Here is a 230,686-nt window from a genome sequence, read left to right as displayed (position 1 = left end):
ATATTCAAAAATCATAATGACCGCAATTGCGATTAAGATGAGCCCTAAAATTTCGTACATGAGTGGATGCATTTCTTTTTTGACAGAAGTTGGTTTTGCTTTTGTTGTTTTTCTTCTTTTACTACTTGCCATCTTTTTCACCTTCTTTTGCAATCCATTCTATATATGTAGCGAATAATATCATGTAGAACCCGATTATTTCAAAAAAAGGATTTTCCACCGTTTTTAATCGGCTAGAAAATCCTTTCTTCTTCGCTACTTTTCCTTACCTTGCTCTAAAATACAACTCTCACTATAGGGCAAGTCCATTTTTTAAAGGTTGCTTGCTTAAGCAATATCGCATTTCCATATAGGACATTCCGCAAACCTTTTGAAAATTCAATAGGCAACGCTACGTAAATGTCACGTTATTAGCAACGTGCGTAAAATAGTCGGTTAAAATTTTAATATTCCATAATGATTGGGATAATCATTGGGCGGCGCTTCGTTTTTTGGAATAAATAAGTATTCAATGTATCTCGTATCTCTTGTTTAATGTTTGTCCATTCAAATGTATCTTTTCCAACGTATTTTTCAATGACGTTTTTCGCAATTTCAGATGCTTCCACCATCAGTTGCTCTGATTCACGTACATAGACAAAACCACGCGATAGGATTTCGGGACCTGATGCGATTTTCTTTTGTGCTCGGTTTAATGTGACAACAACAATGAATATACCATCCTGGGATAATAATTTACGATCACGTAAAACAATGTTTCCAACATCGCCTACACCAATACCGTCAATTAATACATTGCCAGCTTGTACTCGACCGCTCATACGCATTTTACCGTTTTTATATTCTACTATATCACCTTTATCGGCGATGAAAATTTGTGATTTTTGCATACCCAACTGTTGAGCTAGCTTAGAGTGAGCAATAAGCATACGATATTCACCTTGAACAGGGATAAAGTATTTCGGCTGCATTAAATTCAGCATTAGCTTTAAATCTTCTTGGCTGCCGTGCCCTGAAACATGGACATTTTTGCTCGATGTCAAAATTTCAGCTCCTGCTTTTGCAATAGAGTTCATCGTGTTAGCCATTTGTACTTCCATACCTGGAGACGGAGTAAACGTAATGAGTACTGTATCATTTTGTTTAATTTTAATATCTCGGTGATGCTTACGAACGATTTTTTCCAGCGCGTCTAACGGTTCGCCTCTATTACCTGTTGCGATAATAATAATTTCTTCTTCTTGATATTTTTGCATCTCAGAGATAGGAATAATAGTATCTTCTTCAACCGTTAAATAACCTAACTGTACACCTAAATCAACAGCTTTTTCTAGAGGTTTCCCTACAATCGCCACTTTACGGAATGATTTTTGAGCTTGCGTTAATACTTGTTGAATACGAATGAAGTTAGATGCGTATACAGCTACTAAAATACGACCTGGTGCTGAATGGAAAGTTTTTGATAGTTGTTCCTCAATCACAATTTCAGATGTCGTATAGCCTGGTCGCTCTGCTTCACAAGACTCAGAAAGTAAAATAAATACGCCTTCTTCACCTAATTGCGCCATTTTTGCTAAATCTGGCTTGAACTTACCTGTCGCAGATTGATCGAATTTAAACTCCCCTGTATGAACAATCGCCCCTTCAGAAGTATGGAACACAACCCCTAATGAATCGGGAATACTATGTGTTGTATGGAAGAATGTCACATACGTAGAGTTGAAATTCATACGGCTTCGATTTGTTACTTCAAAGAATTTCACCTGATGTGGTGCAGGTAATTCCTTTAAATGTTCTTTTGCGAGCGCAATAGTTAATTTTGATCCGTACACTGGTGCCTTCACTTTTTGTAAAATATAAGCGATTGAACCAATAGCATCTTCGTGACCATGTGTTAAGAAAATCCCCTTAACACGCTCTTTGTTTTCTTCTAAATACGTAATATCAGGAATTACGATGTCAATGCCCAGCATCTCGTCTTCTGGGAACATTAAACCGCTATCTACTACAAATAGCTCTTCGTCAATTTCTACTACACACATTGCTTTTCCGATTTCGCCCACGCCACCTAGTGGAATGATGCGAATTAGTTCATTTTTCTTTTTTGTCAATTTGTTTCCTCCTAAAAAATATCCCGAACAGCAACCACTTATTTTCATTATACGGTTTGCAAAGCTTTTGCACAAATTAAAAATATAGGTAATGCGATTATTTTAACCCCTATGGCGTAAAAATCCACTCCGCTTTCCGTGGGCACAGTGTAAGCCGCAACCCTCGCGTGCGCGCGGTTTGTTGCGTCTTACGTTCTGGGCTGGTCCCGCAGGAGTCTTCGTGGAATTTCACTTAGCTTATCATTAAATTGTTTGAGTGCCTGACACCTCAGCAAATCGCAGAGAAATTGTTTGAGTGCCTGGCACCTCAGCAAATCGCAGAGAAATTGTTTGAGTGCCTGGCACCGCAATGATAAAAAAACTATAGACAAACTCGTATAGCTGAGTTTGTCTATAGTATCATCTATCACTATCTAAAGCTTTTCGCTTTTTCTTGGTATGTTTCCCATACTAAATCAAAGTTTGCTTTCTCTTCATCCGTCATTTCTACCATTGGTAGACGAACATTTAATGTATCAAAGCCTAATTTAGTCATGGCGTATTTTACTGGTGAAGGATTCGGTTGCGCAAACAATGCACGTACTAATGGTAATAATGCTCTGTGAATTTTCGCAGCTTGCTTGTGATTTCCTTCTTCAAACATTCGGATCATTAACTGCATATCATTTCCAACGACATGCGACGCAACTGAAATTACTCCCGCGCCCCCTATTGCAAGCAGCGGTAATGTTAATCCGTCATCTCCACTATATACAAAGAAATTATCAACAGCTTCAACGTTTTCAATAATATCGCCCATTTGATCTAAATTCCCGCTCGCCTCTTTAATCCAAGAGATATTAGGAATTTTACTTAAATCAACAGACGTCTCATATGCAACGTTCACACCTGTACGTCCCGGTACATTATAAAGCATTACAGGCAGCCTAGTTTCTTTTGCAATAGTTTCAAAGTGCGCGTAAATACCTCGTTGGTTTGGCTTATTATAATAAGGTGCTACTAACATAATACCATCTGCACCATTTTCTTCAGCCTTATGCGTCATCGCGATAGAATAAGCCGTTTCATTATCCCCTGTACCCGCAATAACTGGTACACGGCCTGCGACTTTCTCTACTGTAAATCTTACTACTTCAATTTTTTCTTCTGTGGTCATAGTTGGGTTTTCAGAGGTTGTGCCACATGCAACAATGCAATCCGTGCCATTATCTATTAAGTAATTAATAATACGTTCTAATTCCGGATAATTAATCGTACCATCTTCCTTAAACGGCGTTATCATTGCCGTTCCAATTCGACCTAAATTCATCCTTACACCCCTCTTATAGTAAGTTATCCTCAAGCATTGCTTCTGCAATTTGGATAGAGTTCAATGCAGCGCCTTTTAATAAATTATCTGATACGATCCAGAGATGGAATCCCTTTTTATTATCTAAGTCTTGACGGATACGTCCTACAAAAGTAGCATCTTCCCCTTCTGCGTAAATTGGCATTGGGTAAGTTTGTGTTGCGATATCATCTTGTAATACAATTCCAGGTGCATGACGTAAAACTTCGAAAATACCTTCAACTGTCGTATCTTTTTCTACTTCTATATAAACAGATTCAGAATGTCCTGAAACGACAGGTACACGTACGCAAGTAGCAGCTACTTTTAGCTCTGGTGCATGCATAATTTTCTTCGTTTCATTAATCATTTTCATTTCTTCGTATGTAAAGCCATTGTCTGTAAATTTATCGATTTGTGGAATGACATTACGAGCAATTGGGAAATGACGTTTGTCGCCACCACTTGGTAAAATATTCGCTTCTACATCTTTACCTGCATCCCAGTTTGCGCTTTGTGCTTTTAATTCTTCAATTGCTGAAATACCTGCACCAGAAACTGCTTGGTATGTTGATACTAATACCTTTGTTAAGCCAAATGTCGCACGGATTGGTTCAAGTGCTGCAACCATTTGAATTGTAGAGCAGTTTGGATTTGCGATAATCCCCTTATGTTTAGCAAGATCGCCGCGATTTACTTCAGGTACAACTAGCGGTACCTCTGGATCCATACGGAAATGGCTCGTATTGTCAATAACTACCGCCCCGCGTTTTGCCGCTTCAGGCGCAAGCACTGCCGATACAGAACCACCCGCAGAGAATAAAGCGACATTGACGCCGTCAAAAGCTTCTGGTGTCGCTTCTTCAATTGTATATGTCTTACCATTAAATTCGATTGGTTTTCCTGCAGAACGTGCAGAAGCTAAAAATTTAATATGCCCGATTGGAAATTTTCGTTTAATTAGCTGCTCCATCATTTTTGAACCTACTGCTCCTGTTGCCCCTACAACTGCAACTGTTAACTGCTTAGTCATCTGTCATCTCTCCTTGAATACAAGTTCCATAATGTGTGCTATTGTATCACAAAAATACTGAAAATTGTGTGCAATTAATGATTTATTTGAAATATTGTATCAACAGTGGTTGTAATTGCGTTTTCTGCGTAATTGCTGCATCAACCGTCTCGACCATTTGATTAAAATCAGCAATTAATGAATTCGGTTTTCCATGGGGTGAATCTTGACCGAATGGAATAAAGTAGATGTTTTTGGAATTGAGCAGTTTCATAATATTCATGCCGTTCAGGCCAAGTGCATCATTTGTGGAAATGCCTAGCACGACAGGCGAGCCGTTTCGCAATGTTGCCTTTGCCGCCATCAGCACAGGGCTATCTGTCGCTGCATTGGCAAATTTACTAATACTATTACCGGTCATTGGAGCTATAACCATTGCATCCAATGGATTGGAAGGTCCAAATGGTTCTGCTTCTTTTATAGAAGAAATCACTTTTTGTCCTGTCAATTCCTCTATTTTTGCAATCCATTCTTCTCCTGTACCGAAACGTGTAGCGGCATGTAATACAGAGTGGGTAATAATCGGGATAACTGTAGCCCCTGCATTGATAAAGTTTTGAATTTTGGGTACAACATCCTCATACGTGCAATGTGAAGCCGTAATGCCTAAACCAATTCGTTTACCCGTCAGCAATTTTCTTCCTCCTCTATTGCCTTGCACAAAATTTCTGCCGCATCATGTGCAAAGTATTTCCCAGGTAATGATGGCAATAGTACATATGTCTGTAACTGGTCAGCATCAATATCTAAACAGCCTGGCTCTGAAGCTAAATCATATAGCACAGCAGGCACATGGTCCTGAAACGATTCTGTAATCCATTTGGCAGGAATCGTATTGATGAAAATTCCATCATGTATCGACCATTTTCGATCATCTAAATCAGACGCTTTATAGCCATATGCTTTCGCTTCACTCACTTGTACCACTGAACGCGCAACAATATGCACGTTAGCACCCATCTTTACGAGTAAAGAAGCGAGCATTTTGGCGATGCGTCCAAAGCCTGCGATTGTAAAGTTTTGTCCGTAAATACATTTCTGCTCGAGTCCGTAGAACGTGGCGATAAATCCCTCCGCTGTCAACCTCGCATTTTGCCAAATAAAAGACTCTTGCTGTAAATAGCAATTAGTTTCATTTTTTTCAAGCAACTGCTTCCAATGCATTGTCAATCGCCCAGTATAAAACTTAACTTGTGATATGCCATATAATTGTTCTACTTCTATCTTCAATGGAAGTATAGGTAGAATAATTTTATTGGGCTGGAACTCTAAAACAAGTTTATTTAACTCCTCATTCCAAACTGAAGTTCTTTTATAGAATACTGTACGTGAAGGGCTTCGCAGCATCGTTGCTAATTCTTTTAACCTTGAGTCCTCGCCGATCACCAGCCATTTTTCGTTTTCCAAAAGCTCACCTCACTGTAAAAATTCGGACTGTACCGTCGTTGTTTTGTTAAATAAAATACGATCTTCTCCAATTAAGATAATTTCATGCCATGGAATCATTTCACTAACTTTCACTTTCTTCTTTTGGAATGGTAATTTTTCTTTAATAATCTCAAATCCATGTATCTTTCCTGTCTGCACATCTAATAGGCATTCTGTGTGTGCCAGTATGCCAAAATGTACACCACCTTCAACCTGAATTAACTCTTTATCCACCATTTCAGATAATAGCATGCCTCATCTCCCTCCTTGAGCCGTTAACCCAATATATGCCGAGTTTTTGCAAATCGTGCCCCATATTGAAAGTACTTCAATGTTGCAACTTTAGGCTGAACTGTATATAGTGTATATATACAGTTTTTTTAAAAATGCGAGGTGAAAATTTGTGCATATCCATTTAAGCAATGCGAGTGAAAAACCAATTTACGAGCAAATTACTGTACAGCTAAAAGAGGCAATTTTAGCAAATAAAATACAGGCTGGCGATGTACTCCCCTCTATTCGTGCACTCGCAAAGGATCTCAAAATTAGCGTAATGACAACAAAACGAGCTTATGCAGATTTAGAGCGAGATGGCTTTATTGAAACCGTAGCTGGCAAGGGTAGCTTTGTCACTGAACGCAACCAAGACTTTCTCCGTGAGGAATTATTGCGTCAAGTAGAAGAGCATCTGCAAAAAGCCGTAAGGACAGCCAAAACTGCAGGTCTTTCAAAAGAGGAATTAGGAGACTTACTTTCGTTAATTGTAGAGGAGGACAACTAAATGAATTCCATAGAAATTCATGATTTACACAAAATCTTTGAAGGCTTTTCATTAAAAGATATTAGTTTTTCAGTACCACAAGGAACTGTTATGGGCTTTGTTGGTGAGAACGGTGCAGGCAAATCAACTACTATTAAATGCATGCTCAATTTATTGAAAAAAGAATATGGCGAAATTTCGCTATTCGGCAAAGACATTGTCGAACATGAGCTTGCGATAAAAAACGACATCGGTGTCGTTTTCGACGAGCTGCATGTACCTGAAACGCTTAATGCGACGCAACTCGACAAATTTATGAAAAAGGTATTTAAAACATGGGATTCTACCTATTATTTTGAGCGATTGGCACAATTTAAAGTACCTGAGCGAAAAAAGGTAAAAGAATTATCTCGAGGAATGAGGATGAAGCTATCAATTGCATTAGCGTTGTCACATCATCCAAAATTATTGATTTTAGATGAACCGACAAGTGGACTAGATCCAATTATACGTGATGAAATTCTCGACTTGTTTTTAGATTTTATGCAGGACGAGACACATAGCATTTTATTTTCATCACATATAACGAGTGATTTAGAAAAGATAGCTGACTATATTACATTTATTCATAATGGTGAAATTTTATTTAGTGAAAGCAAGGATGTCTTACTGTATGACTACGGTATTTTCAAAGGGAACAAAGAGGAAGTAAGCGATTTACCAGAGCAAGCCATTATCCGCAAACGTAATGGCGCTTTCGGGCTTGAAGTACTTGTTCTAAAAAACGAAATAAGTGAAGCATTTACCGTTGAAAGGCCTACTATTGAAGATATCATGCTATTTTACGTGAAAGGTAGTGTTCAATTATGACTGCTCTTCTAGTAAAAGATTTAATGACCATTCAACGGCAATTAAAGATACAAGTCCTTTTTCTTTTACCGATTCTTTTTATATCCATTGTGTTTGGGCAAGGATATTTTATTTTTCCCTTTATTTTATTTCTCCTAATTATTCAAGCAGTCACTGCTCTTACTTATGATGAACTATGTGATTTTGATAAATATGCCAATACTTTACCCATTTCAAAGAGCGAAATTGTCCTTAGTAAATACATGCTCAGCCTTTTTCTAATGTTTATCGCATTGATTATTGCGTTACCTATTGTTTTTATAATTAATCACTTCACCAACAATTGGGAAACAGCTAATTATTTCCTTACATTTAACCTTATTATTGCGGCAGCATTATGTATGCTTGCTTTATTATTACCAATCTATATAAAATTCGGCTCTATAAAAGGAAGATTTGTCCTTATTTTCCTATGCTTTATTCCAGGCTTGATTATCGGTATGTTAGATGAGTACTTTGCGAATATTTTGCTAGTTGTTTCTAAACTACAACATTTGAGCTATCTCGCACCTTTTATCGGACTTTTTATTTTATGGTTATCTTCTCTTATTTCAACAGCAATCTATAAACGTAAGGAATTTTAGGAGGGAGGTTGCATGCACTATGAAAGCTTTATTATGGCATAGATTGTCCATGCAAAAATGGTATATACTTTTGTTGCTTATAATTAGTTTGTCCATAACTTTCATAAACTTACATTTTTTCAGTGACTCTTCTATCGTCATATTTGCGTTAATTTTTTCTGTGACGATAGTCGAAAGCATGTATACGCAAGATCATAAAGCGAAGTGGGAACTGTTTGTTAATAGTCTTCCTTTAACGAAAAAGATGCAGTTACAAGCGGATTATCTTTATTGTTACGGCTTAATTGCACTACTGTTTATCACATCTGCTCCTATTTATTTTTCACCGTTTTACGAACATAGCGATAGCTTCGAGCATTTTGCTATTTATTTCGCAAATATTAGCTGTGCTATTTTGCTTGTTTGTACGCAATTTTATACACATCATATAGAGGCGACTAAAGGGATGCGGTCCTTTAGAATGATAGTTTATGTATTACTTATTTTTTCCGTTAATTTTCCAATCCATTATTATTTATCAATGGTAGCTATCAATTTGTCAGTCATTTTAATACCAACAGTAATTAGCATAATCATCAGTATTTTCGTTTTTCGAAAATGCCATGTGCTGTATAGAGCTAAAGAAATCTATTAATGCTAACAACAATCCGACTGACCAATAATATTCATAAATAGGACAAGCCCCATCGTGAAATAAACCACGGTGGGGCTTGCTTTGTAATTACAAGGTGAAGGCTAATTTCCGTTGCGGGTTGCTCGCTTTCCGCGGGGCGTTGCTTAAGCGTCCAGTCGGAGCGAAAATCAAACGCTCACGTTTATGCTATTTTTTATCAATTACTACATGTTTTAAAGTGTCAGTCGTTACATCAATATCAAACGCTTTACCGAAACCGACAACGTAACGACCTTCTAAAGGTGTTAGCTCAAATAGTGAAAAATCAAGTGTGCGCAATAATTGCATCATTTTCGCATTATGCACTTCATCGAATAATGCAAACACTTCCTCATAGCCTTCATTACCTAATAAAGTAGGTGTACATTGCCAACGTGCACGCTCTGTCGCAAACGGGTTAGCTGTTACTGCCTCGTCTGCTACACATATTAAATCTACAAATTGAGACTGCTCCATTAGTTTAAAATGCTCAGCAATCCGACTAATATAAACATAAAATTTCCCGTTTAGTCGCACAAATGGTGTAGTACTGCTGAACGGCTTACCTTCTGCATCTACAAGACTAAGAACACAACTTTTTTTACCTTGTATAAACGCTTCATAATCCTGTTTAATTTGGTCCATGTTAATTTCTTTTTGCATCCTAATTCCTCCTATGCCTTCACAGTACTTTTTAATTGAATTCGGGGAGCGGAATCCCATGATACATATTGAATTTCCGCTTCCATCCGATAAATTTGCTGAATCATTTCTTCTGTCATCACATCTTCAGGTGTACCAATTTGTGCTCGGTATCCATCCTTTACAACGACAATTTGGTCGCTATAACTAGATGCTTGATTTAGATCATGGAGTACCATGACAACCGTCATCCCCATTTCACGATTAAGCTCTCGTACTAATTCCAGTACTTCATGTTGATGGGCAATATCTAAATAAGTCGTAGGCTCATCCAATAATAAAATTTGTGGTCGTTGTGTCAATGCCATCGCAATCCATGCGCGTTGCGATTCTCCACCAGATAACGCCGCAATTGGTTGATCTCGATAGTGCATTAATTGCGTTTTCTCTAATGCCCAATCAATGATTTCTTCATCTTCAGCATTTAAACGTTCAAACCATTTTTTATGTGGATAGCGACCATAAGCGACTAAATTTCGAACTGAAATATCTGCTGGCGCTTGATTTCGCTGACTAAGTATGCACATTTTCTGTGCAATTTCTTTAGACGAAAGTCGACGTATATTTTCGCCGTTGAAGGTAATTGTCCCACCACTGTAAGGCTGCATACGTGCAATGGCCTTTAGTATCGTAGACTTTCCAGAGCCATTCGGCCCGATAATGGATAGTACCTCTCCTTTGTTGACATCAAATGAAAAATTATGGACAACTTCTTTTTGCTCATAACGGACAGATAGCTGTTCAATTTTTAACAATTAAAACGCCTTCTTTCGCATTAAATATAAGAAATAGGGTCCACCAATAACAGCCATAATAATCCCTGCTGGAATATCTAGTGGTGCAAATAATGTCCGACCACCTGTATCTGCAATAAGTAATACTATAGCGCCCATCGCCATACTCATCGGTAGCATGTACTTATAGTCTGAGCCTACAAGCATGCGCGCCATATGTGGAACGATTAAGCCGACAAAACCGATCATACCAATTGCCGCTACTGAGATAGCTGCTAAAAATACAGCTAAAATAGATAACATAATACGAATACGTGTTACATTTTCGCCGAGGTTCACTGCAACTTGGTCTCCTAAGCGGATAATATTCGCCTTTCGGATAGCAAAGATTGATATAATCCATCCGATAATGGCGTAAGGATAAATCATATGTAGCGAAGCATTTCCCTTCGCGGCAAGGCTACCATTTAGCCATTGCACAGCAGATGGAAGACGATCACTATACATGATGGATAGGAAACCAATTATTCCGCCACCTAGTGCATTGACAGCAACACCTGATAAAATAATTGTTATTGGTGAAATACCTGAACGACGCCAAGCTAATGCGTAGACAATTGTTGCTGCAAGTAAGCCCCCAACAAATGCTGCAATCGGAATGTAATTTGTGAATTCCGGATTGGCTAACATAATAAGTAACACAAAGGCAGCAGCACCACTTGTGACACCTGTCAATCCTGGGTCAGCTAATGGATTCCCCATCACCGCCTGCAATAGCGCACCTGAAATTGCAATATTTGCACCAATAATTAATGCTAGTAATACACGCGGCAGTCGAATATCCCAAATTATCGTTGTATACACACCTTCATTTGTCCGGCCATTTAATATCGTTGATAGTATTTCTGGAATTGTAATATGGACACTTCCAAGTCCAATGGCAACAATCGCTGCTATTAATGTCAGCACAAAGGTAACGATTACGATTATGCGACTTCTCGTTGTACTAATCATAGTTAAACCTCATTCTTACTTGTAGAAATAATTTGCAATTGTTGTAAGTGCTGTTTCTACATTGGCAATGGAAGTCACACCAAATGTACTATAATCAAGCATATATATTTTGTCATTTTTATAAGCTGACAATTGTGTCCACGCACTATTTTTTTCAATTTCTTGCTTAAATTTATCTTCATTCGCGCCATGATCACCTGATGCTAATACGAAAATCATATCCGGATCAGCTACTACAATATTTTCTAAGTTCATTGGTGAATATGTTGAGTCTGCTTTTAACACGGATTGTGCAATATTATCTGCACCTAAACGTTCAACTAAACTACCTAAATATGATTTTTCGTTCATAACCATGAATGAATCAGATGTACCAATCACTAGCATGACAGATGGAAGTTCCTTGCCTTTCCCCTGTGTTTCTAGTTCATTTTCCTTCGCTACAATACTTTGTAGCACTTCATTCATTTGATCTTCTTTTCCAAAGTATGTACCAAGTACTTTGAAACTTAATTTTAAATCGTCATATGACTCTGTCGGTAAATATGCTGTTGGAATATTCATTCCTGTTAGTGCTTGATCCAACGAGCTTTGAAGAGCTGATGCCCCAATAATTAAACCTGTTTGTAAACTTGAAATGACTTCTAAATCCGGTGCCATCGGTGAGCCAATTTTCGTAATTGCCTCAAAATCTTTAGGAAGTGGATTTGTCGATGTTGGAACTCCCACGGGTGTAATGCCTAATAGGTTAAGCATCTCTGTTAACGGGACTGATGTAGTGACGATCTTATCAGGCACCTCTGCCGGGAAACTTGCTAAAGCTTTTTGAAATGCTTCTTCATCTACGCCGTCTTCAAATGCTTCTGCGGATGCATCTTCTTTTACATCTGTTGCTACTTCTTGTTGTACTGGTTTATCTGCTTCTTTTTCTACACTTTTTTCTTCTTGCTTCGCACATCCCGCTAATGCACATACTATTACTAAAAGACTAACCCAAACCCACTTTTTCATATTTTCTATCTCCCTACTAATTGATAATGATATTCAATGTCATTTATAATATCAGACTTCATTGATAATAGCAACGTCTAATTGATAATATATTTTCCAATTGGAAAATATGCATAGCTTATAGGGCATCCTTCAGTAATAGCATGTGAACCACCAACAACTAAATGAAAAAGCGAGGTATTTACGATTGAATCGTTGAATACCTCGCTAGAGACTGTCGACAAAGTTAAATTAAGATGATTCGCTCCGAGTAGACGCATTTCCGCAGGAGTCTGGCTAGCATAAAAATTGTTTAGGTGCCTGACACTCAGGATAATATCGGCCCGAAAAATCCACTTCGCTTTCCGCGGGCACCTTGTAAGCCGCAACCTTCGCTTTCGTGCGGATTGTTGCGGCTTACATTGCATGCGTACCCACAGAATCTACGTGGATTTTTCCTTTAGTAAGTTATAAAAATTGTTTCGGTGCCTGGCACTTATTGATTACTTATTGATTGGAGTGGGCGACACGACACTCCTGTAGAACCAGCACGAGTGGAAATCAACTACAGTAGTTTAATTCTATAACTTTGTCTACACACTAAAGCGAGGCATCCAACGATCGAATCGTTGGATGCCTCGCAATAATATATGAATTTTTTGTGACCTCGTTTTAGGGTTTTTTAAGCTTCAGGTCCGATAATTGAAATCGCCGGCTCTGCTTTTAATATTTTAGCAATGAGTCGATCAACTGATTCCATTGTTACAGCATCAATGGACGCTAATACTTCATCTACTGAACGATGTCTTCGATGAACTAATTCACTTGTACCATTACGATTCATACGTGCACCCGTACCTTCAAGACCAAGCACAAAGCTTCCTTTTAGCTGTTCCTTAGCATTATCTAGCTCTTCCTCAGTAACGCCTCCCGCTACAATATCAAGCAATGTAGCATCAATTGTATGTTGCAATTGCGAAAGCTGCTGGCGACTTGCACTACCGTAAATCGTAAATGCCCCAACATCTGCATAGCATGATTGATAGGAAAAAATTGAATATGCTAAACCGCGCTCTTCTCGTACCTCTTGGAATAGACGGGAGCTCATGTTTCCACCAATAATATTATTTAAAGCAATAAAGCTATACATATCTGGATCTTTGACACCGATTGCTGGATAAGAAAGTGCTAAATGCGCCTGTTCCGTATCACGCGTTTTCGTAATTTCTCCTGGATGGAACTGTGGATTTGTCAGGACCGGTACAACAGCAAGTGGTGAAGCCTCGTAATGTCCGAACAAGTTTTCAATCGTTGTTAATAGTGATGAAGAAATATTCCCTGCCACAGAAATCACAATAGATTCTGGTCCATAATGTTTAGCCATATATTGTCGAATCACATCTGCAGTAAATGTTTTTAATGTAGCAGCAGTCCCTAAAATTGGACGTCCTAGAGCATCATTTGGATACATTACTTCCCAAAGCTTTTCATGAACATCGTCATCAGGAGCATCTTCACTCATTAATATTTCCTCAAGTACTACTTGACGTTCCTTCTCTAATTCTTCTTCCGAAAATGTCGAATTAAAGAACATATCTGCAAGGATTGTTAAGGCAAGCTCCGCATGATGATCCAAAACTTTCGCATAATAGCATGTGTTTTCCTTTGAAGTAAAGGCATTTAGTTCTCCACCAATACGGTCGAACTCCTCTGCTATTTGGCGAGCAGTTCTCGTTTTTGTCCCTTTAAAAAGCATATGTTCGATAAAGTGCGTAATTCCATTTTCCTCTGGAAGTTCATAGCGAGAACCAGCATTGACAAATATGCCAAGAGCAACGGATCTTACATGATCAATTTGCTCGGACACAATACGCACACCGTTTTGACATGTATGTACTTGTACCAAATAATTTCCTCCTTTTACAACCGTTTTATTTGAAAAAGGCTGCGCATCATACGCAGCCTTTTTTTATAAAATTATTTACCTTGTTCTGCGCGTTCTTTTTCCTCTTGAATAACTACTTTACGAGATAAGTTTACACGACCTTGTTTGTCGATTTCAATAACTTTCACAAGTAATTGATCGCCTAGTTTTAACACATCTTCTACTTGCTTTGTACGTTCTTCTTGAATTTCAGAAATGTGTAATAAGCCATCTTTGCCTGGGAAGATTTCACAGAAAGCACCGAATTTTTCGATACGTTTTACTGTTGATAAGTAGTATTCGCCGACTTTTGCTTCACGTACGATATCTTCAATAATTTGTTTTGCACGTGCGTTCATTTCTTCATCTGCTGAAGAGATGTAAATTGTACCATCTTGCTCTGTATCAATTTTTACGCCTGTTTCTTCAATAATTTTGTTGATTTGTTTACCACCTGGTCCAATTACATCGCGGATTTTATCTGGATTGATACGCACGATAACAATTTTCGGTGCATAAGTAGATAATTTCTCACGTGGCTGTGCAAGTGTTGCAAGCATTGATTCTAAAATATGCATACGACCGATTTTTGCTTGTGTTAATGCTTCTTCTAAAATATTGCGTGATAAACCGTCAATTTTAATATCCATTTGAAGCGCTGTTACACCTTTAGCTGTACCAGCTACTTTAAAGTCCATATCTCCAAGATGATCTTCCATACCTTGGATATCCGTTAAAATTGAGTAATGCTCACCTTTTTTAATAAGTCCCATCGCAATACCAGCAACAGGTGCTTTTAACGGAACACCAGCATCCATCATAGCTAAAGTAGAAGCACAGATTGAAGCTTGTGATGTTGAGCCGTTTGATTCAAGTACTTCTGATACACAACGGATTGTGTATGGGAATACAGATTCATCAGGAATTACTGCTTCGAGTGCACGCTCACCTAAAGCACCGTGACCGATTTCACGACGACCTGGACCACGAATTGGACCAGTTTCCCCTACAGAGAATTGAGGGAAATTGTAGTGATGCATAAAGCGTTTAGATTCTTCTACACCTAAGCCATCGATAATTTGTACATCGCCAAGTGCACCTAAAGTACAAATTGAAAGAGCTTGAGTTTGTCCACGTGTAAATAATGCCGAACCGTGCGTACGTTGTAATAGCCCTGTTTCTGAAGAAAGTGGGCGAATTTCATCAAGTTTACGACCATCTGGACGGATTTTATCTTCTGTAATTTGGCGACGAACTTCGTCTTTCACCATTTTATCTAAAATTGTATGAACTTGTTTCATTGTTATGTCATCAGCTTCTTGTTCTTCATAAGAAGCGACAATACGGTCCTTCACAGCTTTAATAGCTTCATCACGTGCATGTTTTTCAGCAGTTTGAATCGCATCATGCATTTCCGTTTCACATGCTGCTTTAATATCAGCTTGAATAGCTTCATCAATTTCAAACAATGTTACAGGTAATTTTTCTTTCCCTACTTCAGCAATAATTTGCTCTTGGAAAGCAATAATTTTTTTAATTTCTTCATGACCGAACATAATTGCTTCTAGCATTATCTCTTCAGGTACTTCTAAAGCGCCTGCTTCAACCATGTTAATAGCATCTTTGTTACCAGCTACAGATAAGTGAACAGTTGAGATGTTGGATTGCTCCACTGTTGGGTTCACGATGAATTCACCGTCAATATAACCAACCTGCACACCAGCAATCGGACCGTCGAATGGAATATCAGAAATTGCTAATGCTAATGATGAACCTACCATTGCTGCCATTTCAGACGTGCAATCAGGATCATTAGACATAACCATTGAAATTACTTGTACTTCATTACGGAAACCATCTGGGAACATTGGACGAATTGGACGGTCAATTAAGCGGCTTGCTAAAATCGCTTTTTCAGATGGACGCCCTTCACGTTTAATAAAGCCGCCAGGAATTTTACCCGCTGCATATAAACGTTCTTCGTAGTTTACTGTTAATGGGAAGAAATCTAGTGGTTTTGGTGATTTTGACATTGTTGCTGTTGCAAGTACAGAAGTATCACCATAGCGTACTAATGCTGCTCCATTTGCTTGTTTTGCTAACTGTCCTACTTCAATTACAAGTGGACGGCCAGCCCATTCGTAGGAATAGACTTTCTTTTCGTTCATTCAATGAACCCCTCTCTATTATAAAAACACTTACTCGTCTGTATGTACTAATAGTAAGTGTACCAAAAATGCTTGTTCTATGCTAAATATTTCATGAAATAATCATACATTTAAATTCAGTTATTGCCAATTTATTTAGGATTTATTTCTTAATTTGGTTTTAATGGCGATTTTGCTTGCTTTTGTGCTTATATTTTGATGTAATTTGGCTATTTTTTGCTATTCATGTTTATAGTAGCCTACATATAAAGATTATGTCTTTTAATTTGCACTTAGTCATTCGCTTTCCATTTGCAAGTATCAATCTCTTGGTAAATACTTAAGAATAGCTAGAAAGTTTTAAAAACATAAAGAAAAAGCGGGAATAATCCCGCTTTTCGATTGTCAATTAGCGACGTAAGCCTAAACGATTGATTAGTTCACGGTAACGTTGAACGTCAGTTTCACGAAGATATTTAAGTAAGTGACGACGACGACCTACCATTTTTAGAAGACCACGCTCAGAGTGGAAATCTTTTTTGTGTGTACGTAAGTGAGTGTTTAAAGCGTTGATTTCAGCTGTTAAAACTGCAACTTGTACTTCTGGAGAACCAGTGTCACTTTCGTGAGTACGGTACTCAGCGATAATTTCGTTTTTACGTTCTTTTGTAATAGCCATTTGTATTGACCTCCTAAATAATTGTTTAATCCCCATTAGCACAGTAAACGTTGGAGTCATCGGTATACCGAGCTAAGGTTAAGCACTTTATGCACTTATGAATGTTACCATAAAATAAAGGGGCAAGCAAGTAATAACGTTGTTCTGCCAACAGTCTAAGCATTACCGACCTCAAGCAAATAGTGCTGAGTAAGCTGAACAGTGCTGTAAAAGATAGTGATTCTATCCTATTTTAATACCATTTTACTCTGCATGCATTTTGACAAATTCTATTTAATTACGTTAAAAAAGTGAATAGCCTCTTGCTTATCTTTTTCTATTTGTGTTTTTAACGCTTCGATTCCGTCGAATTTACGCTCGCTTCGAATACGTTTATACCAAGCAACATGCACTTCCTCACCATAGATGTTTTTCTCGAAGTTTAAAATATGAACCTCGATAGACAGTTGCTTGTCATTGGGATCTTTAAATGTTGGTTTATAGCCTACATTACATACACCATCATACCAATTATTTTGCACAAGTAGACGAACAGCATACACACCACTTGCTGGAATGTATGTACCCTCTAATGCTTGAACATTGGCAGTAGGGAAGCCTATCGTACGTCCGCGTTTATCGCCGTGCACGACAATACCTTTTATGTCAAAAGGTCGCCCTAGAAGCATTCTTGCTGCCTCCATATCTCCCTCCTGCAATAACTTACGAATACGCGTTGAGCTAATTTTCTCAAGCGCATCGGTTTTTTTATCGACAACTGTTACACCATACTCCCCATTACTTAACGCACGCATATCTTCCATTGTGCCTTTACCAAATGCACCAAACGAAAAATCAAAGCCTGCTGTAACATGTTGAATGTTTAATCCTCGAATAAATGTATCAATAAAAGCAGCAGGTGACAGCTTTGCAAAGTCCGATGTAAAATGTACAACAAATACAGTATCTACACCTTGTTCTTCAAACAACTGCAATTTCTGCTGTAATAATGTAATATAGAATACTTTTTCATTTCGTCCGCCTAGCACTAAAGATGGATGCGGATCAAATGTCATTACGGCTGTTGAGATTTGTCGCTTGTCCGCCTCTTGCTTAGCAGCATCAATAACCGCCTGATGTCCAATATGTACACCATCAAAAAAGCCAATTGCCAATGAGTAAGGCTGTATGCTTTCTCGTTGCTGTAATTGGTGTGGGTATTTTAAATGAATAACCTCCATACAAAAATCCTCCTACTCTATCGTCGGAAACATTTTATGTGGTTTCATGTAACCTTCCTTAGTCGGATGGGCTTGATAAACCGCAAATGCTTTTCCTTTGATTCCAAACACAATTTTATCATGCACCTTTAATAATGCATCTGCTGGAAGCACTTGTCCATTGAAAATTTCTTTTTCATTAGCGGAAGTTATTTCAATATATGGATAGTCTGATAGTGCGTATTCTACAGGAAGTATGCATGTATTGACTTGTTCATTTTCCATTAATTCTGCAACTTGTGCCAATGTAAAGCAATTGTCTTGCGTAAATGTACCCGATGCTGTTCGCACAAGCTCATGCATATGTGCAGGATATCCAAGTGCTTCGCCAATTTGAACAGCAAGTGTACGAATATACGTACCTTTGCTACATGAAATCCTTACAGGGAATGTAATTTCATGCCCTTCGTATATTTCCTTCTCATCAAGTAGCTCTAATGCATAAATTGTAACCTGTCTTGTTGGTCTTTCAACCGTCTCACCTTTACGAGCATATTCATATAAACGTTTGCCATTTACTTTTACAGCTGAAAACATCGGTGGGGTTTGATTTATAATACCAGTTAAGGAAGCTAATACATCAAGCAGCTCCTCACGTGTAAACGTCTTATTTGTGTTATCTTCTGCAACTGTTTCTCCTTCGGCATCTTCAGTTGTCGTTGTGCGTCCAATTGAAATCACTGCCTCATAAGTCTTACCTGCATCTGTTAAATATTCTGCAATGCGGGTTGCCTGTCCGATACAAATTGGAAGAACACCTTCCACTCCTGGATCTAATGTGCCCGTATGGCCTACTTTTTTTGTACGCAATATTTTTCGTAATTTAAAGACGCAATCATGACTTGTCATGCCACGTTCTTTCCACAGCGGTAAAATACCATTCATAAAAATCCCCCTTTAACAAAATTGCATAAAAAAAGTCTGCCTGCATGAAGATGCATGTGGCAGACTTTTACTGTTGTGCTTATTCTTTGTGTAAACCACGTAGTAATGAATCAATACGGTTCCCATATTCAATCGATGAATCGAATTCAAAGATTAACTCTGGTGTTCGACGTAAACGGATACGAGAACCGATTTCTGAACGGATAAAGCCAGCAGCTTTAACTAAAGCTTTTAGCGTTTCTTCACGTTCACGTTCATTGCCTAAAGATGTAATATAAATTGTTGCTTGTTGTAAATCACCTGTTACATCTACACCAGTAACAGTTACGAAGCCAACACGCGGATCTTTAATTTTACGGCCAATAATATCACCAAGCTCTTTTTTCATTTGCTCAGCAACACGGTTTGAGCGTAGAGACATAATTAGTCACCTCAATTTCGATGTTCAAATATTTGCGCTACAGGCGAATGATGACGGTGCATGTTCATACGCCTCATCAGGCTTCCTGCAACTATCGCAAATATCCTTACTACTTATAAATAGTCTCGCCACACATTAAGCTGTTCCCATGACGGATTTGACTCTAAATAATGAAGAGCATGATTGATTTCACGCTCCGCTGCTTCTTTCGAGGAAGAAACAGCAACAAGCGCTAATTTCGTACGTTGCCATACATTTTGATGGTCGATTTCCGCAATGGATACATTAAACTTCTGTTTTGTGCGAGTAATCATACGCTGTAAAACAGCGCGCTTTTCCTTTAACGAATGGGCAGTTTGAACGATAAATTCTACCTCAACGTATACAATCATTATGCACGTTTAATTTCTTCCATAATGTAGGCTTCAATGATGTCGCCTTCTTTAATGTCATTGAAGTTTGTAATCGTTATACCACATTCGTATCCTCTTGCAACTTCTTTTACTTCGTCTTTGAAACGTTTTAATGTATCTAATTCGCCTTCGAAAATCACGACGTTGTCACGGATGACACGTACGCCTGAGTCACGTGTTACTTTACCTTCTGTAACGTAAGAACCAGCAATTGTACCTACTTTTGATACTTTAATTGTTTGACGAACTTCCGCTTGACCAATAATTTTTTCTTCAAATTCTGGGTCTAGCATACCTTTCATCGCTTGCTCGATTTCTTCGATTACTTTATAAATAACACGGTGTAGACGAATATCTACGCCTTCTTCTTCCGCTGCACGTTTTGCATTAGTATCAGGTCGTACGTTGAAACCGATAACGATTGCATTCGATGCTGCTGCAAGAGAAATATCTGATTCTGTAATTGCGCCAGCGCCTGTGTGGATAATTTTCACATTTACGCCTTCGACATCAATTTTCATTAGTGAAGCAGCCATAGCTTCTACAGTACCTTGAACGTCAGCTTTAACGATTAAGTTTAACTCTTTCATTTCGCCTTGGCTCATTTGTTCGAATAAATTATCAAGCGTTACACGTTGTTTTTCAGAACGTTGTGCTTGAATAGCTGTCATTGCACGAGTTTCCCCAACTTGACGAGCTGTTTTTTCGTCTTCGAATACAACGAAGCGGTCACCAGCTTGTGGCACATCGTTTAATCCAGTTATTTCTACTGGCGTTGATGGGCCAGCTTCTTTCACTCGACGACCTTTATCGTTGACCATAGCACGTACGCGGCCGTAAGCGTGACCAACTACGATAGGATCACCGACTTTTAATGTACCGTCTTGTACTAGTAGTGTTGCAACAGAACCACGACCTTTATCAAGTTGTGCTTCAATTACAGTACCAAGTGCTAAACGATCTGGATTTGCTTTTAACTCTCCAACTTCGGCAACAAGTAAGACCATTTCTAACAATGTGTCAATTCCTTCACCTTTTAATGCTGAAATAGGGACGAAAATCGTTTCGCCACCCCAAGCTTCAGGTACAAGACCATGCTCAGTTAATTCTTGCATCACACGATCAGGGTTTGCTGATGGTTTATCCATTTTGTTGACAGCAACAATAATTGGCACTTCTGCAGCTTTAGCATGGTTAATCGCTTCAACTGTTTGAGGCATTACACCATCGTCTGCCGCTACTACTAAAATTGTTAAGTCTGTTACTTTCGCACCGCGCGCACGCATTGTTGTGAATGCCGCGTGTCCAGGTGTATCAAGGAACGTAATCTTTTTGTCGCCTTCAGTTACTTGGTATGCTCCGATATGTTGTGTAATACCACCAGCTTCTCCAGCCGTTACTTTTGTATGACGGATTGAGTCTAGTAACGTTGTTTTACCATGGTCAACGTGACCCATAATTGTTACTACAGGAGGTCGTTCTGATAATTCAGCATCATTAACTTCCTCTGTTTGTTCGAAGTGCGTTTCTAAATCCGTAATATCAACGCGGATTTCTTCTTCAACTTCTACACCGTAGTCTGCACAAATTAACTCGATTGCATCCTTATCTAATTCTTGGTTAATTGTAGCCATAACACCAAGCATAAATAATTTTTTAATGATTTCAGATGGCTCACGGTATAATTTTTTAGCTAATTCAGCTACAGAAAGTGATTCAACAAATGTAATTTTTTCTGGTAATTCTTTTTGTTTCATTGGTATTGATGGTTGATGCGTTTTTGGATGACGGCGTTTACCGCCGTGAATTCCTGGTTTTGGACGTTGGTTGTATCCACCGCCGCCTCTACGATTATTATTATTATTGTTATTATTATTATTTTGTGTCATATTTCGATTTTGATTACCTTTAGTATTCTTAGATTTTTCGTTAGACGAATTTGAGTTTTGTTGCGTTTGTTGATTGTAATTATTCGCTTTCGGCTTAGAAGTAGCAGACTGCTGCTTTTGTCCATCTTGCTTTTTCACCGATTGCTGTGGTTTTTGTTGTCCATTCGCTTGAGATCGTTGTGTTACATTTTGAGTAGGCTGTTTTGCGTCTCTTTTATCTGTTGGTGCTTTAAATGATTGGTTTAACTTTACCACTGTATCTTTCTCCAACATTGACATATGGTTTGTTACACTCACATTTAATTTACTTAGCGCTTCAATAACCTCTTTACTCGATTTATTCACTTGTTTGGCATATTCATGAACTCTGATTTTGGTCATCTGCTCACCCCCGATTATTTTTCGTTGAGTAGACTAGACAATTTACTTGCAAAACCTTTATCGGTAATAGCTAAAGCCACTCGGGCCTCCTTACCTGTAGCATGTCCTAGATCATAACGATCGCCAATTACATGATACTCAACGTTGTAATAAGTGCATTTATCTTGAATTTTTTTATTAGAGTTTTTAGAAGCATCGTTTGCTAGCAATACAAGCTTAGCATTACCATTCCGGACTTCCTTTACTACTAACTCTTCACCTGAAATAACTTTTCGGGCTCTAGCCGCTATACCAAGCAAATTAAACACTGCTTGATTGGTCATAAAATAGCCTCCCTACGAATGAGCAATAGTAGCTCTTCATATATCTCTTCAGGAATTTTCGCTTCAAGTTGGTGCCCTAATACATTTTTCTTACGCGCGATGTCAACCGCCTGTTCAGACTTTGAAACATAGGCGCCACGTCCAGGTTTTTTCCCTGAAACATCAACGCTTACCTCGCCCTCTTTTGAGCGAACAACACGAATCATTGCTTTTTTTGGTAGCATTTCTCCAGTAGCTACACATTTTCGAAGTGGTACTTTTTTATTAATCACCATAAGAATCACCTTTCCTCTCTGAAGCTTCGTAAGAGGTGGACTAGCCATAACCAATACGGCAAGGTGGAATTTTGTGATTTGAACATTGTGGAGTACAATCACACCTCTCAAAATTCAAGACCTTTGCCACAGTTTCTGGCTTTATTCAGTCGGCCTGGGAACGCCCACTGAATAAAGCCAGGTGACCAGTCACACGGGCTTTCTTACTTATTCTTCGTCGTCTTGATATAAGTCAACTGCAGCTGCTTCGAAGTCGCTATCTTCAGCAGGTACGAAAGTGCTTGTTGCAGATGGATAAATACCTAACTCACGTGCATCTGTTTCACTTTTAATATCAATTTTCCAGCCAGTTAATTTCGCAGCTAAACGAGCATTTTGACCACGTTTACCTATTGCTAAAGATAATTGGTAATCTGGAACTACAACAGTTGTTGATTTTTCTTCTTCATTTACTTGCACATCTAATACTTTTGATGGGCTTAGTGCATTTGCTACGAATACAACAGGGTCTTCTGACCATTCAACGATATCAATTTTCTCACCGTTTAATTCATTAACAATTGTTTGTACACGAGCACCTTTTGCACCTACACATGAGCCAACAGGATCAACTTCTTCATTATGTGCATGGACAGAAATTTTAGAACGGTCCCCTGCTTCACGAGCAATTGATTTGATTTCTACAATGCCCTCATAAATTTCAGGCACTTCCATTTCAAACAAACGACGTAATAAGCCTGGGTGTGTGCGTGATACGATTACTTGTGGACCACGTGTCGTACGTTCAACTTTTGTAATATAGACTTTAATACGATCATGTGGATTGTATGTTTCGCCTTGGATTTGTTCGTTTTGTGGTAATGCAGCTTCTACTTTCCCAAGACCTACGTAAATGTTACGTGCATCTAAACGCTCAACAACACCCGTTACAATATCATCTTCTCGATCTACGTATTGCTCATAAATTAAACCGCGTTCTGCTTCACGTACACGTTGTGTAACGACTTGCTTCGCTGTTTGGGCAGCAATACGTCCAAAATTACGAGGTGTTACTTCTTGCTCAACAATATCTTCTAGTTGATAAGCAGGATTGATAGCCTTTGCATCTTCTATTGCAATTTGTAAACGGTCATCGTCAACTTCTTCAACAACATCTTTACGTGAAAACACACGAATTGAGCCTTTGTCTAAATTTAAGTCTACACGAACATTCTGAGCTTGGTTAAAGTTGCGCTTGTAAGCTGTTACTAATGCAGCCTCAATCGCTTCGATTAACACATCTCTTGAAATTCCTTTTTGTTCTTCCAGCGCCGTTAGCGCATCTAACAAATCACTACTCATTTTATTTTCACTCCTAAATATGCATTATGCTGAAAAATCGATGGCAAGACGTGCCAAGGCGATTTTTTCTTGTTCAATTGTTACTGTAATTTTTCGGGTTTTAACGGATACTTCCATCACTAATGTATGTTCATCATAAGATGTTAAGTAGCCTTGGAATTCCTTCAAGTCCTTAATAGGCTCATAAGTCTTCACATAGATAAACTTGCCAACGGCTTTTTTAAAATCAGTATCTTTTTTTAATGGACGTTCTGCACCTGGTGAAGATACCTCTAAATAATAATTTTGTGTAATAGGATCTTTTTCATCCAACAGTAAACATAGTCGTTCACTAACTTGAGCACATTGGCCAATGTCAATCCCACCCTCGGGTGTATCTACATAAACACGTAAAAACCAGTTACGTCCTTCTTTCACAAACTCAACATCCACCAACTCAAGATTTAACTCTTCGACAATCGGTGTAGCAAGTTCTTCAATTAAAGATGGTACTTTGCTCATTGTTTCCTCCTGCATTTTTCAATTTCAGGCGTAATAAAACAGAAATTCCACCAGTGATGTTGGTGAAATTTGACGGTCTTACCTGCTGTTAGTCTAAAAAATTTGCTTTGCTTCGGTATAACAACAGAAAAGAGCGGGAATGCCCCACTCTTTTGCTGGAAAACTATCAACAAATTATTACCATAAGAATAGCACAATTTACGCTACAATGCAAACGACCTTATTTTAGGCTAGAAAAGCGATAACTGATTCGCATCAGGCATGCCTTCCAAACAACCTAATTGATCCATGTACTCAATTAATGTTTTTGACACACGACCTCGTTGCTGTAAATCTTCTTTCGATAAAAATTCGCCATTCTCACGTGCAGCTACGATTGTTTTGGCAACGTTCGTTCCGAGCCCTGGAATTGCATCAAAAGGTGGGATTAAGGAATTACCATCAATAATGAACTCGCTAGCTTGTGAACGATATAAATCAACTTTTTGGAAGTTCATACCACGCTCACACATTTCAAGTGCAAGTTCCATAACAGTCAGTAAGTTTTTCTCTTTTGTAGAAGCATCTAGTCCCTTGATATTGATTTCATCTATTTTTGCACGAATCATTTGAGAACCTTGCGTCATCGAAATTAAATCAAAATCATCTGCTCTTACTGTGAAGTAGGCAGCGTAGTATAAGATTGGAAAATGCACTTTAAACCAAGCGATACGTACTGCCATTAAAACGTAGGCAGCAGCATGGGCTTTAGGGAACATATATTTTATCTTTTTACATGATTCGATATACCAGCCAGGTACTTTATTTGCTAGCATTTCTGCTTCAAATTCTTCGGATAAACCTTTCCCTTTACGAACAGACTCCATAATTTTAAAGGCTAAAGACGGTTCAAGTCCTTGGTAAATTAAATACACCATAATGTCATCACGACAGCCGATTACTTCTTTTAATACGCATGTACCATTTTGGATAAGTTCCTGCGCATTACCTAGCCATACATCCGTTCCATGTGAAAGTCCTGAAATTTGGACAAGCTCTGAGAATGTAGATGGTTTTGTATCTTCTAGCATTTGACGGACAAATCGTGTACCAAATTCCGGAATACCTAATGTTCCCGTCTTACAACCAATTTGCTTCTCTGTCACTCCTAGAGATTCAGGCGAACTAAAAATTTTCATAACGAACGGATCATCTGTTGGTATTGTTTTCGGATCAATTCCAGATAAGTCCTGTAACATCCGAATTACGGTCGGATCATCGTGCCCAAGAATATCGAGCTTCAAAATATTGTCATGAATAGAGTGGAAATCAAAGTGTGTTGTTTTCCATTCTGAATCCTGTGCATCCGCTGGGAACTGCACTGGTGAGAAATCATAAATATCCATATAATCCGGTACAACAATAATCCCACCTGGATGTTGACCTGTTGTCCGTTTAACGCCTGTACAGCCCTGTACTAAACGGTCTACTTCAGCGCCGCGGAAATGAAGATTGTTGTCGCTCGCATAACCTTTAACGTAGCCATATGCTGTTTTTTCCGCAACAGTACCTATTGTTCCAGCTCGGAATACATAATCTTCACCAAACAGTACTTTTGTATAGTTGTGGGCCTGCGGTTGATATTCACCCGAGAAGTTCAAATCGATATCAGGTACTTTATCCCCTTTAAAGCCAAGGAACGTTTCAAACGGAATATCTTGCCCATCTTTTTTATAGGGTGTGCCACACTCAGTACAATCTTTGTTTGGTAAGTCATAGCCTGAGCTAACCGAACCGTCATTGAAAAACTCGGAATGCTTACAATTTGGACAAATATAATGAGGTGGTAATGGGTTTACCTCCGTAATTTCCATAAAGGTTGCAACTAATGAAGAACCTACCGAACCACGAGAACCTACTAAATAACCGTCAGCAAGTGATTTTTTCACGAGCTTTGCGGAAATTAAGTAGATAACACCAAATCCATGGCCTAAAATCGACTTTAATTCTTTTTCAATACGCGCTTTTACGATTTCAGGTAATTCTTCACCATATATACGATGTGCCATTTCATACGTTAAATTTGTTACTTCATCATCGGAGCCTTCAATTTTTGGCGTATATAAATCGTCCTTAATTGGCTTCACATCGCCAATCATATCAGCGATTTTTTGAGTATTTGTGACAACTATTTCTTTTGCAAGATCAGGTCCTAAAAAGTCAAAGTCCTTAAGCATCTCATCAGTTGTTCTAAAATGTACTTCTGGAAGCTTGGATTTATTTAAAATATTGGCGCCTCCTTGGGAACCAATCAATATTTGTCTAAACATTCCATCGTTTGGATCTAAATAATGAACATTCCCAGTAGCAACTACAGGCTTATTCATCTTTTTCCCGAGCTTTACAAGCTTGCGTATAATATCTTCAATTGTCCATTCATCACGGACGACATTACGTTCAATTAAAGGTGCATAAACAGCCTTTGGTTGCACTTCGATATAATCGTAAAATCTCGCAACTTGTTCCGCTTCTTCTGGGGATTTATTCATCATTGTTTCAAACACTTCACCGTTACTACAGCCTGAGCCAATTAATAGCCCGTCTCTATACTGTTCCAGTGTAGAGCGTGTTACACGAGGGACACGGTAGAACGTTTTTGTGTGAGAATGGGATACGATTTTAAATAAATTTTTCAAACCATCATTATTGACTGCTAAAATCGTACAATGCATTGGTCGCGCTTTTTTATATGCATCTCCACCACCAACATGCTTATTGAAATCATCGTGATATTTAATGCCAAGTTCATCGGCTTCTTTTAACAGATGCAACAATAAATAGCCTGTTGCTTCCGTATCATAAATCGCACGGTGATGCTGCGTTAATTCAATACCGAATTTTTTACAAAGTGTATTTAAACGATGATTTTTCATTGTCGGATGGAGCAAACGCGCAAGTTCTAATGTATCGATAACTGGATGAATCGTTTCTTCAAGTCCGTATTTTTTATAGCCAGTATATAAGAAGCCCATATCGAAAGATGCATTGTGTGCCACTACGATAGCGTCCTCTATAAAGGCATGGAACTCATGGATAACTTGTTCCACTTCAGGCGCATTGCGTACCATATCATCAGTAATGCCAGTCAGTTCGATAGTCGTTGCTGATAGAGCATGATGTGGATTCGCAAAACTTTCGTATTTATCAATGACATGTCCACCTTTAATTTTTACTGCTGCAAGCTCAATAATTGTATCGTAGGCAGTAGAAAGACCTGTCGTTTCGACGTCAAAGACAACATATGTTGCTTCGTCTAATGCACGATGCTCAGAAGCATAAGCGATTGGTACACCGTCATCCACTAAATTTGCTTCCAAACCGTAAATAACTTTAATGCCATGTTTTTTCCCTGCTCCATATGCATCAGGGAAAGATTGCACAACAGCATGGTCTGTTATCGCAATGGCTGGATGGCCCCATTTAGCAGCCTGTGCCACTAATCTATCTACTGGCGTTACTGCATCCATTTGACTCATCGGTGTATGCAAATGTAACTCTACTCGCTTTTCACCCTCTGGTGCCTTATCCTGACGTGTTTCTTTTTTAATTTCATTGATATCATTTGCCATCACAATTAAATCACGAATAAAAGTATCGGTTTGAACTGAGCCACGTACTTTTACCCACATACCTTTTTTCAAATGTTGCATCAGTTCTGCATCATCATTATCACGGGAGAACATTTTGACAACGATTGAATCTGTATAGTCGGTAATTTTAATTTGTAGAAGTGAGCGTCCACTCTTTAACTCTCTGATTTCTGTATCAAAAACAAAGCCTTCAATAATGACGCGTCGTTCTTCTTCTACTATGCGCTTAATTTCCATAATTTCATCGTCTTTAATTTGCATGCCAAGCTGGAATGGACGATCGCCAAGCGCTGCCAATGCTGGATTATCCTTTTTATCCTGCTCACGTTTTTGGAAGTCTTGCATCGCTTGCTGTGCCATCGCTGCTTCCTCTAATCGTTTTTGCTCGATAAAGGCTTGCTGCGCATCACGCATCTCATCTGTTTCCTCTTGGAGCATAAAATCAAACGCAATGTGCGGAAAACCAAATTGACTGTAACTCATTGCAAGCTTTTCGGCATATTTTGTTTTCAGCATCATTAGTTCCATGTCCTGCATGCAGGACACCGTAATTTTTTGCCCATTCCACATCGGGATTTGCGATACAAGGCAGTTTTTTAACGGTGGCGCCATATCGTCGATTTGCTCAATAATTGTTAACCAATACGTTTGTATAAGTTCTTCCGTCACATCTTTTTCAACTGTTTCAAAGGTTGTTTCAATTTGCGCAATAGCAGCGAATTTTTCAGCTAGATGTGTACGAAATAGTTGATATAACGGAAATGGAAGTATGCCACGTAATTTAATATTAAAATGCCAGAGTCTATTCTTTTTATGCACCGTTAGACGTGATAACTCGCCTTCTTCAAAAAAAGACATGTATACATCATCTGTTAACTCTAGTTGTTGCAAGAGCATTCGAAATCTCTGTCTTGCTTCTTGTTGCTGTTCCAATCGGTCGACACCTACTTTCATTTAAAGAGAAGGAGGCAGTCTTTATAGCCTCTTGTTCTATTTTTATCTAGCGAATACTATTCAAATTTGAAGCAAAAAAATTCGCTCCCTTTCCACGGGCAAATCCGCAAACCTCACATTGTTTTGTACTGTGAGATTTGCTTGGCTTCCCGTAGGAGTGTCGCGAATTCGTTTGCTTAATCCTCATTCTTCATTAAAAGATGCTATTCGTATGAGCATCTATATCTATTGAGCTTAATCTTCCCAAAGGATATTAATTTTTACGGAAAAATTCATTTAAGCGATCAATGACCTCTTCTTTTTTCCATTCAAAAGTTTCGCCTGTTTGACGGAATTTCACTTCGACAACACCTTCAGTTGCCTTTTTACCAACTGTTACACGCACAGGTAAGCCTATTAAATCTGCATCTGCAAACTTCACGCCTGCACGTTCAGCACGATCATCTAAAAGTACATCATAGCGATATGATTTTAATAAGCCATATAACTCATTTGCTAACGAAACTTGTGTTTCATCTTTCGTATTAACAGGCACTACATGAATATCATATGGAGCTAACTGTGTAGGCCAAGTGAAACCATTTTCATCTTGGAAATGTTCAGCTACAGCAGCTAAAATACGTGATACGCCAATACCATAGCACCCCATAATAAATGGCTGTGCCTTTCCTTGCTCATCTAAAAATGTACCATTCATTTTTTCAGAATACGTTGTACCTAATTTGAAAATATGGCCAACCTCAATACCTTCTGCAAATTTAATGATACCTTGTCCATCAGGCGATGGGTCTCCTTCTTGGATGAAGCGGATATCTAAGTATTCATTGATTGCGAAATCTCGCTCAGGGTTGACATTAACAAGGTGGAAGCCGTCCTCATTTGCACCAGCTACACCGTTACGAATTGATTTAATGGCATGATCAGCAACAACTTTTACGTCTACTGGTAATTTTACAGGTCCGATTGAACCAACTCCACAGCCTAATAACTGACGAATCGCCGCTTCATCTGCAAGTTCTACAGAACCCGCATTTAGCGCATTTTTTAATTTAATATCATTTATATCGTGATCTCCACGAGCAAGAACAACAACTAACTCATCATCTATATTAAATACTAATGACTTGATGACATTAGACGGTGCTACTTGTAAAAATGCAGATACTTCTTCAATTGTTTTTTGATCTGGCGTTGCTACTTTTTCAAAATCCTTTAATTCGTCTTTGGCTGGTTGATACTCTACAGTCACTTCTGCCATCTCGATATTTGCTGCATAGTCTGAAGTATCAGAGTATGCAATTGTATCTTCCCCAATTTCAGAAAGCACCATAAATTCATGCGTCCCTTTACCACCAATTGAGCCCGCATCTGCAATAACTGCACGATAGTTTAAGCCTAGACGTGAGAAAATATTAGAGTAAGCACGATACATATCTTCATATGTTTCATCTAAGCTTTCACGTGAAGCGTGGAAAGAATATGCATCCTTCATAATAAACTCTCTTCCTCGTAATAAGCCGAAACGAGGACGTTTTTCATCACGGAACTTTGTTTGAATTTGATAGAGTGTTAATGGCAATTTTTTATATGATTTAATTTCATCACGCACTAAAGTAGTAATCACTTCTTCATGTGTTGGTCCTAAGGCAAAGTCACGATTATGACGATCTTTTAATCGCATAAGTTCTGGACCGTATTTTTCCCAACGGCCTGATTCTTGCCACAGCTCAGCAGATTGCAATGCAGGCATTAATAATTCGATTGAGTTGATAGCTTCCATCTCTTCACGAATAATATTTTCAATTTTCGTTAACACACGTTTTGCAAGCGGTAAATACGAATATACCCCACTTGTATTTTGACGAATAAACCCTGCACGTAATAATTGCTTATGTGATTTTACATCTGCATCAGCAGGTACTTCACGTAGCGTTGGGATAAATGTTTTACTTTGCTTCATTCAGTGTTCCACCTTTTTAATAAATAAATTTATACTCTAATTAGCATAAACAAATTTAGCTTTGAACGCAATGTTTCAAAATAATTGCGCTCAAAGCTATTTTACAATTTAATTTTACTTTGGCATAACCTTATCTAAAGTTTACTTTGTATAAGCTTCAGACATTGGAAACGCGAAAGCATACTGTCTTTTAATTTGCTAGAAGAAGAATCGTTGTATATCGTTCCAAGTAACAACGACCATTAATATCATAAGCAACACGATACCTACGAAGTGAACCATACCTTCTTTTTGACGATCAATCGGTTTACCTCTTACAGCTTCAAAGCCAAAGAACAGTAATCGTCCGCCATCTAACGCTGGAAGTGGCAATAGGTTCATAATACCAAGGTTGATACTTAGCATAGCCGCAAAATTCATTAATGCGAAAATTCCCCATGCTGCTACTTCCTCCGTTGTTTTATAAATACCTACAGGTCCTGATAGCGCATCAATTGTAAACTTCCCTGTAATAAGCATTCCTAATAATTCAAAGATACGAACCGTCATATTATATGTTTCCTGCGCTCCGTAAACTACAGCCTTTATAGGATTAAAAACACGAGGACTTTCATACTTGACACCTATTTGACCTAAGGTTTCGCCATTACTTTCAACGGCCTTTACTGTCATATTAAGGTTTTCTACTTGTCCACCACGCTCAACAGTTACATTAATATTTTGATCAGGTCGATTTTGTACAATGGCAGCTAAATCTTGCCACTTTTCAACAGCTTGTCCATCGATAGATGTAACCTTATCCCCTGCAAGCATACCTGCCTGAGCTGCTGGATCGTTTGCAACTACTTCAGTAATAATAGGCTCATATGTTGGTACACCATTTAACAAGCCGATTAACATATAGATGAAAAAGGCTAAAATAAAGTTAAATAATGGTCCGGCAAAAATTGTCATTGCACGTTGACCAACCGTTTTTGCGTTAAATTGACGATCATATGGTGCAATAACTGTTTCTCTACCATTTTCTACAACAACACAATCTCTTGCAACACTATAACGAACTAATTTTTCTTCGTCATCATAGCCTTCAATAAATAACTCTCGTTCTAAGTCAGCACGTTCCACTTCTAAAAATAATAAATCTGGTAATTGCTTATTATTTTGATTAAAAATGATTTTTTTTACGATATTATCTTCATTGACAATTATCCCTACACGGTAACCTGGCTGTAATTCAACACCATCCATGTCCTCCCCTGCCATGCGGACATATCCACCGATTGGCAATAAACGGACTGTATAAATTGTTTCACCATGCATCTTACCATAGATTTTCGGACCCATACCGATTGCGAATTCACGAACCATAATTCCTGCACGTTTCGCAAAAAGGAAGTGACCAAGTTCATGGAAGAACACGAGCAAGCCAAATATTAAAATAAACGCAACGGCTGTTTGCATAATACCCCACCTCTTTAAAAGCGAATAGTTAACGATAGCTTCCTGTCGTTATTTTACCATGTCTAACACTATTTTTCTTGTTTCGCTGTCCACATGTAAAATTGTTTGTAAATCTGGTACTAAAATATTATTGTGTCCCTGCATTACACGTTCAATTGTTTCATCAATTTCAAGGAAAGTTATTTTCCCTTGTAAAAATGCTGCAACTGCTGCTTCATTTGCCGCATTCATTGCAGTTAAAATTGTACCACCTGTACGCCCTGCCTCAAATGCTAATCGCAATGCTGGATAGCGTTCAAAATCCATCTCTTTAAAATGTAGTTGACCAATTTGCGCTAAATTAAGTCGTTGACCATTATGAAGCGGTATACGGTCTGGATAACTTAAAGCGTACTGGATAGGGACACGCATATCCGGAGTACCAAGCTGAGCAATAACACTAGTATCATGATACTCAACTAGAGAGTGAATAATACTTTCTCTGTGTAAAAGAACATCAATTTTATCATAAGGCATATCAAATAAGACATGTGCTTCTATGACTTCAAGCCCTTTATTCATCATAGTAGCGGAATCTATTGTAATTTTTGCGCCCATCGACCAGTTTGGATGATTAAGTGCATCTGCAACCGTAACATGTTTTAACTCTTCCCGTGTTTTGTCGCGGAAACTACCACCAGAAGCTGTAATAATTAAACGCTCAATATTTTTAGGATTTTCACCATTCATTGATTGGAAGATAGCAGAATGCTCACTATCAACCGGTAATATTGGAGCATTGTATTTTTTCGCTTCCGCCATCACTAAATGCCCAGCTGTTACAAGCGTTTCCTTATTGGCAATGGCAATTGTTTTGCCCATGCGAATTGCAGCTAGTGTGGATTCAAGACCAACGCTACCAAGCACTGCATTTACAAGTACTGTCGAATCAGGATGTGTAGCAACCTCTACAAGTCCCTTTGCACCAAATGTAAAGTGTACTTGCGGGTAGTCTTTTGCAAGCATACGTGCATCTTCCTCAAGCTGAACAGATACAAGTTCAGGCTGTAAGGTTTCAATCATTTCACGTGTTTTCTCTATGTTTTTTCCTGAAGAAAACGCTACAAGATGAAATGCATCACGTTGTTCTTTTAAAATATCATAGGTTTGCCAACCGATAGAACCAGTTGCACCCAATAAACTAATTTTTTTCACGACAAAACGTCCCCTTTTTCTATCTAAGCGAATCAATGTCATCATTCGCATATTCATCAATCGCATTGAAATCATTTGCATGAAATTAACTCAACCAAATAAACATTTCGTATTCAACTACTTAAAGTTAATTTTTTGCTTATTTAGCTACCGAAGAGATGTAAAAAATGGAGTAAAGGCACTACGAATAATAAACTATCAAAGCGGTCTAAAATCCCGCCATGCCCTGGTAAAATATTGCCCGAATCTTTCACGTCAAAATGTCGCTTTATCGCTGACTCCACTAAATCACCCATCTGTCCAATGATGGAAGCAAAAATCGTAATAAATATTAGTGAAACATAACCATTCGCAAATGGATAAATTGCTTGCATAGCGATAGCAAAAATGACTGCAATCACAATCCCACCAATAAAGCCCTCAATCGTTTTCTTCGGTGAAATTTCTGGCCAAAGCTTATTTTTACCTAATTTTCTACCTACAAAATATGCGCCGGAATCTGTTGTCCACACAACAAGTAAACAATATACAACAAACTCAAGACCGTAGCTTCTAGTTTCAATTAAATAATGGAAGCCTAAACCAACATAAAACGCACCAAGCAAAATAAAGCCAATTTCGTCAAATGTAATTTTATTTTTCACTAGGACAACATATATAAGCAAGAGCATTACGAGTCCATAAATAACCATTAATACAGATGAGTAGCCAATTGCATGTACTACCTCATTTGCCCAATTTTTTGGTATTACGAGCATAATAAGGGTTAGTAAGCCAACCAACCCTGGTACTGAAAAAATCGAAATACTTTTCATCTTTAGTATTTCATAAAAGCCTACAACAGCCATTGCAAGCACAAGTAGTGTAAATGGCACTTTTCCGTAAATAACAAACGGAATAAACAGTGCCGCTGCAATGATTGCTGTAATAATTCGCTGTTTCAAGATGTTTCTTCTCCCTTCAACCCACCGTAACGGCGATTACGTTTTTGATAGTTTTCCACCGCTTCCAGAAAGTTTTCCTCGCTAAAATCTGGCCATAATGTATCTGTAAACCAAAATTCCGTATAGGCGAGTTGCCATAACATAAAGTTACTTAATCGTACTTCACCACTTGTACGAATGAGTAAGTCAGGCTCTGGTAGATGAGCTGTCATTAAATGAGATGTCATACATTCCTCATTTAAGTCTTGTATTGTTAATTGACCGTCCTGAACTTTTTGAAGCATCGCTTTCATGGCGCTAACCATTTCTGAACGACTGCCATAATTCAAAGCAAAATTTAAAATTAACCCTGTATTATGCTTCGTCTCCTCCATTGCATCATACAATGCTTTTTGTGTATGTGCTGGCAAGAGCGTCGGATCACCAATCATTTCAACACGCACATTGCGCTCCATCATTTCCGGTAAAAAAGAACCCAAAAATTCAACAGGTAAACGCATAAGAAAATCGACTTCTGGTTTTGGTCGTTTCCAATTTTCGGTAGAGAACGCATACACTGTTAATACTTTTATTCCAAGATCAGATGCAAATCTAGTTACCTTCCGTACCGTCTTCATACCTTCATGGTGCCCAGCAACACGTGGCATGGCACGTTTTTTAGCCCAACGTCCATTTCCGTCCATAATAATCGCTACATGGGCAGGAATCGGCTCGCTTTTCGAAAGGGCAACACGTTCCTCCAATGATAGTATATCCATATTTACTTGTTTACCTAATAGCTTCTTAAACATGCTAACTCCCCCACTACAACTAATCGGACGTATACTAACCTATCATAACAAACAAAAGTGCCTTTTGTCTTTTTTTTCCCTCTAATTGACTATGTATGAACTACCTTATTTTAGAACAACATATATCTCAAAGAAAATCTTGTCTTTCTACATTCAGCAGCTACTAGTAAGTCTGAACAAAACCGTAACTAGTTTACTAGTTTTACTTCAGTAAACCTTACAGCTCATACATTACATGTGAGAATTATAGCATCGATAAGAATGAATACTTTTCAATAAAAGAGAAAAGACGTCCTGTTATATATAGGACGCCTTCATCTCATCAAAAAGTTCCATCTTAGAAATATAAAGCGCCTGCTTATACTTCTAGAATTTCTTTTTCTTTGTCTTTCGCTACTTGATCTACTTTCACGATGAACTCATCTGTTAATTTTTGGATATCATCACCATATCCACGTAAATCGTCTTCTGTGATTTCGCCAGCTTTTTCAAGTTTTTTAAGATCATCATTAGCATCGCGACGAACGTTACGTACGGCGATTTTTGCATCTTCAGCTTCTTTTTTCACTTGTTTTACAAGATCTTTACGACGTTCTTCAGTTAATGCAGGAATCATTAAACGAATAACAGAACCATCATTAGTCGGTGTAATACCAATATCTGATTTCATAATTGCTTTTTCGATTTCACCTAAAATTGTTTTATCGTAAGGTGTAATAACTAGTAAACGAGCTTCAGGTACAGCAACACCCGCAAGTTGATTAATCGGTGTTGGTGCTCCATAATACTCTACAGAAATACGATCTAGTAGAGATGCGTTTGCACGACCTGCTCGGATTGATGCTAATTCACGTGAAAAAGCAGCAATTGTTTTATTCATTTTTTCTTTAGCTTGTTCTAAGACTTGTTTAGTCATTATGCATTCCTCCTAACAACTGTTCCAATTTTCTCGCCCAGTACGGCACGTTTAATATTACCCTGCTCCGTAATTGAGAAGACAATTAACGGAATATCGTTATCCATACATAGTGTCGAAGCTGTTGAATCCATTACTTGTAACCCTTGCTGAATAACGTCTAAGTATGTGAGTGTATCATATTTGATGGCAGTAGTATCGACTTTAGGATCTGCAGAATAGACACCATCTACATTATTTTTCGCCATTAAAATAGCATCTGCGTCAATTTCAGCTGCTCTTAATGCAGCTGTTGTATCTGTAGAGAAGAACGGGTTACCTGTACCTGCAGCAAAAATAACTACACGTTTTTTCTCTAAATGACGAACTGCTTTACGACGAATATATGGCTCTGCTACTTGTGTCATCACAATAGAAGATTGCACGCGTGTTTCGATACCTAATTTTTCAAGAGCATCTTGTAATGCTAATGAGTTCATAACCGTTGCTAGCATCCCCATATAGTCAGCTGCCGCACGATCCATTCCCATTTCACTACCAATTTTCCCACGCCATATATTACCGCCACCTACAACAACAGCAACTTCTACATCAAGATCTACTACTTCTTTTACTTCTTCTGCAACAGACTTGATAATTTTTGGTGATAATCCGAAGCCAGCCTCTCCTGCTAACGCTTCACCACTTAGTTTAATAACTACTCGTTTATATTGTGGCACACTCATTGTAAACCTCCGTCAGACATTTATTTAAAACATTTCTATTCCTTTTCCATTATAGTATATCTAACAATAATTGCTAGTTGTGAAAAATGGTAATAGAAAATTCTATCGTTTTTTTCGCTCTTTTCGGAAAAATAGGGAACACGTTATGTTGTGTTCCCCATTTTTGTCTAGAAAATCTAGTTATTATTTGATTAGGATCAAATGTAAGCCAATCCATCAAGTGAACTAGTCTACGAATTAGTTACCTTTAACTTGGTTCATTACTTCTTCTGCGAAGTTATCTTCACGTTTTTCGATACCTTCACCAACAGCATAACGTACGAAGCCAGTTACAGTACCACCAGTTGTAGCAACGAAGTCACGAACTTTTTGGTCTGAGTTTTTAACGAATGATTGGTCAAGTAAGCAAACGTCTTCGAAGTATTTACCAAGACGACCTTCAACCATTTTTGCAACGATGTTTTCTGGTTTACCTTCGTTAAGTGCTTGTTCAGTTAACACTTTACGTTCGCGGTCAACTTCTTCTGCAGAAACTTCTTCACGAGAAACGTAAGTTGGGTTAATAGCTGCGATATGCATAGCAATATCTTTTGCAGCTGAAGCATCTGTAGAACCTTCTAAAGATACTAATACACCAATACGTCCACCCATGTGTAGGTAAGAACCAAATGAATCTGCATCAGTTTTAGTTTTCACTTCGAAACGACGAAGAGTAATTTTTTCACCGATAGTAGCAACTGCTGTTGAAATTTGGTCAGAGATTTTTACACCTTCTGCATTTTCAAGCTCTAATGCTGCTTCTACTGATGCTGGTTTAGCAGCAAGTAATTGCTCAGCTAAAGAAGAAACTAACACTTGGAATTTATCGTTTTTCGCAACGAAGTCAGTTTCAGCGTTTACTTCAAGGATAATTGCTTCGTTACCTTTTTCTAGAATATAAGTAGTACCTTCTGCAGCGATACGGTCAGCTTTTTTAGCAGCTGAAGAAAGACCCTTTTCACGTAGGAAATCGATTGCAGCTTCTAGGTCACCATCAGTTTGTACTAACGCTTTTTTACAATCCATCATACCAGCGCCAGTTTTTTCGCGTAATTCTTTTACTAATTGTGCAGTAATGTTTGCCATTTAGTGTTGCCTCCTCAAATTGGTTAAACTATTTTAGTGATAGGTTCTAAAAAAGGTGATAAGGGTTCTGAGCCACTTATCACCTTTTTGTAAACGTGAATTACTCAGCAGCAGCTTCTGTAGCTGGAGCTTCTTCTTCACCTTGTTTTGACTCGATTAAAGCGTCAGCCATTTTAGCAGTTAAAAGTTTAACAGCGCGAATAGCATCGTCATTAGCAGGGATAACATAGTCGATTTCATCTGGATCACAGTTAGTATCAACAATACCTACTAGAGGGATGTTTAATTTACGAGCTTCTGCAACAGCGATACGTTCTTTACGTGGGTCAACCACGAACATAACGTCTGGAAGATCGTGCATATCACGGATACCGCCTAAGAATTTAACTAGACGTTCGTGTTCTTTTTTAAGTTGGATTACTTCTTTTTTAGGAAGAACTTCGAAAGTTCCTTCTTCTTCCATTTTTTCGATAGCTTTCATACGTGCAACACGTTTTTGGATTGTACCGAAGTTAGTAAGAGTACCACCTAACCAACGTTGGTTGATGTAGTAGTTGCCTGAACGTTCAGCTTCGTCTTTGATCGCTTCTTGTGCTTGTTTTTTCGTACCAACGAAAAGAACTTTACCACCGTCTTGACCAACTTGACGCATGAAGTCATAAGCTTCCTCTAATTTTTTAACAGTTTTTTGTAAGTCGATGATGTAGATCCCGTTACGTTCAACGAAGATAAATTTCTTCATTTTTGGGTTCCAACGACGAGTTTGGTGACCGAAATGTACACCAGCTTCAAGTAATTGTTTCATAGAAATTACTGACATGTGAATTTCCTCCTAGAATGTTTGGTTTTTTTCCTCCGCATTTATCGTTTGCAACAAGCTACCCTAATCTTAGAGCACCACTTACTGCATCAAAATGCGTGTGTAGTAATAACACCATTTGCAACTATATCACAGCTTCATAGCATTCGCAACTGTTTTAGCTATGAAATTTCAATAAAAGCTCGATTTCTGTCTTCCCTTTTTGAAGTTGTTTCGCAATTTCTTCCGCTGTTTTTCCTTGCTTTGCCATTTGAACAATTTGTTGTTCCAATGTTAACGGTTTTTGTTCTTCCTTTTGTACCGCAACGGGCTTCGAGGCAGTAGCTTGCATGGGTGACGCTGCTACTTGTTGTTGACGTGAGTAAGCGTTTGCCACAATATTTTTCGGCATTAAAATACGTGGCTCGCTATCTCGGCTCACATCCTTTTGCTCACTTTCAGCCTGTGACAAAGGCTGTCCCTGATCTTTTTGCACATTAATCGGCTTTGGATGTTGTCCTGTGCCAGTTGTCTTTTCAGGCTTTGGTACGACTTGTAACGCCTGAATAAGACGATTATTTTCATCCTTCATTTCAGCTAAATACAGACTGATGGAGTCATCCATTTCCCGCATTAAACGTTCCTGCTTTTTTTCTAAATCTTTGAATTTCGCTAATTTCGTATTTAATATAATAATGAAATAAAATGAAAGTAGCTGTAATACAAAGAGAACGGCTATTAGTATGGTTGTCATAGTAAACTCCTATCCACTAAAGTCTACGAAATTACCTTTGAAAGGATGCTGAGCCTGTTTTTCTGGTTTTTCGTTATGCTGTTTTTTCTTTTTAAGCGTGCCTTTTATATATTCGCCACCCGCTTCTTCCTCTTCACTAATCTCAGCCATACCTTCTGAAGTATTCACAGCTTTTTGCTTGCGCTCTATTTCCTTTTTTAGCGCTTCATTTGCGTGTGCTTGTTGAGCTAAAGTTTGTTGTTGTGCCTGATCTGCCATTTTACCTGCTTCAAACGTTTTTGGAAGAGCTATTTGTAATTCGACACCTTTTAAACTCATAATATTTCCTCCCTCAACAATACTTTCTAGAATACTTACGCATTAATAATTTCACTAGATAATAGCTTACGTAACTTAAATAATGCCTTTGAGTGAATTTGTGAAATTCGCGATGTTGATAATTCGAGCATTTCTCCAATTTCAGTTAAGGTCAATTCCTCTGTATAAAATAAACTCAGCACGAGCTGTTCTTTATCGTTTAGCTTTTGTATATTTACTGCTAAATCATCAAGTAATTCTGATTTTATTACGACCTGCTCAGGGGTCTTTGTCGTATCGTCACGGATTACAAACGACTTTCCCTCAGCCTCCTCCTGATCTTGTTGCTCATTAATAGATAGTACATTAGAGAAGAAGTGCTCCTGTACAGTTTGGTAAATATCCTCTACAGGTAACTCCATCTGTTCTGCAAGCTCCTCAGGTGTCACATGACGCATAAACTGTTGTTCTAATTGTTCAATTTTGGCATCCAACTTTTTCGCCTTTTCTCGCGCAGAGCGTGGTAACCAATCTTCTTTACGCAAACCATCAATTATTGCGCCCCTCACTCTAAAAGAAGCATATGTATCAAATTTTAAGTCTCGATTTATATCAAATTTATTTAATGCATCAAATAGACCTAACATGCCTAAGCTTGTTAAATCGTCCCGAGATACACTCTTAGGTACACCTGCACCGATTCGCTGTACATGGTAAGTCACAAGAGATGTATATTTTTTTATTAGTAAATCACCCGCATCTGGATCACGTTCATTAATCCATCGATTCCACAGCTTTTGTTCATCGTTTAGAATTGGTTGTGTCATAAAATCCACCTCTCTTTTAAAAGCTCTTTGCACCTGTTAGCCTGGACTATTGTTGCCTCTTGATTACTCCAAGGCTTATTTGTAGCAGTCGCTGTAGTTAACTTTTTTTAAAAAAACTGAATGTATATAAAAGAATCATACTTATCACATTTTGAGTATCCTGATTCCAATGACTGACAAACTTAGATACAAACCTATACCATTCTTTCCTTTTATTATAACAAGATTCGACTATAATTTCATATGATTCTCTAACACTATTCTATTACTAACAGCTTTTACATTTTGGGCATAAGAAAACTGCCTCCTAATCATTAGACGATAGCTAACATTAGAGGCAGTTCAAAGTGTTGTGGCTTTATGCATTTACTTGTTGTTCATCTTCACGATTCATCATCGTTCGGACAACTTGTGCAATATCTTCCGTGCTTTCATCTTGAAACTCAACCGTCGAGCTTGTAGAAGACGTTTCTTCACTTTCCTCGTCAATGTGAGTAGAACTGTTTTCTTCAAAACCGCTATCAGCTAGTGATTGATCAGCATTTGGCGTAAATAGCACATACGCAATTATAAACCTAACAATGTACATAACAAAAAATACGATAATTGCTACTACAAATGAACCTATGATGATACGTAATGGCGTTAATGGCTGTTGCAGCGTCATAAAGAAATAAATAGAAAAGGCAATTAACGCCCCCCACAGGTTATAAAAAATAGAACCAAACATTATATTTCACTCACTCCTTGGTTTACCGTTCGAATATGTAATATCGACGTAGCAGGATTAAATTCAATAGTTCGACCGCTATTACCGCCTGTATTTTCGGCAATTAAAGGAATTCCATGACGCTTTAATTCAAACTTTACAGCCTCTACATTTCGAGGGCCGATGCGCATTGAATCTTTGTCTGATGTAAATTGAAACATCTGCGCACCCCCAGCAATTTTAGCCTTAAGTTTAAATTTTTGAACACCCTCTAGTTTTAATAAATCTATCATAGCTGAAATGCCTGTATCCGCAAATTTCGCTACATTTATTGACTCTGATCTACCAAGACTAGAGTCAGGTAGCATCACATGAATTAAACCAGCTATTTTCTTTGACTCATCGTATAAAATAACGCCTACACAAGAACCAAGCCCTGAGGTTCTAATCGTGTTTGGCAATTTCGCTACATCCATTTGAGCAATTCCAACTTTTATAACTTGACCATTCGTGTTCGTGTTTAGCATAGGCTATGAAACTCCTAATGCTTTAAAAATAGCATCAAAAGAATCAGGATCAGGTAGTAAGAAGAAATGTCCCCTTACTGTTTCATGATCCTCCACACCGTCTTCAAAAATGGATGTATTTATTACGATAACATTATCACTGATATGTGATAATTCAATTAAGCCAATACTGATAATAGCCCCAAACATATCTACACTTAGACCTGGCACAGTGGGATAAATTTTTAAATTTGTAAAGTCTGATAACGCTGATAAATAAGAACCAGATAAAATATTCCCCATTTCCTGCATAGCAGATAAACCTAATTCAGAAACAGGTGGTTTCTTAAAGTCGAATGATTCATCCTGTATTAGACGACGGATAAAGCGATTAGCTTGTTCGATAGGAAGAATGAAGAACATGCTCCCTTCAGCATCACCTTCGATGCGTAAAAAAATCCCAACAACGACGTTTTCAGAGCCACCAGCCAGTTCCATCATGTCATTAAATGACACCATTTCAACTTTCGGTACACGCATATCGATTTTTTTACCAAGCAAATTGGAAAGTGCCGTCGCAGCATGTGCGGCACCAATATTTCCAATTTCCTTTAATACGTCTAAATGTAGTGATGTAATCTTTTGATTAAATGTCATAATCGTATCCCTACTTTAGTGGATTTAATACTTTCTCTAAATGCAATAAAATTAATAATCGTTTATCGATTTTCGCTACGCCAGAAATAAACTCTTCTTCAAGAGAACCTACTACTTCTGGTTGTGGTTCGATTGAGCTCGCTGGAATATCCAACACATCATTAGCTGAATCTACAACAAAGCCTACTTCCATGTCTTCTAATGAAATAATAATAATACGAGTAGTTTCTTCATGTTCAGAAATTGGTAACTCAAAACGCTCCCGTAAATCAATAATCGGTGTTACGACTCCTCGTAAATTAATAACGCCTTTTACATATTTCTCTGTTTTAGGTACCCGTGTAATATGCATGAGTTTCTCGATACCTTGAACATGTGATACTGGAATGGCATATTCCTTATCTGCTAATTGGAAAACAATCACTTTTATATTTTCTTGTTCAACTGCATTTGTCATGGTTAACACCTCTCTTATTCATTCACCTTATTTAATAAGTGCATTGCAATCTACAATTAAGGCTACTTTACCGTTTCCTAAAATTGTTGCACCTGAAATTGCAAAGATATTCGTTAAGTAGTTTCCTAAAGATTTCAGTACAATTTCTTGTTGGCCAATGAATGAATCTACAACTAAACCAGCAAGTTTCTCGCCTTTACGAACAATTACTACTGAATGGAATTCATCATCTTGTAGCTCTTTACGAGGAACCTCAAAGATTTCCTCTAAGAATACAAGTGGAACCACTTTGCCACGGAAGTCGATTACCTTCTGGTTATGAGCATTCATAATATCTGATGAACGGATAATCGAAGTTTCAATAATTGATGAAAGTGGTATCGCATAAATTTCTTTTTCTATTTCCACAAGCATTACCGAAATAATCGATAATGTTAGCGGCAATTGAATAGAGAAAATAGAGCCTACATCTTGTGTAGATTCAATCGAAATGTTTCCACCTAAAGATTCAATCGTTGTTTTTACAACGTCCAATCCTACACCACGACCAGATACATCAGAAATAACATCTGCTGTTGAGAAACCAGAGGCTAAAATTAGCTCATTGATTTGATTATCTGTCATTGCAAGTGATTGTTCATGCGTAACGATTCCTTTTGAAATCGCTTTTGACAGCACTTTATCACGATTAATGCCCGCACCGTCATCTTCAATTTCGATAAAGACATAGTTACCGCTATGATAAGCACGTAATACTACTGTGCCTTCCTCTGGTTTCCCCTTCGCACGGCGTGCAGTAGGGTTTTCAATACCATGATCGACAGAGTTACGGATTAAGTGAACAAGTGGATCTCCGATTTCGTCGATTACTGTGCGATCAAGCTCTGTTTCCGCACCAATAATTTCAAGGTTAATTTTCTTATTAAGGTCACGAGATAGCTGACGAATCATTTTAGGGAAGCGATTGAATACCGTTTCAACAGGTACCATGCGCATAGTTAAAATGATTGTTTGTAAGTCACCCATTACTCGACTCATTCGTTCTACGGTTTCGTTCAGCTCACCGTGATTTACTTCTGTCGAAATTGATTGTAGGCGTCCACGATCAATTACGAGCTCTTCAAATAAATTCATTAAAATATCTAGACGTTCGATATTCACACGGATTGTTTTGTTTCCTACAGGCGCATGACTTTTATCAGCTTTTGCAGGCGCCGTAGATTTTGCTGGTGCAGGTTTAGCCGTTGTTGTATCTGTTGTTTCTACCGCTTCAACTGTCGCAGTTGCAGTAGCTGCAGCTTCCTGGCTTGCCTCGTATTGTTGTTTTTCACTGAATTGTTTTTGATTAATTGAAGCAACTTTTACTTCCTCAACCTCAGAAACCTTCATTAACTTCTTCTTCATATCTTCCGCTGATTCTTTCGTTACGAATGCTACATAAAATTGCTGATCGAATTGTTCATCTTCAAGCTTCTCAACAGATGGTGTCGATTTAATAACATCTCCATCCTTTTCAAGAATCTCAAACACCATGAATACACGCGCAGCTTTTAATAGACAATCTTCACGAAGAGTTACTGAAATTTCAAATGCATTAAATCCTTGTTCAGCAGATTGTGTAATAACCGTTTGCTCAAAGCTGTCGTATTCTAACACACTAGATACTTGTGGTTTTTCTTCAGTTGCTACAGTTGCTACAACTTCACGAGCGGCTTCCTCCCCAGATTCAATACGCTTTAATTGTGCTACTGTGGAGGACACATCACGTTTACCATCTCCACCATTCGCAATATCCATCACCATTTCTTCTAAATGGTCCACAGATTCAAATACGATATCTAAAATTTCTGGTGAAACATGAATTTTTTCATTTCGAATTGCATCTAGCACATTTTCCATTTTATGTGTTAAATCTGCTAAGTCTTCGAAGCCCATAGTCGCTGACATACCTTTTAATGTATGCGCTGAACGGAAAATTTCTCCAACGATTGCCAAATCATCAGGGTTTTTTTCTAGTTCTAATAAATGCTCACTACATGCTTGTAAATGCTCTTTACTTTCTTCGATAAACATCTCTAAATATTGATTGACTTCCATTAAGAGGACACCCCTTTTAAGGCAAATATTTCATAATTGTTTGTGCAATATCATCTACATCAGCGACTTCATCGACAAGCTGCGTTTCCACCGCAGCTTTCGGCATACCATACACTATGCAAGTTTCAGCTGACTCTGCAATAGCAATCACATTGCCGGTATTTTTTAATGCTTTTAGACCGTTTGAACCATCATAGCCCATACCCGTCATAATGACTGCTACCTTATCAAAATCTTTAAATTGACTTACATCTTCAAACATCACATCTACAGATGGGCGATGGCCAGAACGTGGTGGTTCTTGATTATCTAGAACGATGCCATATGAGATACCTACTTTTCTTAACCTTAAATGGTATCCTCCAGGTGCGATATATGCCACGCCATTTTGTAAAATATCGCCTTGCTCTGCTTCCTTCACTGTTATCTCGCTCAATTGGTCGAGGCGAGAAGCTAATGATTTTGTAAACCCAGCCGGCATATGTTGGACAATTAGAATCGGCGCTTGAATTGATTTCGGAATTTTTGTAATAACTTCCTGTAGCGCACGTGGTCCACCCGTAGATGTACCAATTAACACTATTTTTCTGCTTACTTTACTCCATTCACTATGTGGCTTCGTAACATTTGCTACTGTCGAAGTCCCATTCAATGATGGTGATACTTTTCGTTCATTCGTTATTTCTTTTCTTATAGTAGACGGTGATACAATTGGTTCTTGTTGTCTTTTGCTACTCGAATGTTTTTTTAGTTTTGTAATAGGTACCAACGAGGCTTGTTCCACTTTATGGACAAGTTCAGATTGGATTTTATGTAAATCAAGTGAAATTGTTCCGCTAGGTTTCGCAACAAAATCAACTGCTCCATACTCGATTGCAGTTAGTGCATTTTCAGCACCTCTTTGGGTTGTACTTGAAAGCATGACGACAGGCACTGGACAAATTGTCATAATTTCATTTAATGCATCGAGTCCATTCATCTCAGGCATTTCAATATCCATTGTCACGACTGTTGGTTTTAATGTTTGGATTTTTTTTATCGCATCTTTTCCGTTTCGTGCTGTTCCAACTACTTCAACCTTCGAGCTACCAACAAAAAAGTCACTAATTAGCTTTCTCATAAAAGCAGAATCATCGACAACTAAAAGCTTGCTTTTATGTAAAAAGTCCAATTAATCACGCCCTTTCGAAAAAATATTTCTAAGTTTAGATAAGAATTTACTTGCTGACTGTTCATGTGCATGCACTTCCTCCATACGTTGTTCCATAAACCGAGCCACTATCAGTTGAAGTGTCTTAGAAATAAGTGCTTCTGGATATGCGATTGAAAAAGGCACTTGCTCGCGCACAGCTTTACGCACAACAGGATCCTCAGGTAATGAGCCCAATACTGTAACCTCTTTGTCTAGAAAACGTTTCATCGTAAGTTTTAAACGTTCAATCGTCTCGACCCCTTCTTCTTTAGAAAAAGCACGATTACAAAGTATATAGAATTGCTTATCCATATCTCGTACGTGAATATATTTCATCATCGAATAGGCGTCTGTAATAGAGGGTGGCTCAGCTGTTGTAATTACAATAATTTCATCGATGGATGTTAGTAATTCTAATGACCAATTAGTCGCACCCGCTCCCATATCAAATAAAATATAGTCGAAGTTTTTTTGGAGTTGTTCAAATGCATGAATTAATCTTTCAAACATCGCCTCTGACCACTCCAGTACGCTCGACATGCCAGAGCCTCCTGAAATACATTGTAAACCATGTGGACCCTCAAAAATTACCTCATCTAGTAATTTGTTTCCTTCTAAGTAATCTTTCAAACTATAAGAAACATTTTTTCCAATTAAAATATTAATATTTCCCATACCAATATCCATATCTACAATTGCTACTTTTTTGTCCTTACTCGCTAAATTAATTGCAAAGTTCATTGAAAAGTTACTTTTACCAACTCCACCCTTACCGCTCACTACAGCAATGGTTTTGCCTAATTCACCTTGCCGCTTAAGCATTTTCAAGCGTAATGTTTCTGCTTGATCCCTCATTTTTCTTCACCTTGGAAAAACAAATTAAGCACTGCTTCTAAATCAGCTTCTTCAATATCTTCTGGTACTTCTTGACCATTCGTATAGTAAGCAAGTCCTTTATTATATTTAATCATTAAATTAATCATTGTGCCAATAGAATTTGTTTCATCGATCTTTGTAAAAATGATTTTTTCGATTGGTACGCCGTTAAATTGGTCAATAATTTTGGTCATATCCTTTTCTTTCGCTGTCATAGCAAGCACTAGGAAGGATTCAGCCTGATCATCAAACTTAATAAGACGCTGTAAATCATCTACATATTTTACTTCTTTATAATTACGTCCAGCTGTATCAATAAAGACTAAATCTAAATGGGACAATCGTTGCACAGCTTGTTCAAAATCTGTCGAGTTATAGGCAATTTCGACAGGTGCTTGCAAAAGTCCAGCATACGTTTTTAACTGCTCAATGGCAGCGATTCTGTAAGTATCTGTTGTAATAAAGCCTATTTTTTTCTTTTTCTCTAAAACCGCTCTTGCTGCCATTTTAGCAATTGTCGTTGTCTTGCCGACACCAGTAGGACCAAGAACATTAATAAATTTACGTTCATACGATAGACCACCCATCGGTAATCCCTCTAGTTGTTTCCGTAACAAGTTTTTTGTAATTAACTTGCATTGTGAAAAATTAATATCTGAAGCTTCTTTAAAATGCGTAAAAAGCTCATCACCAATCGTTGTGATGAGCTCCTCATTTAGCTCTTGCTGTCTTAAGTATTCAATGAAGGGTAAGAGTTCATCCGGATATTGAGCTTGGCTAGCCTTCTTGTGCATAGATTGCATTAGCGATTTTAAATCTGCAATTTCCTTTCGCAGTTCTTCAGACATACCTGTCTCATCTTGGGAAGATGGTTCATACTTAGGCTGAGCATGCTGAATTTTAGCTTGCACAGCATTTGTAATCTCTTGTAAACTAGCATTTTCTTTTTTAGCAGGTATTGAAGGCACATTAGCAGGTGCGGGAGCCGTATAACTCGGCTCCATTGAGTCGATTCCTGCAACAACCTCAAAATTTTTCTTTTTTACAAGCCCAAAAAGTTTCTTTGTTACTACTACTTTTGAATTCAAAATGACAGCGTCCTCGCCTAAATCAGCACGTACTAGCTTCATTGCCTCTGGTATGGAAGATGCATAATATTTTTTCATTTTCACTCAACATTCACCACCCCAACACTTTGAATTTCAATAGAAGCATCTAGTTCATTATAAGATAGTACCGGAATCTGCGGGAAATACCGTTCTGTCAGCTGACGTAAATACATACGAACTGCTGGAGAGCATAGTATAATAGCAGATTGTTCCATAAAGGACACGCGTTCTACCTCTGATGCAATGGTCTCTAAAACCGTTTGAGAATCTTGTGGATCCATCGCTAAATAATTACCGTGATCCGTTTGCTGAATGCTATCAGCAATCATTTTCTCTACTTTACCCGATACAGTAATGACTTTCAATGACGAGCTGCCACCTACATATTGTGATGTAATTTGACGAGCCAATGATTGACGAACATACTCTGTTAATATATCGGTATCACTTGTTAATTTTGCATAGTCAGCCAATGTTTCAAAAATAATTGGTAAATTACGTACTGAAACATTTTCTCGAAGAAGCTTGCCCAATACTTTTTGGATTTCGCCTGTAGACAATGGAGCAGGAGTCAACTCTTCGACTAATATTGGATGTGTTTCTCGTAAATGATCGATTAATTGTTTCGTTTCTTGACGTCCTAAAAGCTCATGCGCATTCGCTCGAATAATTTCGGTTAAATGAGTTGATACAACACTCGGTGGATCAACAACTGTATAGCCAGACATTTCAGCGTCCTCTTTTACTTGCTCAGTAATCCATTTTGCAGGTAGACCAAATGATGGTTCTACGGTATCAATACCCTCTATTGAATTATCATCTCCAGGGCTCATTGCTAAATAATGATCAAGTAAAAGCTCTCCTCGAGCCATTTCATTACCTTTAATTTTAATTCGGTATTCATTTGGTTGTAATTGAATATTATCGCGAATACGAACAACCGGAATGACAATCCCTAGTTCCAATGCTAGCTGACGACGGATCATAATGACACGATCCAATAAGTCTCCACCTTGAGCAGCATCCACTAAAGGAATTAAGCCGTAGCCAAATTCAAATTCAATTGGGTCCACATTTAATAAATTCACAACATTTTCAGGGCTCTTCATGCCGTCTGTTGCCACTTCTTCCTCAATTTCAAGTAACTCTTCCTCATCCTCTGGCTTTTTACGATCCATCATGTATGCACCTACAATTAGTGAAACACCGATCGGTAACGTTACCCAGTTAGGAATTGGCGTGAATAAACCTAGTAAAACAATAGTACCTCCAGCAACATATAGAAGCTTTGCTTGAGCAAATAATTGTCCTGTAATATCTTCTCCTAGACTTCCTTTAGAGGATGCGCGCGTTACAACAATCCCTGTTGCTGTTGAAATAAGAAGTGCAGGGATTTGCGACACAATACCATCACCAACTGTTAGCTTTGAGAAATGGGTTGCTGCTTCCGCAAATGGTAAGCCCATTTGTACAACACCAATGATAATACCAAATAATAAGTTGATGATAACCATCACCATTGAGGCGATTGCATCCCCTTTTACGAATTTCGTAGCACCATCCATCGCTCCGTAGAAATCCGCTTCACCCGCAACTTTATCACGTCGTTCACGTGCTTCTCGTTCAGAAATAACACCTGCATTTAAATCCGCATCAATACTCATTTGTTTACCCGGCATCGCATCCAGAGTGAATCGAGCAGCTACCTCTGCAACACGTTCCGCCCCTTTTGTAATAACGATAAACTGAATTAATACAAGAATTAAAAACACGACTAAACCTACGAGAATATTCCCGCCAACTACGAAATCCCCGAAGGTTTCAACAACTGAACCAGCGTCTCCAGTCGCTAATATTGCACGCGTTGTGGAAACACTCAATCCAAGTCGAAACAGGGTCAACAGTAAAATAACGGAAGGGAATATAGAGAAATCTAACGCTTCCTTCATACTCATTGCTGTTAAAAGTACTATTAATCCTAACGTAATATTAATGACGATTAAGAAACTTAGCATCCACGGAGGAAGAGGGATGATGAGCATCGCAACGATTAAAATAACCGCACCTAAAACCCCTATATCGCGAACCTTCATTTGTGTCCCTCCTACAAAAAAGCTTTAAATTTTCCGCTTAATACGATATACATAAGCGAGTACTTCTGCTATTGCTTTGAAAAACTCTTCTGGTACTTGATCGCCTATTTCTACCTGATCATACATGGCGCGTGCTAATGGTCTATTTTCTACCATTATGACATCATGTTCTTTAGCAATCAGTTTAATTTTTTGAGCCACAAAGTCTGTTCCCTTTGCCACTATACGTGGGGCATCCATATTCTCCTCATCATACTTCAGAGCAATCGCATAGTGAGTTGGGTTGGTGATAACCACATCTGCGTTTGGAACCTCTGACATCATTCGACGCATCGCCATTTCGCGTTGACGTTGTTTGATTTTTGATTTAATGAGTGGATCACCCTCACTATTTTTATATTCATCTTTTATATCTTGCTTAGACATTTTAAGATTTTTTTCATACTCATGTTTTTGATACATCCAATCCAATAAGGATACACATAGTAACACAAGAGAAGCCGCGATACCCATAATGCCAACTAGCTTGCCAACGGTAATAAGGGTCATCCACGGACTTTTAAAAGAAAGAGCTAATACTTCATGTAAATTTGCCCATACGATAATTGTTGTTACCCCACCGATAAAGGTGATTTTTAATACTGATTTTAAAAGCTCAACAATGGCTTTTACTGAAAAAATTTTCTTTAATCCTTTAATAGGATCCATCTTTTTTAAATCGAATTTCATTGGCTCTAATGTGAATAAAAAACCAAATTGTAGAAAATTACCCGCTAATGCTCCTACTAAAGCAATCGCCATTATCGGTACGATAACATAAGCCATTTCTACTAATGTTTCGGTAAATAGATGCATTACACTATCTATCGTAAGTGTTTCTACACGTATGTTATGGATAAATGTTTGCCTAAAAAAAGATAAAAGCTCGTCTCGCAATGATCCTGCGAAGAAAAAAAGAAAGATAAACACCATGAGCATAACAATCGCACTAGATATGTCCTGACTCTTGACGACCTGCCCTTTTTTTCTAGCATCTTGTCGTTTTTTAGGTGTCGCTTTTTCCGTTTTTTCACCTGCAAAAAACTGTAAATCTAAGTCCAGTAGTAGCAACATGTTATCCACCACCTAAAATTGCCATTAAATCGCGCATACCGTAAATCATAATTGTAATCAACTTTTGTATGACTTGTACCATAACCGCCATCATCGTGAATAGCACTAAAAAACTGACACCAATCTTAATGGGAAAACCAACAACAAAGATATTTAATTGCGGGACAGTTTTCGCCGTGATTCCTAGCGCTAAATCAACTAAAAACAACGTTGCTACAACAGGTGCTGCCATTTGAAAAGCTATGGCGAAGACTGCAGTAAATGTTGTCATAACAAACTGGATATAGTCATCTTTCGCGAAATCTGGAAATCCCTGGTCTATAGGTAAAAACTGATAACTATAGTAAATTCCATCTAGAATCATATGATGCCCATCTATTGCTAATAGAAATAGTAATGCCAATGTATTAAAAAATTGACCAATTAGTGGACTTTGTGCCCCAGTTTGTGGATCAATAATATTGGCGATGGCAAATCCCATTTGGAAATCAATAAAGCTTCCGGCAATTTGAATCGCCGACATGATGATATAGCCTACTAGACCTAGTAACAATCCAATAAGGGCTTCTTTCATCACTAAAAGTATGTAATCACCATTAAAAAGAAATGGCTCTACGTCGATTGTATAATACATCATCCAAGCTAAAACGAATGCGAGGGCAATACGTACTTGCTGCGGAATCGTTTTATATGAAAAGAAAGGTACTGTAACAAAAAAAGCCGTTACACGCACAAGCACTAATAAGAATACCGTTATTTGGGGGACTAGTTCATTCATGTACTCACCCTATATAACGCGTTAAATTCTCAAAAATATCTCTCGCATAGCTTGTTACTTGAGATAACATCCATGGACCAAAGAAAACGATGCCCACTAATACTGCGACGATTTTTGGAACGAATGCTAATGTTTGCTCTTGAATTGATGTTGTTGCTTGAAATATACTTACCGCTAAACCTGAGATTAAAGCAATTAATAATAGCGGTCCGCTTGTTAGAAGGATAATCATAATGGCACGCTCTGCAATTGAAATAACCATTTCACCTGTCATACTGTATCATCCCCTAAAAACTTTGTAGTAATGATTTCATTACGAGGTACCAGCCATCGACAAGTACAAATAATAAAATCTTAAACGGTAATGAGATCATAACCGGTGGTAACATCATCATCCCCATCGACATTAATGTACTTGCTACAATCATATCGATTACTAGGAATGGGATAAAAATCATAAAACCAATTTGGAATGCTGTTTTAATTTCGCTTAATGCGAAGGCAGGTACAAGCATAGTTAGAGGAATTTCCTCCACCGATGCTGGTTTTTCTGCTTGATTGTATTGTAAAAACAAATCTAGATCTTTTTGCCTCGTTTGTTTACTCATAAATTCTTTAAAAGGCACACTAGCTTTCTCGTATGCTTCTTCTAGCCCTATTTCTTCAGCAAATAATGGCTGTAATGCTTCTTTATTGACCTCTTGAAAAGTAGGAGCCATGATAAAAAATGTTAAAAACAAGGCAAGACCAACAATAACCTGATTTGGTGGCATTTGTTGTGTTGCTAAAGCTGTACGTACAAACGACAGCACAATGACAATTCGCGCAAAGGACGTCATCAAAATTAAAATACTCGGTGCAAGTGACAATACAGTTAATAATAATAGGAGCTTAACAGAGGTTGAGACATTTGTCGGATCGCTGTTGGAAAAATAATTGACTATATCATTCATTTATCATCATTCTCCTTCTGCTTCCATCTCTCTAGTTCTTCACTACGCTCCTGTTTAATTTCGGAAATCTTCTTTTCAAAAAGTTCACCAAACGAATCTTGCTTTTGAAGTGTTGATGAATTTTGGTTATTTTTTCTCTTAAGCTTTGAAAATACTTCTGCTATATAAGGTGATGTTGCCGCATATTCCTGTTTTTCGTTATATATTGAAAGCAGTGCTTCAACTTCCTGCGGATCGGTAATCTCACGTAAAAGTTGGACATCATCACCGACACCAACTAAATAAAGTGATTTTCCTATTTGCAAAAGTTGAACAGACTTTTGTGCACCTAACGATAAACCGCCTAAATTTTGTACCATTTGATTTCGTTGAAAAGTTAAATTTCTTTTATTCAGAAACTTCATCAACCCATAAAATAAAGCTACAACAAAAATAAGCGCCAAAACCATTTTTATGTATTCCCATGCAGAAACATCTCCAGCTGCTGAAACAACCGTATCTTCCTTCGCAGCTGGATCTGTATTATCCTTACATTCCTCTGGTTTTTTCATACAATACTCAATACTATTTGTATCAGAGTCAGCATAAACAGAAACTGTTGGTGGGTACACAAATAGGAAGGTTAAAAGAAATGCGAAAATCATCGTTATACGAAATGATTTTAACATTTGCATGAAATCATCCTAGTGCTTTTTGAATCGCTTCAATTACACGATCTGCTTGGAAAGGCTTAACAATGAAGTCTTTCGCACCAGCTTGAATTGCATCGATCACCATCGCTTGTTGTCCCATTGCTGAACACATGATTACTGTTGCACTTGGATCAGTACCTTTAATAGCTTTAAGAGCTGCAATACCATCCATTTCAGGCATTGTAATATCCATTGTTACTAAATCTGGCTTTAACTCGTTGTATTTTTCAACAGCCTGTAGACCATCGGCAGCTTCCCCTACAACTTCAAATCCGTTTTTCGACAAAATATCCTTGATCATCATGCGCATAAATGCAGCATCGTCTACAATCAAAATTCTTTTAGACATGGTTAACTCCTCCAATTGAAACTATCTTAAATTATTTAAACGCTCTGCTTGACTTAAAACATCTGTAATGCGTACGCCGAAGTTTTCATCAATAACAACAACTTCACCCTTTGCAATTAAACGACTATTTACTAGAATATCAACCGGTTCCCCTGCTAATTTATCTAATTCAATAATCGATCCACTAGCTAGTTCTAAAATCTCTTTAACAGAACGTTTCGTACGTCCTAACTCTACAGTAACTTGCAATGGAATATCAAGTAGCATATTTAAATTTCTAGCCTCAGATTGAGAGATTACATTTGGATCAAAGCTAGCAAACTGTGCCTGTTGAACATTTACAGGTTGTACTGGTCTTTGTTGCGTATGAATTTGTTGCTGCTCTTGATACATTGGTTGCTGCTCTTGATACATCGGCTGTTGCACTGGCGCTGCTGGTTGTTGATATACAGGTTGCTGTGCTGGTGGCGGTGTATGTTGAACAGGTGGTGGTGCGATAGGCGCTTCTGGAGCAATTGTTGCTGCAACTGGCTCTTCAATCGCCTCTGTTTCTCCTAATAATGACTTTACAATGTTTTGACTAAACTTAAGCGGTAATAATTGCATTAAGTTTGAATCGATTAAATTACCAATTCGAAGTCGGAATGAAACTTTTACAAGTAAATCATCTTCAGGAATATTATCTCGACCTTCATTTTGAGAAATATTCATTAAGTCGATTGTCGGTGGCGAAATATCTACTTTTTTGTTGAATACCGTCGACATTGATGTAGCAGCTGAACCCATCATTTGATTCATTGCTTCTTGCACTGCGCTTAGCTGAATTTCACCTAAGTCAGGTTTAGGATTTAAGCCGTCCCCACCTAACATTAAATCTGCAATAATAGCAGCATCTGATTGTTTAATAACAAGTAAATTCATACCTGTTAAACCGATTGTATATTCAACTTGTACCGCTACATACGGATGAGGAAATTCCTCTTCTAATTTATTGCGGTTAATCATTGAAATACTAGGTGTAGTAATATCTACTTTTTGACCTAATAACGCTGAAAGAGCAGTAGCTGAACTACCAAAAGATATATTTCCTACTTCACCTAGTGCATCTTGAGCAAACGAATCAAGGTAATCCTCTACTCGTATTTCATTTGTTTCTTCTTTTGTAGAAGCTTCGCTGTCGTTTATTCTATCCTCCAACGTTTCGCCCCTTAATAACGCTTCAATTTCTTCTTGGGAGAGCATTTCATCACTCATCTTCGTCTCCTCCTTTCAAAGGGTCGATAATCTGGATTGCTAATTTTTTACCCTGTTTTCCGGGTTGTACTGTGAACTTAGGCAATGTACCTACCTTCAGCAGTAGTGGATCATCAATTTTTTGTTCTAATTGAATAACATCACCGATTTGCATCATCAGGAAGTCTTCAATGGTAATGTCCGTAATACCTAACTCTACAGAAAGAGGTAATCTAGCTTGTTTTACACGTGTTTCAAGCATTTTTGTTTGCTCAGGTGACATCTCTTTTGTATTTGTTTGCATCCAATAACGTACAGATAGATTCGGTACGATTGGCTCCAATACAACATGCGGGATACAAATATTAATCATACCGCTTGTCTCACCAATAATTGTATTCAATGAAATGACGACTACCGTTTCATTTGGTGAAATCATTTGTAAAAATTGAGGGTTTACCTCAAGTTCTACTAGAATCGGGTCGATTTCAGCAACATTTTCCCATGCTTCGCGCAAATTGTCGAATGAACGTTCGAAGAGATTTGTCATAATTTTTGTTTCAATTTCAGTTAAGTTATCAACATTACTATGACTCGCTCCACTACCACCCATTAAACGATCCAACATCGAATAGGCAATGTTTGGGTTTATTTCCATCAATATATTACCATCAAGTGGTGGTACTTCAAACACATTAATGAGCGTCATATTCGGAATTGATCGAACAAACTCTTCAAAGGGTATTTGGTCTACTGATGCTACTGTAATTTGCACGTAGCTTCTTAACTGTGCAGAAAAGAAGGTAGTTAGTAATCGTGCAAAATTCTCATGTATTCGGGTCAAACTTCGGATTTGATCTTTAGAGAAGCGCAACGCTCGTTTAAAGTCATAAACTTTAACCTTTCGTCCCTCGTCCTCTTTTTTCATGTCATCCGCTGACATTTCTCCAGTCGAGATTGCGGAAAGTAGCGCATCTATCTCCGATTGGGATAACACATCTCCTGCCATTTGCCCACCTCCATTTCAAGCAGTTTCTAATTTTTATTGAAAGATGTAGGAGGTAATATATACTTGTTGAATTTCTCCCTCTTGCATCAATTCATTTAACTGTGTTTTTAATGCCTTTTCAAACATTATTTTTCCTGCCTTGCCATCCAAATCTTTTTGCTCCATTTCTGAAAGCTCTTGAATAATTAAATTATTCGTTTGGAAATCACGCTTCTTTAACTCTTCAGCAGCGTCCTTGCTAGAAGTTTGGATTTTCAGCGTCATGCGCACTACCCTTTTATCAGCAAGGTTTGTCATAATTTCAGGAACATCAACAGATGCTTCTACAATATCGTCTATTGATGGTTCAAGAGATGCTGCAGGCTTATTGAATTGAGTAAATAATACAAACGCAATAACTCCAATAAGTATAATTGCCACTAGTACGATGATGATCATCGTTAACACTTTATTATTCTTCATCTTCTTCACCTCGTAGATGCGGGTTTGATAGTACTTGTATATTGTTATAAAAGGCTGTTACCTTTTGTCGCACCTCATCTTCACTCTGTAACACAATAATTTTTGTTCCAGTTGTTAAAGTAATAGTCGTATCTGGAAAAGATTCGACTGTTTCTATGTATAAAGCATTCAGTGTAAATGCTTTGCCATTTAGTCGTGTTAGTTCAATCATTGAAATAGGGCCGGTCTAGCACGAGAGCCGGCCCGACCCTCCCTCATATTGAAAATTATGTTTTAAAACTTAAACGCATCTACAAATAACCCTTTACGGATTCGCTAAAATTACACTAGCATACATTTAGTAGTTGAATATTTTAACGCAAAAAAACTTATAGATTATTGCGTTCAAGACTAGAAATAACTAATTACTATCGTTTTAAGTTTACTAATTCTTGTAGAACTTCATCTGACGTAGTGATAATACGCGTATTCGCTTGGAATCCACGCTGTGCTACAATCATCTCAGTAAATTCTTCTGAAAGATCGACATTGGACATTTCAAGCGCCCCTGCCGTAATTGAACCCATACCAGCAACTGTTGCTACTTGGCCATAAGCTTCACCTGAGTTAGCTGTTGCTTGGAAATAGTTACTTCCTACTTTTTCAAGACCTCCAGCATTTGGGAATTTAACCATAACAATTTGACCCGCATATTGTCTATATCCATTTGCATCCACATATTCAACCGTTCCGTCTTGACCGATACTTATAGATTTTGCTGTTGTTGGGATTTTAATTGGGTTATTATCTTCAAAAGTAAATGTATCATTTTCCCCTAATAAATCCTCAGTTTCACCGTTTAGCGGGCTTGCTTCTTTATCTGCCTCGGCATTACTTTCAGTAGAGTCAGTTTCATACAATGTATCATTTGCATGACCAACTAAATATTTCCCTTCAGCATTGACTAAATAACCTGCGTTATCCATGTAGAAATTACCTGCACGTGTATAAACAACATTTGTATAGCCTTCTGCAGCGCCATCAGTATTTGATACAGAGTCAGCTACCATAAAGAAGCCTTCACCTTGTACTGCAAGGTCCAATGGTCGATCTGTCGTTTGACGTGAGCCAGAACCGTGAACCGTATCAATTGCCGCAAGTGTTGAACCAAGACCTACTTGTAATGGGTTTGTACCACCACGAGTAGTAGTTGCAGCTGAAGCACCTGCGCTTGTTTGAGATAGGATGTCTTTGAAAATAACGCGTCCTTTTTTAAATCCATACGTGTTAACATTGGCAATATTATTCCCGATAACATCTAGCTTTGTTTGGAAGTTTTTAAGACCTGAAATACCTGAATACATAGAACGTAACATAAGTTGTCGTTCTCCCTTCATTTTTTGAATTGTGTGCCTCTATCAGTCAGCAACACATAGGCTTCCTTACATTAAGAAGGTCCAGCCTTAAAGCACGATTGTGCCATCAATATTAGTAAACAGTTGTTGCTTTGCTTCCGTGCGATCCATTGCTGTAATGACAGTAGCATTTTTAGCACTGACAATTAGAGCCGCTTGATCCATCAAGACTAATGGTTGTTTGACACCTTTTGAATGTGCCTCAAATACCTTGTCAGATACAACCCGCCATTCCTGTTCAGTAATCGCAATATTACGCTCTTTGATGCGTTCATTTGCATGCTTACTTACTTTTAGCTCCTGTTGATTCGTCGCCTCATGTAAATGAGCACTAAACGATTGCTGTGTATTGATAGGTGTAGGTTGCGTTTGGCGAATAGTTGGATACAATGGGACACGATGAATTGAAAATTTATCCATCTCTCTCCACCACCTTTATTCGCTAATTACTGTAAATTCTTTCCCTGCTAGTTTTTTACCATTATCTAATTCGTAATAAATAACGCCATCTTTGTTTGATACAGAGACGATTCGCCCTTGCACATCTTGCTCTCCGTCATTGTAAGTGACATTTTTACCGATTAGCTTACTCGCTTGTACAAGTGGTGATTCTGTTGATGTGTTGCTTTCACCTGTACTTGTTTCTTTATTACCTAAAATCGCTGAAATGTTTCCAGGATAGATTTCCTTACCATCAGCTAAAATGAATACTGCTTCTCCATCAACAAATTTTAATGATTGGATAACACCCGTACCTTCATTTATAACCGGCTTATTATCTTTATCTACTTCTTCTGTAAGTTCATGCCATTTTACTTCTTTTCCTACAAATGATGTATAGTTCATAAGCTGTGTTTGTTGTTGCGACATCAGTAATGACTCCATTGCCTTTGTCATATTTTGCATTTGCTCTAAAGATGAGAACTGCGCCATTTGTGCAATGAAATCACGGTCATCCATAGGGTTTGTTGGATCCTGATGTTGTAATTGTGTAATCAATAGTTTTAAAAATGCATCTTTACCAAGTTCACTATTACCAGTTTGTTTTGTTGGTGCAGTATAGTTGGAATAGTAAAGGTCATTTGTAATTTTATCTGCCACGTTTACACCTCCTCATTTTCTAAATAATCATTAAAGGACATACCATCTTCGCTGTCCTCTTTTTGCTGCTCTTGCTCTTCTTGCTGTTGTTGCCTAAAGAAATTATTAAAGAAGTTTTGATCACGCTGTTGTCTATCAGCATCCTGCAACGATTGCGCAATATCTAGTCGATCCACTTGGATGTTTTGCTGGACAAAGGCTTGCTTTAATTGATGCGCTTGACTGTCAAGAAGCTCACGCCCATGTGCAGTTGAAGCAAGTAAACGAGCTGTTAAAACACCGTCATTTTGTACAAGTTCGATTCGAATGGTACCTAAATTTTCAGGATACAATTTTAACGTTAAACGCGTAATCCCTTGTGCACTCGAAATTTGAGCCTTATTGATGATTGCCTGCATTTCTTTCAGTAAAGCTTCCGACTGCGCTGGTTTAGCTGCTGGTAAAGTAACTTGGAATGTATCAGCTTTTGTTTGTACTGTATTAGCCGTCACCATTTCATTAGCACTTGTATCAGATTGTTTTGTCACTTGCACCTGTTGAACAACTTGCTGGAAACCTTGCAACGGTAATGTAACGGTTGTTTTTGTTGTAACTTGCTGCGCAATTTGAATAGTTTCAACTTTTGTTTGTAACGCTGTTAAAAAATTATTAACGTCTGATAGTACATTTTCTTGAGACATCGTCAAATCCGATTTTTGGCCAACTAACTGTGCTAGTTTTAATACTTGAAGTAGCTTCGTAGCATCTTCTGAAGGAACTTGCCCTTCACCTTGCAACGCAGATACTAACTGGTTCTGTAACAATGGTGCTTGAGCGTCTACTAAAGCTAAAAGCTCCCATACATCGCTCGCTTGCTGATCTTCATCTAATAATTGTTGAACCAATTTTTGTATTTGCTCTTTATCAACATTCAATGCAGCCATTAAATTATCTAAATTTAACATTTCATCCATAGCTACTGCCTTGCCATCTTCCCCAATTTGAAGCATTAACAAGCCTTCATCATGTGGAATTTCTAATAAATCTAGTAATTCTTCAACAGATTGACTATTTAATAAATTATTTAGCTCAGCTAGCTTATCGTCACCTTGTGTATTATTACTTTGAGATGTTTTATTTTGTTGATTTGTTGAAGCAATAGCTTGTCCAAATACAGAACCAAATTTAGATATTTTATCTTTTGCTGCTCCAGCATTTGTTTTCATCTCAGAACTGTCAGTTGACACAGCTTTCGAAGTAGCAGTACTTGGCTTCGTAGTGTTTGGAGCACTCATGTTCATCATTGCAATATTCATGTTTTCACCTCCTTTTCAAAAATATTTTTTATTGTTTAGCCATCATTTCTGTATACTTTGCAGCATCTTGCGGATCCATTTTTTCTAGAATCGCTGCTAACTTATCCGGTTTTAAGCTAGATAAAATACGAAGTGCCTGTGCATCACTCATTTTTATAAGAACAGGCGCTGCCGCTTTAGGAGACATCTTATCAAAAGTAGACAAAATATCATTAAAGTCACGTTTCACATCATCTTGCTCTCTTTTTAATTTTTCAATTTCAAAGAGTAATCGCTCCTGCTCTGTCAGTAACTTTTCTTTTTCATTTGTCGTTGTATCTAATTTACTTTGCAATTGTGCAATTTCTGCTTCTTTTTCTTGTATTTCTGCCTGTAAGCCTACAACCTTGGAGTCATCTATAACAAGGGCATCTTTTGCTTGTTGCTCTTCCGATTCAACAAAAGGTAAGTTACTTACTGCCTTTTTTCCTAAATCAAAGACGTTCGTATCCATTAACGTTGCCACCACCAGTAACACCGCTACCACGAACATAACAGGTATTAATATCCATATGAAAAACTTTTGGAAACCTCCTGATTTACGTGTTGGCTGTTGTACTTCTAATTCAGTTTTAATACGGCTATCTCTTTTCGCCATGAAATCACCTGATTTCTTTCTTGAAATACGTAAGTGAAGATATTTCATCTAAAAATATGCTCTCAATGCGATCTTGTTCTTGCTGAAAAGACTTAAAATCTTTTTCGCGCATTTTTTCAAATTTACGTACTTCCAAGTTTTTTTCTAATAGTTTTTCTTCGTGCCAATTCATTTTTGAACGTGCCTGCACAACCTTTTGCTGTACATCCGCTATTGTCTTTTCAAGGCTATCAATAAAACGAGCATAGTGATGAATTTCCTCTATTGATGACCCTACAACTAAACGTTTCTGCTGAAATTCTATTAAGTCCTCTTTCTTTTTCAGCAAGTCATAGAGCTTTGTTGCAACTTCTTCAAAAGAACGAACAGATTCCTTGTAGGCAATTTCAGTCTCGTTTTTTTCTTGCTCTCGAATGGTTAACACTTTTTCAAAACGATACATATAACTGACCATCCTACCTGCCACCACCGTTCGATAATGTAATTAACTCATTCTTACTTTCCTCAAGTGTCACCTTATCTAAATATCCTTGCTTTAAATAAGCTGTAATGAGCGGTTCATAATAAATTGCTTCATCAATTTCTTTAGAAGTCCCACGTTTATATGCACCGATATTTATTAAATCCTCTGATTTGTCATACGTATAATAGAGTTCCCGTAAACGCTCTGCCGCCTTTTTATGCTCCGGCTCTGCCACATGATTCATCAAACGACTGACACTTTTTAGTACATTAATAGCTGGATATTGACCTTTATTTGCAAGGTTTCGATCAAGGACAATATGACCATCTAAAATACCACGAACAGTATCAGCAATTGGCTCGTTCATATCGTCGCCATCTACTAATACCGTATAAAAGGCTGTAATAGAGCCTTTTTCATTTGTTCCCGTCCGTTCTAATAACTTTGGTAAAATCGCAAATACAGAAGGTGTATAACCCTTCTGAGCAGGTGGTTCTCCGGTCGCAAGTCCGATTTCACGTTGAGCCATTGCAACCCTCGTTACGGAGTCCATCATTAACATTACATTTAAGCCACGATTTCTAAAGTATTCTGCAATCGCTGTTGCTGTAAATGCTCCTTTAATACGCATAAGTGCAGGTTGATCTGAGGTAGCTGCAACCACAATAGAACGGCTTAAACCTTCAGGTCCTAGATCTCGTTCAATAAATTCACGTACCTCACGACCACGCTCCCCAACCAATGCAATGACATTTAAGTCAGCTTGCGTATTACGCGCAATCATACCTAGTAGTGTACTTTTACCGACACCAGAGCCGGCGAAAATACCTACACGTTGTCCATTACCGACAGTTAGCATACCATCAATCGCTTTTACACCAACCTCAAGTCTTTCATTTATCGGTGGACGTGTCAGTGGATTAGGCGGATCTTGCTCAGTAGGTACTGACATTAAACCTTTCGGTAACAATGTACCATCTATCGGATTCCCCATTGAGTCTAGTACTTTACCAATTAGCTCTGGTCCAACTTTGATTTCAAGAGGTGCTCCTGTTCCTTCTACTAAGCAACCAATTGATATTTCACGGAGCGAGGTGAAGGGCATTAAGACTACAATTTCATCCTTAAACCCAACGACCTCTGCTAAAATGATTTGATGTCCGTTTTTCGACGTTTCAACATGAATTTTACATACATCACCGATGGAACTATCAGGACCTTGCGACTCAATCATTAAGCCGACAACTCTCGTTACTCTACCAAACTTTTTAAAAGTCGGTATATTAGGAATTTGTTCGATTAATTGAGCCGTTTTCATCTAGATCATTCCTTACTTTCTAATATTTCATGTAGCTTTAATCTTAATTCATTTAATTGCTCGTCAATACTAACAACAATTCGACCGTGGTTTGTTTCTATATAACAATCTGTTTCGTTTTCGAAATCTTCATCTACAAAAATCATAAATGGTACATCTGTTGGGAACATTTCTGCCAATTCATCGCGATTCGATGTAATTAAACCATAATATCTAGGAGAAACGTAGATTTTTATTTCTTTCATCTCTCTCGCTTCTTTAAGCCCTCTTTGAACTATTGATAGAAACAGTTCATCGTTTTGCTCTAACGAAGTCCCAATAATACGTTGTGCAGCAGTTAAGCCTAGTTCCAAAATAATCGCTTCTTGGTCATCGATATATTTTTTTGCATTTTCCCCCGCTTGTGCAATGATCTCATTCGCTGTTTGTAGGGAATGTGCCATTGCTTCAGTGGCTCTATTTGTACCATCCTCATAACCTTGACCATATCCTTCATCATACGCTTCTTGTACGCGATTAGGGCGTTCTTCTTCCCAGCTTTGTTTCATATGCTCAATTTCTTGGAAGTGCATTTGCTTCTCTTGTTCAAAAGCTTCTCGTTCTACTTGAATCTTGGCTCTAGCCTCTTCAAGTAATCGATCTCGTTCTGCAAATACATCTTCCATTGTCATATGATTATAGGATGTTTCATCTGTCTCCATTTCGGGTAATTCAAACATATCACGAATTTGTATCTTCTTTACATTATCGCCATTGGACTGTGTATATACAGAACGGATGATTCTAGACAATGACGTCATCTCCTCCACCACGAGCAATAATAATCTCACCAGCATCTTCTAAGCGGCGAATAACAGCGACAATACGTGATTGAGCTTCTTCTACGTCACGCAAACGAACAGGTCCCATAATTTCCATTTCTTCTTTGAAAGTATCGGCCATACGTTGAGACATATTTCGGAAGATAATATCTTTTACTTCTTCGCTTGAAACTTTCATCGAAAGAAGTAAATCTTCGTTCTCGCAATCACGAATAACACGCTGAATTGAACGATTGTCGAGCGTCACGATATCTTCGAATACAAACATGCGTTTCTTGATTTCTTCTGCAAGCTCTGGATCTTGAATTTCGAGTGCATCGAGAATCGTTTTTTCTGTTTGTCTGTCAACACCATTTAATACTTCAACGACTGCATCAATACCACCAGTTTCTGTGTAATCTTGCGTAACAGTTGATGATAGTTTACGTTCCAATACAGATTCAATTTCACTAATTACTTCTGGTGAAGTTGATTCCATCATTGCAATACGTTTAGCAATATCTGCTTGTACTTCTTGCGGTAATGAAGATAATATAACACCCGCTTGCCCTGCTTCTAAATAAGATAGAATAAGGGCAATTGTTTGTGGATGTTCATTTTGAATAAAGTTAAATATTTGAGCAGGATCTGCTCTACGTGCAAAGTCGAACGGTCTCACTTGTAAAGAGGACGTCAAACGATTAATAATCGTTTGTGCTTGCTCCACACCTAATGCTTTTTCTAATACCGTCTTCGCGTAACCAATACCACCTTGTGTAATATAATCTTGCGCGAGGGCTATATTGTGAAATTCTTCAATAATTTCTTCTTTGACATTTGCTTCTACTTTTTTAACACTTGATATTTCTAACGTTAAACGTTCGATTTCTTCCTCAGTTAAATGTTTATAGACAGAAGCTGAAACCTCAGGCCCTAGTGAAATTAACAAGAGTGCGGCCTTTTGTTTTCCGGTTAATTCCTTATCTTTCTTGGACACAGCAGAACCTCCTAGTTAGTCTTCCGCAATCCAACTACGCAGTAACTTTGCAAAATCATCAGGCTTATCTTTCGCCATCTTCTCAAGTTGCTTACGACGCATTGTAGCTTCCGTTTCAATTTCTTCATTAATATCATCGATTATCAATTCTTCTTGTTCTTCTAGGATACTAAGCTCTTCTTCTTCTTTCGCACGTTTACGTGAACGGATGATGAAGAATGCAAGTAATAGAATAACAGCCAGTAAAATGCCTCCAACTACCCAAACCCACCATGGAATAACAGGTGTCTCAGGAGCAGCATCTGCCACTTTACCATTTAAAGGTTGGACTGAAACAGCCACTTTTTCATCAATTTGATCTTGTGTGAGTTCCGCAGCTACATCTTTTGAGATAGTTGTACGAACAATAGTACTTAAAATTTTCTCAATATCTTGTCGAACGCCATCTGGTAGAGATGCTGCGTCAGTAGCTGTTGGTGGCTCAACAATTACTTGGATACCGATATCTTGAACTTTATAAGGTGCCTCTTGAATATCTTTACGAATACGGTTGACGTCATTATTGATTGTTTCTTCCGTACGTTCGTAATCTCCATCTCCCGATGTACCTTCATTGTAAGTAGTAAAATTATCTGTTGTTGTTTCAGCTTCAGGTGTACCTGTTGCTGGGTTGCCAGTACCAGAATATTGTTCTGTAATACGTTGGGCGCTAATCGCAATACCTTCCATATTCTCTTCATCAACTGGCGTCACTAAATTTTCTTCACGATTTTCCTTTTTAAAGTCAATATCTGTCGTAACAGAAACAATGACTTTATCTTGTCCCATCAAAGTACCTAGCATATTTTGCACTTGACGTTGCAAGTCACGTTCTACCAATTTCTTCATTTGCAATTGGCCTTCAGCTGTTGTTGTAGAAGTGCCATCTGTCGTTGTAGCATTCAAATCAAAGTACTCTGAATATTGGTTAGAGATAACAATATTATCCGTATTTAAGTTCGGGATACTTTTTGCTACTAAGTTGTACATAGTGGCAATTTGTTGCTCTGTAAATTTATAGCCAGGATCTGTGTTCAATACAATGGAAGCAGTTGCATCTTCTTTTACATCTTTTATGAAGACTCCTTCTTCAGGAAGTGTAATCATAACTTTTGCATCTTTAACGCCTTCTAGATTTTTTATTAGCTTAGCAATTTCTGTTTCAGTCGCAGCTTTTTTCAATAAATTAAATTCATTGTCTGTCATACCGAAACCAGAGCTATTAGCAAATGAGTAATCGATCGTTCCAGTTTGAGGATAACCATCGGATGCTAGTTGCACCAATAATGAATCAACTTGTTCTTCGGGTACTAAGATGGACGTTCCCCCTGGAGCGATTTCATATTTTACGCCTTGAGAATCCAAAGCCTCTTTTACTTGGCCGATTTCTCTTGTCGATAAATCTTTATAAAGCGGAACATATGTAGTTTTTGTTGCAAAAAATGTAATGATAGCTGCAAGTAATATTACACCAACTAAAGAACTAATCATTACTATTTTTTGTGTTTTACTCCGACTTGTCCAAAATTGGCTGGTGTCGTTTTTTATTTTCGTCAATCGTTCATTCATTATGAATCCTCCGGTTATAGTGAATAACCTAGCAATCAATAATTCGCGATAATAGTGGAATCCCATGAAAACTAATACTCTAAAAATTTTATTTCCACGGGAAGCCTAACGAAATGAATTGGCGTCTTACTTCACCAATTCATTCTAATTAGACACTCATTCGCATTATTTCTTGGTAAGCTTCAATCACCTTATTGCGAACTTCAATTGTTGCGTTTAATGTAATGCTCGCCTTTTGAGATGCAATCATTACTTCGTGCAACTCCACATCTTCACCAGTAATTAGCTTTTGTGTAAGATTATCAGAAGTGATTTGCTGATCATTCACTTTCGCTATTGCCTCTTTTAACGAATTCGCAAAGCTTTGCTGAGCTTCGTAAGGTGTTGTATTTAATTTGTTTGTTTGATTTACAACCTGGGTAGGTGTCATTAGTGAAACGGACGAAATTGCCATTATGTATCCATCCTTTCTTTTTTATTATTTACCGATTTCTAACGCTTTTGTTAGCATAGACTTATTTGCATTTAAAACAGTTATGTTCGCCTCATATGAACGAGTAGCAGACATTAAATCTACCATTTCTTTTAATGGGTCAACATTTGGCATGCTGACATAGCCATCTGCATCTGCATCAGGATGTGTTGGATCATACACTAATTTGAAAGGTGTTTCAGTATCTTCTTTAATTTGCGTGACTTTCACACCATTCCCAACACCGCTTTTTGCATTTTTACCAATTGCCACATTTAAAAAATTCGAAAATCGCCCTTCTTGCGCAGAAAAAGTAACAGACTTCCGTCGGTATGGCTCCCACTCCCCATTTACTTGTTTAGCGCGTGTAGTGTCTACGTTTGCCATATTCGAAGAAATAACATCCATTCGCAAACGCTGTGCCGTTAATGCAGAGGCAGTAGTATTCATTCCATGAAAAATAGACATTTATTACTTACCTCCTTTAATAACAGTATTTAGCGTATTTAACTTTCCATTTACACGGTCAATCAGAGCATTGTAGTAGATTTGATTTTCCGCTAATTTCGTTTGTTCGGCATCCATGTCGACAGCATTACCGTTATTTCGATATCGTAAGTTAGTAACATTATTGACACCTGGTGTCGATTGTTTAATTTCAAAATCATAATGTCTACTATCTGTTCGATATGCTGATATAGAAATTTGCTTCTCATTCTCCAACATATTTTTAAAACTTACATTTTTCGCCTTATAATTTGGTGTATCGACATTCGCAATGTTATTTGCGATTGTTTTATGATTCAAAGTTGCATAGGAAAGTCCGTTTTCCAGGCTACTAATAGTTCCTCCAAATAAGTTCAAAACCATTCACCTCATTTAATTTCAATCTATGTACTTCTTAATTTATCCAATAATACAATTGTAATTAAGATGATACGTAGTGTCTATTGTCTTTTGTCATTTTTTAATAGTATATACGCCCTATTTTTTGAGTTTGGTAACCAGGACAAATATGCCCCATACCTACTGGCTCTAGGCCTCAGAGTGCGTCGACTTTTTTCTAGTTATTTTACACTATTTCGACAGTGTTTACTGTATTAGTATCATTTATATCCCTTTTTATTACTAGAGAGGGTTGGATTTAAATACCAAAAAGGGATTTTTCGGTAAAAAAAAGTCCCTTTTTACTATTTTAGTCGTGACAATATAAAAAAACTCCTTCTAATTCAGTTGAGAACGTCTATACGTTTCGACAAAAAGGACTAAAGGTCAGGATATGTCCATCTATGGCAGTGATTTTCACTCCAAGTGGACGCTTTTAGGCAGGTTTAGTTTCAATCTTTTCACAACAAATGCGATTTATCGTTTGTCCCCATTTCTTAAAGTTAAAAGACTACAAGAAATAAGAAGTTCTTTTTAAAGATTAATTATGTATCATTTTTGTTACAAAGCAAGCCCTACCACCTAGTATTTTGCAGAAACAATATATCGGATATTCACAAAAATGACACATGTGCCAGTTATGAACAACCGACGCTCGCTCACACAAAGCAGAGTGGTAGGGCTTGTTATATTAACTATTTGTATAGCTTACGCAAACAGAAAAAGCTCCCTCAACTAGGGAGCTTTTGTTATTATTTCATTTTAATTTCAGCTAGTGCGTTTAAGAATTTATCGTTTAATACTTTAATGTAAGTTCCCTTCATACCTAGAGAACGTGATTCAATTACACCTGCAGATTCAAGTTTACGTAATGCATTTACAATCACTGAACGTGTAATTCCTACGCGGTCTGCAATTTTCGAAGCAACTAATAAACCTTCGTTACCATCTAGTTCTTCAAAGATATGTTCAATCGCTTCTAATTCACTATATGAAAGTGAGTTAATTGCCATTTGTACAACAGCTTTGCTACGTGCTTCTTCTTCAATTTCTTCAGATTTCTCACGTAAAATTTCCATACCAACTACTGTAGCACCGTACTCAGCTAAAATTAAATCATCATCTTCAAATTGAGCTGATAAACGAGCTAAAATTAATGTGCCTAAACGTTCACCGCCACCAACGATTGGTACGATAGTTGTTAGAGCGCTTTGGAACAAATCTTTATTTTCAACTGGGAACGCAGTATGTTCATTGTTAATATCTAAATTTGAAGACGTTTCAGAAATTGTAAACAAGCTATGTGTATATTCTTCTGGGAATTGACGCTCTTCGAACATTTTTTTCATACGCTCGTTTTCAATTTGTTGGTGAATTGAAATACCTAAAAGCTTCCCTTTACGGCTTACAATATATACGTTGCTATCAATAATGTCCCCTAAAGTGTCAGCCATCTCTTTAAAGTTTACTGGTTTACCCGCAGATGCCTGGAGCATTGAGTTAATTTTTCTTGTTTTTTCTAATAAATTCATTATATGTTCCTCCTATAAATTATCCATACCGTATTTAGTTAATATTCTAAAGTTTTTCGCAATTGAATGGTACTATCAAGCCTCGCCTACAATATAAACTGTGACAAATCTTTGTTTTTTACAATACCAGCCAATTTTTGGTCAACATAAGCAGCTGTAATATCAATTTGAGCTGGAGCAATTTCAGACGCTTCAAACGATAATTCTTCTAGCAAGCGTTCTAAAATTGTGTGTAATCGACGTGCCCCGATATTATCTGTTTCTTGGTTGACCTCTGTTGCGATTTCTGCAATTCGTTCAATTGCATCTTCTGCAAAATTGATTGCTACACCTTCTGTTTCTAATAACGCTTTATATTGCAAAATAAGCGATTGATCTGGTTCTTTTAAAATACGAACAAAATCTTGCTTCGTTAATTTTTCAAGTTCTACACGAATTGGGAATCGTCCTTGTAATTCTGGAATCAAATCGGACGGTTTAGACATGTGGAAAGCTCCTGCAGCAACAAAAAGCATATAGTCTGTTTTAACAGCACCATATTTCGTAGTGACAGTTGAACCTTCAACGATTGGTAAAATATCGCGCTGGACACCCTCACGTGAAACACTAGCAGAAGAGTTCGTATCTTTGCTTGCGATTTTATCAATTTCATCAATGAAAATAATCCCAGATTGTTCTGCTCTAGTAATAGCTTCTTGTGACACCTCATCTGCGTCAATTAGCTTATTTGCTTCCTCAATTATTAAAATACGACGTGCATCTTTTACTTGCACACGGCGCTTTTTCTGTTTTTTAGGCATTAAGCTCGATAACATATCTTGCATACCGCTATTGGCAGACATATCCATCCCTGTACCTTGTAATGCATCAAAAATCGAAGGACTTTGTTCAGTAACTTCAACAGTAACCCATTCATTTTCTAATTTGCCATTGCGTAAATCAATAGCGATTTGCGCACGTTTTGAGCGTACTTCCGTTTCCTCAGAAGATGTATCATCATGTGTTTGTTGTTCTTTGCCACCAAATAACATTTCAAACGGATTTTGCATAGCTTGTTTTTTACGTAAAGAAGGGACAAGTAATTTTACAATGGCTTCATTTGCCAACTCTTCCGCTTGCTCCTTCACAGACTCCATCATTTCTTCCTTCACGAGACGATGAGAAGCCTCCACAACATCGCGGACCATTGACTCTACATCACGTCCAACATAGCCCACTTCGGTAAATTTCGTTGCTTCAACCTTTACGAACGGCGCATTCGTTAGTTTTGCAATTCTCCTTGCAATTTCAGTTTTCCCAACTCCCGTTGGTCCAATCATTAAAATATTTTTAGGAATAACTTCAGCCTTCATATCATCCGCTAGTAGAGAACGACGATAGCGATTTCGTAGTGCAATAGCTACCGCTCTTTTCGCCTCATTTTGCCCTACGATAAAACGATCCAAATGCTCAGTAATTTGTCTTGGGGTTAAGTTTTGTGGTGTCATTAGTTAAGTGCCTCCACGATAATATTATGGTTTGTAAATACACAAATTTCAGCGGCAGTTTCTAATGCTGCCTCAGCAATCTCACGAGCAGTCATTGACTCACCTGCATATTTTTTTAGAGCACGACCTGCTGATAATGCATAATTCCCACCAGAACCAATCGCTAATATACCGTCATCAGGTTCTATAACTTCTCCCGTACCAGATACAAGGAGTAGTGTACTTTTATCCATCACAAGTAACATCGCCTCTAATTGACGTAGCATTTTATCACCACGCCATTGTTTTGCTACTTCTACAGCAGCTCGCTGTAAATTCCCATTATATTCGTTTAATTTCGCTTCAAACATTTCGAAAAGTGTAAAAGCATCGGCTACAGAGCCCGCAAAGCCAGCTAGCACCTGCCCATTAAACAGACGTCTGACCTTCCTTGCAGTGCCTTTCATGACAACCGCATTCCCAAGTGTCACTTGACCATCGCCAGCCATAGCGCACCCGCCATTATGATGTACCGCAAATATCGTAGTCGCATGGATTTGTCCCATTTGCCTTCCTCCTTAGCCTCTATTATGCCCTTGGATGGGCATTCATATATGTTTGACGAAGATGCTCATTTGTTACATGCGTATAAACCTGTGTTGAAGTTAAATGCGCGTGGCCCAGTAACTCCTGTACAGTCCGTAAATCTGCGCCATGATTCAGTAAGTGTGTAGCAAAAGTATGGCGAAGCATATGTGGGTATATTTTCGTATGGAGTGAGGTCTTATCAATCATTTCATTTAAAATATGACGTACCCCACGTGGCGTAAGTTCCCCTCCGCGCATATTGACAAATAGTTGCTGATGATTTGTTTGTTTCATCAAACGTGGACGAGCCTGCTCTATGTAGTGCTGTATAGCCACACTCGCAAATTGACCAAATGGTATAATGCGTTCTTTTCTTCCTTTACCCATTACTCGAACAATAGAATAACGGAAATCGATATCCGCTACCATAATGGATGTAAGCTCACTCACCCGAATGCCCGTTGCATATAATAACTCTAAAATAGCCATATTACGCAACGATTTCAAATCATCTCCTACATTCGCATCAAAAAGCTTCATCAATTCTTCTTCATAGAAAAAACTTGGTAAACGTGATTCTTTTTTCGGATGATATAGCGATCGAAAAGCACTATCATCCATGCCGTGCTGTTTATTTAGAAAGCGAAAAAAGGAGCGGATTGATGAAATTTTTCTTGATACAGAAGTTCTTGCTTTCTTTTCATCATACAACTTCGTTACATATAGTCGTGCATGTATATACTCAACACTGGCTAAATCATTAACGCCTTCTGCCTGTAAAAACGCTAAAAAATCTAGTAGGTCTGATTCATATTCTCGCACAGTATGAACAGAGAAGTTTTTTTCTACCTGGATGTAAAGCATAAACTGTTCAAGTGCTTCTTGGGACGAAACTAACATGAAAGATTCACCACCAATGAATTATTCGTAACCTTCTCTCATTACTATTACCAACAAATTCAAATGGTAAAACAAACGTTGCCATTTAAATAAATTTGTCGTTTAAGTAATCCTTAAAAAACATACATATTGACACTATACCTATCTTCGTAATATAGCAAGTGAAAATGGTTATATTATGAGAAAATCACTATACAAAATAATAAAATACGTGTAATTAAGCATTTTGTCTACATAAAAGAAAAAGCCTCTAAGAGTATATCAACTTTTAGAGGCTTTTGGCAATTAAATTGTTTGTGAATTCACAAAATTTCGAATTGTGCTCATTGCGCGATTCGCATGCATTTCCGCGCGCTCCGGTTTTGAACGACGTCCTGGTGGTAATTCAGGGAATATACCAAAGTTAACATTCATCGGTTGGAAATTTTTCGATTGTGCTTCTGTTATATAACGCGCCATACTACCTAATGCAGTTTCGAATGGGAAAATAATTGGCTCTTGTCCTAATGCCAAACGCGCCGCATTGATGCCAGCAATTAACCCACTACCTGCAGATTCAACATAACCTTCTACACCTGTCATTTGACCAGCAAAGAAAACATTTTTTTGTTCACGTAACTGATATGTTTTCTCTAGCACTTTCGGTGAATTAATGAAAGTATTTCGATGCATTACGCCATATCGTACGATTTCAACATTTTCTAGGCCTGGTATTAGTTGCAGCACTTCTTTTTGTGGTCCCCACTTTAAATGTGTTTGGAAGCCGACAATATTATAAAGTGTACCTGCAGCGTCATCTTGGCGCAGTTGTACAACAGCATATGGTCGTTTACCTGTTTTCGGATCTTCAAGTCCTACTGGCTTCATCGGTCCAAACAACATCGTTTTTTCACCGCGCGCTGCCATTACTTCAATCGGCATACAGCCTTCGAAATAAATTTCTTTTTCAAATTCTTTTAATGGGACAACTTCTGCCTCGATTAACGCTTGGCGGAAACGATCAAATTCTTCCTTTGTCATAGGACAGTTTAGATAAGCCGCTTCACCTTTGTCATAACGAGATTTTAAATAAACTTTATCCATATCGATACTATCTTTTTCAATAATCGGTGCTGCTGCATCATAGAAATACAGATAGTCTAGACCCGTTAAACCTTGAATTTTTTCAGCTAATGCTTTTGAAGTTAGTGGACCAGTTGCAATAACCGTAATACCTTCTGGAATTTCAGTTACTTCTTCATGAATTACTTCCACTAACGGATGATTTTTCACCGCTTCTGTTACATAGCCTGCAAACTCATGGCGATCTACTGCAAGTGCCCCACCTGCTGGTACAGAGCATGCATCGGCCGCTTTTAGAATAACAGAATCTAATAAACGCATTTCTTCTTTAATAACACCAACAGCATTTGTTAGCGTATTTGCACGTAGCGAGTTTGAGCAAACAAGCTCTGCAAATTTATCAGTATGGTGGGCAGGTGTTTGCTTTACTGGACGCATTTCATAAAGTTTAACTTTTACACCACGCTTAGCAATTTGCCAAGCCGCCTCACTACCTGCAAGGCCTGCTCCAATTACATTTACAACTTGTTCAGTCATTTTCTTACCATCTTCCTATCATTGAGTTGGTGTCTCTTCATAGTCACATTTCGTACACTGAATTTGCACACCTTTTTTTAATTTTTTCTCTACTAATAATGCACTACATTTCGGACACGGTCTACTAATTGGCTTGTCCCAAGAAACAAATTCGCACTCTGGATATTGATTGCATCCATAAAATAAGCGCTTTGTTTTACTTTTGCGTTCCACAATTTCGCCAGTTTCGCAAGAAGGACATTTAACCCCAATTGGCTTCATAATGGCTTTTGTGTTACGGCAATCTGGGAAGTTCGAGCAAGCCATAAATTTCCCATAGCGACCTAACTTGAATACCATTGGTGAACCACACTTCTCGCAATCCTCACCAGCTGGTTCATCTTTAATGACTACTTTCTCCATTTCAGCATCTGCATGCTTTACATGAACCTCAAAGTCTTTATAAAAATCATCGATTACTTCAACCCACTTACGGCTACCTTCTTCAACATCATCGAGATCTTGTTCCATTTTTGCTGTAAATTCGATATTTATTATATCAGGGAAAAATTCCAGCATTTGTTGGTGGACGATTTCACCAAGCTCTGTCGGCATAAATCTCTTTGTATCTAGCACAACATAGCCACGGCGTTGAATTGTATCAAGGGTCGGTGCATATGTCGATGGTCGCCCTATTCCTAACTCTTCCATCGTTTTCACAAGACGAGCCTCAGAATAACGTGGCGGTGGTTGCGTAAAGTGTTGCTTCGGCTCGATTTCAAGTGATTTCACCTGATCGCCAATTTCCATTTCAGGTAGAAGTTTCGTCGTTTCTTCTGTTTGATCATCCGTACCTTCTATATATAGTTTCATAAATCCAGCAAATTTGACTTGTGAGCCGTTTGCTCGGAATAAAACATCACCGTGTTGAAGGTCTACAGCAACTGTATCTAATACAGCAGGCGACATTTGGCTTGCAATAAAGCGCTCCCAAATCAAACGGTATAAGCGTAGTTGATCGCGACTAAGTACTGTTTTTAACTCATCTGGTGTTCTCATCGTACTTGTCGGACGAATTGCTTCATGGGCATCTTGTGCATTCGACGCCTTTTTAACCTGCTTCGTTTCTGTCGAGATATATTCTTTTCCGTACTTTGTCTCAATATAAGAAACCGCTTCCGTCTTGGCAGTTTCAGATATACGTGTTGAATCTGTACGCATATACGTGATTAAACCGACTGTACCTTCTTTTTTACCAATATCAATACCTTCATACAATTGCTGTGCAAGCATCATCGTTTTCTTCGCACGGAAATTTAGCTTCCGCGCTGCTTCTTGTTGTAAAGAAGATGTAGTAAAAGCAGGTGCGGCATTTCGTTTACGTTCTTTTTTCGTCACATTTACGACTTCAAATGCTGTACCTTTAACATTTTTTAAAATGGACTTTACTTGCTCTTCATTCGATAATTTTATTTTATCTTTGCCGTTACCATAGTACAGTGCATCGAATGTCTTTTTACCTTTTTCAAAGGAGCCTTCAATCGTCCAATACTCTTCCGGCTGGAAGTTTTTTATTTCGTTTTCACGATCAATAATCATACGTAGTGCTACGGATTGCACACGCCCTGCTGATAAGCCCTTTTTAACCTTTTTCCAAAGAATCGGGCTTATATTATAGCCTACAAGTCGATCTAGCATACGACGTGTTTGCTGTGCATCCACTAAGTCCATATTTATGGCACGAGGATTTTTAAAGGAATCTAAAATTGCATCCTTTGTAATTTCATTGAAAACAACTCGACAGTCTGAGTTAATATCAATATTTAATGCAGTCGCAAGGTGCCAAGCAATCGCTTCTCCCTCGCGGTCTGGATCGGCCGCTAGATAGACTTTCTTCACTTTTTTAGCCGCAGACTTAAGTTCCTGTAAAACAGGCCCTTTACCGCGAATTGTAATATATTTAGGTTCGTAATTATTTTCAGTATCCACGCCCATCTGGCTACGTGGTAAGTCACGCACATGCCCAACCGATGCTTTTACTTTGTATTTTTTTCCTAAATAACGTTCAATTGTTTTTGCTTTTGCTGGTGATTCTACAATCACTAAATAATCCGCCATCTATGTCTCCCCCTTAGCGAGGTCTATTGCTAATTTTTTAAGTTACCTGTTGCAAAATGTATAACAGATTTTAAGATAATGCAACTTTTTTTCAATTTTTGCTAGAAAAGAGCGAAAGTGTTTCAACGATTTGGTGACCATCGCATACGGGAATTGCTCCTTCTAATAGTAATTTATTTGTCCCTTTTGACTGCTCTGCATTAATCGGTCCAGGTACAACAAATACATCTTTTCCTTGCTCTAATGCACATTCTGTAGTAATTAACGTCCCGCTCTTTAGTGCCGCTTCCGTTACAACTAAAGCTTGAGACAAACCACTTATTAATCGGTTACGCATAGGAAATTGCCATTTTGCCGGTTTAATATAAGGTGGGTACTCTGTAATAAGTAAATGACTCTCAGCCATTTTACAAGCGAGCGCTCGGTTTTCTTTTGGGTATAGAAAATTAAAACCATGTCCAAGCACTGCGATTGTGCGGCCTCCAAACTTAATTGTTGCCTCATGCGCCATTGTATCTGCACCTCGCGCAAGCCCACTCACGACCGTGTATTCGTGTTCAATGAGCGGTGGGATGATTAAGTCTATTGCAACTCTAGTATATGCTGTAGCCTTTCTAGAGCCTATAATAGCTATCCGTTTATCTCTTTCCAGCAGGTCGCGCTGACCTTTCACATACAATACAGTAGGTGGACTAGGTATTTCAAATAATTGCGCCGGGAAATATGGGTGATTAAAAGGTATGGGGAAAATATTTGCTTGTGCGTAAACCTCTTGAACTGGCAAGTTCATAACGCGCTGGAAATTTTGAGAAATTTGCATAGCTTTTTGCCTCGTTATTTGCAATGTGCTTGCAATCTCATTAGGGTGTGCTTCTTCAAAATAACTTAATACATCCACCGGGGACAATAACTGTTGAAGTTTTTGGAGTGGTAATGGATATACATAATGCATAGCTAGCAGTCTCTGAGTATCTACTGAGAAAATCATTTAAAACCTCCTTTATAATAGAAGAAATTAAATGACCGCAATTTTCATTTCATCACAAAAAAGTAGAAAACTATGTGTATACACTCAAAGGCACACTAGAGAGTACGCCCCTGTCTTGCCGCTTCACCTACTCGACTTTTATCATCGAGTTTCTAGTGTTGAACATTCTAAAAGGGAAGAAATAATTCAAACACTACCATTTAGACAGAGAAAAAGAGAAAAGATGTAGCCGCAATGTGCTACATCTTCCATTTTAATGGGTTTTACATTTTTCGTATAGCCCTTTTTCTTTAATTACTTTAATTAGTGTTTCACCGATAACAGATGGTGTTTCAGCTACTTCAATACCCGCTTCGTTCATAGCCTTAATTTTTTCAGCAGCTGTTCCTTTACCACCAGAAATAATGGCACCTGCGTGTCCCATACGTTTTCCCGGAGGTGCAGTTTGTCCACCGATAAAGCCAACGACTGGTTTTGTCATATTTGCTTTAATCCACTCTGCTGCTTCTTCTTCAGCAGTACCACCAATTTCCCCAATCATTACAACTGCATATGTGTCAGGGTCATTGTTGAATGCTTCAAGTGCGTCGATAAAGTTTGTCCCATTTACAGGGTCTCCTCCGATACCTACAGCAGTTGTTTGACCGATACCAGCTTGTGTCAATTGGTGAACTGCTTCATACGTTAATGTTCCAGAACGAGAAATAACCCCAACGTGACCTTTTGTATGAATATAACCAGGCATAATACCAATCTTACATTCATCTGCTGTAATAACGCCTGGACAGTTCGGACCAACTAGGCGTGTTTTTTTGCCTTCCATAAAGCGTTTAACCTTTACCATATCAAGGACAGGAATATGCTCTGTAATACAAATTGTTAATTCTAGTTCAGCATCAACAGCTTCTAATATTGCATCTGCTGCAAAAGGTGCAGGTACATAAATAACTGATGTCGTCGCACCTGTTGCTGCTACTGCTTCAGCTACAGTATTGAATACAGGTACGCCTTCAATTTCAAGACCTCCCTTTCCAGGTGTTACGCCTGCTACGATTTTTGTACCATAATCAAGCATTTGCTTCGTATGAAATAGCGCTGTTTCGCCTGTAATCCCTTGTACAATTACCTTTGTATCTTTATTAATAAATACAGCCATTGTTCTCCCTGCCTTCCTTAGCCTACTAGTTCCACAATTTTTTGTGCACCGTCAGCCATTGAATCTGCTGCTACGATGTTTAAACCAGATGCATTTAAAATTTCTTTACCAAGCTCTACGTTTGTACCTTCTAAGCGTACTACTAACGGTACAGATAAACCGATTTCTTTGGCTGCAGTTACTACACCATCAGCGATAATGTTACATTTCATAATTCCACCGAAAATATTAACGAAAATACCTTTTACATGTGGATCTGAAAGGATAATTTTGAATGCTTCTGTTACTTTTTCAGCTGTTGCGCCGCCCCCAACATCAAGGAAGTTAGCGGGACTGCCGCCGTAGTAACTAATTGTATCCATTGTTGCCATCGCTAGACCTGCACCATTTACCATACAGCCAATGTTGCCATCTAGAGAAATATAGCTAAGGTCATATTTTGACGCTTCGATTTCTTTTGGATCTTCTTCATCAAAATCGCGTAATTCGACAATATCTTTATGACGATACAATGCATTTGCGTCAAAATTGAATTTAGCATCTAGTGCTACAACGTCCCCTTGTCCAGTAACAACAAGTGGATTAATTTCTACGATAGAAGCATCTTTGTCGATAAATGCTTGATATAAACCTAACATTAATTTAACAGCTTTACCTACTAGGTTTGCTGGAATATTCATATTAAACGCCATACGACGTGCTTGGAAGCTTGTAAGTCCGATTACTGGATCAACAACTTCTTTGAAGATTTTTTCAGGATTTGTTTCTGCTACTTCCTCAATATCCATGCCGCCTTCTTCTGATCCCATTACAGTTACACGAGATGTAGCGCGGTCTAATACTAAACTTAAATAATACTCTTTTTGAATATCGGAGCCCTCTTCAATATACAAGCGCTTTACTTCTTTTCCTTCTGGACCTGTTTGATGAGTTACTAAAATTTTACCTAATAACTCTTTTGCGTACGTACGCACCTCATCAAGGTTTTTTGCGATTTTGACACCACCAGCTTTACCGCGTCCACCTGCATGAATTTGCGCCTTGACTACAGTAACATTTGAGCCAAGTTCCTTCGCTACCTTCACTGCTTCATCAGGGGAAAAAGCAACTTTTCCATTAGGTACTGCAACACCATATTTTCTCAGAATTTCTTTCCCTTGATATTCATGGATATTCATAATACATCCTCCCATCAAACATTTGCATAAAATTGTTTTACTAACATAATCTATTCTAACGAAACATTCTGATAAAGTCTACACTTTGTCTTTCGTTCAAAAATTCTCTAAAATTATGACGTTTTCTTCTACTTTGTGTACTAAAACAGAGAATTCTAAAAATCAGAATACTTTATTTTTTCTATATTTTTGCTATGTTCTTGGTCTAAATGATATATAAATGCAAATACTTCTGCCACAGCTTGATATAATTCTTCAGGTATTGACTCATTTAAATCTAATTGTCCAAGTAATTGGACAAGGTTCGGATCCTCATAAATAGGCACATCATGCTCATTTGCACGTGCCAATATATTTTCTGCTACCTTCCCTTTACCTTTTGCGACGACAGAGGGGCTATCAAATTGTCCTAGCTTATAAGTAAGGGCAATTGCTTCTTTACGCGTCTTTTTTTCTTCACTCATATACGGAAATCCACCCCGCTATTTTCCTCCTGCTGTTGTACTACAGGGGGTGTTTTTTCTAATTGGGCTTTTTCAAATTGTTTAATAAAGACACCCGAAAGCTGATAATTTTTTTTTGCTAGACCTATTTTTAATGCTTCCTTTAGTGAATCTGCCAGCGGAATAATATTGGATTGCTCATTAAATACAGTGACAGTTACGACACGATTTTGAACTTGCATATCAATAACGGTTTCCTTCATTGATTCCATCTGTAAATAAAATAATATCCGCGCATAGTTAGCATCAATTTTTCCATCATCCTTCATACGCCCATTCCACTGTAGTGTAGCGTCCATTTTCTTACCGAAAAACTCGAGTGGTACTTGCATCACAAGTTGGTGTTGATGACCATTTTCTCCTGACACGAGTTGCATGCCATTCATACGTGTCATTAACATTTCTGCCGCTTCCTTTAGCTGCGGTGTAATCTGCGCTTCTTGAAGCAACGTATGGAGCTGGGGCTTTAATTGGTGTGCAATCGTTTGTAAATCGGCTGATTTACTACTAAGGGCGGCTTCATAGCTAATACCTAGACTTTTTAATACCGTTTTAAGCGCATGTTCCATTGCCTTACTATCCATTGAATTTCGTACATGTGCATCAGCTTCTGTCAGCATTTGCTGAATCCCTGGCTGTGGTGCTTCAATACTAGTCTTCACCAGATTTCGCATTAGTGCTTCATTTTGTGCTGGCAAAGTTGTTTGTTGCTTAAACAACGATAATAAATGTTCTTTTACAGAAAGCCCATTAGCATCTTGCGTAAATAATCGCTCAGGTGTATTTTGAGCAAAAGCCTTGATTAGTTGCTCCTGCATTTGCTTTGCAAAAATCTCTAATGTTTGTTTATTAGTTGGTAATTGGTTAAATCTATCAATCATTTGGTTAAGTTGTAGCTTTTGCTCATTTGTCAATAAACTTTGACTTGCTGTCCAAGATTTTAGCTGGTCAATAAGCTGAGCTTTATTTTCTGGTTTTGTCGCTAAAATAGTTTGGATTACTTGGCCAGCCTGCTGAAGTTGACCTTGTTGCACAGACTTTGCATCATTTAAAGAAGCCCAATTTTGTAAAGTTGCCTGTTGCGGCAAAACGCCTGCTTCCTTTAACAAATTTAAAGCTTGTAATCGCTCGCTCACAGATGTAGGACTATTGGTTAAAAGTTGAATAGCTTTTGCGAGCACTAATGCCCCCGTTTCTGCTTCGAATGGCTTTGCAATCGCTGTTACTTGTTGCATTAAATTTTGCTTCATATTTTCTTGCAGTACGGTATCCTTTGCTAATAGCTGTGTAAAGGTATCCATAATAGCCGTCATACCGGATGTTTTTTGCCCACTAACAAGCGCTTGGAATACATCTTGAAGCATCGGCATTTTCAGTTCGACCATTTTTTGTAGAGCTTGCAAGGCATCCATCTTTGTCACACCTTCGGGTAATGCCTTCATCCACATCTCCGCCTGGAGAAGCTGCTCCTTAGAAATCGGTATTTGTGCCTTTATAAAATGCGCTAACACCTGCTGCATTTCCGTCGATTTTGGCAAATTCATCGAATCTAATAGCTGATTTATTTGCTGGCTCGAGGAAACCCCTTGTCCCATTGGTCCTGTAACGACCTTTAACTCAGTTTGCGGACTTGTTCCTGTTACTTGAAAGAAATGTGCATCCCCTGCTTTAAGCGGTACTTCAAGTTTAGCAATGAGTTTTTGATTACCCACCTGAATTTCTGCCGTTTGATCAGGATATAGTTGTTTAATCGTGCCATGAAATACTTGTCCTTGCTTCAATGCAAGCGGTTGATTGGCTTGCATTAGAGCAGTTGGTTGCGTTTGTATCGGATTAAACGATGTAGCTGTCATCTAAATACTCCTTTCTTACATGGATTTTATAGGTTCAAATGACTTTCGATGATGTATTGTAGGTCCGTATGTTTCAAGTGCCTCTAAATGTTGTTTCGTACCGTAACCAGCATGCTGCGCAAAGCCATACATAGGGAAATCTTTATCCAATTGTTCCATATAATCATCCCTAGCAGTTTTTGCTAAAATAGAAGCTGCCGCAATTGCTAAGCTTTTAGCATCTCCTTTAATAATAGATTCCTGAGGAATAGCTATTGGTAGTGTCATTGCATCAACTAATACGAAATCAGGCTTAATAGACAATGATTCCACACTTGTTTTCATCGATTGCTTTGTCGCTTCGTAAATGTTCAATTCATCAATATTTTTTGCTGATTGAAAATGAATAAAATAACTAATAGCATGCTCTTTTACCAATGTTGCAAAGGCGTTACGCTTTTCCTTTGTTAATTGCTTCGAATCATTTAATCCAACAAGAGCTTCACAGTTTTTTGGCAAAATAACAGCCGCCGTTACAACTGGTCCAGCTAACGGGCCACGTCCAGCTTCATCCACACCTGCAATCAATGCGTCTTTCCCACCATAGAGATGATCGAAGTCAATTTTTGCTTGATGTTCGTCAATTAGTTGTTGTTTTCTGTCCTGGCGTTTATTCCAACTAAGCCACGCTTTCTGCACACCTGCACGTTCATCGACTGCAACTGCTGTCATCCATTCTTGCCAATCCTCAGCCATTTTTAATGCTGCTGTAATTTCTTTAATCGTTTTCATCATTTTACTCCCTTTTTCTCACTCTATATCATTTATCGGCAACAACTACTATTCCTAAAAGAAAAACTGCCATGCTCACGTTTTATTGCGTGAGCATGGCAGTTTTTTCGCACATTATTGCTGTGTAGCTTCTTTTTCAAGCTGTTCATCAACAAAGTCAAATGTAAGCTTTCCTAAAAGTAACCCGCGAATATCTCGAACGATAAGCTGTGCTACTTGATCATAATCGATTTCTCCACCTGCGCCAAAAACACGACGAAGCTTGCCAATATGGTCAAAAGTTTCTACTAAATCCTCATGCATAAATTTGAAACCATATCGTTCCTCCATGCGAGTTGGATAATGCGTCGATAAAAATCGCAACCCGTAAACAGCTAAATCTTCCATATTTGTAATGGTGTCTTTAATAGCGCCTGTTAATGCCAACTTATAGCCGACTTCTTGATCTTCAAACTTTGGCCATAAAATTCCTGGTGTATCAAGCAATTCAAGCTCCTTGCCGACCTTGATCCACTGTTGAGCCTTCGTCACACCTGGCATATTGCCTGTTTTTGCAATATTTTTCTTTGCTAATCGATTAATAAGTGTTGATTTCCCAACGTTCGGAATACCAACTATCATTGCACGAATTGCTCTCGGCTTCATTCCTCGAGACTTCATTCGATCAAATTTTTCTTTTAAAATTTCCTGAGCTGCCTTTGTAACGAGTTGCAACCCTTTTCCTTCAAGAGAATTGATCGCCACCGCTTTATGACCATGCTGTGCAAAGTACTCTACCCATTTGCGTGTTTCATGTTCATCTGCCATATCTGATTTATTTAAAATAAGAAGACGTGGCTTTTGATTAATAACCTCATCAATCATTGGATTTCTAGAAGATAGCGGCAAACGTGCATCAATTAATTCAAAAATAATATCTACTAGCTTCAATTTTTCCGTTACTTCACGGCGGGCCTTCGCCATATGCCCTGGAAACCATTGTATAGTCATTTCTATACCTCCTAAATAAGAAAAGCGCATTCGCCCAATTTACACGTAATAACCGTGCAGTGCAAATGCCTTAAAATCGAATAAGAAAACTTATGCTCTTAGACGTTAAGAAAGGGAGGGTTCGCCTCCCTTTCAAACATTACTTCACAATTTTAATATCGCTATACGGCCAGAAAATAAGGCTCGTATTGCCTATGATTTCTTTTTGATCGACGATTCCAATATGACGGCTATCCTTACTATAACGACGATTATCTCCCATGACAAAAACATAGCCCTCTGGAATTACATCATTAAGTGATACATCAATGTCATTTAACGTAAAATCTTCCGTTAATGTACCCTCTGTAATTTTAGCTTTGTAGGCATCTAGATAAGGCTCGTCTATCGGTTCACCGTTAATGTATAGCTGATCGTCTTTATATGCTAACGTTTCACCTGGTAACCCAATTACACGTTTAATGTAGTTTTTTTGTTCTGGTGCATGGAACACAACAATATCAAAGCGCTTTGGTTCGCCAATTTTATAACCGATTTTATTAACAATCATTCGGTCGCCATCTTCAAGGGTTGGCATCATGGACTCACCATCAACTGCAATTGGTGTAAATAAAAAATAACGAATAACTGCTGCAATCGCAAATGCAATTAAAAGCGCCTTTGTCCATTCCCATAATTCATTCTTTTCTTTCACTTGTTTTTCCATTATGAATTGCCCCCTTGTCTATCCTCATCCTCATTTTAGATGATTATTATTTAAGATGACAAGCAAAAAGAAAAGGAGCTTGCAATACAAGCCCCTCACTTTTAAGTCATAATTATCGAATTTCTTTAATACGAGCAGCTTTACCACGTAGGTTACGTAGGTAGTAAAGTTTAGCACGACGTACTTTACCACGACGTACAACTTCTAAGTTAGCGATTTTTGGTGTGTGTACAGGGAATGTACGCTCAACACCAACACCGTAAGAAATTTTACGAACTGTGAAAGTTTCGCTAATACCGCCACCACGACGTTTGATAACTACACCTTCGTATACTTGGACACGTTCACGTGTACCCTCTACTACTTTCACGTGTACCTTAACAGTATCACCAGGACGGAAAGCAGGTAGATCAGTACGAAGCTGAGCTTTAGTAATTTCTGTAATAATGTTTGACATTGTTTTCTCTCCTTAGACAGATGCTCTTGCACGCAATCTATGCCACAGCGGAACACCGTAATTCAGCACTTCACATAGAAGCACAGAATAGATGTTATCACATATACTGCATGCAAGCAAGTATCTTTATAGTTCTTTTTTAAGTTTTTCTAAATACAATTTTTGCTTGTCTGTTAATGGATATTGCTCGAGTAGATCTGGGCGACGCTCGAATGTTCGTTTTAACGATTGTTCTTCGCGCCATTGCTCGATTTTCGCATGATTGCCTGATAATAATACTTCGGGTACTTGCATGCCTCGAAATTCAGCAGGTCGCGTATAATGTGGGTGTTCTAGCAGCCCCGTTGAAAAGGAATCTTGAATATGGGAATCTTCTTGTCCTAAAACACCAGGTAAAAGCCGTACTACACTATCAATAACCGTCATTGCACCTAACTCTCCACCTGTTAACACAAAATCTCCAATTGAAATTTCGTCGGTTACTAGGTGTTGACGAATGCGTTCATCATAGCCTTCATAGTGGCCACATAAAAACACTAATTCGCTTTCTTGCGCTAGCTCCTCAGCTTTTTTTTGGGTGAATCGTTCACCTTGCGGACACATTAAAATGATGCGTGGCTTTCTACCTGCTGTAATTGCCTCTACAGCGCTAAACATCGGTTCTGGCTTCAATACCATCCCTGCACCGCCACCATACGGATAATCATCTACTTGTTTATGCTTGTTGCCTGAAAATGCACGAATATCGGAAACTTCTAGCTTTACAGCACCTTTTTCCTGCGCCTTTTTTAGTATCGATGCTCCAAACACGCCCGAGAACATATCAGGAAACAGGCTTAACACGTGAATATTCATCATAGCAAGCCTTCCATCACATGAATGACAATTTTCTTTTCTTCCACATCAATATTTTTTACGATGTCTTCAATATATGGAATGTAGTGTTCTTTTTTTGCACCTTTCACTACCCATACATCATTGGCACCTGTTTGCAGAATATCTTTCACTTCACCAATTGTTTCGCCTTCTTCAGATACAACTGTACAGCCAATAATTTCATGGAAGAAAAATTCATTTTCTTGTAATAAATCATCGGTCATTTGATCTTTCGTGATTTTCAGCATTCCTTCTTTGAACGGTTCGACAAGGTTGATATTATCCATGCCTTCAAATGTTAATAAAATAAAGTTTTTATGGCGGCGTACCGATTGAATTGTTACCCACGTTGGCTTTTTATCGTCTTTTTTAAACGCTGCAATCTTATTTCCCACCGCAAAGCGCTCTTCTTCAAAATCTGTAGTCGATAATATACGTACTTCACCACGGATACCGTGCGTGTTGACAATACGACCTACATTAAACCATTCCATCCATTTCACCTCTATAACGTTATATATCCGTACTATATAAAAAAAGGAAGGAACCAGCAAGCTCCCCCCTCTTCTATCCAGATTTTACGCTACACATTTACTGTCCCGTCGAATTCTAGCAACGTATGTAAGCATACTTGTTAGAATTCTTCAGTGCAAAATGGCGACAGGTTGCATAGTTGCTACATTGTTACCTTCTCGCGTGTAAACGAGCGTGAAAATCTTTTTATCAATCCAATATATCGACGTAAGTCTTTTTTTGATGGTGACTACCTGCCGCTGAATAAACAATTGTACGAATCGCTTTCGCCACTCGCCCTTGTTTGCCTATGACTTTCCCTCGATCCTCTGGATGAACAAAAAGTTTATAAACAATTCGATTTGCATTTTCGTCCGTCTCAATACGAACTTCTTCTGGATAATCGACTAACGGTAAAACGATTGCTTCAATCAGCTGCTTCAAAGACGTCTCCCCCGATTATTTACTGAATTTTTGGTTATGGAATTTTTCCATGATACCTTGTTCTGAGAACAAGTTACGTACTGTATCTGATGGTTTTGCACCGTCAGCTAACCATTTAAGAGCTTTCTCTTCATCAATGTTTACTGTAGCTGGTTGAGTTAGTGGGTTGTAAGTACCAACTGTTTCGATTGAACGACCGTCACGTGGTGAACGAGCGTCTGCAACTACGATACGATAGAAAGGAGATTTTTTAGCTCCCATACGTTTTAAGCGAATTTTAACTGCCATTTTAATAGCACCTCCGAATAAGTTTCACACAAGATAGTATATTATCAATGTTTATGTTGTTTGTAAAGTGTTTTTTCTTAACACCTATAAAATATTATTTAAACAATGAATCAAAGCCTGGTAATTTCATCTTTTTCTTGCCTTTACCTGTAGCCATACCTGTCATTTGTTTCATCATTTTTTTCATTTCGTCAAATTGTTTTAACAAACGATTTACCTCTTGAATAGACGTACCTGAACCTTTTGCAATACGTTTTTTACGGTTGCCGTTAATAATTTCAGGATTTGTCTTTTCAGCCTTTGTCATAGAGTAAATAATGGCTTCTACACGGCCCATTTGCTTATCATCCACTTTGACATTATCTAACCCTTTAATTTTGCCTGCGCCTGGTAGCATTTTCAATATTTCATCGAGAGGGCCCATTTTCTTCACTTGTTGTAATTGCTCAACAAAATCATCGAGTGTAAAGCTTTGCGTTTTGAACTTTTCTTCAAGTTCTTTCGCTTTTGCTTCATCGACGTTTGCCTGCGCCTTCTCAATTAGTGATAAAACGTCACCCATACCTAAAATACGAGATGCCATACGCTCTGGATGGAACGGTTCAAGCGCGTCCATTTTTTCACCCATACCGACAAATTTAATCGGCTTCTGTGTCACAGAACGGATAGATAATGCCGCACCACCACGTGTATCCCCATCAAGCTTAGTCAATACAACACCTGTAATGCCGACAGCCTCATTAAAGCTCTCCGCAACGTTTACAGCGTCCTGACCTGTCATAGCATCTACTACTAGGAATACTTCATCCGGCTCTTTAAGCGCACGAATATCCTTTAATTCTTGCATTAAATCCTCATCGATATGCAAGCGACCCGCAGTATCAATAATTACTACATCATGATGCTCTTCTTTTGCTAATTCAATTGCCTGGCGAGCGATTTCAACTGGTGATACATCTGTGCCTAAAGCAAAAACAGGTAAAGATAATTGCTTTCCTAATGTTTGTAATTGCTGAACCGCAGCAGGGCGATAAACGTCAGCAGCAACTAATAATGGTTTACGATTATATTTTTTACGTAAAACATTTGCTAATTTCCCAGTAGTTGTTGTTTTACCCGCACCTTGCAAACCGACCATCATAATGACAGTTGGTGGCTTCGTATTAAATTTAATCGGGCTTTGTTCGCCGCCCATCAGCTCCGTTAATTCGTCTTGAACGATTTTAATTACTTGTTGACCCGGTGTTAAGCTTTGCATAACATCTACACCAACAGCACGTTCACTTACCTTTTTAACGAATTCTTTGACTACTTTTAAGTTAACATCCGCCTCGATTAAAGCAAATCGGACTTCACGCATCATTTCTTTTACGTCTTGTTCCGATACTTTTCCTTTACCTTTAATCTTTTGGATCGTTCCTTGGAGTCGTTCCGCTAATCCTTCAAAAGCCACTGCTTTCGCCTCCTAATCCCATTCTTTCAACTGCTCAATAAGCGCCAACTGCTCCTCAACCGCCATACTTTTTTCCGTAATCCCAGCTGTAAGTCGCGCAAGCATTTGCGTGCGTTGTTGAAATTTTTCCAGTAAACATAGTTTTTCTTCATATTCTTCAAGCATCGCTTCAGTTCGACGAATATTATCATAAACAGCTTGACGTGAAATCCCATATGATTCAGCGATTTCTCCAAGTGAGTTATCATCTAAATAATAGAGTTCCATATAACTTCTTTGCTTATCTGTTAATAATGCTTGATAAAAGTCGAAGAGAAAGTTCATGCGTGTTGTTTTTTCAAGTAGCATCGAGTTTCTCCCCCCGTTGTTTGTCATTTGTATCATAACGAAAAGCGCCCGTCTGTGTCAAGGTAATCTCCTTGTCTAAAAGCCTTCAATTAGCTGATTTAAGTAATCTTCCATCATTAGCTAGTATTTCTCTTTTAAACAACGCATTTCACCTTTTTACACAGTCGAGCACTCGTTCTATCCACTACAAAATAACTATCGTTACTCTTCGCTATTTTGTAGCTCTTTATCTAAACCTTCTGCAAACAAGCCATATACATAACGTTCTGCATCAAATGGCTGTAAATCGTCCATCTTTTCACCAAGACCAACGAATTTCACAGGAATGTGCAATTTATTTCGAATGGCTAGCACAATACCACCCTTTGCAGTACCATCAAGTTTCGTCAAGACAATACCTGTTACGTTTGTTACTTCTTTAAACGTTTGAGCCTGCACAAGCGCATTTTGACCAGTAGTCGCATCTAGTGCTAACAATACCTCATGAGGTGCATTTGGTATTTCCCGCGAAATAACACGATGTACTTTTTCAAGCTCATTCATTAAGTTCACTTTGTTTTGTAAGCGACCAGCAGTATCACAAATCAATACGTCCGCTTTACGGTTTTTGGCGGCACGTATCGCATCATACATGACCGCTGCTGGATCCGAGCCTTCCGACTGCTTAATAACTTCACAACCTACACGGTCTCCCCAAACTTGTAATTGATCAATCGCACCTGCACGGAACGTATCCCCAGCTGCTAATACAACCGTTTTACCTTCCGATTTTAAACGACGTGCCAATTTGCCAATTGTTGTTGTTTTCCCAACACCGTTTACGCCAACAAATAAAATAACAGTTAGCTCACCATTAGGTTGCATGTTTAGGTCAATTAAATCTTCTTCACCTTGCTCATAAATTTCTACAAGTTTTTCAGAAATAATTGCTTGGATACCGTTAGTATCTTTAATATTTTTACGCTGAACCTCGTAGCGTAGTTTATCCATAAGCTCCATCACTGTTTCAAAGCCAACGTCTGCTTGTAATAATAAATCTTCTAGTTCTTCAAAGAAATCTTCGTCTACTTTGCGGTAACGTGCAACTAAATCATTGACCTTTGAAGTAAATGAATTTCGTGTTTTTTCAAGACCAGCTTTAAACTTTTGTGTAATGGACCAAGCAGAAGGTTTTTTTTCTGGTGCCTCTTGCTCTACAACGGCCATTTCCAATACTTCTTCTGGTTTTTCTTCCTCGGCTATATCGGAAGTCTCTATAACAGTAATGTCCTCACTTGGTGATTCCTCTACCTTTTCTTCTACTTCTACTTCTACTTCTACGTTAGTTGTTTCAAGCAGGGCAGGCTCCGCTGTGTCTTCAAGCTGTAAATCGGCTGACTGTTCGTCACCTATAGTTTCTACTTTTTCTTCTTCTGTTGGATTTCCAATCAACTTATCTTTTAAACGTTTAAAAAAACTCATGCTTGTTCGCTCCTTTGCTCCGCAAGTACGGGTTCATCTTCTAATTTTACTGATACAAGTTTTGATACACCTGATTCCTGCATCGTAATACCATACAGTACGTCAGCTCCCTCCATTGTACCTTTACGATGTGTAATGACAATAAATTGGGTATTGCGACTAAACTTCTTCAAGTATTCGCTATATCGAACAACATTTGCCTCATCTAATGCCGCTTCTACTTCATCGAGAATACAGAACGGCACAGGTCTAATATTTAAAATGGAGAATAGTAAAGCAATCGCAGTAAGTGCACGTTCCCCACCAGAAAGCAAACTTAAATTTTGCAGCTTTTTACCAGGTGGTTGTGCAACAATTTCAATGCCTGTTTCAAGCATATTGTCTGGATCTAGTAATACTAAATCCGCTTGACCCCCACCAAATAATTCGCGGAATACATGTTTGAATTGCTCACGAATGGCAAAAAACGTCTCACTAAAGCGCAGTGTCATTTCTTCATCCATTTCTTTAATCGCTTCGTGTAAAGTATCTTGCGCTGCAAGTAAATCCTCACGCTGCTCTGTTAAAAAAGAATGACGCTCTTGGACACGCTCAAATTCATCAATTGCACTTAAATTCACAGGACCTAATTCTTCAATGGATTTTTTCAATAGCTTGACACGACGTCGCATATGCTCTTCATCTTCAATTGATAAGGATACTTCCATTGCTTCTTCAAACGTTAGTTGATAGTTTTCTTCGAGCTGATTATTATAATTATTCATCTCAAATTCTACGCGGCTTCGCTTTAATTCATTCGCACGTATTGCTTCAATGAAGCCTTTATGTATACGTTGCAATTCCTTTAGCTGCTCTTCTAACGTTGTTAGCTCTAGTTGTTGGGCTGCTTTTTTATCTTTTTTCTGTGAAATTGTAACTTGTAACGTTTCTCTTCTAGCTTTCCAAGTAGTAACTTGCTCCTCAACTTCTTCATCACTCAACAGTTTTGTCGATTCATCAGATTGAAGCCATATTATTTCCTGAGAAATATTGTCGACTTTTTGTCGAGCTTTGTTTAATTGTAGAGCAAGTTCTGCCGTTGCAATTTGTACTTGTGACATTTGCTCCTGCATAACCGCTAATTGTGAACGTTTTTCAGCAGTCTGCTCACGAAGAACATCCTTTTCCGTTTCACTTTGTAATTTAACTTTACCTAGCTGCTCTACCGTTTCATTAATCGCTACTAATTCTATTGCAAGAGCTGCTAAACGCGTCGTTGCTGCTTCCTTTTGAGCAAGCAGTGCTTCTTCACGTGTCTTCACATCCTGCGTTTCATTGGAAGCATATGACACTCGTGCTGACAAGCTTTTTTCAACAACTTCTAATTCCCGAATACGACTTGCCTGTTGCATCTCTTCTTTTCGTAGCTGATCGCCTTCTAGTTTTAATTGTTCCACTGCGTCACGCAATGATGACAATGTTTCCTTTTCTGTTGCTACAGACTGTTCTGCACTATAAATGGTTGTTTCTAGCGCTTCTAGTTTGGCAATTAGACCATCTAGCTCGGCTTTTCTCGTAAATAGTGAAGACTGTTGTTTTGCAGCACCACCCGTTAAAGAACCCCCAGCATTGACAATATCTCCTTCGAGCGTTACTACACGATAGCGGAAACCACATAAGCGCGCAATTTGGCTAGCACCTTCTAAATTCGCTGCCACGATTACATTGCCAAGTAAATTTTCTACAATGGAGCGATTATCTTCATCGAACGTCACAAGTGCATCTGCCATTTGTACGAATGCTGGATGCTCAGTAGCAAGCTGTATCGATGATAAATTAATTTTGCGTGATTTCATGACCGTTTTCGGTAAAAATGTCGCTCGACCTGCTCTTTTTTGTTTTAACCACTTGATTGCCTGTTGAGCATTCTGTTCATTCGACGTCACAATATGCTGTGATGCAGCACCTAAAGCTGTTTCAATCGCTTGTGAATATTTACCGTTAACCTGAATTAATTCTGCAACAGCGCCTTCAATGCCGAATAATTCACCTTTGTCACGGGCCAATAATACTTCCTTAACTCCGTGGAAGAAGCCTGAGAAGTCTGCTTCTAATTCTGCTAACGTGTCTTTTCTAGCTTTTAATTGTTGCTGATGTTGATAAGCCTTGTATAGCATTTCCTGCTTATCGTTAAAGGAACTATTCACTTTTTTAAATTGAATTTGCAATGCTTCATATTGCTCTAGCTTTTGTTGCAGTTCAGTCGTTGTTGCAGTATATGTGCCAACAAGCGACTCTTTCTCAGTCACAACTTCATTAAGCTCTTGCCCAATTTCATCCGTTTGGTCGGTCATTCGCGCAGCCATCGCTTTTTGTTGCGATAGTTGTTGATCGATATTTTTCAATTCATTTTTTACTGTTGCTTCTTCATTTAACGAATCGATATAACGGTTTTTATGCTCTTCAATTTCTTGTTCGATCTCTATAACAGAACGATTTAATGATTGCTCTAATTGCTTAATAATTTGCTTTAAAGTTAAAACTTCTTGTTGCTTTTCAGTAAACAACTGTTTTTTCTCAAGCTCTTGTGCCGTTAGGTCCTCTACTTCATTTTTCGCTTCTTGTAATGATGCATTTAACTGTTGTAATTGGTTCGTTGCATTTTGACGCTTTTCAGCCATTAAAGCTTTACGGCCATCCCAACGCTCCATTTCCATTGTTGCATCAACAAGCTCCGATTGAGCAGCATCCAGTTCTACATCAAGCTCTTTTAAATGTTTACGAATTGCTGTAGATTGTGTTTCTAAAGCTTGAATATTACTAGCATGTTTTTGCTCTGTTTCAGATAGTTGCGTATATTCTTCTTTCAATGCATGCAAAGATTGTGCACAATTTTTTAAATCGTGCACAAGAATCGCAATATCAAAATCCTTAAGCTCCGTGGACATTTGCACATAATCTCTTGCGCTAGAAGCTTGTATTTGCAAAGGCTCCAAACGGCTATCTAACTCATGCAGAATATCTAAAACACGGTATAAGTTTTCATCTGTTTCTACAAGTTTATGCTCAGCTTTTTTCTTTCGAAGCTTGTATTTTAATACACCAGCCGCCTCTTCAAATATTGAGCGGCGGTCGTCAGGGCGGCTATTTAAAATTTCATCGACACGGCCTTGCGAAATAATTGAAAAAGCCTCTTTCCCAAGTCCTGAGTCCATAAACAAGTCCGTAATATCCTTCAGGCGACACTGCTGGTTATTTAATAAATATTCACTATCACCTGAACGGTATACGCGTCTTGTTACGCTTACCTCTGTATACGAAAAAGCAAGCTGCTCATCAGTATTATCTAAAATTAATGTTACCTCTGCAAAGTTTAGTGGCTTTCGAGAGTCACTCCCAGCAAAAATAACATCTTCCATTTTTGCCCCACGCAACGACTTTGCCGATTGTTCCCCGAGTACCCAACGAATAGCATCAGTTACATTACTTTTCCCACTGCCATTTGGTCCAACAACAGCTGTAACTCCTGGTACAAAATCAATACCAATGCGCTCCGCAAAAGATTTAAAGCCAATCACTTCGAGTCGTTTTAGGAACATCTATTAAGCCTCCTCTTTAGCAGAATGCTCACGCATCATACGCATAGCGCATTGTGCTGCTTGTTGTTCAGCTTCTTTTTTCGATTTTCCTCTACCGATTCCAAGCTCTTGTCCATTTAATAGCACGCTCGATACAAAGGTACGGTTATGCGCTGGGCCCTTTTCATCGATAATCTCATAATGAAGAAGACCGTTGTTTGTTTGCTGTACCATTTCTTGTAACTGGCTTTTAAAATCCATCACATGCGAAAAAGCACCGACTTCTACTTTTGGGAACACGATTCGTTCTAAAAACGTCACGACCGTTTGCAAATCCTGATCTAAATAAAGAGCACCCACAAATGATTCAAATACATCTGCAAGTAGCGCTGGGCGTTCCCGTCCTCCTGTTAATTCCTCACCTTTTCCAAGCAATACAAAGCGACCAAAGCCTAATTCATTTGCAAAAATAACAAGTGATGGCTCACAAACAATTGATGCGCGCAGTTTTGTTAATTCGCCCTCGCTCATATGCGGGTATTTCTCAAAAAGGTATTTAGAAACAGATAGTTCAAGTACTGCGTCGCCTAAAAATTCGAGACGCTCATTATCCGTAAACAATTTACGGCGATGCTCATTCACATAAGATGAATGCGTGAATGCTTGATACAATAAATTTTTATTAATAAATGTGATATTTAATTCATGCTGTAACAGCTCGAATTGATTGCGTACCTTTTCAGGAAGTACGCCTGATTTCTGCATAGTTCCTTTTCTTCTCATAGCCATTGAACAATCTGCCTTCCTAATAGTTTCTACCGTCTTAGTGTACCTTTTTCAAGGCATTTATGCAAAAGTATTTCGGCTGAAATACAATGTTTTGGAAGTTTTAACGTAATTTTTTAACAAAAATAAAAAAAGGCACGCAAATCGTTCGAAAAACGAACCATTTCGTACCTTTAAAATACATCAAAGCATAAAATGCTTTTGCGATTATGCTTTGATGTAAGTATTACAATGAAATCAGATTTTTAATATGCAACCTCAAAAGGCTGCGGTCGAAATCTGTAACATCTGCCAGAGGCGATTAGTTAATTTTACCTTCGATGTATGAAATAGCAGAACCTACTGTTGAGATTTTTTCAGCATCTTCATCAGAAATTTCCATATCGAATTCGTCTTCAAGCTCCATAACAAGCTCAACAACGTCTAATGAGTCAGCACCTAAATCATCACGGAAAGAAGCTTCTAATGTTACTTCACTTTCTTCAACACCTAAACGGTCCACGATTACTTTTGTTACGCGTTCTAATACTGTAGTCAAAACTTTCACCTCCCCTCAAATGATTATACAAAAAATTTATATTTATGCTATAGCATAATATTACATCACCATGCCGCCGTCAATATGTAGCGTTTGGCCTGTCATATAGTTAGCATCATCTGAAGCTAAAAACACAACAGCTTTCGCAATATCCTCAGGCTGCCCTAGTTTAGCAAGTGGAATTTGTGTTAGCATACCTTGTTTTAAATCTTGTGGAAGCTGTTCAGTCATCTCTGTTTCAATAAAGCCTGGTGCAATCGCATTAACTAAAATATTTCGTGATGCAAGTTCCTTGGCAGTTGTTTTTGTTAAGCCAATTACACCCGCTTTTGCCGCTACATAGTTAGCTTGCCCAGCATTGCCTGCTACACCAACGATAGAAGAAATATTGATAATACGTCCTGCACGTTGCTTCATCATTTGACGAGTTACAGCTTTTGTACAAAGGAATACACCTTTTAAGTTTGTATTGAGAACATCGTCCCATTCGTCTTCCTTCATTCGCATTAATAAATTATCGCGTGTAATACCTGCATTATTAACTAAAATATCAAGTGAACCAAATGTTTTGACTGCTGCACCCATCAAAGCAGATACTTCTTCTGTTTTTGAAACACTCGCCTGTACAGCAAGCGCTTCGCCACCGTTTGCTTGTATTGCTGCAACAACCTCTTCGGCTTTAGCTTGTGAGCCACTATAGTTTACGATAACCTTTGCACCTTCATCCGCAAGCTTTAACGCAATCGCACGTCCGATTCCTCGTGAAGCACCTGTTACAACTGCAACTTTACCTTCTAATTTACGCATTGATTGACCACTCCTTCGACGCTTCTAATACTGCTTCTAATGAAGCTTCATCATAAACACAATACGTTGCCACTGAACGATCTATTTTCTTTACTAAGCCACTTAATACTTTACCAGGTCCACACTCGATGAAAACATCCACGCCTTGCGCAATCATTTCACGAACTGATGCTTCCCATTGTACAGCGCTATAAACCTGTTCTACTAATTCTTGTTGAATAGCTGGCACATCTAGCAATTCTTTTGCTTTAACGTTGCCGATAACCGGAATTTGCGGTGCTGATAATGTAATATCTGCTAATGTTGCCTGTAATTTGCTCGATGAAGGGCGCATTAATTCTGAATGGAAAGGTCCACTCACTACTAATGGAATGGCACGTTTAGCACCCGCTTCTTTTGCAGCGACAGAGGCTTTTTCAACGCCTTCTTTTGTACCAGAAATTACAATTTGCCCCGGACAGTTAACGTTTGCCACTTGTACTACATCGCCATCAGCTGTTACTTTTTCAGTCACTTCACGCAATGCATCAAGCTCCATTCCAAGAATAGCAGCCATTGCACCTTGCCCTGCTGGCACTGCTTCGTTCATAAATAAACCACGTTTATGCACTATAGCGACAGCATCTTCAAACGATAACACGCCTGCGATAACTAATGCACCATATTCTCCAAGTGAGTGACCAGCTGCATAATTCGGTGTAATGCCTGCAGCACGTAATTTCTCAGCGACCATAACGCCTGTCGTTAATAACGCTGGCTGTGCATGATATGTTAGCGTTAACTCTTCAGCAGGTCCCTCTAGCATTAATTTAGACAAGTCAAATCCAAGTGTCTTGTCCGCATTTTCGTAAAAGGCTTTACTTTCTTGCGAGTTGCTTACAAATTCTTGGCCCATACCAACCGCTTGAGAGCCTTGGCCTGGAAATATAAATGCGATTTTCGTCATTTCTTATTAATCCCCTTTGTTAGTCAATTTCTAAGTGACGTACTGTATCTGTTATCGTTGAAATAACTGTATGCTCTACCATCGTATTTGCCTGACGTATTGCACTGAAGATTGCTTTTGCATTCGATGATCCATGTGCTTTAATAACAGGCGCTTGTAAACCAAACAAACCTGCACCGCCATACTCTGTGTAGTCCATTTTATTTTTTAAGTCACGTAAATTACTTTTCATAAGTACTGCTGAAATTTTTGTTTTTGTAGAAGACATAAAGGCCTCTTTTAACATTGTAAACAATGCCCCCGCTGTTCCTTCTATCGACTTCAGCACCATATTGCCTGTAAATCCATCTGTTACAACAACATCAGCAACACCATCGAGTAAATCACGCGCCTCGACATTGCCGACAAAATTCAAGTCCGCTTCTTTTAGTAATTCAAAAGCTGCCTTTGTTAAGTCATTTCCTTTTTTATCTTCTGTTCCGATATTTAACAGTCCAATACGTGGCTTTTGTAGACCGCCTACTTTTTTAGCGTAAATATCACCCATAATCGCATATTGCAGTAAATGCTCTGGTCGTGCGTCAGCATTTGCCCCTAGGTCTAGCATTAAAAAGCCTTTACCATCAAGCGTCGGCAATGTCGTTGCTAAAGCTGGTCGTGCAATTCCTTCTATACGGCCTACCTTAAACAAACCACCTGCCATTAATGCGCCTGTATTGCCGGCTGAAAGACATGCATCAGCTGTTCCTTCTTCCACCGCATCCATCATTTTTGCCATTGATGAATCCTTTTTACGTCGTACAGCACGTGCAGGATCATCTGTCCCTTCGACCACTTCTTCACAGTGGATAACCGTTAAGCGATCGTGCATTTTTAAAAATGGGTCAAGCTTTTCTTGCTGTCCATATAATTGAATTTCCAAGTTCGGAATTTGTTCTAATGCTAATAATGCACCTTCCACTACTGATTTCGGTGCATTGTCGCCACCCATTCCATCAAGTGCTAATTTCATTATTATTCACCTTTACCTTTCGTGCGGTACATATCAAATTCACCAACAAAAACAGTTTCACCGTTCACAGTAGATATAATCTCTACTTTCGTACGATGGCGTTCATCATCTCTTCCAACAACGACCGCCTTAGTTATAACACGATTTCCGGCTCTTACAGGTTTCACAAATGTAATATTGGAGTGCACTGTTAAGGCCAGCTCATCATCAATAACCGCTACAGCTAATGAGTTTGCCTGTGCAAATAAATGATGTCCACGCGCGATGCCATTGCGCTGAAAAACATGCTCTTCTTTTACATCAAATATAGATAATGCTCGATTATCTAGTTCTATATCAATAATTTCACCGATTACTTCATCAATCGGTAAGGATTTCACTTCATTTTCATATGTTTTCGAAGCCACATCTTTAATTCGTTCACGCAATTCTGGAATTGCTAATTCCATACGATCTAAACGAATTGTTTGAACACTTACCTGAAACTCCGATGCTAGTTGTTCATCTGTGACGAATGGATTTTCCGCAATCGTTTCAGATAATAATCGCTGTCGCTCTTTTTTCGTTCGTCTCAACGTCATTCGCCACCTTTTGAGTTGTTATTAGCACTTGGTACTAATATCAGTATATAGAGTATAAAAAAAGAATGCAAGACTTGTTTTCAAAAACAAGCACTCGCATTCCTTGTAGTACAACATTAAATTTCACTAATCAAATCGATCACCTTGTAGAACACCAGACTTTTCAAGCATCTCACGTAAATATTGATACGTTTCATCATGCCAAAATGCCTCTGTTTCAATCATTTCAGTAGCATCTTTTCGCGCTGTCTCAAGCGTTCTATAGTCATGTACTAAATCTGCAACTTTAAAGTCAGGTAAGCCACTTTGCTTACGTCCAAAGAAATCACCTGGTCCACGAAGCTCCAAATCTTTTTCTGCAAGTCGGAAACCATCATTTGTTTCAGTCATAGATTGCATTCGCTCTTTACCTTCATCAGATTTTGGATCAGCGATTAATACACAGTAGGATTGATGTTCACCCCGCCCTACACGACCGCGAAGCTGATGTAGCTGCGCTAAACCAAAACGTTCTGCATCGTATACAACCATAAACGTTGCATTTGGCACATTTACTCCGACTTCAACAACTGTCGTAGATACTAATACTTGTATATCACCTTCACTAAAATCACGCATCACAGCATCTTTTTCATCCGCTGGTAGGCGGCCATGCATTAAGCCAACTTTATAGCGACCATTAAAATACGAGGCGAGCTGCTCATAAATTTCCACTGCATTTTGGACATCCAATTTATCGGATTCTTCAATTAACGGACAAATAGCATATGCCTGTCTACCTGCTTGAAGCTCTAGCTCTAATTTGGAAAGTACAGAACCAAGCTGTTCTTTTTTCATCCAATGAGTTTCAATTTCTTTGCGCCCCGCTGGCATTTCATCAATCAATGAAACGTCCATTTCGCCAAAGGCTGTAATCGAAAGTGTTCGCGGAATAGGCGTTGCGGTCATAAAGAGCACATCAGGATTTTCCCCTTTATCACGTAAAATCCTCCGTTGTTCTACGCCAAAACGATGCTGTTCGTCTGTTATCACAAACCCTAGTCTATTAAATATTACATCTGGCTGTATGAGTGCATGCGTTCCTATCACAATATCTATTTCCCCATCCGCAAGTGCAGCTAATAATAGACGTCGCTCCTTTGTTTTCGTTGAGCCCGATAATAACGCTACACGTACACCAAATGGCTCAAACCATTCTAATAAGTTTTCAGCATGTTGCTCAGCTAAAATTTCAGTTGGTGCCATTAGCGCTCCTTGAAATCCGGCCGTCACAGCGGCATATAAACAAATTGCGGCAACTACTGTTTTCCCTGAACCAACATCCCCTTGTAGTAAACGATTCATACGATGTGGTTCTTTTAAATCCTTGCAAATTTCATTGACTACTCGCTTTTGTGCTCCTGTTAATTCGTAAGGTAAAGAAGCGATAAATGCACGTACCTTTTGCAAGTCAAATTGTATAATTGTCCCACGTTCATTATCCTTACGAATTTTTCGCAACGCTTGAATCCGAAGCTGAAAGTTTAATAATTCCTCATAAGCAAATCGCCTTCTTGCTTGTTTAGCGTGTTCAGCATCTAGTGGAAAATGAATACCTTCAAGGCCATCACGAATCGAGACAAGCTTGTAGGCATCCTGCAAATGTTGTGGAATCGCATCTGGTAGCTCTCCACCAAAATCATCTAACACTTGCCGCATATATTTGCGAAAACGTTTTTGCGGTATCAAACCTTTGAGACTATAAACAGGTTCAAAGTCTACTTGGTCTATTTTCGGGCCAAATGAGACTGTTGTTCCGTTAATCACTTGTCTGCCTCTATCCCATTTCCCCGTAACAGTCACAATAGTACCTGGTACAAGCTTTTGCTTTAAATAGTTTTGATTGAAAAATACTACCTTTACTAAATGACGGCCAGCGAGCACTGTCACCTGCAAGCGAGATTTATTGCGCCCTAAAAACAAAACAGTCGGCTCACGCTCTACTTTACATTCAACAGTAACACGTTCATTATGAGGTGTTTGTGCCAAGTCCTTTAAGCGAAAATCCTCATGTCGATGCGGAAATGTCCACAAAAAATCATTTATCGTTTCAATACCTAATGTTTCTAAGTGTGCTGCGGTTTCTTTCCCAACTCCTTTTAATTCGGAGACAGGACTGGTTAATTCAGTCACCTTTCACTTCAGCCCCTTTGAATAACGCCAATTCGAATACTGTATTTGTCGCTGTGTACAAATTTAAACTTTTGTTAATAAAAGGAGCCTACCTCCCTTCTATTTAAATCCTTGTTCTCTTTCATAGATTGTTAGCATTTTATATTGCCTATATACAGCACTTCTCTTGTCAACTTTATCATAAAAAATTTATTTCGTGTCATCACAGTAACTATGAAATGTCGACGCACACTCATTGTGTTGAAAATTCCGCTAAATTTCATCTATTGCAAAAGAAAGAAAATCTATGTTCTTCTTAATAATGCATAGCAAAAAAGTGTTAGATTGATTGTAGTCAATCTAACACTTTTTCTTTTTTGCCCAGCCACTTATTCATGCTTTACTCTACTGTCATACCTGCTTTTAGTATACTTTGTAAATCACCATTATTAAGAATAGCATTGCTGATTGCTTTTCCTGTTGGCGTCGCAGCTAAGCCACCACGTGCTGTTTCTTTCAAGTTCGGGCTCATCGACTGACCAATGCGATACATCGCACCAATGACTTCATCGCACGGAATACGACTCGTTACACCTGCTAGCGCCATATCTGCTGCAACAAGAGAATTCGCTGCCCCCATTGCATTACGCTTAACACAAGGCACCTCAACTAATCCAGCTACTGGATCACAAACAAGGCCAAGCATATTTTTTAATGTAATAGCGAATGCTTCTGAACATTGCTGTGGCGTTCCACCTGCCATCTCCACGATTGCTGCCGCAGCCATCCCAGCAGCTGAACCGACTTCAGCCTGACAGCCGCCAGCAGCACCTGAAATGGAAGCATTATTTGCTACAACAAAGCCAAATGCACCTGAAGTAAATAAATAGCGAAGCATCTGTTCACGCGTTGGATTTAGCTTATTTTTCACGGCAAATAAAGTACCTGGCACAACTCCCGCTGAACCCGCTGTAGGCGTTGCACAAATTGTACCCATTGCAGCGTTCACTTCATTCGTCGCAACCGCTTTACTAACAGCGTCTAATAATAAATCGCCTGATAGCGATTTTCCTTGTGCAATATAATTTTGAAGTAGAACGGCGTCTCCACCCGTTAAGCCTGTTACAGACTGTACTCCTTGTAAGCCTCGTTCTACCGCTTCTTCCATCACTGTTAAGTTTTGGTCCATCTGTTGCATAATTTCTTCTCGCGTGCGTCCGCTTATTAACATTTCCTGCTCAATCATTAGTTCAGAAATTAGCTTTTCTTCCTGTTCTGCACGTTCTACAAGTTCACGTACATTATGAAATAACACTTCCATAGAGACACCCCCTAGTTATTAATTCTCGACACTTTCGTAATATGTGGTATTAATGAAATTTGTTGAAGTACTTTTTCCTCAATATTTTGATCAATCTCAATGACCATTAGCGCCGTTAAACCACGTTCAATACGTGAAACTTCCATATGCCCAATATTGACATTGTGCATCGCTAAGCAATTCGCGACATTTGCAATACAGCCAGCACGATCATCGTGAACAACAAGAATGGCTGGCATCCCACCTGTTAAACGAAGTTTGAAGCCATTGACCTCGCTCACTTCAATTTTTCCGCCTCCAATTGAAATGCCGACAATAGACATTTCTCCTTCATCATCACCGAACACTAGTCTAGCTGTGTTCGGATGCTCTGTATTCGCAGTTTCCGGAATAAACTCATATTCTAATCCGGCCTTTTCCGCATGTTCAAAAGCCGTTTTAATACGTTCATCAAATGTATCAAAATCTAATAAACCACCAATTATTGCTACATCTGTCCCATGCCCTCTATACGTTTCAGCAAATGATCCATAGAGATGAATTTTCACCCATTTCGGTTGTCTGCCAAATAAATCTCTTGCTACACGTCCAATACGCGCTGCACCTGCTGTATGAGAAGAAGATGGACCAATCATAACGGGTCCAATAATATCAAAAACTGATGTAAACTTCATACAAGCACCCCTCTATTCTATTCGTATAATAATTTTACATTTAGTTATATCATGCTTGATAGTTACTATAAAAGTAAAGCACTACATTTTTCAACTTTCAGAAAATTAACACGACTATAATTTATAGCGTATTTATATTATTTCTTTTTTGTCCACTCTATAAATACACTCTTTCCAACAAGTTGATATCCCAGTATTTTCAAAATATATGTCCTCTGTAGAAATACATAAAACTATCTATTTTGTTCATTTCGCGTTATTCCCTACATGTTGTATTCCTTTTACCATAAACAAAAGCAGTACACAACTTGTGCACTGCTTCGCCTACTCGTTTACTCAGTAACCATATATTATTCTACCGAAATAATATATGGATATAATCCTTGTTTACCGTTAAATAACTCCACTTCTACATCTGGGTAGTTCTCTTCGATAAATTGGATTAATTCACAGGCATTTTCTTCAGAAGTATCTTCTCCATAAATAACCGTAACGATTTCAGTATTCGCATCTACTAAATCTGTAATTACTTTCTCAGCAGCATCTTTTAATGCTGGTGTAGACAGTACAATTTTTCCTTCAGCAAGTGCCATAAAATCGTCTTTATGAATTTCTACGCCATCAATAGACGTATCACGCACCGCATAAGTTACTTGACCTGTTTTTACATGTGCAAATGCTTCTGTCATCGTTGCTTGGTTCGTCTTAACCGTCGCTTCTGGATTGAATGACAGAATGGCAGCCATCCCTTGAGGAATAGTTTTTGTCGCTACAACTGCCGCTTCAATATCCAATAGCTCTACAGCTTGTTCAGCTGCCATTACTATATTTTTGTTGTTTGGTAAAATGAGCACTTTTTCTGCGCCAATTTCCTGAACAGCTTTAACAATGTCTTCAGTTGAAGGATTCATCGTTTGTCCGCCTTCAATCACATAAGAAGCACCGATTGAACGTAATAAGCCAGCTACACCTTCTCCCATCGCAATCGTTACAATGGCATAAGGGTGCTTTTCCGCTTTTTTCGCTGGAGTTGATGCTTTGTGATCTTCACCAACAATAGCCGAATGTTGCTCACGCATATTATCAACTTTTATTTTTATAAGGCTACCGTATTTTTGACCCATCGCTAAAACTGCGCCCGGTTGCTCTGAATGAATATGCACTTTAGCAATTTCTTCATCAGAAATAACAAGTAAAGAATCACCTAATGGATTTAATTCATTGCGGAATTGCTCCTCGCTAAATGGCTCTTTTCCTTCTTCCAAACGAACCATAATTTCAGTACAATAACCAAATTCAATATCCGCAGTATTCATAAAATCTTGTGCTCTGTGATGTTCTGCATTAATTAAATCGTCTAATGTTGCATCATTTTTTTTCGGTAAAGGCTCACCCTTTAAAGAAGCTAAAAAACCTTCATAGACAAATAGCAATCCTTGACCGCCACTATCCACAACGCCTACTTCTTTTAAGACAGGTAAAAGGTCAGGTGTACGCTGTAGCGAAGCCTTTGCTTCTTCAGTAAATGCTTCCATCACAGCGATGATATCGTTTTCACTTTCAGCAACTTCAACGCCTTTTTTTGCCGCTTCACGCGCAACCGTTAAGATTGTTCCTTCAACTGGCTTCATCACCGCTTTATAAGCTGTATCTACACCAGCTTGGAATGCACCAGCGAAAGCTTTTGCATCAATCGTTGTATCTTTTTCTACAAATTTTCCAAAACCACGGAAAAGTTGTGATAAGATAACACCGGAATTCCCACGAGCGCCCATTAGTAATCCTTTTGATAAAGCTTGCGCCGTTTTCCCAATATGTTCTGATGCTTGTAATTCTGTTTCTTTGGCACCAGATGTCATCGATAAGTTCATGTTTGTCCCTGTATCCCCATCTGGTACTGGAAATACATTTAAAGAATCTACATAATTTGCATTTTGATATAGGTGATGGGCACCCATTTGTACCATTTCAGCAAATTTTAATCCGTCTAAAGACCGCATTCGATTTTGTTCCTCCTCTTACTCATTCGCTACACGAACGCCCTGCACAAAGATATTGACAGATTTTACGCTCATACCTAATGTTTTATCTACTGTATATTTCACTTTCGATTGTACTTGATAAGCAACTTCCGAAATTTTAGTCCCGTAACTAACAATAATATACATATCAATATGTAAATCTTCTTCTTGTTGTCGAATTACAACACCTTTTGCAAAGTTCTCTTTACGTAAAATATCAGTTAGACCATCACGAATCTGATGTTTTGATGCCATGCCAACAATACCGTAGCATTCTATAGCAGCGCCACCAGCAATCTGTGCAAGTACATCAGTTGAAATATCAATTTGGCCGAATTCGTTATTTAATTCAATTGACATAGAAATGCCCCCTTGGCTCTTTTTGACTAAATTATATTGTACCACTTTGGGTATACATTAAGCAACCTAAGTTCCCTTGAAAGCGCCTAGTGTCAACGTTTTTAGCGTTTCATTCCAATCTTCACAGTCTACGCTATTTATTGCGAACAAATCTTTATCGAACTAGTAATAGCTTTGCCTGAAGTTATACTGACAAAACCTATTTTCATTTTTATAAATCAAACTTCCTTTCCGCACATAAAAAAGCTGATGTTTTAAACATCAGCTTCAGGCTTTAATTGTTTAAGTGCCTGGCACTCCACATAGGTACCTAGCATATTATCGGCTCCTAAATCGTAAAAACCTACATCGCTTTCCGCGGGCACGACGTAAGCCGCAACCCTCGCTACGCGCGGTTTGTTGCGACTTACATTGCGTGGTTTCCCACAGGCGTCCACGTGGATTTTTATTTGGTTAGACATAAAATACATGATTAGCATGAAAATTGTTTGAGTGCCTGGCACCTCACCACATATTTCACTTTGTTCTGCGTAAGGTGAGCGATTTGTAAAATATACTTATTCTATAAAATTATCAATATAAGCTTTTAATAAGTGTTTCAATCATAACAGGCATTTCTTTAAATGCGCTATCAACATGTAACCGTTCCGTCTTTTGATGTGCGTCTTTGCCGAAAGGGCCAACATTTAGCACTGGGCCTTTCAAATCAGCCATCGCTTCAAATGGAATACTATACGTATCACCATAAACAGGCGTGTTTCGCTCGAATGCAGTCCAGCCATTTGAGTCATCTGTATAATTGACATAACTTAAATCACAAATGCCATTGAAATAGTGAATTTGCTCAACTTCAATATCAAAGGTTTTAGCTGTTTTCTTCATTAATTCAATTGATTGCTTCACTAACGGATGCTCTGATGAATTAATTGCAGGATAATATGGTGGTGCATACAACAGCACTGTTGCTGGTGTTAGCTCCTGACAACGAATCATTAATTGATCTACAATACGAATCGATTTCTCACGGTCATCCCACGATGTATTTTCTAGAACTTGTTTTTTAATGTGCTTCACTTCTTCAGCGCCAAGTTTATTAATAGCATGCTCTAAAACTGTTTCGTAACGAAGTACTCTTACTTCACCAACACCTTGTACTTTTTCACGCTCACAAATTTTATTGTATTGCGTGTTACAAGCAGCCATCGCCTCCAAAGCGACTTGTTCAAAGATTTCCATCACCTCTGTTGCTGTCCGCTTCAACAAAAATACATTGTAGAGCGCTGCTGCACGATATGGCGTTTGTGTCGAATACTCCATTTTTAAATCTTTTAATTGTAAGGATACTGGCAATGGTGTACTTTCGCCTAAATCCGTTTCACTGAACACAGGATTCCACTCCATATGCTGCGTCATATAAGACGCAATATAGTTTGCTGTCATGCCTTTTAACGGTTCACCTACATGTGTCTCTTTCCCATAAAATAAAGCAGCAGGCATAATTTTTCCTATCGTGCCTGAATAAATATATTCATTTATATCAGAAGGTCCTTGCGAGAACGAAGGCTCACTATTTAAAAATAACTTATATGTTAAACCATATTGTTCACGAAGTCTTACTAGCTCAACTACTGCTGCACGCATACCAGCCGAGTTTACTTCTTCATCTGGTACTGCTGTTAAAATAAGATTGATTGGCCATTGTTCGATACTAGCTTTCTCAATCAATTGCATATGCAAAGCAAGCCCCATTTTCATATCCATCGTTCCACGACCAAACAAATAATTGCCTGATTCTAAATCAATTCTTGCGGCTTCTGGTAAATCTTTTTTATATTTTGGCTCCATCAGCTTGCTCGTTAATTCTTCTGGACGACAAGCAAATGGCTCAAGCTCTCCATATTCCTCCGTATGAACGGTATCAAAGTGACTAATCAGCACTACTGTTTCCGTTGCCGTTGGATGCTTGTACAACGCTGTTAGCGCATGGCGGCCTAGTCCTGCGTCATGTAATTCTATATAGTTAGGGTTGTCTTGAAAATAAGTAAGCGTTTGCAGTGTATCTCTTAATTTATAGGCAAATTCATTTTCACCTGGTGTTAATGTTCTGCTTTCCCAACTTACTATTTCACATAATAATGCCCGAAGGTTTTCCGATGTATTCCATAAATATTTGCTCATCTTTAAAATCTCCTTTATTCGATAAATGCTTTTCCTATATCAGGAGCATTTCATTATGAATTTATTTTCGCTGTCTCATCAATATCTGAAGAAACTGTACTTACTTTACTCAATTTCAGCTTATAAAATAGCATACAAGCAATAAAGAACCCTATACCGTATAATAAGCCGATTCGTTGTGTTGGATCAAATGCTAAAAATACGAGAATGACTATACAAAAAACAATACAAAATAGTGGTATTAAAGGATATAGTGGTGTTTTAAATTTCAAATCTGCCACATTGCCTCCCCCTTTAACATAACGGTAACGGAACATTAATTGGGACATTGCAATACCCATCCAAGAAATTGTCACCGCAATTCCCGCAATGGACATAAGCAATACAAATACCGCGTCGGCTTCCATCACACTTGTTAGCAAAGATAAAAGTGAAAATAACATAGTGAAAATAAGCGCATTTAATGGCACTTTATTTTTTGTTAAACGTCCAAAGTACTTTGGAGCCATTCCCTCTTTTGACATCGACCATAGTAATCGTGTTGAAGCATAAAGACATGAGTTACCTACAGATAATATCGCTGTCAAAATAACAAAATTCATAATGCCGGCTGCATAAGGTACACCAGCAATTTTCATCAATGTTACGAAAGGACTTTCAAGAAGCCCAAGCTCAGATGATGGGAAAATCGCAGACAATACAATAATTGAAGCTATATAAAATACAATAATTCTAAAAAGGATTGTACGTATTGCCCTTGGAATGTTCTTTTCTGGATTTTCTGTTTCACCAGCAGCAATACCTACTAGCTCGGAGCCTTGATAAGAGAATATAACATTCATCATTGTTACAAAAATAATTGTAATACCCGCAGGGAATAATCCTGTCGGTGCTAAATTTGTTAAATGTGGTGCTGGACGATCTGCCAGAGGAATCCAGCCAAATATTGCAGCCGCACCAATAATAATAAAGGCAATAACGGCAACTACCTTAATGCTTGCAAACCAGAACTCTGCCTCTGCAAAACCTTTCGTTGTTAAGGCATTTAATGTAAACAAAAGCACCATGAAGACCGCACACCAAATCCAAATAGGTACATTCGGGAACCAATGTTGCATTAATATCCCCGCTGCGGTAAACTCCACCCCTGCGGTGGCGGCAGATCCGACAAAGTACATCCATCCTAAAGAAAAACCTGCTGATGGGCTTATAAAACGTGTTGCATATGTTTGGAAAGAGCCTGTTACTGGCATGTACACTGCCAATTCTCCAAGACAGTTCATAACCATATATAAAATAAAGCCTCCAAACAAATAGCCAATTAATGCTCCACCAGGGCCTGCTTGATTGATTGTATAACCTACATTTAAAAATAGCCCTGTCCCAATCACTCCACCAAGTGATAGCATCAATAAATGTCGACTCTTCATAGAGCGTTTCAATACATTATTATGCTGTTGTTCCCCTTTGCTCAAAGTGTTTCCCCATTTCCATATGTTGTCAAATTATTAAATATTCAGTTATTTAGAGGACTAAAACACCCAATCAATTTTTCCCCTACAAATTGATTGGGCCTATATACATTTAATTAAAAACGAAGGGATAAGCAGCTTAAGCCGCCGTCATGTTTTCTAAACTCAGACATTTCAAGTTCAATCGTTTTATAGCCTAAGTCATTTAATTTACGATTTGTGTCAGGGTAGCCAGCTGGAATAATGACATAGTCATTTACTTGAATGCAGTTCGCTGAATACTCATCTTCTTGTGGAATAACAATTTTTTCATATGATGCAAAAGCAGGGTGATCGATAAACTCTCCAGCAACGACCATACGATTTTGTCCAACGTAAGCAATTCCCGTTTTTAAATGGAAGAATTCTTTTAATGGAATAATCGTAGCTTCATAGCCCTCTTTTTCAACAATTTCTTTAAATTGACGTGCTCCTTCTTCGTTTGTACGATCAGAAATACCTACATAAAATTTCTTTTCTGCTTGTAAAACATCACCACCATCAAGTGTACCTGGTGCTTCGATGTAATATAGTTTGTCATAGAATTTTTTAACTGCTGGTTCGATATCTTCAATTTCGCGATTACGTGCTTCCGCTCCTGGATTTGATATAATAGCAAACTCAGAAGTTAGTACTGCTGTATCTTCTACAAAAGTAGCATCAGGGAAAGCTTCATCTGCCGCTAGTTGTGTAACCTCTACGCCACATTTTCTTAAAGCTTCTATATACTGTACGTGCTGCTCAAATAACTTTTCTAAAATAGGTTTTCCTAGATCACTCGTTGTTAAACCGTTTACAAAGCTGTTACCTGGATTTTTCACGATGACATTTTTAAACATTTTTATTCGTCTCCTTTTTTATCCTCTGATTACTGGACAAGTTAGACATGTTGGTCCACCTGTTCCTTTTACTGTGATTTCTTCACCTTTATATTCATAAACTGTAGCGCCTGCATCCAATAACTGCTGTTTTGTAGATGGGTTACCTTCAGGAATAACACATACTCTCGGTGCAAGTGCCAAGACATTACAGCCTAGCGTGTCATATTCATTTTTAGGTACTTCAACTAACTGAATCCCTCGTTCAATAAGAAGCTGACGGAAAAATACGGGCATTAAACGAGAATGTACTACTGCCAAATCCTTGTCCACCATACTAATAAAGGACATTAGATGTAAGCATTCCGCTTCACCTAAATCATGAGGAAGCTGTACAACGATAAATTCATCGACAACATCCGCCGTCATTTCCTTAATTTGACGAATGGCTTCATCATTTGTGCGATATCCTCGGCCAACAGCAAGTGTACGGTCATCAAGCCAAACAATATCCCCACCATCTGAAACAGCATCGCCAGACAATTCCCCCATGATAGAAATGCCTTTGCTTTGTAAAAATTCTTTGTATACAGTTGCTTCAGCTTGTCTCAACTTCTTTCCAGATTTCAAAATGATCGCACCATGTGGCGTGAATTTAACAGGATCATGCGCATAAAGGGAATCTAACCCTACATCATCTGAAGCTGGTAAATAATCAATTTGTTCAACATACTTCTCTAGAATTGCTATAAATTCAGCATATTCTGTAAGAGCCTCATTATAGTTAGGTTCCGATAAATAGTTGAAAGTTTTCCATTCATCCGTAAGATGCTCTTGGCTTTTAAAAGCTTCTTTTGGATGTTTGACAATTACGTGTTTTAAAGGTGCATACATGGATGAACAATAATGCATACCTTTCACCCCTTTTCCGTGTAGTGGAAAACGTTTCCGTTAAGAGGAAAGTTTATATAAAAAATATATGCGTTTTATGTTATACTGTCAATATATTTAGAAAAATTTTAATATTAAACAATTTTAAAAATGCTTACTCATTCGGAATGAACTAGACGTAAACAGAGAATAAAAATACAATATGATTAGAGGAGGTGGGACAAAATGCAGTTATTAGAAAGAGCAATGACAATTGCTAAAGTGTTAGCTTCAGAAGCAGCAGAAGGCAGTTTGTCTATTTCAGAGCTATCCACCAAATGCGATTTACCACTAAGTACATTACATAGAATTTTAAAAGCGATGATTGCACAAGGAATGATTGAACAAGACGAGCAAACGAAACACTACCGCCTTGGAACGATATGGATGGAATTAGGCTTACAAGTGTATGATACGATGGATTATATTAGCAAAATTAGACCTGAATTAGAGCGCCTAGCAAGAGAAGTTGAGGAAAGTGTTTATTTAAGCAAGCCAGCGGGGTTAGATACTATTATTATCGAAAGGATTGATAGTGCAGCCAATCCGATTCGAATTTATGATCAACTCGGTATTCGCATCCCAATGCATATAGGCGCAGCCAATAAAGCATTGCTAGCCTCAATACCTACTGTACAAGCTAAGGAAATTATAAATCAACTAGTCCCTATCGAAGAAATGGCTGATTTAGAAGAACAATTAGATCAAATACGGTCACAAGGCTATGCTATAAGCCACGGTGAACGAACGGCTGGTACTTCCTCAGTCGCTGTAGCTGTTTTTAATGGGTTCGGAGAAATTATAGGTGCTGTTAGTATAGGCTTTGTTAGCTTTAACGTCAGCGACGAACATATCAACTTCCTAATAGAAAGCCTAAAAGAAACAGGAAAACGTGTTTCAACGAAGCTTGGCTACCGTGGGAAGTAATTTATTAAATATACACTGTACAATGAATCTAGTGACCATTGTACAGTGTTTTTTTCATAGCAGATTTTTGTCTGTAAAGGTTTTTTTCTTGAAAGGTTATGTGAAAACTGTTGCACTGAATGACTTCGTATGTTAAATTATTATGGTATGTGAAATACCGAACTGAAATAATAATCTTTCAGCATCAACTGTAAGGAGGGAATACAACATGCCAAAACAATGTGTAATCACTGGACGTAAAGCTCGTACTGGTAACAACCGTTCCCACGCTATGAACGCTAGTAAACGTACTTGGGGCGCTAACCTTCAAAAAGTTCGTATCCTAGTTAACGGTACACCAAAACGTGTATGGGTTTCTACTCGTGCTTTAAAATCAGGTAAAATCGAGCGCGTTTAATAGCCGCTTCTAAAAAATCGATTTCGCATATAGCGTAAATCGATTTTTTTCTTTCATTATTTAAGGCAGACTACCAACCGCCTTTATATAACTATGAAAAAAATCCGACTGGCATCAGTCGGATTTTTTAGCTTCTTTCTTATCTTTTTTAAATAGGTTAATACACGTACGCGTAATGCTACTAACAACTTTCGGCAATTGGAACGTATATACTTTCAGGACTCTCTCCCCCTTACGCTAATCTATGCTTCTTATCATTAAACATATGCCTTGCGTAAAGGATATAGACCCTAAAGTGCCTATTATTTCATTACTTGTAAATCGACTTGAACCTAATGAAATTTCTTCATTCGTCGTTTCATATTTAACATGTCTTAATGTAACCCCTAGAATGGGTTGCTCATGCGCAAAAAAAGACAAATAGCGATAGCGATCATCCGCTTGAATTGTGTGAGTGCCTGGCACCAAAAACTGCAACATATTAGCATGATTAATAATTTTCAACACAAGTTGGGGATGTTCTATTTGTAAACGATATATGGAACGAACAGCTGCCTCATAGTGATCTAAACGACCACCTGTAACACCTGTTAACACAATATCGCTAGGGGCATAGGATAATGCCTTTAATAGCGCTAAATCCGTATCCGTTTCATTCTTTTCTTCTCGGAAACGCTGAGCATCATTTGCATGCTCCATAACATATTGATATTCCTCTTGTGATAATGAGTCAAAATCACCAACAATGGCATGTGGTTTAATTCCTTGCTCAATTAAATACAACGATCCCCGGTCAGCACCGATAAATATGACATCATTTCGCTTATTATACGGCTCAAAGGAACAAAGCTCCTCTTTCGGACCGCCCGCACAAACGACAACAGTGGTCATCCTTTAATCGCAGCCTCACCAGCAGCTAAAATCTCTTGCAGTGCCGCTGTGCGGTCTTCTTTGCTGTATATCGCTGAGCCTGCCACAAAAATTGTTGCTCCTGCTTTTGCACAAGGAACAATCGTTTCCGCATTAATACCACCATCGATTTCAATCACAACGTCTAGGTTACGCTCTTTAATAATTGTTGATAACGCTTCAATTTTTGGCACAACAGAATGAATGAACTTTTGACCACCGAATCCAGGATTCACTGTCATAAATAACACCATATCAATATCCTCTAAAATGTGTTGTATAGATTCAATTGGTGTATGTGGATTTAAAACCACACCTGGCTTTACTCCATAAGAACGAATCAATTGAATTGTACGATGTAAATGGCGACAAGCTTCTACATGCACTGTAATATAGTCTGCTCCCGCTTTAGCAAATTGTTCAATATATTGATCTGGGTTTTCAATCATTAGATGAACATCTAACGGTAAATCAGTTAAAGGACGAATGGCATCCAACACAATTGAGCCAAATGAAATATTCGGTACAAAATGACCGTCCATCACGTCGATATGAATAAGCTTTGCACCTGCTCGTTCTACGTCTTTAACTTCTTCTCCTAGTTTTGCAAAGTTTGCTGCTAAAATTGATGGTGCTATTTGTATCATGATTAATACCTCGGCTTTCGATCCATAATTTCTTGCATAAATTGTTCGTAATGCTTGTAGCGGTACTCCCGAATTTCTCCAGCTTCGACTGCTGCCTTAACCGCGCATTTAGGTTCCTTCAAATGCAAGCACGCTCTGAATTTACAATCCTCGGCAATTCGTGTTATCTCTGGGAAACATGCACCTAGCTCTTCCTTTTCAATTTCATCAAAATCAAATGAGCTAAATCCTGGCGTATCTGCTAATAAACCGTCACAAACTTCTATTAACTCAACATGACGAGTCGTATGTTTGCCCCGTCCTAAGCTTTGCGAAATAATGCCTGTTTTTAAATTTAAATCAGGGATTAACGTGTTAAGTAATGTCGATTTGCCAACACCAGATTGTCCAGCAAGCACCGAAGTTTTTCCCTTTAAAATTGGCTGAAGTCGGTCAACTAATTCTTTTTCATCCTTATAGGTTTGAAGCACTGTATATCCCATGTTTTCATAATCTTCTATATAGTTCTGTAATTCCTCACGCTCATCGTCTTTTAATAAATCCATCTTTGTAAGGCAGATGATTGGATGTACATGAAATGACTCTAAAACGACTAGAAAACGATCCAGTAAAATTGTATTAAAGTTTGGCTCTTTTACAGAAAACACTAAAATGCCTTGATCGATATTGGCAATCGGTGGACGTACAAGTTCATTTTGACGATCAAGTATTTTTTGAATTGTACCATCTGAGCCTTCTGTTTCAAGTGTATACTCAACAAAGTCACCGACTAGCGGGGATTCTCCGCGATTGCGAAATACCCCACGTCCTCGACATTGTATGAGCTCTTCGCCATTATAAACATAATAATAGCCACTTAATGCTTTACGAATTTGGCCTTGCGCCATCCAATTCCCCCTTATTTAACGTCATCATAATTAAAGCTTTCTGACTCAATAATTTCTGAGTCACGGATTATTTTATAAGCCGCTTCTTCACCTTCTACGATGACGAGCTGTATTTTGTATTGTCGGTCACTAGTAATAGTAAATTCATCGAAGGTTTTTACCATTGTATGGGTTTTATCTTGAATTTCAATACGAATAACTTGTTCAGCGCCTTCTTCAGTCGGCTCATATGGAATTAAAACATTTTTAATAAATGTTTTCACAGGTTTCTCAGCCGGTCCTTTACTTAAAACAACAGCAATTGTATCGCCTTCCATTAAACTAGTACCCGGTTTCGGCGTTTGTGAAATAACACTGCCCGCTGCGACGCTATCATTGTAATCTTCTCGAACGGTACGCCATTTCAACCCTACTCGATTTACGTAATCATCCATTTGAGCTTTCGTGTAATTTGCAACACTATCTACTGTAATCATTTTTACGCCTTGGCTTATCGTAAATGTAATCGTTGCATCTTTAGCGATTATCTCAGCACCCTCTGCCGGATCTTGTTCAATAATTTGCCCTTCAGGCTGTTTGGAATGCACATAATTTTTTTGGATTAAAAGTTTATCTTTTAACAAAGACTCAACTTGACTAATTTGCTGCCCCGTGTAGTCTTCGATTTTAATCGTTTCTACACCTAAACTGACAATTAATTCTACTTCAGTTCCCTTTACTCGCTTTGCACCTTCTGCAGGATCTGTTTCAATGACTTTGTCTTTTTCAACTTCCTCAGAATTACGCTCTTGTTTTTGTTCTGCTACAACAAAGCCTTCATCTTGTAATTTTTTTGTAGCTTCTTCCACCGTTAAATTAGCAACACTTGGCACCTCAATTTTTTTCGGGCTAAATAAATCTGTTGCAAATAAAAAGAATAGGAACATAGCAATAACGACTACTAATAGGCCCGTCACATATATTGGCCACTTTTTCTTTTGTTTAACAGGCGCCACTTTTTCAACAGGTTTCTTAGTCTTTGCTTCAACTTTCGATTGGGTGATAGGTTCCATTGCCCTTGTTTGCGTTAAATCCTCACCTTTGCGTATTGGCTGTTCCTTTATGATTGGAATGGCTCTTGTAGCGTCATTATCGATAGGAATCGTAAACTTCGGTTCATTAATACGTGTTGATGATAATACCGTATCTAAGTCCTCCTGCATTTCTTCTACGGTCGCATAACGATGGGAAGCATCTTTGGCAGTAGCCTTTAACACCACATTTTCTAGACTTTGCGGAATTGTACCATCAAATGCTCGAACCGATGGTGTCTCTGATTGCAAATGTTTAAGTGCAATGGAAACAGCAGATTCACCCGAAAACGGCAATTCCCCTGTTAGTAATTCATACAACACTATGCCAAGCGCATAAATATCTGATTTATTTGTTGCTGTTCCACCACGCGCTTGTTCTGGTGATAAATAATGCACAGTTCCTAGCACAGAATTTGTTTGGGTAAATGATGTCGCACTCAGCGTCATAGCTATTCCAAAGTCCGTAATTTTCACATTACCATCCGCATCCATTAAAATATTTTGCGGCTTAATATCACGGTGAATAATATGATTTTCATGGGCATTGGCAATCGCTGACGTTAACTGCTTCATAATATGCACACTTCTAGCAGGAGAAATTGGTGCAAATTCCTGTATGTACTGCTTTAACGTCTTTCCTTGAACATATTCCATCACTATATAATGCAGATCTCCATCATCACCTACATCATAAATACTTACAATATTCGGATGTGTAAGGCTTGTAACTGAAAGTGCCTCACGTTGAAAACGTCGATGTAATTCATCCTCATTGGTAAAATCATAGCGTAATATTTTTATCGCTACATCCCTATTTAATATCATATCATGCGCCAAGTATACATTGGACATGCCTCCGCCACCAATGAGATCTAAAATTTTATAGCGGTCACTAATTCGTTTTCCTACAAGCATACTTACACCTCCTCATCTTGCCTTGTGAGTAACACGAGGGAGATATTATCTTCTCCCCCGCTTGCATTGGCTAATTCCACAAGTTTTCGTCCTTTTTCTTCAATTAAATCTGGATAGGTAATGATAGATGCCATTTCATACACTGACAGTTTATTGCTTAAACCGTCAGAGCAAATTAGTAAATACGAGTCTGGCGCTAGCTCTACTTCATAAAAGTCTGGCTCAATAGTTTCCTCTGTTCCAACAGCTTTTAAAATGAAATTTTTCTTCGGATGCGACAACGCTTCCTCTTCGCTAATTTCACCATTTTCAAGTAGAACATTAACGTAAGAATGATCTCTTGTTATTTGTTGTGCGCCATCATCAAAGAAATAATACACGCGACTATCACCAACATGCGCAATGAAGCAATAATTTCCTTCAATTAACACGGCAATAAACGTCGTACCCATTCCTTTACAGTCTTCGTGTGATAAAGAATAGTCGAATATATTTTTATTCAATTGCTTAACTGATTGTAGTAACCATTCTTTTTTTGATGTCATAGTTGCAAAATGATGTGTCTCTGCTTGTAAAAAAACGGTCTCCATTTGTTTCATTGCCATATCACTCGCCACATCGCCAGCATTATGTCCACCCATGCCATCCGCTACAAGTGCTAGTGCAAGCCCATCTGGTCGTTTAAAAAATGCAGCTCGATCTTCATTAATTGCTCGTTTTAAACCAATATCACTTTCGACTGTGTATTCCATCACTGGTCACCTCGTTTCTTCAGATCTCTCTTTCGCACGTAATTGTCCGCATGCCGCATCGATATCAGACCCTTGCTCTCTGCGGATTGTTACGTTTATACCATTTTTCTTTAATGTTTTTTCAAAAGCAAAAATTTTACTACGAGATGTACGGATATAATCACGTTCTGGTACGTAGTTTACAGGAATTAAGTTTACGTGGCATTTAATTCCTTTTATTAATGCAGAAAGTTCTTCTGCAACTTCAACTGAATCATTTTCACCTGACATTAAACCATACTCAAAACTTACACGTCGGCCCGTTTTTTTCGTATAGTAACGAACAGCTTCCATTAATTCATCCAATTTGTACGCACGAGCAATAGGCATAAGTTTTTGACGTGCCTCCTGGTTTGGTGCGTGCAATGATACAGCAAAGTTAATTTGAAGCTGTTCATCAGCGAATTCGTAAATTTTAGGTACAATACCAGATGTTGATACAGTAATGTGACGTGCCCCAATATTTAAACCTTTTTCATGATTAATGACTTTTAAGAAGCTCATCATGGCCTCATAGTTATCGAAAGGCTCACCTATGCCCATAATAACGATATGTGACACACGTTCATTTACCTCATCTAAAGCTTGCTGTACTTTTACAACTTGCTCTACGATTTCACCTGCTAATAAATGGCGCTTCAAGCCACCTAAAGTTGATGCACAAAACGTACAACCAATTCGACAGCCTACTTGCGTAGTTACACATACTGAGTTGCCGTATTCATGGCGCATTAAAACTGTTTCAATAGAATATCCATCTTGTAGCTGAAATAAAAATTTAATCGTACCATCTTTTGATTCCTGTTTAATGATCGTTGACAATGTTGTTAAAGCAAAGCTTGCCTCTAACTTGTCACGTAATGTTTTGGATAGGTTAGACATTTCTTCAAATGTTTTAACACGCTTATTGTATAACCAGTCAAAAATTTGTGCAGCTCGGAATGGTTTTTCCCCATTTTCTTTTAGCCATTCTTCTAATTGATGTGGTTGTAATGAATAAATTGATTCTTTTAAATTTGGCTTTTCTTTTTTCGCTCGTCGAACTGGCTTTTCTTCAGCTTCCTCGACTAAGTCGTTAATACGTTCATTAAATTGCTCTTGCTCCACCATTAGTTGGATTCTCCTTTTTTACGAAAGGCTGCGACGAAGAAACCATCACTGCCGAAGTCTTGTGGGAAGACTTGAAGCATGCCATTTGCTTGCTTTTCCGCTAATTTTGTTGGTAAAGATTCTAGTTGTATAGCTTCCATTTCTGGATGCTCTCTTAAAAAGGCATCAACAGTGCCTTCGTTTTCTTGTTTATCGACTGTACATGTACTGTACACAAGCTTGCCTTCTTTTTTTAGTACTTTAGTTGCTGCATCGAGTAGTGCCAACTGGATTTTTTGAAGGTTTTCTAAATCTTCTTCACGCTTCGTATATTTAATATCCGGCTTACGGCGCATAACACCTAAACCACTACATGGAGCATCGACTAACACTGCGTCGAACGATTCTGGTTGTAAAAAATCTGGAGCCTTACGTCCATCAATTGGAGCTGTTTCTACAATATTAAGTCCTAGACGTTCTGTATTATGGTCGATTAAATCTAATTTATGTGGGTGCAAATCCGTTGCCAAAATGGAACCTTGATTGTCCATTTTTTCAGCCAAATGTGTCGTTTTACCACCTGGTGCTGCACACATATCTAAGACGCGCATTCCTGGAGAAGGATTCAATACATTTGCAGGAATCATTGAGCTTTCATCCTGAATAGTGATAAGTCCTTCCTGAAATGCTTTTGTACGAGCGGGTTGGCCATTTGTCACATGTAGACATTCCGGCATTAGACCACTTAGCTGTGCAGTTAAGCCTTCAGCTTGTAAGCTTTCAATTGCTTGTTCTGTAGTCGCCACCGTCGTATTGACACGAACTGTTTGCACGGGCGGTACGTTATTTTCATGAAGCATTGCTGTAGCAATTTCTACGCCATAATTGTTTACAAAGCGTTCTACCAACCATTGTGGATGACTTGTTTCAATAGCAAGACGTTCTATAGGATTTTTTATATCCTCTATAGATTGTACACCTTGACGCAATATAGAACGTAAAATACCATTGACCGTAGATGCAATTCCTTGGTGTCCACGGCGTTTTGCAATTTCTACCGCTTCGTTCACTGCTGCGTGAGGCGGAATACGCGTTAAATAATGCATTTGATATAGCGACAAACGCAATAGCCAGCGCACCCAATGATCTAGTTTACCACGAACAAATGGCTCTAAATAATAGTCGAGGGTCATTTTATATTGAAGCGTACCATACGTAATTTCTGTTAAAAGTGCACGATCCTTTGATTCAATTTTATGGCGTTTAATCGTTTCGTGTAAAAGTAAATTACTATACGCTTGGTTTTTATCTACTGCTAATAGGATAGAAAGTGCGGCATCCCGTACATTGCCATCCCAAATTACTACGCTTTTTTTACTCATTTAAACTGGTCCCCGATCTGTAATTTTGAACCTGTACCTCGCAAATAATCCTCTGCCGTCATACGTTTTTTACCAGCTGGCTGAATGTCATATAATGCAAGTGCTGTTCCATTTCCAGCCGCAACCTCAAAATGGTCCTTAGCAATTGCTACGACTGTACCAGGTGTAGCATTATGTTTTGCTTGTCCTACCTGCGCCCACCAAATTTTAAAGTTTCCTTCTTCAAAAGTTGTATAAGCTACTGGCCAAGGATGAAGTCCTCGCACTTGATTGTATAAAGTCGTTGCATCCTTTGTCCATTCAATTCGCTCTTGTTCACGAGATATATTGCTCGCAAATGTCACTTGCGTTTCATCTTGTACTGTACGGCTATTTGTTCTATTTATAATAGAAGGAAGTGTTTCTTTTAATAGGTCACAGCCTACAACACTTAGTTTATCAAATAGGCCACCTGTATGGTCATCTTCTTCGATAGCTATTGCCTTTTGAGATATGATGTCGCCTGCATCTAACTTTTCCGCCATATACATAATTGTTACACCCGTCTCTTTTTCACCATCAATAATTGCTTGGTGAATAGGAGCTCCTCCGCGGTATTTCGGTAAAAGTGATGCATGCACATTAATACAACCTAGTGGTGGCGCATCGAGCAATTCTTTCGGTAAAATTTGTCCAAATGCAGCTGTAATGACGATATCTGGCTGTAAATCAAGTATTTGCTGTAATTCTTCAGAGCCACGTAGCTTTTCAGGTTGAATAACAGGTAAGCCTAATTCCAATGCCGCTGCCTTTACAGGTGGCGGTGTTAGCACTCGCTTACGTCCTACTGGTCGATCTGGTTGTGTCACAACTGCTTTAATATCATAGCCCTCTTTGTGTAGCATACGCAAAATTGGCGCTGAGAAATCAGGTGTTCCCATAAAAATAATCGACGTCATGTTATTCCTCCTCTTCTGCGTATAATTCTTCTAGCTCTTCTTCTGTAAGAATACGTTTAATTTTAGAATCAAACAATATACCATCTAAATGATCAATTTCATGTAAAATTGCTCGCGCTTCAAAGCCTCCTGCCTCAAGCTCATAAACACGCCCTTCACGGTCACACGCTTCAATTTTTACATAGTCTGGACGTTCAACTTCTCCATAAAGACCAGGAAAACTTAAGCAACCTTCGATATCAACTTCTGCACCGTCTGTTTTAATAACAGTAGGATTAATCATTTCTAAAATATCTCTTTCCTCGCCAAGCTCGACAATTGCCACACGTAAACCTACATCTATTTGTGGTGCTGCAATACCAACACCATCATACTCCACCATCGTGTCATATAAATCATCTAGTAAAGTAATAATATCTTCATTAATTTCTGTTACTTCAGCACAAGGTGTTGATAAAATTTTTGCTGGATGTTCGATCACTTTTTTAATCGCCATTTCTCGTTCCTCATTTCTAATATTTAAGACTTCTCCGCCTTTATTTTTATGTCAGGCAAATAGCTAATAAACTGAACTTGTATCTTATAGCATCTCTATATAGTAGACGGGTCTAAATCTACCGTCATTAATATGCCCTGTTTTATCCATTCTGCTCGATACATTGCAAGCAATCGTTGCAATACAGGTATCAGATTTGGTTCAATTTTATATTTTATCAAACATTGATAGCGATATCTATTTTGGAGACGGCTAATACTTGCAACTGTTGGACCTATAATAGACACTTGATTTGATAAATTTCCTCGAAGCCAATCCGCAGCTCGCCCGGCATACTCCGCCGCCATCATCACATCTTCATGTGATACTTGTATAAGCGCAACGAAATAGTAAGGTGGATAGCCTGAACGACGGCGTAAAAACATTTCTCGTTCATAAAACGGCTCGTAATCTTGTACTTTAGCTAACTCAATTGCATAATGCTCTGGAGTATAAGTTTGAATGACGACCTCACCTGGTTTATCATGCCGTCCTGCCCTACCACTTACCTGTGTGAGTAACTGGAAAGTCCGCTCCGCTGCACGGTAATCTGGTAAATGCAATGATGTATCGGCACTAAGCACACCAACAAGTGTAATATTAGGAAAATCAAGTCCCTTTGCAATCATTTGCGTACCGAGTAAAATATCGGCTTGCCCCTCACCAAATGCTTGCAAAATCTCTTCATGCGCCCCTTTGTGCTTTGTTGTGTCAACATCCATTCTTAGCACCCTAGCCTCTGGGAATAGCTTATAAATTTCTTCTTCCACTTTTTGCGTTCCTGTACCAAAATACCGTATATGCTCACTTTGACATTGTGGACAAATTTGTGGCACATGTTCTTCATAACCGCAGTAATGACACTTAAGTTTTTCAGTTGTGCGGTGATAGGTTAGCGAAATATCACAGTTCGGACATTGTACGACAGTACCACAATCACGACATAGCACAAATGACGAATACCCTCTTCGGTTTAAAAATAATACCATCTGTTCTTGTCGTTCAAGTCGAGTACGTATCCCTTCAATAAGCAGTTCAGAAAACATAGAGCGGTTTCCTTTTTGGAGTTCCTCTCGCATATCTGCAACAAATACAGTTGGCATCGCCTGATGCAGTGCACGTTGTTTTAAAGTAAGTAGTGTATAAACACCTTTTTTTGCACGTGCAAACGACTCAAGGGCAGGTGTCGCACTACCTAAAATGACAGGACATTGGTAATATTGGCTACGCCAAATTGCCACATCTCTCGCATGATAGCGTGGGGAATCCTCCTGCTTGTAAGTAGATTCATGCTCCTCATCTAAAATAATGAGCCCTAAATTTGTAAAAGGTGCGAAAATTGCTGAACGAGCACCAACTACTACCCTTACTTTACCCTGTTGAATTTTCCGCCATTCATCATACTTCTCACCTACAGATAACCCGCTATGCATGACCGCAACCATTTCACCAAAGCGACTTCGGAAACGTTCTGTCATTTGTGGTGTTAAAGATATTTCAGGCACTAGCATAATCGCTTCCTTACCCTCATTTAAAACCTTTTGAATCGCCTGTAAGTAGACTTCCGTTTTACCACTACCTGTTACACCTTGTAATAAAAAGGTTGAAGCGGAATGTGTATCAAGCGAGTGTGCAATTGCGTTTAATGCAACTGCCTGCTCGTCCGTTAATTGTAAAGATTGCGTACGCGTAACTTCGTTTGTAAAAGGATCTCGATACACTTCTTCTTGTATAAAACGTGCAGCTCCTTTATCAATGACCGCTTGTAATACAGCAGCAGATACATCTGTTTCATCATAAATTTGCTGGGGCGTAAAAATTTCTCCAAGATGCGTAGTCATCCATTCAATTAAAGACCGTTGCTTCGCAGCTCTCGATGCCTCTAACATTGCATTTCTTAGCGCTTGTTCATCTTCTGCTATCTTGACCATACGTACTTCTTTAACATTACCTTGTTGCTTCACAACATTTTCTATCTTTACATTTTTATCTGCAATCAGTTGTTTTAATAACGGCAATAAGCCTACACGTTCAAATTCCTTAAAGTTTGCCTTTTGACGTTTTCCAAAAATCTGCTGAACTTCAATTGGCAATGTATCTTGCTCTACTTGTAATTTAACAATTTTTTCATACTTTGCCCGAAGTGCTGAAGGTAGCATTACTTGCAAAGCATCAATTTCATAACAAATCGTTTCGTTTTTTAACCACTTTGCCATCAACAGCATTTCTTCTGTGAAAACGGGCTCTATATCTAAAATTTGTGCAATTGGCTTTATTTTGTTTTCAGGGACATCTGTGTCACTTTTTAAACCTACAACAAATCCTAGTACATTTCTTGGTCCAAAAGGTACTTTCACACGACAACCTTTTTCTATAACAGCTACCCATTCTGTAGGAACAGCATAGTCAAATGTGCGATCTACATGGTATGTCGAAACATCCACTATAATCTCAGCATATAAACTCATTGCGCCTCACCTTGTAAAACATACTGCCATAAAGCTTTCGCAAACTGTGTCACGTCCGAGACATCCAATACTTCACCATTTACTTTCGCTGTATGACTAAAATCAATCCACTCGTCAGATAAAACTTGTAACATCGGTTCACCATAAACCTTTTGTCCAAATGTCACTGCAGTCGTACCTTCGACAGACAGAATAGGAGCTCTTTCAATAGTTGGTATATGGGCCGCGTGAAGTAAAAAGGCCTGTGGATATTGTATTTTTAAGCGCTCAACTTCTGCAATAAGATCATCGGCATTTGAAGCTTCTCCACCAATTAGAATCGCATGTGCTCCGAGTGCTTGTGCTTCGTTCACTAACGCCTGTCCAATGCGACCATTCGCCTTTGAACTAATTACATGTTGATCATCCAAAGGGACATACCATGCACCCGCTGTCACAAGCACCTTTTTACCTGCTAATGGCTTAACCTTTGATGAAAAATAATCTTGCACAAGAGCTGTAATTTTTTCTGGTTCCTCTAACCGACCTTTGCCAACATAGCCACACGCTAAAAAGCCTTCTGACGGTTCAATAAATTGATAGCCATCTGCCGCTAGCTGTGCCAAGTTGCGCTTTACGGCTGGATGATCATACATATGAACATTCATTGCTGGCGCAAGCCAGACGGGAGCAGTTGTGGCAAGTAAAGTCGTCGTGACCATATCATCAGCTATACCGTTGGCAAGTTTACCAATGACATTTGCAGTTGCTGGTGCAACTAATATTAAATCTGCCCAATCTGCTAAATCTATATGGGCAATCACATTTGAATCCTTTTCATCAAATGTATCGAAATAGACATCATTTTTTGACATGACTTGAAAGCTTAACGGATTGACAAACTGTCGAGCCGATGCTGTCATAATGACCTTTACGTTGGCACCTGCCTGAGATAGCTTACTCACTAGTGCTACAGCTTTATAAACAGCAATACCACCTGATACACAAAGTAAAATATTTTTGTTCATCTACAATGTCGTCCTTTCAAACGATAAGCTCCCAAAGGACAATTCCTCGGGAGCTCTCGGCATTCTTGTATAATCAAAAAATCACTGCAGATTTTAACATTAACTTGGCAAAAGCTTTGTTACATCAATGTTAGATTTCGTCTTCGTACACAGCTGACTCATCTTGAGATACTTTTGTAAGTACACCTGCTGCTACCTCTTCAAGTGCTTTTCCTACATATTTATAGGAAACGTATTTGTGCAAGCGCTCAGTACCTTCAATTTCTTGCATTTGACGAGCACGTTTTGACGCTAAGCTTACTAAAGAATATTTTGAATCGATTTCTTTTTTTAAGGCATCTACTGATGGATATAACATTGGTTTATTCTCCTCTCAACATTGACAAATATCTTTTTTCAACACGTTCTCTTCGACAATGCTCGGCTTTAATAATCGCATTTATACGATCGCAGGCATTTGTCACTTCATCATTTTCAACTACATAATCATATAAGCTCATCATTTCAAGCTCTTCACTTGCAGTTGCGATGCGCTTCGCAATAACATCCGCTGTCTCTGTCCCACGCCCAACTAAACGATCTTTTAATTCCGTTAAACTTGGAGGGGCTAAGAAAATAAATAAGGCATCCGGTGCTTTTTTACGAATTTGCGCTGCTCCTTGTACTTCAATCTCCAAAAACACATCACGACCAGCATCAAGTGTTTCATTTACATACGTTAACGGAGTGCCGTAGTAATTCCCTACAAATTCAGCGTGTTCTAATAAGCCACCTTGTTCAATTAACATTTCAAACTCTTCACGCGACTTAAAAAAATAGTCTACACCATCTACTTCACCTTCGCGAGGATTTCGTGTTGTCATTGAGATGGAATACTCATAATTCGTATTCGGTTGAGAAAATAATTCTTTTCGCACTGTCCCTTTTCCTACACCAGATGGGCCAGACAGAACAATTAATAATCCACGTTCTTTTATCATTTATTCTCTATATCTCCCTTAATTTATAACAGATGCAAGCATGTTATTCGATATTTTGAACTTGCTCTCGCATCTTTTCTAAAATTGTTTTCGCCTGAACTACTGCAACGGCTGCTTCTGTCGATTGATTTTTTGAACCTATTGTATTAATTTCGCGATGAATCTCCTGCATTAAAAAGTCTAATTTACGGCCGATTGAAACTGTTTCTAGTAACGTTTCTTCCAGTTGGTTAAAATGACTATCTAAACGATCTAACTCTTCTGTTATGTCCACTCGTTCAGCAAATATCGCTACTTCTGCGAGCAAACGATCTTCTAAGAGCGCTCCATCTGCTATTTCAGCAATTCGTTCTAATAATCGCGTACGATATTTCTCAACAGCAAGTGATGAATACGAGCGAATTTGATTCACTTGTTCCATTAACTGTTCCTTATATTGTACAACAACATCTTGCAATTCTTGCCCTTCACGCTCACGCATTTGGATCAACTGTCCAGTAGCTTCTGTCACCGCATTCTCCACTGCCCCCAATAAATCCTCTGGCGTTAGTTGCGGTTTTTTCTGTACTAACGCTTGCTCTAGCGCTAATAGCTCCTGCATTGTCCATTTTTCTTCTAGTGGTACTTTACTTGCTAATTGCTCTTTTGCCTTACGATACGCTTCAATTAATGACCAATTAATTTCAATAGATTGCTCGACGTTTTCTAAATCCTTCACATCTACCATCACATCAATTTTTCCACGTGATAAAGCTTGTGAAATCAATTTCTTAGCAAAAATTTCTGCTTCAAGCCATTCTTTCGGGAACTTTGCATGAATTTCTAAAAAACGATGGTTGACCGAGCGTATTTCTACGGTTAACTGAAAGTCTCTTGTTGTTGTGACACCTCTGCCAAAACCAGTCATACTACGCACCAAGGTTCGTCACACCTTTCTTTGCATACTGGGATTATTATAACATAAGCTCTGTCATTTATGACGTCTCTCCACAAAAAATTCGCTAGTGCAAAAATTAATTCTACCACATCTGAAGCTATATTTTAATATTCACCTAAAAAATGCTATGATAAACATACAAAAAATGCATTCATGCGAGAGATGACTGTTTGAATACTATTTATAATAGGAAGAATTCCATCCTATATGTTCATATACACAGATAAATCAGGCGCAAAAATTACTAATATATACGAATACACAATGATGCTATGTATCGTTGGAAAGAGGAATTAAAATGGCATTCGATGGCTTATTTACTTATTCAATGACAACAGACCTGCAACAATTAGTAACAGGTCGTATTACGAAAATACATCAACCTAATACTCAGGAAGTTGTTTTACAAGTTCGTGCAAATGGTGGCAACCACAAACTATTGTTTTCTATCCACCCTTCCTATGCACGTGTACATCTTACTGAGCAAACAATAGAAAATCCCGCGGAACCTCCTATGTTCTGTATGTTATTACGTAAACATTTAGAAGGTGGTTTTATTTCTTCTATTAAACAGCACGACCTAGATCGCATTATTATAGTAGAAATCCATAGTAAAAATGAAATTGGCGATCCGATTGTACGGGAATTACACGCAGAAATTATGGGTCGCCATAGTAACCTGCTATTAATTGATAAGGAACAAAATAAAATTATCGATAGTTTAAAGCATTTATCACCATCGATGAATAGTTTCCGTACAATATTACCAGGACAGCCCTATATTGCACCACCTGCACAAAATAAATGGCAACCCCTATCGGTCTCAGATGAGCAGTTAACAGCATTTTTCACTGAGCCGAAAACAGCAAAAGAAGTTGTTTCGCAATTTGTCGGCTTTTCTCCATTACATGCCGAGGAGTTATTGTTCCGCTTAACAACTGCGGCTAATAAAGTAGCATGTTTCAGAGACTTTATGGCAGCTTTTCGTAATGGCGGCACAGAACCGATGTATGTATTCGCCAATAATAAAACCTATTTTTCTCCTATCGCTTTAACCCATTTACAAGGAGAAAAAACCGTTTATCCAAATGTACATGAACTGCTTGACCGCGTATTTTTTGCGCGTGCTGAGCGAGATCGTGTGAAACAACAAGCTGGAGATTTAGAACGTTGGCTACAAAACGAAATCGATAAGTTGTCATTAAAAATAAAAAAACTGACGAAAGACTATGAACGTGCTTCCAAACTAGATCAATTCCAATTATTTGGGGAACTGCTTATGGCCAATATATACGCTTTCGAAAAAGGTGTAAAGGAAGTAACTGTAACTAACTATTATAGTGAGTCCACTGAAGAAATTACGATTCCTGTAAGCGAGCGTAAAACACCCATTGAAAATGCGCAAAGTTATTACACAAAGTACACAAAGGCTAAAAATGCCCTTATTATGGTACAAGAGCAACTTGAAAAAACAAAAGAAGAAATAACTTATTTTGAGATGCTAGCTCAACAGGTTCAACAGGCATCTCCAGGGGACATAGAAGAAATACGTGAAGAATTAGCGGAACAGGGCTATTTAAAACTACGTCACGCTAAGAAAAAGAAAAAACAACTAAAACCTGAACCAGAACATTATATATCATCTACAGGGACAGCTATTTCTGTAGGCAAAAACAATAAACAAAATGATATGCTAACATTTAAAATTGCTAAGCGTACAGATATATGGCTACATACAAAGGACATACCGGGTTCACATGTAGTCATTCATGCTACTGAGCCAGATGATACGACATTGCGAGAAGCTGCTACACTTGCCGCTTATTTCTCAAAAGCGCGTGACTCTTCCTCTGTTCCGGTAGATTATACAGAAATACGTCAAGTTAAAAAACCAAATGGTGCTAAACCTGGATTTGTTATCTATTTCGAACAAAAAACATTGTTTATCGATCCAGATGAAACTGTCATTTTACAGTTAAAAAAGCAGTCTTAAAGATAGGAATACGATGCAAATTGCATCGTATTTTTCTTTCACAAAGTTCGTTCTCCGCAATGTGGACTATATATAGATAATAATCAATGACTTTTGTAATTTTTACAGACTATGTTCCCTATTACGATATTTTAAGATTTCCACAATGAATATTCTGAACTGTTTCTACCTTCTGTTATTGACTTCTAGCCTCCACGATGTCTTAATTTAACTATAAAAAATTTTTTCTCATTTCAGAAAGGGCGTATTCACTATGTCTGTTGGCAAAAAGTTAAGCTTCGGTTTTTTCTCGATAATCTTTACCTTATTCATTTCTTTGCTTATTTTGTTTATACAATTTTCTAAAATTGAAAGTAAAGTTGAAGATGCATTAGAAAATCGCGTCTCCTTAGTTGAACTATCGGATAATATTAAAATTGAATTAGCGACGCAAGGTCTATTTATTCGCGCAATGTTTATTGAAGATACTCCATATAATAAGGAGAGTTTTGAAAAATATTCATTAATGCTTGATAAGCATGTGGACGAAATTACAGAAAAAGCAGATTCACCGGAAATGATTGAATATACTAAAGAGCTTAATACATATAACAATGCTTTTAACAAAGCAGCTGATACTGTTTTAGCTTTACATGATGAAGGTAATATAGAAGAAGCTTTACAAAAAGTAAATGGTGAAGCCCAACAAGCTAACATAGGGTTATCAGAAGTCTCTGAAAAAATTATAGACTATCAAAAGAATCAACTAGAAATTATTACGAAGGAATCTAAACAGGCAGTAAAAAACTCTCAAATCATTTCTGTTATAGCGCTTATTATTGGTGTAACACTCGGCTTATTCCTTATGTTCTATGTACAACGTAAAATTACTCGCCCTTTAAAATCAGTTGTAGCTGCTGCTAACAATATTGCAAATGGTGAATTATATCATCAAGATATTGCAAACCAATCTAAAGATGAAATTGGCCAGCTAGCAGTTTCCTTTAACACGATGAAAAGTAACGTCCGTAGTTTAATGACACATATACAAGAAAACTCCGAACATTTAACAGGCGCAGCCGAAGAGTTAACTGCCTCTACCGAAGAAGTTTCTGCTACAACAGACGAGGTAACGTCACGTATTAATGACACCGCTGCGGCAGCCGTAGGCGCAACAGTCGCTGCAAAGGAGAGTGCTGCGGCTATGGATGAAACTGCAACAGGCGTACAACGTATTGCAGAAGCAACACAACAGCTTCACCATAGTGCTATTGCTACATCTGAAACAGCCAACACTGGTAACAGCATTATTGAAGAAGCACAGCAACAAATGAATGTCATCAATGATTCAACTCAACTGATTAACACACTCGTTCAAAAACTTAGTAAACAATCAGTAGAAATTAGCAATATTACAGAAGTTATAACAACAATTACAGATCAAACAAATTTACTTGCACTTAATGCCGCAATCGAAGCAGCACGTGCAGGTGAACACGGTAAAGGCTTCGCTGTAGTAGCAGATGAGGTCCGCAAGCTAGCGGAAGAATCAAAACAATCTGCCAATCAAATTGTTGCTTTAACGCAAGACATACAACAAGATACAAAAAATGTAGAAAAGGCAGTATTTGATGGCCTTCATTCTGTAACAGACGGTGTTAAAATGATAGGAAATGCAGGTATGGCTTTTGAATCTATCGTTAAAGCAATTAATACAATGTCAGATCAAATTGAAGATATTTCTGCAACTTCTGAAGAAATATCCGCCAGTGCTGAGCAAGTAGCAGCATCGGTTGCCGAAATTGCTTATGGAGCTTCAGCAAGTGCTGACAATACGAAAATTATCGCCGAGGCAATGAAAGAACAAGCCGCAACTATCCAACAAGTAAACTTAGTAGCAACAGATTTAAGTGAAAAGTCTTTAGATTTACAAAATCAGATACATCAATTTAAGTTATAAACCTCAAAAAACACTCTAGGTAAACGACACATCGCGTTTTCCTAGAGTGTTTTTCTATGCAATACATTTATCAAAAATCGGATGAATTGTCGAACTTCAGATAAAATTTTAATAACAAATCATTTTTATACAAAATACATATCGCCATGTAGATATATGCCGAAAAAGAGAAAAACAAACTTCGAATTTTTATATGAAAGTTAATAAATAATGCTTTTTCATATGTTCAACAGCTTTCCGAAGCGTCATTGTATTATTTTAAAAAAATATTTGACTACGATTTTGTGCTTAAATGGTTCTATTCTATCTAGTAAATCGCATGCTATTTCATACAAATTTCTCTCCTTTTCCCTTTTTTTCTCTCTTAAAGCTAAATACTAGATAAATACAAAACAAAATTTTTATATATCATTTATAGATAGTATTATTCATATTTTTAGATTAGAAATTACAAGAAATTACCTTATTAAAAATCATATTCACTTAGTTTTACGATGATTTTCTACAAAACTATGTAAATTTCTTAAGGTATAACAACCGTGACTTTTGAATCATTTTTTATTGTGTCATAATATTATCAAAAAAATAGGAATTTTCGGTATAGTAAATCATTTTTTTGATTTTGTTTTATTTTTGATATTTTTAGCTGTTTTAAATCAAATTCTCATTATTTAAACACTTTTGTACACTAAAGTGATAGACCGAAGAAAATTATTATTCTTGTAAATGTCAGATAATACTATATAAATTTGAATCTTTTTTATTTTGTGCACAATGACTTTTTTGGTATATTAAATAGGAGCTTCACAAAAGGCTTAAAAATTGTATAAGGGGGATTCACATGAATAAGAACAAAAAGTTTTTATTACTAACAGTCCTTGCAGTATTTTCACTAGTACTTGCTGCATGTGGCTTCGGTGGAGATTCGTCTGATAAAGCAAAAGACGATAAAAAAGATTCTGGTTCATCAGAAACAGCTTCTTCAAAAGAGCTGAACTTAGTTATACCTTCTGAACCACCATCTTTACATCCACAACTTGCAACAGATTCTACATCTAGCGCAATCTTAATTAACGTATTTGAAGGTCTAACTCGTTTAGACGCTGATGGACAACCACAAGCAGCTATGGCTGAGAAATGGGATGTAAGTGAAGATGGTTTAACTTACACGTTCCACTTACGTGATGCAAAATGGACAAACGGAGATCCAGTAGTAGCTGGCGACTTCGAATATGCTTGGAAATGGGCTTTAAATCCAGACAACTTATCTGAATACGCTTCTGTATTCTACCCAATCAAAGGTGCTGAAGCATACAACAATGCACAAGGTACAGTTGATGAAGTAGGTGTTAAAGCTGAAGATGAAAAAACTTTAGTTGTTACTTTAACAAACCCAACTGCTTATTTCTTAGAGTTAACTGCATTCAAAACTTACCTTCCAATCAACCAAAAAGTTGTTGACGGTAAAGATGATTGGTACGCTGAAGCAGGCGAAAACTTCGTAACTAACGGACCATTCACATTAGACACTTGGAAACATAGTGATTCTATCGTTCTTAAGAAAAACGACGGTTACTGGGATGCTTCAAATGTAGCTCTTGAAACAGTAAACATCGGTATGGTTGAAAACGAAGCAACAGCTGTAACAATGTTCAAAAACGGTGAAATCGATTACTTAGGTTCTCCATATCAAACAGTAGCACTTGATGCTATTGATGGATTCAAAGCTGATGGTACTTTAAAAATTTCTGACTATGCAGCGATCTACTGGTACAAATTCAATGTAACAGATGAAATCACTGGAAACGCTAACATCCGTAAAGCGTTAACATTAGCAATCGACCGTCAAGGTTTAATTGACAACGTTACTAAAGGTGAACAAAAACCTGCATTAGGTATGGTTCCATCTGCAATCAGTGGTTTTGAAGATGACCGCGGTTACTACAAAGATAACGATATCGAAGGTGCTAAAGCAGCACTTGAAGCTGGTATGAAAGAACTTGGTATTAAAGATCCAAAAGATATTAAAGTAAATGTTTCATTCAATACAAGTGAAGCACACGCTTCTATTGCTCAATTCATCCAAGAAGGCTGGGCAAAAAATCTTGGTATTACTGTAAGTCTTGATAACTCTGAATGGCAAGTTTACTTAGAGAAACTTAACGTTCTTGACTATCAAGTTGGTCGTATGGGCTGGATTGCAGACTACAACGATCCTTACACATTCTTAGAAATGTATGATACTGCTAAAAACGGTAACAACGATACTGGTTGGGAAAATCCGAAATACAAAGAATTGTTAAAACAATCAATTGCAGAAGTAGATACAGCTAAACGTCTAGAGCAATTAAAAGAAGCTGAAGCTATCGCAGTTTCAGAATTCCCAGTTGCTCCAATCTACTACTACACTAACCTTTCAGTAGAACAAAAATACGTTAAAAACATGGCACCAGACAGAATTGGTAACATCCAACTTAAAAACGTTGATTTAGACGCTAAATAATCTAAATAATATTTTTTAAGCTCTACAGCGAAGAGCTGCCTCGTGGCCACTTCGGCGCGAGTCAGCTCTTTTTAAAATACGAAGGCATTTATTTGTCAGAAAATTGACAAATAGAAGGAGGAGTTTTATGTGATTAAATATATTTTGAAAAGGCTGATGTATATACTTCTCGCGCTTTTCGTCATCGTAACGGCTACGTTTTTCTTAATGCGTCTTGCTCCAGGTAGTCCTTTTGCAAGTGAACGTAATTTCCCTCCTCAAATCGAGGAAAAGTTAAACGAAACGTATGGATTAAATAACCCTTGGTATATTCAATATAAAGATTATTTAATCGATACGGCCTCTTTTAATTTCGGTGAGTCTATGAAGTATAAAGCGCGTTCTACAAATGATATGATTAATGAGAGCTTCCCAGTTTCGTTAACACTTGGGATTGAAGCTATGCTATTGGCGGTCGGATTCGGTGTATTAATAGGCGTAGTTTCAGCGCTTTATCACAATAAGTGGCCGGATTATTTGGCAACGTCCTTTGCGGTGCTCGGTATTTCAGTACCATCATTTATTTTGGCAGGCTTAATGCAGTATTTCTTAGCCTATAAATTAGGCTGGTTCCCTGTTAGTGGATGGAAAGGCTTTGGTTATAGTATCTTACCTGCCTTTGCTATCGCACTCTCACATATGGGCTATATTGCTAAACTAACTCGTTCAAGTATGCTTGAACAAAACAGCAGTGATTATGTAAAAATGGCACGTGCTAAAGGAATTGGGAAATGGACAGTCGTTTTCCGTCACACTTTACGTAACGCCCTAATGCCAGTTATCACTTACCTTGGTCCATTAACAGCTGGTGTTGTAACAGGTAGTTTCATCGTTGAAAATATATTCGCAATCCCTGGTCTTGGTAAACACTTTGTACAATCTATTACAAACCGTGATTACACAGTTATTATGGGAACGACAGTGTTCTATTCAATCATCCTTTTATTTGCGGTATTAATTGTCGATATTCTATATAGCTTTATTGATCCGCGAATTAAGTTGAAGGGAGCGAAAAAGTAATGACGCAACAACCGATTAACAAAGATATGTTTAAAATTGTCGGTGGAAATCATGAAGCGACTGATAAATTAGCTGATAAATCGGTTTCCTTCTGGAAGGAAGTATTTATTCGCTTCTCACATAATAAAATGGCGATTTTTGGTTTAATTACTTTGATAATAATTATTCTGATGGCGATTTTTGCACCAATGCTTTCACAATATAAATATAGCGATCAACTTGGTGTGTTTAATTCCCCACCATCTGCAGATTTCTGGTTTGGGACAGATGATTTAGGCCGTGATATTTTCGTTCGTATTTGGGCAGGAGCTCGTATTTCCTTATTTATTGGGATTACAGCAGCGGTTATTGACTTAATTATCGGTGTTCTTTGGGGAAGTATTTCAGGTTTAGCTGGTGGCCGCGTTGATAATATTATGATGCGTATTGCCGACGTATTAACAGCTGTTCCTTACCTTTTAGTTGTAATCGTATTATTAGTAGTGTTACAACCAGGTTTATTCCCTATGATTATTGCCCTTTCGATTACAGGCTGGATTAACATGGCTCGTATCGTTCGTGGTGAAGTATTATCTATTAAAAATCAAGAATATGTACTTGCTGCTCGTACGTTAGGTGCAAACACAATGCATTTAATATTAAAACATTTAATTCCAAATGCTCTTGGTGCTATTTTAGTTACTATGACACTAACAATTCCATCTGCTATTTTCACAGAGTCTTTCTTAAGTTACCTTGGACTTGGTGTTCCTGCTCCTCACGCTTCATGGGGTACAATGGCATCTGACGGAAATAAAGCGATTGCAAATGCTCCTTGGCGTTTAATTTTCCCAGCAGTATTTATTTCGCTAACAATCTTTGCATTTAACGCTGTTGGTGATGGCTTACGTGATGCACTAGATCCAAAACTACGTAAATAGGAGGTGGCCGAAATGAGTAAAACAATTTTAGAAGTAAAAGATTTAAAAATTAACTTTAAAACATATGCAGGGCTTGTCCATGCTGTTCGTGGTGTAAACTTTGATTTAAAAGAAGGTGAAACACTAGCGATCGTTGGTGAGTCTGGTTCTGGTAAGAGTGTTACGAGTAACGCCTTAATGAAATTAATTCCACAGCCACCTGGTATTTATGAGTCAGGACAAATTTTATTTAACGGCCGTGATTTAATTCCACTTAGTGATAAAGAAATGTCGAAAATACGCGGAAATGAAATTGCTATGATCTTCCAAGATCCGATGACAAGTTTGAATCCAACTATGAAGGTCGGACGTCAAATAACTGAAGTAATTTTACAACATAAGAAAGTTTCCAAGGCTGATGCTAAAAAACGCGCAATCGAACTTTTAACGCAAGTAGGTATTCCATTCCCTGAAAAACGTTACAATCAATATCCACATGAATTTTCAGGCGGGATGCGTCAACGTGTTGTTATCGCTATTGCACTTGCTGCTGATCCTAAGTTGTTAATTGCCGATGAGCCAACAACAGCATTGGACGTAACGATTCAAGCGCAAATTTTAGAATTAATGAAAGAAATCCAAAAAAGTTCTAAAACTTCTATCATTTTCATTACGCATGACTTAGGCGTTGTAGCGAACGTGGCAGACCGCGTAGCAGTTATGTATGCTGGTCAAATCGTCGAGTATGGTACAGTAAATGATATTTTCTATAATCCAAAACACCCTTATACATGGGGATTACTTGGTTCTATGCCTGATTTAGATAGTAATGAGGACGAGCTATTGCGCACGATTCCTGGTTCACCACCAGATCTTACTAACCCTCCAAAAGGAGATGCATTTGCTGCTCGTAATGAATTTGCAATGGCGATTGACTATGAGCAAGAGCCACCAATGTTCCAAGTAAGCGAAACACATTTTGCAAAAACTTGGTTGTTACATCCTGATGCGCCAAAAATTCCACTTCCAGATGCGGTTGCTAAACGTATTGAGGGCTTTTTAGCGAAGGAGGCAGAATTTAATGACTAAAACAGGTGCAAAAAAAATTCTTGAAATTAAAAACTTAAAGCAACACTTTGGTTCACCAAGCAACCCTATTAAAGCTGTTGATGGTATTAGCTTTGATGTTTATGAAGGTGAAACACTTGGGCTTGTTGGAGAATCAGGCTGTGGTAAATCGACGACTGGTCGCTCAATCATCCGCCTATATGATATTACAGGTGGCGAAATTATTTTCGATGGTCAAAACGTCCATGGTAAAAAATCAAAAAGTGATTTAAAGACTTTTAATCGTCAAATGCAAATGATTTTCCAAGATCCATATGCATCGTTAAACCCTCGTATGACAGCTGGGGAAATCATTGCAGAAGCGTTCGATATTCATGGTTTATATAAGGATAAGAAAGAACGTCGTGAAAAAATTAACCAATTGCTTGAAGCTGTAGGTTTAAACAAAGAGCACGCCAATCGTTACGCACATGAATTCTCAGGTGGTCAACGTCAACGTATCGGTATCGCTCGTGCCCTTAGCTTAGATCCAAAGTTCATCATTGCCGATGAACCAATCTCTGCACTTGATGTATCGATTCAAGCGCAAGTTGTTAACTTATTAAAACAACTACAAAAAGAACGTGGCTTAACATACCTTTTCATTGCCCATGACCTTTCAATGGTTAAATACATCAGTGATCGTATCGCTGTTATGTACCGTGGTAAAATCATGGAAATTGGTAAAGCCGATGATATTTATAATAATCCTGTTCATCCTTATACAAAATCATTATTATCAGCAATTCCGCTTCCAGACCCAATGTCAGAAAAGCGTCGTCAACGTATTCCTTACACACATACAGAAGTTGACGAAAGCGCAACATACCATGAAGTTGGCGAACAACATTATGTATATGGTACTGCTGACCTTGTGAAAACATGGGTTGCCACTAAATAATATATGATCCATCCATTGAAATTATGCAATGGATGGATCTTTTTTTGATGATTCTATTATCCGTTTATTCTATTTCTTAAATTGTAATAAATACTATATTTTCCATTATACACTTATTTTATCGGCGCATCAGCTATTAGTTCAAGATCTTGTATCTCTGTACCCGTTTCACGATCGATATTATAGCTTTTTATGCGCTTATTGATTGCTATCATTGACGTACGGAAATACATTGGGATTATCATTGCCTTGTCACTCATATACTCTTGCCATGAACGGAATGCCTGTGCTCGATATGTTGCATCCAATGCCGCTTGTGAGTCAATATCATTTAATAGCTTTGTTAAGTCATCAGAAACGTAGCGACTAAAGTTAAATGCGGCACCTTTGCTGTACAACCCTGCTGGTGATGGGTTCGTGCCAGTACTCCAAGCAGCCATATACATATCAATTTCAGGATCATCTGCTTGTACTTTGTCGTAGAAGTTGTTGAATTCAATTAAACGCCCTGTCGTTAATTGCACATCTAAGCCAACATCTTTCCAGTTTTGACGATAGTACTCGACGATCGCTTCATCCGTATCAGAACCTGACATTGCCGCTAAATGAATGGTAAACTTATTGCCCTCTTTATCTTCGCGAATACCATCACCATCTATATCTTTATAGCCCGCTGCATCTAATAACTCTTTCGCTTTTTTAGTATCATAATGATAGCCCTCAAGCGTTCCATCATAGTATGTTTTAAATGCTGGTGGAATTAATGAATTCGCACGCACTCGCAGACCTTGATAAAATCTATCTGTTACGGTTTCGATATCCATTGCATAGGCGATCGCATGCCGTAATTGGAGATCATTCATTTTGGCGTTTTCGTCATAAATATTTTCACTTTTTTCTTGATCGTATTTCCCTAATTTAAAGCCGAGATAGCTGTATGATAATTCAGGACGCCCTAATATCGAAATATTCGATAAACTTTTTATAGTATCATATTGAGTAGCAGGGACTGAAGCGATATCAAATTGCCCTGCTTTCAATGCTTCACCCACAGTTGAAGTCGAAACGACTTGTACAATAAGCTTTTCAATTTTTGGTTTTCCTTTAAAATAGTGTTCATTTGCTACAAACTGCACGGACTCTCCATTCACAATATGATCAAATTTAAATGGCCCAAGCGTAATTGGATTTTTTCTTACAGCATCAGATGAAATCAAATCTTTTACGGCAATGGATGCAAGTTGATGTTTCGGCGCTGCATAGCCCCATAAACCATCACCACCTGAATAAATAGCAGGTGACACTTTCTTTAACGAAATTTCAATCGTTTTATCATTAATCTTTTTAATACCCGAAATCGTAAGAGCTTTGCCATCATGGTATTCTTCTGCGCCTACAATGTTTTTGAAGTTGTCATCATAGCGTACGCCTTCATAATCGGGATGACCGATTATTTCGTATGGATAGATTAAATCCTCTGCCGTTAATGGCGTTCCATCCGACCATTTCACCTCACTTTGAATAGTAATCGTCGCCTTTTTATTTTCAGTATCGACTGCTAATTTGGCTATTCCTTCATCCGTTATTAGAAAGTCTCCATCGACCTCAAATAAACCATTTGAAGCATAGCCTGTAATAGAGCTATCTGTGGTGTCTGCAGAAAGCTCAGCTAAGAAAATGCCTTTGAATGGTGAATCTGAAACAAGCCCTACATGTAATGTGCCTCCTTGAATGGCTTCACCCTCATTTATTACTTCAGTCGGTAGTAAACTTGTATCTACTTTGTTATCTTCTGTTTGTGCTGGCTTATCGTTGCTGCCTTCAGACTCTTTTGCCTGCTCCTTATCGGTGCGATTGCAGGCAGCTAATAGCAATAGGAATGCTAACATTACGGATAGTATTGACCACGCTTTTTTCATCGACATCCCCTCCCTTTTTCTCCCAGTGAATCTCACTTCTCTTTCATTAGATACATAATAGACATTGGTCTTATTTAATTGCTGTGTCTGCTATAAATTCAACATTTTGTAGCTCTGTAACATTTCCGTATTTAATAGTGTAGGTTTTTATGCGTTTATTGACAGGAATAATTTCAGTACGGAAATACATTGGTATAATCGTTGCCTTTTCATGCATATATTCTTGCCATGCACGGAAAGCCTGTGCACGATATTCTGCATCTAGCGCTTCCTCAGAATCAATATTATTCAATAATTTTGTCAGCTCTTCCGAAACATAGCGACTGAAGTTAAATGCTGCGCCTTTACTATATAATCCTGCTGGCGATGGGTTTGTTCCGGTTCCCCAAGCCCCCATATACATATCAATTTCAGGATCATCTGCTTCTACTTTATCGTAGAAGTTGTTGAATTCAAGAAGACGCCCTGTCGTTAATTGCACATCTAAACCAACATCTTTCCAATTTTGACGATAGTACTCAACGATCGCTTCATCCGTATCAGAGCCCGCTATCGCCGCTAAACGAATAGCCAACTTATTGCCATTTTTATCTTCACGAATACCATCACCATCTGTATCTTTATAGCCTGCTGCATCTAGTATTTCTTTTGCTTTTTCAGGATTGTAGTGATACCCCTCTAGCGTTTCATCGTAGTAGGATTTAAAAGCTGGCGGGATGAGGGAATTGGCACGCACACGTAACCCTTGATAAAATTTATCTGTTACAGTTTCAATATCCATTGCATAGGCAATGGCTTTACGCAAATCAATATCATTCATTTTTGCCTTTTCATCATAAATATTTTCGCCTTTTTCTTTGTCATATTTCCCTAACTTAAAGCCGAGATAGCTGTATGATAATTCAGGACGCCCTACTATCGAAATATTCGATAAATTTTTTATACTATCATATTGATTGGCTCTGAATTCTGATGTTATATCAAATTTCCCTGTTTTCAACGCTTCCCCAACGGAAGTTGCTGGTACAACTTGCACAACCACTTTATCAATTTTTGGTTTGCCTTTATAGTAGTGTTCATTTGCTACAAACTGTACAGACTCACCATTGACTATATTGTCAAATTTAAATGGCCCAAGTGTAATTGGATTTTTGCGAACGGCATCAGAAGAGATTAAATCTTTTACGGCAATGGACGCAAGTTGATGTTTCGGCGCTGCATAGCCCCATAAACCATCACCACCTGAATAAATTGCAGGTGATATTTTCTTAAATGTAATTTCAATTGTTTTATCATCTATTTTTTTAATACCAGAAATCGTTTCTGCTTTGCCATCATGGTATTCTTCTGCCCCTACAATATTTTTGAAGTCATCATCGTAGCGTACACCTTCATAATCGGGATGAGCGATTATTTCATAAGGATAGATTAAATCCTCCGCCGTTAATGGCATTCCATCCGACCACTTCACATCCCCTTGAATCGTAATAATTACTTTTTTATTGTCTGCATTGACGTCTAACTTGGCGATGCCTTTATCAGTTATTAAAAAATCTTCGTCTACTACAAATAAATTATTTGTTGCGTAGCCCATAATTTCTGCGTCATAGACATCTGCATAAAGCTCCCAGGAGAAAACTCCTTTGAATGGCGAATCTGTCACAAGCCCTACATGTAATGTGCCCCCTTGAATAGTATCCCCTTCGTTTGTTACTTCAGATGGGAGAGTACTAGTGTCTACTTTGTTATCTTCCGTTTGTGCTGGCTTATCATTGCTGTCTTCAGCTTCGTTAACTTGCTTTTTATCGTTGCGATTGCAGGCAGCTAATAGCAATAAGATTGCCAACGTAACGATAGTCATCAACCACTTTTTCCTCATTGTTATAACCTCCTCTATTATCCTAATCTTTGTTTTGCATCAGCGGCGCGACGAAGTGCTTGTCCTATATAATTAATACCGAGCATCAATAATAAAATTAATAAAGATGCAGGTAACCAAACCCACCATTTGTCTGCTAGGACGAGTGGATTTCTAGCATAGCTTACTAAAGTTCCTAAACTTGGTGTCGAAGGGGGTAGCCCAAATCCTAAAAATGATAGCCCGGTTTCAATCCCAATATTGCCCGCAAGACTTAATGTAAACTCTACTATTAAAATTGAACTTAAATTTGGTAATAGCCCCTTAAACATAATGGCTATATCACTCGTCCCCATTGTTTTAGATGCACTCACATAATCCCGTCGTCCTTCTGATAATGCTTTACTTCGAATCAACCGTGCAATTCCTATCCATTGAAATACACTAATAATAATAACAAGCTCAAGAACGCCATATTCAGGGATGATAGAAACAAGGACAATAAAAATCATAAATGTTGGTAATGTAATAATAAAATCAATTATTCGCATCATTACATTATCTACAATGCCACTGTAATATCCCATAATAATTCCCATAGCTATGCCAATAATATTGGCAATCACCGTCACCCATATAGCAATTAAAAGCGAATTTTTTGCCCCAATAATTAGCTGACCAAGCACATCACGCCCTGCTTCATCCGCTCCAAGTATGTAGCCATTAACACCAGGTTCTGTATAGCGCTCAATCAGATTGATTTTCAGCACTTCTTCTTGATCGAGCAGCCATGCTGCAATAAAAATAGATAACATGATAATCGTGACCCCAATAATGGAAAACATCGCTACTTTATCTTTCTTAAACTCTCGTAAAACGACTTGCATACCTGTCGGTGGAGAGCTTTCCATCAGTACTGTTTCATTGTTTTGTTGTGTCATTTCAATTCACCTCTTCTTCAACATTATGTTTAGTAGTTAGTCTATACGGATACGCGGATCAACAATGCTCATAATAATGTCCGACAGCAGACTACCTAATAATGCTAAGAAACCATAGAGCATGATAAGAGCAGTAATGACACTATAGTCGCGACTCGTTATTGAACTAATAAATAATTCCCCCATACCTGGGTAGCCATAAATAGTTTCTATGAAAATCGAGCCACCTAATAAACCTGTTATTGTAAACCCTAAAAACGCTGCAATAGGAAGTACTGAATTGCGGAAAATATGTCGCGCATATATTCTACGTATTGGAATACCTTTACTTCGAGCTGTTTTTACATAATCTTGTGTTTTAGCATCAATAATTTCCGAGCGTAAATATTGGATAATCCCTGTAGTACCTAATATAGCTGCCGTCATAGCAGGTAATAGCAAGTGATAAAATTTATTCCAAAAATAGGCCATCGTTCCTGATTCCAGTCCAACATCTACGGTTCCACTCGTTGGGAACCACATAAGGCGATAACCAAAAAAGAATAAAAAAACGAGAGATAATACAAAAGTGGGAATTGCGAAGCTAATAAAACTGTATAGGATAATCGATTTGTCTAAAAAGGTATCTTGCTTACGCCCTGCAAGCATTCCCAATGGTATGGCGAGCAAGTAGACAAGAATAACACTAAGTAATGAAAGCCAAAATGTATTGAGTGCACGCTCACCAATAAGAGTGGACACCGCAATTTTATATGTATAGCTTTGTCCAAAATCACCTTGAAAGGCATTTGTAATCCAGCGATAATATTGAACATACCAAGGATCATAGAAGCCTGCTTGTATTCGTAGCTCCTCAATCCTTGAAGGATCTGTCTCTGGTGTAATTAACCCTGTAAAAGGGTCACCTGGCATTTGCTTTGCCAATATAAAAATAATTAAACTCAATATAAACATTTGGGGAATCATTACAATAATGCGTCTAATAACAGTTTTCCACATTTTATAATCCCTCCTGCTCAATTTCAGACATCGCTATATAATGGGTCTCTGAAATGGATTTTAAAGGGTATACTTTACCTTTCTCATCATAATAGTGATGATGATCTTTGCGATATTTCTCTTCGACCTTTTGCCGAGCTGCTTTGCGCTCCATCCTCGTTTCAGGCTCAATATGTGGGATAGCTGACAATAGGCGATTTGTGTAAATATGCTGTGGATTTATGTAAATATCCTGACGGGTACCCGTTTCAACAAAGCGCCCCTTGTACATGATTGCAATATAATCACACATATGTTTTACGACCCCGAGGTCATGAGATATAAATAAGTAACTCAACCCATATTCTTGCTGAATATCTTTCATAAAATTTAGTACTTGTGCTTGAACCGATAAATCAAGTGAGGATACAGGCTCGTCAGCAATAATCAATTTTGGATTACAAGCAACTGCCCGCGCGATACCAAGACGTTGCTTTTGTCCTCCTGAAAATTCATGGGGATACTTTAACAAGACGTCCTCTGACATACCAACAATGGCAAGTAACGCTTTAATACGCTTGCGTTCCTCCTGATCACTGAGCTTCAAAAAATTGCGCATTGGCTCTGCTAAAATATCCAGTACACGCTTTCTTGGATTCATACTCGAGTGTGCGTCTTGGAAAATCATTTGAATATCTCTGTTATACGAAGAATTACGCTTACGTCGTTTATTAGTAACATCCTGCCCTTCATAAATGATTTGACCAGACGTTACCTTTTCGAGGCCAATGATTGCTTTACCTGTTGTTGATTTACCAGAACCCGATTCACCGACTAAACCATATGTTTTTCCTTTTTCAAACGCCATCGTAACGCCATCAACCGCGTACACTTTATCAATTACGGTATTAAAAAAGCCACCTCGTATTGAATAATGGACGTTTAAATCTTTAATTAGCATAAATGTCATACTGTCCACCTCCTAGTTCCCTTTCAAAGCAAAAGTGTTTCCAGCAGGTGCAGCGAACAAAATGACCAGGTGCAATTTCATGTAATTGTGGGTCACTTTCATGTGCTGTTACATCAATCCACGGTATACGTGCAGAGAAACGACAGCCTTCACGTGGCAAATTCATGAGCGAAGGCACCATACCACGTATTACCTCTAACCGCTCGTTTTCCTCATGTGTTTGCGGAATTGAATTAAGTAAGGAACGTGTATATGGATGTTTGGCATTATTAAATAGTTCTTGAACGGGCGCCTCTTCAATAACTTGTCCTGCATACATAACGGCTACACGGTCTGCAATTTCTGCAACAACACCTAAGTCATGGGTAATTAAAATAATACCCGCTTGTGTTTCATCCTGAAGCAACTTTAAAAGGTCTAAAATCTGTGCTTGAATGGTTACATCTAATGCTGTAGTGGGTTCATCTGCAATAATGATGGCAGGTTTGCTTGATAGCGCAATCGCAATCATGACGCGTTGGCGCATACCACCTGATAATTGATGTGGGAATTGTCTCGCAACCCGTTTAGGATGAGCAATCCCTACTTGCTCAAGCAATTCTAAGACACGCTCTTCTCGTTGCTGTTTTGTGAGTGTCGTGTGGTAAATGAGGCCTTCGGCAATTTGTTCATGAATGCGCATTAACGGATTTAATGCTGAGAGAGGATCTTGAAATATAAAGCCAATATCATTGCCTCTTAATTTGTTGAATTGCTCTTCACTTAAATTTGCTAAATTTTGATGATTGTAAATTATTTCTCCAGTCACTTTTGTATTCCGATTATTATGTAAGCCAACAATTGTTGTGGCTAACGTACTCTTCCCACAGCCAGACTCTCCAACTATAGCTAAAATCTCATTTTTTCTTAGTGAAAGCGAGACATCTTCTATTGCTGCATAATATGTGTCTTTAATACGAAAACTCGTTGTTAAATTGTTAATTGTTAATAAGTCATTTGTACACAAACAATCTCCCTCCAACATTCAGTTTTCTGACAAATACATTTATCTTTATTTTAAAATTATAATTACCCTGAATTAACGCCTCCCTATTCTATTATTTTTGTTAAAGACAAGCACATTCAGCTTGTTAATTGCAAGTAACACAACCTGTCTTTATATAGATAGAATTATCTGATAATTAATTATAATGCTATTCTATCTAGTATTTATATGCAAAATCAAGCGTTTTTTTAAAATTATTATCATAAAAACAAATAATATCACCTACTATTTATCTAGATGAATTTCATTTTCCATCTTTCAATTTTTATGATTTGTTATATAAATAAAACAAATGAGTAAACATTCATAAAATTTTCTAGAATAATAAATTAATGTGGCGTGCAACTTTATAAATCAACTTTTTTCAATAATTAATAAAAAAATAAGCTAATAAATAAATTTTATTCGAATGCTTTTATTCAAGTACGTATTGTTTTTAAGCACCTTGTTTTATTAATTCCTTATTACATTAAAAAAATTTTGTTTTTACCATAAATTTATAATTATTTTTTATTTTCCACACAATAATTGATTTTTAATTTAGCAACCTTTTACATAAAAATAGTTAGTTTCTACGCTTCATATCCAGTTTCCATGTACAATTTTGATATTCCTTTCTACATATTGCTGGTAGAGCAGGATTAGGTCCTTGCTTCGAGGGATTCTCTCCTTGCTCCGCGGATTCACTACCTTGCGCGGGATTACTCACTCGCTCCGCGGAATTACACCCTCGCTCCGCGGAATCACTACCTTGCTCCGCGGAATCACTACCTTGCGCGGGATTACTCACTCGCTCCGCGGAATTACTCACTTGCTCCGCGGATTCACTACCTTGCGCGGGATTACACCCTCGCTCCGCGGAATTACTACCTTGCTTCGCGGAATCACACCCTCGCTCCGCGGAATTACACCCTTGCTTCGCGGAATCACACCCTCGTTCCGCGGAATTACACCCTCGCTCCGCGGAATTACTACCTCGTTCCGCGGAATTCTCTCCTCGTTCCGCGGAATCACACCATCGTTCCGCGGAATCACTACCTTGCGCGGGATTACACCCTTGCTTCGCGGAATCACACCCTCGCTCCGCGGAATTACACCCTTGCTCCGCGGAATCACTCCTCGCTCGACATCAATAGCAAATGGCACCTATCAAAGTAAAGTTTACTTTGATAGGTGCCATTTATTTACCAACATTATCTTCTTGATTTTGGATTCATTGCATCTTTTAGTCCTTCACCGATAAAATTAATCGATAAAATTACTAATGTAATTGCTGTTGCTGGTGGAATCCATATCCAAATTTTATCTCTTAACACATCTGAGTTTCTAGCCTCTGCTAGCATATTTCCCCAGCTTGGCGTATCTGCTGGCACACCGAAGTTTAAGAAGCTTAACGCCGACTCTATTACAATTGTTACCGCCATTAATAATGTAGCTTGTACAATGATTGTAGAAGCGACGTTCGGTAATAAATGTTTCATAATGATTTTCGATGATTTACAGCCGATTGACTGTGCAGCTAAAATGTACTCATTTTCTTTTTCTGCAAGAATGCGACTTCGTACAACGCGGGCAACACTACCCCAGCTTAATACGGAAATGACAATGATTAACGTCCATAAGCCCGATACTTTACCAACTAGAATCGTATTTAGCACGATAACAAATACTAATAATGGGAACATTAGTACAAAGTCAGTGAAACGCATTAAAATTTGATCGATCTTGCCACCAAAATATCCTGAAATAGACCCTATAGTTGTCCCAATTAAAACTATGAAAAACATACATCCTATACCAACCGTTAAAGAAGATTTACCAGCATAAAGCATTCGTGTAAATACATCACGGCCATTTGTATCGGTTCCAAGCCAATTCTCACTTGAAGGTGGTTGGCTAATTTTCATAAAGTCTACACGCACTATATCTTTTGTCGTAATATATGGCGCTAAAAACGATAGAATAATAACGATTAGTAAAAAAATAAGGCTTATCATAGCTAATTTATTTTTAACGAACTTTCTTCTCGCTATCACCCATGGAGAGGGGCTTTTATTCAGTGTTTTTGATGCAGACGCTTCTTGTTTTGTTATAATCTCCACATATTTCCCCTCCCTAATCTAGTCTAATTCGCGGATCTACTATACCATACAATAAATCGGCTACTAAATTCCCAAAAAGTGTTAAGAACGAAAGTAACATAGTTATCGACATCATGACCGCATAATCTCTTCTACCAACGGAATCTAAGAACAGTGCGCCTATTCCGGGATAAGTAAAGATGGTTTCTGTTATTACTGCACCACTAATTAATGTAGCGATGTCAAAACCAAGAAAAGTAATAATCGGAATAATCGAATTTCTTAAAATATGCTTGTTGTAAATTTTTGATTCCTTTGTTCCTTTTGCTCTCGCTGTACGGACGAAATCTTTTCTGCTGTTTTCAATAATATCGTTTCGTAAAAATTGCGTATAGGAAGCCGTTCCCATTAATCCTAATACAAGTGAAGGCAATAACACATGATGAACCCTACTTAGGTAGTAAGCAAACGTTCCTTCTTGAAGCCCTACGCCAACTGAGCCATTGAATGGGAACCACCCTAGTTGGAAAGAGAACACATAGATGGCTACAATACCAGCGACAAATGATGGAATCGCTAAAGCCAAATAATTGTACGAAGCTATTAAATTATCGCCTAATGTATATGGTTTTCTCCCTGCATACATGCCCATGAAAAAAGCAAAAATATACGTCAAAATTAAAGAAGTTACTGCTAAAAATAATGTATTCGGAATTCGTTGTGCAATTACTTCTACTGCAGGTTTTTTATAAACCGTTGATTTGCCAAAATCCCCTTGTACAAAATTAGACATCCATCTTCCATATTGCACGATAATTGGATCATTATAGCCTAACTTCTCTCTCATTTCCTCGATGTATTGTGGGTTTGTATTTGATGGATCAATTTCTCCCGCAAATGGATCTCCTGGCATCATTTTTGCTAAGAAGAACACAACTAACGAAATAAGGAGTAACAATGGAATCATGCCGAGTAATCTTCGAAGTGTGTATTGAAGCATGTGACGTCCCCTTATCAATTATAATTTACTACTATCAGGCTCCTATAAGAGCCCGATAATAGTAGGTTTCTCAGCCTTTTTTAGGCATTAACTTACTCGACAATATGCCATTTATAAACGTCTGTTTGGAAACCAACAGCGTTAATATGAACACCTTGTAGTCGGTTGTTAATACCATATAGATCTAGGTTTTCCCATAAAGGAAGTGCTGGTAATTGTTCGTTGAAGTATTTTTGCCAATCAACATAAACTTTTTTACGGTAGTCTTTATCAAATGCAGCTTCGCTTAACGCTTCTTTTAATAATTTGTCGTTTTCTTCATCTACATAACGACCGTAGTTCCATTCTGCATCATTTGCCCATAGGCCAGATGGATCTGGATCAGAACCCATACTCCAAGAACCGAAGAATGCCTCTAATGCAGCGTCATCATTATCTTTCATCTCATTGTACAAGTTAAACTCTACTAAACTACCTGTTGCTAGTTCAGTTTTCACACCAATATCATTCCAAGATTGGATGATTGCTTGTGAACGACCTTCAAATGCCGCTGGTCCTGCATAGTGTCCAAATGAAATTTTAAATGGTTGGCCTTGTGGATCTTCAACAAATCCATCGCCATCTTTATCAACATAGCCTGCTGTTTTTAACAGTTCTTTCGCTTTATCTACATTAAAGTCATATGCATTTAAATCTGAAGCATCTGCAGCAGTCCAGAAAGTAACTGGAATAACTGTATTTGCAACTTCAGCTTTTCCTTCTAAGAAAGCATCGATCATTGCTGGACGGTTAAGAGCATATAATAGTGCCTGACGTAATTCTTTTGAATTGAATTTATCAAAATCTGCTACATTTTTAAGTGTAGCTTTATCACGATGACCAAAACGAAGTCCGATATAAGAATAGCCTACACCAGTCGTTTCTTCGATACGTACATTGCTTAATGCTGAAAGCTCTTTCACAGATTGTGGTCTAATATCCATGATGTCGATTTCTCCGTTTTGGAACGCACCCGCAGCTAATGATGGGTCAATTACTTTTACAATAACACCATCAAGCGCTGGTTTCCCTTTCCAGTAATCATCAAAACGCTCTAATTCAGAATATTCGCCGTCAACAACTTTTTTCACCTTAAACGGTCCATTGCCTACAGGCGTTTCACGCACTTGCTTCGATTCACTTAAATCTTTTACTGCAATGCCTTCATAATGTTTCTTCGGCATTGGGTATTGCCAAATACTTTCTAGATTATTAATTTTTACTTCTTTAAATGTAACTTTAATTGTGTAAGGGTCAACAACTTCAATTCCTGAAATTTTATCTGCTTTACCTGCTTTTTTATCTTCTGCCCCTTTTACACCTTCAACATAATTGAAACGAGGACCATCATAATCAGGATCTGCTAAAGTTTCTAATGCAAATACCCAGTCTTCACCTGTTAATTCCTCACCATTATGCCATTTCACACCTTTTTCAAAGTTGAATGTATACGTTAATTTATCTTCACTAATATCCCATTTTGCAAGATTTGGTATATATTCTAACTCATCATTTACATCATAAACGCCATCCATTAAGAAGTTTTGAATATATGCATCCACAATACTTCCTGCAAAGGCAGGGTCAAATACGCCCTCTGGCGCTTGGTCAGTACCGAATGTTGCAACGCCACCTGCTTTAGCATCAGTCGTTGTAGCTACTGGAGTTTCCTTATCCTTTTCTGCATCTTTGTCCGTTGTCGATGAATCATTATTACATGCTGCTAGGAACAGTGCCATGACGAGCATTAGTAAAAGTGACCATAATGTTTTAGTCTTTTTCATTTTTTTCCCCCCGTTAATTTTTTATTTTGAAAAGCATTTTTTCCTTTTTTTTCTTGCCATTTTTAATATAAGTGGCAAGCAACTTTATGATCTGGCTTCACCTCCTTTAATACTGGTTTAGTTAAGGAACATTCCATCATAGCCTTCGGGCATCTTGGATGGAATGGGCATCCTTGCGGAGGATTAGCAGGGCTCGGTACATCACCCTGTAAAACAATACGATTGCTTTTTTTACGAGGATCTGGCACAGGTATTGCTGAAATGAGTGCTTGTGTATATGGATGCAATGGTTCATCATATATGCTTACCTTGTTTGCAATTTCAACAATATTGCCTAAATACATAACGCCGATGCGATCACTCATATGTTTTACAACGCTTAAGTCATGCGCAATGAATAAAAAGGTTAAATCAAACTCATCCTGTAACTCTTTTAGTAGATTTAAAACTTGAGATTGTACGGAAACATCTAAGGCAGAAACTGGTTCATCGGCAATAATGAGCTTTGGTTTAAGCGCTAGTGCTCTTGCAATACCAATTCGTTGACGTTGACCACCTGAAAATTCATGTGCATATTTGTAATATGCGTCCTTAGGCAACCCTACTTTTCTTAATAATTCAATGACTTCATCTTTTAAAGAATTCAGCGTTTTGTTATGGAAATTCATAATAGGCTCAGCTACGATACTGCCTACCATCTGCATTGGATTTAATGATGCATAAGGATCTTGGAATACCATTTGGATATCTTTTCTTATTTCTCTTAATGATTTGCCTTGTATTTTCGTAATATCCTGTCCATCAAACACGATTTGTCCTTCTGTAGAATCTAACAATCTAATAATTGTACGGCCGGTTGTTGATTTTCCGCATCCTGACTCACCAACTAAGCCCAATGTTTCACCATTTTTGATAGAAAATGAAATATTATCTACAGCTTTCACATGTCCGACTGTTTTTTTAAGAAATCCACCTTTAATAGGGTAATAGGTTTTTAAGTTATTCACTTCGAGCAAAGTTTCTTTATGTTGTTTGATTGTCGTATCAGTCATGTTGTTACCTCACACTTTCTCTAGGATAGAACCTTCATATAGTAAGCACGAAACCTCATGGCCATCGCCGATTTGGACAAGCTGAGGCGTTACCGTAATACACTCTGGTTTCACCGACGGACATCTATCTGCAAATCGACAGCCGACTGTCGGCATATTTTTTAAAGATGGCACAATGCCTTGAATTGTCGTTAGCTCACTAACTTCGATATCAATGCGTGGAATGGATGCCATTAATAGCTTCGTATACGGATGCTTTGGATTATAGAATAGATTGTCCACATTTGTGCGCTCTACAATTTTCCCAGCATACATAATGATGACTTCATCACACATTTCTGCCACTACACCTAAATCATGCGTAATCAATATAATGGACATATCATTTTCCGCTTGAATTTTTCTCAGCAATTCAAGTATTTGTGCTTGTACAGTTACATCTAGTGCAGTAGTAGGTTCATCAGCAATTAAAAGCTTCGGATGACAGGCGATGGCAATAGCAATCATGACCCTTTGTCGCATCCCCCCAGATAGTTGATGTGGGTATTCGTCGACAATTTTATCCGGTCTTGGTATGCCTACACTCTTCAATAATTCAATTGATTGCTGTCTTGCGTCTGTTTTCGAGATTGGTAGATGGTTTAATAAAATCTCTTCAATTTGATTACCAATTGTAAATACTGGGTTTAAAGATGTCATAGGCTCTTGAAAGATCATACTAATATCTTTTCCTCGTATTTTATTCATCTCATCACTTTTGTAACCTTCAATATTTTTTCCTTGGAACTTTATTTCTCCACCAGTAACTTTGCCAATCCCTTGAGGAAGTAGCTGCATGATTGACAGTGACATAACACTTTTCCCACAACCAGACTCCCCTACAATACCTACAATTTGGCCGGGCTTAACGGAAAATGAAACGTTATCCACCGCGTGATATATATCTCCGTCTATATCAAAACCAGTTTTAAGGTTTTTCACTTCAAGCATTAAATTCATTGCAATCATCACACCTTTTTGTATTTTTTCTAAATAGAAATATGTAGTAAAAACTTACGATGACAATCTTTTCTGATTCAATATTCAGAAAAAAGGATATAAAATTGATTAAACTTATTTTAATATCATTTCTACTCAAATATTTATTAGTTTTTATATAGTTCAATTTAAAAACATATTAATAAAATTTTTACAGTAGAAATAAAAAAATCATCTAACTATATACTTATGGAATTATCTGAAAATTATTCATATTGCTATTTTATATAGAAATAACGCATTTAATCAAGAGTTTTTTTACAACTCTCATAATGTTATATACATAAAAAACCATACAACTATTACAAAAAATTATATAATTTTTCTATTCTTTTTAAACAGATATTTGCTTCCCTTCTTATTTTTTCTATTATCCATCAATTATTTATTATTTAAATATACTAATATTCTACACTGTATTTCATGTTCTTCTCTCTTAATTCATTCTTTTATTTGGTAAACTTGAAGATTATAGGAACAATTCGATATTTCTGTTTATTTTAAATATTCAACAATTATATTTATATAATTTTTCGGTTTAAAGTATTAACATCAAAAAGCACTTTTTGCTACAGTAAAAAACTATTTTTTTATAAATTTTTCTAAACGTACATCTTCATAAAAAAAAACGATCATTGGCTAATTTAACCATGATCGTTTTTTATTAATTTTTCTTATTTCTTACCCCTATAGTGCTCCAGCTTTAAGTTTTGCATGCCAGTCTTTTAAGAATGGAATATCTTCTTCTTTAATAGCACCTGATTCGTTTGCAGCTTCAATTAAATAATCAAAGTTTGTTAAAGATACATATTGAATGCCAGCTTCTTCAAATGCTTGCTCAGCACGTGGTAAATTATATGTGTAGACACAAACAACACCTAGTACCTCACACCCCGCTGCACGTAAAGCTTCTACTGCTGTAATCGAAGAACCACCTGTTGACACAATATCTTCTACTACAACGACTTTTTGCCCCGCTGCGTATTTTCCTTCAATTTGATTTCCACGACCATGCTCTTTTGCTTTTGAACGTACGTACACCATTGGTAAGTCTAAAATATCGCTTACCCATGCAGCATGTGGAATACCTGCTGTAGCAGTACCAGCTACAATTTCTGTACCTTCAAAATTTTCTTTAATAATTTTTGCTAAGCCGTTTGCCAATTGCTTACGGATAACTGGATCTGAAATAGTTAAACGTGTATCACAGTAAATCGGTGATTGAATGCCCGATGCCCATGTGAAAAGATCTGTTGGGTTTAATTCGACTGCGCCAACTTTAAGCATAGCGTGTGCGATTTCGTTTTGTAATGTCATTTTGTTGCCTCCCATAATTCACTTACGATTTTATATGCTGCTACTGGATCTTGGGCACCTGTTACGGCACGCCCTACTACGATTAATGAAGACCCATCACGTTTTGCGCCATCTGGCGTAGCGATGCGTTTTTGATCGTGTGCATCACCACCAGCTAAACGAATACCTGGTGTGACACGTAAGAAGTTCTCACCGCACACTTCAGCGATTGCCTGTGCTTCATGAACTGAGCAGACAACACCATTCAAGCCTGCTTGTTTAGTTAAGCTAGCATAATGTAATACAGATTCTTGTAATGTTAATGCGATTTTTTGCTCTGCTTGCATTTGCGCTTCAGTAGTAGATGTTAGTTGTGTCACAGCAATCAATGCTGCACGCTCTCGACCCGCTGGTGTACCCGCTTCTAGGCCTTCAAGTGCAGCTTCCATCATTGGACGCCCGCCTGCTGCATGTACATTGACTAAATCTACTCCTAATTTAGCTAAGCCCTTCATCGCTGAGCCAACAGTATTTGGAATATCATGTAGCTTTAAATCTAGGAAAATATCATGTCCTAAATCCTTCACTTTACGTACAATATCAGGACCTTCCTGCATATAAAGCTCCATACCAATCTTTACGAAAAGAGGCTCTTGAAAATGTGCTAAAAACTTGAAAACTTCCGCTTCACCAGGGAAATCAAGTGCTAATATTGGTTTTGTATTCATTAACGATGGCTCCTTCCGATTATGTCCGTAATATGCTCTACGCCTAATGCGTCAAGCTTTGCTGGCAACTCCTCAATGATGTTCGGACAAACGAAATGGTCTACAAAATTGGCTGTCCCAACTGCGACTGCTGATGCACCTGCTGACATAAAGTCAATGACATCTTGCGCTTCGCTCACTCCGCCCATTCCAATAATCGGAATATTGACCGCTTTATATACCTCATATACCATACGAATGGCAACTGGTTTTACTGCAGGGCCTGACAAGCCCCCTGTACCATTAGCAATTACTGGTTTACCTGTACGTTCATGCAAACGCATGCCAATTAATGTGTTAATCATCGTAATTCCATCTGCTCCACCAGCTTCAACTGCTTGAGCGATTTCTACGATATTCGTAACATTTGGTGATAATTTCACGTAAACAGGGACTTCAGAAACAGCTTTTACTGCTGCAACGAGCTCTCGTGCTGTTGCTGGGTCTGTACCGAATTGAATGCCTCCACATTTTACGTTCGGGCAAGAAATATTCAGTTCTAGCGCTTTTACATTTGGTGCTGCAGAGATGCGACGTGCAACTTCTACGTAATCTGCAGTTTCAGTACCAGCTACATTAGCGATAATTGGCACATCATAGCCTTCTAAAAACTTTAATTCTTCATTCATTACTTTTTCAATACCAGGATTTTGTAAGCCAATGGCATTTAGCATCCCTGCTGCTGTTTCCGCTACACGTGGTGTTGGATTGCCAGGTCTTGTTTCCACTGTTGTTGCTTTAATCATAATAGCGCCAAGCTTCGATAAATCGTACAGCTGAGCATATTCACGGCCAAAGCCAAAGCAACCTGAAGCTGGCATAATTGGATTTTTTAATTCTAAGCCAGGTATTTGGATATTTAAACGACTCATAATGCCACCGTACCTTTCGGAAATACTGGACCGTCAGAGCATACTTTGACATAGTCTTTTTCAATTTGATCGGTTGTCTTGCACACACATGCAAAGCAAGCGCCAATGCCACAACCCATGCGCTCTTCAAACGATAAATAGCCTTCTTTTTCTGGGTAGAAGCCTTCTAACGCTTTTAGCATCGGTAGAGGTCCACAAGAATAGAACACATCAAACTCCGGCGCACACGTTTCTAACACGTTTGTTACAAAGCCCTTCGTTCCTTTCGATCCATCTACAGTTACGTAATGTGTTTCACCAAGTGCACTAAACTCATCCTCATAGAAGCAAACATCTTCTGTTTGGAAGCCTAATACATGGATTGTTTTCACACCACGAGCATTAAGCTGTTTTGATAGTTCATGTAAAGGTGGTACACCGATGCCGCCACCAACTAACAATGCCGTCCCACCCGTCTTTACTGCATCGACTGGGAAGCCATTACCAATTGGGCCAAGGACATTGACTAACTGTCCTTCACGATTTGTCGCTAACACTTGCGTTCCTCGACCTTCCGCACGATAAATCATTGTAAATTCACTATTGTCTTTATCTATGTTTGCAATACTAATAGGTCGACGTAAAAGCGGCTCCAATGAATCTGACACCTTTACATGGACAAACTGGCCAGGAGTCATATCCTGAACCAGTTCACCATGTAGTGTCAATTCGAAAATGTTTGTCGCAATTTGCTTTTGAGAGACGACCGTCATTTTCTCTTGACGAATCATATTAATGTACTACCTCCGCTTTCGGCATTTGTTCTGCTGTAAATGTCATTGATTCAATTACACGAAGCATTGCTTCTGCTGTATCTAATGATGTTAAGCAAGGTACGCCATTTTCTACAGACTCACGACGAATTCGGAATCCATCACGCGCTGGTTGCTTACCTTTTGTTAATGTGTTGACTACTAACTGAGCTTCACCATTTTGAATTAAGTCTAGTAACGTTTGTCCTTTTGCACCGATTTTCCCTACTACATCTGTACGAACGCCAGCTGCTTCAAATGCTTGTGCTGTCCCTTCTGTCGCTACAATGCGGTAGCCAACTGTTGAAAAGCGTTTTGCAAGTGCAATTGCTTCTTCTTTATCCTTATCAGATACAGTGAATAATACTGTGCCTTCTGTACGAATTTCCATACCAGCTGCAACTAAGCCTTTGTATAGGGCTTTTTCTAATGTGGCATCCTTACCCATTACTTCCCCTGTTGATTTCATTTCAGGTCCTAATGTGATGTCCACACGGCGTAATTTTGCGAATGAGAATACGGGTACTTTAACAAACACACCTTTTTGCTCTGCAGCTAAGCCAGTTGGATATCCTTGCTCTACGATTGATTTACCAAGAATCGCTTTCGTTGCAATGTTTGCCATTGGTATGTTCGTAATTTTACTTAAGAACGGTACTGTACGAGATGAGCGGGGGTTAACCTCAATCACATACACTTCACCTTGCGAAATTACATATTGGATATTCATTAAGCCGATGATGCCAAGTCCTTTTGCTAGACGAGTCGTGTAATCGACTAAAGTATCTTTTTGCGTTTGTGTTAATTTTTGTGGTGGGTATACAGAAATCGAGTCACCAGAGTGTACCCCTGCACGTTCGATATGTTCCATAATACCTGGGATTAAAACATTTTCACCGTCACAAATCGCATCTACCTCAATTTCTTGACCCGTTAAGTAACGGTCTACTAAAACTGGGTGATCAGGTGAAGCCTCAACAGCGTTCTCCATGTAATGTTGTAATTCTTCCTCGTTATAAACAATTTCCATCGCTCGTCCACCAAGAACATATGAAGGGCGTACTAGCACTGGGAAGCCTAGACGTTTACCAATCACAAGTGCTTCTTCTGTTGATACCGCAGTTTCACCTGGAGGCTGTGGAATGTCTAATGCATGTAAAGCTTGTTCAAATTTATCACGGTTTTCAGCACGATCGATGTCTTCTAGCGATGTACCTAAAATTTTCACACCATTTACAGCTAATTTATCAGCTAGGTTAATAGCTGTTTGACCACCGAATTGAACAACTACGCCAATTGGTTGTTCTAAATCGATAATGTGCATTACGTCTTCGATCGTTAATGGCTCGAAGTATAACTTATCTGAAATCGAGAAATCTGTTGATACTGTTTCTGGGTTTGAGTTAATAATGATTGCTTCATAGCCTGCTTCTTGGATAGCCCAAACTGAGTGAACTGTAGCGTAATCGAACTCTACCCCTTGACCGATACGGATTGGACCTGAGCCTAATACGATAACAGATGGTTTTTCAGACTTGATTGACTCATTTTCTTCCTCATAAGTGCCGTAGAAATAAGGTGTTTCTGATTCGAACTCTGCCGCACATGTGTCCACCATTTTATAGACAGGGATAATGCCGTTTTCTTTACGGTATGCATAGATTGCTTCTTGCGTTGTATCCCAAAGCTCAGCAATTTTTTTATCCGCAAAGCCTAGACGTTTTGCAGTACGTAATACTTCTTTATCGTTTTTATGGTCAGCAAGTGTTTGCTCCATATCTACAATGTTTTTGAATTTATTTAAGAAGAATAAGTCGATTGCAGACCATTCATGAATTTGTTCAATTGTTACACCGCGACGCAATGCTTCTCCGATGAAGAATAAGCGTTCATCGCCCGCTTTACGGATGCGTTTTTCAATCCAAGAATCAGAGTTATCTTCAGCATGTTTCAGCTCTAGATGAACTTGACCTGTTTCAAGAGAACGTACAGCTTTTAGCATTGCTTCCTCGAACGTACGACCAAGCGCCATTACTTCCCCTGTTGCCTTCATTTGTGTGCCTAGGTTACGTTTTGCAGATTCGAACTTATCGAATGGCCAGCGTGGAATTTTTGCTACGATATAGTCTAGTGCTGGTTCGAAGCAAGCATACGTTGAACCTGTCACTGGATTTTTAATTTCATCTAACGTTAAGCCTACTGCAATTTTTGCTGCCAGCTTCGCGATTGGGTAGCCCGTTGCTTTTGACGCTAATGCAGATGAGCGTGATACACGTGGGTTTACTTCGATTACATAGTAGTTGAAGCTATATGGATCAAGGGCTAACTGTACGTTACAGCCACCTTCAATTTTTAGTGCGCGAATAATATCTAATGAGATATTACGTAACATTTGATTTTCGCGGTCAGAAAGTGTTTGTGTTGGTGCTACTACGATTGAGTCACCTGTATGAATCCCTACTGGGTCAACATTTTCCATGTTACAAACAACGATCGCATTGTCAGCTGCATCACGCATTACTTCATATTCAATCTCTTTCAAACCAGCGATTGATTTTTCAAGTAAACATTGTGTAACTGGCGAATATTTTAAACCTGATGTGACGATTTCTTCTAGGTCTTGGTCGTTATAGCAAATACCGCCGCCTGTACCTCCAAGTGTGAATGCAGGACGAACGATTACTGGATAACCGATTTTTGCGACAAAGTTTTTCGCTTCATCTAAGTTATGAATAATGTCTGATTCCGGTACTGGTGCACCTAGTTCGTACATTAAGTTACGGAATAAATCACGGTCTTCTGCTTTATGGATAGCATCTAGTTTCGTACCAAGAATTTCGATATTTAGTTCATTTAAAATACCTGAGTTGTCTAACTCAATGGCCATATTTAAACCTGTTTGACCACCTAGTGTTGGTAGGATTGCATCTGGACGTTCTTTACGTAAAATGCGTGATACAAATTCTAGTGTGATTGGCTCAATGTAAACTTTGTCTGCAATTTCAGTATCTGTCATAATTGTTGCAGGGTTTGAGTTTATTAAAATAACGCGGTAGCCTTCTTCTTTTAATGAAAGACAAGCTTGTGTTCCTGCATAGTCAAATTCTGCTGCTTGTCCGATGACGATTGGGCCAGACCCGATTACTAAAATAGTTTCTATATCTGTACGTTTAGGCATGTTGTTTCCCCTTCCCTGCTTCTGCTTCCATCATTTCAATGAATTCATCAAATAAGTGGTTTGAATCCTCTGGTCCTGGTGATGCTTCTGGGTGATATTGTACTGTGAAAATCGGATATTTCTTATGACGTACACCTTCACAAGTACCATCATTTAATGCGACATGTGTTAATTCTAAATCTGTATCTTTTAAAGACTCAATATCGATTGCATAGCCATGATTTTGAGATGTTAAGTCTGTACGACCTGTGCGTAAATCTTTAACCGGGTGGTTACCTCCGCGGTGACCGAATGGTAATTTAAATGACTTCGCGCCACTCGCTAATGAGAAGATTTGGTGGCCTAAGCAAATACCGAACATTGGCACTTTTCCGATTAAATTGCGTACCGTTTCGATACCTTCTGCAACGTCTTCAGGATTCCCTGGACCGTTTGACAGCATAATGCCATCAGGATGCCATGCTAAAATTTCTGCTGCTGGTGTATTGTAAGGTACAACTAGTACATCACAATCACGTTTATTTAATTCACGGAGAATACCATGCTTCATACCGTAGTCAATTAATACTACTCGTTTGCCACGGCCTGGTGATGGATAAGCAGCCTTTGGCGTTACTTCGCGAACATGATGCGTAATTGCTGGTGTAGCCTGTAGTTTTGCGACGATTTCTTCTACATTCACTTCTTCGTCAGCCGCTGTTAAAATTGCTTTAACAGATCCTTTGCTACGAATAATGCGTGTTAATTTTCGAGTATCAATCCCTTCAATCCCTGGGATATCCTTTGATGTTAAATATTCATCAACTGTTAAATCACATCTGAAGTTTGACGGTGTTTTTGCTAGTTCGCGGACTACAAATCCACGAATTGCAGGTGTGATTGATTCGAAATCATCACGGTTAATACCGTAGTTACCGATAAGTGGGTATGTTAACGTTACGATTTGTCCGTAGAATGAAGGGTCTGAAATCGTTTCTTGATATCCTGTCATCCCTGTTGTGAATACGACCTCGCCTTGTGAAGCTCGCTCGCTACCGAACGCTGTGCCTGTAAATACTGTGCCATCTTCTAAAATAAGTAAACGTTTTTTCATTACTCTGCCTCCTGGTATACGATATTACCTTCAAAAATTGTTACTACTGGCCAACCTTTTGCAATCCAACCATTGAAAGGTGTATTGCGACCTTTTGATACAAAACCTTCTGCATCAATTGTTTGTTCTTTCTTTACATCAATTAAAACCATGTCAGCTGATGCACCTACTTGTAACGTTCCATATGGTAAGTCGAAAATTTGTGCTGCTTTCACAGTCATCCAATCAATCAATTGCTTTAAAGTCCATTTCCCTGTTTCAACAAACTGTGTATACAACAGTGGGAATGCTGTTTCAAAGCCGACGATGCCGAACGGTGCGCCAACCATACCACAACATTTTTCTTCTATTGTATGTGGCGCATGATCTGTTGCGATGCAGTCGATTGTGCCATCAAGTAGTGCTGCGTGTAGAGAATCTTTATCGTCTGCACCGCGTAATGGTGGGTTCATTTTCCAGTTAGCATCATCGGATGGAATATCCATCTCTTCAAGTAATAAATGGTGTGGACAAACTTCTGCAGTGACCCGAATACCTGCTGCTTTTGCGTCACGTACTGCACGCACCGATTCTTTTGTTGATACGTGGCACACATGGTAGCGTGCGCCCGCAGCTTCTGCGAGAAGAACATCGCGCGCAATTTGAACAGATTCACAAATAGAAGGAATACCCGGTAGTCCTAATTCTTTATTGCGCTTGCCTTCATGCATGACACCATCATAAATTAATGAATTATCTTCACAGTGTGCTACAACAACCATGTTATGCTTTGCCGCATCCTGCATTTGTTCATACATCGTGGAGGCTAATTGAATTCCTACACCATCGTCTGAGAATGCTACAGCACCATGTGCTTTTAACTCCGCGATATCCGTACGAACTTCACCTGAAATGTCTTGCGTTAATGAACCATATGGCAATACACGAATCACTGCGCTTTCTTGAATAAGGCCGTTAATTAGTTGCATGTTTTCTACAGTGTCAGGCACTGGTTTCGTATTCGGCATTGCACAAATCGTTGTAAAACCACCTTTCGCTGCAGATGCAGAGCCTGTGGCAATTGTTTCTTTATGTTCAAAACCTGGCTCTCGTAAATGTGTGTGCACATCTACAAAGCCTGGAGCAACAACTAAACCGTTTCCTTCGATAATTTCCGCACCAGCTACATTGACCTCTTGTCCAATGGCAGTAATTTTGCCATCTACCATGGCGATATTCACTGTATGCAGTTCACCTTGTTCATTTAACATTTGTACATTTTGAAGTACTTTTGTCATGTTATTCTCTCCCTTGTAAAATCGTTTCAATAATTGCCATGCGTGTATACACACCATTGCGAACTTGCTCAAAAATTCGAGAACGTTCGCTTTCGACTAGCTCTGATGCAATTTCTACATCACGGTTAACTGGCGCTGGATGCATAATAATTGCTTTTTCCTTCATTTTCTTCTCACGTTCCACTGTCAATCCGTACTCTTCATGATAGCTTTCTTTTGAGAAGCTTCTATTTACCTTATGACGTTCATGTTGTACACGAAGTAACATAATGACATCGCTTATTTCGATTAAATCTTCCCAAGAATGATGTGCTTTAAAATCCCCTGCCCATTCTTCTGGGCAAAGAAAATGTACATTTGCTCCTAGTCGTTGTAACGCCGAAGCATTTGATTTTGCAACACGACTATGAGATATATCCCCAGCGATTGTGATATTTAACCCTTCAAAAGAACCAAACTCTTTTTTTATCGTGTACAGATCCAGCAATGATTGTGATGGATGTTGACCAGCGCCATCTCCTGCGTTTATAACCGCAACATTAATGCCTTCTAGTAGCTCGTTATAATATTCATCTTCTTGTGCTCGGATAACGACCGCATCTATGCCTATCATCTCTAATGTTTTGACTGTATCGTACATTGTTTCACCCTTTGTCACACTTGAAAAGCTTGCGTCAAACGGGATTACAGTGCAGCCAACTTTCCGCTCTGCCATCTCAAAACTTGTTTTCGTTCGAGTACTCGGTTCAAAAAATAAGTTTGCAACGTTGTAAGCACGAGATAACGATGATGTTTCGCCATTTTCAAAAGCCTGCGCACGATGTAAAATGCTGCTAATTTCTTCGGTTGTTAAATGTTCCATTGATAATAAGTTCTTCATCATGTACCTCCATTAGATTGTGTGTCATGAACGTCTATGTATGACGTTCTTCATTATTTAAGTGTCTAAATAATGTAAAAGCCCCGCTGATGTCATCAGCGAGGCATAAGGAGGCGTAACAAACTATAGTAAGCCGGATGCTTACTTATTGCTTGTCCACAACTTCCCTTTTTTTGCCTCTCTGGACAATTCATTAAAAGGTACTACTATGAATTATTATTTTGATTGTAAGGTACTGGTATATCGGCTTCTTTTTTACCTGGTAAAACCGCATTTAGCACAACTCCGATAATCGCTGCTAACGCCATACCTTCTAAACTTAGTGATTCTGTGACGATAAATTTCGCACCGCCGATACCTATTACTAGAATAACAGAGGCAATCACTAGATTGCGGCTGTTACCAAAGTCGATATGATTATCTACTAGCATACGGAGACCGCTTGAAGCGATGATACCGAACAGTAGAATGGAAACTCCGCCAAGAACAGCTGTTGGAATTGTTGCGATTACTGCCATTGCTTTCCCGAAGAATGACAGGAAAATCGCCACTACTGCCGCTCCTGCTATTACATACACACTGTAAACTCGTGTGATAGCAAGAACACCGATATTTTCACCGTACGTTGTTTTTGGTGGACCACCAATGAATGCACTAACTAATGTCCCAAAGCCATCACCTAGTAATGAACGATGTAAGCCTGGTTCTTTAATATAATCTCGATTCACTACTTTTCCAAGCACGAGCTGGTGACCGATATGCTCTGAAATTGTCACAATGACAATCGGTACCATCGCTAGTAAAATCGTAGATGTAATTGTAAAGTCATAATCTACACCAGGAATGATGAAATGTGGTATTGCAAACATCTTTGCTTCTTTAATCGGTTCGAAGTTGACGATACCGATAAAAATCGAGTAAACATAGCCAACGATTAGGCCGATTAAAATCGGCATCGTACTTAAAATCCCCTTAAAGAAGATTGTAAAAATAATTGCCGTAAATAGTGTGACAAGTGCTGCTGAGAAATGCAGTAAGTTATATTCCCCATCAACATTCATTGCCATGCCTACTGCTGTTCCTGATAAGCCAAGGCCGATGACCATAATAACCGGCCCTACTACGATTGGCGGAAGGATTTTCATAATCCATTTATAGCCGCTCTTCCAAATGATGAGTGACACAATGCCGTAGGTTACACCGACGGCCATTGCCCCTATCATGGCGTTACCTGGGTTGACACTTAAGCCATTGTCATCTAAACCGCCTGCGGCAAGTAAAATCGGTGCGATAAAGGCAAACGATGAACCTAAATATGCTGGTACTTGAAACTTCGTTATTAATAGGAAGAACAATGTTGCAATTCCGCTTGTTAGAAGGGCGATTGCAGGGCTAAGGCCTACAAGCTGTGGTACTAAAATCGTTGACCCAAACATGGCAAACATATGTTGGAAACTTAATGTCACCAATTGGACTGGGGTCGGTTTGTCATTTACATCTAATACTGCCTTTGACATAACATTTCCTCACTTTATAGTTAGTCTTCTTTATAAATAATGACGCAATCTTCACCATCGACTTCAGTTAAATTGACAACGATGCGCTCTGTGCCCGATGTCGGTACATTTTTTCCAACGTAGTCAGCTCGAATTGGTAGCTCTCGGTGCCCTCGATCTATCAACACTGCCAGTTGAATTTGTGCTGGTCTTCCTAAATCCATTATGGCATCTAATGCAGCACGGACTGTACGACCTGTATATAGTACATCATCGACTAGAATAATTTTTTGATTGGCAACAACATAATTGATATCCACTTGCTCGACATGTGCCTGCTCATTTTCATGCTTTGTCGATAAATCATCTCGGTAAAGAGTAATGTCTAGCTCCCCTGTACGAATAGCTTTTCCTTCTATTTTTTCGATACGCTCCGCTAAGCGTCTCGCTAGAAAGGCACCGCGCGTTTTTATACCGACTAAAATACATTCATCAATGCCTTTATTACGTTCAATAATTTCATGTGCAATACGTGTTAATGCTCTTGTCATCGATGGCCCATCTAATAGCTCATTTTTTGACATCTTTTGTCCTCCTCTCTTGAATCTAATTTCAGTGTTGTCCATTATGCGCAACTTTTATTAGAGTATTACTCTGGAAAGCTGTAGCACAATCGAATTTACGTGATGCTTCCTAAGTCGTAAAGCATCATTACAACGGCATAAAAAAACCTCTCGAGGCGAATAGCCTGAGAGGGTTGAGTACGTGTTTAAATAGCATGTCGGAAAAATTTGCAGCGCAAAATTTCACAACACGTTCACATGTACCTTCTCAGCCTCTCTGGACTGCCATTAAAGGTGAATATTAAGTTAAAGTCGTTCATTCACTTTCGTTAGTATAGACCTTCTTTAAATATTCGTCAATCCTTATTTCGTAATTCATCTAATAATTCTACATAATCAACAGGAAGTGGTGCTTCAAACTCCATATATTCGCCTGTTGTAGGATGATTGAATCCTAAAACTCCTGCATGTAATACTTGTCCACCAAAATCAATTGTCTTTCTCGGTCCATATTTTGGATCACCAACAAGAGGGAATCCTATATAATTCATATGCACGCGAATTTGGTGTGTACGTCCCGTTTCAAGACGACACTCTACTAGTGTGTATTCACCGAAGCGTTCAATCACTTGGAAGTGTGTTACCGCATGTTTCCCTTTATCAACAACTGCTTGTTTTTGACGATCCTTTTGGTCACGACCAATCGGTGCGTCAATTGTCCCTTTATCATGTGCGATATGTCCATGAACAAGAGCTGTATATTTACGCGTTACTGTTTTATTAACAAGTTGATCGACTAATGATTCGTGTGCAACATCATTTTTCGCTACCATTAGTAAACCTGATGTATCTTTATCGATACGGTGTACAATACCTGGGCGTAAAATACCATTAATGCCCGATAAATCTTTACAGTGATACATTAAACCATTTACAAGTGTACCTGCCATATGACCAGGTGCTGGATGGACAACCATCCCCTTTGGTTTGTTGACAACGAGCACATCCGCGTCCTCATAAACAATGTCAAGTGCTAGGTTTTCAGCAATTACATCTAATGGCTCTGCTTCTGGCACGATGATTTCTACAACATCGCCTGCTTTCACCTTATATTTCGCTTTAACTGTCTCACCATTTACTTTGACAATTCCTTCTGTAATCCAATTGCTAATTTGTGTACGAGACCACTCAGTCTGTATACTTGAAATCGCTTTGTCAATGCGCTCTCCTTGCTGTTGTTCTTCGATTGTATAAGATACTTGCGTCATTGTTTCACCTGTTTCTTTTCTTTTTTATCTTCGGCGATTAAACCAATCATTAATACGACAACGGCAATTGTTAATGCTGCATCCGCAATATTAAAAATCGGGAAATCGTAATTCATAATAGGGATTAATACGTCGACAAAATCTACTACTTCTCCTCTAAATAAACGGTCAATAAAGTTACCAATGGCACCGCCCAATAAAAGCATTAAACCCACTTGAAAAAGAGGCTTGCCCTTTGCTTCTTTGTGATAAAAGTAAATGATGGCACAAATAACGCCTATTGTTACAATAGAAAATAACCACATTTGCCCCTCAAGCATTCCCCATGCTGCACCTCTATTACGATGAGATAAAATGCCAAACCATGGATCCCATACGGAAATACGCTCACCAAACTCCATATTTTTCACAATTAGCCATTTTGTCCATTGATCTAAAATAATCACAAAAGCGGCCAATCCATAATATTTATACACAGCTATTCCTCCGTTCACTCAACATCTAACCTATTCTACCATAAGAGCTTATATAGCAATAACTAATATAACATGAAAATATGACGGAAACACAAGGCTGCAGTCCAAAAGTAGAAATCGACGCTCTTCGCCATTCTACTGTGAATGCAAAAATGCTGTTCCCTAAAAAGCACCATGTCCGGTATAGCTGAGAATTTAAATTAATGAGTATTACTAAACAAAAACTGCGTTTGATTTTCGCTACGAGTGACGCGTTCCACGGGCTTGGCTTCAATCTCCTCATCACTTCATTCCTGGGGGGCTTTCAGCTCAAGCTCATCCCGTTGGAGTCGCCATTCTCCGCGAAAATCAAACGTTTCTATTAACTCAACTCTAAAGCAGTATTACTCTACTATTGCGAGGCCTTTATATTGAAAAGGGAGACGAAATATTTTATTTGTCGTCTATACTAGTTGATTGACGTGGAAGGAGCGACACTCCTGCTGGAACAGCACGAGCTGAAAATCCATTTTTTCGGCTTTTGCCGCAAAAAATAGTTGAAGCCGTGCCTGCGGAAAGGGAGCGCCTGGAACGGAAATCACCGGTTGCCTATGATTGGCCAAAAATAAAATAGACAGTAGACCAACCCAAATTTCTTTGAGTTGGTTTACCGTCTACGCTTTCTTCACAATAAAAGTAATAGAGTGAAAGTATCGGGACCTATGCAGTTTCAGATTCTTTCGAGTGTACGCGCTTCATAAAATCATTTACATCAGCAGGTACTTTACGATCTAACAATGACACAATAATTACAGAAAGGAAACCTACTGGTACGGTTACAATACCTGGGATTTTAAATTGTAGGAAACTTGGCAGTGTTCCTGGTAAGAAAATCATCCACATGGACACAACAAGGCCTATCACCAATCCAGCAATAGCTCCTTTTTCTGTCATACCTCTCCACCAAATACCTAATATAAAAATCGGTGTAAATGTACTCGCAGCAACCGTAAATGCTAAAGCGACTAAATGACCGATAGATGCATCCTTAACGAGTAAACCTAGTCCGCCATAAAGAATACCTAAAATAACAATGGCTACTTTTCCGGCAACTACTCGCTGTTTTTGCGTAATATCTTTTTTCATAAAGCTAGCATATAAATCATGTGCTAATGCGCCCGAGCTGGTAATGAATAGTCCTGATAAATTAGAGAAGATTGCAGCGAAAGCCCCTGCAATAACAAGACCGAGAAGCCAATCGCCTCCTAAGGCAAGCGCAGTTGTTGGAATAACCATGTTATTGCCACCGAGCACTAAATCTCTCATCACTTCTTCACTTGCACTACCTGAGATGAAAATTGCACGGCCAACAACACCTAAAAATACCGCTAACAAGAAGAACGTACTGGCAATTCCAATGGCCATCAAAGCGGATTTACGGGCAGCCTTAGCACTTGGATTCGTATAAAAACGCAATAAAATATGCGGTAATCCAATAGTACCTAGCGCTAAACCAATTGTCATACTTATTGTTTGCCAAAACGTTGGGAAATAAAAGCCTGTCCCCGTCCATGCCGCACCATCAAAATTAACATCACTACCATCCAAGGCATAAGGTGATGTACCTGTAATAGGACCATTAAAGGAATTGATGGCTGCTAAAATTTTATCGTAATGCAAGCCCCCATACATTGCTGCAATAAGCATTACTATGAACGCTCCTAGACGAATCCAAAGCTCTAATGCTTGGTTGATTGTTGTCCCCTTCATTCCGCCTATTCCTACGTAGAAAATCATCACTACACATGTAAAGATAATACCGAATTCATAGGATGTACCAAAAAACATACTTAATATTTGTGCTGCTCCTAACAGCTGCGGCGCCGCATAGAAGCCTGAAATCGCTAAAACAACAATTACTGCAGCTAAACGAGCTCGTCTACTATGAAAGCGATAGGCTAAAAAGTCTGCCACAGTAAATGCTCCAAAACGTCTCAATGGCCCAGCAACAAAAATGGCTAGTAGTGTCAAGCCAATTGAGAAGCAAAATGCATAATACGCACCATCATAGCCTAGCTGAAATGTTAAACCAGCAATCCCTAAAAATGTAGCTGCACTTAAGTAGTCTCCTCCAATAGCTGATCCATTCGTAAACCATCCAAAACTCCGTCCCCCAACGAAGAAATCAGATGCCGTTGTATTTTTTTTCGTTAAATACGTAATGTACACAATGGTTCCCATTAGTGCGATTGTCAACAACATTTTTGGTTCTAAAATCGTCTCAATCATTCAACCTACCCCCTTTAGTGAACTACTTATTTGACATTTCATATTTTTTCAAGCGCTTTTCATACAACGTCGTATGGACATATGCAATAACAAAGGCCATCACCATCATGACAACTGTCGTGACAAACCACGTTACAGTCATGCCTCCCCATACTTTCTTAAATGCAATTTCAGGAGCAAACCAATTCATTACTGGGATACTAAAAATTAAAATAAAATAAAATACCGTTAAGCTAAAGCCTGTAGTAAACTCATCCTTCATAATTTTATGTGTCGTCGGATCTAACGGTGGCAAATCTCTGACATCCACAGTTCCAGCTTCCACATACTCATAATCATGACTCCCCGCCATATTACTAACCCCCTTTTGTTTAAGTGAATAATTATCTGAAATTTCAAATTATTATTCGCTACAACTATTCTATTCTATTTTTCTAATAATATAGGTACAATATTTTGCTGTATTAGTACAAAATATTGCTATTTTAAGTTAAAATACTTTTATTAATCTTCTTTTTATTTTTTGATTTTAGAAAGGGGCTGTTTAGCATTTTAAGCGTCGTATGGAACGTTGAGAATTCAATTGAAAAACAGCAAATGATAGGATGGCTAGAAGAATTCCTCCCACATACATTTACTGAATGTACACAACCGCGTGCACAAGAGGTGGCAATTTTCGTCTATGAAATTAACCATTTATTTGATTGGGTAAAGGTCAAACGATTAAAGAAAAATTATCCTAATAGTATTATTATCCCTATTGTTGCAGTACACTTAACCTATTCAGTAGGTATTGCCATTGAATTAAATTTACTAGCACTTCTTATAAAACCTTTGCAAAAACAAAAATTTTTACGAATTGTAAAAAAGCTTTATACATCCTATAAAGATCAGCAAGCAAGTACCATTACGATGCTTGAACTATCACAACAAATCCCACACAATTATACATCACCATTTCGCGAAGCTTTTTTGAGACGACTAATACGAGGTGAAATTAACAACGAACAGGAAATTGTACAAGCTTCTTCGTTTTTATCAACTGACTGTATTCCAAATATCGTTTTTTTAATTCAAGGCTATGTAGATGCTCAGCAAAACCGACCGATACTGTACGATGCAAGTAGTGTAATTACCAATGTCTTTCGTCAGCATTTTTCGGACAAAGCACCGCTGTCCTTTTTAAATTTCGAGCGTTACTTATTATTGCTGATGCGGATTCCTCATACGTATACATCATTTAAACATTGGACAGAGGGTGTCACTACTTTACTGACCGTTATCGAGCTTTTAAAAAGAGATTATAATATCCACCTTTTTATAGGAATTGGTGGTGTGTTTTTGCAATCTATGCAAGTTAAAGAATCCTACAGTCAGGCTAGAAAAGCACGTAGAAAGCCACCTGTAGATAATATTCATATACGATTTTACGAGGACTTAACGAAGCATGAACCGCTACAAAAGGCTATTCAATATATTGAGGAGCATTATGATGAGCAACTAATTATTAGTGATGTCGCCAAATCAATTAATTTTAGTCCTACTCACTTTAGTCGCTTATTTAAAAAAGAGACTGGTCGTAATTTTGTTGATTATGTAGCGTATACTCGCATAATTAAAACACTCCCCTATTTACGGAAATTTGACTATACCATTGAAAAAATTTCAGCAAGTTCTGGCTTTAATACACCCAATTATTACAGTCTTACATTTAAAAAATATGTAGGAATTTCTCCAACTGACTACCGCAATACAATCGAAATATTGTTTAAGTAAATATACTGAATGCCCGGTTCTCAAAACAACTTCGTGCAGACACCCTCGCTTACGTCCCATTCAACGTTACTTTCCACTATCGTACTTAACTATAGATCGGTATGTTCACAGCTATCCATTCATATAAAAAATGAGCAGTCGATTTCAGCATCGACTGCTCATTTTTATTTCATGAAATTTTATACGTAATACTTTTCAACAACTTCTGCACAACGAGCACATACTGTTGGTTGCGCTTCATTTGTTCCAACTGTTGCAGAAATTGACCAACAACGCTCACATTTCTCGCCTGTTGCTTTTTCAACAACAATTGATACATGTTCTAATGCTAGCGCTTCAGCAGGAGCTGATTCAATTGGTGCTACCTCAAAAGCAGAAACGATTGAAAGCTGAGCAAAATCAATGTTTGCATCATTCAATAATGCTAATACTTCTGGTTTTGCATAAACTGTTACTTTCGCTTCAAGAGATTTACCGATTGTTTTAGCATTTCGAGCTTCTTCTAAAGCTTTTAAAATATCATCACGTACATCGATAATTGTTTCCCATTTTTCACGTAACTCATCGAAGTTTGCTTGCTCAACTACTGATGGGAAGTCTGTTAATTGAACTGATACCTCTTCCACAACACCTTGAGCGTGTAAATAAGACCATACTTCATCTGTTGTATGGGGAATAATTGGTGTCATGATTTTTACTAAAGTCATTAATGTATCGTAAATAACTGTTTGCATTGCACGACGATCGTGATTATCATGACCTTCAATATAAACAACATCTTTTGCGATGTCTAAGTAGAATGAAGATAGTTCTACAGCAACAAAGTTATTAACCGCATGGTAGACAGCAGCAAAATCATAACGATCATAAGCGCTACGTACTGTTTTCAATACATCTTGTAAACGCATGTAAATGTATTGATCCATCTCACGTAAATCTGCATATGGTACACGGTCTTTCAATGGATTGAAATCAGCTACATTGCCGTGTAAGAAACGGAATGTATTACGGATTTTACGGTAAACTTCAGATACTTGCTTTAACATATCCATTGAAATACGAACATCAGCAGTATAATCTACAGAAGCTACCCATAGGCGTAAAATATCAGCACCGTATTGATCCATTACCTTTTGTGGAATAATTACATTCCCTAGTGATTTACTCATTTTGCGACCATCGCCATCTAGAACGAAGCCATGCGTTAAGAGACCTTTATAGGGTGCATAGCCATTAATCGCCACAGACGTAATTAACGACGAGTTAAACCAGCCACGGTGTTGGTCAGACCCTTCTAAGTAAAGATCCGCTGGATATTTAATACCACGTTCAACTAGCACACCTTGGTGAGATGATCCTGAGTCAAACCATACGTCCATAATATCGTTTTCTTTCGTAAATTCACCATTTGGACTACCTGGATGTGTAAAGCCTTCTGGTAATAATTCTTTAGCCGTCATTTGGAACCAAATATTTGATCCATGCTCACGGAATAGTGTAGAAATACGTGCAATTGTTTCTGGCGTAATAATCGGCTCACCGTTTTCAGCATAGAAAATTGGAATTGGTACACCCCATGCACGTTGACGAGAAATAACCCAGTCTCCACGGTCACGAATCATATTATAAAGACGTGTTTCGCCCCAAGCAGGTGTAAATGCTGTCGATTTAACCGCTTCTAATAATTCATCACGGAAAGCATCAATTGACGCAAACCATTGTGGTGTAGCACGATAAATTACTGGTTTTTTCGTACGCCAGTCATGTGGATAAGAGTGCGTAAAGAAGTTTAGTTTTTCTAATGCGCCAACTTCTTCTAATTTGGCAGTAACCATTTTGTTTGCATCATTGTAAAAGACACCTTCAAAACCTGGTGCTTCGTCAGTATAACAACCACTGTTATCCACTGGACTTAGAATTGGTAAACCGTATAACTTACCAATTTGATAGTCATCTTCACCGTGTCCTGGAGCAGTATGAACACAACCAGTACCAGCCTCAGCAGTAACGTGCTCACCGACCATTACAAGTGATTCACGGTCGTAGAATGGATGTTGTGCTACGATGCGATCTAATGCTTCCCCTTTTACCTCTTGGATAACTTCATAAGTTTCCCAATCAAGCTCTTTTGCAACTGTTTCAAGCAATTCTTTCGCAATAATGAACTTTTTATCCGCTACTGCAACAACAACATAGATGAATTCTGGATTTAGAGAAATCCCTAAGTTCGCTGGTAATGTCCAAGGCGTAGTCGTCCAAATAATAAATTTCGCATCAGCTGGTACAACACCTTTTGCATCTTTAATCGCAAAGCTTACATAAATTGAAGCTGATTTTACATCTTTATATTCAATTTCAGCCTCTGCTAATGCAGATTCTGAAGATGGCGACCAATACACTGGTTTTAAGCCTTTATAAATATAGCCTTTTTCAGCCATTTTACCGAACACTTCAATTTGTCGTGCTTCAAATTCTGGTTTTAACGTAATATATGGGTTTTCCCAATCACCACGAATACCTAAACGACGGAATTGCTCACGCTGATTGTCGATTTGTTCATATGCATATTTTTCGCAAAGCTCGCGGAATTCAGCAATAGACATTTCTTTACGTTTTACACCTTTGTTCGTTAAAGCTTGCTCGATTGGTAAACCATGTGTATCCCATCCAGGAATATAGTTAACATGGAAACCTGTCATTGAGCGATGACGTGTGATCATATCTTTCAGGACTTTATTTAATGCATGACCAATATGGATATCACCATTTGCATATGGAGGGCCATCATGTAGAACATATTCAGGGCGACCTGCTGTACGCTCCATTTGTAGTTTATTGATGTCCATCTCATTCCATTTTTCTTGCATTTTTGGTTCATTCGCAGGTAAATTTCCGCGCATTGGAAAATCTGTTTTTGGCATTAGTAACGTTTCTTTATATTCAACCATTTGTAAATTCCTCCTTTATTTTTTGCAAACAGAGAACATTTGCTAAGCATTTAATTACATTCGACAGATTCTTGTAAGCCCCAAGCAAAGGTAACTAGGACACATCTTGTGCCAATCATTTAAATTAAGCCTTTTTGATATACTTTCCTAGTGACACGCAAAACAATCCATTAACAACAAAAAAGCCCCTCAATCCCTGTAAGGGACGAGAAGCTTGAACTCGCGGTACCACCCTAGTTGTAGTACATAATTGTACTACCGCTTGAAAGCACGTTAACGTTGTGCGCTCCGAAATAACTTACTAAACGTTCAGTTATTTAGCTCAGAAGTGATTTTCTTTGTTATTTGCTTGTCTGGGCTCACACTATCCCCAAATCGCTTTACTACACCTAACAAATACTGTCTTCGTCTCTGCCTATATGCATATCTGTTCTTATTTAATTACTATTACAATAGTATATGGAAATCCATGAATTGCGTCAAGTCATATTCATTACATGACTACGTCACTTTTTCAATGGACGATTTAGATTTCTTCTGATTCTTGCGCTTCCTCAACAGAAGACTGAATTTCTGTTAAATCAATATCATATTGCAGTAAATGATCCCAATCGTCTGCATTAAGTAAATCCAACTGTGCTTCTACAAGCATTTTAAATCGATTGCGGAAAACTTTTGACTGCTTTTTCAGCTCATCTATTTCTATTGTAACTTTACGTGCTTTCGTTAATGCCTCATTAACAATACGATCGGCATTTTTTTCGGCTTCTTTCACAATAAGCTTTGCTTCTTTTTGTGAGTTTCTTCGTACTTCATCTGCTGCCTCTTGAGCGACAACAATTGATTTTTGTAATGTTTCCTCTAAAGAATTAAAATGTCTCGCTTGCTCTAAAGCCATTTCTAGTTGCTTATCGACATCTTTTTTTTCACGGAGTAGTTTTTCATAATCTTTAATAATTTGATCTAAAAATTCATTTACTTCATCTTCAGCATATCCCCTGAAAGATTTTGTAAACTCCTTATTATGTATATCAATAGGTGATAATGGCATACGATCCTTCTCTCCTTTACATGTACATTCGTAATTTCTATTATACAATTGTTCTAACAACTTAGCAGTAAAAATAAATTGAAATTACATGTTTTTTAACCTTTTTGGGTCAAACGACCGATTTGTAAACGAATTTTATCTTTCTTTGTTCGGCCTTCTGTCATTATTATTTTCACGCGACCACTACCTCGTACTGATAAAATATCACCTTCTTGACATTCAAAAGCAACACTATCTCGTTCAGTCCAGTTTACACGCACTTTTTTTCCAGTAATAAGTGCTTGTGCTTTTTGACGAGACACTTTTAATACCGTTGCAATAATGACATCCAAACGCATAGAAGAAACAGTATGAGATTCTTCCTGCCAGTCATCTTCATTTTCAATAAGGGCTTGTGATTCTTTAATTGATTCAACATGCACTTTAACCTTTCCAATCCCCGTTAAATGAAGGCGTACATAATCTGCTACCTCTTCAGCGACAACAAACTGCACTTGCTGCTCATTCACCCTAATATCTCCGAATTTAGCTCTGTCTAAGCCTAATGATAATAGGGCACCGAGCACATCAGGGTGGCGTAATTGGACAAATCTTGCAGGATAGTGAATTGTAAATACTGTAAGCTGATAATCTTCCTCATGCGGTTCGAAATATGTTGGGAAAATAAGCATACGTTGACGTTCTGCCTCATGAAACAAGCCATCGCTTGTCGTTTGAAGCATAGGATTTTGCGCAATGATAGACATCACGATAAAACGCTGCCTTGGATCTAAAAAATCTGTAAGTTTCGGAGCATAACGGTCTTCCACCTCACGTTGCCAACTTACTACCTGCTCAATAAAAGGCTGCTCGTCCTTCCTAAAATGTTGTATTAAATGCTCCATCTTTTGTTCACCCCATCTACCTCATCCATTTGAAACTACTAGTTTATGTATGTCTAGTATTCCCTTTTTACACAAAAAATCCCCACTAATTGTGAGGATTTGGACTAAAACATAAAGAATATTTTTTGAATCACAATAAAAAGCCCATTTTTAATAAAATTCAACATGAATATTGCCACAATCGGAGAAATATCAATCATGCCAATAGGAGGAATGATTTTTCTGAAAAGCCCTAAGTATGGATCACATATTCTTTCAAGAAAACGGCCAATTGCTGAACTTTGAGCAGCTGGTACCCAAGACATTAAAACATATGCTACTAGCATAAATGAGTACACAGTAAACGCTAAATCCAAATAATGCAAAATTATATAAAAAGTCATATAAACTACAATCCTCGCTATTAATTATCGTCTAAAATAAAATTTGAAATTTCGCCAGACACTTCTACATTATCTGGTGTGCATAAGAATATATCTTTGCCTATACGTTGAATATCTCCACCAAGCGCATAGACTGTACCGCTTAAAAAATCGATAATTCGTATACCTTGTTCTCGTTCAATACGTTGCAGATTAACAATTGTTGCTCTTTTGTTTTTTAAGTTTTCTGCGATATCCTGAGCCTCTGCATAAACTCTCGGTTCTACCAATACAACCTTTGCACCTTTTGTATTCATAGCTGCTTGTAAACTAACAATATTATTATTAGCATTTGTACTTTGCGGTACAATTTCATGAATCTGTGCCTTACGTTCTTTGATGACCTTTTTAGATGGTTTAGCTGCATGAATCGGTTGTTGCACGGGTTGTTGCTGTTGAATAGGAGCTTGCGTGATTTCTTCTTCTAGGTCTTCTTCAAGATAAAAGAAGTTTTTAATTTTATTTTTCATGCTCATCCTGTTCCCCTCTTTCATTTCCAACAAGAGCCGTTCCGACTCGAACGAATGTAGCTCCTTCCTCTACCGCTATTTCAAAGTCATTAGACATGCCCATTGATAACTCGGTACAAGGTGCGTGTGCGAATCCTCGTTCGGCTATTTGCTGTTGACATTGTTTTAATTGCTTAAAAACAGAGCGAATAATTGTTTCGTCCTCTGTATTTGGTGCCATTGTCATTAAACCTACAACTTGAATTTTCGTGAAATCTTGTAAAGATTCAATAAAAGTTACTGCGTCTTCTGCTGTTAAACCATGTTTTGATTCTTCACCTGACACATTAACTTGTACAAAACATTTTACCGTTTTTGTTGCTCTTTTTTCAATTTCTTCAGCTAAGCTTAGACGATCCAAGGAATGTAAGTAATCAATTTCGTTAATAACTTGTTTTACTTTTCGAGTTTGTAATGATCCAATATAATGCCAGTGTACATTTGCTTGAATGGCTTCAATTTTTTGTTTTAAGCCTTCAGGACGATTTTCACCTAAATGTATAAGCCCTGCATCAATTGCTTCTTGTGTTCTCTCAACGGAAACCTCTTTCGTAACAGCAATAATTTGAACATTAGTTGCCTCACGATTTGAACGCTGTTGTGCTGCTTGTATTTGATTATTAATTTTGTCTAAATTTGTTAAGATTTTCGTCACTGTTTTTCCCAACTTTACAACTTAGTTTCCTTTATTGTAACAAGCAACTCTTCATTTATCAATGAATAGCCTGACCTATAATAATGCAGATACATTTACGCTGCTCACACGAAATGAGGGGCTACAGTCTTACTGTTCGAAAAATATGAGCGAGCAGCACAAATGCTATGATTCTACGATAATGCCTTTACTAGAATGACATCCTTTCCGACTACAAGAACATCTTTCATATACACTTTTCTTATTGACTCTTCTCCTCTAAAAAACCCTAGATATTTTCGTGGCTCTGCAATCATAAATGCCGTTACATAGCCCGTTTCTTTTGATACTTCTGCATCTACAACAAAGCCTAAAAAACGTCCATTCCCTGCTTCTATTACTTCTTTTTGCTGTAACATTGAGAAACGCATCTGTATCCCTCCTACTAAATCAATTACCATTGTGTTTTATATTGAGCTCAAACAATTACAATGCTTATTGATTAGTTGCTGTATTGCTAATAAAAATCTATGACCGCTATCTTCATGTTCGCACTAACGCAATGAAGATAAAATGCGCACCGAAGTTTCGGGTGCGCATTGTCTACTTACTTATAATCTTTCTGCATTGTTTCAATGGCATTTTTTTCTAGACGTGAAATTTGCGCTTGGGAAATCCCTAATTCTTTTGCAATTTCAGTTTGTGTCTCACCATAATAAAAACGCTTAGCTACAATCATCTGCTGACGTACATCTAACTTTTGTAAGCTTTCCTTCACTGACACGTAGGCAACCCATTGATCTTCTGATACATCATCATCACGTAATTGGTCCATCATATAAACAGCGTCTCCACCGTCTGCATAAATGGGTTCTTGTAATGAAACTGGGTCTTGAATGGCATCTAAAGCAAATAATACATCTTCCTTTTTCATGTCAATCATTTCTGCGATTTCTTCAATCGTTGGTTCTCGCAAATTATCGGTTATCCATTGCTCTTTTGCCTGCATCGCCTTATACGCAATATCTCTAAGAGAACGAGAAACACGTAGTGCATGATGATCACGCAGATGGCGACGAATTTCACCAATGATCATTGGTACAGCATATGTTGAAAATCGTACATTATGCTTCAAATCGAAATGATCAATAGCTTTCATGAGGCCAATACAGCCTACCTGAAATAAATCATCTGCCTGTTCACCCCTGTAGGCAAATCGTCCGACAATACTTAGCACTAACCTTAAATTACACATTACAAGCTCTTCCCGAATCTCTGTTTCTCCTGCTTGTAATCGAATGAAGAGTTCCTTCATTTCTTCGTGCTTTAAAATTGGCAAAGTCGATGTATCTAAGCCGCAAAGATCTACTTTTGTTCGCATATTCGATTCCTCCGGATGTTTTTATCTGACTAAACCGTTACATCAGTTTGTCCGACAGAATCGAGAATATGCAGAAAAGATGTGACCAATTTTAGGTAGGATAAATTTCCCTATCTAAGATATTGGCTGATTCAAATTTTCTCGTAAATCTTGTATAATTTTCTTTTCTAACCTTGAAATATATGATTGCGAAATACCTAAATGATCTGCTACTTCTTTTTGCGTCATTTCGATTTTACCGTTTAATCCGAAACGACATTCCATAATATAACGTTCACGTGCACCTAATAAATTAATGGCATGGAACATATGCTGACGTTCGATTTTCTTTTCAACATTATCTAAAATAATATGTTCCTCTGTCCCTAAAATATCAGACAATAGTAACTCATTTCCATCTGCGTCAGAATTTAGTGGTTCATCTAGTGAAACTTCACCCTTCATGCGACTTGTTTTACGTAAATGCATCAAAATTTCATTTTCAATACAGCGTGATGCATACGTTGCAAGTTTAATATTTTTATCGGTATTGAACGTTTCAATTGCCTTTATTAAGCCAATTGAACCAATACTAATTAAATCTTCAATCGGCGTACCCGTATTATCAAAACGTCTAGCAATATAAACAACAAGACGTAAATTACGTTCAATAAGTGTATCTCTAGCTCGTAAATCTCCGTTCATAAAGGATGCAATGACTGTGACTTCTTCTTCTCGACTTAGTGGCACTGGCAATGAATCATTTCCCCCTATATAGTACGTTTCACGACTCCGAAACTTACCCCATAATTTTTTCAAGCTAGCAAGTAGCCTAAGAAGCAATAGTTCTCCCCCTCTATGAGTTATTTGAAAGCGCTGAAAAATGTAAAATTGCTGCTGTGCTATGCGGAAAATTTTTAGCTTTTTTTGTTAAAACGATATACTCATTTGTTTTCACTTGTGATGACTCGCCTTTAATATGCAATTCATCAAAGCGAAAGCCTAAGACAACAGTTTGTTGTTGCACAGTATTAACATGAATAAATCGAATAAGACGCTGATAATCTACTGAAAACATTGATACATCGTAAGGATCTGTATCTTGCCATTGCGATAATGCATCTCGAATTGCTGCTGGTAAATAAGGTCGTAGTGCTGAATACGAAACGAAATGGACAGGTTTTCCCGACAGTGGCTCAATACATTGATTCCCTGTATCTACAAATGCCGAAAGTGGGATAACTTCATCAAAAACCTTTAAGGTCGTTTGAAATACAAACTGGCCACTTACACGCTCCAGCTTAACAAATCCCCATTGTTTATAAAATATAAGGAGATTACCAAATGCCAGCAATAAGCAAAGTACAATAAAGTGAATGACAGAAAGATTCTTTAAATACGGTTGTAATGCTGTTAACAGTCCGCCAATAACAATCGTTGCAGTCAGTACAATAGGACCCTGCTTTTGAAAGCTTCGAAGTTTAAAGCGAAAAGCTAGACCAATCAGTACAATAAAACTTAGTACAATCGTAAGCAGCATTTGACCACCGATTACAGCTATTAAACTACTAATAATTGAACTCATTAATAATCTCGTATTCTTTACATAAACGCCTGTAACTTTTGCTGTAAACGTCAATATTGCTAGATTATAAAGCGTATTAATGAGCACCAGCCATTCTCCATACATAACAGCCGCCTCCTACTTACAAAGTTAGCACGCCAGCGCCACAAATATTGTCAAACAATCGCATGATTTCCTTAAAATGTTTTGACAAAAAACATCTTTTCCTTACACAAAAAGTGCCAGACACGCAAACAATTCAGAATTGTTTGCGTGTCTGGCACCTAAAAAACTCGTATTTTACATAAGTAAAATACGAGTTTTTATTATCCGCGATTTTTACGGTTACGTAAAAATGCAGGTACTTCTAACATATCATCTTGTCCATAATTTTGCTGACTTTGGCGCTGTGGTTGTTCTTGCTGAACATGTACCTCTTGACGCTGCTCACGAATAGGTGCTTGTTGTTGAGGAGCAGCTTGTCGATTATTATTAATGCTGTTAATGCCTGGACGCGTATTTCCTCGGTGTTGTTGTAGCGACTCTTCTGTGAAACCAGTCGCAATAACAGTTACAATAATCTCATCTTTTAAATTTTCGTTAATAACCGAACCGAAAATCATGTTCACTTCTTCATCCGAAGCTGATGCAACGATATCTGCAGCTTCTTGTACTTCAAATAAACTTAGGTTAGAGCCACCTGTAATGTTCATCAAGACACCTTTAGCGCCATCAATTGATGATTCAAGTAATGGGCTTGAAATTGCCTTTTTAGCAGCTTCTGCTGCACGATTTTCACCTGTCGCAATACCGATACCCATTAACGCAGAACCTTTGTTAGACATAATTGTTTTTACGTCAGCAAAGTCTAGGTTAATCAGACCTGGTGTTGCGATTAAATCCGAAATACCTTGTACACCTTGACGTAAAACATTATCTGCTTCACGGAAAGCTTCTAGCATCGGAGTCGATTTGTCGACAATTTGTAATAGCTTGTCGTTCGGAATGACGATTAATGTATCGACAGCTTCTTTCATGCCACCAATACCACCAATTGCCTGTGTTTGTCGCTTTCGCCCTTCAAAAGTAAAAGGTCGTGTTACAACACCAACTGTTAGTGAGCCTAAATCACGTGCAATTTGGGCAATAACCGGTGCTGCACCAGTACCTGTGCCTCCACCCATTCCAGCTGTTACGAATACCATATCCGCACCGCGTAATACTTCTTCTAATTGTTCACGACTTTCTTCAGCAGCTTTTTTCCCTACTTCTGGATTAGCTCCTGCTCCTAAACCACGTGTAAGTTTTGTACCGATTTGCAGCTTAATTTCTGCTTTCGATAAATTCAAAGCCTGTGAATCTGTGTTCACTGCGATAAAATCAACACCTTGTACACCATGCTCTATCATTCGGTTAACAGCGTTGTTACCGCCACCACCCACACCAATGACTTTTATAACTGCAAGTTGATCAACACTTGTATCAAATTCTAACATTCTTTTTTCCTCCCACGGTAACTCGACTCTGTATCATTCATTACGCATTCAAGTTAATCAAAAAATTTATCAAATAATTTTTTTGCTCTACCGATTACGCTTCCTTTTGATTCTGAAGGTGTAGCATATTCTTGCTTTTTAGATGCTGGTGCTTGACCACCGACAACCGCATACTCAATAGGCTGCGTATTCGTACCTTTTCCATAAAAATCATCTTCTAGATAGGCGTAACGAATCAGTCCAACTGCCGTCGTAAATGAAGGCTCTCTAACGCCAATATAATCTGGAGTATATATTCTAACACGCGTTTGCAGTATCTGGCGTGCTAATTGAGCAATACCATCTAGCTTTGCAACACCACCGGTTAAAACAACACCACCTGGCAAATCGCGAACGCCTAGACGTGCTAACTCATCAATTACTAGTTCAAATAATTCTTCTAATCTAGCACCAATAATTTCTGAAATAAAGCGTTGGCTGTACTGATCCCTTGAATCTGTACCTACAACCGGCACTTCAAAAAGTTCCTCGTCTGAAGCATCATCGTAAAAGGCATGTCCAAATTGGTGTTTAATTTGCTCCGCTTGATCTGTCGGTGTTTTTAAAACAATTGAAATGTCTTTTGTAATATGATCCCCACCTACTGGAATGACACCAGTATGTGTAAGTAGCCCCTCTTCAAATACCGCAATAGTTGTTGAGCCGCCACCTAATTCAATAAAGGCTGTACCTTGGTTTTTTTCATCTTCCGTTAATGCAAAATAACCAGCCGCCAGTGGTTGTAAATAAATCTCTCTAATGCTTAATCCCGCTTTCTCTACGCAACGAAGTACATTGTGTAACAGCGTTTTAGAGGTCGTAATCATTGTCGCATCCATTTCGAGACGAATACCAATCATACCTCGTGGGTCTTTAATTTCGTCTAAATTATCTACTATAAACTGTCTTGGAATGATGTTGACTAATTCACGTTCAGGAGGTATTGACATGACTTGTGCAGATTCTACCACTCTGTCTAAATCATCATCTGTAATTTCTCTATTTTCACTATTTACAGCGACAACACCTTTAACTAGTTGTAACATCGTCTGATTAGCTGGAACGCCTAAAACGACTTCATCGATTTGATAACCTGTCATTCGTTCTGCTTGTTCTACTGCTTTTCGAATAGATTGAACTGTTGCATCAATATCAACAATTGCACCTTTTCGAACCCCATTCGATTTTACATTACCGACCCCAATTACATGTAATTGTCCGTCGCTCATTTCACCTATTAATACTTTGATAGAGGAAGATCCTATATCGAGTGATATATATAATTCTTGATGATTCAAATTCGCTGCACCTCCTTGAAAATGCTCTTAATTTCATTCTATTGTAAATCTTGCCTAATGTCTAAGCAAATCGAGTATTTTGGTCAATTTTTCTCTCATTCTATGGAAGTTTTTTTCTTATTGTGACGTTTTTCATCTAACCGAGTTAGTAAAATACGCCTAATTATTGCTATATTTTGGAATAAACGCACTCCAAAGGCGAAAATGGCAGCTAAATACAAGTCCACCCCTAAATTCACACCTATGAATGCCAATCCCGCCGCAAGAACTATATTAAAAAAGAAACCTGATACAAATACTTTATCGTCATATACTTGTTGTAATTGAGCTCGAATACCTCCGAATAACGTATCTAATGCAGCCAGCACTGCTATTGACAAATAATTTTCATAGATAGAGGGAATTTGGATATTTGTTAACAAGCCAAGCGCTAGTCCAAATACCAAACCTAAAAATGGTAGCCACATATATTAATCTCCTTTTTTGACCTCTGTTAAATAATCATTCGTCAATGGTTGATCGAATGCCGGTATGGTTAACTGTGCAGTAGGCTCCTCTATCACTAATTTAAAATTATCTAAATAAAATGAATCGATAAATGTTGAAGCTTGAATAGAATTATACATTTTTTGTGCTGCCTTATATGTGCTTGTCCCAACATAGATTTCGAAAGGTGGTGATGAAAGTGCTACACTATTCACCGTCGTTTTCCCATTTATATCTCTGATGGCTGATGTATGAACAATGCGATTCCCATCAATGGCAACACTAGCAGCATCATATTTAAATAATTCATTCAGTAATTGGGTAAGTAAGTCCGGAGAAATCTCTTTCATTTCATACCCCATTGCAACTAATTCCGGCGCTGGCTCCACTCGGAGTACTACCCCTGGACCTGTAGTATCCGTTAAGCCTGCCTGTTGTTTTAATTGATTGACTGTGTCATTTAAAACAACTTGTAAATTAGTTTTTTCAGATTGCTCATAGCGACCCATTACCTCATTAAGTGAGCGAATATCTGCTAATAATGTGGAATGCCTTTGCTTTTCTTCTGCTAATTCCTCTCGTATGGCCCAAATATCTCGTGTATCTCGCTCAGCTGGTTTTTGAATGGTATTGTATTGTACCGCTATCATCAAACCGATAATAAATAGCACGATCGTTATTCGGGTGTACATATTTTTTTTCAAAATAGCCCCTCCTAGACGTATCGCAAACCATTACTCCTTGATATCGTTAAATTTAGATGTTGAATTGTAATATGAACAATTTTTATCTAGGATATCCGTGGGAGGCTTTACCTAATTTTTACCCCATGTTTATTTATGAAATAACAGTCGTTAACTTTCAATTTTTACATTTGGCATTGTTAATTTTTGATTTTCTTCTAATGACACAACAATATTGTCATTTAACAACTGATCTACTACGCCACCACTTAAGTTCAATGAAGCACGAAGTGTTGTAGCATCCCCTATGGCCTCAATTACAAAGGGGGCAGGGTGTTGCTTGCCGTCAATTGTAATAACCGGTCCATTACATCTTATATAGGAATTAGCCAAGACCCGTTGCCCATTAATGGCAATTGCTTGTGCTCCAGAAATTTTTAATTCATTCAATAATTTAAACACATGGCTTTCGTGGACGATATAATCATTAGGGTTTACAGATTTAGGATCGTAATCACCATCTTGAAGCGTTATACGTATACCCTTTCCTTCTGAACTTAAATCACCTAATAATAAACGTAAGTCTTCTGCTTCTTGAACTAATTGTTTAGAATCCTTTTCATTCGAAGCGAATTCCTTTTCATAGTTCCGAATCTTTTCTTGTAACTTGTTCGCTTCTTCTGTGAGTTCTTTATTGCGCTCTTGCTGTTCAATTAATTCCTCACGATACGTATCTTCTTGCTCAAATAGCTCAGATTTAATGGAGCTTGTTTGTCGATTGTCCTTTGCTTGGTTGTATGAATAGCCGATGATAAACCCAGTAGTTATACAAACGATGAGGAGCTCAAATTGTTTCCTCGTAAAGAAATTCCCTTTGCTATTCTGTTTCTTGTTGTTCATCTTCATTCACTTCCTGGTTGGCGGCATTTTCATCAGGGTTGTCCGCTTTTTCATCAGGGTTGTCTGTCATATCAATGCTGACTTTATTGTACTCATCATTAAAAGGACGGTAATATGAGCCAACCTCGATGTCGATAACACCCTTTTCTAAATTTGCTATTTGCGCAACAATTGAAGGATAATAATTTAGCTTTTCAGCTAATGTTGGAATAACTGCACGTACTTCATAGCCATCATTCATATAAAGCTTGACCGCATTAGGATTAGCCTCATTACTGTTAGTATTGACTTGGGAGATTAAAGCTAATACTTCTGGTTTTAAACGTGCTAATTGCTCTACAAGCTTGTTAATTGTTTTTTCTCCTGTAATGCCAATAAAAACAGGTGCATCGATGGGGATATTATCGCCCGCTTGTTCAAACTTCTTACCGTTCTCCAACAATGGGTAATAAGTTCCGTCACCAGCTAGATACGCAACTTTTTTCCATTCCTTAATATCAATCGTGACGCCCCGCAGCCATTTGCGCTTGACATGTGCCTCTTGTACCCATTTGTCCTTTAGCAATGCCTGCTCTACATCTTTTACCGTAAAACCCCACATCGACTTTCCTGGTGCAAGCGTACTAGCTTCTAAATAATATTGTTCGTCAGCTAGTTGGGCACCATTAACCGTAATGCTTTTAATATCACTGTAAGGAGATTGAAAATAAAGGAGTACAGCTAGCACTAAAAAGAAAAGTAATATTAGGACAATGAATTTACGATTTGTACGCTTTTTTCGTCGCTGTTTAAGCGTAGGGATGCGATCTTCTATATCAATTACTTTCTCCATAAAAAGTACTCCTCCTTTATATTTATTTCGCTAATTGATAAATAATACCTATTATTAACCACATTGTTACTAAAGATGTTCCACCATAGCTAATAAAAGGTAATGTGACACCGGTTACAGGAACCAAACCGATAACTACAGCTATATTTAAAAACGCCTGTACAGTTAACATTGTCACAAGTCCAATAATCGCATAATAGGATGTTCGTGTTTTAGCCTGTACTGCAAATTTGTAACCAGCGTATATTGTCAGTACAAATAGTGCTAAAATAACGAGCCCACCCACCAAACCTATTTCTTCTAAAATAATCGCGTAAATAAAATCATTTTGCGGCTCAGGTAAATATAGAAATTTTTGTCTACTTTGACCAAAGCCATGTCCAAAAATCCCAGCTGGGCCAATTGCCATTAAAGATTGTACCGCTTGGAATCCACTTACCAATGGGTCTGCCCAAGGGTCGAGAAACGCTTCAATACGTTTAAGTCGATAAGGTGCTGTGGCTATCAAGCCTACTAATCCAGCAACTCCCGCTACCATTATCATCGCATAAAGCTTTAACGGGTACCCTGCCACAAATAACAATAAAAAAACAGATACAACAAGTATAAATACAGACCCAAAATCAGGCTGAAGCATAATTAACACAACGGGTAATATTACGATAACAGCATGTCGCCAATTAACGATTGGCGTACCAGTTTTGTGCTGCGCCAATATATGACTGATGTACACAAGTACTGTAATTTTTGTTAGCTCAGCAGGTTGTATCGTTAATGGTCCTACACCAATCCAGCTTTGTGACCCATTTCGTTCAAGCCCAATACCTGGTATCAGGACAAGGACTAGTAAAACCAACGAAAATATATAAGCCATCTTCCAAAAGGATTGCTCTTTTAATATGTTTAATCGAATGGTAATTAAAAACACTACAATGCCTACCACAAAATACAAACTTTGTTTCATATAAAACGGCATTTTTCCACTATAATGAACGGCACTCCAATAGGTACCTGCAGAATAGACGAAAATAATGCCGATTATTGATAGCATCAAAGTTGTGACGAGCAATAAATAGCTTTCTTTCCCTCTCAGTAATGCCATCCTTCCACATCAAGTATATTCTAAAATAGTTACAGGCTCATTACAGCTTCATTACAGCATCAATAAAAACGTCACCACGAATTTCAAAGCTGTCATATTGATCCCAACTTGCACAAGCTGGTGATAGTAGAATAATATCTCCTTCTGCAGACATCGGCGCGGCATAATGAACAGCATCCTCTACATTTTGAGCAATAACCGTTTGCGATACACCACAAGATTTAGCAAATTCCACAAAACGTAAGCCCGTTTCACCGAACGCCACAACGCCTTTCACATGCCCCATACAAGGTCGTAACTCTTCAAAAGAATGCCCGCGGTCTAAACCACCCGCAAGCAAAATAATAGGTGCCTGGAAAGCATCTAATGCACTTTTTGTTGCTAAGCAATTAGTTGCTTTAGAGTCATTGTAAATTTTTCGACCATTCCACTCACGGACAAATTGTGTACGGTGACGAACGCCTCCAAATTTAGCTAATACCTCTTCCATTTTAGCTTTGTCACAGCCAATCAATATACAAGCGGCTACAGCGGCTAGAATATTTTCTAGATTATGATTACCAGGCAGCGCAATATTCGCTCGGTCCATAAACGGCTCACCTTGCCAATAGATTGTCGTATCATCAGCGCTAATTCCTTGTTCAGTACGCCCTTTAGAAGAAAAAGGCACTTTTTTTGCATTTGATTTTGCAGCATAGCCAACAACAATTGGCTGATCCGCATTGTAAATGAAATAATCATCTTCATCCTGATTGCGTGTTACACCAAACTTTGCCTCAGCATAGTTATCAAACGTACCATGATAATCAAGATGGGCATCATAAAGATTTGTTAAAATAGAAATTTTTGGTTTAAATGTTTTGATACCCATAAGCTGGAACGATGAAAGCTCCGTAACTATGACGTTATCCTCTTGTGCCTCTCTTGCTACACCGCATGCAACAGTGCCGATATTCCCTGCAATTAACGGTTTTTTTGCACCATTTTCCAACATCTCAAAAATTAATGTCGTCGTTGTCGTTTTACCATTAGAGCCTGTAATACCAATAAACGGTGCATCACTAATTAAATAAGCTAGCTCTATTTCTGTCCATACAGGAATATCACGACTAATTGCATCTGCTACAATTTTATTGCTATACGGGATACCAGGATTTTTAACAACTAGCTCAAATCCTTCATCAAGTAAATCCTCTGGATGACGACCACAAATAACTGTTATGCCTTTTTGCAGTAGACCTTGCGCATCTGGGCTTTCATCAAACGGCTTTGAATCATTGACTGTTACAAAGGCGCCAAGCTCATGTAAAATCTCCGCTGCTGCCACACCACTTTTAGCTAGGCCTAAAACAAGGACTTTTTTATGTTGTAAATCTGTATATTCTCTCATAAGAACGCCTCCGATAAGACTGCAATCAATGCTACTGCTAAAGCAGTTGACCAAAATACAAGTACGACTTTCCATTCTGACCAACCTGATAATTCAAAATGATGGTGGATAGGACTCATTTTAAATATTCGTTTTTTACGAATTTTAAAGCTACCCACCTGTAAAATAACAGATAGTGTTTCTATAACAAACACTAATCCAACTAATAAAAGTAAAAATTCTTCTTTAACTAGTACCGATACCATGGCTAGTGCACCACCTAGTGCAAGTGAGCCAGTATCTCCCATAAATACTTTTGCAGGGTTTGCATTGAATAGTAAAAATCCTAATAATGCTCCTGTTACCGCAAATGTAAATAACGCGATATCTGCTTGGCTTTGAAATAGTGCAATAACACCAAATGCCGCAAATGCAATCGATGCTGTACCTGCCACAAGACCGTCAAGACCATCTGTTAGGTTAACAGCATTAGAAAACCCAACTAACCAGAAAATCATAAAGGCTACATAAAACACACCAAAATCAATTGTCCAGTCTGTAAATGGAATGGCTAATGAAGTATCAAAAGAGCTAACGTGCAATAGGAAGTATGCAAGAATCGAAATAACGATTTGCCCTATTAACTTTTGAATCGATGTTAACCCTAAATTACGTTTGAAAATGACCTTTAAGCCATCATCTAAAAAGCCAATTAATCCGAAACCTGCAAGTACAAGTAAAAGGACCACAGTTTGTGTTGTTAATAAATCTAAAAAGCTTCCAATTGCTACCGTTGTAATGATGATGGCTAATAAAAAGATAATGCCTCCCATTGTCGGTGTGCCTGCTTTTTTCATGTGTGATTTCGGTCCTTCTTCACGAATACTTTGCCCAAACTTCAATCGACGAAGAAGCGGAATACTAATTGGTGCCAAGATAACTGTTACTATAAAAGCAATAGCTAAAATGGTAAGCGTTGTTGCGAGTTTCATTGAAAAATCTCCTTTAAATCTTGTTTCACTTTCTTCTTCACGAAAAAAGCACAAACTCTCATATATTTATTACTACCCTTCATAATAATAGTGGTTCTTTCCCTTTTTTTAAAGGTAAAGTTACGTTAGTTCACTAAATATAAATGAATGGTGCCATCTTGTTTGATAACACTATCCACTTCAGGTAATTGACTACCAATTTTAGTACCTTCTCCATGCCATTCAATGCGGAATGGATAATGTTGCTTGGCAATATCATCCTTCGTTTGCCCAATGAAACTTGGTACTTTCACAGTTAGTGGGTCACCCCAACGATAATCTTTTTCAAGCTGTTCCTTTGATTTTTCAATGCCAACAAATGGTGCTACATCTTCAATAATTTGGCCAACAATCGGAGCTGCTACAACACCACCAAATTGTGTTGTCTTCTTTGGATTATCCACTGCTACATACACGACGATTTGTGGATTATCAGCAGGTGCAAATCCTATAAAAGATACGATATATTCGCCATCTTTATACCGTCCATTTTCAACTTTTTGTGCTGTACCTGTTTTGCCTCCAATACGTAGACCATCTCGATATGCTTGTCGCCCTGAACCTTTCGCAACAACCGACTCTAATGCCTCACGCACTTTTGCAGACGTTTCCTCACGAATTACTTGCCTTTTAATAACTGGTTCTGTTTCATTAATGGTTTCGCCAGTATCTGGATTAAAAATCTTTTTCACAACATATGGCGTATAGAGCTTGCCCCCATTGACGGCAGCAGCTACCGCTTGCACTTGTTGGATTGGTGTAACTGCTACACCTTGACCAAATGAGGTTGTCGCTTGCTCTACAGGACCAAATGCTTCTTTAGAAAATAATATCCCTGAAGCTTCACCAGCAATATTGGATCCTGTTTTTTCTCCAAAACCAAAGTCTTTAATATACTGTAATAACTTTTCTCCGCCCAAGCGTTGACCTAATTCAATAAAGCCTGGGTTACAAGAATTTTGTACTACTTCTAAAAATGTTTCATGTCCATGACCTTCACGCTTCCAACAGCGCAATCTAGCACCTGCAACCATCGTAAAACCTTGATCGTAAAAAGTATCATTTTCTAAATCCACCAAGTTCTCTTCTAAAGCTGCACTGAGCGTAATAATTTTGAAAGTTGAACCTGGCTCATATGTCATCCAAACCGGTAAATTTCGGTTATAAATAACAGGCTCGACTAATTGATATTCAGCTGGATGAAAGGTTGGATATGAGGCTAAAGCTAGTATTTCTCCGGTATTTGGATTCATAGCAATTGCCATTGCTTGGTCAGCTTCATAGCGTTCCATTGCCTGCGATAGCTCCCGCTCAACGACTTGCTGTACATCTACATCAATTGTTAGCTCTATCGTTGCGCCATCTTCTCCAGCTTTCCATGCACTAGCGACATTCGGTAAGTTATTACCTTTCGCATCTGTAAAAAGCCGTATGGCAGAAGAATTTGCTTGTAACAGCTTGTCGTATTCATATTCTATCCCCGCTAGCCCTTGCGCATCATACCCTGTAAAACCTAAAAAGCGAGATAGTAGCGTACCATAAGGATATTCCCTTGAGTAATCTACACCACTATATAGTCCTTCAATTTGCATTCCTTGCAACTCAACAGCCTTCTCATAGGAAATATTTTTCGCTTCAGGTGCTAGCTTTACTAAGTACGCTTTTTTTTGCATCTTTTCTAACAGTTTTTGTTCATCTACTTCAAGCACCTGTGCAATTTTCGCAGCCGCTCCTGGAATATCTTTGCTTTGTGATGGCATGAAATATAATGTAGGAGCTAGCTTGTTCGTCACAATACTGTTACCATCTCGGTCCGTAATATGCCCGCGTTCATTTGCAAATGGAATTTCACGATCCCAGTTCTCTTCTGCTTTTTGCGTCAATTCTTTCTGGTCAAACACTTGCAAAACAAATAACCGAATGACAATTGCAACTGCTACACACATAAACAAAACATATAAAATACGTAAACGCTTTTTGGAATGGATAGAAATCCACTTCATTCGACATCACACCTTGTTTTTTACAACGTATGAAATAAAGTGGACTTCTATTCAGTGACTATTCATCATCTACTTGTTCAACTTCTCCTTCAGATGGCGCTTCAACGTCTTGCACAAAGCTTTCAGCAGGTGTTTTCAATTTCACGACAATTGGTGCATTATCTGAAATCACTGTACCTGCAGATACACTTTGGCTCACTGCAAAGCCCTCTCCAACAACTTCAATCTGAAGACCTGACATTGATTTGAAAACTAATAGATTACGCAACGACCAATCAGTAAAGTTTGGCAGAGCGATATCACCTGCTGTTTTTAAAAATACAAAATTGCCTTTTACAAGCGTTTGTCCACCTTTTGGATATTGCTCTATAATTTTTCCACCAGCCCCAACAATTATTGGATTCAAACCATCATTTGCTAGCTCTACCTGTATAGCTTCTGCATTTTGACCAGTATAATCATTTAAATCTACATGATCTACACGCTGAACATCGTCTGGACTAATATTTAAATGTTTTAAACTATTGAGCATGACAGGCTTAAATATTTTTGACACTGGTACCGAGCCCAGTTCACCTTTAAGCTTTGGCTTTTCAACTGAAACATACATAATTAGTTGTGGATCATCATACGGCGCCATTCCTAGGAATGAATACAGGAACTCATTAGCCCCCCATGAATAGGTACCATTTGCCTTTGGAATTTGGGCAGTACCCGTTTTTCCAGCTACTTGGTATTCATCGAGTACAAAGTCCTTCGCTGTCCCGTATTCTGACGTTAATGTAGAAGCAAGTATTTCACGTACTTGTTTCGCTGTATCCGCTGAAATCGGCTGGCCCTTTTCAACAGGCTCATGCTGTTGAATTGTTTTATCAGTTGTTGAATCTACAATCTTATCAATAACATATGGCTGCATCATCTTACCGTCGTTGGCAATCGCAGTCATCGCTTGAATAAGCTGTATCGGTGTCACTGTTGAACCTTGACCATAAGTCGTTGTTACTCGTTGAATTGGATACTTCGATAAAATCGTACCCGTTGCTTCATTCGGCAAATCAATGCCCGTTTTCTTACCAAAACCGAATTTATCTAGGTAATCAACAAATACTTCATCACCAATACTTTTCAATAAATTGGCCATCGCTGTATTGGATGAGCGTTGGAAACCTTGTAAATATGAAATTTTCCCCCATCCTACTTGGTTATGATCTCGAATTGTACGATCATGCACGGTATACTGCCCAGACATATACTCATCATATGGTGCCCATTTATCAGTATCGATAGCAGAAGCAAGCGTGAATGTTTTCATCGTTGACCCTGGTTCCATCGTTTCCTCTGTTACGGCATTGAGCCATTTCATATTCGTACTATCCCGCGTATCGGGGTTAAAAGTCGGACGCTGTGACATTGCTAATATTTTACCAGTTTTCGGTTCAGCTACTACTACTATCATAGATTCAGGATTATACTCCTTCTCTACTTGCGTCATCGCATCCTCTACGAAACTTTGAATTGTTTTATCAATCGTCAAAAAGATATTATCGCCGTCTTTAGCAGGTGTAACCATTTTTTCACTGTTCGGCAATAAATAACTAAAAGCATCCGTTTGATATTTAACTTTACCGTTGACACCCGTTAGCTCTTTGTCATACGTAAGCTCTAATCCCATTTTCCCTTTCGTTGTTACGGTTCCATCCTTATTGTCCTCTTTCAATGCAAAACCAATTAAATGAGAAGCAAATATACCATTTGGATAATAGCGTTTTAAATCGCTGACAAACAAAACTCCAGGTAATTTTAAGTCCTTAATTTTGCTCATTACTTCATGGTTAATGCCTCTGCCCGCAACGCCAAACTCCACCTGGTATGGCAGTGTCCCATCACTGCGCAGCTTGGTTAGCCGCTTATAGATATCTTCTTTTTTCATTGGTATATATTCTGCTAAAACTTCCGCAGTTTTTTCAGGATCTACAACATGATGTGGATTCTTTTCATCTGTAGTAGCCTTATCGCTAACTACAGCAATTAATCGATAACTTAGTGTATCTTCTGCAATGACTTGTCCATTCCTATCTAATATTTTCCCTCGGTTTGCTGTTATTGCACTTTCCTTGTTATATTTAGCTGCTGCCTTTGCAGCGAGCGCTTGTCCTTCTGCTTCACCTGTCGCCTGCAACGTAACCATTCTCGTGAATAATAGAAAAAAGAGCCCTCCATAAAAAACTAGTAATAGAAAGGCTCCCCATTGGAATCGAAATCTCTTTTTTTTCATTCTCCCGGCACTACCTTTACATTTTTCTCATTTTGAGTTAAACCGAGTTCTTTTGCTTTTTTCCATATATTTTCGTATGTAGAAAGTTCACTTACACGAACTGTCAAGTCAACATTCTGTTTCGCAATCTCATCTGCTTCTGCTTGGATTTTTTGAATGTCCATGCTTGTCGTTTGAATTGCTGCTTGGTTGTTCAACACTAATACTGACAATACAGCAATAATGCTTACTAGAGCTAGTAGCATCGCCTTTTCAAACTTCTGGTTCGTTTTTTTACGACGTATGATAGTGGGTTGTGGACTAGGTGGTGTTAACGGTTGTTGCACATGTTGCTGTTGGTGCTGCCTTACACGAACTGCTGCCATTTACTCACGCCCTTTGTCGTTAATTTTCTCCACCACTCTAAGCTTTGCTGAACGTGCTCGATTGTTAACTGCTAATTCTTCCTCAGAAGGTAGAATCGGCTTTCTAGATACAAGCTTTAAAGTCGGCTTCATGTCATCTGGAATTACCGGTAAATTAGGTGGTAATTCAGGTAAAGATGACGCTTCCTTAAAAATCGTCTTGCATAGGCGGTCTTCCAATGAATGGAACGTAATAACACTAATGCGTCCACCTACGTTAATCATATCAATCGCATCGACTAATGAATCCTCTGCTGCGCCTAGCTCATCATTGACAGCAATACGAATTGCTTGGAAGATGCGCTTTGCAGGATGTCCACCTTTACGGCGAGCCGCTGCTGGTATACCCTCTTTAATTAGTTCCACAAGCTGTCCCGTTGTTTCAATCGGTGCCGTTTTACGAGCCTCTTCGATTTTTCGAGCAACTTGCTTAGAAAATTTTTCTTCTCCATAACGGAAGAAAATACGGACTAAATCTTCGTATGCCCAGTCATTAACGACATGATACGCCGTAAGCGCTGCCGTCTGGTCCATACGCATATCAAGTGGAGCATCATGATGATAGCTAAAACCACGTTCTGGTGTATCTAATTGTGGCGATGAAACGCCTAAATCATATAAAATGCCATCTACCTCTTGGATACCAATAGCTAGTAGCTCTTCTTTTAAATAGCGGAAATTCGAATGCACAAATGTTACTCGCTCTAAATAAGGAGCTAAACGAACTTTCGCATTTTCAATAGCCGTTGTGTCTTGATCAAAACAAATTAGACGGCCTTTATCTGATAATTGTTGTACTAAATATTCACTGTGTCCTGCTCCACCAAGCGTACAGTCCACATATACACCATCAGGATCGATGTTCAATCCGTCAACAGTTTCTTTTAATAACACGGTTGTATGATCGAACATACCAATCGCTCCCCTCAGGCCTTTACTTTTTCAACTGACGTTTTTACGTCTACTACAAAAGTTAAAAATCAAAGCCAATCATATTTTCTGCAATTTCATTAAAAGATTGTTCAGACTCTGTGAAATAAGTTTCCCAAGCATCTTTTGCCCATATCTCAATTCGATTCGAGACACCTAGTACAACACATTCTTTTACTAAATGTGCGTGTTGCACTAAAGTCGAAGGAATATTAATACGACCCTGCTTGTCTATTTCTACTTCCGTCGCACCTGAAAAGAAGAACCTTGCAAAAGCACGTGTATCTTTCTTTGTCATCGGTAAACCTTTTAATTTTTCTTCGAGTTTTCGCCATTCATCCATAGGATAGCCAAATAAACAATTATCAAGTCCGCGTGTCACAACAAAGGTTTCACCTAAGGCTTCACGAAATTTTGCGGGCACGATTAATCGTCCTTTCGCGTCAACAGAGTGTTGGTATTCTCCCATGAACATGCTAGTCACCCCACTTTATTAAATAATGTACCACATCGCCCCACTTTCCTCCACTTTTTTTAAAAAAAACTTGACATTTTCACCTTTTATGTGTGTTTAGACCTTTAAGCAAAAAAATATTTTGTGCTAAAGGGCATAAAAAAAGAACTACCCTTAGTAGGATAGCTCTCTATTTTCCTGTTAAAGCGACAAATTTCTTCAAATCTATATTTACACCATACCTTTAATAGTTCTAAAGATATATTTTCAATTCTTATAAATAAAGTAAATAGTGGTGATTTCCAACGCTATATGTTTTCTTGAGCATTTCATCAATTAACGTAGGTCCAAACTCATTGATATATTGATATGGATTATAAGAACGTTCTTGGAACCCATCATTTGGATATAGCTCATTTTGCAGCGTCATAAATTTACGGATAGTAGTCTCATGCTTGCTTAGCACAGTTTGTTCTACCTTTTGTTGCAAATACTCAAACTGCCTCACATGATTTTCCTTATTTTTTTCAAGTATTTTATCTAGCGACATATGTTGTTGTGCAAAATATTGCTCAAGAGTAGCGTATTTTTCCAAAACGAGTTGTTGCATCTCTAGAATTTGACGTTTAGCCTCATCATCTTGAACTTCGGCAATAAATTGCTCCTTCAATGCCATCGCTTTGCCATCCAATACATCCGTTACTGTTAAATGATATTCACGTAATAGTTGTTCTACATGACGTGTAATAATCGTAATATTGAGACGTGGTGCAAAAATCGGCATTTGTAAACCTAACACAGAAAAGGCATCCTTTAATGTTGCCCAATAAGCAAGCTCACCAGGTCCACCAACAAACGCTAATACTGGTATCGTCATTTCTTGCATTAACGGACGTGTTACAACATTATTACTTAAATCCTCAGGGTTTTTTTCTGCAATTGTTAATAGCTCTTCACGTGAAAGTTTAATATTTGCTGCTAAATTGACAAATTGATCGTGTCGTCTTTCTAGTAAAAAGCGCTCTCCATCTTTTACATAGAACAGGTTAGCTGCATCATCGGTTGCTAAAATCGGCTTCCCGTAGCCAGCACTTTCCAACGCTGCTTCCTTTTTCGTTACTAATTTTGCAATTTCCTCACTATGGTTTATAAGCTGCACAAAATTATTACGTTCGTATTGACGGAAGTTCATATCTGCCGCATCTATCATTAGCAGCCCTTCTTCTTTAAACAACTCGTTCATTAGTCGCGCAAAGAAATCTGTAAATGTTTCGCTATTATTCAATGCATCTAAAAGTTGGTTGAACAACCTTTCAGTGTGTGCTGTTTCTCCCAAATCTTTAATGATAGTGTTAACTAATTGAACCATCGCTTCTTTGTTTAGGCTTGTTGTCGAAGCCATTGTTTTTCTTCGCGAACGTTCACCATACGCACGTTTTTTTATATCCATATCATGCATTGTAAATGTATGGTTAATTTCCTCTAAGTCATGATCTTCTCCAGCTATCCAAAAAATAGGTACAACTGGTCGTTGAAGCTTTTTACTTTGTTCTTTCGCTAATGATATTACCGAAATGGCTTTATGAACCGAGTAAAGAGGGCCAGTTAATACACCCGCTTGTTGCCCACCGACAACCGCAACAGCTCCTTGCTCTAGTTGCTGCAAATGCTCATTCGCTTTTTCAGATAAGCCAAGCGGCTCCATAAATTGACGAATTATTGCTGTTAATTCTTTTTGGTCACACGCTCGTTGCTCCAAATATTTTGCTCGCTTTTCAAATGATTTATCATTATATTCATATTCAAAAAACTCATGAATGGCAGTATTTGGCGACCAATAATCTGCTAGCACACGATTTTTCACGGGTACTTGGATTGACTCCAGTTTCATTTAACACAAACTCCTCTACTCACTAAATCATCGTATTCCTTGTAAACATTTTAATGCTATTATTTTAACGCTTCTGTCTCCAACATGAAAAGAAAATGCTTATACAGTGTGTAAATATTCTACAACAGATTGAATCATGCCGACTATACAAATCAAAATATACGCTGCACTAAGTACTAAAAATAAAAAACGCCAAATTTTCCGTAATAGCGGCTTTACTTCAATTTCTCTTTTTGTACGCCAGTCTACATATGTAAAAATGATTGCCAGAATTATTGCTAGCATTACTAAAAAGGCCCCTATATTTACTCCCCACAACACCCCAATTGCCAATGGTACCGAGAAAAACAAGGAGAACGTCGTCACATCAGATGCGGCTCCAAATGCATGCGTACCACGAATATTAACCTTTCGACTAATAGCATAGACAATAACGAATAAAAGAATTGGACAAAAAATAATGACGCTGATGACTATATGTAAAAAATCTTTCAAGATTGCTCACCGCTCTTCTCAATCGCTAGAACTTGGTGATACAAAGTTCGCAAAGTAGGTAATGGATAACCGTTCGCTGAAGCTTTTTGTAAAACTACCCCAACAATCGTTTCAACTTCACTTTTTCTACCTTGCATGCGATCAGCTAGCATAGATGATGTATTCGCGGCTGTTTTTTTACACAAAGCTATTACTGCAGAAAACGGAATGGTACTTTCAATATTTTTAAAAGCCTCTGTTAACTCCTGATATATGGTATGCATTAACAAGTATGCGTGCTTATTCGTTAATAAATCACCATTTTTAATTTGCAAAATTGCCGTTAATGGATTAATCATGCAATTGAATATAGCTTTTTCAAAAAGCATTTGTTCGGCGTTTTCAACCAACTCTATTGGGAATAAAGGATTTTCTAAGTGTAACAACTTGTCAAATACAAAACTGTCTCCACGCGCTATTCCTATTTTGCATAGACCAACACCTCTATGTTGAACAGTTGTAAAATCAATTGTTTGAGCACCAAACGAAACTGAGCAAAAAGCAATCGTACTTTGTGGTAAACGTAAAGCCTCATCAAAATGGGCTAGACCATTTTGCACAAACAACAATGGCACTTCCTTAGGTAAACCTAATAATTGTTTATAAATATTTTGCAATTGACCGTATTTCACAGCAACTACAATTAAATCCGGACGGGGCAACATCTCTAACTCGACGCTAGAAGCAATTTGATGCAATGTCTTTGTACCATCTATATGGACCCTCGTTAAATGCTTCAAATTAAGTTCATCGGCTTGTTCTTGTCTTCTTACAACTAATGTAACATCCATACAAGCCTCCACTAAGAAACTAGCCATTAGCTGACCGACTGCACCTGCTCCAATCACTACTACATTCACAACGTTCGCCACCTCCACTTAATGTAAAGAGGCTATCTAAACAGTAAAAAACAAACCTTTTAAACAGCCTAAACTGAAGTTATAAACGCTTCTCCAGCATTTACTTTTCTCGCACTGCAGTAACATAAACACCACTTTTCCTGACGCCATAGAAGGAGGTGCCTCAGAAATTCATCTGAGACACCTCCTTTGCAGGTGTTTCTATTATACAAGATTAGCTGGTGTTTACGATACAATAATGGTTGTTTTCATCCAGTGTAGGTAAAATGTTTAGTCGACGTTAGCGTTTACATCCTATGGTTTCTTTTGCATCATTTTCTTAAAAGACCTTACTCTTTTTTGAAAAAGAACGTAACAATCTACTTACAATCATTTTCCCTTTGACACGTTAATCTTTCATTAAAGAATAGCCTTGCTGTAACCATTTCACTAGCTTTTCATGTTCATTTTGCAATTCACGGTGTTTAATCTCAAGACTTTGATAGGCTTCTGTCAATTCATCAAAACTCGTTAACGCTAATTTCAAATGACTTCGCATAGATTGTTGAGGTTGATTGCGAACAGCTAAAAGCGATTGACTATATTGCCCACGTAACGTTTTATTCCAACGAAAGCCACACGCTTGTTTTGTACGTCCAAGTTCATCAGCAGCCATTTCAAATGCCTCTAACTGCGTTTTACCATTTTGCACATTATGCAAGACAATTTCTGCTAATCTTTCATCGTCTTCCTTCGTCCATTGATCTTTTCTTTTTTTCAGTTCCATAATCTATCACCCTCACATTTTTTACTACTATATGCGTTATCAGGCAAAATAGAATCACAGGACGAAAAAAGACAGTGATTATGTTTTAATGTAATCACTGCCACTCTACGCTACTTATTATTCTTTTTAGTTAGAAAATTATTAACTGCCTCGTGATGCGCTTCACTTTCCCACAATTTTGCACAAGTACGGACTTCCTCCATTACACGCTCATACATATTACGCTCACGCCATTTTCGAAGTTCAATTTCTTTATATGCCTTGTGCACTGAAGGATGTATTTTACGCATATGTTCAATAAATTCATTTAAAGCAAGTTGCTTTGATCCCTCAAATACACGCATAGCCCAACCAATGTCATATAGTAATTCAGCTGGATATGGCTTTGCATCCACTAGCATCTTCATTGCACGATCATGACGTAAACCTCGTTCAAACAAGTATGTACCGCCACCCCAGCCACTTGTAATTGCTAATGTCCCTTGAATAAAGCCGCATTTAGCATGACTCGCCACTAAGCGGAAATCACAAGCAGTCGCTATCTCACAGCCACCACCGACAGCCGTTCCATTTATTAACGCAATCGTCGGTACCGGTAATGTGGCAAGATCATATAAAATCTCACCCATCTTACTTAACATACCAAATGCTTCATCTTCCGTTTCAAGAGAATGAAATTCCGATAAATCACCACCTGAACAAAAAGATTTTTCTCCAGCTCCTGTGACTACTAAAAAACGCACATCGTCATGATTTTGGATATATGTAATTACTTCTCGAAGGCCATTCATTACCTCATCATTGACAGCGTTACGCTTTTCCTCACGATTTATCGTAAAAGTCATAATCCCATCTTGATTGTCAATTATAAAAGCCACTACAGTTCCCCCTTTGTCCCCATCATCAATTATACCTCAGCGTAATCGGAGCCCGCTTGATAAGCTCCTCTAAAAGCTACAACCTCCACCAAGACTTTTAACTTCAGCCATACTTCGAACCCCGCTGACAGCAAGTTAAATAAATTGTATCACACAATTATTATAGTACTATATAACTTTATAATATTTATTAAAAATTCTGTCACTTCGTATAAACAAAAAGGCTAGTAAAGAGCCATGGTCTCTTTACTAGCCTTTTAAGTGAGCAAACACTGTATTATTTGCTTACTACTTCTTTACCTTTGTATTGTCCGCAAGCTTTGCAAACACGGTGTGATAATTTTGCTTCACCACAGTTTGGGCAAGCTACCATACCAGGTACAGATAGTTTGAAATGCGTACGACGCTTTCTTTTTGCAGTTTTAGAAGTTCTTCTAAATGGTACAGCCATTGATGGCACCTCCTTACAGATCGTCTATTCGTCTGTTTGATCAAAATACTTAGCTAAAGCAGCTAGTCTTGGATCCACTTTTGGTTCGTCAGTTTTTTTGTGAAGCGCCACGTCTTCATCAGTTGCGTAAGACCAGTTTTTACCACCATGCACTTGTCCTTCGGTATTCTCTTTGAATACTTGCATTGGTACCTCAAGAAGCACTAGCTCCTCAATAACTGGCTTCATGTCGATTACATCACCATCTATATAGTGAATATTACCGCCATCTTCCCCTCTTTTTTCTTCGTCAATCCAGCTAAATAATTCAACTGTCTCAACTTTGATAGGAAACTCAACATCTTCCCAAGTGCGAGCACACGGGAGTGTTAACGTTGCTGTCACAGTAAGCTGACAAGTCATTTGCGATGCACCGAATGTACATAGCCCTTTTACATGAACGGGCGAAATTGCTCGAATATCCTGGTTTCGCTCCATCACCTCATCCAATTGGACATAGGTATCGATCGGCATTCCGTCTTGACGGTATTTAGATAATTGATGAATTGACCATTTCATTCGTTTAATCACCTCGAGACAACACTGTTGATTATATAATGTGTAAAAATAGATGTCAAGATAATTTCTTGTCACCACTCGAAAACCCACCTATAATTAAGTACATCAAAATCATTCCACTTAGCCACAATACACAACCTATACTAAAATTTCAATAGTAATGAGCAAAGAATAGGCTAGAGGCACTGTAAAACTATTTGTAGCATCCTGATTGGTCAAGAAACAAGAAGCACAAAAGATAAATAAAGGGGGTTTTACGTAATGAAAGCAGTCGGTATTGTTGTTGAATACAATCCTTTTCACAATGGACATGCTTATCACTTAGAACAGGCAAAAAAAGTAGCGCAAGCAGATATAGCAATTGCTGTTATGAGCGGTACATTTTTGCAGCGCGGTGAACCTGCCATGGTAGATAAATGGACACGCACAAAAATGGCGCTCGCTAGCGGAGTTGATATTGTAATTGAGCTACCGTATGTCTATAGTACCGCACCCGCAACGGATTTCGCAAAGGGGGCGATTTCATTATTATCGGCAATTCGCTGTGATGCATTTGCCTTTGGTAGCGAAGATGGCTCAATACAACCCTTTATCAATACGTACCAGTTAATTACGAAGCACCGCACCGAATATGACGCACTTATTAAAGAAAGCGTTAAAACGGGTGTTAGCTATCCTAAAAGCTTGCATTATGCCTATGAACAGCTTTCTCAAAAGTTTCCTGCTACATACATTGATTTAGCACAACCAAACAATATACTAGGATTTCATTATATTGAAGCGGCAATGTCGCTAGGAAGTGCAATTAAACCTTTAACTATTCCACGTATAGCTGCAGGTTATCACGATGCTATGCAGGAGGGGGCATCGATTGCAAGTGCCACCGGTATTCGTAAAGCACTCGCCACAACAGGAACATTACAAAGTGTTCATGATGTACTCCCCCAAGCTTCCTTTCATTATTTACAGGATTGGTATGTCCAATATAAAAATTTTGCTAGCTGGGAGGCTTTTTGGCCGTTTTTACAGTTTACCCTTATTCGGCACACAGCAAGCGAGTTGACGCGCTATGCGGAAGTAACAGAGGGCATAGAGCACGCACTACTAAAAGCAGCGAAAACAAGTAGCTCCTTTAGTAGCTTTATGGAGAAAATAAAATCAAAACGCTATACTTGGACGCGTCTACAACGCATGCTGACACATATCTATACGGGTTTTACAAAGGAGCAACTTAAGAGCTTCCAATCCCCTTCTACAATCCGCTTACTCGGAATGAGTAAGCAAGGGCAAGCTTACTTAGGCATGCATAAAAAGGACTTTACATTGCCATTAATAAGCCGCGTTGCCTCGACAAATGATGCTATGCTCGCTGTAGATATACACGCTGCAGAAGTATATAACTTTAGTATAGAACAAGGGGCGCAGCAGTTCGCATTACCAAAAGATTATCAAACGCCGCCGATTCGATTTTAGCGGATGAATACTGCCGTTGATTGCCGTTGCGAGCGGACGCTTTAAGCTACATTCTTAAGTGGCTGGGACATAGCTTTAAAATTACGCCAGAAGCAACACGTTAGTAGCTTACTGCACAGAGCGGAAAGCAACCGCCGTCGCAGACATCCTGCATAGCAAAAAGTGTTAGATTGATGGTCATCAATCTAACACTTTTTCTCTTTTACCGACCACAAATAGGCATTTTTATTTAGGGTCTAGTTGTTTTAAATAAGCAATTGCATCATCGACCGTTTTCACAGGTACAATTTTCATTTTTGTACCGATCTCTTTAGCCGTTTTGACTGCCGTCGCATAATTCGATTCTAATTCAGGGTACTTTGCCTTCATTTCAGTTGAGATTTCATCATCAGGTGCAAAAAATATTTCCATGCCATCTCGATCGGCTGCAATGATTTTGTAATCAATACCACCAATTCGTCCAACTGATCCATCTATGAGCATTTCACCAGTTCCAGCTACTGCATAGCCTTTTGTTATATCCTCTTCCAATAATTGATTTAAAATTTCAAGTGTAAACATAAGCCCCGCTGAAGGACCACCAATATCTTCTGTGTGCATTGTAACACTTGGATTAGTTTCAATCGACTTACTTTCTGCGTAGGTAATTCCTAACCCAGCTCGCTTTTCTTCAGCTTGAGGAATTTCCTTCAAAGTAATCGTTTCTTCTTGTTCCTTTTGATTACGTAATAATTGAATGGTCACTTTATCACCAATTTGTTTTGTTGACAACAGATCAACAAGCATTTGTTGGTTCGTAATTGCTGTACCATCCACTTTCGTAATTTCATCACCCGCTTTTAAGAAACCATCTGAGGCGCCACCATCTAAGACATTTAATACAAATACACCATTAAAGTGTATTTTCGTCTCTAACCCCGCTCTTTGAAAGGCCACATATTTTGCATTGAATTGAGAGTCTGACATTAACTTTAACTGTCGGATATTATATTCCTCGTCATCCTCTAATGGATTTCTCACTTGTTGAATATCCATTATTTTTTCGTATTTTTGCGTTTTCGCCCATAAATACGAAAACGGTGTGGCTTGTTGCATAGCAACCGTCATTAAACTCATCGATCCCGCTTCATCCGTATGATTATTAGCGACACTAACAAATTTACTAACATCGTATGCACTTCCAGGCTTCATAATATACGCGTCTAGTCGGTATAACATTAAAAAACAAAGCGCGACTAAAAACACTGCATATAAACCAAATTTTTTCTTCATGAATGGATACCTCCTAAGACGCATGTAAAAACCAGTAGTTCATGTTTTTGCCTTTTTCACATATATTAATTTTAGCATTTGCCTATGTGAATGACAAAAAGTTGAAACGAGATGATAACATGTTTGCGACAATTCAAATAGCGCTCTGCATACTTCTTATCCTATTACTCTTGTTATTCCCACAAACCGCTCATACTGGTACCGATTTAGGATTGAATCTATTTATGGAGGCGTTATTTCCTTATTTACTACCTTATCTTATTTTAACGCAATGGTTACTTCGTTTAACCGCTCCAATGCGCGCAAAAACAAAAAGAGTTTCTTTATACGTACAAGCCTACTTGATAAGCGCACTCGGTGGTTATCCAACTGGAGCTACAACAATTGTGTATCTAAAAAACAGTGGACAATTACATCCTAAGGAGGCAAATTTTTTACTAGCGGTTTGTCATGCACCAAGCCCTCTTTTTGTATTAGGTTTTGTTAGCCTTGATTTATTACACAGTAATACGTTTGGTTGGCTGTTTTTATGTTTACTACATAGTTTTAATATTTGTTGCTTAATAGTTGGTTATTTTTTATTTCGTAAAACCGACACACCTACTATTTCTATTCACAATACCACCTTATATTCATCCCCATTTTCAGAGAGCATAAAAGAAACAGCACCAACCATTTTGTTAGTTGGAACGACCATCATTTTTTTCACAACGATTCAAACAATATTACAACAAAGTTTAGATAAATTGTTGCCTAATCTTCCTCAACCAGTCGAGCATGCTATCGCCGCTGTATTAGAAGTAACAAATGGATTAAAAATGACTGTCACAGAATTCGGCAGTTACCCATACTTATCATTGCTAGTAGTCATTATGCTGACGATGCAAAGCATTAGTATCCATTTACAAATTTTTGTCATTGCAAAATCTGCCAAGCTTTCGGTCAGACCTTACATCAAATTTCGCCTTCTTAGCATAATCATTGTCCCAACTATTTATGCTCTTTTTTTCTTAAAATAAAAAAACGCATTTCTAAGTGCCTTTCTAAGTGTCAGGCACTCACACAATTACCAACAGGCAAATTATTTATTTGAAATAAAAAAGGACTATAGACAACACTCGAAAATTTTTTCAAGTTTGTCTATAGTCATCTAAGAGGATGTCTTAATTAATACATCCTTTATTTTTTATTTAGCAAAACCGTATTTTTCTTTTAAAGCTCGTTCCACGCAATCCGGAACAAGTTCATGAACATTGCCTCCATACTTCGCTACTTCTTTAACAATGCTAGAGCTTAAGAACGAATATTGATTTTTTGTCATGATGAAAAATGTTTCAATCGTTTCATCAAGAAAGCGGTTCATCGAAGTAATTTGCATTTCGTATTCAAAATCCGAAACCGCTCTTAGACCACGAACAATCGCTTTTGCGTTCTTTTCTTTAGCATAATCAATAAGGAGACCTGAAGAACTCTCAATTCGTACATTCGGCAAGTCCTTTGTAACTTCTGCCATCAATGCCATACGTTCTTCTACAGAAAATAACGGGTGCTTTGATGAATTGTTTAAAACCGCAACATAGACAATATCAAAAACATCAGCTGCACGCTTAATTATATCTAGGTGACCAAATGTAACAGGATCAAAACTTCCAGGAACAACAGCAATTTTCTCCAACTTACTCTCCCTCTTCCCCAGCACAACGATAGACCGAAATAATCGTTCCGCCATATGTTTCTTGTCTCTGTAATAGAAAAGCACCAAAACTAGTTGGTAATTCTACTTCTTTTGCATGTTCACATAAAATAATACCATTGTGTTGTACTTTATCATGGTCCACAAGCACCTGTACTAAATCATAGTATTCTTTATGGTGATAGGGCGGATCTAAAAATACAAGATTAAACGTAATATCACGCTTTAATAGCGCTTTCACAGCACGCTTTGCATCGATGCGAAAAAGCTCTGAACAATTTTCATATCGACACTTCTTTATATTTTCCTGTAATACCTGATATGCTTTAGCGTCTTTTTCAATAAAGATAGCATGTTCTGCACCTCTGCTGAGCGACTCAATTCCTAATCCACCGCTTCCTGCAAACAAATCAAGTGCAGTTCCGCCATCAAAAAATGGACCTATCATATTAAATATGGATTCTTTTACTTTGTCTGTTGTAGGTCTAGTTGTACTCCCTACAACTGCCTTTAGAGGCATTCCTTTACGTTCTCCTGCTACTACTCTCATAGATGTATTTCACCGTACTTTCTGTTACAAATAGAAAGCATTTTTGCAGCGAAAGAACTCCTCCGCTGCAAAAAATTATTCTTGTTCTTGTGTTAAAACTTGAATTCGACCATCACTTTTTTGTAGTTCTACTAAAAATAGTCGTTGTAGCCAAGCTTCTTCTACATAATAATGATCAACAATTTTAATAATTGGATCAGAAATTGTGGAATATCTACGTTGATTGAACACGTAGAATCCAGATTCTTTTGGGAAGCGGAATGTTCGATTGTCACTATTTACATAATAACCGTTCTTCCCTTCTCCCGCTGTATAGCCTAGATAAGGTAGTAATGTATCGGCACTGTATAATACTTGACCTTCATATAAAATAACATGAACATCTTTTTTATGAATGCCATCTACATAAATACTACGCTCATCCTCCAATAATAATGGATACGTACCATTTTCTTGTGTTGCATTTAATTGGAAATAAGAAGTTTTCCCATTCAACACTGTTGAAAGTAGCTTATCCATTGTCACCGGAGAGATTGGTTCTTGTCCAAGGTTATCCATAGCTTCCTGCCATGCTCCCTGTTGGCTTGCTGTCATGTAGTCTTTTAATGTCTGCACAATTTCTTTTGTCTTCTCTGAGCCTATCGTACCCTTCACTAAATAGGATGCCACAACTTCAGCCAACCATGCCGGTGAATTTTCAAAAGTATATTGTGAATGAATTTGCGAAAGAATCACTTCCTGCTCAACCGCTTGTGCTGTTAGCGTTGGTAAAAATAATAATCGTTCGTCATGTTGGGCAACAGGATTTTTCTCCTGAACAATCGCTATATGCTCATCATTTAAGAACTTTAAATTTTCGAGTGATTTTAAGAAATCTTTTGAAATTGCCTGCTGTGCATAAATTGTTAAGACAGGTGTTTGCTCTTGCGCCTTTAAATCACCAGCCTGCCAATATAAATCACTTGCTGTGCCATTGCCGCTAAACATCGTATAGTTAACAAGTGATAATTGTTGCTGACCAACTAAAGGTAGACCTGTTATCCATTGTCCGACAGTTTTACTATCTGTTGAAATATGTATGACAGAATACGATACCTCTCCATTCGTTAAAGTGGCAAAGACATTTTGAAGCAGTTTTTTATCTTTTAAGCCACCCTCGATTGGGATTATGTATGAAACGGATTGCGATTTAGTTTCGCCTTTTTCAAAATAGGAAACTTCCTCTGATAAACGATTACAACTATTTTCGTTATCGATAAAACATGTTGGGTTTGTTGCATCCTCTGGCCATTTTATTTTCACCTTTTGATTTGGCAAGTTTTTAAAATGATGACGAATATCTAAACTATTTTCACGATAGACAATCTCAATTTCTTGTGAATAATGGAATGCACCATTTCCTGTCTCTAAATCAGAAGAATAGGCCTGATATTGGAAAAACAACACACCAGATACGACTAATACTAAAATTGAAAAAAAACTGACTGCAAATTTCATGTGCTTGACCTCCCGCAGCATGATACTATGTGTATTGGAAAGGATGTGCAATATTAAATGCCACAACAATTTATAGAATTAGGAGAAGGCTATGGCGATGTTTATGAACTACTTGAAATTATTAAAACGAATCAAGGTCGCTTTCACCAAGCCTTTATACTAACATCTACAAAAGAAGATAAAAAGGTAGCTTCTTTAGCTATCGCTTTAAAACCAGTCGGAGAAAGTAAATTCATGCCGATTTATATTTGTCGCGAAGGCATTCCATTCCATGAAGAAAAGCCTTCCAAGCGTCAAATTATGTTCGAAGAAAGTATTGAACAACTAGGTCGAAAAGCGGTTGTTGTAGAAATAAAGCACTCTTCTATATTTTCGGAGCCAAAACTATTTTATCAATACTTAATTGGAATAATGAGACTTCATCACTATATTCCAGCATTAAACTAATGTTATAGCCCCGCCTTATAGTCATATTCCTTCGCTTTATCTGGCTTTGCATTTTCGAACTCAGTTTTAACGAAGGGACGATAAGATTCTACAACGTCTTTCACAAATGGAAGGCGTTGTAATTTTATTGTCATCATTTCAATGTCCTCTCGATTGCAATATAATACTACGTACTTTTGCTTACGAGAAATGTAATGAACATGACCATATTTTCGAAGTGATTTCGCATGTTTTAATTGATGGACGTAAACGATTAGCCCTTGTCGTTCGTTCATATAGTTTCCCCTCATTTCTTACATAAAAGCATACCATAGACCGGAAAATGATAGCAACAGAGTTTAGCTGACAGAACGCTCATTTTTCCGTTATAATGGTAAAGCATAGCGCGTTTATCGACAGATTTACTTTCTCTCATGCTAGATAAAAGTGCTTTAGCTTGAACATTGCAAGTGAATTCGCCAGCACCTTTTAAATTAATTTGATTGTTAAGGAGGACGAATATGGGTAAGAAAACGAAGATAGCTATTGCAATAGCAGCAGCCAGTGCAGCTGCTTGGGCAGGTAGTAAAGCTATTTCCAAACCTCAACAGCGTGAAGGGAAACAAGCATTACAATTTGATCGCCCGATCATTCTCGCACATCGTGGCGGAGCACATTTAGAACCTGAGCATACAATGCTTGCTTTTGAAAAATCTGCACAATTAGGTGTAGATGGCTTTGAAATAGACATTCGCTTAACGAAAGACGAAGAAATTATCGTTTACCATGATGCGACCGTAGAACGTACAACGGATGGTTATGGGTCAGTATCAGAAATGACATTAGCAGAAATAAACGCATTGAATCATGGCTATCAATTTGAAGATTTAGCAGGTGAATTTCCTTATCGGAATAAAAAAGTTGACGTTGTTACACTACGTGAATTACTAGAAAGCTATCCAAATATGTTAATCAATATTGATATTAAAGATGCACCAGATACGTATGAAGGTAGTTTAATGCCTTCTAAACTATGGCGATTAATAGAAGAACTCGAGGCAGAGAATCATGTCGTTGTCACTAGCTTTTATGGTGAACAAATTGACCGTTTTAATTTATATGCACAAAATCAAGTTGCGCTTGGAGCAGGTGAATCAGATGTACGCAAAGCATTTGCTTCATTCTCAAGTCAATTCGGACATTTATATCATCCAAAAGTAGACGTATTTCAAATTCCTCCAAAATCAGGTGTCGTATCGCTCGATTCACCGAAATTTATTCAGTTTTTAAATAATCTGAATATCCCTGTTCATTATTGGACAATCAACGATTCTGTTACGATGAAAAAATTAATTAATAATGGCGCAAAAGGTATTATTACCGATCGACCTGATATTGCAGTGGAATTACTACAAGAACATGATTGAAGACATAAAGGTAAGAGCAACTATTGTAAATGCTCTTACCTTTATCTTTTATAAAATGCCATTAAGATAATTGAGCTAAAATTGCATCCGTTACCTCTCGTAATGTTGCAGTTCCCCCTAAATCTCCGGTTTTTATACCTTGCGCCAATGTAGCCTCCATTGCGTTTAGCACCATTGAACCTAGCTCTTGATGGCCTAAAAAATCAAGCATCATTTTACCTGTCCATATTTGCCCGAGCGGATTAGCAATTCCTTTTCCAGCAATGTCTGGCGCGGAGCCATGAACTGGTTCAAACATAGAAGGATATTCGCGTTCAATATTTAAGTTAGCTGCTGGAGCAATACCGATACTTCCCATAATAGCTCCACCTAAATCTGTTAAAATATCTCCAAATAAATTGGATGCAACGATTACATCAAAGTTTTCTGGTTTCATCACTAGGAAAGCTGCTAACGCATCAATATGATTAGTTGCTTTTCCAATTGCTTCATAATCTTTACCAACTTCTTCAAATACCTCATCCCAAAAAGGCATGCTGTAAGTTAAACCATTCGATTTTGTTGCACTTGTAACATGCTGACGACGAGTTTTAGCCATATCAAAGGCATATCGCATTGCACGTTCGGTCCCTTTTCTAGTAAAGATCGCATTTTGAATGGCAATCTCATCCTGTCCGCTATGAATACGACCACCACTCTCTGAATACTCCCCTTCTGAGTTTTCACGTACAACAACAAAATCAAAATCATTCGGATTACGTAATGGTGATGCTAAGCCTTGTAGTAGCTTCGCTGGACGTACATTAATAGACTGCTTCATTTCACGACGAATTTTAATTAATAACCCCCACAAGGAAATGTGATCGGGTACTAGTTCAGGCATTCCTACTGCACCTAAAAAGATTTGATCATAGCCCTTTAATAGTTCAATACCATTATCAGGCATCATTTTACCTGTTTCCAAATAATAGTCACAGCCCCATGGAAATGTTGTCCATTCAAATGTAAAGCTTCCATCTAATTGTGCAACCTTGTCTAAAACTTCTATCGCTGCTGGCACTACTTCTTTTCCGATACCATCCCCTGGAATAACAGCAATTCGGTATGTATTCATTTCATTGCCCCCTTTTCCCAACTTTACTTACATATTTACTATATAATTTTTATTACAAAAAAAATAGAAGCAATGTCCTTATGACATGCTTCTACCTGTCGTATAGAAATTTGACACGTTGATTTCCGTTCCATGCGCTCCCTTTCCGCAGGCACGGCTTCAACTAATTTTTGCAGCAATGCCGCTTTTCAGCTCGCTCGTGTTGTTCCTGCAGGAGTGTCACGCCTTTCACTCCAATCAACTAGTAGCATCTACATATAATAAGTGCTTCTTCCATACTTTAAAATATGGTTATAAATCTTCACAAAAAAAGACACAACACCTCGAGAGGTTTGTGTCTTTATGAAGCAGTGTCGCATTGACACTACTTCTATTATGCTGAACAGGAGCAAGAGCCACCTGAGCCACAACCGCTTCCACAAGAAGAATTGGATGCGAAAAATGGATTACTTACTGGTACTTTTACTGCTTCCGATACCGTTTTACCAATAAGCAAGCTTATCTCATCTAGTAAATCTTGAAAATCATTTTCAGCTAACTTTAATGCTGAAATTTTTTCATTTAAATCGAGTGAGCGCTTTTGCTGACGAATCGATTTCATAATTGTATGATAATCCGGATGATATTTTCCGAAACGTTGTACATCTTCGTATTGCTCCTTCATGCGACCAAATGCATAAATAGCTTCAACTAGCTCACTATCGCTATAAACAGCATTATACGCTAACCTTAGCGTATTCGCAGGCTCGGAGGAAAGAATCATTTCGCAAAGCGCATCGGCCTCATCTAAAATGATTGCCCATTCAGAGGTTATCATCATTTTAATTCCCCCAATCTAATACCCATCATAACAGATTTTGTGGTAATTTTACATTATTGATATTTGTAAAAGAAGGAGTTTTATAATTGGTAACATCATCTAAAGGACAAATTGAAGAATTACTCGCTACTATTTTACAACATAGTACAGCGGAGGATGAAGAAGTATTACTACACTTACTAAATGGTATTCACGATAAACAACAAGGCATACATCGCCGATATATCAATGCCGCATTACATATGGTGGGCAACTTCGAGCCAGACAGTAGTGAGGTACGGATACCTATTACGCCCGTTATTCACAATACTATTAAAGTACCGCATGGAGGGATCATTGCAACAATTGCTGATGCCGCAATGGGTGGACTCGCATCGCGTTCAGTTCCAGCAGGCTTTAATGTTGTAACAACAAATATTAACGTCTCCTATATAGCAACAACGACCAATAAAGAATTAATTGCACGAGGACGTTTTGTTCATAAGGGACGTCAAACACTTGTAATGGAATGTGACATTGAGGATGAAACTGGTCGTAAACTGGCAATTGCCACCGCTTCGTTCTTCGTTATTCAGCGTCGTCAGTCATAACATAGGAAAAATAATCTTTAATACATTGTTGATCGGAAAAAGGGAATTTTTGATTTTTTATTTGCTGTGTTTGTTCATGCCCTTTTCCGGCAACAAGCACAATATCTCCTTTTCGCGCTTTTGCCAATGCCTGATGAATCGCAACTTTACGGTCTAAAAATATTTCATAATATTGCTGCTCTGAGAAACCTGCAATAATACTTTCATTAATTAATATAGGATCCTCATCACGAGGGTTATCAGTCGTTAAGAAAATAACATCTGCATACTTGCTTGCCACAGCCCCCATTGCAAAACGTTTTGCCTTATCCCTATTGCCACCGCAGCTAAACACTAGGTAGATGGTCTTCTTACTATCAAAAGTTTGTAACACTGCCTGCAATGCCTCAGCCGTATGTGCATAATCTACATACACATCAATACCAAGTGGGTTTTCTATTCGCTCCAGTCTACCTTCTGGTAATTTTAGTCCCCACATATGCTCAGCTAGTTCATCAATAGAGAAGCCTAAACGCCACACAGCCATTAATGCACCTACTGCATTTTGCACATGATACTTACCAACGAAAGGAATAGCAATAATGTGCTCACTCGTTGTCGTTTGCAAACATAGTACTGTTTTTCCAATAGTTTCACTCACAATCTGGATATGTAAATCATTGTGATTGTCAAAGCCGAATGAGCATGATTTTTTCTTGTCGTAAATACCAACGGAGCGGCAAAAATTATCGTCTCCATTTAACACAATTTTTTTTGATAAATCCGCTAACCTCTTTTTAGCACGTTTATACGCTTCTAGTCCCCCATGGTCTTCCAAATGATCCTCTGATAAATTTAAAAATACCCCACAATCAATATCGCAATGATCAAGTCTATGCTGTTGCAATCCCATTGAGGAAGCTTCTAAAACAACATGTGTAACACCTTGACGAACACATTGTTTTAAAATAGGATGCAGCTCTTTTGCTTGTAATGTTGTTAATTGCTCATATTCTGTTTGTTGTTTTTGCCCATTAACGAAGAAGCCTACTGTTCCAATAACTGCTACATTTTTATGTAAAGCTTTTAGTAATTGGCTTACAAAATGACTTACCGTTGTTTTTCCATTCGTTCCCGTTATGGCAATAACCGATAATGCTTCAGCCGGAAAAGCAGCTAGTTTTGCACTTGCATAAGATAAAAACAAAGCGGTATTCGGTACCCAAACGAAAGGAATATTCTGATCGCTGAATGGTATTGCAATACTTTCCTCGGATACTACGGCGACGGCTCCTCTTGCCAGTGCTTCTTTTACAAAGCGACTGCCAGATGTCTTTTTTCCTTTTCGGACAATGAAAATATCTCCAGGTTTCACCGATTGTGCATAATCCTCTACACCAGTAATTATTGTACGAATGGATCCACCAGTTACACTACATGGCCAATCTTTCAATAGCTCAGCTAATTGCAATGTCTCATTCCTCCTTTCAGTTCTCTATCATATGACGGCTTTTGTAACGGTGTGACGAAAAATGTAGAAGCCTCCAAATGCCATTTAAGTAGGCTATTGTGAACATGGAATGATGCAAGCCATTAACCAATATAAAAAAATATTAGCCATTTGATTTTGCCGGTTTTAAGTACAAAAAAAGATTGTCTTGAATTAATCAAGACAATCTTTTGAGAATGATTATACCTATATAGGCTCCTAAATCTTAAAAATCCATTTCGCTTTCCGCGCGCAGCACTCTAACTATTGGTAGCGCTATGAAAATTCAGAATTGTTTGAGTGCCTGACACCTTTCTTACTTATTGAATTGCTTCTACTGTATCTTCAACGGATTCCTCACTATCATCCTTTTGCTTCGATGGCTCCACGAAAATTTGTGTATAGTAATTTAAAAAGACACCTGATCCTACAGCAGAAAATTTATCATTTAAAATTACTTTGCGATGTTCAGGTGAATTTAGCCAGCCATGCATTGCCTCAACCGCATCAAAGTATGCTGTCGCGAGGTTTTCATTCGCATCATTATAAGCAATTTCATGTGTGTCTAAACGTTTCTTTAAATCGCCATTTGTTGGTGATTCATGACCAGAAAAATTTTGAACTTTCATATCTTCACTGTGAAGCTTTGCTACTTCTTCTAGTTTTTCATCAAGTTCCAATGGGGCTAAATCATGATGGACGCGCGTGACATTAATTAAATCATCAAGCTGTGCAGTACTTGCTTCATTAATATCCTGTTGTAAAAACGAGGACGGCGGTGTCGGACTAACAAGCTCACCTTGATAAATCATTTCATAAGGCTGATGTAGTACGAGTGTCTCGCTATCAGTAAAGCGGACACCTTGTAGCGCACTCGTTTCTCTATCAATATAAAGCTGTGCAAATAGTCCATCAAATTTTATTAGTAGCCTAGTCTGCATATCTTCCTCACTCATAGAGAAAATGAAAATATTTTCCCCTACATTGGCAGCTACTTCATAATCTATAATCGTCATTCGGTAAATATCGTCCCGCTTCTGACCTATTTTAAAAGGTGTAGCATCTAGCTTATCACCCGCTATGTATACTTGTGTCACAACATCGTTTTGCACGCCTAGCATAAAAAATGTTGATACATTTGTTTTATAAACCCACCATTCATAACCAAATGATGAAGGCTCTTTCCTTGCTGGTTCACCATATTGTTCTAAGACAACTTGTATTCCTTGGCCAATTAATGTCGACATGCCACTTTGCGGACGTGTCATCGCTCCAACTTCTGGTTGCTCCAACTCTGTTTTCGGAATAATATTTGAATTGGCATTTGGTCCTTCAAGTGGCTCATTTTCCTTAGGCGTATTAAAGAACATAAAGCCGATAAACGCAATCGTTGCACAGGCAATTAAAATGCGAAATAAAGCCTTCATACACGACCCCTTTCTTCCCCATTATTGTAAGTTATTATATCAATTGTAAACGTGTTGACACAATGTTGTCATTGCAACAATGTCGAATATGCTCTATTATAAAAATGAGCGTATACTTTGTACGAAAAGCTAAAGGAGGATTATTAGATGTATTTTGAGAATACTAACCTTGAGAATTTAACAGCTGACCAAGAACTAATTGAAAACATTATGAAAAATAATGGTTTAGAATGTGACGGTGCTTGGGATTACGAACGCATGACTTTTGACCGTCGTTTCGATACTCGTGAAGGCCGTTACTACCTACGCGTATTCGCATATGCGCAATCTGGTGATGTTGGAGCACATGATGCTGTCTTAACATTAATGAAACCCGCTCTTGGTAAATACTACTATCCACATGGTGTTGAGTATGGTGACGATGAAGTTTTCCCAGCTCATCTTGTAAAAAAATGTGATGAAATCTTAAAAAAAGTAAGATTAGACTTAGAAGCATTCGTAGTTGAGTCTCCTTCTAACAAAAAAGCGTTGGAAACTGTTAACGCGTAATTAGCACATTAGCAACAACGTATAGCCAATGTCTTTGCATATTAATGACCAAAAACGATGGTATTAATGCAACAACAAGTTCATTTTACTTGTAGTTCCAAAATGCAAGCATGTCATAAGAATTTATATGTATGATTATCAAGAAAAGACTGGTGGTCCAGTCTTTTTTATTTTGAGTAAAAAAATTTTTTCTCCTCATACTAACTATATCTTTCAAATGATGTAGGTGAGATACTTGATACAATTTTTTAAAAGACCCTTTTTTCGTCATCCTATAATTGTCATCGCCATAGGATTAATTATACTATGGTTTTTATCCTTATCTTTCCCTATACTTCTTGCCTATGTAACCGCACTATTATTAGAGCCTCTCATTATTCGAATGAGCAAACGCTTTCGAAAAAAGCGTAAAATCATTGTCTCCATTTTTTTAGTTTTCTTTTTTTGCATAACATTACTACTATGTATTCTCTTAGGCTATATAAGCTGGAAACAGTTTTCGTCATTTATTATTCATATTCCAGATTATCTCAACCAATTATCAGCACTATGGATTCAAATTCAATCCAAGCTAGCTAATTATACGTATCATTTGCCATTAAATCTTGTGACACAAATTCAATTAATGATTGAACGTGGGTTATCTTCCATTGAAAAATTTACACTTTCTTTAACAAATATTAATGATTGGTCGTCGTTACTTTCCCACTTACCATCACTTTTGTTTGATATTTTCGTTTATTGGATTGTGTTGTATATGCTACTTTTAGATTTACCATCGATTAACCAAAGACTATTGGCACCTATCCCTTTTCATTACCATCAAAAAATACTTTTTATCGGAGAGCGTGTTAAAGTTGCATTATTCGGCTTTATTAAAGCTCAATTACTTGTTGGAGTTTGTATATTTGCTGTAGCCTTAATATCGTTCTTTTTATTAAAAACGCCATTTCCGTTTATATTAGCACTTTTAATTGTTATATTAGATGTTATTCCCTTTTTAGACTCATTTATTTTACTGTTACCGTGGGCAATTTACAAAGCATTTACTGGTGATTATGTCTTTGCTATAGCCTTAGTTGTGCTAACAGTGGTACTTTTCTTAATACGTCGTATGATTGAGCCTAAAATTATTGGTGATAAAATTGGTCTTTCTTCGCTCTCCACTTTTATTGCTATGTTTATCGGCTTTAAAATATTTGGTTTTCTTGGTATTTTAATTGGCCCTTTACTCGTTGTCGTAGCTCTTTCTTTATTTAATCAGTCTTCTATAAAAAATCTCCCACCTTCTCAAGAGTAAGGAGGGAGATTTTTGTGTTAAAATCCTAAAATCGCTTTAATAACAGATGTTGTTTCACCTGGCTCAAATAGTATATACAATAACATGTACACCATAACACCTGTTACTGCTACAAAGAACCAGATAATACTAGTAATTGGTCCAATTCGCTTATGAAGCTTAATGTTTGTTTTTAAACCTGAAATAATACTAACTAGTCCAAACACAGCTCCAACTGTTGCTAATGTAATGTGGAATATTAAAAAGAATGTATAGTAAGGTTTTAAATCCTCACCACCACCAAAAGCTGTATTACCAATAAAGACCGTACGTGAAGCGTAGATGATAAAGAAGCAAAGTGCAGCAACACCAGCAGCTAACATAACCTTTTTATGTGCTTCTACTTTTCCCTTTATAATTAAGCCCCAACCAATTGCTACAAGTACAGCACTTATTACAATAAATGATGTACTAATAGTAGGCAAAATTTGCAATTCCATTCACAAAACTCCTTATACAAAATAAATTTCAATTATTACAGCTGATGTTGATGTTCTCTTTCCCATTTCTGTTGGTGTGCTTTTAATGCATCGGCAGTAATTTTATCAGGGTCCTTTTGCTCAGAACGATACCATTTTGTAAAGATAGCGCCGATTAAAACACCAAAAATAATCTCTTGTAATATTTTCATAAGAACACCACCAAGTTGCTGATCCGCAACAGGCTTCATATCTGTAAATAACTCTGGTCCAGATAAAGACAAGCCCGATAAAGTTGAGGCTGGTACACATAGCTCCATTGCTTTGAGCCAAGCTTCGCCACTCGTATATGTTTCATACATAGCATTAGGCGCAAAAATGATTAAAGCACATGCAGGAGTAATTAAAACCGCATTGGCAATAATATACGCTAATTTATGCAAAGGTTTCATTTCAGCACTATCAGGTATTTTTTGAATTAGAGGCCAGTACATTAAAACAGCAGAAACAAATAATACAAATGTATACGTACCGTGTAATGTTTCGTTTAATTTAATGTAGTCTAATACTGATGGTAAATGGTAGATAGAAAATAAACCTATAAAAACAAATATCGCAACCACTGGTAATGTTAACACTTTAAATAAAGGTTTGACAACAGGCGCTTCAATTGCAACCTTCCACACCCACCATGGAATACCCTTAATTAAGAAAATTGGCACAAGCAATAAAAGAATAGCCATTTGCACCATATGCATTGTAAACATAATATGGGCCATTAAATCAATTGGAGATCCTTTAATAATATAAATCGTAATCATTGCCAATACAAAATAAATTGCTTCACTTTTTTTCAATGGCTCACTTACTTTAAAATCTTTACGCCATTTCGTTGTCACTAAAAAGTAAATCGCTGTTATAAAAACGAGAACCCCTATTAAATACGGGCTCCATAAAGCTTGGAAACCAAATATACTAAGTGGCATACAATACGCGCTCCTTTAACTTTTTCCAGCATACATTCCTAACGCCTTAAGCGAGTGATGCACACCAAAATGTTTTACTTATCTTGGAAACAAACTTTTACAAAATAAAGTTACGCCTCTAGCGAATATCGTGTTTTTTTAAAGCGGTCGCACTATAAAAAACGGGCACAATTATACAGAGACAATAAAACTCAGTACCCCTATTATAAAACGCTTACAGCTATACTGCAATGAACGAACGGTGAACAATTTACCAGTACTACATTCTATTAGCAAAACAAAAAAAGCACGTCTCTGCGAGAAGCAGAGAACATGCTTTTTTGGTGATTACCACCAAATAATTGTTAAAAATGCTAAGAAGAATGTAAATGCGATTAAAACGCCCATCCACATAAAGAATGCAATAACACCACCGAAGTGTGTTTTTTTATCTTCTAAGTGCATGAAAGCATAAAGTTGAAGAACAACTTGAACGCCAGCAAGCAATAGAACAAATGGTGCTATTAAGTATTTAGAAAAACCAGCTGCAACTACAGCGAACGCGATAAACGTAAAGAAAATCATGATCGCAAAGTTGATTACTTGTTTACGCATATGAACGGCATTATGATGACGATCATATTCGAATTGCGCTTGAGACTTAGCAACTACAGGTGTATCATGTGATGACATATTATCCGATCACTCCCATCAAGTATACTACTGTAAAGATAAATACCCAAACAACGTCGATAAAGTGCCAGTATAATGCAGCCACAAAGAATTTAGGCGCATTGTACAAGTTAAGTCCACGTTTAGCGTTACGGATAAGTAATGTTGTAATCCATACTAAACCTAAAGTTACGTGGAAACCGTGTGTACCTACTAGCGTATAGAACGAAGTTGCGAATGCAGATTGGTTAAAAGTGAAACCAAGGTGCACATAGTGTTGGAACTCATAAATTTCTAGGGCAAGGAAGCCAAGACCTAAAAGTAACGTGATTGCTAACCAAGTTTGCATACCTTTGTAATTAAAGTTACGCATATGGTAAATTGCATAAACTGAAGTCAGTGAAGACGTTAATAGTAACATCGTCATTGCAAATGCTAACGGTAATTCAAATAAACCTTGTGTTGTGAACTCCATGCCAGCTGGCCCTTTGTTCTTAAGTGCTAAGTAAGTTGCAAATAAACTTGCGAAAAGTACAACTTCACAGGCAAGGAAAATCCAGAAACCAACGACTTTATTTTTACCTTCCATCGTTGCTTGTTCAGGATGATCTGGCCAAGTATGAGGAGTAAATTTAGTATTGATATCCATTATTTATTTCCTCCTTTACCGTAAAGTTGTTCTTCAATTTCAATAATGTCTTCTTTGTGTAAGTGGAAGCCGTGATCGTCCTTAACAGAACGGAAAATCATAGCACCAAATGTAATAGCAAGACCAATAATTAATACATAAATTGACCATGGTTTATCTGCATCTGGATTATAAAGGGCACCGAATGCTGCGATAAACATACCTAAAGAAATAACGAATGGGATTGCAGAGTTGTTTGGCATATGAATATCACCTAATGGCTCAGCAAATGTAACATCTTTATTACCTTCTTGCTTTTCAATCCACCATGGATCTAGACCACGAACAAGTGGTGTTTGACGGAAGTTATAGAATGGAATTGGTTGTGGAATTGACCATTCTAAAGTACGACCATCGCCCCATGGATCGCGACCAGCCGGTTTACCTTTGATAGACATTAAGCAGTTAATTACCATTAAGATAACCCCTACACCCATCATCAATGCACCGATTGTAGAAATATAGTTGAACTGATCCCAACCTTGACCTTCCATGTAAGTGAATACGCGACGTGGCATACCCATTAAACCTAAGAAGTGTTGCACGAAGAATGTTAAATGGAATCCGATAAAGAATACCCAGAAAGTCAATTTACCAAGCGCTTCGTTTAACATACGGTTGAAGAAAATTGGCCAGTAGAAGTGCGCTGAACCGAATAAAGCAGTTACGATACCACCTACGATTACGTAGTGGAAGTGAGCAACGATAAAGTAAGAATCGTGTAATTGGTAGTCAAGTGGAGCAGATGCTTGCATTACCCCAGTAACACCACCCGCAACGAATGACGGGATAAAACCAAGTGCATAAAGCATTGGTGTAGTAACTTTAATCGATCCGCCCCAAATAGTTAAGATCCAGTTGAATACTTTCATACCTGTTGGAACGGCAATTGCCATTGTTGCAACAGCGAAAATTGCGTTTGCAGTTGGCCCAAGACCAGTTGTGAACATGTGGTGAGCCCAAACCATGAAGCCTAGGAAACCAATTAAAATTGTTGCGAATACCATTGAAGAGTATCCGAATAGACGCTTACGAGAGAATGCTGGGATAATCTCCGAGAATAAACCGAAAGCAGGTAATACTAGAATATAAACTTCTGGGTGTCCAAAGATCCAGAATAAGTGTTCCCAAATTACTGTGTTTCCACCCATTGTATGGTCAAAGAAGTTACCACCGAACATACGGTCAAATAACATCATTAATAAACCAATCGTTAATGGAGGGAATGCGAATAAGATTAATGCACTTGATACTAAAGCTGTCCAAGTGAATAATGGCATACGCATAAATGTCATACCAGGAGCACGCATAGTAATAATCGTTACGATAAAGTTAAGACCTGAAATTAACGTACCCGCCCCTGAAATTTGTAAACCAAGTACATAGAAGTCAATACCATGTCCTGGAGAATATAAAGATAATGATGCATAAGATGTCCAGCCCGCATCAGGTGCGCCACCCATAAAGAATGATAGGTGAAGGAATACAGCACCTAGGAAGAACAACCAGAACCCTAAAGAGTTAAGGAACGGGAATGCAACGTCACGTGCACCAATTTGTAATGGTACAAGCATGTTCATAAATGCGAATAGTAATGGCGTCGCGGCAAGGAATAACATTGTCGTTCCGTGCATCGTTAATAATTCATTGAAAAAACCAGCTGAAACGAAATCATTATTTGGTTTCATTAACTGAATACGCATTAATAACGCTTCAAAACCAGCGATAGCGAAGAACAATGTACCGGCTAATAAATACATTACTGCTAACTTTTTATGGTCAACAGTTGTAATGTAATCCCAGACAGCTGCTCCAAAGCCCTTTTTCTGTGTATATGAGCTCACAACTTTTACCTCCCTCAAAGTTTGTTACATAAACGAAAAATTATTTCTCTACTGATAAGCCCATGATGTAAGTTGCAAGAGCTTGAATTTCTTCTTCAGATAAATCGCCATAGATTGGTGCAGTACCATCTGGATTCATCATTAAGTTACCTGGTTTAAAGTCACCTGGGTTTTTAATCCATGCTTGTACGTTTTCTTCAGTATGTTCTAAGAAACCTGCAACACGGTTACGGTCACCGAATGTAGTTAAGTTAGGACCTACTCCACCAGTACCACCTACGCCAGATACAGCGTGACAAGCTAAACAGCTGTTAGCAAATGTTGCTTCACCAAGATCAGTTGAATCTTTTGAAGCAGTTTGTCCTTCAGTTGCTTTCATGCTAGCTACCCAAGCATCGAATGCATCTGGGCTAACTGTTTTTACCTTAAAGTCCATTAGTGCGTGTGAAGGGCCACATAGCTCAGCACATTTACCATAGAATACGCCATCTTTAAGATCTGCTGATTCTTTATCGAATACTAAATAGAATTTGTTTAAGTTCTCTACGTTAGTATCCATTTTACCGCCAATCGCGGGAATCCAGAATGAGTGCTTAACATCAGCAGCTTTTAAGTTAAAGTAAACTTTTTGACCTGTTGGTACAACTAATTCTTGTGCTGTTACAATCCCTTGGTTTGGATATTCGAACTCCCACCAGTATAACTTTGCAGTTACATTTACTGTTAGGGCAGTTTTGTTACCTTCAGCATCTACTTCGTCCATTGCAGCAACATCTGCAAATTTATAAGTAGCAGTAACAACCGGTACAGCTAAGATTAATAATAAAATAATTGGAATAACTGTCCAAATTACTTCAAGTGTGTGACTGCCTTCCACTTGCTTAGGAATAACGTTTTCGCCTACTTTTGATCGGCGGAATTTTAAGAATGCAAGTAAATAGATTACAGATACTATTACTACAACTAACGTCATAATTCCAGTAGCCAACATTAATAGGTTGAATTGTTCTTTACCTACTTGACCAGATGGTTTCAGTGCAGAAATATATTCTTCACCACAACCAGAAAGGAAAACCATCATCACTGCTAGAAGTGAAAAAAGACGCCACTTTTTAAGCCCTTTCATCATAGCTTAATTAAACCCCTCTTTCTTTGTTGTATTTTCATGTGTACCTAGGACATTGGTTCTATCTATATGAATTCTTGTGAAAGAAAGAATTCCAAATTAGCTGAATACCGCAAATATTATGATAGCCACAAATAATATGGTCATATGATTCAATGAATAAATAAACATTTTATTTGCCCACTTCATATCGTCTTTTGTGGTAAAGCCCTTTAAAGCTAGTAATAACCAGCCTACGTTCAAAGTAGTCGCAAGCACTAAGAATCCAACTCCAAGCTCAGGTAAAAGGAACGGTAACGGTAATAATAAAAGAATCCAGAAAAACATTGAGTACTTCGTTCGTTTAAAACCTTTTACAACTGGTAGCATTGGGATATTAGCTGCACGATATTCTTCAGTACGTTTCATAGCAAGCGCATAAAAATGCGGTGGCTGCCATACAAACATCATAAGAAATAGGGCTAGTGCTCCTGGGCCAAGTGCAGGTTCAACTGCTGCAAAACCAATTACTGGTGGAATCGCCCCTGAAATACTTCCAACAATCGTGTTACTAACATGCTTCCTCTTTGACCACATTGAATATAGAACAACATAAGCGAATATTCCAACTAGTCCCCACATGCCGGCCGCAAATGATGCCGTAAATAACAAAATTTCACCTACAATTAAAAATGAGAGGGCAATGGTCAATACAAAGTTCAGCTTAAATCTACCTGTCACTGTCGGTCTTGACTTTGTGCGTTTCATAATAGGGTCAATATCTCGATCAATGAAATTATTCATTGCACCAGAACCGCCAATAATTAATGCAGCACCAAGCATGATACAAACTATAACATCAAGCTTCTGCAAGAAATGTCTACCAGTAAATTGAAATGCTAGCCACATCCCTGTAAACGTTGTGACAAGATTCGAGTTAACGATTCCAATTTTTATCAGTGCTAAGAAATCTTTTACAACGGATGAAGTTCCTGGATCAGTATTTCTAGTAGCTGAAAACGTACGACCGTTTGACATGTTACCTCTCCTTTCATTTTTGTAAGCATATTCCGCTAACAATAACTATAGCGAAATTTGCGATTGATTTCTAGACGTTTAGTGAAATTTAGATGAAGTTGTAAAAATTAGCTTTGTCTAGAAATATAATTAAAAACAACATATCTATAGTAAATCATTTTCTAAAATGAATTGTGAAGGTTAAAGCACGAAATTATGAACAATTTGTGAAATGGAATCAACATCTAAAACTACCTACTCCTTACAAGTTGTTTTTTAAACGTATTTTAGATATCATCTAGTAGCAGAAACATTACTTTCATGTAATATTGATAGATAAAGTAGGTGACTCATTTTATGCAACACAACAGGTATATGAAGTGGTTTGCTGTTGCCGCTACAGTGGGAATGCTCCTTATTTTACTTGGCGGGGCACTCGTTACTAAAACAGATAGTGGCTTAGGCTGCGGTAGAAACTGGCCGGATTGTAATGGATCTCTTATCCCAAAAGAAATTACAACAGAAGTATTAATCGAATTCTCACATCGTCTTGTAACAGGAGTCGTATCAATTTCAATTCTTGTCTTAACAATTTGGACATGGCGGAAACTTGGGCATATTCGTGAAGTAAAATTTTTAGGTTTTTTATCGATGTTCTTCTTAATCGCACAGGCACTAATTGGAGCAGCTCAAGTATTATGGGGACAAGGAGACTTCATTCTAGCACTTCACTTTGGAATCTCACTTATTTCTTTTGCTGCCGTTCTTATTCTTTCTATGATTGTATTTGAAGTTGATCGTAAGTTTGATGCAGATAACGTATTTATTGGGAAAAAACTACGTTGGCATACAATTGCTGTCACAATTTATTCTTATTTGGTCGTTTATACAGGGGCACTCGTTCGACATACTGATTCTAGTTTAGTATGCCCAGACTGGCCATTTTGCTACAACGAAACACCGTTTGCCTCACCAAACAATATGTACGAATGGGTACAAATGGGACATCGACTTGCAGCTATCATTATTTTCATTTGGATTACATACATAACTTGGCACGCTATAAAAGAATACAAACAACAACGTGTTATTTATTATGGCTGGATTATCGCTTTCATCATAGTTATATTACAAGTTTTAGCTGGTATGTCAGTAGTCCTTACTAGATTGAATTTAACAGTAGCTTTATTGCATTCATTGTTCATTTCACTTTTATTTGGTCTCCTTTGTTACATGATTATGCTTGTAGCACGTAGCAATTATAATGAAAAAAATAAATAACTATAGAAAAGGATTCGGCTCTGTCGAGTCTTTTTTTCATTTACCCCACTTACTCCTCATCTAAAAGTAAAAAACACATATGCATGAACCTTACTAAGAAGCAGCTAATTTATATTACTTTTTTGACACAAAGTAAAAGGCTATTTGTGTACTTCGATTATATAATATTTGACAAGAAAATGGACTTCATACAACAACAGCATCAGCAAACAATAAACTGCTTATACCTTAGTCAAAAAAAGTGGATTTCTACTATATAATAGTGAAATGTTTTTTACTATTAAAACTATTTTTATAGGGTTTTGTACTATATTATTTTCTTGAGCACTTCCTACTATTCTTTTTTATAAGAAAAAAGGTTATTAGTATGCAATAGCAGCAAACTAATAACCTTCTTCTATAATGAATTATTCAATTTCAATTAATAAGTCACCTGTTGAAATAGCATCACCCGCACTTGCATATACCTCTTTCACTATACCGTCTTTCGGTGCTTGTACAGTTGTTTCCATTTTCATGGCTTCGGTAATTAACAAGTGGTCACCACGTTTAACAGGACTGCCCTTAGATACTACGACCTTCAAAACAGTACCTGGCATTGTCGCCCCAATTTGATTAGGATTGCTTGGGTCAGCCTTTAGTGCTATGCTGCCATCCACTTCTACTGTCATATCTTGAATGACAAGCTCTCGTGATTGACCATTTAACTCGAAGTACATAACACGTGTACCATCATGCTGTGGCTCACCAATCGATACAAGTTTAATAATTAACGTTTTACCTTTTTCAATTTCCACTTCAATTTCTTCGCCTAGCTTTAATCCGTATAAGAACGTAGGTGTGTCTAACACTGAAATATTACCAAATGACTCTACAGTTTTAGCATACTCTTCAAATACTTTCGGGTACAGTGCATAGGCAAGTATGTCTTTCATCGTAACAGGACGATTTAATTTGTCAGCCAATACTTCCTCTAGCTGTTCAAAGTTAACTGGTTGTAACAGTTCACCTGGACGAACAGTAATTGGTTCACGCTCTTTCAACACTACTTTTTGAAGCTCCTCAGGGAAGCCGCCGTGTGGTTGCCCTATATACCCTTGGAATAATTCGATAACTGAATCTGGGAAATCAATTGTTTGCCCTCTTGAAATAACCGTTTCTTCATTCAAATCATTTTGCACCATGAATAAAGCCATATCACCAACCACCTTCGATGATGGCGTTACTTTCACGATGTCTCCAAATAATAAGTTTACACGTGAGTACATACGTTTTACTTCATCCCAACGATCGCCAAGTCCAACAGCCTTAGCTTGTTGCTGTAAGTTACTGTACTGTCCACCTGGCATTTCATGGACATAAATTTCAGAATGCGGACTGATCATGCCGCTTTCGAAATCTTTATAGTATTTACGAACATCCTCCCAGTAATATGAAAGCTTTTCAAGCGATTCAATATCGGCACGAATTTCACGTTGGCTACCCTTCATGGCATAGTACAGTGAGTTCGCACTTGGCTGTGACGTTAAGCCGGCCATTGCGCCGAGTGCTGTATCTAAAATATCTACCCCTGCTTCAATCGCTTTTGCATATAAATAAATACCATTGCCACTTGTATCATGCGTGTGCAAATGAATAGGTAGGCTTGTCGCTTCTTTTAACTCCGAAATTAAGCGATATGCAGCTTCCGGCTTTAATAACCCAGCCATATCCTTAATCGCTAAAATATGGGCTCCTGACGCCTCTAAAGACTTCGCCATATCTTTGTAATACTGCACAGAGTATTTCGCACGTCCATCATCTAAAATATCTCCTGTGTAGCAAATCGCAGCTTCAGCAATTTTCCCTGCATCTCTTGCCGCATCAATCGCTACTTCCATACCTTTAATCCAGTTTAAGCTATCGAAAATTCGGAATACATCAATACCAGATGCAGCAGACTCAGCAATAAACTCACGAATTAAATTATCTGGATAGTTCGTATATCCTACAGCGTTTGCTCCACGTAGCAACATTTGGAATAGTACATTTGGTATTTGCGCACGTAGCTTCGCTAAACGCTCCCATGGATCTTCTTTTAAAAAACGGTATGCTACATCAAACGTTGCGCCTCCCCACATTTCTAGTGAGAAGAAGTTATGCATCATACGTGCTGTTTCATCTGCAATTTGGTACATATCTTGAGAACGTACACGTGTTGCCAGTAAGGATTGATGTGCATCACGGAACGTTGTATCCGTTAATAACACATCTTGCTGTTCTAAAATCCATTTTGTCAGCCCATCTGCACCATGTTCATCTAAAATTTGTTTTGTACCAGACAGTGGCTGTCCATTCAAGTCTACTAGTGGTTTAATTGGCTGAGCAAAAATTGGCTTCGCCTTATTTTCCACCCCTGGGAAACCATTTAACGTCACATTACCGATATAGCTTAGTAGTTTTGTTCCGCGGTCTTGGCGCACAGGGAAGTTAAATAATTCAGGCGTTGTATCAATAAAGCTTGTATCAAACGTGCCTTCTATAAAATTTTTATGGGTTACTACATTATTTAAAAACGGAATATTCGTTTTCACCCCACGAATACGGAATTCTTTTAAATTTCGATCCATTTTCGCTGCGGCTTCCTTAAACGTCATGCCTGAAGTTGAAATTTTTACGAGCAACGAATCATAGTACGGTGTTACAACAGCTCCTTGGAAGCCATTACCGGCATCTAAGCGAACACCAAAGCCACCACTCGAACGATATACCATTAGCTTACCTGTATCTGGCATAAAGCCATTAGCTGGGTCTTCTGTAGTGACACGCGCTTGGATTGCATAACCAATCATCGGAATTTCTGCTTGTTGTGGTATATGAATTTCATCGCTATGCAAGCTGTAGCCTGCCGCTACTTTAATTTGAGCATGTACAATATCGATACCTGTAATCATTTCTGTAATCGTATGCTCTACTTGAATTCGAGGGTTAACCTCGATGAAATAAAATTCATCACCTGCAACTAAAAACTCAACTGTCCCTGCATTTATGTACGAGACATTTTGCATTAATTGAACCGCTGCATCGCAAATTCTATTTCTTAAATTTTCCGAAATCGAATGGGATGGTGCGATCTCTACCACCTTTTGATGGCGGCGTTGGATTGAGCAATCACGCTCATATAAATGCACAATATTGCCCATTTTATCGCCTATAATTTGTACTTCAATATGCTTTGGTTGGAGAATGCACTTTTCTACATATACTTCATCCGAACCAAAAGCTGCTTTTGCCTCTGATTTGGCACGTTCATAAGCAGACGCAACATCATCCTTTGTTTGTACCACACGCATTCCGCGTCCGCCGCCACCTAAGGAAGCCTTAATCATGAGCGGATATCCATATTGTTCACCAAAAGCTTGTACTTCTTCTACAGAAGCAACTGGACCATCTGTACCTGGAATGACCGGAATATTTGCGTTAATAGCTTGTTCCCGTGCTTTTACCTTATCACCAAACATATCTAAATGCTGTGAAGTTGGGCCAATGAATAAAATTCCCTCTTCCTCACAACGACGTGCAAAATCCACGTTTTCTGATAAAAAACCATACCCTGGATGAATCGCATCAACGCCTGCATCCTTAGCGATTGCAATGATGCCCTCAATATCTAAATACGCATCGATGGGCTTCTTGCCTGCCCCTACTAAATAAGCCTCATCTGCTTTAAAGCGATGGAATGCCCCACTGTCTTCACGTGAATATATAGCGACAGTGTTAATGTTGAGCTCCGTACACGCACGGAAAATTCGAATTGCAATTTCTCCCCGATTGGCTACAAGGATTTTGTTGATTGATTCCATAGGTATCCCCCTTATGTTTGTGATTTCTTTCTTTCTACCCTTTCAAACATGGAAACATTGACCAATATTCCCATAGCTAAAGATAGCAAAATTATAGATGTCCCGCCATAACTAATGAAAGGCAGCGTGACACCGGTTAACGGGATTAACCCGGTTACACCCCCAAGATTAATAAACGATTGCCAAGCTATCCAGCTAGCAATACCTGCCGCTATCATACGTGCTAGCGGATCTTTTGTTCGTAATGCGATAGAAAAACCTTTATATACAATAAATCCTAAACCACCTAAGACGATTAGCACGCCCCATACACCAAGTTCCTCCATAACTATTGCCATAATAAAATCGGTTTGTGGTTCAGGTAAATATCCTAACTTTTGAATAGATTGACCGAGCCCTCGACCTTCTAAACCACCACCGCCAATTGCATAATAACTATTGACAACTTGGTGACCTACCCCGTTTTCATAATCAAACGGATTAAAATAAGACTCGATACGTCCTTTACGGTTCCCTTTTAATAGTTCGCCCTTAAAGAGCCAAAGCATACCAAGAATGGCTGCACCAAATGCACCTAATACGCCAAAAAACTTCCAAAATGTTTTAAAAGGAATACCACTTGCCGCTACAACGGATACTGCAATGCCACATAAAATAATGACAGCTCCCAAATCTGTTTCAAATGCCACACCCGCAACTACAAGTATCCATAGAAAAATCGGATAAAAAATTTCTGTTGGTTGTAGCTTTTCAAATGTATATTTTTGAGATTTCCGATAAAATGCTGCAGCAAAATATAAAATAATAAATAGTTTCGCATATTCAGAAGGCTGGAAATTCCCGAATCCCGGTACATGTATCCAACTTTGAGAACCTACTTCCTCTGCACCATTACCCGCTACTTTTACCCATGTAAAGAGAACGATTAATACAATCGTAAGTAACAACATAATATTCTTGTTTGCATAATGCTTATAAGGGAAAAATGCTGCTACCAAAAAACCTAAAGACGCGACAGCTAAATTAATTAGTTGTTTTTGATAAAAATAGTCAGGTGCTTGTTCCTTTTGTACAATTGCAACCATCATACTCGAACTATAAATCATCACTAACCCAAATAAACTTAACAACAAGACAGTAAAAAATAATGGATAATCAAAATTTTGAGCATATCGTTTTAAGTATTGTTTCATTGGAAAACCTCGTTCTAGTAAAAAAACTCAAATCGCAAGCAGCGTTTGAGTTTTTTCTTTTTATTTGTCTGTATACGCGTCATGTAGTACAGAAAGTTCTTTCTCGAGTGAATCGAGAATTGCTTTGCCTTTATCGCGTTCAATAAGTCCAAGCTTCACAGCAAAGTCAATTTCACGTGAAAGGCCGAACATTTGTGTATCTAATACTTCTTCATATAAAGGGCATTGTGGCATCGTTAAATGATCCATCTGTACTCGAATGAGGCGAGCAATTTTATCTGCATCAGCTACTAAAAGCTCCAAAGCCTTCTCTTGAAAGGAAGTTTGTGATTTCGTATCCATGAGGACGCCCCCATTATCTGATATTTCTTCGATTCTATCTTAATAAAGTTTATCTTTTAGTCGATAAAAATGCAAGTGTCTTCGTAGGAAAATAAAGAATCCAAATTATATTTCTTTATTATCTCCTTACATTAGCGTTATACTAATTCATGGATATACAAGATTTGAGGAGGATTTCTATTATGGAAACAATTATTCCTATCAAGGGTGCAGTTTCGTATCAGCTTACATTAGATCCAACTGTTTGGATTTTTGACGATCGTAAACTAGACTTAAATACGTACTTCCAAGCAAGAGAAGTAGAGGAAGATGCGGATACAAAATATATGCGTGAAGTCGGTGCTCACTGGTCACGCGAAATTATGGAAGGTGCTACTTTCCCACCAACTTTAAAATCAGAACGAAAATTCGATCGTAAAGGGATGGAAACAGGTACTTTCGGTATCGAATTAAGTCATTTTTTAAAAAATGCTGAACTTAAACCAGAGGCGACAAAAATCGTCATTGAATGCAAAGACGCCGAAGAACATGCATTTACAATTGCAGAAGCACAGACATTAATTTTTAAATACAGCCAGGATGGCAAACCTTTAACTGAAGATGGACCTGTCCACATATTATTTGGAGACGGCTCAAATGTAGACAACCCTATCAAAAATGTATTAGCCGTTCGTGCGGAATAGGGAGGGAACGCGATGCGCGTAAAATGTGTCATTTGCGATACTATTAACCAGTTAGATGATGATTTACCGTTAGCAAAAAAACTACGTAATCGCCCAATTCATACGTATATGTGCGACACATGCCACGATCGTATTAAAGAAAATACGGTGACGAGAATTGAAACGGGTAACTTCCGTTTTTATCGTACCTCACCACAAATGGATAAAGAATTTTAATAAGTGCTATTTAAAGTGCCAGGCACTCAAACAATTCTGAATTATGCTAGTACGATATTTTTTAGAACTAAATAAAAATCCACCTAGACTCCTGTGGGAACGCACAATACGTAAGACGCAACAATCCGCGCGCTAGCGAGGGTTGCGGCTTACGCTGTGCCCGCGGAAAGCGCACGCCTGTAGCGGAAATCAACAGTACAAAACGCAAAACCTCACTAACAGGTTTTGCGTTTTTAGTGTCAGCAAAGGGCATAAAAATTTCCCACTTTCGATACATTTTATCATTTTTCCATTTTGAAGGTCGGAAAATAAATTTTCTCTGTCAGTATGCTCAGTTGATTGGAGCGGAAGGCGGGCGACTCCTGCGGGAACGCACAATACGTAAGACGCAACAATCCGCGCGCTAGCGAGGGTTGCGGCTTACGCTGTGCCCGCGGAAAGCGCACGCCTGTAGCGGAAATCA

Annotated in this window: 221 protein-coding genes and 1 other annotated feature (1 of these 222 running past the window's edge); of the genes, 24 read left to right on the top strand and 197 right to left on the bottom strand. The window is 38.2% G+C overall.

The annotated features are described in order from the left end of the window. From ACIQXJ_RS02150 to ACIQXJ_RS02120, 7 genes are all read right to left on the bottom strand, one after another. Nucleotides 1-132, bottom strand: partial view of an FtsK/SpoIIIE family DNA translocase gene (locus ACIQXJ_RS02150; RefSeq protein WP_403049075.1) — the beginning only. It extends 2,163 nt beyond the left edge of the window; the window shows 132 of its 2,295 coding nt (coding positions 1-132); it begins with the start codon at nt 130-132; its stop codon lies beyond the left edge, outside the window. Nucleotides 133-443: 311 nt separating this feature from the next. Then, nucleotides 444-2,111 carry a ribonuclease J gene (locus tag ACIQXJ_RS02145; RefSeq protein ID WP_403049072.1) on the bottom strand — a complete coding sequence of 556 codons (1,668 nt, stop codon included), beginning with the start codon at nt 2,109-2,111 and terminating at the stop codon, nt 444-446. A 409-nt stretch (nt 2,112-2,520) separates the two neighbouring features. Then, the gene (gene dapA, locus ACIQXJ_RS02140) at nt 2,521-3,420 is read right to left on the bottom strand and encodes a 4-hydroxy-tetrahydrodipicolinate synthase (RefSeq protein WP_340825775.1); all 900 of its coding nucleotides are present in this window, start codon (nt 3,418-3,420) and stop codon (nt 2,521-2,523) included. Nucleotides 3,421-3,433: 13 nt separating this feature from the next. Next, nucleotides 3,434-4,471: an aspartate-semialdehyde dehydrogenase gene (locus ACIQXJ_RS02135; RefSeq protein ID WP_403049068.1), complete on the bottom strand. Its 1,038-nt coding sequence runs from the start codon at nt 4,469-4,471 to the stop codon at nt 3,434-3,436. A gap of 82 nt (nt 4,472-4,553) precedes the next feature. Continuing rightward, the gene (locus tag ACIQXJ_RS02130) at nt 4,554-5,144 is read right to left on the bottom strand and encodes a dipicolinate synthase subunit B (RefSeq protein WP_340825777.1); all 591 of its coding nucleotides are present in this window, start codon (nt 5,142-5,144) and stop codon (nt 4,554-4,556) included. Continuing rightward, nucleotides 5,138-5,917: a dipicolinate synthase gene (locus ACIQXJ_RS02125; protein WP_401009434.1), complete on the bottom strand. Its 780-nt coding sequence runs from the start codon at nt 5,915-5,917 to the stop codon at nt 5,138-5,140. Before ACIQXJ_RS02125 ends, ACIQXJ_RS02130 begins: the two co-directional genes overlap by 7 nt. A 9-nt stretch (nt 5,918-5,926) precedes the next feature. Further along, nucleotides 5,927-6,190, bottom strand: a complete 264-nt coding sequence (locus ACIQXJ_RS02120) for a YlmC/YmxH family sporulation protein (RefSeq protein ID WP_173477709.1) — start codon at nt 6,188-6,190, stop codon at nt 5,927-5,929. Between the two features lie 151 nt (nt 6,191-6,341). Between ACIQXJ_RS02120 and ACIQXJ_RS02115 the strand changes: the two genes are divergently transcribed. Genes ACIQXJ_RS02115 through ACIQXJ_RS02100 form a run of 4 tightly spaced genes read left to right on the top strand, consistent with a single transcriptional unit; the run spans nt 6,342 to nt 8,825 of the window. After that, the gene (locus ACIQXJ_RS02115) at nt 6,342-6,719 is read left to right on the top strand and encodes a GntR family transcriptional regulator (RefSeq protein ID WP_403049065.1); all 378 of its coding nucleotides are present in this window, start codon (nt 6,342-6,344) and stop codon (nt 6,717-6,719) included. After that, a complete protein-coding gene (locus ACIQXJ_RS02110; RefSeq protein ID WP_403049062.1) occupies nt 6,720-7,568 on the top strand; it encodes an ABC transporter ATP-binding protein in 849 nt (282 codons plus the stop codon). Beyond that, a complete protein-coding gene (locus tag ACIQXJ_RS02105; RefSeq protein ID WP_403049059.1) occupies nt 7,565-8,191 on the top strand; it encodes an ABC-2 transporter permease in 627 nt (208 codons plus the stop codon). The genes ACIQXJ_RS02110 and ACIQXJ_RS02105 overlap by 4 nt, the downstream gene beginning before the upstream one ends. Nucleotides 8,192-8,210: 19 nt before the next feature. Continuing rightward, nucleotides 8,211-8,825 (top strand): ABC-2 transporter permease, encoded by a 615-nt coding sequence (locus ACIQXJ_RS02100; protein WP_403049056.1) that lies wholly within the window; start codon nt 8,211-8,213, stop codon nt 8,823-8,825. Nucleotides 8,826-9,011: 186 nt separating this feature from the next. Here the strand turns inward: ACIQXJ_RS02100 and ACIQXJ_RS02095 are convergent, their stop codons facing one another. The 99 genes from ACIQXJ_RS02095 to ACIQXJ_RS01605 form a co-directional block, all read right to left on the bottom strand. Then, a complete protein-coding gene (locus ACIQXJ_RS02095; RefSeq protein ID WP_340825784.1) occupies nt 9,012-9,506 on the bottom strand; it encodes a HugZ family pyridoxamine 5'-phosphate oxidase in 495 nt (164 codons plus the stop codon). An 11-nt stretch (nt 9,507-9,517) separates the two neighbouring features. Continuing rightward, a complete protein-coding gene (locus tag ACIQXJ_RS02090; RefSeq protein ID WP_403049053.1) occupies nt 9,518-10,300 on the bottom strand; it encodes an ABC transporter ATP-binding protein in 783 nt (260 codons plus the stop codon). Continuing rightward, nucleotides 10,301-11,293, bottom strand: coding sequence for a FecCD family ABC transporter permease (locus ACIQXJ_RS02085; RefSeq protein WP_403049050.1), 993 nt, complete (start codon nt 11,291-11,293; stop codon nt 10,301-10,303). A gap of 15 nt (nt 11,294-11,308) precedes the next feature. Then, complete coding sequence (locus tag ACIQXJ_RS02080; RefSeq protein WP_403049047.1) at nt 11,309-12,304, bottom strand: ABC transporter substrate-binding protein; 996 nt, start codon at nt 12,302-12,304, stop codon at nt 11,309-11,311. 661 nt (nt 12,305-12,965) lie between these two features. Beyond that, nucleotides 12,966-14,189 carry a M16 family metallopeptidase gene (locus ACIQXJ_RS02075; RefSeq protein ID WP_403049044.1) on the bottom strand — a complete coding sequence of 408 codons (1,224 nt, stop codon included), beginning with the start codon at nt 14,187-14,189 and terminating at the stop codon, nt 12,966-12,968. A 71-nt stretch (nt 14,190-14,260) separates the two neighbouring features. Next, nucleotides 14,261-16,375, bottom strand: coding sequence for a polyribonucleotide nucleotidyltransferase (gene pnp, locus ACIQXJ_RS02070; RefSeq protein ID WP_403049041.1), 2,115 nt, complete (start codon nt 16,373-16,375; stop codon nt 14,261-14,263). 388 nt (nt 16,376-16,763) lie between these two features. After that, entirely contained in the window at nt 16,764-17,033 is a 270-nt protein-coding gene (rpsO, locus tag ACIQXJ_RS02065; RefSeq protein WP_008178982.1) for a 30S ribosomal protein S15, read from the bottom strand. A gap of 269 nt (nt 17,034-17,302) precedes the next feature. After that, on the bottom strand, nt 17,303-18,253 hold the full coding sequence (ribF, locus tag ACIQXJ_RS02060) for a riboflavin biosynthesis protein RibF (RefSeq protein ID WP_403049038.1): 951 nt from the start codon (nt 18,251-18,253) through the stop codon (nt 17,303-17,305). 12 nt (nt 18,254-18,265) lie between these two features. Further along, nucleotides 18,266-19,177 (bottom strand): tRNA pseudouridine(55) synthase TruB, encoded by a 912-nt coding sequence (gene truB, locus ACIQXJ_RS02055; protein ID WP_403049035.1) that lies wholly within the window; start codon nt 19,175-19,177, stop codon nt 18,266-18,268. A gap of 79 nt (nt 19,178-19,256) precedes the next feature. Then, nucleotides 19,257-19,598, bottom strand: coding sequence for a 30S ribosome-binding factor RbfA (gene rbfA, locus ACIQXJ_RS02050; RefSeq protein ID WP_024361990.1), 342 nt, complete (start codon nt 19,596-19,598; stop codon nt 19,257-19,259). Nucleotides 19,599-19,711: 113 nt separating this feature from the next. Further along, nucleotides 19,712-19,990, bottom strand: a complete 279-nt coding sequence (locus tag ACIQXJ_RS02045) for a DUF503 domain-containing protein (RefSeq protein ID WP_401009446.1) — start codon at nt 19,988-19,990, stop codon at nt 19,712-19,714. Beyond that, nucleotides 19,990-22,281 (bottom strand): translation initiation factor IF-2, encoded by a 2,292-nt coding sequence (gene infB / locus ACIQXJ_RS02040; protein WP_401009447.1) that lies wholly within the window; start codon nt 22,279-22,281, stop codon nt 19,990-19,992. Before infB ends, ACIQXJ_RS02045 begins: the two co-directional genes overlap by 1 nt. Nucleotides 22,282-22,295: 14 nt before the next feature. Further along, nucleotides 22,296-22,604 carry a YlxQ family RNA-binding protein gene (locus ACIQXJ_RS02035; protein ID WP_173477724.1) on the bottom strand — a complete coding sequence of 103 codons (309 nt, stop codon included), beginning with the start codon at nt 22,602-22,604 and terminating at the stop codon, nt 22,296-22,298. Next, a complete protein-coding gene (rnpM, locus tag ACIQXJ_RS02030; protein ID WP_403049031.1) occupies nt 22,601-22,879 on the bottom strand; it encodes an RNase P modulator RnpM in 279 nt (92 codons plus the stop codon). The genes ACIQXJ_RS02035 and rnpM overlap by 4 nt, the downstream gene beginning before the upstream one ends. Before the next feature lie 207 nt (nt 22,880-23,086). Further along, on the bottom strand, nt 23,087-24,220 hold the full coding sequence (nusA, locus tag ACIQXJ_RS02025) for a transcription termination factor NusA (RefSeq protein ID WP_340825803.1): 1,134 nt from the start codon (nt 24,218-24,220) through the stop codon (nt 23,087-23,089). Between the two features lie 24 nt (nt 24,221-24,244). Continuing rightward, nucleotides 24,245-24,721, bottom strand: a complete 477-nt coding sequence (gene rimP, locus ACIQXJ_RS02020; RefSeq protein WP_403049028.1) for a ribosome maturation factor RimP — start codon at nt 24,719-24,721, stop codon at nt 24,245-24,247. Nucleotides 24,722-24,951: 230 nt separating this feature from the next. Continuing rightward, entirely contained in the window at nt 24,952-29,283 is a 4,332-nt protein-coding gene (locus tag ACIQXJ_RS02015; protein WP_403049025.1) for a PolC-type DNA polymerase III, read from the bottom strand. A gap of 274 nt (nt 29,284-29,557) precedes the next feature. Then, on the bottom strand, nt 29,558-31,264 hold the full coding sequence (locus ACIQXJ_RS02010; protein WP_403049022.1) for a proline--tRNA ligase: 1,707 nt from the start codon (nt 31,262-31,264) through the stop codon (nt 29,558-29,560). Nucleotides 31,265-31,462: 198 nt separating this feature from the next. Continuing rightward, complete coding sequence (rseP, locus tag ACIQXJ_RS02005; protein ID WP_403049020.1) at nt 31,463-32,725, bottom strand: RIP metalloprotease RseP; 1,263 nt, start codon at nt 32,723-32,725, stop codon at nt 31,463-31,465. A 48-nt stretch (nt 32,726-32,773) separates the two neighbouring features. Beyond that, the gene (gene dxr / locus ACIQXJ_RS02000; RefSeq protein WP_403054801.1) at nt 32,774-33,919 is read right to left on the bottom strand and encodes a 1-deoxy-D-xylulose-5-phosphate reductoisomerase; all 1,146 of its coding nucleotides are present in this window, start codon (nt 33,917-33,919) and stop codon (nt 32,774-32,776) included. A 143-nt stretch (nt 33,920-34,062) separates the two neighbouring features. Next, complete coding sequence (locus ACIQXJ_RS01995) at nt 34,063-34,863, bottom strand: phosphatidate cytidylyltransferase (RefSeq protein WP_401020357.1); 801 nt, start codon at nt 34,861-34,863, stop codon at nt 34,063-34,065. Beyond that, nucleotides 34,860-35,654 carry an undecaprenyl pyrophosphate synthase gene (locus ACIQXJ_RS01990; protein ID WP_403049018.1) on the bottom strand — a complete coding sequence of 265 codons (795 nt, stop codon included), beginning with the start codon at nt 35,652-35,654 and terminating at the stop codon, nt 34,860-34,862. Before ACIQXJ_RS01990 ends, ACIQXJ_RS01995 begins: the two co-directional genes overlap by 4 nt. 358 nt (nt 35,655-36,012) lie before the next feature. Beyond that, nucleotides 36,013-36,570 carry a ribosome recycling factor gene (gene frr, locus ACIQXJ_RS01985; protein WP_403049015.1) on the bottom strand — a complete coding sequence of 186 codons (558 nt, stop codon included), beginning with the start codon at nt 36,568-36,570 and terminating at the stop codon, nt 36,013-36,015. After that, nucleotides 36,570-37,295 carry a UMP kinase gene (gene pyrH / locus ACIQXJ_RS01980; protein ID WP_340825818.1) on the bottom strand — a complete coding sequence of 242 codons (726 nt, stop codon included), beginning with the start codon at nt 37,293-37,295 and terminating at the stop codon, nt 36,570-36,572. Before pyrH ends, frr begins: the two co-directional genes overlap by 1 nt. 237 nt (nt 37,296-37,532) lie before the next feature. Beyond that, the gene (gene tsf / locus ACIQXJ_RS01975; protein ID WP_401009455.1) at nt 37,533-38,420 is read right to left on the bottom strand and encodes a translation elongation factor Ts; all 888 of its coding nucleotides are present in this window, start codon (nt 38,418-38,420) and stop codon (nt 37,533-37,535) included. A 100-nt stretch (nt 38,421-38,520) separates the two neighbouring features. Then, the gene (rpsB, locus tag ACIQXJ_RS01970; RefSeq protein ID WP_024362006.1) at nt 38,521-39,240 is read right to left on the bottom strand and encodes a 30S ribosomal protein S2; all 720 of its coding nucleotides are present in this window, start codon (nt 39,238-39,240) and stop codon (nt 38,521-38,523) included. A 157-nt stretch (nt 39,241-39,397) separates the two neighbouring features. Then, nucleotides 39,398-39,973 carry a hypothetical protein gene (locus ACIQXJ_RS01965; protein ID WP_403049012.1) on the bottom strand — a complete coding sequence of 192 codons (576 nt, stop codon included), beginning with the start codon at nt 39,971-39,973 and terminating at the stop codon, nt 39,398-39,400. A gap of 9 nt (nt 39,974-39,982) precedes the next feature. Continuing rightward, complete coding sequence (locus ACIQXJ_RS01960; protein WP_401009457.1) at nt 39,983-40,291, bottom strand: RNA polymerase subunit sigma; 309 nt, start codon at nt 40,289-40,291, stop codon at nt 39,983-39,985. A gap of 35 nt (nt 40,292-40,326) precedes the next feature. Beyond that, entirely contained in the window at nt 40,327-41,097 is a 771-nt protein-coding gene (locus ACIQXJ_RS01955) for a FliA/WhiG family RNA polymerase sigma factor (RefSeq protein WP_401009458.1), read from the bottom strand. Between the two features lie 358 nt (nt 41,098-41,455). Next, the gene (locus ACIQXJ_RS01950; RefSeq protein ID WP_403049008.1) at nt 41,456-41,827 is read right to left on the bottom strand and encodes a hypothetical protein; all 372 of its coding nucleotides are present in this window, start codon (nt 41,825-41,827) and stop codon (nt 41,456-41,458) included. Beyond that, on the bottom strand, nt 41,827-42,333 hold the full coding sequence (locus tag ACIQXJ_RS01945) for a chemotaxis protein CheD (RefSeq protein WP_340825826.1): 507 nt from the start codon (nt 42,331-42,333) through the stop codon (nt 41,827-41,829). Before ACIQXJ_RS01945 ends, ACIQXJ_RS01950 begins: the two co-directional genes overlap by 1 nt. Nucleotides 42,334-42,336: 3 nt before the next feature. After that, a complete protein-coding gene (locus ACIQXJ_RS01940) occupies nt 42,337-42,969 on the bottom strand; it encodes a chemotaxis protein CheC (RefSeq protein WP_403049005.1) in 633 nt (210 codons plus the stop codon). 10 nt (nt 42,970-42,979) lie between these two features. Further along, nucleotides 42,980-43,426 (bottom strand): chemotaxis protein CheW, encoded by a 447-nt coding sequence (locus ACIQXJ_RS01935; RefSeq protein ID WP_340825828.1) that lies wholly within the window; start codon nt 43,424-43,426, stop codon nt 42,980-42,982. Nucleotides 43,427-43,453: 27 nt separating this feature from the next. Next, a complete protein-coding gene (locus ACIQXJ_RS01930; RefSeq protein ID WP_403049002.1) occupies nt 43,454-45,523 on the bottom strand; it encodes a chemotaxis protein CheW in 2,070 nt (689 codons plus the stop codon). 16 nt (nt 45,524-45,539) lie between these two features. Further along, complete coding sequence (locus ACIQXJ_RS01925; RefSeq protein ID WP_403048999.1) at nt 45,540-46,694, bottom strand: protein-glutamate methylesterase/protein-glutamine glutaminase; 1,155 nt, start codon at nt 46,692-46,694, stop codon at nt 45,540-45,542. Beyond that, the gene (locus tag ACIQXJ_RS01920) at nt 46,695-47,570 is read right to left on the bottom strand and encodes a MinD/ParA family protein (protein WP_403048996.1); all 876 of its coding nucleotides are present in this window, start codon (nt 47,568-47,570) and stop codon (nt 46,695-46,697) included. Next, nucleotides 47,567-48,763 (bottom strand): flagellar biosynthesis GTPase FlhF, encoded by a 1,197-nt coding sequence (gene flhF / locus ACIQXJ_RS01915; protein ID WP_401009464.1) that lies wholly within the window; start codon nt 48,761-48,763, stop codon nt 47,567-47,569. Before flhF ends, ACIQXJ_RS01920 begins: the two co-directional genes overlap by 4 nt. Further along, a complete protein-coding gene (gene flhA / locus ACIQXJ_RS01910) occupies nt 48,760-50,793 on the bottom strand; it encodes a flagellar biosynthesis protein FlhA (protein WP_403048993.1) in 2,034 nt (677 codons plus the stop codon). Before flhA ends, flhF begins: the two co-directional genes overlap by 4 nt. Nucleotides 50,794-50,817: 24 nt before the next feature. Then, a complete protein-coding gene (gene flhB, locus ACIQXJ_RS01905; RefSeq protein ID WP_403048990.1) occupies nt 50,818-51,906 on the bottom strand; it encodes a flagellar biosynthesis protein FlhB in 1,089 nt (362 codons plus the stop codon). Between the two features lies 1 nt (nt 51,907). Further along, the gene (gene fliR, locus ACIQXJ_RS01900) at nt 51,908-52,684 is read right to left on the bottom strand and encodes a flagellar biosynthetic protein FliR (protein WP_401009467.1); all 777 of its coding nucleotides are present in this window, start codon (nt 52,682-52,684) and stop codon (nt 51,908-51,910) included. A gap of 4 nt (nt 52,685-52,688) precedes the next feature. Further along, the gene (fliQ, locus tag ACIQXJ_RS01895) at nt 52,689-52,958 is read right to left on the bottom strand and encodes a flagellar biosynthesis protein FliQ (RefSeq protein WP_173477750.1); all 270 of its coding nucleotides are present in this window, start codon (nt 52,956-52,958) and stop codon (nt 52,689-52,691) included. A 13-nt stretch (nt 52,959-52,971) separates the two neighbouring features. Beyond that, the gene (fliP, locus tag ACIQXJ_RS01890) at nt 52,972-53,637 is read right to left on the bottom strand and encodes a flagellar type III secretion system pore protein FliP (protein WP_173477751.1); all 666 of its coding nucleotides are present in this window, start codon (nt 53,635-53,637) and stop codon (nt 52,972-52,974) included. Further along, a complete protein-coding gene (locus ACIQXJ_RS01885; RefSeq protein WP_403048987.1) occupies nt 53,634-54,305 on the bottom strand; it encodes a flagellar biosynthetic protein FliO in 672 nt (223 codons plus the stop codon). Before ACIQXJ_RS01885 ends, fliP begins: the two co-directional genes overlap by 4 nt. 10 nt (nt 54,306-54,315) lie before the next feature. Further along, the gene (locus tag ACIQXJ_RS01880; protein WP_004269288.1) at nt 54,316-54,678 is read right to left on the bottom strand and encodes a response regulator; all 363 of its coding nucleotides are present in this window, start codon (nt 54,676-54,678) and stop codon (nt 54,316-54,318) included. A 21-nt stretch (nt 54,679-54,699) separates the two neighbouring features. Further along, entirely contained in the window at nt 54,700-55,932 is a 1,233-nt protein-coding gene (fliY, locus tag ACIQXJ_RS01875) for a flagellar motor switch phosphatase FliY (protein WP_403048984.1), read from the bottom strand. Beyond that, entirely contained in the window at nt 55,925-56,920 is a 996-nt protein-coding gene (fliM, locus tag ACIQXJ_RS01870) for a flagellar motor switch protein FliM (RefSeq protein WP_403048982.1), read from the bottom strand. The genes fliY and fliM overlap by 8 nt, the downstream gene beginning before the upstream one ends. A 33-nt stretch (nt 56,921-56,953) precedes the next feature. Continuing rightward, entirely contained in the window at nt 56,954-57,382 is a 429-nt protein-coding gene (fliL, locus tag ACIQXJ_RS01865) for a flagellar basal body-associated protein FliL (RefSeq protein WP_340825845.1), read from the bottom strand. Continuing rightward, entirely contained in the window at nt 57,372-57,593 is a 222-nt protein-coding gene (locus tag ACIQXJ_RS01860; protein ID WP_173477756.1) for a flagellar FlbD family protein, read from the bottom strand. Before ACIQXJ_RS01860 ends, fliL begins: the two co-directional genes overlap by 11 nt. Nucleotides 57,594-57,789: 196 nt before the next feature. After that, nucleotides 57,790-58,737 carry a flagellar basal body rod protein FlgG gene (gene flgG, locus ACIQXJ_RS01855; RefSeq protein WP_403048979.1) on the bottom strand — a complete coding sequence of 316 codons (948 nt, stop codon included), beginning with the start codon at nt 58,735-58,737 and terminating at the stop codon, nt 57,790-57,792. An 87-nt stretch (nt 58,738-58,824) separates the two neighbouring features. Then, entirely contained in the window at nt 58,825-59,196 is a 372-nt protein-coding gene (locus tag ACIQXJ_RS01850) for a TIGR02530 family flagellar biosynthesis protein (protein ID WP_403048976.1), read from the bottom strand. A 15-nt stretch (nt 59,197-59,211) separates the two neighbouring features. Beyond that, complete coding sequence (flgD, locus tag ACIQXJ_RS01845; protein WP_403048973.1) at nt 59,212-59,877, bottom strand: flagellar hook assembly protein FlgD; 666 nt, start codon at nt 59,875-59,877, stop codon at nt 59,212-59,214. 2 nt (nt 59,878-59,879) lie between these two features. After that, entirely contained in the window at nt 59,880-61,172 is a 1,293-nt protein-coding gene (locus ACIQXJ_RS01840; RefSeq protein WP_403048970.1) for a flagellar hook-length control protein FliK, read from the bottom strand. A gap of 28 nt (nt 61,173-61,200) precedes the next feature. Beyond that, entirely contained in the window at nt 61,201-61,809 is a 609-nt protein-coding gene (locus ACIQXJ_RS01835) for a MotE family protein (RefSeq protein WP_340826523.1), read from the bottom strand. A gap of 4 nt (nt 61,810-61,813) precedes the next feature. Then, entirely contained in the window at nt 61,814-62,263 is a 450-nt protein-coding gene (gene fliJ, locus ACIQXJ_RS01830; protein WP_340825852.1) for a flagellar export protein FliJ, read from the bottom strand. 1 nt (nt 62,264) lies between these two features. Then, the gene (gene fliI, locus ACIQXJ_RS01825) at nt 62,265-63,590 is read right to left on the bottom strand and encodes a flagellar protein export ATPase FliI (RefSeq protein ID WP_340825853.1); all 1,326 of its coding nucleotides are present in this window, start codon (nt 63,588-63,590) and stop codon (nt 62,265-62,267) included. Between the two features lie 5 nt (nt 63,591-63,595). Then, nucleotides 63,596-64,381, bottom strand: coding sequence for a flagellar assembly protein FliH (gene fliH / locus ACIQXJ_RS01820; protein WP_403048967.1), 786 nt, complete (start codon nt 64,379-64,381; stop codon nt 63,596-63,598). Beyond that, nucleotides 64,374-65,387, bottom strand: a complete 1,014-nt coding sequence (gene fliG, locus ACIQXJ_RS01815) for a flagellar motor switch protein FliG (RefSeq protein ID WP_401009477.1) — start codon at nt 65,385-65,387, stop codon at nt 64,374-64,376. The genes fliH and fliG overlap by 8 nt, the downstream gene beginning before the upstream one ends. Before the next feature lie 15 nt (nt 65,388-65,402). Beyond that, a complete protein-coding gene (gene fliF, locus ACIQXJ_RS01810; RefSeq protein WP_403048964.1) occupies nt 65,403-66,995 on the bottom strand; it encodes a flagellar basal-body MS-ring/collar protein FliF in 1,593 nt (530 codons plus the stop codon). Between the two features lie 148 nt (nt 66,996-67,143). Then, a complete protein-coding gene (gene fliE, locus ACIQXJ_RS01805; protein ID WP_401009479.1) occupies nt 67,144-67,449 on the bottom strand; it encodes a flagellar hook-basal body complex protein FliE in 306 nt (101 codons plus the stop codon). 24 nt (nt 67,450-67,473) lie between these two features. Then, nucleotides 67,474-67,935: a flagellar basal body rod protein FlgC gene (gene flgC / locus ACIQXJ_RS01800; RefSeq protein WP_403048961.1), complete on the bottom strand. Its 462-nt coding sequence runs from the start codon at nt 67,933-67,935 to the stop codon at nt 67,474-67,476. A 3-nt stretch (nt 67,936-67,938) separates the two neighbouring features. Further along, the gene (flgB, locus tag ACIQXJ_RS01795) at nt 67,939-68,331 is read right to left on the bottom strand and encodes a flagellar basal body rod protein FlgB (protein WP_401009481.1); all 393 of its coding nucleotides are present in this window, start codon (nt 68,329-68,331) and stop codon (nt 67,939-67,941) included. Between the two features lie 773 nt (nt 68,332-69,104). Beyond that, nucleotides 69,105-69,884: a GTP-sensing pleiotropic transcriptional regulator CodY gene (gene codY, locus ACIQXJ_RS01790; protein WP_024362040.1), complete on the bottom strand. Its 780-nt coding sequence runs from the start codon at nt 69,882-69,884 to the stop codon at nt 69,105-69,107. 86 nt (nt 69,885-69,970) lie between these two features. Continuing rightward, nucleotides 69,971-71,371, bottom strand: coding sequence for an ATP-dependent protease ATPase subunit HslU (gene hslU, locus ACIQXJ_RS01785; protein WP_403048958.1), 1,401 nt, complete (start codon nt 71,369-71,371; stop codon nt 69,971-69,973). Further along, nucleotides 71,371-71,916, bottom strand: a complete 546-nt coding sequence (hslV, locus tag ACIQXJ_RS01780) for an ATP-dependent protease subunit HslV (protein WP_403048955.1) — start codon at nt 71,914-71,916, stop codon at nt 71,371-71,373. Before hslV ends, hslU begins: the two co-directional genes overlap by 1 nt. A gap of 22 nt (nt 71,917-71,938) precedes the next feature. Continuing rightward, on the bottom strand, nt 71,939-72,838 hold the full coding sequence (xerC, locus tag ACIQXJ_RS01775) for a tyrosine recombinase XerC (RefSeq protein WP_340825860.1): 900 nt from the start codon (nt 72,836-72,838) through the stop codon (nt 71,939-71,941). Nucleotides 72,839-73,123: 285 nt separating this feature from the next. Next, nucleotides 73,124-74,437, bottom strand: coding sequence for an FADH(2)-oxidizing methylenetetrahydrofolate--tRNA-(uracil(54)-C(5))-methyltransferase TrmFO (gene trmFO / locus ACIQXJ_RS01770; RefSeq protein WP_337981913.1), 1,314 nt, complete (start codon nt 74,435-74,437; stop codon nt 73,124-73,126). Nucleotides 74,438-74,455: 18 nt separating this feature from the next. Beyond that, the gene (topA, locus tag ACIQXJ_RS01765) at nt 74,456-76,534 is read right to left on the bottom strand and encodes a type I DNA topoisomerase (protein ID WP_403048952.1); all 2,079 of its coding nucleotides are present in this window, start codon (nt 76,532-76,534) and stop codon (nt 74,456-74,458) included. Between the two features lie 91 nt (nt 76,535-76,625). After that, entirely contained in the window at nt 76,626-77,522 is an 897-nt protein-coding gene (gene dprA / locus ACIQXJ_RS01760; protein ID WP_403048949.1) for a DNA-processing protein DprA, read from the bottom strand. A 253-nt stretch (nt 77,523-77,775) separates the two neighbouring features. Then, on the bottom strand, nt 77,776-78,678 hold the full coding sequence (gene sucD, locus ACIQXJ_RS01755) for a succinate--CoA ligase subunit alpha (protein WP_403048946.1): 903 nt from the start codon (nt 78,676-78,678) through the stop codon (nt 77,776-77,778). A gap of 17 nt (nt 78,679-78,695) precedes the next feature. After that, nucleotides 78,696-79,856 carry an ADP-forming succinate--CoA ligase subunit beta gene (sucC, locus tag ACIQXJ_RS01750; RefSeq protein WP_401009485.1) on the bottom strand — a complete coding sequence of 387 codons (1,161 nt, stop codon included), beginning with the start codon at nt 79,854-79,856 and terminating at the stop codon, nt 78,696-78,698. Between the two features lie 155 nt (nt 79,857-80,011). Then, complete coding sequence (locus ACIQXJ_RS01745; RefSeq protein ID WP_403048943.1) at nt 80,012-80,320, bottom strand: EscU/YscU/HrcU family type III secretion system export apparatus switch protein; 309 nt, start codon at nt 80,318-80,320, stop codon at nt 80,012-80,014. After that, nucleotides 80,317-82,212, bottom strand: coding sequence for a hypothetical protein (locus ACIQXJ_RS01740; RefSeq protein WP_403048940.1), 1,896 nt, complete (start codon nt 82,210-82,212; stop codon nt 80,317-80,319). Before ACIQXJ_RS01740 ends, ACIQXJ_RS01745 begins: the two co-directional genes overlap by 4 nt. A gap of 15 nt (nt 82,213-82,227) precedes the next feature. Further along, nucleotides 82,228-82,983 carry a ribonuclease HII gene (locus tag ACIQXJ_RS01735; RefSeq protein ID WP_403054799.1) on the bottom strand — a complete coding sequence of 252 codons (756 nt, stop codon included), beginning with the start codon at nt 82,981-82,983 and terminating at the stop codon, nt 82,228-82,230. A 114-nt stretch (nt 82,984-83,097) separates the two neighbouring features. Further along, nucleotides 83,098-83,973 carry a ribosome biogenesis GTPase YlqF gene (gene ylqF / locus ACIQXJ_RS01730; protein ID WP_401009488.1) on the bottom strand — a complete coding sequence of 292 codons (876 nt, stop codon included), beginning with the start codon at nt 83,971-83,973 and terminating at the stop codon, nt 83,098-83,100. Between the two features lie 139 nt (nt 83,974-84,112). After that, a complete protein-coding gene (gene lepB / locus ACIQXJ_RS01725) occupies nt 84,113-84,679 on the bottom strand; it encodes a signal peptidase I (protein WP_403048937.1) in 567 nt (188 codons plus the stop codon). Nucleotides 84,680-84,791: 112 nt separating this feature from the next. Beyond that, a complete protein-coding gene (gene rplS / locus ACIQXJ_RS01720; protein ID WP_139860434.1) occupies nt 84,792-85,136 on the bottom strand; it encodes a 50S ribosomal protein L19 in 345 nt (114 codons plus the stop codon). A gap of 126 nt (nt 85,137-85,262) precedes the next feature. Then, a complete protein-coding gene (gene trmD, locus ACIQXJ_RS01715; protein WP_403054797.1) occupies nt 85,263-85,991 on the bottom strand; it encodes a tRNA (guanosine(37)-N1)-methyltransferase TrmD in 729 nt (242 codons plus the stop codon). Beyond that, the gene (gene rimM, locus ACIQXJ_RS01710; RefSeq protein ID WP_401009489.1) at nt 85,991-86,506 is read right to left on the bottom strand and encodes a ribosome maturation factor RimM; all 516 of its coding nucleotides are present in this window, start codon (nt 86,504-86,506) and stop codon (nt 85,991-85,993) included. Before rimM ends, trmD begins: the two co-directional genes overlap by 1 nt. 229 nt (nt 86,507-86,735) lie before the next feature. Beyond that, nucleotides 86,736-86,969 carry a KH domain-containing protein gene (locus ACIQXJ_RS01705; RefSeq protein ID WP_004269410.1) on the bottom strand — a complete coding sequence of 78 codons (234 nt, stop codon included), beginning with the start codon at nt 86,967-86,969 and terminating at the stop codon, nt 86,736-86,738. 15 nt (nt 86,970-86,984) lie between these two features. Beyond that, complete coding sequence (gene rpsP / locus ACIQXJ_RS01700; RefSeq protein ID WP_024362057.1) at nt 86,985-87,257, bottom strand: 30S ribosomal protein S16; 273 nt, start codon at nt 87,255-87,257, stop codon at nt 86,985-86,987. A gap of 94 nt (nt 87,258-87,351) precedes the next feature. After that, the gene (gene ffh, locus ACIQXJ_RS01695) at nt 87,352-88,710 is read right to left on the bottom strand and encodes a signal recognition particle protein (RefSeq protein ID WP_403048934.1); all 1,359 of its coding nucleotides are present in this window, start codon (nt 88,708-88,710) and stop codon (nt 87,352-87,354) included. Nucleotides 88,711-88,722: 12 nt separating this feature from the next. Then, a complete protein-coding gene (locus ACIQXJ_RS01690; RefSeq protein WP_401009491.1) occupies nt 88,723-89,058 on the bottom strand; it encodes a putative DNA-binding protein in 336 nt (111 codons plus the stop codon). 201 nt (nt 89,059-89,259) lie between these two features. Then, complete coding sequence (gene ftsY, locus ACIQXJ_RS01685) at nt 89,260-90,519, bottom strand: signal recognition particle-docking protein FtsY (protein WP_403048931.1); 1,260 nt, start codon at nt 90,517-90,519, stop codon at nt 89,260-89,262. Continuing rightward, nucleotides 90,516-94,097 (bottom strand): chromosome segregation protein SMC, encoded by a 3,582-nt coding sequence (gene smc, locus ACIQXJ_RS01680; RefSeq protein ID WP_403048928.1) that lies wholly within the window; start codon nt 94,095-94,097, stop codon nt 90,516-90,518. The genes ftsY and smc overlap by 4 nt, the downstream gene beginning before the upstream one ends. A gap of 3 nt (nt 94,098-94,100) precedes the next feature. After that, nucleotides 94,101-94,865, bottom strand: coding sequence for a ribonuclease III (gene rnc, locus ACIQXJ_RS01675; protein WP_401009494.1), 765 nt, complete (start codon nt 94,863-94,865; stop codon nt 94,101-94,103). 298 nt (nt 94,866-95,163) lie between these two features. Then, nucleotides 95,164-95,400, bottom strand: coding sequence for an acyl carrier protein (gene acpP, locus ACIQXJ_RS01670; protein ID WP_024362063.1), 237 nt, complete (start codon nt 95,398-95,400; stop codon nt 95,164-95,166). A gap of 60 nt (nt 95,401-95,460) precedes the next feature. Then, entirely contained in the window at nt 95,461-96,207 is a 747-nt protein-coding gene (fabG, locus tag ACIQXJ_RS01665; RefSeq protein WP_403048925.1) for a 3-oxoacyl-[acyl-carrier-protein] reductase, read from the bottom strand. Next, entirely contained in the window at nt 96,200-97,153 is a 954-nt protein-coding gene (gene fabD / locus ACIQXJ_RS01660) for an ACP S-malonyltransferase (RefSeq protein ID WP_403048922.1), read from the bottom strand. The genes fabG and fabD overlap by 8 nt, the downstream gene beginning before the upstream one ends. A gap of 19 nt (nt 97,154-97,172) precedes the next feature. Then, complete coding sequence (gene plsX / locus ACIQXJ_RS01655) at nt 97,173-98,165, bottom strand: phosphate acyltransferase PlsX (RefSeq protein ID WP_403048919.1); 993 nt, start codon at nt 98,163-98,165, stop codon at nt 97,173-97,175. A 2-nt stretch (nt 98,166-98,167) separates the two neighbouring features. Beyond that, nucleotides 98,168-98,740 carry a transcription factor FapR gene (gene fapR, locus ACIQXJ_RS01650; protein WP_340825879.1) on the bottom strand — a complete coding sequence of 191 codons (573 nt, stop codon included), beginning with the start codon at nt 98,738-98,740 and terminating at the stop codon, nt 98,168-98,170. Between the two features lie 132 nt (nt 98,741-98,872). Next, nucleotides 98,873-100,918, bottom strand: a complete 2,046-nt coding sequence (gene recG, locus ACIQXJ_RS01645) for an ATP-dependent DNA helicase RecG (RefSeq protein WP_403048916.1) — start codon at nt 100,916-100,918, stop codon at nt 98,873-98,875. Between the two features lie 379 nt (nt 100,919-101,297). Next, nucleotides 101,298-102,218: an L-serine ammonia-lyase, iron-sulfur-dependent, subunit alpha gene (sdaAA, locus tag ACIQXJ_RS01640; RefSeq protein WP_403048913.1), complete on the bottom strand. Its 921-nt coding sequence runs from the start codon at nt 102,216-102,218 to the stop codon at nt 101,298-101,300. An 11-nt stretch (nt 102,219-102,229) separates the two neighbouring features. Beyond that, nucleotides 102,230-102,892, bottom strand: a complete 663-nt coding sequence (gene sdaAB, locus ACIQXJ_RS01635; RefSeq protein WP_173477792.1) for an L-serine ammonia-lyase, iron-sulfur-dependent subunit beta — start codon at nt 102,890-102,892, stop codon at nt 102,230-102,232. A 350-nt stretch (nt 102,893-103,242) separates the two neighbouring features. Continuing rightward, nucleotides 103,243-104,892, bottom strand: coding sequence for a DAK2 domain-containing protein (locus ACIQXJ_RS01630; RefSeq protein ID WP_403048910.1), 1,650 nt, complete (start codon nt 104,890-104,892; stop codon nt 103,243-103,245). 18 nt (nt 104,893-104,910) lie between these two features. Next, nucleotides 104,911-105,273, bottom strand: coding sequence for an Asp23/Gls24 family envelope stress response protein (locus ACIQXJ_RS01625; RefSeq protein ID WP_024362072.1), 363 nt, complete (start codon nt 105,271-105,273; stop codon nt 104,911-104,913). Nucleotides 105,274-105,846: 573 nt separating this feature from the next. Beyond that, nucleotides 105,847-107,451, bottom strand: coding sequence for a M20/M25/M40 family metallo-hydrolase (locus ACIQXJ_RS01620; RefSeq protein WP_403048907.1), 1,605 nt, complete (start codon nt 107,449-107,451; stop codon nt 105,847-105,849). A 53-nt stretch (nt 107,452-107,504) separates the two neighbouring features. Continuing rightward, on the bottom strand, nt 107,505-108,881 hold the full coding sequence (locus ACIQXJ_RS01615) for an amino acid permease (RefSeq protein WP_403054795.1): 1,377 nt from the start codon (nt 108,879-108,881) through the stop codon (nt 107,505-107,507). Between the two features lie 158 nt (nt 108,882-109,039). After that, a complete protein-coding gene (locus ACIQXJ_RS01610) occupies nt 109,040-109,801 on the bottom strand; it encodes a dimethylarginine dimethylaminohydrolase family protein (protein ID WP_403048904.1) in 762 nt (253 codons plus the stop codon). Between the two features lie 18 nt (nt 109,802-109,819). Next, a complete protein-coding gene (locus ACIQXJ_RS01605) occupies nt 109,820-110,692 on the bottom strand; it encodes a dimethylarginine dimethylaminohydrolase family protein (protein ID WP_403048901.1) in 873 nt (290 codons plus the stop codon). A 204-nt stretch (nt 110,693-110,896) separates the two neighbouring features. On the opposite strand from ACIQXJ_RS01605, the gene ACIQXJ_RS01600 reads away from it, so the two are divergent. Next, nucleotides 110,897-111,637 carry an IclR family transcriptional regulator gene (locus ACIQXJ_RS01600; protein ID WP_401009504.1) on the top strand — a complete coding sequence of 247 codons (741 nt, stop codon included), beginning with the start codon at nt 110,897-110,899 and terminating at the stop codon, nt 111,635-111,637. A gap of 208 nt (nt 111,638-111,845) precedes the next feature. Further along, nucleotides 111,846-112,034, top strand: coding sequence for a 50S ribosomal protein L28 (gene rpmB, locus ACIQXJ_RS01595; RefSeq protein ID WP_340825892.1), 189 nt, complete (start codon nt 111,846-111,848; stop codon nt 112,032-112,034). Between the two features lie 114 nt (nt 112,035-112,148). On the opposite strand, the gene spoVM is transcribed toward rpmB, so the two are convergent. The 15 genes from spoVM to ACIQXJ_RS01520 all read right to left on the bottom strand — a co-directional run bounded on the left by spoVM (nt 112,149) and on the right by ACIQXJ_RS01520 (nt 126,574). Further along, nucleotides 112,149-112,253 (bottom strand): stage V sporulation protein SpoVM, encoded by a 105-nt coding sequence (spoVM, locus tag ACIQXJ_RS01590; protein WP_401020558.1) that lies wholly within the window; start codon nt 112,251-112,253, stop codon nt 112,149-112,151. 18 nt (nt 112,254-112,271) lie between these two features. Further along, complete coding sequence (locus tag ACIQXJ_RS01585) at nt 112,272-112,925, bottom strand: thiamine diphosphokinase (RefSeq protein ID WP_403048898.1); 654 nt, start codon at nt 112,923-112,925, stop codon at nt 112,272-112,274. After that, nucleotides 112,922-113,590: a ribulose-phosphate 3-epimerase gene (gene rpe, locus ACIQXJ_RS01580; RefSeq protein WP_403048896.1), complete on the bottom strand. Its 669-nt coding sequence runs from the start codon at nt 113,588-113,590 to the stop codon at nt 112,922-112,924. The genes ACIQXJ_RS01585 and rpe overlap by 4 nt, the downstream gene beginning before the upstream one ends. A gap of 2 nt (nt 113,591-113,592) precedes the next feature. Next, complete coding sequence (rsgA, locus tag ACIQXJ_RS01575) at nt 113,593-114,477, bottom strand: ribosome small subunit-dependent GTPase A (protein WP_403048893.1); 885 nt, start codon at nt 114,475-114,477, stop codon at nt 113,593-113,595. Between the two features lie 11 nt (nt 114,478-114,488). After that, nucleotides 114,489-116,465, bottom strand: a complete 1,977-nt coding sequence (pknB, locus tag ACIQXJ_RS01570) for a Stk1 family PASTA domain-containing Ser/Thr kinase (protein WP_403048891.1) — start codon at nt 116,463-116,465, stop codon at nt 114,489-114,491. 2 nt (nt 116,466-116,467) lie between these two features. Continuing rightward, entirely contained in the window at nt 116,468-117,217 is a 750-nt protein-coding gene (locus ACIQXJ_RS01565) for a Stp1/IreP family PP2C-type Ser/Thr phosphatase (RefSeq protein WP_403048888.1), read from the bottom strand. A gap of 6 nt (nt 117,218-117,223) precedes the next feature. Then, nucleotides 117,224-118,366 carry a dual-specificity RNA methyltransferase RlmN gene (rlmN, locus tag ACIQXJ_RS01560; RefSeq protein ID WP_401009510.1) on the bottom strand — a complete coding sequence of 381 codons (1,143 nt, stop codon included), beginning with the start codon at nt 118,364-118,366 and terminating at the stop codon, nt 117,224-117,226. Continuing rightward, the gene (rsmB, locus tag ACIQXJ_RS01555) at nt 118,366-119,727 is read right to left on the bottom strand and encodes a 16S rRNA (cytosine(967)-C(5))-methyltransferase RsmB (protein WP_403048884.1); all 1,362 of its coding nucleotides are present in this window, start codon (nt 119,725-119,727) and stop codon (nt 118,366-118,368) included. The genes rlmN and rsmB overlap by 1 nt, the downstream gene beginning before the upstream one ends. After that, nucleotides 119,724-120,665, bottom strand: a complete 942-nt coding sequence (gene fmt, locus ACIQXJ_RS01550) for a methionyl-tRNA formyltransferase (RefSeq protein ID WP_403048881.1) — start codon at nt 120,663-120,665, stop codon at nt 119,724-119,726. The genes rsmB and fmt overlap by 4 nt, the downstream gene beginning before the upstream one ends. Nucleotide 120,666: 1 nt before the next feature. Then, nucleotides 120,667-121,161, bottom strand: coding sequence for a peptide deformylase (def, locus tag ACIQXJ_RS01545; protein WP_401009513.1), 495 nt, complete (start codon nt 121,159-121,161; stop codon nt 120,667-120,669). Between the two features lie 95 nt (nt 121,162-121,256). Further along, nucleotides 121,257-123,668 (bottom strand): primosomal protein N', encoded by a 2,412-nt coding sequence (priA, locus tag ACIQXJ_RS01540; protein WP_403048876.1) that lies wholly within the window; start codon nt 123,666-123,668, stop codon nt 121,257-121,259. Continuing rightward, complete coding sequence (coaBC, locus tag ACIQXJ_RS01535) at nt 123,665-124,675, bottom strand: bifunctional phosphopantothenoylcysteine decarboxylase/phosphopantothenate--cysteine ligase CoaBC (RefSeq protein ID WP_403048874.1); 1,011 nt, start codon at nt 124,673-124,675, stop codon at nt 123,665-123,667. The genes priA and coaBC overlap by 4 nt, the downstream gene beginning before the upstream one ends. 130 nt (nt 124,676-124,805) lie before the next feature. Next, the gene (gene rpoZ / locus ACIQXJ_RS01530) at nt 124,806-125,033 is read right to left on the bottom strand and encodes a DNA-directed RNA polymerase subunit omega (protein WP_173477811.1); all 228 of its coding nucleotides are present in this window, start codon (nt 125,031-125,033) and stop codon (nt 124,806-124,808) included. A 4-nt stretch (nt 125,034-125,037) separates the two neighbouring features. Beyond that, nucleotides 125,038-125,655: a guanylate kinase gene (gmk, locus tag ACIQXJ_RS01525; protein WP_403048871.1), complete on the bottom strand. Its 618-nt coding sequence runs from the start codon at nt 125,653-125,655 to the stop codon at nt 125,038-125,040. Between the two features lie 43 nt (nt 125,656-125,698). Next, nucleotides 125,699-126,574 carry a YicC/YloC family endoribonuclease gene (locus tag ACIQXJ_RS01520; RefSeq protein ID WP_403048868.1) on the bottom strand — a complete coding sequence of 292 codons (876 nt, stop codon included), beginning with the start codon at nt 126,572-126,574 and terminating at the stop codon, nt 125,699-125,701. A gap of 316 nt (nt 126,575-126,890) precedes the next feature. Here ACIQXJ_RS01520 and ACIQXJ_RS01515 point away from each other — a divergent pair, with 316 nt between their 5' ends. The 7 genes from ACIQXJ_RS01515 to ACIQXJ_RS01485 all read left to right on the top strand — a co-directional run bounded on the left by ACIQXJ_RS01515 (nt 126,891) and on the right by ACIQXJ_RS01485 (nt 136,993). Continuing rightward, nucleotides 126,891-128,585 carry an Rqc2 family fibronectin-binding protein gene (locus ACIQXJ_RS01515; RefSeq protein ID WP_403048865.1) on the top strand — a complete coding sequence of 565 codons (1,695 nt, stop codon included), beginning with the start codon at nt 126,891-126,893 and terminating at the stop codon, nt 128,583-128,585. A 253-nt stretch (nt 128,586-128,838) separates the two neighbouring features. Further along, entirely contained in the window at nt 128,839-130,524 is a 1,686-nt protein-coding gene (locus ACIQXJ_RS01510; RefSeq protein ID WP_403048862.1) for a methyl-accepting chemotaxis protein, read from the top strand. Between the two features lie 841 nt (nt 130,525-131,365). Further along, nucleotides 131,366-133,027: a peptide ABC transporter substrate-binding protein gene (locus ACIQXJ_RS01505; protein ID WP_403048859.1), complete on the top strand. Its 1,662-nt coding sequence runs from the start codon at nt 131,366-131,368 to the stop codon at nt 133,025-133,027. A 129-nt stretch (nt 133,028-133,156) separates the two neighbouring features. Further along, a complete protein-coding gene (locus tag ACIQXJ_RS01500) occupies nt 133,157-134,086 on the top strand; it encodes an ABC transporter permease (RefSeq protein WP_401009520.1) in 930 nt (309 codons plus the stop codon). Then, entirely contained in the window at nt 134,086-135,006 is a 921-nt protein-coding gene (locus tag ACIQXJ_RS01495; protein WP_403048856.1) for an ABC transporter permease, read from the top strand. The genes ACIQXJ_RS01500 and ACIQXJ_RS01495 overlap by 1 nt, the downstream gene beginning before the upstream one ends. A 12-nt stretch (nt 135,007-135,018) precedes the next feature. Next, on the top strand, nt 135,019-136,074 hold the full coding sequence (locus ACIQXJ_RS01490; protein ID WP_403048853.1) for an ABC transporter ATP-binding protein: 1,056 nt from the start codon (nt 135,019-135,021) through the stop codon (nt 136,072-136,074). Continuing rightward, nucleotides 136,067-136,993, top strand: coding sequence for an ABC transporter ATP-binding protein (locus tag ACIQXJ_RS01485; RefSeq protein ID WP_401009523.1), 927 nt, complete (start codon nt 136,067-136,069; stop codon nt 136,991-136,993). The genes ACIQXJ_RS01490 and ACIQXJ_RS01485 overlap by 8 nt, the downstream gene beginning before the upstream one ends. A gap of 113 nt (nt 136,994-137,106) precedes the next feature. Here ACIQXJ_RS01485 and ACIQXJ_RS01480 read toward each other — a convergent pair whose 3' ends face one another. The 25 genes from ACIQXJ_RS01480 to ACIQXJ_RS01360 form a co-directional block, all read right to left on the bottom strand. Next, complete coding sequence (locus tag ACIQXJ_RS01480) at nt 137,107-138,912, bottom strand: oligopeptide ABC transporter substrate-binding protein (protein WP_403048850.1); 1,806 nt, start codon at nt 138,910-138,912, stop codon at nt 137,107-137,109. Between the two features lie 70 nt (nt 138,913-138,982). After that, the gene (locus ACIQXJ_RS01475) at nt 138,983-140,791 is read right to left on the bottom strand and encodes an oligopeptide ABC transporter substrate-binding protein (protein ID WP_403048847.1); all 1,809 of its coding nucleotides are present in this window, start codon (nt 140,789-140,791) and stop codon (nt 138,983-138,985) included. A 17-nt stretch (nt 140,792-140,808) separates the two neighbouring features. Beyond that, the gene (locus ACIQXJ_RS01470) at nt 140,809-141,711 is read right to left on the bottom strand and encodes an ABC transporter permease (RefSeq protein ID WP_403048844.1); all 903 of its coding nucleotides are present in this window, start codon (nt 141,709-141,711) and stop codon (nt 140,809-140,811) included. A gap of 36 nt (nt 141,712-141,747) precedes the next feature. Next, nucleotides 141,748-142,710: an oligopeptide ABC transporter permease gene (opp4B, locus tag ACIQXJ_RS01465; RefSeq protein WP_403048842.1), complete on the bottom strand. Its 963-nt coding sequence runs from the start codon at nt 142,708-142,710 to the stop codon at nt 141,748-141,750. 1 nt (nt 142,711) lies between these two features. Further along, entirely contained in the window at nt 142,712-143,659 is a 948-nt protein-coding gene (locus tag ACIQXJ_RS01460; RefSeq protein WP_403048839.1) for an ATP-binding cassette domain-containing protein, read from the bottom strand. Further along, nucleotides 143,640-144,665, bottom strand: coding sequence for an ABC transporter ATP-binding protein (locus ACIQXJ_RS01455; RefSeq protein ID WP_403048836.1), 1,026 nt, complete (start codon nt 144,663-144,665; stop codon nt 143,640-143,642). The genes ACIQXJ_RS01460 and ACIQXJ_RS01455 overlap by 20 nt, the downstream gene beginning before the upstream one ends. A 1,232-nt stretch (nt 144,666-145,897) precedes the next feature. Beyond that, nucleotides 145,898-146,806, bottom strand: a complete 909-nt coding sequence (gene opp4C / locus ACIQXJ_RS01450) for an oligopeptide ABC transporter permease (protein WP_401009530.1) — start codon at nt 146,804-146,806, stop codon at nt 145,898-145,900. A gap of 13 nt (nt 146,807-146,819) precedes the next feature. Further along, nucleotides 146,820-147,785: an oligopeptide ABC transporter permease gene (gene opp4B / locus ACIQXJ_RS01445; RefSeq protein WP_401009531.1), complete on the bottom strand. Its 966-nt coding sequence runs from the start codon at nt 147,783-147,785 to the stop codon at nt 146,820-146,822. Nucleotides 147,786-147,877: 92 nt separating this feature from the next. Beyond that, complete coding sequence (gene opp4A, locus ACIQXJ_RS01440; RefSeq protein ID WP_403048832.1) at nt 147,878-149,608, bottom strand: oligopeptide ABC transporter substrate-binding protein; 1,731 nt, start codon at nt 149,606-149,608, stop codon at nt 147,878-147,880. A gap of 62 nt (nt 149,609-149,670) precedes the next feature. Next, nucleotides 149,671-150,660 (bottom strand): ABC transporter ATP-binding protein, encoded by a 990-nt coding sequence (locus ACIQXJ_RS01435; RefSeq protein ID WP_403048829.1) that lies wholly within the window; start codon nt 150,658-150,660, stop codon nt 149,671-149,673. A gap of 9 nt (nt 150,661-150,669) precedes the next feature. After that, nucleotides 150,670-151,668, bottom strand: a complete 999-nt coding sequence (locus ACIQXJ_RS01430; RefSeq protein WP_403048826.1) for an ABC transporter ATP-binding protein — start codon at nt 151,666-151,668, stop codon at nt 150,670-150,672. Between the two features lie 717 nt (nt 151,669-152,385). Further along, complete coding sequence (gene pyrE / locus ACIQXJ_RS01425) at nt 152,386-153,015, bottom strand: orotate phosphoribosyltransferase (protein WP_401009535.1); 630 nt, start codon at nt 153,013-153,015, stop codon at nt 152,386-152,388. Continuing rightward, entirely contained in the window at nt 153,012-153,722 is a 711-nt protein-coding gene (gene pyrF, locus ACIQXJ_RS01420) for an orotidine-5'-phosphate decarboxylase (protein WP_340825954.1), read from the bottom strand. The genes pyrE and pyrF overlap by 4 nt, the downstream gene beginning before the upstream one ends. Next, nucleotides 153,722-154,633, bottom strand: a complete 912-nt coding sequence (locus tag ACIQXJ_RS01415; protein ID WP_403048823.1) for a dihydroorotate dehydrogenase — start codon at nt 154,631-154,633, stop codon at nt 153,722-153,724. The genes pyrF and ACIQXJ_RS01415 overlap by 1 nt, the downstream gene beginning before the upstream one ends. Beyond that, on the bottom strand, nt 154,630-155,403 hold the full coding sequence (locus tag ACIQXJ_RS01410) for a dihydroorotate dehydrogenase electron transfer subunit (protein ID WP_403048820.1): 774 nt from the start codon (nt 155,401-155,403) through the stop codon (nt 154,630-154,632). The genes ACIQXJ_RS01415 and ACIQXJ_RS01410 overlap by 4 nt, the downstream gene beginning before the upstream one ends. A 1-nt stretch (nt 155,404) precedes the next feature. Next, nucleotides 155,405-158,602 carry a carbamoyl-phosphate synthase large subunit gene (carB, locus tag ACIQXJ_RS01405; protein WP_403048817.1) on the bottom strand — a complete coding sequence of 1,066 codons (3,198 nt, stop codon included), beginning with the start codon at nt 158,600-158,602 and terminating at the stop codon, nt 155,405-155,407. Continuing rightward, the gene (gene carA, locus ACIQXJ_RS01400; RefSeq protein WP_403048814.1) at nt 158,595-159,695 is read right to left on the bottom strand and encodes a glutamine-hydrolyzing carbamoyl-phosphate synthase small subunit; all 1,101 of its coding nucleotides are present in this window, start codon (nt 159,693-159,695) and stop codon (nt 158,595-158,597) included. The genes carB and carA overlap by 8 nt, the downstream gene beginning before the upstream one ends. Next, entirely contained in the window at nt 159,695-160,972 is a 1,278-nt protein-coding gene (locus ACIQXJ_RS01395; protein ID WP_403048811.1) for a dihydroorotase, read from the bottom strand. Before ACIQXJ_RS01395 ends, carA begins: the two co-directional genes overlap by 1 nt. Nucleotide 160,973: 1 nt before the next feature. Further along, nucleotides 160,974-161,852 carry an aspartate carbamoyltransferase catalytic subunit gene (locus ACIQXJ_RS01390; RefSeq protein WP_403048808.1) on the bottom strand — a complete coding sequence of 293 codons (879 nt, stop codon included), beginning with the start codon at nt 161,850-161,852 and terminating at the stop codon, nt 160,974-160,976. Nucleotides 161,853-162,058: 206 nt separating this feature from the next. Further along, entirely contained in the window at nt 162,059-163,369 is a 1,311-nt protein-coding gene (locus ACIQXJ_RS01385; protein WP_403048805.1) for a solute carrier family 23 protein, read from the bottom strand. 20 nt (nt 163,370-163,389) lie between these two features. Next, complete coding sequence (pyrR, locus tag ACIQXJ_RS01380; protein WP_340825966.1) at nt 163,390-163,932, bottom strand: bifunctional pyr operon transcriptional regulator/uracil phosphoribosyltransferase PyrR; 543 nt, start codon at nt 163,930-163,932, stop codon at nt 163,390-163,392. A 335-nt stretch (nt 163,933-164,267) separates the two neighbouring features. Continuing rightward, complete coding sequence (locus ACIQXJ_RS01375; protein ID WP_403048802.1) at nt 164,268-165,179, bottom strand: RluA family pseudouridine synthase; 912 nt, start codon at nt 165,177-165,179, stop codon at nt 164,268-164,270. After that, the gene (gene lspA / locus ACIQXJ_RS01370; protein WP_340825968.1) at nt 165,176-165,655 is read right to left on the bottom strand and encodes a signal peptidase II; all 480 of its coding nucleotides are present in this window, start codon (nt 165,653-165,655) and stop codon (nt 165,176-165,178) included. The genes ACIQXJ_RS01375 and lspA overlap by 4 nt, the downstream gene beginning before the upstream one ends. Nucleotides 165,656-166,354: 699 nt before the next feature. Continuing rightward, nucleotides 166,355-167,923: a sodium/solute symporter gene (locus tag ACIQXJ_RS01365; protein WP_403048799.1), complete on the bottom strand. Its 1,569-nt coding sequence runs from the start codon at nt 167,921-167,923 to the stop codon at nt 166,355-166,357. 22 nt (nt 167,924-167,945) lie between these two features. Beyond that, nucleotides 167,946-168,275, bottom strand: coding sequence for a hypothetical protein (locus ACIQXJ_RS01360; protein WP_401009546.1), 330 nt, complete (start codon nt 168,273-168,275; stop codon nt 167,946-167,948). 245 nt (nt 168,276-168,520) lie between these two features. On the opposite strand from ACIQXJ_RS01360, the gene ACIQXJ_RS01355 reads away from it, so the two are divergent. Beyond that, complete coding sequence (locus ACIQXJ_RS01355; RefSeq protein ID WP_403048796.1) at nt 168,521-169,699, top strand: AraC family transcriptional regulator; 1,179 nt, start codon at nt 168,521-168,523, stop codon at nt 169,697-169,699. A 179-nt stretch (nt 169,700-169,878) separates the two neighbouring features. On the opposite strand, the gene ileS is transcribed toward ACIQXJ_RS01355, so the two are convergent. From ileS to ACIQXJ_RS01200, 31 genes are all read right to left on the bottom strand, one after another. Beyond that, nucleotides 169,879-172,647 carry an isoleucine--tRNA ligase gene (ileS, locus tag ACIQXJ_RS01350; protein WP_403048793.1) on the bottom strand — a complete coding sequence of 923 codons (2,769 nt, stop codon included), beginning with the start codon at nt 172,645-172,647 and terminating at the stop codon, nt 169,879-169,881. A gap of 198 nt (nt 172,648-172,845) precedes the next feature. Further along, nucleotides 172,846-173,068: a binding site (T-box leader), on the bottom strand. 105 nt (nt 173,069-173,173) lie between these two features. Continuing rightward, entirely contained in the window at nt 173,174-173,698 is a 525-nt protein-coding gene (locus ACIQXJ_RS01345; RefSeq protein ID WP_340825975.1) for a DivIVA domain-containing protein, read from the bottom strand. A 95-nt stretch (nt 173,699-173,793) separates the two neighbouring features. Beyond that, nucleotides 173,794-174,582, bottom strand: a complete 789-nt coding sequence (locus tag ACIQXJ_RS01340; protein WP_403048790.1) for a YlmH family RNA-binding protein — start codon at nt 174,580-174,582, stop codon at nt 173,794-173,796. A 104-nt stretch (nt 174,583-174,686) separates the two neighbouring features. Further along, nucleotides 174,687-174,965: a YggT family protein gene (locus ACIQXJ_RS01335; protein ID WP_401009550.1), complete on the bottom strand. Its 279-nt coding sequence runs from the start codon at nt 174,963-174,965 to the stop codon at nt 174,687-174,689. 20 nt (nt 174,966-174,985) lie between these two features. Next, complete coding sequence (locus ACIQXJ_RS01330; RefSeq protein ID WP_401009551.1) at nt 174,986-175,480, bottom strand: cell division protein SepF; 495 nt, start codon at nt 175,478-175,480, stop codon at nt 174,986-174,988. Next, complete coding sequence (locus tag ACIQXJ_RS01325; protein ID WP_401020484.1) at nt 175,464-176,168, bottom strand: YggS family pyridoxal phosphate-dependent enzyme; 705 nt, start codon at nt 176,166-176,168, stop codon at nt 175,464-175,466. The genes ACIQXJ_RS01330 and ACIQXJ_RS01325 overlap by 17 nt, the downstream gene beginning before the upstream one ends. A 173-nt stretch (nt 176,169-176,341) precedes the next feature. Then, nucleotides 176,342-176,578, bottom strand: coding sequence for a YlmC/YmxH family sporulation protein (locus ACIQXJ_RS01320; protein ID WP_173477847.1), 237 nt, complete (start codon nt 176,576-176,578; stop codon nt 176,342-176,344). A 176-nt stretch (nt 176,579-176,754) separates the two neighbouring features. Continuing rightward, nucleotides 176,755-177,528, bottom strand: a complete 774-nt coding sequence (gene sigG / locus ACIQXJ_RS01315) for an RNA polymerase sporulation sigma factor SigG (protein ID WP_024362132.1) — start codon at nt 177,526-177,528, stop codon at nt 176,755-176,757. A gap of 114 nt (nt 177,529-177,642) precedes the next feature. Beyond that, on the bottom strand, nt 177,643-178,350 hold the full coding sequence (gene sigE, locus ACIQXJ_RS01310) for an RNA polymerase sporulation sigma factor SigE (protein ID WP_024362133.1): 708 nt from the start codon (nt 178,348-178,350) through the stop codon (nt 177,643-177,645). Between the two features lie 13 nt (nt 178,351-178,363). Beyond that, the gene (locus tag ACIQXJ_RS01305) at nt 178,364-179,197 is read right to left on the bottom strand and encodes a sigma-E processing peptidase SpoIIGA (protein ID WP_403048785.1); all 834 of its coding nucleotides are present in this window, start codon (nt 179,195-179,197) and stop codon (nt 178,364-178,366) included. A 200-nt stretch (nt 179,198-179,397) separates the two neighbouring features. Then, nucleotides 179,398-180,567 (bottom strand): cell division protein FtsZ, encoded by a 1,170-nt coding sequence (gene ftsZ, locus ACIQXJ_RS01300; RefSeq protein ID WP_340825983.1) that lies wholly within the window; start codon nt 180,565-180,567, stop codon nt 179,398-179,400. A 53-nt stretch (nt 180,568-180,620) separates the two neighbouring features. After that, a complete protein-coding gene (gene ftsA / locus ACIQXJ_RS01295; RefSeq protein WP_403048782.1) occupies nt 180,621-181,904 on the bottom strand; it encodes a cell division protein FtsA in 1,284 nt (427 codons plus the stop codon). Nucleotides 181,905-181,999: 95 nt separating this feature from the next. Continuing rightward, entirely contained in the window at nt 182,000-182,371 is a 372-nt protein-coding gene (locus ACIQXJ_RS01290) for a small basic family protein (protein WP_173477852.1), read from the bottom strand. 3 nt (nt 182,372-182,374) lie between these two features. Then, nucleotides 182,375-183,094: a DUF881 domain-containing protein gene (locus ACIQXJ_RS01285; RefSeq protein ID WP_403048779.1), complete on the bottom strand. Its 720-nt coding sequence runs from the start codon at nt 183,092-183,094 to the stop codon at nt 182,375-182,377. A 150-nt stretch (nt 183,095-183,244) separates the two neighbouring features. Next, nucleotides 183,245-183,973, bottom strand: a complete 729-nt coding sequence (locus ACIQXJ_RS01280) for a DUF881 domain-containing protein (RefSeq protein WP_403048776.1) — start codon at nt 183,971-183,973, stop codon at nt 183,245-183,247. Beyond that, entirely contained in the window at nt 183,951-184,805 is an 855-nt protein-coding gene (locus tag ACIQXJ_RS01275) for a cell division protein FtsQ/DivIB (protein ID WP_401009558.1), read from the bottom strand. Before ACIQXJ_RS01275 ends, ACIQXJ_RS01280 begins: the two co-directional genes overlap by 23 nt. Nucleotides 184,806-184,827: 22 nt before the next feature. Further along, on the bottom strand, nt 184,828-185,907 hold the full coding sequence (gene ftsW / locus ACIQXJ_RS01270; protein WP_403048773.1) for a putative lipid II flippase FtsW: 1,080 nt from the start codon (nt 185,905-185,907) through the stop codon (nt 184,828-184,830). A 40-nt stretch (nt 185,908-185,947) separates the two neighbouring features. Next, nucleotides 185,948-187,297, bottom strand: a complete 1,350-nt coding sequence (gene murD / locus ACIQXJ_RS01265) for a UDP-N-acetylmuramoyl-L-alanine--D-glutamate ligase (RefSeq protein ID WP_403048770.1) — start codon at nt 187,295-187,297, stop codon at nt 185,948-185,950. Beyond that, nucleotides 187,294-188,268 carry a phospho-N-acetylmuramoyl-pentapeptide-transferase gene (gene mraY / locus ACIQXJ_RS01260; RefSeq protein WP_403048767.1) on the bottom strand — a complete coding sequence of 325 codons (975 nt, stop codon included), beginning with the start codon at nt 188,266-188,268 and terminating at the stop codon, nt 187,294-187,296. The genes murD and mraY overlap by 4 nt, the downstream gene beginning before the upstream one ends. A gap of 125 nt (nt 188,269-188,393) precedes the next feature. Beyond that, nucleotides 188,394-190,310: a stage V sporulation protein D gene (locus ACIQXJ_RS01255; protein WP_401009562.1), complete on the bottom strand. Its 1,917-nt coding sequence runs from the start codon at nt 190,308-190,310 to the stop codon at nt 188,394-188,396. Nucleotides 190,311-190,368: 58 nt separating this feature from the next. Next, a complete protein-coding gene (locus ACIQXJ_RS01250) occupies nt 190,369-192,585 on the bottom strand; it encodes a penicillin-binding protein (RefSeq protein ID WP_403048764.1) in 2,217 nt (738 codons plus the stop codon). Continuing rightward, the gene (gene ftsL, locus ACIQXJ_RS01245) at nt 192,582-192,950 is read right to left on the bottom strand and encodes a cell division protein FtsL (protein WP_401009564.1); all 369 of its coding nucleotides are present in this window, start codon (nt 192,948-192,950) and stop codon (nt 192,582-192,584) included. The genes ACIQXJ_RS01250 and ftsL overlap by 4 nt, the downstream gene beginning before the upstream one ends. Next, the gene (rsmH, locus tag ACIQXJ_RS01240; RefSeq protein ID WP_401009565.1) at nt 192,951-193,901 is read right to left on the bottom strand and encodes a 16S rRNA (cytosine(1402)-N(4))-methyltransferase RsmH; all 951 of its coding nucleotides are present in this window, start codon (nt 193,899-193,901) and stop codon (nt 192,951-192,953) included. Between the two features lie 61 nt (nt 193,902-193,962). Further along, nucleotides 193,963-194,394, bottom strand: a complete 432-nt coding sequence (mraZ, locus tag ACIQXJ_RS01235) for a division/cell wall cluster transcriptional repressor MraZ (protein ID WP_139860193.1) — start codon at nt 194,392-194,394, stop codon at nt 193,963-193,965. Between the two features lie 253 nt (nt 194,395-194,647). Beyond that, on the bottom strand, nt 194,648-196,264 hold the full coding sequence (gene bshC / locus ACIQXJ_RS01230; RefSeq protein WP_403048760.1) for a bacillithiol biosynthesis cysteine-adding enzyme BshC: 1,617 nt from the start codon (nt 196,262-196,264) through the stop codon (nt 194,648-194,650). Between the two features lie 99 nt (nt 196,265-196,363). Continuing rightward, nucleotides 196,364-196,759 carry a DUF3397 domain-containing protein gene (locus tag ACIQXJ_RS01225; protein WP_403048757.1) on the bottom strand — a complete coding sequence of 132 codons (396 nt, stop codon included), beginning with the start codon at nt 196,757-196,759 and terminating at the stop codon, nt 196,364-196,366. After that, nucleotides 196,756-197,658: a ketopantoate reductase family protein gene (locus tag ACIQXJ_RS01220; RefSeq protein ID WP_403048754.1), complete on the bottom strand. Its 903-nt coding sequence runs from the start codon at nt 197,656-197,658 to the stop codon at nt 196,756-196,758. The genes ACIQXJ_RS01225 and ACIQXJ_RS01220 overlap by 4 nt, the downstream gene beginning before the upstream one ends. 388 nt (nt 197,659-198,046) lie before the next feature. After that, the gene (locus ACIQXJ_RS01215; protein WP_173477864.1) at nt 198,047-198,424 is read right to left on the bottom strand and encodes a transcriptional regulator; all 378 of its coding nucleotides are present in this window, start codon (nt 198,422-198,424) and stop codon (nt 198,047-198,049) included. Nucleotides 198,425-198,534: 110 nt separating this feature from the next. Then, a complete protein-coding gene (locus ACIQXJ_RS01210) occupies nt 198,535-199,302 on the bottom strand; it encodes an enoyl-CoA hydratase/isomerase family protein (RefSeq protein ID WP_403048751.1) in 768 nt (255 codons plus the stop codon). Nucleotides 199,303-199,579: 277 nt separating this feature from the next. Then, on the bottom strand, nt 199,580-199,753 hold the full coding sequence (gene rpmF, locus ACIQXJ_RS01205; protein ID WP_010858320.1) for a 50S ribosomal protein L32: 174 nt from the start codon (nt 199,751-199,753) through the stop codon (nt 199,580-199,582). A 24-nt stretch (nt 199,754-199,777) separates the two neighbouring features. Continuing rightward, nucleotides 199,778-200,311, bottom strand: a complete 534-nt coding sequence (locus ACIQXJ_RS01200; protein ID WP_403048748.1) for a YceD family protein — start codon at nt 200,309-200,311, stop codon at nt 199,778-199,780. A 261-nt stretch (nt 200,312-200,572) separates the two neighbouring features. On the opposite strand from ACIQXJ_RS01200, the gene ACIQXJ_RS01195 reads away from it, so the two are divergent. Next, the gene (locus ACIQXJ_RS01195) at nt 200,573-201,784 is read left to right on the top strand and encodes a nucleotidyltransferase (protein ID WP_403048745.1); all 1,212 of its coding nucleotides are present in this window, start codon (nt 200,573-200,575) and stop codon (nt 201,782-201,784) included. Between the two features lie 225 nt (nt 201,785-202,009). Here ACIQXJ_RS01195 and ACIQXJ_RS01190 read toward each other — a convergent pair whose 3' ends face one another. Beyond that, nucleotides 202,010-203,056: a SepM family pheromone-processing serine protease gene (locus tag ACIQXJ_RS01190; protein ID WP_403048743.1), complete on the bottom strand. Its 1,047-nt coding sequence runs from the start codon at nt 203,054-203,056 to the stop codon at nt 202,010-202,012. 41 nt (nt 203,057-203,097) lie between these two features. Here ACIQXJ_RS01190 and ACIQXJ_RS01185 point away from each other — a divergent pair, with 41 nt between their 5' ends. Further along, nucleotides 203,098-204,075 (top strand): hypothetical protein, encoded by a 978-nt coding sequence (locus ACIQXJ_RS01185; RefSeq protein WP_403048740.1) that lies wholly within the window; start codon nt 203,098-203,100, stop codon nt 204,073-204,075. A 167-nt stretch (nt 204,076-204,242) separates the two neighbouring features. On the opposite strand, the gene coaD is transcribed toward ACIQXJ_RS01185, so the two are convergent. The 3 genes from coaD to ACIQXJ_RS01170 all read right to left on the bottom strand — a co-directional run bounded on the left by coaD (nt 204,243) and on the right by ACIQXJ_RS01170 (nt 206,796). After that, nucleotides 204,243-204,785, bottom strand: a complete 543-nt coding sequence (coaD, locus tag ACIQXJ_RS01180) for a pantetheine-phosphate adenylyltransferase (RefSeq protein ID WP_483869680.1) — start codon at nt 204,783-204,785, stop codon at nt 204,243-204,245. After that, nucleotides 204,733-205,299 carry a 16S rRNA (guanine(966)-N(2))-methyltransferase RsmD gene (gene rsmD / locus ACIQXJ_RS01175; RefSeq protein ID WP_403048737.1) on the bottom strand — a complete coding sequence of 189 codons (567 nt, stop codon included), beginning with the start codon at nt 205,297-205,299 and terminating at the stop codon, nt 204,733-204,735. Before rsmD ends, coaD begins: the two co-directional genes overlap by 53 nt. Nucleotides 205,300-205,374: 75 nt before the next feature. Then, nucleotides 205,375-206,796: an RNA polymerase II gene (locus tag ACIQXJ_RS01170; protein WP_403048734.1), complete on the bottom strand. Its 1,422-nt coding sequence runs from the start codon at nt 206,794-206,796 to the stop codon at nt 205,375-205,377. A 57-nt stretch (nt 206,797-206,853) separates the two neighbouring features. Between ACIQXJ_RS01170 and ACIQXJ_RS01165 the strand changes: the two genes are divergently transcribed. After that, nucleotides 206,854-207,243, top strand: coding sequence for a DUF7147 family protein (locus ACIQXJ_RS01165; RefSeq protein WP_401020508.1), 390 nt, complete (start codon nt 206,854-206,856; stop codon nt 207,241-207,243). A gap of 2 nt (nt 207,244-207,245) precedes the next feature. Here ACIQXJ_RS01165 and ACIQXJ_RS01160 read toward each other — a convergent pair whose 3' ends face one another. Beyond that, nucleotides 207,246-207,518 (bottom strand): YlbG family protein, encoded by a 273-nt coding sequence (locus ACIQXJ_RS01160; RefSeq protein WP_173477872.1) that lies wholly within the window; start codon nt 207,516-207,518, stop codon nt 207,246-207,248. 225 nt (nt 207,519-207,743) lie between these two features. On the opposite strand from ACIQXJ_RS01160, the gene ACIQXJ_RS01155 reads away from it, so the two are divergent. Then, the gene (locus ACIQXJ_RS01155; protein WP_403048731.1) at nt 207,744-208,649 is read left to right on the top strand and encodes a glycerophosphodiester phosphodiesterase family protein; all 906 of its coding nucleotides are present in this window, start codon (nt 207,744-207,746) and stop codon (nt 208,647-208,649) included. A gap of 61 nt (nt 208,650-208,710) precedes the next feature. Here ACIQXJ_RS01155 and ACIQXJ_RS01150 read toward each other — a convergent pair whose 3' ends face one another. Next, complete coding sequence (locus tag ACIQXJ_RS01150) at nt 208,711-209,763, bottom strand: tartrate dehydrogenase (protein ID WP_403048728.1); 1,053 nt, start codon at nt 209,761-209,763, stop codon at nt 208,711-208,713. A gap of 373 nt (nt 209,764-210,136) precedes the next feature. Then, entirely contained in the window at nt 210,137-210,583 is a 447-nt protein-coding gene (locus tag ACIQXJ_RS01145) for a YlbF/YmcA family competence regulator (protein ID WP_173477875.1), read from the bottom strand. Nucleotides 210,584-210,669: 86 nt separating this feature from the next. Between ACIQXJ_RS01145 and ACIQXJ_RS01140 the strand changes: the two genes are divergently transcribed. Next, complete coding sequence (locus ACIQXJ_RS01140) at nt 210,670-211,173, top strand: PaaI family thioesterase (RefSeq protein WP_403048725.1); 504 nt, start codon at nt 210,670-210,672, stop codon at nt 211,171-211,173. Here the strand turns inward: ACIQXJ_RS01140 and ACIQXJ_RS01135 are convergent. Both ACIQXJ_RS01135 and ACIQXJ_RS01130 read right to left on the bottom strand, forming a co-directional pair. Then, nucleotides 211,151-212,623 (bottom strand): UDP-N-acetylmuramoyl-L-alanyl-D-glutamate--2,6-diaminopimelate ligase, encoded by a 1,473-nt coding sequence (locus tag ACIQXJ_RS01135; protein WP_403048722.1) that lies wholly within the window; start codon nt 212,621-212,623, stop codon nt 211,151-211,153. The two genes, ACIQXJ_RS01140 and ACIQXJ_RS01135, sit on opposite strands and share 23 nt — an antisense overlap. A 338-nt stretch (nt 212,624-212,961) precedes the next feature. Then, nucleotides 212,962-214,068, bottom strand: coding sequence for a CAP domain-containing protein (locus tag ACIQXJ_RS01130; RefSeq protein ID WP_403048719.1), 1,107 nt, complete (start codon nt 214,066-214,068; stop codon nt 212,962-212,964). Between the two features lie 147 nt (nt 214,069-214,215). On the opposite strand from ACIQXJ_RS01130, the gene ACIQXJ_RS01125 reads away from it, so the two are divergent. Beyond that, nucleotides 214,216-214,617, top strand: a complete 402-nt coding sequence (locus tag ACIQXJ_RS01125) for a YugN family protein (RefSeq protein ID WP_173477879.1) — start codon at nt 214,216-214,218, stop codon at nt 214,615-214,617. A 235-nt stretch (nt 214,618-214,852) separates the two neighbouring features. Beyond that, nucleotides 214,853-215,917, top strand: a complete 1,065-nt coding sequence (ytvI, locus tag ACIQXJ_RS01120) for a sporulation integral membrane protein YtvI (RefSeq protein WP_403048716.1) — start codon at nt 214,853-214,855, stop codon at nt 215,915-215,917. A 17-nt stretch (nt 215,918-215,934) separates the two neighbouring features. On the opposite strand, the gene ACIQXJ_RS01115 is transcribed toward ytvI, so the two are convergent. The 7 genes from ACIQXJ_RS01115 to cyoE all read right to left on the bottom strand — a co-directional run bounded on the left by ACIQXJ_RS01115 (nt 215,935) and on the right by cyoE (nt 222,687). Further along, on the bottom strand, nt 215,935-216,396 hold the full coding sequence (locus tag ACIQXJ_RS01115) for a DUF420 domain-containing protein (protein WP_173477881.1): 462 nt from the start codon (nt 216,394-216,396) through the stop codon (nt 215,935-215,937). A gap of 35 nt (nt 216,397-216,431) precedes the next feature. Next, nucleotides 216,432-217,361, bottom strand: coding sequence for a cytochrome c oxidase assembly factor CtaG (ctaG, locus tag ACIQXJ_RS01110; protein ID WP_401009584.1), 930 nt, complete (start codon nt 217,359-217,361; stop codon nt 216,432-216,434). A 327-nt stretch (nt 217,362-217,688) separates the two neighbouring features. Then, a complete protein-coding gene (locus ACIQXJ_RS01105) occupies nt 217,689-218,033 on the bottom strand; it encodes a cytochrome C oxidase subunit IV family protein (protein ID WP_340826026.1) in 345 nt (114 codons plus the stop codon). A 1-nt stretch (nt 218,034) separates the two neighbouring features. Beyond that, nucleotides 218,035-218,661 (bottom strand): cytochrome c oxidase subunit 3, encoded by a 627-nt coding sequence (locus ACIQXJ_RS01100; RefSeq protein WP_340826027.1) that lies wholly within the window; start codon nt 218,659-218,661, stop codon nt 218,035-218,037. After that, the gene (gene ctaD / locus ACIQXJ_RS01095; protein WP_340826028.1) at nt 218,661-220,544 is read right to left on the bottom strand and encodes a cytochrome c oxidase subunit I; all 1,884 of its coding nucleotides are present in this window, start codon (nt 220,542-220,544) and stop codon (nt 218,661-218,663) included. Before ctaD ends, ACIQXJ_RS01100 begins: the two co-directional genes overlap by 1 nt. Before the next feature lie 40 nt (nt 220,545-220,584). After that, on the bottom strand, nt 220,585-221,673 hold the full coding sequence (gene coxB / locus ACIQXJ_RS01090) for a cytochrome c oxidase subunit II (RefSeq protein ID WP_340826030.1): 1,089 nt from the start codon (nt 221,671-221,673) through the stop codon (nt 220,585-220,587). A gap of 96 nt (nt 221,674-221,769) precedes the next feature. Continuing rightward, nucleotides 221,770-222,687 carry a heme o synthase gene (gene cyoE, locus ACIQXJ_RS01085; protein ID WP_403048711.1) on the bottom strand — a complete coding sequence of 306 codons (918 nt, stop codon included), beginning with the start codon at nt 222,685-222,687 and terminating at the stop codon, nt 221,770-221,772. A gap of 336 nt (nt 222,688-223,023) precedes the next feature. On the opposite strand from cyoE, the gene ACIQXJ_RS01080 reads away from it, so the two are divergent. Next, nucleotides 223,024-223,947 carry a COX15/CtaA family protein gene (locus tag ACIQXJ_RS01080; RefSeq protein WP_401009587.1) on the top strand — a complete coding sequence of 308 codons (924 nt, stop codon included), beginning with the start codon at nt 223,024-223,026 and terminating at the stop codon, nt 223,945-223,947. Between the two features lie 407 nt (nt 223,948-224,354). Here the strand turns inward: ACIQXJ_RS01080 and pyc are convergent, their stop codons facing one another. Genes pyc through ACIQXJ_RS01065 form a run of 3 tightly spaced genes read right to left on the bottom strand, consistent with a single transcriptional unit; the run spans nt 224,355 to nt 229,324 of the window. Then, a complete protein-coding gene (gene pyc, locus ACIQXJ_RS01075) occupies nt 224,355-227,789 on the bottom strand; it encodes a pyruvate carboxylase (RefSeq protein WP_403048707.1) in 3,435 nt (1,144 codons plus the stop codon). 11 nt (nt 227,790-227,800) lie between these two features. Then, nucleotides 227,801-228,982 (bottom strand): FtsW/RodA/SpoVE family cell cycle protein, encoded by a 1,182-nt coding sequence (locus tag ACIQXJ_RS01070; protein ID WP_401009589.1) that lies wholly within the window; start codon nt 228,980-228,982, stop codon nt 227,801-227,803. Between the two features lie 60 nt (nt 228,983-229,042). After that, on the bottom strand, nt 229,043-229,324 hold the full coding sequence (locus ACIQXJ_RS01065; RefSeq protein WP_173477891.1) for an Fpa/YlaN family protein: 282 nt from the start codon (nt 229,322-229,324) through the stop codon (nt 229,043-229,045). A gap of 182 nt (nt 229,325-229,506) precedes the next feature. Here ACIQXJ_RS01065 and ACIQXJ_RS01060 point away from each other — a divergent pair, with 182 nt between their 5' ends. Together ACIQXJ_RS01060 and ACIQXJ_RS01055 are read left to right on the top strand one after the other, a co-directional pair. Further along, on the top strand, nt 229,507-230,007 hold the full coding sequence (locus ACIQXJ_RS01060; protein ID WP_403048704.1) for a peptidyl-prolyl cis-trans isomerase: 501 nt from the start codon (nt 229,507-229,509) through the stop codon (nt 230,005-230,007). A gap of 12 nt (nt 230,008-230,019) precedes the next feature. Then, nucleotides 230,020-230,223, top strand: coding sequence for a YlaI family protein (locus ACIQXJ_RS01055; RefSeq protein ID WP_173477893.1), 204 nt, complete (start codon nt 230,020-230,022; stop codon nt 230,221-230,223). 281 nt (nt 230,224-230,504) lie between these two features. Here ACIQXJ_RS01055 and ACIQXJ_RS01050 read toward each other — a convergent pair. Further along, a partial coding sequence (locus tag ACIQXJ_RS01050; protein ID WP_403048701.1) for a hypothetical protein occupies nt 230,505-230,686 on the bottom strand: 182 nt, incomplete at its 5' end.

Source organism: Lysinibacillus sp. NPDC097868, assembly GCF_044761135.1.
In the GTDB taxonomy this organism is placed as follows: domain Bacteria; phylum Bacillota; class Bacilli; order Bacillales_A; family Planococcaceae; genus Lysinibacillus.
The sequence above is the reverse complement of the archived record's forward strand: the minus strand, read 5'-3'. Positions and strand labels throughout refer to the sequence as shown.

Excerpts from the sequence above, each read along its gene's own strand:
- ACIQXJ_RS01955 (WP_401009458.1), bottom strand. The coding sequence starts at position 41,097 with ATGACACAACCAATTCTAAACGATGAACAAAAGCTGTGGAATCGATGG.
- ACIQXJ_RS01615 (WP_403054795.1), bottom strand. The coding sequence starts at position 108,881 with ATGAAGAGTCGACATTTATTGATGCTATCACTTGGTGGAGTGATTGGG.
- ACIQXJ_RS01155 (WP_403048731.1), top strand. The coding sequence starts at position 207,744 with ATGGGTAAGAAAACGAAGATAGCTATTGCAATAGCAGCAGCCAGTGCA.
- rpe (WP_403048896.1), bottom strand. The coding sequence starts at position 113,590 with ATGATACAAATAGCACCATCAATTTTAGCAGCAAACTTTGCAAAACTA.
- fliM (WP_403048982.1), bottom strand. The coding sequence starts at position 56,920 with ATGGCAGGAGATGTGTTATCCCAATCGGAGATAGATGCGCTACTTTCC.
- ACIQXJ_RS02105 (WP_403049059.1), top strand. The coding sequence starts at position 7,565 with ATGACTGCTCTTCTAGTAAAAGATTTAATGACCATTCAACGGCAATTA.
- ACIQXJ_RS01960 (WP_401009457.1), bottom strand. The coding sequence starts at position 40,291 with ATGAGTTTAAAAGGTGTCGAATTACAAATAGCTCTTCCAAAAACGTTT.
- ACIQXJ_RS01840 (WP_403048970.1), bottom strand. The coding sequence starts at position 61,172 with ATGAATATTGCAATGATGAACATGAGTGCTCCAAACACTACGAAGCCA.
- opp4B (WP_403048842.1), bottom strand. The coding sequence starts at position 142,710 with ATGTGGAAAACTGTTATTAGACGCATTATTGTAATGATTCCCCAAATG.
- ACIQXJ_RS01565 (WP_403048888.1), bottom strand. The coding sequence starts at position 117,217 with ATGGAATACACAGTCGAAAGTGATATTGGTTTAAAACGAGCAATTAAT.
- ACIQXJ_RS01145 (WP_173477875.1), bottom strand. The coding sequence starts at position 210,583 with ATGATGATAACCTCTGAATGGGCAATCATTTTAGATGAGGCCGATGCG.
- ACIQXJ_RS01365 (WP_403048799.1), bottom strand. The coding sequence starts at position 167,923 with ATGATTGAGACGATTTTAGAACCAAAAATGTTGTTGACAATCGCACTA.
- mraY (WP_403048767.1), bottom strand. The coding sequence starts at position 188,268 with ATGAAACTCGCAACAACGCTTACCATTTTAGCTATTGCTTTTATAGTA.
- ftsL (WP_401009564.1), bottom strand. The coding sequence starts at position 192,950 with ATGGCAGCAGTTCGTGTAAGGCAGCACCAACAGCAACATGTGCAACAA.
- fliI (WP_340825853.1), bottom strand. The coding sequence starts at position 63,590 with ATGAAAACGGCTCAATTAATCGAACAAATTCCTAATATACCGACTTTT.
- ACIQXJ_RS01070 (WP_401009589.1), bottom strand. The coding sequence starts at position 228,982 with ATGAAACAATACTTAAAACGATATGCTCAAAATTTTGATTATCCATTA.
- ftsZ (WP_340825983.1), bottom strand. The coding sequence starts at position 180,567 with ATGTTAGAATTTGATACAAGTGTTGATCAACTTGCAGTTATAAAAGTC.
- priA (WP_403048876.1), bottom strand. The coding sequence starts at position 123,668 with ATGAGTTTATATGCTGAGATTATAGTGGATGTTTCGACATACCATGTA.
- rpsP (WP_024362057.1), bottom strand. The coding sequence starts at position 87,257 with ATGGCAGTTAAAATTCGCTTAAAACGTATGGGAGCTAAAAAATCTCCT.
- ACIQXJ_RS01930 (WP_403049002.1), bottom strand. The coding sequence starts at position 45,523 with ATGGAAGTCAATCAATATTTAGAGATGTTTATCGAAGAAAGTAAAGAG.
- ACIQXJ_RS01410 (WP_403048820.1), bottom strand. The coding sequence starts at position 155,403 with ATGATTCGTCAAGAGAAAATGACGGTCGTCTCTCAAAAGCAAATTGCG.
- rsgA (WP_403048893.1), bottom strand. The coding sequence starts at position 114,477 with ATGGCGCAAGGCCAAATTCGTAAAGCATTAAGTGGCTATTATTATGTT.
- fabG (WP_403048925.1), bottom strand. The coding sequence starts at position 96,207 with ATGCGTAAATTAGAAGGTAAAGTTGCAGTTGTAACAGGTGCTTCACGA.
- sucC (WP_401009485.1), bottom strand. The coding sequence starts at position 79,856 with ATGAATATCCATGAATATCAAGGGAAAGAAATTCTGAGAAAATATGGT.
- rpmB (WP_340825892.1), top strand. The coding sequence starts at position 111,846 with ATGCCAAAACAATGTGTAATCACTGGACGTAAAGCTCGTACTGGTAAC.
- ACIQXJ_RS01115 (WP_173477881.1), bottom strand. The coding sequence starts at position 216,396 with ATGGAATTGCAAATTTTGCCTACTATTAGTACATCATTTATTGTAATA.
- ACIQXJ_RS01170 (WP_403048734.1), bottom strand. The coding sequence starts at position 206,796 with ATGAAATTTGCAGTCAGTTTTTTTTCAATTTTAGTATTAGTCGTATCT.
- ACIQXJ_RS01150 (WP_403048728.1), bottom strand. The coding sequence starts at position 209,763 with ATGAATACATACCGAATTGCTGTTATTCCAGGGGATGGTATCGGAAAA.
- ACIQXJ_RS02095 (WP_340825784.1), bottom strand. The coding sequence starts at position 9,506 with ATGCAAAAAGAAATTAACATGGACCAAATTAAACAGGATTATGAAGCG.
- ACIQXJ_RS01630 (WP_403048910.1), bottom strand. The coding sequence starts at position 104,892 with ATGCGGTCTTTAGACGGATTAAAATTTGCTGAAATGGTACAAATGGGT.
- ileS (WP_403048793.1), bottom strand. The coding sequence starts at position 172,647 with ATGGTTGAATATAAAGAAACGTTACTAATGCCAAAAACAGATTTTCCA.
- bshC (WP_403048760.1), bottom strand. The coding sequence starts at position 196,264 with ATGAAACTGGAGTCAATCCAAGTACCCGTGAAAAATCGTGTGCTAGCA.
- rsmD (WP_403048737.1), bottom strand. The coding sequence starts at position 205,299 with ATGAGAGTAGTAGCAGGAGAACGTAAAGGAATGCCTCTAAAGGCAGTT.
- ribF (WP_403049038.1), bottom strand. The coding sequence starts at position 18,253 with ATGGAGGTTATTCATTTAAAATACCCACACCAATTACAGCAACGAGAA.
- fliP (WP_173477751.1), bottom strand. The coding sequence starts at position 53,637 with ATGAATGATATAGTCAATTATTTTTCCAACAGCGATCCGACAAATGTC.
- ACIQXJ_RS01080 (WP_401009587.1), top strand. The coding sequence starts at position 223,024 with ATGCAACACAACAGGTATATGAAGTGGTTTGCTGTTGCCGCTACAGTG.
- rseP (WP_403049020.1), bottom strand. The coding sequence starts at position 32,725 with ATGCAAACAGCCGTTGCGTTTATTTTAATATTTGGCTTGCTCGTGTTC.
- ACIQXJ_RS01430 (WP_403048826.1), bottom strand. The coding sequence starts at position 151,668 with ATGATTGCAATGAATTTAATGCTTGAAGTGAAAAACCTTAAAACTGGT.
- coxB (WP_340826030.1), bottom strand. The coding sequence starts at position 221,673 with ATGATGAAAGGGCTTAAAAAGTGGCGTCTTTTTTCACTTCTAGCAGTG.
- sucD (WP_403048946.1), bottom strand. The coding sequence starts at position 78,678 with ATGGCTGTATTTATTAATAAAGATACAAAGGTAATTGTACAAGGGATT.
- pknB (WP_403048891.1), bottom strand. The coding sequence starts at position 116,465 with ATGCTTGTAGGAAAACGAATTAGTGACCGCTATAAAATTTTAGATCTC.
- ACIQXJ_RS01505 (WP_403048859.1), top strand. The coding sequence starts at position 131,366 with ATGAATAAGAACAAAAAGTTTTTATTACTAACAGTCCTTGCAGTATTT.
- rnc (WP_401009494.1), bottom strand. The coding sequence starts at position 94,865 with ATGGCTATGAGAAGAAAAGGAACTATGCAGAAATCAGGCGTACTTCCT.
- fliF (WP_403048964.1), bottom strand. The coding sequence starts at position 66,995 with ATGAATGAACGATTGACGAAAATAAAAAACGACACCAGCCAATTTTGG.
- ACIQXJ_RS01485 (WP_401009523.1), top strand. The coding sequence starts at position 136,067 with ATGACTAAAACAGGTGCAAAAAAAATTCTTGAAATTAAAAACTTAAAG.
- ACIQXJ_RS01510 (WP_403048862.1), top strand. The coding sequence starts at position 128,839 with ATGTCTGTTGGCAAAAAGTTAAGCTTCGGTTTTTTCTCGATAATCTTT.
- rnpM (WP_403049031.1), bottom strand. The coding sequence starts at position 22,879 with ATGGTGATTAATAAAAAAGTACCACTTCGAAAATGTGTAGCTACTGGA.
- ACIQXJ_RS01860 (WP_173477756.1), bottom strand. The coding sequence starts at position 57,593 with ATGATTGAACTAACACGACTAAATGGCAAAGCATTTACACTGAATGCT.
- ACIQXJ_RS01415 (WP_403048823.1), bottom strand. The coding sequence starts at position 154,633 with ATGAGTCGTTTAAATATCCAAATACCTGGCTTAGAATTAAAAAATCCA.
- ACIQXJ_RS01610 (WP_403048904.1), bottom strand. The coding sequence starts at position 109,801 with ATGTTTAAAAATGTCATCGTGAAAAATCCAGGTAACAGCTTTGTAAAC.
- truB (WP_403049035.1), bottom strand. The coding sequence starts at position 19,177 with ATGAATGGTATTTTACCGCTGTGGAAAGAACGTGGCATGACAAGTCAT.
- ACIQXJ_RS02120 (WP_173477709.1), bottom strand. The coding sequence starts at position 6,190 with ATGCTATTATCTGAAATGGTGGATAAAGAGTTAATTCAGGTTGAAGGT.
- smc (WP_403048928.1), bottom strand. The coding sequence starts at position 94,097 with ATGTTCCTAAAACGACTCGAAGTGATTGGCTTTAAATCTTTTGCGGAG.
- flhA (WP_403048993.1), bottom strand. The coding sequence starts at position 50,793 with ATGAAGGTTCGCGATATAGGGGTTTTAGGTGCGGTTATTTTAATCGTT.
- fliL (WP_340825845.1), bottom strand. The coding sequence starts at position 57,382 with ATGAAGAATAATAAAGTGTTAACGATGATCATCATCGTACTAGTGGCA.
- hslV (WP_403048955.1), bottom strand. The coding sequence starts at position 71,916 with ATGGGACAAATCCATGCGACTACGATATTTGCGGTACATCATAATGGC.
- ACIQXJ_RS01330 (WP_401009551.1), bottom strand. The coding sequence starts at position 175,480 with ATGAGCATGAAAAATAAAATTAAAAACTTCTTTTATCTTGAAGAAGAC.
- ACIQXJ_RS01190 (WP_403048743.1), bottom strand. The coding sequence starts at position 203,056 with ATGAAGAAAAAATTTGGTTTATATGCAGTGTTTTTAGTCGCGCTTTGT.
- rpsB (WP_024362006.1), bottom strand. The coding sequence starts at position 39,240 with ATGTCAGTAATTTCTATGAAACAATTACTTGAAGCTGGTGTACATTTC.
- sdaAA (WP_403048913.1), bottom strand. The coding sequence starts at position 102,218 with ATGGAAGTGTTATTTCATAATGTACGTGAACTTGTAGAACGTGCAGAA.
- ACIQXJ_RS01275 (WP_401009558.1), bottom strand. The coding sequence starts at position 184,805 with ATGGAGAAAGTAATTGATATAGAAGATCGCATCCCTACGCTTAAACAG.
- pyrF (WP_340825954.1), bottom strand. The coding sequence starts at position 153,722 with ATGAATACAAAACCAATATTAGCACTTGATTTCCCTGGTGAAGCGGAA.
- coaBC (WP_403048874.1), bottom strand. The coding sequence starts at position 124,675 with ATGAACAAAAATATTTTACTTTGTGTATCAGGTGGTATTGCTGTTTAT.
- rplS (WP_139860434.1), bottom strand. The coding sequence starts at position 85,136 with ATGTCAAACATTATTACAGAAATTACTAAAGCTCAGCTTCGTACTGAT.
- trmFO (WP_337981913.1), bottom strand. The coding sequence starts at position 74,437 with ATGACTGAACAAGTTGTAAATGTAATTGGAGCAGGCCTTGCAGGTAGT.
- ACIQXJ_RS01470 (WP_403048844.1), bottom strand. The coding sequence starts at position 141,711 with ATGACACAACAAAACAATGAAACAGTACTGATGGAAAGCTCTCCACCG.
- ACIQXJ_RS01745 (WP_403048943.1), bottom strand. The coding sequence starts at position 80,320 with ATGAGTGAAGAAAAAAAGACGCGTAAAGAAGCAATTGCCCTTACTTAT.
- ACIQXJ_RS01395 (WP_403048811.1), bottom strand. The coding sequence starts at position 160,972 with ATGACAAAAGTACTTCAAAATGTACAAATGTTAAATGAACAAGGTGAA.
- pnp (WP_403049041.1), bottom strand. The coding sequence starts at position 16,375 with ATGAACGAAAAGAAAGTCTATTCCTACGAATGGGCTGGCCGTCCACTT.
- carB (WP_403048817.1), bottom strand. The coding sequence starts at position 158,602 with ATGCCTAAACGTACAGATATAGAAACTATTTTAGTAATCGGGTCTGGC.
- nusA (WP_340825803.1), bottom strand. The coding sequence starts at position 24,220 with ATGAGTAGTGATTTGTTAGATGCGCTAACGGCGCTGGAAGAACAAAAA.
- ACIQXJ_RS01130 (WP_403048719.1), bottom strand. The coding sequence starts at position 214,068 with ATGAAGGCTTTATTTCGCATTTTAATTGCCTGTGCAACGATTGCGTTT.
- ACIQXJ_RS01605 (WP_403048901.1), bottom strand. The coding sequence starts at position 110,692 with ATGCATTATTGTTCATCCATGTATGCACCTTTAAAACACGTAATTGTC.
- ACIQXJ_RS01850 (WP_403048976.1), bottom strand. The coding sequence starts at position 59,196 with ATGGATAAATTTTCAATTCATCGTGTCCCATTGTATCCAACTATTCGC.
- ACIQXJ_RS01950 (WP_403049008.1), bottom strand. The coding sequence starts at position 41,827 with ATGTTTGGTTCTATTTTTTATAACCTGTGGGGGGCGTTAATTGCCTTT.
- infB (WP_401009447.1), bottom strand. The coding sequence starts at position 22,281 with ATGACCAAAATCAGAGTTCATGAATATGCCAAACAAGTGAATAAATCG.
- ACIQXJ_RS01940 (WP_403049005.1), bottom strand. The coding sequence starts at position 42,969 with ATGACATTTAATCAAAAGATTACATCACTACATTTAGACGTATTAAAG.
- pyc (WP_403048707.1), bottom strand. The coding sequence starts at position 227,789 with ATGGAATCAATCAACAAAATCCTTGTAGCCAATCGGGGAGAAATTGCA.
- ACIQXJ_RS02010 (WP_403049022.1), bottom strand. The coding sequence starts at position 31,264 with ATGAAGCAAAGTAAAACATTTATCCCAACGCTACGTGAAGTACCTGCT.
- ACIQXJ_RS01490 (WP_403048853.1), top strand. The coding sequence starts at position 135,019 with ATGAGTAAAACAATTTTAGAAGTAAAAGATTTAAAAATTAACTTTAAA.
- ACIQXJ_RS01100 (WP_340826027.1), bottom strand. The coding sequence starts at position 218,661 with ATGGATATCAATACTAAATTTACTCCTCATACTTGGCCAGATCATCCT.
- ACIQXJ_RS01585 (WP_403048898.1), bottom strand. The coding sequence starts at position 112,925 with ATGACCACTGTTGTCGTTTGTGCGGGCGGTCCGAAAGAGGAGCTTTGT.
- ACIQXJ_RS01740 (WP_403048940.1), bottom strand. The coding sequence starts at position 82,212 with ATGACAGCTACATCGTTTAATCCGATACAAACGCAACCAACTGCTCTA.
- ACIQXJ_RS01945 (WP_340825826.1), bottom strand. The coding sequence starts at position 42,333 with ATGCTAAACACGAACACGAATGGTCAAGTTATAAAAGTTGGAATTGCT.
- tsf (WP_401009455.1), bottom strand. The coding sequence starts at position 38,420 with ATGGCAAACATTACTGCACAATTAGTAAAAGAATTACGCGAAAAAACT.
- topA (WP_403048952.1), bottom strand. The coding sequence starts at position 76,534 with ATGGCGGATTATTTAGTGATTGTAGAATCACCAGCAAAAGCAAAAACA.
- coaD (WP_483869680.1), bottom strand. The coding sequence starts at position 204,785 with ATGGCGGAACGATTATTTCGGTCTATCGTTGTGCTGGGGAAGAGGGAG.
- ACIQXJ_RS01390 (WP_403048808.1), bottom strand. The coding sequence starts at position 161,852 with ATGAAGAACTTATTATCAATGGAACATTTAACAACCGAAGAAATTAGC.
- ACIQXJ_RS01060 (WP_403048704.1), top strand. The coding sequence starts at position 229,507 with ATGGAAACAATTATTCCTATCAAGGGTGCAGTTTCGTATCAGCTTACA.
- ACIQXJ_RS01160 (WP_173477872.1), bottom strand. The coding sequence starts at position 207,518 with ATGAACGAACGACAAGGGCTAATCGTTTACGTCCATCAATTAAAACAT.
- ACIQXJ_RS01340 (WP_403048790.1), bottom strand. The coding sequence starts at position 174,582 with ATGGAGCATTTAATACAACATTTTAGGAAGGACGAGCAGCCTTTTATT.
- ctaG (WP_401009584.1), bottom strand. The coding sequence starts at position 217,361 with ATGCCACTTAGTATATTTGGTTTCCAAGCTTTATGGAGCCCGTATTTA.
- ACIQXJ_RS01195 (WP_403048745.1), top strand. The coding sequence starts at position 200,573 with ATGAAAGCAGTCGGTATTGTTGTTGAATACAATCCTTTTCACAATGGA.
- rimM (WP_401009489.1), bottom strand. The coding sequence starts at position 86,506 with ATGGAATGGTTTAATGTAGGTCGTATTGTCAACACGCACGGTATCCGT.
- codY (WP_024362040.1), bottom strand. The coding sequence starts at position 69,884 with ATGAATTTATTAGAAAAAACAAGAAAAATTAACTCAATGCTCCAGGCA.
- fmt (WP_403048881.1), bottom strand. The coding sequence starts at position 120,665 with ATGACGTCGATTATTTTTATGGGAACACCTGATTTCTCAGCGCCAATT.
- ACIQXJ_RS02100 (WP_403049056.1), top strand. The coding sequence starts at position 8,211 with ATGAAAGCTTTATTATGGCATAGATTGTCCATGCAAAAATGGTATATA.
- flgG (WP_403048979.1), bottom strand. The coding sequence starts at position 58,737 with ATGTTACGTTCTATGTATTCAGGTATTTCAGGTCTTAAAAACTTCCAA.
- flgC (WP_403048961.1), bottom strand. The coding sequence starts at position 67,935 with ATGTCTATTTTTCATGGAATGAATACTACTGCCTCTGCATTAACGGCA.
- ACIQXJ_RS01735 (WP_403054799.1), bottom strand. The coding sequence starts at position 82,983 with ATGAAAACGATTAAAGAAATTACAGCAGCATTAAAAATGGCTGAGGAT.
- ACIQXJ_RS01460 (WP_403048839.1), bottom strand. The coding sequence starts at position 143,659 with ATGACATTTATGCTAATTAAAGATTTAAACGTCCATTATTCAATACGA.
- rsmH (WP_401009565.1), bottom strand. The coding sequence starts at position 193,901 with ATGTTCGATCATACAACCGTGTTATTAAAAGAAACTGTTGACGGATTG.
- ACIQXJ_RS02135 (WP_403049068.1), bottom strand. The coding sequence starts at position 4,471 with ATGACTAAGCAGTTAACAGTTGCAGTTGTAGGGGCAACAGGAGCAGTA.
- fabD (WP_403048922.1), bottom strand. The coding sequence starts at position 97,153 with ATGACGAAAATCGCATTTATATTTCCAGGCCAAGGCTCTCAAGCGGTT.
- ACIQXJ_RS01690 (WP_401009491.1), bottom strand. The coding sequence starts at position 89,058 with ATGCTACTTGAAAAAACAACACGCATGAACTTTCTCTTCGACTTTTAT.
- ACIQXJ_RS01385 (WP_403048805.1), bottom strand. The coding sequence starts at position 163,369 with ATGTCAAAGGCAGTATTAGATGTAAATGACAAACCGACCCCAGTCCAA.
- fliR (WP_401009467.1), bottom strand. The coding sequence starts at position 52,684 with ATGAATGAACTAGTCCCCCAAATAACGGTATTCTTATTAGTGCTTGTG.
- ACIQXJ_RS01495 (WP_403048856.1), top strand. The coding sequence starts at position 134,086 with ATGACGCAACAACCGATTAACAAAGATATGTTTAAAATTGTCGGTGGA.
- sigG (WP_024362132.1), bottom strand. The coding sequence starts at position 177,528 with ATGCGAACAAAAGTAGATCTTTGCGGCTTAGATACATCGACTTTGCCA.
- frr (WP_403049015.1), bottom strand. The coding sequence starts at position 36,570 with ATGACTAAACAAGTCTTAGAACAAGCTAAAGAAAAAATGAATAAAACA.
- def (WP_401009513.1), bottom strand. The coding sequence starts at position 121,161 with ATGGCGATTAAAAAAGTGATCGAACATCCAGCAAAAATTTTATCAACA.
- ACIQXJ_RS01255 (WP_401009562.1), bottom strand. The coding sequence starts at position 190,310 with ATGAAGTGGATTTCTATCCATTCCAAAAAGCGTTTACGTATTTTATAT.
- plsX (WP_403048919.1), bottom strand. The coding sequence starts at position 98,165 with ATGAAATTAGCACTTGATGGAATGGGTGGCGACAATGCACCGAAATCA.
- ACIQXJ_RS01320 (WP_173477847.1), bottom strand. The coding sequence starts at position 176,578 with ATGCGTTTCTCAATGTTACAGCAAAAAGAAGTAATAGAAGCAGGGAAT.
- pyrH (WP_340825818.1), bottom strand. The coding sequence starts at position 37,295 with ATGAGTGTGCCACAATATAAACGAGTAGTTATTAAACTAAGTGGTGAA.
- ACIQXJ_RS01515 (WP_403048865.1), top strand. The coding sequence starts at position 126,891 with ATGGCATTCGATGGCTTATTTACTTATTCAATGACAACAGACCTGCAA.
- opp4A (WP_403048832.1), bottom strand. The coding sequence starts at position 149,608 with ATGAAAAAGACTAAAACATTATGGTCACTTTTACTAATGCTCGTCATG.
- carA (WP_403048814.1), bottom strand. The coding sequence starts at position 159,695 with ATGAAAAAACGTTTACTTATTTTAGAAGATGGCACAGTATTTACAGGC.
- mraZ (WP_139860193.1), bottom strand. The coding sequence starts at position 194,394 with ATGTTCATGGGAGAATACCAACACTCTGTTGACGCGAAAGGACGATTA.
- flhB (WP_403048990.1), bottom strand. The coding sequence starts at position 51,906 with ATGTTGCTACTACTGGACTTAGATTTACAGTTTTTTGCAGGTGAAAAA.
- ACIQXJ_RS01215 (WP_173477864.1), bottom strand. The coding sequence starts at position 198,424 with ATGGAACTGAAAAAAAGAAAAGATCAATGGACGAAGGAAGACGATGAA.
- ACIQXJ_RS01065 (WP_173477891.1), bottom strand. The coding sequence starts at position 229,324 with ATGGATACGAAATCACAAACTTCCTTTCAAGAGAAGGCTTTGGAGCTT.
- ACIQXJ_RS01625 (WP_024362072.1), bottom strand. The coding sequence starts at position 105,273 with ATGTCAATTGAATTAAATAACGAATTCGGCCAAATTGATATTTCAACT.
- rpoZ (WP_173477811.1), bottom strand. The coding sequence starts at position 125,033 with ATGTTATATCCATCAGTAGATGCCTTAAAAAAAGAAATCGATTCAAAA.
- ftsW (WP_403048773.1), bottom strand. The coding sequence starts at position 185,907 with ATGGCATTACTGAGAGGGAAAGAAAGCTATTTATTGCTCGTCACAACT.
- ACIQXJ_RS02080 (WP_403049047.1), bottom strand. The coding sequence starts at position 12,304 with ATGAAAAAGTGGGTTTGGGTTAGTCTTTTAGTAATAGTATGTGCATTA.
- ACIQXJ_RS01105 (WP_340826026.1), bottom strand. The coding sequence starts at position 218,033 with ATGTCATCACATGATACACCTGTAGTTGCTAAGTCTCAAGCGCAATTC.
- rpmF (WP_010858320.1), bottom strand. The coding sequence starts at position 199,753 with ATGGCTGTACCATTTAGAAGAACTTCTAAAACTGCAAAAAGAAAGCGT.
- ACIQXJ_RS01965 (WP_403049012.1), bottom strand. The coding sequence starts at position 39,973 with ATGACAACCATACTAATAGCCGTTCTCTTTGTATTACAGCTACTTTCA.
- ACIQXJ_RS01475 (WP_403048847.1), bottom strand. The coding sequence starts at position 140,791 with ATGAGGAAAAAGTGGTTGATGACTATCGTTACGTTGGCAATCTTATTG.
- pyrR (WP_340825966.1), bottom strand. The coding sequence starts at position 163,932 with ATGTCAAAAAATGAGCTATTAGATGGGCCATCGATGACAAGAGCATTA.
- ACIQXJ_RS01200 (WP_403048748.1), bottom strand. The coding sequence starts at position 200,311 with ATGAAATGGTCAATTCATCAATTATCTAAATACCGTCAAGACGGAATG.
- ACIQXJ_RS01880 (WP_004269288.1), bottom strand. The coding sequence starts at position 54,678 with ATGTCTAAAAGAATTTTGATTGTAGACGATGCTGCATTTATGCGCATG.
- rlmN (WP_401009510.1), bottom strand. The coding sequence starts at position 118,366 with ATGGTGGAGCAAGAGCAATTTAATGAACGTATTAACGACTTAGTCGAG.
- ACIQXJ_RS01480 (WP_403048850.1), bottom strand. The coding sequence starts at position 138,912 with ATGAAAAAAGCGTGGTCAATACTATCCGTAATGTTAGCATTCCTATTG.
- rsmB (WP_403048884.1), bottom strand. The coding sequence starts at position 119,727 with ATGAGTAAAAAAAGCGTAGTAATTTGGGATGGCAATGTACGGGATGCC.
- ACIQXJ_RS01305 (WP_403048785.1), bottom strand. The coding sequence starts at position 179,197 with ATGTATGGAGAATGGCTGGTGCTCATTAATACGCTTTATAATCTAGCA.
- gmk (WP_403048871.1), bottom strand. The coding sequence starts at position 125,655 with ATGATAAAAGAACGTGGATTATTAATTGTTCTGTCTGGCCCATCTGGT.
- ACIQXJ_RS01290 (WP_173477852.1), bottom strand. The coding sequence starts at position 182,371 with ATGTGGCTACCATTTTTAGGTTTGGTATTTGGACTAGCGCTTGGCTTG.
- ACIQXJ_RS01280 (WP_403048776.1), bottom strand. The coding sequence starts at position 183,973 with ATGAACAACAAGAAACAGAATAGCAAAGGGAATTTCTTTACGAGGAAA.
- ACIQXJ_RS01250 (WP_403048764.1), bottom strand. The coding sequence starts at position 192,585 with ATGAAAAAAAAGAGATTTCGATTCCAATGGGGAGCCTTTCTATTACTA.
- ftsY (WP_403048931.1), bottom strand. The coding sequence starts at position 90,519 with ATGAGTTTTTTTAAACGTTTAAAAGATAAGTTGATTGGAAATCCAACA.
- ACIQXJ_RS02110 (WP_403049062.1), top strand. The coding sequence starts at position 6,720 with ATGAATTCCATAGAAATTCATGATTTACACAAAATCTTTGAAGGCTTT.
- ACIQXJ_RS01355 (WP_403048796.1), top strand. The coding sequence starts at position 168,521 with ATGATAGGATGGCTAGAAGAATTCCTCCCACATACATTTACTGAATGT.
- sdaAB (WP_173477792.1), bottom strand. The coding sequence starts at position 102,892 with ATGAAGTTTACATCAGTTTTTGATATTATTGGACCCGTTATGATTGGT.
- rpsO (WP_008178982.1), bottom strand. The coding sequence starts at position 17,033 with ATGGCTATTACAAAAGAACGTAAAAACGAAATTATCGCTGAGTACCGT.
- ACIQXJ_RS02035 (WP_173477724.1), bottom strand. The coding sequence starts at position 22,604 with ATGACCAATCAAGCAGTGTTTAATTTGCTTGGTATAGCGGCTAGAGCC.
- ACIQXJ_RS01620 (WP_403048907.1), bottom strand. The coding sequence starts at position 107,451 with ATGAGCAAATATTTATGGAATACATCGGAAAACCTTCGGGCATTATTA.
- ACIQXJ_RS02085 (WP_403049050.1), bottom strand. The coding sequence starts at position 11,293 with ATGATTAGTACAACGAGAAGTCGCATAATCGTAATCGTTACCTTTGTG.
- ACIQXJ_RS01990 (WP_403049018.1), bottom strand. The coding sequence starts at position 35,654 with ATGTTTAAGAAGCTATTAGGTAAACAAGTAAATATGGATATACTATCA.
- dapA (WP_340825775.1), bottom strand. The coding sequence starts at position 3,420 with ATGAATTTAGGTCGAATTGGAACGGCAATGATAACGCCGTTTAAGGAA.
- ACIQXJ_RS01165 (WP_401020508.1), top strand. The coding sequence starts at position 206,854 with ATGCCACAACAATTTATAGAATTAGGAGAAGGCTATGGCGATGTTTAT.
- ACIQXJ_RS01125 (WP_173477879.1), top strand. The coding sequence starts at position 214,216 with ATGTATTTTGAGAATACTAACCTTGAGAATTTAACAGCTGACCAAGAA.
- ACIQXJ_RS01835 (WP_340826523.1), bottom strand. The coding sequence starts at position 61,809 with ATGGCGAAAAGAGATAGCCGTATTAAAACTGAATTAGAAGTACAACAG.
- xerC (WP_340825860.1), bottom strand. The coding sequence starts at position 72,838 with ATGTTAGTTTCGTCCCAAGAAGCACTTGAACAGTTTATGCTTTACATC.
- trmD (WP_403054797.1), bottom strand. The coding sequence starts at position 85,991 with ATGAATATTCACGTGTTAAGCCTGTTTCCTGATATGTTCTCGGGCGTG.
- hslU (WP_403048958.1), bottom strand. The coding sequence starts at position 71,371 with ATGACACCACAAAACTTAACCCCAAGACAAATTACTGAGCATTTGGAT.
- ACIQXJ_RS01055 (WP_173477893.1), top strand. The coding sequence starts at position 230,020 with ATGCGCGTAAAATGTGTCATTTGCGATACTATTAACCAGTTAGATGAT.
- ACIQXJ_RS01375 (WP_403048802.1), bottom strand. The coding sequence starts at position 165,179 with ATGACGCAAGTATCTTATACAATCGAAGAACAACAGCAAGGAGAGCGC.
- fliQ (WP_173477750.1), bottom strand. The coding sequence starts at position 52,958 with ATGACAGGTGAAATGGTTATTTCAATTGCAGAGCGTGCCATTATGATT.
- ACIQXJ_RS01435 (WP_403048829.1), bottom strand. The coding sequence starts at position 150,660 with ATGACTGATACGACAATCAAACAACATAAAGAAACTTTGCTCGAAGTG.
- ACIQXJ_RS02045 (WP_401009446.1), bottom strand. The coding sequence starts at position 19,990 with ATGATTGTATACGTTGAGGTAGAATTTATCGTTCAAACTGCCCATTCG.
- ylqF (WP_401009488.1), bottom strand. The coding sequence starts at position 83,973 with ATGACTATACAATGGTTTCCAGGGCATATGGCGAAGGCCCGCCGTGAA.
- dprA (WP_403048949.1), bottom strand. The coding sequence starts at position 77,522 with ATGATTTTCTCAGTAGATACTCAGAGACTGCTAGCTATGCATTATGTA.
- ACIQXJ_RS01360 (WP_401009546.1), bottom strand. The coding sequence starts at position 168,275 with ATGGCGGGGAGTCATGATTATGAGTATGTGGAAGCTGGAACTGTGGAT.
- lepB (WP_403048937.1), bottom strand. The coding sequence starts at position 84,679 with ATGGAAAAACAAGTGAAAGAAAAGAATGAATTATGGGAATGGACAAAG.
- pyrE (WP_401009535.1), bottom strand. The coding sequence starts at position 153,015 with ATGACATTACAAAACGAAATCGCACACGCTATGCTTAAAGTTGGCGCA.
- fliY (WP_403048984.1), bottom strand. The coding sequence starts at position 55,932 with ATGAGTGATGAAATGCTCTCCCAAGAAGAAATTGAAGCGTTATTAAGG.
- ACIQXJ_RS01185 (WP_403048740.1), top strand. The coding sequence starts at position 203,098 with ATGTTTTTGCCTTTTTCACATATATTAATTTTAGCATTTGCCTATGTG.
- fliJ (WP_340825852.1), bottom strand. The coding sequence starts at position 62,263 with ATGGTCAGTTATATGTATCGTTTTGAAAAAGTGTTAACCATTCGAGAG.
- opp4B (WP_401009531.1), bottom strand. The coding sequence starts at position 147,785 with ATGCTTCAATACACACTTCGAAGATTACTCGGCATGATTCCATTGTTA.
- murD (WP_403048770.1), bottom strand. The coding sequence starts at position 187,297 with ATGAGAGAATATACAGATTTACAACATAAAAAAGTCCTTGTTTTAGGC.
- ACIQXJ_RS01935 (WP_340825828.1), bottom strand. The coding sequence starts at position 43,426 with ATGACAAATGCAGTTGAACAAGAAAATATAAAAGTGATTGTTTTCCAA.
- rbfA (WP_024361990.1), bottom strand. The coding sequence starts at position 19,598 with ATGTCTCTACGCTCAAACCGTGTTGCTGAGCAAATGAAAAAAGAGCTT.
- fliE (WP_401009479.1), bottom strand. The coding sequence starts at position 67,449 with ATGGCAATTTCGTCCGTTTCACTAATGACACCTACCCAGGTTGTAAAT.
- ACIQXJ_RS01345 (WP_340825975.1), bottom strand. The coding sequence starts at position 173,698 with ATGCCATTATCACCTATTGATATACATAATAAGGAGTTTACAAAATCT.
- ACIQXJ_RS01600 (WP_401009504.1), top strand. The coding sequence starts at position 110,897 with ATGCAGTTATTAGAAAGAGCAATGACAATTGCTAAAGTGTTAGCTTCA.
- cyoE (WP_403048711.1), bottom strand. The coding sequence starts at position 222,687 with ATGTCAAACGGTCGTACGTTTTCAGCTACTAGAAATACTGATCCAGGA.
- ACIQXJ_RS01885 (WP_403048987.1), bottom strand. The coding sequence starts at position 54,305 with ATGTTAAAATCATTTCGTATAACGATGATTTTCGCATTTCTTTTAACC.
- ACIQXJ_RS01920 (WP_403048996.1), bottom strand. The coding sequence starts at position 47,570 with ATGAGGGATCAAGCAGAAACATTACGCTTGAAAATGCTTAAGCGGCAA.
- ACIQXJ_RS01335 (WP_401009550.1), bottom strand. The coding sequence starts at position 174,965 with ATGACTTTTTATATAATTTTGCATTATTTGGATTTAGCGTTTACTGTG.
- rimP (WP_403049028.1), bottom strand. The coding sequence starts at position 24,721 with ATGAGCAAAGTACCATCTTTAATTGAAGAACTTGCTACACCGATTGTC.